The following is a 230,686-nucleotide window of genomic DNA, read 5'->3' on the forward strand; positions in this document are numbered from 1 at the left end:
TGACCACTCTGGCGCCATTGGGCGACTAAGGACAACATTTTATCGCGCTTGCTTTCTATCAAATTCATGCAAGCAAAGGTAATCCCAATAAAAAACTATTTAAATATGTACTTGATAGGCCGGATACTAAAATTGAATTAAAACCTAATTTTATAATAAATAGTGTACGAGATAATTCTCCTGCCGGACGAATTGGCGTAGCGAAAGGGGATGTGCTATTGAAAATAAATGGACGATCTGTCCAATCTCTTTCGTTAGAACAGATAAAAGAAAAATTACAATCAGGGATAAATAAAACAGTAAAATTACAAATCGAGAGGGACGAAAAGATTATTAATTTTACTATCCAATTACAAGATCCTATCCCTTTGTTGCTATAATAGTCTAACTTCTGCATTATATGCACAGCAGTTAGGAAATGAAGTTTACATAAAGAGGGTAGTCAAAATACCACCCTCTAAAACAAAATTTAAATAATTTTATTCGAAATATTCTTTGATTCTTTCAAAGAATGATTTTTCGCTTTTTCCAGGTTGAGGTTTGAAGTTGGCAGAACTTTTTAATTTTTCTAAAACTTCACGTTCTTCGGAAGAAACAGCTTTTGGTGTCCAAATATTAATGTACACCAATTGATCTCCCTTGTGGTATGAATTTACTTCAGGGATGCCTTTTCCTTTAAGACGTAAGATTTTTCCTCCTTGGGTGCCCGGTTCAATTTTGATTTTAGCTTTGCCATCTATCGTCGGAATCTCCACACTGGTACCTAATGCAGCATCTGCAAAATTGATGTATAAGTCATAAATGACATTGATACCATCGCGTTTTAATGTTTCGTGCTGCACCTCTTCTACCAAGATGATCAAATCACCTGGTACACCTCCGCGTGCAGCTGCATTTCCTTTCCCACTCATAGATAGCTGCATGCCTTCGCTTACACCTGCAGGGATATTAAATGTAATGGTTTCTTCGCCCCGCACGAGTCCTTCTCCTTTACAAGAAGTACATTTTGCCGTCACTTCAACACCTTCGCCGTTACAAGTAGGACAGGTGCTGGTTGTTTGCATTTGTCCTAATATCGTGTTGGTAACGCGTCTTACTGATCCGGCACCTCCACAGGTATTACAGGTATGGAATGAAGATTTATCTTTAGCACCGCTACCGTCACAGGTCTGACAGTGGATTTGCTTATTTACCTTTACTTTTTTCTCTATACCGTTGGCAATTTCCTCCAGTGTAAGTTTTACTTTAATACGTAGGTTAGTGCCTTTTTGAACACGTCTTCCTCCTCTGGACCCGCCTCCGCCGAAAAAACTTTCGAAAGGATTTCCTCCACCGAAGATATCTCCAAATTGACTGAAAATATCATCCATATTCATCCCACCTCCACCAAATCCAGAAGCAGAGTTGCCAGAATGACCGAATTGATCATAACGTGAACGCTTCTCTGGGTTACTCAATATTTCGTAAGCTTCAGCCGCTTCTTTAAAGTTTTCCTCAGCTTCTTTATCTCCAGGGTTTTTGTCCGGATGAAATTTAATCGCCAGCTTGCGATAAGCCGATTTAATTTCAGCAGCTTCCGCTGTGCGTGATACACCTAATATATCGTAATAATCTCTTTTTGACATGTTATATTAAGGTTATTGTCCAATCACCACTTTTGCAAAACGGATTACTTTATCATTTAAAAAGTAGCCTTTTTCCACAACATCTAATACTTTGTTTTTTTGATCTTCATCCGGCGCCGGGATAGCTGTAATGGCTTCTTGGTATTCTGCATCAAAAGGTTGACCCAAAACTTCCATTTCTTTTAGACCTTCGTTTTCAAGTAATTTTTTGAATTTTGAATTTACCAACTCAATTCCTTGCTTTACGGAGTCGACATCTTGAGCGGTAGACATGGCATGAAGTGCTCGATCAAAGTCATCTATTATTGGGAGTAGCTTAGTAATCACACCCTGACCAGCAGATTGAATAAGATCGATACGTTCTTTAGAAGTACGTTTCTTGTAATTGTCAAATTCAGCAAACAAACGAGCATATCTGTCGTTTGATTCTGCTAATTCCTGTGTAAGTTTTTCTTCTTTTGATACCGTTTCTTGCTCTGTTTGCGGCGTATCTTCCTGTGCTAAATTCTCTTCGTGGATATTTTCTTGTTGTTCGTTCATCATCGCCCTATTGTTAATATACTTAAAAAGCTTTTTGAGATTTCTCAATAATTTTGCCATTATAAAATATACGACACCCTGTCAGTACACGGTGTCAATGTACTTACAAATTGTCGGATTTAAGATTTTATGTCAGTTGATTAGATGCTTACATTGTCATGTAAAGCGCCGTCTGAAGTTTTAATAATCCGAGCCGGAAGATTTCGAATAATTTGATAATCATGTGTAGCCATTAATACAGATGTCCCAGAAGCGGCAATATCACGAAGTAATAAGACGATTTCTTCAGAAGTGGAGGGATCTAGATTCCCGGTAGGCTCATCTGCGAGTATGATTTCAGGATTATTTAATAATGCACGAGCAATCACTATGCGCTGCTGTTCTCCTCCTGAGAGTTCGTGTGGCATTTTTTTTAATTTAGAACGTAGACCTACCTTTTCCAATACGTCCAGCATCCTGCTTTGAATCATTCCTTTTTCTGTCCAACCCGTTGCTTTAAGTGCAAACTCTAGATTTTTTTCAATTGTCCTGTCATTTAGTAAATGAAAATCTTGAAAAACAATGCCTAGTTTTCGACGGAGAAATGGAACTTCATTTTCATGGAGTTTTTTTAAATCAAATCCTGCGATCATACCTTCACCATTCGCAATATATAGATCACCATAGATGATTTTCAATAAGCTGCTTTTTCCGGTACCCGATTGTCCAATCAAATAAATAAATTCTCCCTTTGCAATATCGAGGTTGACATGCGACAAAACGAGATGTTTTTGTTGGTATATATCGACATTTTTGAGTTTAATTACAGTGTTTTCTGCCATGTTTTATAATTCGATTTTCTTTATTTGACCAAATGGCAGATCCCTAACGATTGCCATAATATATGCCATCTTGTCTCCAAGACCTATTTTTTCTAACGATTTATCTGGTCTATCTACTCTAAAATATGCTAATAATGTAAACGAATCATCGCGTAATTGCACATAATCTGGAATTTTAGCAACGCCTTTTACCTTAATTAAATACATAACAGCAAAGTTAGGATTTTTTATGGATTCACTATGAAACTAACGCTATAAATTCAGATTTATTGATTAGCGAATAGAAAGTCCAATGTATTTACACCATCGGCATAGTCGTCTAGGGCGGGGCACTGACTTGATCCTAAAGGAAAAACAGGAACTTCTAGTTCCAAAGATCCTTCTGTTACTACGCACTGAATACGTTCCCTGCAATTATTGATTGTCGTGACGACATCTTTAATGTCATCGTATTCCTCATAGAATACAACGGCTAAAGGAGATGCAATATTTTTATCTTCTTTCAATAATAAAAAACCGTTGTCAAAGTGCTTTTCGCCGTTAATAAGATAAATAGATTTGTTATAATCGTAATTGTTATTGTATTTAAAATGTTCTTTTGATTGATTGAAATGCTCAATCGCTTCAAAAAACGTTGAAATAGGATATCCTGAAGGAATAAATATCTTAGAAACGGACCTGCAGCCTAAACCAAAATAATCAAAAATATCATAGCCCACCTTTTTTAGATCTTCTTCACTTTCTTCACCTGTAAGAATAGCTACGGAATTTCTGTTTTTACGAATTATATGGGGTTTATTGGAAAAATAATATTCGAAATAACGCGCCGAATTGTTTGAGCCAGTGGCTATAATAAGGTCGTAATCGGCTAACTTGTCGACTAAATCTATTTTATTGCCAAATAGTGGTTCTATTTGAGTCAATCTGTCAAGTACCATGCACGTTAATCCAGCATCATCAGATGATACCTTAATTTGTGCTACAAATCCGGAAATGAGTGCCGCCAGAATATCATGAAAACCTACCAATGGAAGGTTGCCTGCCAAAACAAGACCTACTACTTTAGAAGAATCGATATCGGGATAGTTCGACAACCATTTGTTAAGCTTCTCCTCTGTCAGCTGCTGTCCAAGGGACCGAAATTGTTTTAAAATATACTCCTCGGTATACCAGGGGTTTTTATAATGAGCCACTTGAATGGCATGAAGAGAAGGTTCATCTAAATTGAGCATCCATTCTCCTAGTTTGCACAATGCTTGAATACGTAGTTCCTTTTTCAAAATATTTTATTTAGAATTATTCTGATATATATTTGATTTATCTTTGTATTGTCAAATAAGTAGATAACCTACTAACTTTGTATACTTTTTTGTTGGTAGTATACAATGAAGGTGCTACCTTTGCAATACAAAATTAGTTTATTTATTATAATTGTGAGGTTATAAATGGCGATAAAAATTACAGACGAGTGTATTAATTGTGGAGCATGTGAACCGGAATGCCCGAATAATGCGATATATGATGCTGGTGTGTCTTGGAAGTTTTCAGAGGGTACAGCTTTAGAAGGTATTATTGATTTTGGTGATGGTGTGACGCTAGATGCAAATGAAGGGCAGGCTGCAATTTCTGATGAGGTATATTATATAGTTTCTGATAAATGTACAGAATGTGTTGGTTTTCATGATGAACCGCAATGTGCGGCTGTTTGTCCGGTAGATTGTTGTGTGGAAGACGAAGATGTCGTAGAATCTGAAGAAGAATTATTAGCTAAAAAAGCTTGGTTGCACGCGGAGTAAATTAACAAGATATAGATTTTTGAAAAAGCATTATTCAGGAGGATAATGCTTTTTTTTATTCTATTTTTCTATTTTTGTTGCTGAATAAATTTAAATTTTGATCTAGATGTCGAAAAAACGAATCGGTTTTGTAACCCTAATTACAGTTTCAATTGCAATTATAATCACTATATTTTATGAGTTCAACTGGCTCGGCGTAAGTCCTCGAATTATGATGGGGGTCCGTTGGATTACAGCTTTGGTATTGATATTAAATGGAATAGCACGCAAAAATTTAACAACCTGGATTCTGACATGTCTCGTGCTAGGCGTATTTGTGGGATTAGACTTTCCGGATCTGGCACGCGCAATGCAACCACTAAGCCAAGGTTTTATTAAGCTCGTAAAAACTATCGTTGGACCTATTTTATTTGCAACGTTGGTATTTGGTATTGCAGGGCATTCGGATTTGAAATCCGTGGGTCGAATGGCATGGAAATCTATGCTTTACTTTTTTACAGCTACATCATTTGCTATTTTCATAGGTTTGTTTGTAATCAATGTAACTAAAGCAGGAGTGGGTGTTGATGTGGAACACATGCCTCATGAAGAACTACCTCAAACCTCCACTACGACAGTGGGAGATCAGACGGCGTTAAGTCACATAGATGCCGATGTACATTGGGTATACAAGTTTAATGCTTTTATTAGAGATACTTTTCCTGAAAACATTGTAAAGGCGGTGTATGAAAATAAGGTGCTGCAAATTGTTATTTTTGGTGTGATATTCGGGATAGGTTTGGCTATGGTAGAGGAGAAGAAACGAAAGCCCCTTGTTGACTTTACTGAAAGCCTGTCGGAAGCAATGTTCAAGTTCACAAATATTGTGATGTTATTTGCTCCTATAGGTGTAGGAGCTGCTATGGCCTATACTGTCGGACATCTGGGTGTAGATATTCTCAAAAATCTCTTCATGTTACTGGGAAGTTTATATCTCGCTTTATTGATATTTCTGGGCTTCATTTTATTACCTATCGCTTTATTTCTAAAGGTGCCCATTAAGCAATTTCTTAATGCCATCAAAGAGCCCGTTTCCATAGCCTTTGCTACAACGAGTTCGGATGCGGCCTTGCCGAAGGCTATGGAAAATATGGAAAAATTTGGAGTGCCGCGTAAGATAGTTTCTTTCGTAATACCCACTGGTTATAGTTTTAACCTCGATGGTACTTCTTTATATCTGTCCTTGGCTTCTATTTTCGTTGCACAGGCCGCTGGTATAGATCTTAGTATTGGAGAGCAGCTCCTTATAGCTTTTACTTTAATGATTACTTCAAAAGGAGTTGCCGCAGTTCCAAGAGCTTCGTTGATCGTCTTGATTGCGACCGCAGATCAGTTTGGCTTGCCAACTTTCGTTATCGCTGCTATATTAGGTATCGATGAACTAATGGATATGGCTAGAACCTCAGTTAATGTAATCGGAAATTGTTTAGCAACGGTAGTCGTAGCCAAATGGGAAGGGCAATTTGATGAGGAAGCCCCCTTTAGAACGGAATTACCGGAGAAATCCTATTCCGGTAAATAATAATACAACCCACACTTAATGGTATTGAAGATAGGCCTCACTTTTGGAGGCCTTTTTTTTACCAGTAACCAATCTTTTGAACATTGTGTAAACGATTACAAGATGCTAATGCGTGTTTGTATACCCAACGAAAGCAAGAGGTATCGGCAGAATAAGGTGGTTAAGTTCGCTAGAGATGACGGATATGTTTTTTAATAATTTTAATTGTTACACCGCAATTATCCAAAAAAAAGCTATTTTGGATTCATGAATAATTTCTTGAAGAATGTGTCGATATATCTAATAGGGCTTCTATTTCTTGTGCCAAGTGTACAGGCACAGAATTTTGACGCGCTGCAAGAACTATTTAAGGGTTCGCCAGTTCTGAATAAGCATTATTACGGTTTCAGTTTGTATGATCTGGATAGTAATAGATTCGTTTATGGTAATAACGAAGACAAGCATTTTACACCAGCATCAAATGCAAAGGTTTTTACATTATTTGCCTCTTTAAAAATTATTGGAGATTCTATTCCCGGCATTGAGTATATTGAAAAAGGAGATTCTTTATTATTTTGGGGTACGGGTGATCCTACATTTCTACATCCTATCCTCGACTCGCATAGGGTGTATAATTTCTTGAAATTTTCGGGTAAAAAGTTATTTTATGTACCCCGGCAAACTGCTGAACCCTTTTATAGGGAAGGATGGTCTATTGAAGATTATGCTTATGATTATCAACCCGAAATAGCTGTATTTCCTATATATGGTAATTTAGTGCGCTTTAGCACATTAGGGAAAGATATTATTGCTGTTCCGAAACTATTTAATCAAAAACTAACCATTCGGGAGAAATCTGCCCGACATTTTAATATCGTTCGTGATATTCATTCCAATACCTTCGAATTGACGAATTTAAATCCCGGTGTTTCCTATCGTTCGAGTAAACCGTTTCGTTGGTCAGATAGTCTTTTCGTTGATTTACTGTCGGATACTTTGTCTATTCAAGTTACACTATTGAATAACTACAGCAAGCCGTTGGACACAAAAATACTTTATTCTGTACCTAGAAACGTGGTTTTGCGCGAAATGATGCTTCCTAGTGATAATTTTTTAGCTGAACACCTTACTATGGTGGCAGCAAATATAAGGTATCGAGAATTTCAAACGGATTCATTGCGTGCAGAAATGCAAGACAAGTTTTATAAATCGTTTACGGATTCTATACAGTTGCGTGATGGCAGTGGCTTATCAATATATAATAAGGTAACTCCGAGGAGTATGGTCGAATTACTGTTATCTGTGAAGGAGATTTTTCTGGATTATAATCAATTATTTAACTACTTTCCAGCCGGTGGTATTGATGGAACTTTAAAGACGACTTACACATTAGATCAGGGCGTCCCTTTTGTTTGGGCTAAAACGGGAACGATTCATGCTGTATATTGTCAATCAGGCTATATAGTAACGCGTAAGGGCAGGAGGTACGCTTTTTCATTTTTGAATAATAATTATATAGGAAGTGTCCGTCCGGTGCGCCAAGAAATGGTGCGAATAATGACCTTCATTCGTCAAAACTATTAATAATCTAAAACAATTGGTATCTTCGTCAATCAATAAAAAAAATGAGGATTTTTAAAAAGAACGAAAAAAAGCTTGTACGTTCCTGGGCAATGTACGATTGGGCAAATTCAGCGTATAATCTCGTCATCACCTCTACGATATTTCCAGTCTATTATACGACGATCACAACAACAAAAGAAAAAGGTGATGTCGTAAGTTTCTTTGGCTTTGAGGTAATAAACACAGTCCTTTCCAATTATGCATTGGCAATAGCTTACTTAATTATGGCCCTGGCGTTGCCTTTTTTGTCAGCTTATGCAGATCTGGGTGGTAAGAAGAAGTTTTTTATGAAGCTATTTACTTATATAGGCGCTTTAGCTTGTATGGGACTGTTTTTTTTCAAACTTGAGACGTTGGAATTGAGCATTGTGTTTTTTGCAGTTGCTGCAATGGGTTATATCGGTGGTGTAGCTTTCAATAATTCATATCTTCCGCTGATCGCTACCGTTGATCAACAGGACAGAGTAAGTGCGCAAGGATTTGCTTATGGCTATGTAGGCTGCGTAACCCTTCAATTAATCTGTTTTGTATTTGTTTTTAAGCCGGAATGGTTTGGAATTATAGATGCCTCTTTTCCGGCGAGGTTTTCGTTTTTTCTTGTAGGACTATGGTGGATGGTATTTGCACAGATACCGTTTACTTATTTGCCCGAATCGAAACCATTACTGGGTGATATGCAAGTTGTATTTTTTGATAAGGTGAAAAATGAGTTTAATCAGGTATTATCAAAGATAAAGCAAATAGAGCCTATTCGTCGCTTTTTACCAGCTTATTTCTTTAATGCTATGGGGGTACAGACGATTATGATTGTAGCGGCAGCTTTTGGCGAAAAGGTTTTGAATCTTGGGGCGACAAAATTGATAGCAACAATTATATTGATTCAGTTAGTGGCGATTGTTGGAGCCTACCTTATGTCGAGCTTTGCTAAGCGCTATGGAAACATTAAGGTATTATTGGTAGTCGTTTTGATGTGGATTTTTATATGTATTTCTGCTTATTTATTGAATAATGAATTCCAATTTTACGGTATTGCCTTTATGGTAGGATTAATGATGGGCGGGATTCAGGCGTTATCAAGGTCTACTTATTCCAAACTCTTGCCACAAGATATGGAAGATACGACGGCATTTTTTAGTTTCTATGACGTTACGGAGAAGTTGGCGATTGTGTTTGGATTGTTTACTTTTGGTATAATTGAACAATTAACACACAATATTCGCAATTCAGCATTATTTCTTTCTATCTTTTTTGTGCTGGGGTTCATTTTATTGTGGAGAGTATTAAAGTTTAATACATTGTTGAAGAATTAGTGTCTTATGCATAAAAAAGTAGAGTTATTTATCCCTTGCTTCATTGATCAATTGTATCCTGACACAGCTTTTAATACCGTGAAGTTATTGCAAAAGGCTGGTTGCGAAGTGATCTACAATAGTGAACAAACATGCTGTGGGCAGCCTGCTTATAATGCGGGATTTTGGGATGAGGCTAAGACTGTAGGGGCGAATTTCTTGAGTAATTTTACCGAAAATAACTATATTGTGTCACCTTCGGCCTCCTGTACTGGAATGGTGAAGCACGGTTATAATGATCTATTTACTAATTCGATCGAACATAATAAGTGCAGGGGTGTGCAACGAAAGATTCATGAAGTGTCTGATTTTCTGGTAAACGTATTAAAGATGGAATATTTTGGGGCTGAATTGGTTGGTACAGCGGTCTATCACGATTCTTGTTCTGGTTTGCGAGAATGTAACATAAAGGAAGAACCTAGACGTCTGCTTTCACACGTTGGGGGACTTGAATTAGTAGAAATGCGAGATCAGGAAACGTGTTGTGGCTTTGGAGGAACCTTTGCCGTGAAGTTCGAAGGGATTTCTGCAGCGATGGCGGAACAGAAAGTAAGAAATGCGCAAGCTGTACATGCTGAATATATCATTTCTACGGATTGGTCTTGCTTGTTACAGCTCCAAGCGTATATCGATAAACATAAAATTCCCATGAAGACAATGCATCTTGTGGATGTACTGACTTCAGGATGGGCTAATATCTAATATATAAATCTATAAATAATGAATTCAAGAAGAGATTTTATTAAAAACCTAGGATTGGCGACAGCGGGTGTAGTATTAATGCCGTCGTTAGAAGGTTTTTCGTCAAAAAAGAAATGGTTTGACATTTCGTTGGCTGAGTGGTCCTTACACCGTACGCTTCACAAAGGTGATTTGAAGAATATTGATTTCCCAGAATTTACAGCCAAAAATTTTGGTATTTACGGCGTGGAATACGTCAACTCTTTCTTTAAGGATAAAGCAAAAGATATGACATATCTGAAAGACTTGAATAACAGAGCAAAAGATAACGGGGTGAAAAATGTTCTGATTATGATAGATGGAGAAGGGGATCTAGGCCATGCAGATGCTCAAAAAAGAGCGCAAGCAGTAGATAATCATTATAAATGGATTGATGCTGCAAGTTTTTTAGAATGCACGTCTATCCGAGTAAATGCGGGTGGTAATGGGAGTAGAGAAGAAGTGAAACAACGAGTTGTTGAAAGCCTTTCTATATTATCCAATTATAGTAAAAAATCGAAAATAAATGTCATTGTAGAGAATCATGGCGGAATATCTTCACATGGCGACTGGCTGGCAGATGTATTAAAATCTGTTGGCAACAAATACTGCGGTAGCTTACCTGATTTTGGTAATTTCTACGAATATGATCGTTATCAAGGTGTGATTGATCTGATGCCTTATGCTAAGGGTGTAAGTGCAAAGACACATGATTTTGATGAAAACGGTAACGAAGCTAATATTGATTACGCAAAAATGATGAAAATTGTGAAAAATGCGGGTTATAAAGGTTTTGTAGGGATCGAATATGAAGGTGGTACGTTGAGCGAAATTGACGGCATTAAAGCAACAAAAGCTTTATTAGAACGTTTTCAATAAAGTATGATAAGAAAAAGCTTACTATGTGTTTTTCTCACTTGTAATATACTTTCGTCTTTTGGACAAGATAGTCAGAAGATGAAGGTATGGCAAGATAGTTTAGTAAAGTTGGGTGCCAAAATGTTTAGAAGTTCTGCAGAACCTGAACGGCTTGATAACAATTTCAAATTTGTGAAGACTTTAGTGTCTGCTTTAAAGGAACCAAACTCTTATTACTTTTCTTTTGAGCAATTGAATATGATTGCGATTTTGTCGTCTCCAGATAATAACTTCAAGATATTCACTTGGAATGTTCCGTTAGAAGATGGTTCTTATCTTTATTATGGGACTATTCAGCACAAAACGGCAAACGGTCAAATTAGCTTAACACCCCTGTTTGATAAAACATTTGAAATCAATGCGGTAGATAGTGCTGTTTTAAGTAATACAGAATGGTATGGAGCACAGTATTATGATATTGTTCCACTTGGTAAAAACAAATACGTATTATTGGGATGGAAGGGGCATCATGCCGAATATACTAAAAAAGTAATAGAAATATTAACGCTAAAAGCTGGTAATCAAGTGGAGCTAGGAGCGCCAGTCTTTTTAGAAAATCCCAAAATAGCTAGACGTATATTTTCTTATACGCGGCAAGCAACAATGTATTTAAAATATAATAGGACACTGAATAGGATTGAATTTGATAATTTGGTGGCTGCTGATCCCAGCCTGAAAGGTAATTTCAAATATTATGGACCGGATCTATCGTATGATGCGTATGAAATTACCAAAGAGGGTAAGCTTAAATTATTAACGGATATAGAAGTTAAAAATTTTGAAGGAGGAGATGAAAGCCAGTATATTGACCCCCAGAAACCGAATAAAAAACGTAGAAGTGGACTTCAATAAATGAAAATATTTTGGGATAATTTATTTTTTTTTCCAAAAAAATCTTTTCTTTGCCTTAAAAAAATAATTGAACCAATAAAATAACAGATAAATTATAATAAACAAATAGGTATATGGTTGAGCAACAAAATGATGAATCCCTAGTTAAGCATCTGGCAAAACAAGGGGTCGATGACAAAATGGTAATGGGGCATCCTGCCGGACTTTTTGTCTTATTTTTTACCGAAATGTGGGAGCGTTTTAGCTATTATGGAATGCGGGCATTGTTAACTTTGTTCTTAGTAAGTTCATTAACAAGTGGCGGCTGGGAGTGGACTAGAGCAGAGGCATTACAATTGTATGGGTGGTATACAGGTTTAGTTTACTTGACACCAATTATAGGAGGTATTATTGCGGATAAATTGACAGGGTACAGAAAGGCAATTTTGTTAGGAGCACTTGTTATGACCTTAGGGCATGCTTCTATGGCATTAGAGGGTTTTTCTTCTATCTTCTTTTTCTTAGGTCTTGCGTTAATGATTATAGGTAATGGGCTATTCAAACCAAATATTTCATCAATTGTAGGTCAGATTTATCCAGATAATTCTGCTAAGAAAGATGCGGGTTATACGATATTTTATATGGGTATTAACGCTGGTGCTTTTTTAGGAATGCTATTGTGTGGGTATATAGGTGAAAAAATAGGCTGGCATTATGGATTTGGCCTGGCAGGTATTTTTATGTTTTTTGGTATGCTTCAGTTTTATTTTGCGCAAAGATATTTTGGTCGCATCGGGGAGGCTCCTAATAAAGATAAGGCATCTCAAGTTGAAGAAGATACTATGCCTGCTAATGTAAAGCGCGATAGATTGATCGTTATCGGTGTATTAATTGTATTCAGTACTTTTTTCTGGTTGGCTTTTGAGCAAGCTGGTGGCTCTATGAATATTTTTGCTGCTGATTATACGCAACGTGTATTAGAAGGTAATGCCGCTACAACATTTAAATGGGTAGATGCAGCCCTGACTTTGTTTCCTTTAATAATTGTGAGTTGGGTGTTGCTTGGATTAGCTAAAAAAATATTTTCTACTTATCCATTGACAATTATATTTACAGTTGTCAGTATGTTGATAATCTGGGGTTTAGGTATTTGGAAAATTCAAAGGGAATTTATGGCTCTGGAAACGGAAGTCGCTGCATCTTGGTTTCAAATTTTAAATTCGTTTTTCATCATAACTTTAGCTACGGTATTTAGTAAGATGTGGGAAAAAGTATGGAATCCATCAGGACCTATTAAGTTTGCATTAGGACTTATTCTATTAGGTATTGGATTTGCTATATTAGCATACGGTTGTAGGGATATTCCACAAGGAGCTCAAACAGCTTCTGTAAGTATGGTTTGGTTAATTTTGGCTTATTTCTTTCACACTACAGGTGAGTTATGTGTGTCGCCTGTCGGTCTTTCGTATGTCTCTAAACTATCACCTAAAAAATTATTAGGATTGATTTTTGGACTATGGTTTGCCTCATCAGCAATTGCTAACTTTGCGGGAAGTATGTTAGGATCAGCTATTGATTACATTAGCTTAAATTATTCTATGGCTCACTTCTTTGGTGTTTTTGCAGTTATTCCAGGGGTAGTTGCCATTATTTTGTTATTGATTTCTCCGAAATTGAAGAAAATGATGCACGGTATTAATTAGTAAATAATTTAAAAAAAATAATGAAAAGCGCTTGTTTATTTAACGAGCGCTTTTCAAATTAATAATGTATGTAATATTCATGTTTTCAAAAGTCATATTTAGATTGGTGCAATAAGCGCGTCTGATTATGAAGTGAGACAAGTGTTTCTCAAAGAGATAGGACATGAACAAATAATGTGTAATATGAATCAAACGAGTGAAGTAAAGGAGTCTCATTTTTTTGACTCCAAAGTGCTAGGACACCCATCAGGGTTATTTGTTCTTTTTTTTACGGAGATGTGGGAACGTTTTTCGTTCTACGGAATGCGTGTCCTCTTAATTCAATTTTTAACTGCTGCTGTTATTTTTAACGATCCAATGTCAGGATGGGGGTGGACCGCGGAACAAGCTGGTGCCTTATATGGAACGTATGCGATGCTACTTTATATAACACCAATATTTGGAGGTGTAATTGCTGATAAGTTTATTGGTTCTAGAGCTGCAGTGATAATTGGTGCAGCGATCATGACACTTGGGCATGCTTCGATGGCTTTCAATTCCCAAATCATGTTTTTCTTGGGGTTAGGTTGCCTAGTCATTGGCACCGGTTTCTTTAAACCCAATATGCCTGCTATACTAGGTGAAATGTATAAATATTTACCTGCAAAAAAAGACGGCGCTTATACTATTTTTTACATGGGTGTTAACGCAGGTGCCTTTTTCGGAATGATGCTGTGTGGTTATTTAGCAGAGACTGTCGGATGGCATTGGGGTTTTGGGCTGGCAGGTATTTTTATGCTATTGGGTACGTTTCAATTCTGGCTGGCTAAACCACTTATGGGCAATTTAGGAGTCTTGGACAAGTCAAATGTCGTACAGCAGGACAAAAAGAGTGATCTAGAGGAAGGAGAGAAATCCTATAATGCGTTTACGAAAGTAGATGTTTTTTTAATGATTGTAGTTGGGATTATAGGTTTCGTATATGCGTTCAATGATCCGTTGTCCAAAAATAATGTATTGGATGTTTTTGCATTTTTAGATACTTCTTTTTTGAGAGGACAGAACATAATGATTATCATTGCACTGATCCTATTCCTATACCTTGTGTTATCTCGTATTAGAAGATATAGTCGGGTAATCAGAGAACGGATGTATGGGGTCATTTTGCTGGCATTCTTCTTGATTTTCTTTTTTATGAGCTTCGAGCAAGGTGCAACTTCATTAGTATTAGTCGCGAGGGATTATGTGGATCGGGAACTTTCTGGAAATAGCTTGCTAATCTTCAATATCGTAAATACATTATTGACAGTGGTGCCTTTAATGATAATTTCATGGGTATTGGTCAAGTTGGCAATAGCGACTTGGAATAAAATTGCTTTATCGAATATTATATTGTTCTTATGTTTTGCATTAATTTGGGGAGCTGCCATTTGGATGCTATATAATGAATTTACAGCAGAGATTTCTGAAATAAAGGTGTCTTGGTTTTCTATATTAAACTCATTCTTTATTATTGCATTAGCATCTTCTGTGTCGAAAATATGGGAATCCAAATATAATCCTTCGGCTGCATTCAAATACGGTTTTGGATTGATTTTGGTGGCTATCGGTTTTTTAATACTTGGATTTGGGGCATTGGGAGCAAGTGACAGTGTGAAGATCTCTATGCTGTTTCTGGTGTTAACCTATTTGTTTCACACATTAGGTGAATTGTTTATTTCTCCTGTTGGGTTGTCTTACGTTTCTAAATTGGTACCGGCTAGGATGCTGGCATTTATGTTTGGAATGTGGTATCTAGCAATTGCTATTGCTCAGAAATTAGCTGCAATTTTAGGAGGACAAGTAGAGACGATTCAGGAAAACTACTCCTTAAGTCATTTCTTTTTCTTATTTACTATTATCCCTGCAGTGGCAGGCTTGGTCGTTATAGTGTTGAATCCTTTGTTGAAAAAAATGATGCATGGTGTAAACTAAGATTATGTAATAATGACAAAAATAGCACCTTCTTGCAGGTGCTATTTTTGTTTAAATAAAATAATTATAAACAAAACTATATAGTGCTGCTTTATTGACTTTTTATCAACATGCGAAGAAAACTCTTCTCAGAAGAATTTAAAATGTTTAACTTTCATCTGTAGGTCAATTTCGTATAACGGATGAGAGAACGGATACTTGGTTTAAGTGATGTTTTGCAAATTTGCATATCAAATCAAGTTTGTCTAAGTTTGCAACTTAATACTTAAATAGTGACGGATAGCGTAGTAATTATTCCAACATACAATGAAATTGATAATATCGAAAATATCATTCGCAAAGTTTTTTCATTAACTGTTAATTTTCATGTCCTAGTCGTTGACGACGGTTCTCCAGATGGAACGGCTGAAGTGGTAAAAAAACTCATGAAATCGGATTATGCCGATAGATTGTTTATTCAAGAACGAAAGGGGAAATTAGGTTTAGGTACTGCGTATATTCATGGGTTTAAATGGTCTCTAAATCGTGATTATACTTATATTTTTGAGATGGATGCGGATTTTAGTCATAATCCCGAGGATTTAATACGACTGCGACAAACGGCTCTTGACGGTGCTGATATGGTTATAGGATCTCGTTATATTAAAGGAGTCAATGTAGTGAATTGGCCTATGAGCCGTGTCTTGATGTCATATTTTGCTTCAGTATATGTACGCCTGATTACCAGGGTGAATATTCAGGATGCAACCGCGGGGTTTGTTTGTTTTAATAGAAAAGTATTGGAAAAAATAAAATTAGATGAAATTCGTTTTGTAGGATATGCCTTTCAGATTGAGATGAAATTTAAAGCCGTACAATATGGATTTAATGTTTTGGAAATTCCTATCATCTTTACTGATCGGACCTTAGGTGTCTCTAAAATGAGTACAAAGATATTCCGGGAAGCTTTTTTTGGTGTAATACAGTTGAAATTGAACAGTTTGTTCAAAAAATATAAATAACGAAATTATAGATGAACGAAAATCTAGATCCTAATCCAGAACGTCTAAATCCTACCGAGAAAGAATTGGAAAGAGTTTTGCGTCCGCAAAATTTCGAGGATTTTACTGGACAGGCCAAGATCTTGGAGAACCTTTCTATATTCGTAAAAGCCGCCAGACTCCGCGGTGAAGCACTTGATCATGTACTATTGCATGGGCCACCGGGATTGGGGAAAACAACACTATCATACATTATAGCTAATGAGATGGGGGTGGGGATTAAAATCACCTCCGGACCAGTTTTAGACAAACCTGGAGATTTAGCGGGGTTGCTCACCAATTTAGAGGAAGGAGATATTTTATTTATTGACGAAATACATCGCCTATCCCCGGTTGTAGAGGAATACCTGTATTCCGCAATGGAGGATTTTAAAATAGATATTATGTTGGAAACAGGCCCTAATGCTAGATCCGTACAGATATCTTTGAATCCTTTTACCTTGGTAGGTGCTACTACACGTTCAGGTTTGCTTACGGCTCCGTTAAGAGCTCGATTCGGTATTAATTCAAGACTTCAGTACTATGATGCTAAATTGTTGACTACTATTGTACTTCGTTCATCAAGTATTTTGAATACAGCAATCAGTGAAGAAGGTGCCTTCGAAATTGCCAGAAGAAGTCGGGGAACTCCTCGGATTGCGAATGCTTTGTTGCGTCGAACACGTGATTTCGCACAAATTAAGGGAAATGGAAGTATTGATAAAGCAATTGCACAGTATGCATTGAATGCCTTAAATGTCGATGAGCATGGATTGGATGAAATGGATAACCGTATACTGTCTACAATCATAGATAAATTCAAGGGGGGACCTGTAGGACTGAAAACGATAGCGACAGCAGTAGGTGAAGATGAAGGTACAATTGAAGAAGTATATGAGCCTTTTTTGATCCAGGAGGGGTACATAATGCGTACCTCAAGGGGAAGGGAATGTACTGAAGCAGCATATAAGCACTTAGGAAAAAATAATTATAGTAAAGGAAATACACTTTTTTAAAGTTCAGACTATTTATGAGATACCTTTTATTTGCAATTTTGTTGTTAAATTTATCAGTTGCCAATGCCCAATTAGATTGTCCGGTTCCTTTTGCTACAAATAAAGGTGATCAAAAATATCATATCACAACGGGAATGGGATTGACGAAATTGTATGGTGATATGGATAAATCCGGTACTATGGGAACCGCATTTTTTTTGAAATTTGATTACAAACTACTAACGGGACTTCATATCGGTATAGAAGGACAATTGGGTAGCTTAGAAGCGATTTCTTCAATTGTAGACGAGCGATATGTAACAAACAATTATTATTCGGGAGGCATTTTTGTAACTGCTTATCCTTATGATTTGATAGTTAGCGGTAAACATTCTTACAATTATTCCTTTAAAAATAGATTGTTGAGTGGTATTTATGTAGGCTTGGGAGTTTCGGGAATACGTAATTTCTATAAAGAAGGTGATATTTACCGCGATCCGAATTTACTTTATACCTATGGCCCGATTGCGTATTATGATGAAAATGGTCTGCCGGTTTTTAAAGAGAAAATAAATTCGCTGTTGTTTCCTGCTGTTAATGTCGGCTTGGCATTACCTATTAATAAACATACTACTCGTACGGGCAGGTATTGGAGTGCTGTCGCGAATGCACAATTCAATTTTGAAAATAATGAATTGTTGGACGGTTATATCCCATACGACCAAAACAGCCAACGTATTCAAGGCAGTAATGATATGTATACTTTTTATTCTTTAGGTGTTCGTTATTCTCTTTAATTTTTTTAAGATACGATTTCCTCTGCTTTTAATAGCTGGGGTTGGATTTTCTGAAATACAAAGATGTAACTGAGCAATCAATTCCTCTTTAATCCAATCTTCATCATTTTTTAAGTAAAATAGAATATCGAAACAGTTCGCTTTCACGGCTATGGGACAATTCAAATCAAGCAAACAGGTAAATGTCTTTTCCAAAATAACTTTACGTTGATTATATGCTGGGGCAGTTGATTTATTTTTAGAAGATAAGATCCATATAACTAATTTGGTATATGAGCGGAGGCAGCTCCAGTTATTCGTTTGAATATAAGCATCTATAACGCGCTGTGTATAGTCCCTAAAGTAATGCGGTTCTCTTAAAAATATAGTTTCTATAATCCATGCAGCTCGGAAGGCGATTTGCTTATCGTCGGTTTGTAATGACAGTGCGAATAGTCCATCCACTGGATACAGCTCAAAAATAGAGGAAGAGATTTCTGAAACCCTAATTTTTAATAAGGTTTCAGAAATCTCTTCATAATTCTTCAAATCCATGTTAATTCCTAAATGGTCTATCACGGTTAACCTCCATGAGGTCAACTTCATTTTGTTTAGACTCTCCTAAAAGATGTTCACTAAAGTAATCAGCCATTTTCCAGAAGAAGTATTCAGTCATATCACCGAACGCATGACGCTGCCCTGGTAGTAATACAAAGTCAAAACGTTTGTTTGCTTTAATCAACGCTTCTACCATGCGGATAGAGTTTGCAGGATGCACGTTATTATCAATATCTCCTGTCACGATCAATAACTTACCTTTTAAGTTTTTAGCTAAGTCTGTGTTTTTTTGTATTTGGTAGTTAAACGTCGTATCTCCTTTTTCTGTAATAGATTCCTGAACCCCGTGATGTCGTTCACTCCACCATCTATTATATATATTGTTTTCATGATTACCCGCACCTGAAACAGCTACTTTGAAAAAATCTGGATAAACCAGCATCGCTGCTGTTGACATAAATCCGCCTCCGGAATGCCCTGTAATTCCTACTTTATCGATGTCGATGAAATTGTGACGTGCAGCCAGTTGTTCTGCAACCACTTTTTTATCTTCTAATCCATAGTCCCGCAAGTTGCCGTACCCATAGGTATGATACCATTTAGAACGGGCCGGATGTCCGCCACGATTACCAACGGAGACAACAATAAAACCCATCTGTGCAAGACGATCGATACGATCCATACTTCTTCCAAAACTTTTATTCACTGCTTCCGTTTGGGGCCCCGGGTATACATATTCAATGATAGGATAAGTCTTGGTAGAATCAAAATCATAAGGTTTATATAATACACCATAGAGATCTGTAATACCATCGCCCGCCTTTACGTTGAATGGCTCAGGGAATTTATATCCGGCAGCAAAAAGCTGAGTCAGATCGGCTTCTTCTAGTTTCATGATTAATTGGCCGGTAGCATTATATAAGTTAGATGCTGGTACGGTATTAACACGTGAGAAATTATCTATAATGAAAGTGCCACTTTCGCTAACGTTTACTTGATGATCATAATCTCCTGGTGTCAACAACTTGATACCTGATCCATTTTTGTTGATCGCATAATAATAGGAATAATAAGGGTCAATGTTTTTCTCGCGTCCGTTAGCCTTGAAATATAAAGTACCTGTTGATTCGCTATATGAAGTTAATTCCTGGCAATGGAATTCACCTTTGGTAATTTGTCCCAATAGTTTTCCCTGTGTATCATATAGGTAAAAATGACCCCATCCATCCCGTTGAGACCAATGGATAAATTGGTTGCCATTATTAATAAAGGTCGGTTTTTGAATATCAAGGTACACGTTTGAGCGTTCTTCAACTAATGTGCGTATACTTCCATCGACACCTACTGCAAGTAGATCGATGCGTTTTAAATCCCGGCTAGAGCGGGCGATATAAAATTCTTTATCATTACCCAACCAATAGTTGATATAATGTTTGCCGTTTAAATTTTCTTTTTTTCTGTCTTTAGACCAAAGGCTTAACGTCTGATTTTTGAATCCATAGACAGGAATCTGTTTCGGTTTTAGCGAAGCTGTATCGAAAAGGTGAAGTTCGACTTCCGTCGAATCAGTTTCTCCCGGCATTAGATACTTATAAGTCTCCAGGGTTGGTCTTTTTCCGCCAACATTATTTATTACCCAAAGTGCAGGATTATTTCTGTTGTCTTTTCGAGTCAGAACGAAATACTTACCGTCGGGACTCCAATTTAAACGTACGGGCTTTCTTTTCTTCAATTCTTCATCTTCCGATTTTTTATCTCCACTGGTAACACTGTATTCATCTCCGCCCCAGGCATAATATTGTATACCATCCATCGTGAATTGATTTTCTACAATTGTAGAGTCCTTTTCATCCTGGATTGCTTTTTTATAGTTAGCATAGTCCATCCAGTATAGATTATAGTTTTTAGCATAATATACGCGTGAGGTGTCCGGATTAAAAGTAGCCCAATTCGGTTTTGCTTTTTCCTTGGTGGTATCGCTAAGTTCTTTTAAATCTTTGGAAATAATGTTGTATTCGAAGAAAAAAGTTTTTTTCTTTATCGTATCCTTTTTATTGGTCAGTTTTTTGATCTCTTCCTTGCTCTTTACCGTATCCTTTGTACTGGGAACTTCAAAACGGATTAAGCTTTCATCGTCCAAGAAACGCAGGTTATCCAATGTCAAATGCTGTGCATCAAACGGATTTCGAACGATTGAAGTGATCTTCGCCGCCATTTCGGCATGGTCAAAAAGTTCGGATTTCTGACGGGATTTAGGATCGACTAAGTACCATTTTTTGCCTGAAGATGTAGTGTATTCATACCAAAATTTGTCCCCATAATTTATCCAATTCGGCCTTACTTCGGTAGAAAATATCATGGTACGAAGTTTTGAAGGGGAGAATTTAGAGGCCAATTGATAATTAGGTTTTACCTGTTTGTTCTTCTCTTGCGCATATAAAAGGGAAATGCAGCAGGTAAGGAGTATTCCTAAGATGTAATTCTTCATGTAATATAGAGAGTTGATAATAATTGATAACGAAATTATCTTTTTTTAATAAGAAACGGCAGTAGTAAAGTGTAATATTTTTGATAGCAATTTTCTAATAAAATTTCTCATTAAAATTGACCAAAAATAATTCTTGCGTGGCGCGAGTAATGGCAGTATACAACCATCTTAAAAATTCTGTATTCAACATGTCATCGATTAAATAGCCTTGATCGATAAATACGAGTGGCCATTGACCGCCCTGTGCTTTATGGCAGGTAATAGCATAAGCAAATTTGATTTGAAGCGCATTATAATATGGGTCTTTTTTTATCGCTTCAAGACGATCTTTTTTCGATCCAAAATCTTCGTAATCTTTAGCTATACTTTCATACAGTTGCTGTTGTAGATCATAAGGTAATTGAGGTGCATCAACGTGAAGACCATCGAGCAGCACGCGGCAACGAATCGCATCTCCCTCGTTATTATCCAAGAATTCTAAATAGAGATCAGCAAAGCGGAATCCATGCATGTCGTGTATGTTGCTAACTTTTCGAATAACAGCCATATCTCCATTTGCGATAAACCCGGTGTGATTTTCATCGTGCTGCTGCAACCAATAATAATTATTGCGCACGATCATGATTATGTCGCCGCCAGTAACTTCTTCCTCTCTAAATAGTATTTGATTCCTAATATGCTTATTATAAAGATTTGCAGACTTATTCGATCGACAGATAACCATGCAATTTTCAATTCCATGTTTGTCGTAGCCGTAGTGTAATCCCTCAATCAATCGTTCACCGGTCATTCTATAGATATCTTTGAATCCGGCTGTTATGAATTTTGGAAAACTATAAGTTGCATCGCTTTCGTCCAGTTTTATCTCATTCCGGATCTTAGTGGCATTAAAAAGTATTCCTGAGTTTTTTGCCTGTCGTACCACGTCCGTCATTTCATAACTGAAAGTCTGAAGCCCGAATTCCTGATTGATATAGTCTGGATTTAAGGCAGGGCTGTTTTCTAATCCAACAGGTGGCAACTGGGCGGTATCTCCCACAAAAATGATTACACAGTTCTCTCCGGAACGAACATAGGAGATCAAATCATGTAAGAGACCGTTTGAAAAAATATTTATTCCCTCATTGGATATCATGGATGCTTCATCAATAATGAATAATGTATTTTGATGTCGATTTTCAGCGATCGAAAAGTCCATTTGAAATGTAGCCGCCGACTTTTTACGGTATATTTTTTTGTGGACGGTCAAAGCATTACGCCCCGAATAGGCGCCCATCACTTTAGCGGCTCTTCCTGTAGGAGCAAGAAGAACAGCTCTTTTTTGCAGCTTAGGGAGCGTTTTTACCAATGAACTAATAATGGTAGTCTTACCAGTACCTGCATAACCTCTTAAGATAAAGCAGGAGTTTTCCGAAAAAGTATGTAAAAACTCCCCCAATAGAGAAAACACTTCTTCTTGTTGTTCGGTAGGTCTCCAGGAAAACTCTTGAATGAGAATATTTTTAATATACACATCCAAAGTTATTTAAAAGGTTTGTCAATTCAATTGTAAAAGCTAATTTTGTTGTCAAAGCTTGGCGTAATCTGCTAAATAATATTATTCAATGAACTACACATCAGAAGAATTTCATATTCACTATATTTCCTCTTATACGCTATTTGTGAATAGTGACTATGCGTACGACCATTTGGTGGTTGTAGATGAGCAAAAGAATGTTTTGGTTTTCATGAAGTATGAAACAACGAGACCTTCTACCGACGCAATGAAAATATTGAGCCTGCCTTTCCAACATATTTTTGTGACACTTCCGCATCAAAGTCTCGTTTTGATACCAACGGACGTATTTCAACATGCGGAGAAAGATATTTATGCGGATTATTTTATAGACCAGAATACGGACCATACTTACATAAAAAATTTATCTTCGGGTATTACAGCGCTTTATCAATATGATTTATTATTATATAATAGATGGAAGAATCTTTTTTCGGAGGCTCATTTTATTCCGTCGTTTGAAGTAATTATACGGCAGGCACAATCAAATATTCCTATTCAGGGGGAGACCTTAGGCGTTCATATTTATGATAGTCAAGCAGATTTATTTTTATATGTCGACGGCGCTTTGCAATTATACAATACATTTGAAGTACAGACCGCTGACGACTTGAGTTACTTTATGTTAAGTATATTCAAAAACTTCGGCTTCACGAATAAAATTCAACGCATTCTATTAAGTGGCGCGAATGAAGGATCGGAATGGGGCGAACGTTTGTCGAAGTATACGGAGGATTTAGAAGTTATAAAAGCAAAATCGAAATGGATAACAGCTAGTGATGATGTGAAAAGTCATATACTTAATTTAAACATTCTAATAGACAGTCAATTATGCGTATAATCGGAGGTAAATTAGGAGGAATCCGACTTAATCCGCCGACGAATCTCCCTGTGCGGCCTACTACTGATATTGCAAAAGAAGCTTTATTTAATATTTTGTTAAATCAGACGGATATTGACGGAACGACATGTTTGGATTTATTTTGTGGAACGGGAAATATTTCTTTCGAACTCGCCTCTCGTGGAGCCAGCCACGTTGATGCGATAGATATACACCCTAAATGCCTTTTTTACATTAAGGATACCTGTGAAAAGCATAAGATCGAAACCATTCATACACGCAAAGCTGACGTTTTTAAGTATATTACTTCCGCTAAAAAAAACTATGATTTAATCTTTGCTGATCCACCGTACGATATTGACCGCTTACCACAACTACCCGAAATGATTCTGAACAATAATTTATTGGAGCCCGGGGGCATCCTTGTCGTGGAGCATCCGTCTACGCGTAAAATGGCCACGCACCCTGCTTTTATAGAAACGCGAAAATACGGATATTCCTCTTTTAGTTTTTACAAACAAAATAATAAATAATCGAGTTCGCGAGCTCACTAAGCAACTATATACACATGAAAATAGCAGTTTTCCCCGGTTCATTTGATCCATTTACATTAGCCCATAAAGATTTAGTGGATAGATCATTATCGTTGTTTGATAAAGTATATATTGCGATCGGTATCAATTCTTCAAAGAAAGGATTAATGATATTCGAGAAACGAAAGCAAGCAATTGAATCGGTATATGCCAATTCAGACCGGGTCATAGTAGATATGTTTTCGGGGCTTACGATTGATTATTGTACATCCGTAGGAGCGCAATTTATATTAAGAGGTCTTCGTAATACGAACGACCTAATTTACGAAGATACTATTGCTCAGAATAATTTGATCCTCGCTCCTCATATCGAGACCTATTTTTTATTAAGCAGAAGTGGTACTGCCCATATTTCATCGACAATCGTTCGGGATATTTTAGCGAACGGAGGGGCAGTTGATAAATTAGTGCCCCAAGAAGTAATAGATTTTCTATAAGTTTAAGTTCGCATAAATTTAATTTTATTACCCTTAATCTTTCCTGATCCATCATTCTTGAGAATGCGGGATGCTATACTTCTTTTTACCGCGATATAAGCTTCATTGTCTTTAACTTCAATAATGCCAATATCCTCTTTTTCTACACCATCAAGCTGAAGCGTATATCCGACCAAATCAATTTTGTTTACTTTATTTTTTTTACCAACGGGGATATAAAGTGTAGCATAAGGTGTGTTTGACGGTAACTCGTATTCCTCCTCCAATGTAATCTCTTCGGTTGGACCAGACAGGTACGGGAAATCATCGTCTGGTTTGAGCATTATAATAACGTCTCCTTCGGTGTTCATACGTGCGGTACGTCCGTTTCTGTGAATGAATGCATCTTCTTTATAAGGTAATTGATAATGGATGATGGTATCTACGGCTGGAATATCAAGACCGCGTGCAGCTAAATCTGTTGTTAATAATATGCGATTGCTATTATTTCTAAACTTTAAGAGTGCTAGTTCTCGGTCTCTTTGTTCTAGACCACCGTGGAAAACATCATGAATTAACATACGATCTTCCAGCAGCTCACTGATATGATCTACAGCATCCCGATGATTACAAAAAATTAATATTTTTTTGTCGCCCAGCTGACAGAGTAATTTGAAAAGAGTTTTGAGTTTATGTTGAGGAGAAGAGATGACCTTTTTATACGTCAGATTAGGAATACTTTCATTATCCGTTAAATAGTCAACGGTAACAGGATCGTTGAGTGTTAAAAAATCAGGATATTCAACTAATTTCGTTGCAGAGGTTAAGATTTTGTGTTCAATTTGATTAATCTGTGATAGCAAATTAGACATTTGAGCCTGAAAACCGAGTTCCAATGATTTGTCAAACTCGTCTAATACTACAGTGTGTATTTGTCTGGGATTAAAATGTCCTCTATCGAGATGGTATATGAGACGTCCGGGGGTGCCAATGAGTATGCTAGGTGCTTCTTTTAATGTATTCCGTTCGATTTTAGTGTCATGACCGCCATAACAACAAGTCACCTTATGACCTATTACTACTTTTTTAATAACAGATTCTATTTGTAGCGCTAGTTCCCGTGTAGGTACAATAATGAGTACTTGAACAACGTCTTTTAGGGATGGATCCAGTAGCTGCTTGATAATTAGGCAAAAAGCGAGCGTTTTACCGGTTCCGGTAGGAGAGAGAACGACCAGATCCTGCTTGGGACTGAATTTTTTCGTAACCTCCAGCTGCATGGGATTCAACGATTCGATACGTAAGTTTTGAAGAATTTTTGCGATGTCCATGGCGCTAAATTAATTAAATAATATGGTAGCGATGCGATATAATAATAATTGATTGGTTGAGAATCTTAATCAATAGTTACCGATATGGTTTTACATCGTTGTGCAATTGTTAAAATATGTTAATATAAATTGATTGAGTGTTTTTTGGTATAGGAATTGATTATCGTTTAACTCATAATTTAGGTTAATAATTGGTTAATAGTAAGCCTTCAATCTCCCTGATTGAAGGCTTATTGATGTAATATACTTAAATATTGTTAACATGATATAAGAAAGGCATTTAATTTGCTATCTTCACGTACGTGAAAAACAATAAGAGTATGCTTAAACATAAAAAAATAATTCCATTAACTATATTACTGGGTAGTTTAGTAATGGCGAGCTGTGTTAGCAATAAAAAATATTTGGCATTGCAAACACAACATCAGGATTTAGCAACACTTTACCAGAAGGGTCAAGTAGATTTAGCGGAAAGTCGAGCCAAAGTGAAAAGTTTGGAAGACCAATTGGAACAGGAAAGAAAGAATAATGCTGCATTAAAAGAAGCCTATTCAAAATTGCAAACGACATTGGATAAGAGTATATCGCAAAACTCGCAAGGCAATGTAAATATCTCTAAACTAGTGGATGAGATCAATGCTTCAAATAAGTATATTCAACATCTTGTAAATACAAAAAATAAGAGTGATTCATTGAATGTAGTATTGACAAATAATTTAACGCGTTCACTGAGTCGTGAAGAATTGCGCGATGTTGACGTAAAAGTATTAAAAGGTGTGGTGTATATTTCTCTCTCTGATAATATGCTTTACAAATCAGGTAGTTATGAAATATCTGATAAAGCGGGAGAAACATTGAGTAAAATCGCAAAAATTATTCAAGATTATAAGGATTACGAAGTCCTTATAGAAGGTAACACAGATAGCGATCCTATCTCTAAAACAAACATTCGTAACAATTGGGATTTGAGTACATTAAGAGCATCATCTGTTGTACAGGCATTACAAAATAATTACGGTGTAGAACCTAAAAGATTAACTGCAGGGGGACGTGGTGAGTACAATCCTATAGCGGATAATACTACTCCAGAGGGGAAAGCTAGAAATAGACGGACACAGATCATCATAACACCTAAGTTGGATCAATTTATGGAATTGATCGACAAGGCTCCGGAAACGGATAGCACACCTACGATAGACGAGTTGTAGATTTTATTTAAAATGAGTAAATGTCCTTAATAGCAATTGCAAATTGCTTAAGGATATTTTTTATATAAGGAAATAAAAGATACTTTGTCTAAGTTTGAGATAACGGTAAATTTGGCATGATTGTTTATACTCAGCAGGGATGATTTTAAAAAAACTTCAACTGTTAATCGTTCTGGCGGTTCTTTTTTTATTGACAGGCTGTAGTTCGATGTACATGCCTAATGTACCGCCTACTCCGATGTTTAGAAATCAGGGCGAAGCATTTATTTCAGGACACATAAATACACAAGGTAATATGAGTGGATCTTTTGGTGTGGCAGCTACAGATCATATCGCAATAATCACGAATGGATCCTATATAAAAAGTGGTATAAAATCCAACGAACAGTTCGATCAAAAATTGATCGAAGGGGGAATAGGCTATTTTGCCAAGATGGGGAAAGATAAAAGACAGATATTGGAATTTTATGGTGGGTATGGTATAGGCAATACCCTGAATATTGATAAACGGGCATCTACAACAGGGTTTGAAGCCGTTGAAATCCGAGAAATGGATTTTGATAAAATATTTGTGCAAATAAACTATTCCTCGACTCAAAAGCGCAAACTTAATTTGTTTGGCAATAAAAGGGAATTAAATTACGGTACGGCAATTCGGCTAAGTAGAGTTGGTATGACAGATTTTGTCGTAGATGGGGTAGGTGTGCAAAAAGAAGAAAACTTGTTTATTGAACCCGTATTTTTTACCCGTCTGGAACTTTTTAAAGGTTTTCAACTGCAATACACAACAGGTTTTAATATTGGTGTAGTGGATAACGAATATTTAAAGGCCGGTAATTCAATTTTCACGTTAGGTGTATCATATAATTTTGGGAAAAAATAATAATAAAGATGGACGATCCATCTGACAGACATAAAAAAATATTAACAGATGAAAAAAATAAGGTTATTATCAGGGGTCATTGTATTATCTCTTGTCATTTTCGGATGTGTTGCGAGCAAACGAGCGCAGGTAGAAGCTTTAGCGAAATGTAGGTATGACATACAATCCGTCAATAGCATGTTGGTAGGTGGTAAATCCGTTGAAAGTTTTGATACAGGAAATGGAATTAATCTAGCTTCTGTACCCAGTATCGCATTGGCTATTTTGAGAAAGGATCTTCCTTTGGAAGCGAACGTAAATTTAAAGATAACCAATCCTTCCCAGACAACTGCCGCCATCAACCAATTTAAATATTTGATAGAAATACAAGGCAATCCGGTATTCGAAGGAACAGTTGACGAAAATATTCGTTTAACAACCAATGAATCTAGTATAGTTCCATTAAGTTTTAAGCTAAATTTATTTGGAGCAGATAAAAAGGATAATTATGTGGAAAAGATTTTTGATGAACTTTTTAAAAGAGAGAAAAGCGATAATTTTATGACATTGAAAATTAAACCTTCTTTTCGAATTGGAGGCAACAATATCTATTATCCAACATACATTACGGTGGATACAAATTTGCTTAAAAAGCTAAAAATTTAGATTTTTAATGGAGAATTGTTAGCGAAAGGCTTTTGAAATCATTTCAAAAGCCTTTTCTTTGCTGTCGTGTTAAATTTTCTAATAATCTTGATTGCCTTGGTGGCAGGTTTTATTGTCAAACAAACCAAGTTGGTAGACGCAAATGCCTATAAAGGGATCAATATATGGGTAATATATGTTGCTCTTCCAGCTGTGGCACTTAAATGCATACCACAGATTGACTGGAATATCGCTTATCTATTTACGGTCGTGCTGCCGTTCCTGGTTTTTGGCGGATCATTTTTGTTTTTTAAGTACCTTAATATATTTCTAAAACTCTCGAATCGCAATTTAAGGACTTTAATCCTAGTTTCGGGATTAAGTAATACATCGTTTATTGGGTTTCCATTGATTATAACTTTTTTCGGAGAGGAATATTTAAAAATTGGTATTGTAAGTGATCAAACCACTTTTTTTATTTTGTCTTCATGGGGAGTAATACTTGCTCTAGGTGCTAAAAAAGTCGGACTTAAGACAGAAGACAGAACTTCTTTTATTATTAAAAGAATATTCTCCTTTCCTCCCCTTGTTGCATGTGTAATTGCTGTTATTTTTCGGGATGTATGGCTTAATGAAGTATCTCAAGGTTTGCTCACCGCTTTTGCTTCAACGGTTTCACCTTTAGCACTTTTTTCGATAGGCATGCAGTTGAATTTTAAGAACTGGAAGAAGGAATTGAATTTAATTTCATATTCCTTGGTCTATAAACTGATTTTAAGTCCTTTTATTCTGATCATACTTACGCTTTTAATGGGATTACATGGAACTTTCTACCAAGTTTCCGTCTTTGAAATGGTTATGCCAAGTCTAGTCGCAACGAGTGTTGTTGTACAACAGTTTGGTTTAAATACTAAACTTGCAAATACAATAATAGGAGCAAGTATTATTATTGGATTATTTCTTTCTTTAATTTGGCATAGTGTGATAATTACACTATTGTAACGGCTTTGTTATTTTTTCATGTCAGTAACCTGAATTTTATTTACTACTTTAGACTTAGTTTATCAAATTAGATATACTGAACCTATAATGTGATATTTAATGAATAGAATTTTCTTGTTTTCTGTTTTGAGTATTTCGATTTTGCAGGCTCAAATTGCTCATAAGCGTTATGTTCAGCAGATCGAGGACATCGCACTTGGGCTTACTATGGAAGAAATTCCGGGAGGTATATTTATGATGGGAAGCAATAGTTCTCCCAACGCCGATGAAAAACCTGCTCATAAGGTTAAAATTGATCCTTTTTGGATGGGGACCTATAAAGTTGCTTGGGATATTTATGAACCATTTTTATACAAGGATTATGATCAGTCTAAACAGGCAGTTAGCACTATTCCTCAGTATGTAGACGCAGTTACTAGACCGACTAAGCCTTATTTGTTTAACGAACAATTATATACATTATGAAAAGATCAGATTTTGTTAAAAATGCAGGTTTACTTATTGGAAGCTCTGTGTTTCTTGGTTCATCTTTAAAAGCATCTACATCAGGTAATAATAACATGAAGAATCAAACGTTTAAATTAGACTATGCCCCACATCAAGGTATGTTTAGTACTTCGGCAGGTAAAAATTTCCTCGATGAAATACAATATATGTATGATCTGGGCTTTCGTAGTATTGAAGATAATGGTATGTCCGGACGTCCCGTGGAAGAGCAAAAAAAGGTGGGAGAGCTGCTTGCTAAGTTAGGTATGAGAATGGGGGTATTCGTTGTGCCAAAAGGGGGGAATGGAGCAAATACATTGGCAGCAGGCAAGCAAGAGCATGTAGATATATTTTTGAAAGGATGTCGAGATTCTGTTGAAATTTCGAAGCGTGTGAATGCCAAATGGGTAACAGTAGTGCCGGGAGACTACGATCGTCATCTCCCGATTGGTATACAAACGGCACATGTAATAGAAGGATTAAAGAGAGGTGCTGAAATATTCGAACCGCATGGAATTACGATGGTTTTAGAACCTCTAAGTGATACTCCAGATCTTTTTCTGCGCTTCACCGATCAAACCTATGAAATTTGTAAAGCGGTGAATAGTCCGTCATGTAAAATTCTATATGACGCGTATCACCAACAAAAGAACGAAGGAAATTTGATCAATTTGATGAACCAGTGTTGGAGCGAGATTGCGTATATTCAAGTGGGAGATAATCCAGGAAGAAAAGAACCTACGACAGGAGAAATTAACTATAAAAATGTATTTAAATGGTTGTATGAAAAAGGTTACAAAGGCATAGTAGGTATGGAGCACGGTATGTCGAAATCGGGAAACGAGGGTGAAATAGCTTTGGTAAATGCCTACCGAGAAGTAGACAACTTTTAATGCAAAAAAAATATCCTATTCTTAAATACTCTTTAAGGATGAAAAAATAGAGAACAGAATTGAAAATAGTTAGAAACAAACTAGTAGAAGAAATATGGCAGACAATGTTTATGATGCAATAGTAATTGGATCGGGTATCAGTGGAGGATGGGCTGCGAAAGAGCTTACGGAGAAGGGGTTAAAAACCATTATGTTGGAACGTGGTCGGAATGTTGAACATGTTAAGGATTATCATGCGAATAAAGAGACATGGGAATACCCACATCGCGGTGGTCGTACAAAACAAATGGAAGCAGATTATCCGGTATTAAAACGTGATTATCCATTGAATGAGAAAAATTTGGACTTCTGGGTTAATGAAAAAGAAAGTCCATATACAGAAATCAAGCGTTTTGATTGGTTTAGAGGGTACCATGTAGGAGGGAGATCTTTGATGTGGGGACGTCAAAGTTACCGTTTTTCAGAGCTTGATTTTGAGGCTAATTTAAAAGATGGACATGGTACAGATTGGCCTATCCGATATGCAGATATTGCTCCTTGGTATAGCTACGCCGAAAAATGGGCCGGGATTTCGGGTAATCGTGATGGATTAGCCGTATTGCCCGATGGCGAGTTTATGCCTCCTATGGATATGAACATTGTCGAGAAAGATCTTGCTTCACGATTAAAGAAAGAATATGGTGGTCAACGTCATTTCATCATGGGAAGAACGGCTAATATTACTAAACCACATACCGGACGTATCAATTGTCAGTACCAAAACCAGTGTTGGTTAGGCTGTAATTTCGGAGCATACTTTAGTACACAGTCTTCGACATTGCCACCTGCAGTGGCCACAGGTAACCTAACCTTGCGACCTTTCTCTATTGTTACTGAGATTATTTATGACAAGGATACACAGAAAGCTAAAGGTGTAAGAATTATTGATGCGGAAACAAATCAAACCTATGAATTTTTTGCTAAAGTGATTTTTGTATGTGCTTCTGCGTTTAACTCAACTTGGGTATTAATGAATTCTGCCACCGATGTGTGGGAAGATGGACTGGGAAGCAGCAGTGGTGAATTGGGACATAATGCAATGGATCACCATTTCCGGGTTGGTGCCGGTGGAACAGTAGAGGGATATGAAGATAAGTATATTTTCGGACGTAGACCGACCGGATTGTATGTTCCTCGTTTTGTCAACGTGGATGGAGACACAAAGCAACGCGAATATGTACGCGGTTTTGGATATCAAGGAGCTGCGAATCGCGGGCGTTGGTCGGGTGAAGTAGCAGAGATGAGTGTAGGTGGAGACTGGAAAGATGCTATGCTTGAACCTGGTAATTGGTCAGTCGGGTTTACTGCATTTGGTGAAATTCTACCATATCACGAAAATCGCATCTTTTTAGATAAAGATACAAAAGACAAATGGGGCTTGCCGGTATTGTCTATGGATATGGAGCTAAAAGACAATGAGAAAAAAATGCGTAAAGATATGGCAGAGGAGATGAAGGAAATGTTAGAAAAAGTAGGTGTGAAAGATGTGTATACCTATGATAATGATTATGCCTTCGGTATGGGGATTCACGAAATGGGTACGGCGCGTATGGGTACGGATGCAAAAAATTCGGTTTTAAATAAGTATAATCAAGTTTGGGATGCAAAAAATGTATTTGTTACAGATGGTGCAAGTATGACATCAGGAGCTTGTGTAAATCCCTCGTTAACGTATATGGCTTTGACGGCTAGAGCTGTAGACTTTGCTGTTTCGGAATTAAAAAAAGGGAATTTGTAATTATACGCAATTAGACCTATATAACATGGACAAAACAAACGAAAGTAGAAGAGATTTTATAAAGAAAGCAGCCATAGCAGCGGTTGGTATTACTATAGTACCGAGACATGTACTCGGAGGCGAGGGATATAGGGCGCCAAGCGACATGCTCCAAATTGCATCGATCGGTGTCGGAGGAATGGGACAATCGGATGTAAATAATTTTTTCAAAAGTGGAAAAGCGAATATTGCTTATCTATGTGATGTAGATACCGTAAGAGCGAAGAATTCGGTTCAGAATTTTCCTAAAGCAAAGTTTTATACCGATTTCCGGGAAATGTTGGATAAAGAGTATGCACATATTGATGCGGTATCAATTTCTACTCCAGATCACAACCATGCTATACAAACTTTAGCAGCGATGCAGCTTGGCAAGCATGTGTACGTACAAAAGCCAATGGCTCATGATGTTTGGGAAGCAAGGGTTTTGACAGATGCCGCCAAAAAATATAAAGTAGTGACGCAGATGGGTAACCAAGGTTCATCTGGGGATGGCGTGCGTCAGATGCGTGAGTGGGTTGATGCGGGACTTATCGGAGATTTGGAAGAAATTTATTGTTGGACAGATAGACCGGTTTGGCCACAAGGTATTTCTTGGCCCGCTCAAAAAGCACAAGTTCCGAATACATTGGATTGGGACAAATGGTTAGGTACAGCACCACAGACTGATTATTTTGATAAACTGGTTCCATTTAATTGGAGGGGGTGGTGGCCTTATGGCACGGGGGCACTAGGTGATATGGGCTGTCATAATATGGAAGCTCCATTTAGTATTTATGGATTACAGTATGTGAAAGACGTGCAAGCAAGTGTAGGATCGATATATGTGGATGAGTTCAAACGCGGATATTTTCCAGAATCATGCCCTCCATCTAGTTATGCAACATTGACTTTTCCTAAAACAGCAAAAACTAAAAGTGATGTAAAAATTCATTGGATGGACGGTGGTATTCAACCACCGAGACCGGAAGAATTAGGACCAAATGAAATGTTTGGTGATGGTGGGAACGGTATTCTGTTTATCGGAAAAAAAGGTAAGATTTTGGCAGATACGTATGCCGATAATCCAAGATTATTGCCAACGGATAAAAAATATAGAGAAGTAAAACAAAAATATGCCCGAGTAGAAGGAGGTGCATCTGGGCATTGGGCACAGTGGGTAGAAGGATGTCTTGCCGGTTACGGTAATATGGAGATGTCTTCACCTTTTGAAATTGCCGGTCCTTTGACGGAAGCACTATTAATGGCTAATTTGGCTATTAGAGGATCTGATTTGAAAATCAATAATAGATACCCAGGTCGTGGGTTAAAATTATTGTGGGATAATGATAAGATGCGCGTTACTAATTTTGATGATGTAAACCAATTTGTCAAAAGAACGTACCGTACGGGCTGGGAGATTAATTATACTTTTTAATAGTTAAAAAAGATGAACAGAAGACAAGCAATACAGCGAGTTGCGATGATTATAGGTGGATCTGTAATCGGTGCTAATTTATTTTTAGAAGGATGTACAAGACCATCTTCTAAAGATATAGCAATATTATTTGAGCAAACTAATGTGGATTTATTAAACGAATTGGCAGAGGCTGTTTTACCTCGTACCTCAACTCCGGGAGCGAAAGATGCAAATGTTGGTGCTTTTATTCCGATAATGATAAGAGATTGTTATACATCAGTAGATCAAAAATCGTTTTTAGAAGGGTTATCCAAAGTAGATGAAATTTCACAAAAAGCATTTAATAAGAAATTTGCAGTATTGACACAGGAAGAGCGTCTACAATTTGTAAATACATTGGATAAAGAAGCGAAGGATTATCAAAAAGAGAAAAGAGAGAAAGAGAAAGCAAGAGAGCAGGATAGTAGAGCCAACCAAAATGAGAATTCGACAAATAAGCAAAATCAAAGTGCCAATAAAGTTAATGATTTAGATGAGCTTCCCAATCACTTCTTTACAATGCTGAAGCAACTAACGCTTATCGGCTTTTTTACCTCTGAAGTAGGAATGACACAAGCATTACGATATGTAAAGATTCCGGGTAAATTTGATGGAGATTACCCTTATCAAAAAGGAGATAGGGCATTTGCATAATAAAACAGTAACCAGTATTTAGATATTTGAAATGCTGGTTACTTTGTGGAGTCTTTCGCAATTAGGATGGATAGATTGTATGTGGTGACCTTAACTCAATTAGTGAGCATCAAGAATATTTTGAAAATTTAATTAATAGGTTTATATAAGTCCAAACATTTTCTTACATTTAAACTCTAAACTAATATCAAATTAAGCCAATGAATAATTATTTAAGTACACAAGATTACATTGTGTTCCTGATTTATTTTGTGATTGTTGCCTCCTATGGACTTTGGGTTTATTATAAGAAAAACGTGAAAACCGAGGGAACAGAGTCGAAAGATTACTTTTTAGCTGAGGGGTCATTAACATGGTGGGCAATTGGAGCTTCTCTTATCGCATCTAACATTTCTGCCGAACAATTTATCGGTATGAGCGGTTCAGGATTCAAGATGGGCTTAGCGATAGCTACTTATGAGTGGATGGCTGCAATTACATTAATTGTAGTAGCTATTTTCTTTATTCCAGTATACCTGAAGAATAAGATTTTTACGATGCCACAGTTCCTTAATCAGCGTTATAATGGCACTGTTGCCATGATTATGGCTGTGTTTTGGCTTATGTTATATGTAGTAGTTAATCTGACATCTATTCTTTATTTGGGTGCGCTTGCCGTGAGCAGTATTTCTGGGATTAGCCTCACGTTCTGTATGTATGCAATTGCCGTATTTGCTATTATTATTACGTTAGGTGGGATGAAGGTAATTGGTTACACCGATGTAATTCAAGTTTTCTTTTTAATTTTAGGAGGCTTGGCTACGACCTATTTAGCATTAACTCTGGTCTCTGACCATTTTGGTGGTGGAGGTGGAATTCTGCAAGGATATCAAATTATGACGGATAAAGCATCTGAACATTTTCACATGATATTGGAGCCCGATAACGAAAATTATCTCGATTTACCTGGGTTGACGGTGTTGGTAGGTGGTATGTGGATCGTTAATCTTAATTACTGGGGATGTAATCAGTATATTACGCAAAGAGCCTTAGGAGCGGATCTTAAAACTGCCCGTAACGGAATTTTATTCGCTGCATTCTTAAAACTGTTGATGCCTATTATTGTCGTACTACCAGGTATTGCTGCTTATGTGTTGTGGAAAGACGGGTTATTTCAACAAGAAATGCTTCAAGCAGGAGAGACCAATCCAGATCGAGCGTATCCCGTATTGTTAAATCTGTTACCTACAGGTTTGAAGGGATTATCTTTTGCCGCTCTTACAGCTGCAGTTGTAGCTTCTTTAGCCGGTAAAGCGAATAGTATTGCAACAATATTCTCTTTAGATGTTTATAAAAAAGTATTCAATAAAGATGCTTCGGAGAGACAATTGGTAAATGTCGGTAAAATTACCATTATCGTATCCATGATTTTAGCGGTAATTATTGCACCGCATTTGGGAATCGATAAAAAAGGAGGCTTTCAATATATTCAAGAGTATACCGGATTTGTTTCTCCTGGTATTTTTGCAATGTTTATTTTAGGATTCTTTTGGAAGAAAACAACATCCAATGCAGCGTTATTTGCAACTATTGGTGGTTTTTTGTTTTCAATCTTCTTCAAATTCTTGCCAGGATATGTCGATCTTTCCTTTTTAAGTTCGATGAATTTTGCTGTTATTAGTCCTACTAGTGGTCTTTATGAAATTCCATTTCTAGATCGTATGGGTTTTGTATTTATCATTTGTATTATTGGAATGATCATTATTAGTAAAATTGAAAATGCGCGCGGAGTAGTACCGAAAGGACTTGAGATTGATGTCAAAATGTTTAGAATGCATCCCGGTTTTATTGTTGGAGCATTGATCGTTACTTTTATTACAATAGCTTTATATACTATTTACTGGTAATATTGTTGTAGAAATACATGTTATAATATATCGTATTTGATCCCAAATGTCAAGGCATTTGGGATTTTTTATTTGTTGGTCGTAATTTAGTGTTTTTTCAATTTTGCGAAAATATACCTAACGCTATGTAGAATATTAGCACCGTGAAGAGGACTTATAAGACTTTCTTTTGCTCTGTATACACCTCTACACTATAAAATAGCCATTTTTAGAATACATAGGATTACCTCTGCACTGAGCAATGTATAAAAAAGGAGAAGGAGATGCCAATTGGCATCTCCTTCTCCTTTTTTATACACCTTATTGTTTTTATTAATTTAAATCATTTAATTTGTCTTGAATAACTTTTCCTTTGGCTTCATCCTGTGTGAAATCGTAAAGCCCTTTAAGTCCTCTCAATGCACTTTCGTTTTTTGGATCAGATTCAATTACTTTTGTAAAGTAGACTTCAGCTGGCTTAATCTTTTCTTTTAGTGCATTTACTTTTTCAGTATATTGATTGTTGTTTAACGTTTTGTCTTCGTTAATGATTTGCAATTCTTCACGAATCGAGTTTATTAATACAACCCCAGCATTCAAGTTTGCATCTGCATAATCTGGATCTATCTCAATCGCTTTTTTATAAGCTTCTAAAGCCCTTTGAGAATCATTAGCAGCCGAATATGCGATACCCAAATAATAATACAATCTTTTGTTTTGAGAATCTTTAGTTAATTGATTTTCAATTTCAGAAACAATTTTAGATTCGTTTCCAACGATTAGGTTTAATTCAATATTTTGAATTACAGCATCGTTATCATTTGGATAGGCTTGAGCCGCTTGAGCTGCATATTCAATAGCAGAAGTAGTATCTCCCAACGATAAGTATAATTTAGGTAAATCGACTACTACCAGTTTATGCGCTGAAAAATCCTTTCTATCTAACAGCTGCTTATATTTTTCTATGCCATTATTAAAATCGTGATATTGTATTGCTGCTAATCCCGAATAATAAATTAATGTAGTATCTCCTGGTAAATAGGTCAGGGCTTCATCGAAGAATGTATAAGCAGACTTGAATTCTTGCTTTTCCCAGGATCCCACACCTTCATTAAAATTGTATTGACCTATCAATTGACCGGCGGCTTCAATGTTTGCGGTATTTTTATTGTCCTTATCTAATTCTTTTGCTTTTGCAATACCTGCTACTGCTTTTGTAGCCGCTTCACTACTTTTTTCAAGAATAGCAATATTAGCATATACCAGGGAATAATACATCCATGTATCTGCCAAATCTTTAGTTTTAACATGCACACTGGCTTCATCGATAGCTTGTTTTGCTGTCGTCAGATTTGCTTTACCTAATTCGGCACTGCCTGCACTTTTAAATTCTTCAAGTTTTTGAATATTAGTAGCTGCCTTTTTTACGTTACTACTTTGTGAATAAGCCGTAGATGCTCCTGCTGCTATCAATACGGAAAGAACTATTGCTTTGTTTAAATAATTCATGTCTATTGTACTATTAATTATTCGAAAGTTGATTTAATAACATGTTAACTCTGTCTAGCTGTATCACATCATCAGCTGCTTCATAAAATAGAACCAATCCTTTGAGTGTATTTACAGCGTAGGGTTTAATTTCGTTCGCTTTCAACAGATGACTTTGTGCATCGTATTGTGCTTCAAGATTGTTTTTATCTTTCAAAAATGCATTTAGGTGAATCAAGCCCAACGCTAAATTCGCATCGTAATTACCATCATCCAACAGGATTACTCTTGTGTAATACCTCTTTGCTGCTTCAATATTTTGTTCGTTTTCATTTGCGAAACCAGCTAGATAATTTAATTGGATATTTTCAGGTTCAAACTTTAATGTTTCGTCAATAATAGGAACAATTGCTGCATAAGATTTGTTTTGAGCATAGACTTCTATTAGCTGGAAAAGAACATCTTTATTGTCACGAAATTTTGTCCTAGCAGTCTGAAGTGTGTTCAGATACAGTTGGTTTTCCCCCTTTTTATGGTAGAGGTTTGCTAATTCCAAGTATTTATTAGCATCAGCATTTGTACTGTCTATTAATTTTTTATAATAGAATACAGCGTCATCTATTTTATTCGTCTGGCTAGCTAACAGTGCCAAGTTATAGGTTACATCTTCTCCCTTTGATCCCAATTTCTCGACTTGTAGAAAATCAGAATAAGCATCCTCAAATTTTTTTCCTTCAATGGATTTATTTGCTTTATAAATATAAGCTGCAGCGAGATTCTGTTTTATATAATCCACTTCTCCTTGGGATTTATTTAAATCTTTAGGCTTTATTCGTGATAAAGCATTCGCTGCAATCTCTATTGGATCTTTGTCATTTTTGATTTTACGTGTGGAGTCGGAGTAAGCCATTGAGCTATAAATCATCGCGCGTAATAGATTCACTCTTGTATTGGAAGAGTCGCGCTTCGTTTTATACGTTGCATCAATAAACTTCTTAGCACCTTCAAGGTGAGTTAACTCGCCAGTTTTCGAATATTTGGCGAAACTGTTGGAGCTTTCCTTGTAATTGGATTGAGCTACAACAGTTCCGCTAATAGTTAAAAATAATAGTGAAGCTGTAAACGCTTTCATAATCTTATTATTCTTCAGTTTTATCATTATGTTGATCGTTAGATTCGGTGTTTTCTGAATCCTGATCTGTAAGATCATTTGGAATATCGTCCTCTTCTTCTTCACGAGCAACTTTGGTGATGGAAGCGATTGCATCACTGTCTTTCAATGTAATTAATCTTACACCCTGTGTTGCTCTACCCATTACTCTTAATGTCTCTACACCAATACGAATCACGATACCGGATTTGTTGATGATCATCAAATCATCTTGATCGGTGACACCTTTGATTGCTACAAGTTCCCCCGTTTTGTCGGTAACATTTATGGTTTTTACTCCTTTACCGCCACGGTTTGTAACACGATAATCGTCTATATCAGTACGTTTTCCATACCCTTTTTCGGAGACAACCAACACCGTTGCTTCAGAATTATCAACACTAATCATGCCAACTACTTCATCTTTTTCTGAAGCTAATGTAATACCGCGAACTCCTGTTGCTGTTCTACCCATTGGTCTTACCGTTGATTCATTAAATCTAATAGCACGACCTGATCGTAAAGCCATTACGATTTCACTTGTGCCACTTGTCAAAGATGCTTCGATCAATTGATCTCCTTCATTGATATTGATTGCATTAATGCCATTTGCTCTTGGACGAGAATAGGCTTCTAGAGAAGTTTTTTTGATTGTTCCCTTTTTTGTACACATAATGATGAAATTGTTTTCCAGATAATCCTGGTCTTTCAGATTCTTCACTAGTATATAGGCTTTAATTTTCTCTTCTTTCGGAATGTTGATAATATTCTGCAATGCTCTACCTCGTGAGGTACGGCTTCCTTCCGGGATTTCGAATGCACGTAACCAAAAACAGCGTCCGGATTCGGTAAATAGCAACATATAATTATGTGCTGTGGCTGTAATAATATGTTCCGTAAAGTCTTCGTCTCGTGTATTCGTTCCGATTGCTCCTTTACCACCCCGTCCCTGACGTTTGTATTCCGACAATGGGGTACGTTTTACATAACTGTTATTCGATATCGTGATCACGACTTCCTCATCATCTACAAAATCTTCCATCGTCATATCTTCGGCAGAGTGTACGATTACTGAACGACGTTCATCACCATATTTCTCTTTGATTTCAGCGAGTTCGTCTTTGATGATCTGCATACGTAAACCTTCATCGGCTAATACAGATTTCAAATATTCGATAGTCTTCATCAATTCCGCATATTCTTCTTTGATCTTATCACGTTCCAGTCCTGTAAGACGACGTAATGTCATATCCAAAATAGCTCGAGCTTGGATATCACTCAATCCAAAACGTTCCATCAATCCAATACGTGCATCTTCCGGAGTATCCGAGCTACGTATTAATTTGATGACTTCGTCTAGATGATCTAGTGCAATTAAATATCCTTCGAGTATGTGAGCACGTTTTTCTGCTTCAGCTAATTCATATTTTGTACGACGAATTACGACTTCGTGTCTATGCTCTACAAACTCATGAATCATATCTTTCAGATTCATTAACATTGGCCTTCCTTTTACAAGCGCAATGTTGTTTACAGAGAATGAAGTCTGTAATGAGGTATGTTTATATAAATTATTTAAGACAACATTTGCATTTGAGTCACGTTTTATCTCGTACACTATCCGGACATCCCGTGTGGATTCATCACGTATTTCTGAAATACCTTCAATTTTCTTTTCATTGATCAAATCCACTGTTCGCTTGATCATATCAGCTTTGTTGATCTGGTACGGAATTTCGGTGACGACAATGATTTCGCGACCTGATTTTGTGGTTTCGATTTCAGCCTTTGCCCGCATTACTATACGCCCCCTGCCTGTTTCCAGAGCCTCCCTTACACCATGATGTCCATAGATCAAACCACCCGTTGGGAAGTCAGGGCCTTTTACGAATTGCATTAATTCAGTAACCTCGATTTCGCGATTGTCTATATAGGCGATGGTTCCATCGATGACCTCTGTTAAATTATGAGGAGCCATATTTGTAGCCATACCCACGGCAATACCGGAAGCTCCGTTTACTAATAAGGTAGGGATACGTGTCGGTAATACAGTCGGTTCTTCTAAGGAGTCATCAAAGTTAAGCTGAAAGTCCACTGTATCTTTGTTGATGTCGGCCAACATTTCTTCAGCAATTTTGCGAAGACGGGCTTCAGTATAACGCATTGCTGCCGGCGGGTCACCATCTAAAGATCCATAATTACCTTGGCCATCGACAAGAGGATAGCGCATTGACCAATTTTGTGCCAAACGTACCATTGCATCATAAACAGATGAATCACCATGCGGGTGATACTTACCTAATACGTCCCCTACAATACGAGCCGATTTTTTATAAGGCTTTCCGGATGTAACACCTAGATCTAACATGCCGTATAAAACACGGCGGTGTACCGGCTTCAATCCATCCCTTGCATCAGGAAGAGCACGAGAGACAATTACTGACATCGAATAGTCGATGTAAGCAGCTTTCATCTGGTCTTCAATATTAATTTGAACAATCCTGTCGTGAGCAGGCATTAAATTGTTTTCATTTTCTGTTTCTTCAGCCATATTTACCTGGTTTCTGTAAAACTAAACAAAGTGCCCTAATTTAGGCACTTCGCATGCGAAGATACGATTTTTTTAGATGAAATCTTTAAATTTTGGCATTAATATTTCGTGATGAATAAGAACTGAAATTTCTCAGTTATCGATGAAAAATAGTGGTGTACTAGGTTTAATATTCAAAAGATTGTACTTGTCACGAAGTGTCAATGTTTTATAAAAAAGTGATAAAACTTGAATATTTGATAATAAAAATTTAATTTCATTTAAAATAACACAAAATAAAGTGTAAATTTGTGATTAAAATTTCACCTTAAAACAACACTTAAAAATGAAACATAATTTCGGTGCAGGTCCATGTATTTTACCTAAAGAAGTTTTTCAAGAAGCGTCTCAAGCAGTATTGGATTTTAATAATACGGGATTGTCAATTTTAGAAATATCTCATCGTTCCAAAGAATTCGAAGAAGTGGTAATAGAAACAGAACGTTTAGTACGTGAATTGCTAAATGTGCCACAAAATTATTCGATATTATTTTTGCAAGGTGGTGCAAGTCAGCAATTTGCAATGGTTCCGTTGAATTTATTGCCAGAAGGTGGTAAAGCTGCTTATTTTGATACTGGCGTATGGGCTACAAAAGCAGCTAAAGAGGCAAAAAAAATAGGTCAAATAGAAATTGTAGCTTCCTCAAGTGATAAAAACTATAATTATATTCCCAAAGGGTTTGAAGTTCCGGCAGATTCAGCCTATTTCCATTATACTTCTAATAATACGATCTATGGAACGGAAGTTTTTGACAAACCAAACGCTTCGGTTCCTACTGTAGTGGATATGTCTTCCGATATACTGAGCCGTGTGATAAATGTGTCCGATTATGATTTGATCTACGCTGGTGCACAAAAAAACATGGGACCAGCCGGTGTCACGTTAGTCATCATCAAAGACGAAATTTTAGGTAAAAGTAGACGTAGCCTACCCGCTATTTTTGATTATGAAGCACATATCAAAGCAGGGTCCATGTACAATACACCTCCAGTATATTCAATTTATGTGTCGATGTTGAATCTTCGTTGGTTAAAAGCCAAAGGAGGGGTCTCCGTGATCGAGCGAGAAAATATTGTAAAAGCCCGTACATTATATGAAGAGATTGATCGCAACCCTTTCTTTAAAGGTACGGCTGCAGTAGAAGATAGATCTCGTATGAACGTCACTTTTGTAATGGATAATCCGGATTTAGAGGCTGAATTTCTAGCTTTAGCTAAAGAACGTAATTTGATCGGTATTAAAGGCCATCGTTCGGTAGGAGGTTTTAGGGCTTCCATTTACAATGCCCTAAGTATCACATCTATTAACGCATTAGTAGATGCAATGCGGGAATTTGAAGAAAAACACAAATAGTTTTTCAATATGAGACTATCATGATTTTTCAGACCATATAATGGGGAGAATAAATCTGATAGCTTCATCACATTTTAGGAATAACCCGAGCTTGTGAGCTCACGAAGTAATTATATACAGATGAAAATTTTAGCGAATGATGGGATTGATCCTATCGGGAAAAAGATATTAGAAAATGCAGGCTTCATTGTGGATACAGTACATATTCCACAAGACGAGTTACCAAATCGATTAAATGAATATGATGCAGTGACCGTGCGTAGTGCTACGAAACTAAGACAGGCATTAATTGATGTTTGTCCTAATATTAAAGTGATCGGTCGTGGAGGTGTAGGTATGGACAACATCGACGTTGATTACGCGCGATCAAAAGGTATTGCTGTTGTAAATACGCCGGCAGCTTCTTCCCATTCCGTAGCAGAATTGGTATTTGCACATTTATTAAATGGCGTACGTTTTCTGTATGATTCAAATCGTAAAATGCCTGTGGAAGGTAATACTAATTTTGGTGGGCTGAAAAAAGTATATGCAGCGGGAATCGAACTTCAAGGTAAGACACTGGGGGTTGTCGGTTTTGGTCGTATCGGGAGAGAAACTGCTAAAATTGCTTTAGGCTTAGGTATGGATGTGCTTTATTCGGATCTCTTTGATGGACCTCAAGCACTCACATTAACACTTTCAGGTGGAATACAGGTAGATGTGCCCGTAAAACAGGTCGCATTGGAAGAAGTACTTCGTAATGCCGACTTCATCTCTTTGCACGTTCCTTTCTTGGACAAACCTGTCATTGGTAAAGAAGAATTCGGAATTCTTAAAGAGGGTGTTGCACTTGTAAACGCGTCACGTGGTGGAGTTATTGATGAGTTGGAGCTGGTAAATGCACTCAACTCTGGTAAAGTTTCATTTGCGGCACTGGATGTCTTCGACAATGAACCAACACCAAGAGAAGAGATTTTAAGTCATCCTAAAGTCTCTTTGACACCACACATTGGTGCAGCTACGAATGAAGCGCAAGAGCGTATAGGAGAAGAATTAGCTCTTCTTTTGATTGAAAATCTGAAGAAGTAGGTTTTCCGCATAAATAATATGCGGCACAAAAGCTTTTTAATGCATTTGTGCCGCTTTTTTTGTTATAATTCACCTGTAATAAGTATATTCACAGGCTTAAAAAAAATATTAAATTATGAAATGTTCAGGTTTACGAAAATATAGCGTATACTGAATATTCCATATGACAATTAAAAGTCAAATTATACACATATGAAAATTCTAAAATTCGGCGGTACTTCTGTAGGAAGTGCAGCGCGTATCAAAGGGTTATTGGATATAGTAAATCCATCTGAGCGCCAGATCGTCGTGTTGTCTGCGGTATCGGGTACGACAAATGCATTGGTTGAAATAGGTCAAGCTTTTCTGAATGGGAAGAAGGATGATGCAGATCAGTTGATCAAAACGCATAAAGATAAATACAATGAGTTAATTAAAGAGTTGTTTACTACCGAAGAGGGGCTTAAGAAGGGACAGGAACTAATTGATTCTCATTTTAATCATATTGCGTCATTATCTAATGATATTTTTACGCCTACCGAAGAGAAGATTATACTGGCACAGGGGGAGTTGCTTTCGACGACGTTATGGCACTTTCATCTTACCGAAATAGGTGTTTCTTCTGTTTTGTTACCTGCGTTGGATTTCATGAAAATTGATGAAGATAATGAACCGGTAATAGAGTATATCAGTGAAAAATTGAGTGCTATATTGGCAGAGTATCCGTCCAATAGCTTATTCATTACACAGGGATATATCTGTCGTAACGCATTCGGCGAAATTGATAATTTACGTCGGGGTGGTTCAGATTATACAGCATCCTTAATCGGCGCAGCTATTCGAGCAGATGAAGTTCAAATCTGGACAGATATTGATGGCATGCACAATAATGATCCCAGGGTAGTAACTAATACAAAGCCGATTGCGAACCTTAGCTTTGATGAAGCTGCTGAGTTAGCCTATTTTGGGGCAAAAATTTTACATCCACAAAGTGTATTCCCAGCACAAAAATACAATGTACCGGTGCGTCTATTAAATACAATGGATCCTCAGGCTAAGGGTACATTGATTTCAAAAAATGGAGGAGAGAAAGGTTCTATACGTGCTATTGCTGCCAAAGATGGTATTACTGCCATACATATCCACTCCACGCGCATGCTTTTAGCCTACGGTTTCTTGAGAAGAGTATTTGAAATTTTTGAGCGATATAGAACTCCGATTGACATGATTACAACATCCGAAGTAGCAGTATCTTTATCCATTGATGATACGAGCAATTTGTTGGAGATTATTAAAGAAGTAGAAGGCTTTGGTAAAGTAGGAGTAGATGAAGGACAGACTATTGTATGTGTGGTAGGTGATTTCGGAGCTAATACACATGGGTATGCTGCGCGTGTTTTGGACGCGGTAAAACATCTTCCCGTTAGAATGATTTCTTACGGAGGATCCGATTATAACGTGTCGATATTGCTGGATTCTAAACACAAAACGGAAGCGTTGCGCTCTTTACATAATAGATTATTTTAAGATAAAAAAGGAATGCTGTTTGACGATCAACAAGTAGAAAAATTAGTAGGGGTTGAAACACCTTTTTATTACTACGATCTAACATTGTTAGAACGAACTTTGGATGCCGCAAAAAATGCGGCTGATAAACGTAATTTTCATATCCACTATGCGCTGAAGGCAAATTTTAATGACAGAATATTGTCGATTATTCAATCGAAAGGATTTGGTGCCGATTGTGTAAGTGGTAATGAGGTTCAAAAATCCATTGATGTCGGTTTTGACGCTGGCAAGATTACCTTTGCTGGAGTCGGTAAATCAGACAAAGAAATTATAGCCGCATTAAAGTATCAAATTTTTGCATTTAACGTGGAGTCTATACAGGAACTTGAAGTAATCAATGCGTTAGCAGCTGACTTAGGAGAGAAGGCAAATGTATCTTTGCGCATCAACCCCAATGTAGACGCTCATACACATCATTACATTACGACAGGTTTAGACGAAAATAAATTTGGAGTTCCAAATTCTGAATTAGAACAGGCTGCAGCTGTTTTGAGGTCTTGCGAACACGTTAATCTGGTTGGATTGCATTTTCATGTAGGATCTCAAATTACGGACATGAATGTTTTTAAGAGCCTATGTGTGAAAGTAAATGAATGGAAAAGCTGGTTTGAAGAGCGAGGTACTTACATTAAAGTAATTAATGTAGGGGGAGGCTTAGGGGTTGATTACCATGCTCCTGATGAAAATCCTATTCCCGATTTTGAAGCCTATTTTGATGTGTTTGATAAATTTTTGGATCGTAATGGGCAACAAGAGGTTCATTTTGAATTAGGCCGTGCTTTGGTAGCACAATGTGGAAGTTTAGTAAGCAAAGTATTGTACACCAAAAGTGGGACCAAAAAGCATTTTCTGATATTAGATGCTGGAATGACGGAATTAATGCGTCCAGCTCTTTATCAAGCATATCATAAAATTGAAAAAGTAGGAGCCGACCAATATGCAAAGACAATCAACTATGATGTAGTCGGGCCTATATGTGAAAGTTCGGATTGCTTTGGCAAGGAAGTCCCCCTTCCTGAATCAAAAAGAGGTGATTTGATTGCTGTTCGGACAGCGGGTGCCTATGGCGAAGTAATGGCTTCACGTTATAATCTGAGAGAAGAAATAAGATACATTTATTCTAAATAAAAAGAGGTTGTTTCAAATGACACTGCCCCCAAAAAGTTAGACACGATTTGGGGGCATTTTTATGACAAAAAAAAATGATTTTATTAAATGAAATCCGAAATTGCATTGTATTTTTGATTTATGCTTTCATTCGCTAATGCCAAAATTAATTTAGGTCTTCATATTACAAAAAAAAGGGGAGATGGGTATCATAATATCGAGACGGTTTTTTATCCCGTAAAGTTATACGATGTCGTTGAAATTACAGAGTCGGATTCCTTTTCCTTTCGATTGGATGGTCTCTATATACCACACGGAGGTATTAATCTTTGTGAAAAGGCATATCAGCTGCTTCGTGCTGATTTTGATCTTAAGCCGGCTTCCATTCACCTGTTGAAAAATATCCCTATTGGAGCTGGTTTGGGTGGAGGATCCTCTGATGCGGCTCAGGTACTGATTTTATTGAACCGATTAAACGAATTGGATTTGACGACCGAGCAGCTCGAAGGTTACGCTGCAAAACTGGGCGCCGACTGTCCATTTTTTATCCAAAACAGGCCAGTTTTTGCTAGCGGAACCGGAACAACATTTGCCCCAATAGAATTGGATCTTTCCAAATATCGTATTATTATTATCAAACCCGATATTCACATATCAACAGCCAACGCATATCAGCATATTACACCGCAGACACCAACGATAAATATTCAACGTGTTATCCGTTTGCCTATCCAAGAATGGAAATATTATTTAACAAATGATTTTGAATTGGGTCTGTTTCGGCAGTATCCGTTGATTGAAAAGATAAAGCATAAGCTCTATGAAAAAGGAGCACTGTATGCGTCGATGTCTGGCTCCGGATCAGCGGTGTTTGGTATTTTTGAACAGGAGGAAACAGATTTAATCGAGTTGGAAGGTTTCGGTAAAATCTACTATCCTGTAGAGTTGTAAAAATAACGCACGATCGTACCTTTATGTCCCAAACGTAATTTTCGCTGTGGACAATGCATTTCTAATCGCTGTATTTATTCATTTAAGATCAGTAACTTCGTAATAGGATAAAAATCAATATCGTAAAAAAAATGAAGTGATCTATGCAGCATAAACATAATTATATTGATGGTGTATGTACGATTTGTAGTCAAACTACAAATCGTACATACACCAAAGCAGATAACGCCTGCTGTGTCCATACGTGCGACCACAGCGATAACGGTCATCAGCATTCCGAATCCATGAGTACATTTTATCTCTTTGTTCCTGCTGTTATCAGTTTAATACTTCTGCTTTTCGGTATCGGTTTAGATCATTATGTTAGGCAGTCTTGGTTTAATGGAACGATACGTTTTTTTGGGTATCTAATTGCTTATATCCCGGTTGGTTTACCTGTTCTTAAACAAGCGGTAGGTAGTATATCCCGAGGAAACCTTTTTTCCGAGTTTTTTTTGATGGGTATTGCCACATTAGGCGCATTTGCGATTAACGAGTATCCTGAGGGAGTCGCAGTTATGTTGTTTTACACAATAGGTGAAAATTTTCAGAGCTTGGCAATTACGCGTGCGAAGGCTAATATCAAAATGTTATTGGATCAACGTCCCGATGAAGCAACAGTCTATCGAGATGGCGATTGGACGAAAATAAAAGCAGCTGAAGTAAACGTAGGAGACAGGGTTCAGGTTAAGCCAGGCGAGAAGCTGGGATTAGATGGTGTTTTGAGCAGTGATAAAGCTATTTTCAATACAGCGGCTTTAACTGGTGAAAGTAAGCCCGAAGGGAAGAATAAAGGAGATGTGGTGCTTGCGGGAATGATTAACTTGTACACTGCCATTCAAATGGAAGTAACTGCAGTATACGAAGACAGCAAACTCAGCAAGATTCTTCAATTAACGCAAGAAGCTTCTTCTCAAAAGGCGCCGACTGAATTGTTTATTTCCAAATTTGCCAAAATATACACACCTATTGTTGTTTTTTTAGCAATAAGTATCATCTTTTTTCCTTTTCTTTTTGTTGATGACTATGTGTTTCGGGATTGGCTGTATAGAGCGTTGGTGTTTTTGGTGATATCATGTCCGTGTGCGCTGGTAATTTCTATCCCACTGGGGTATTTTGGAGGGATAGGTGCAGCCAGTAGAAATGGAATTTTGATTAAAGGTGGAAATTTTTTAGATGTATTGGCTTCCTTGAAACATGTAGTAATGGATAAAACCGGTACGATGACAGAAGGGGTATTTGATGTTCAAGACGTGCAGTTCAATGGTGTTATCAATCGTGACAAAATTTTAAGCTATATAAACGTACTTGAGTCATATAGTACACATCCTGTCGCTACAGCCATTCACAAATATGTTGGAGAAATAGATAAAAGTATTCACATGGAGCGTGTAGAAGAAATAGCTGGCTATGGTCTCAAAGGTATAGTCGAAAATAAAGTATTATTAGTCGGGAATTTTAGGCTGCTGGATAGTGCGCAGATTAAATATGATACAGATCTTAATTCGATAGCTCATACCACAATAGCTGTTGCTTTCAACGGTATTTATATCGGTTATATGACGATTGCTGATAAAATAAAAGGGGATGCAAAGGAAACCATTGATCGGTTACATGACATGCAATTACACGTTACCATGCTCAGTGGCGATAAATCTTCGATAGTTAGGCAGGTAGCAGAAGATTTAGGTATTGATCAGGTATTTGGTGATCTTCTTCCGGAAGATAAAGTGAACAGATTTAAGACGATAAAACAGGATAACGTTAAGATAGCTTTCGTTGGAGATGGTATTAATGATGCACCTGTAGTCGCCTTAAGCGATGTGGGTATTGCTATGGGTGGGTTAGGGTCAGATGCAACCATAGAAACGGCGGATGTTGTTATTCAAGATGATCGTCCTATTAAAATCCCACTCGCTATACATATTGGAAAAAAAACAAAACAGATCGTCTGGCAGAATATTTCGTTTGCATTTGGTGTGAAAATTATCGTCCTAATTTTGGGAGCAGGAGGATTAGCTACGATGTGGGAAGCGGTCTTCGCTGATGTAGGGATTGCATTATTAGCTATTTTTAATGCTATTAGGATTCAGCATATCAAGTTTTGATTGGTTGTCCATACGATTCCAGTCAATAAAATTCTAGTCTGCTGTCTACAGTATCAGCGCTTAGTAAAAAAAACGACCGTTCGAATAAGATATATCACAAAAGAGCAAACCATATTAGGCTGCTCTTTTGTTAATAGCTAGAATGAAAAATCTTAATATCCGAATAACTCTTCAAGATTTAACTTTGTAAGTCTTCCAATGTTGCGGAGCTGTTCATCTGTGATATGAACTATTTGATGCTAATTGCAAAAGCTTTTTCATCAGGAGGGAGACACTGCTCGTTATTGCAGACCATAAATTCAACTGTGCCCTTGACTATTGTCTGACCCTTTTTTAATTTAATTTTTTGTTGAAAAACGACTTCTTTGGTGAAATATAACACCTGCATATTAAACGTTTTTTCAAACTTTTTGTTCGGAGTAGGTTCGAGAACCTTTCCAACGAGTTGATAATCGCTTGATGGTGTGAAGCTGAATGAAGTTGGAACAGGACCTCCCTCACCGATATATTGTGAATAGATATTCCAACCATTATCGATTGTAGCTTTGAAAAGGAGTACTGCTTCACCTTTTTTTGTCTTTTTAGCTGCAAATGTCCACTTTACGGGATCTAAGATCTGTGCCTGTGACGCACTTAGTGCAAATAAGGCAATGATTAGTATTGCTAATCTTTTCATACGGTTTTAATTTTAATGTTTACTTGGATCTGTTTTTTTACCGTGCACACCAGATAGTATATCAAAGGTGTACTAGTTTCTTTCATCAAACCTCTAGAATTTTTAAATTATTATCAATGCGAATATGTTTTTTCAATAAAATTTTCGGTTTTTATTAATTTATTCCGTAATTTTTATGGTTACCTAAAGACTATGGTTTCATTTAAATGTAGTTTTTTACGGCTTATCTCTTCCAAGAGAAGGGGGGTGATTCAGATGTACAAGCCAATAAACAGATTAACGGGTTACATCAGGGGCATCTGTAAAATAGATTAATATCTACTGGTTTAAGCATTATGAAGGGAATATTGAGAAAAAAGAAAGGTTTTCAAACGGGGAGAATGAAAACCTTTACTAACCAATTATAAACCTAAATTATGATGACACAAATATAGTGTGTTTTATACACTAAGTGCAAATGTTTTCATAAAAAAGACATTTTAATGACAATAGACAAATTGAAGGGCAAAAAACATTTTTTATTATAAAAATTGAAAATTAAAATAATCTTTATAACTTAGTGTATTATTTAAGTAGTACACTAGTATGATAACTATTCAAAACCTGAATTTCAATTACAATAAGGCCAGGCCCTTATTTAAGAACATGAATATGCAACTTACTGAAGGGCATATTTATGGTTTGCTCGGAAAAAACGGAGCAGGCAAATCCACCTTGTTGAAAAATATTGCGGGTCTTGTTTATCCATCTGCCGGTTCATTGCAGGTGCTCGGGCATAATCCCACCAAGCGCGAGCCTTCGCTTTTACAACAGATTAGTTTTATCCCAGAAGAATTTCATTTGCCGTCTGTGAAATCCTCAACCTATGTGAAAGTCAATGCACCGTTCTATCCTAATTTTGATCATGCTTACCTAAATGGGTTGCTTTCGGAATTTGATATTCCTATTCAGCAGAAGCTCTCGGAGATGAGCTACGGGCAGAAGAAGAAATACATTATAGCCTTTGGATTGGCGACCAATGCGAAATTAATCATCATGGATGAACCAACAAACGGATTAGATATTCCATCTAAAGCGCAGTTTCGCAAAATAATGGCCTCGGCTATGACGGAAGATCGCTGCATTATTATCTCTACGCATCAGGTACGTGATTTGGATAATCTGATCGATGCGGTTATTCTTTTAGACGAACAGAAAGTAGCATTGAATGCTTCTATTGATGAAATAACGGCAGCATTCACTTTCAAAAAAACAAGGGAGCTTGATGACACTGTATTATATGCAGAAGAAGCATTAGGTGGCTATCAGGTTATTGCCGCTAATAGCAATCTTGAGGATTCGAAGCTGGATATGGAATTACTATTTAATGCGGTTCTCGCAAAAAAAGGTAACATAACTTCAATTTTAAATACCGTTCATCATGAATAATACATTTGATTTCAATCGGTTTTTCCTTCTGTTACGCCGGGAATGGATCAACTTTGGAAAGATCTATCTTATTTCTCTGGCCGTTGTTACAGGTGTAATTGCTGCATTCTATGGTTATAATATAAACGAACAATTAACCTATGGGCATGGCAGCTGGACGGCCACGCTCAGTTTCAGGCCATTTATTTTCATCTTTTTAGGTCTTTTATTTTTAACTATGATTTCTAGCGGCTATTTCGCTGATCTGGGACAAAAGCCAAAGGCGATTATCGAATTGCTGATTCCTGCTTCCAAGTTGGAAAAATTTCTGGCAAGTATAGTCTATACCGTTATCTTGACAATAGGTTCTTATTTTCTGCTGTTCTACCTTATCGATTTTGCATTTGTATCCTATATACGAACTTTTGCCACGGAAACCATGTCGATAGCGCAAGAAGACGGAACGCAGGTCGTGATCGATAATATCGTTTATTTTTTTAATCAACCGTTTCCGAAACCGACAAAGTTTTTTCTTTTTTTGCCGTTTCTGCTAAATAGTCTGTTTTTATTGGGATCGATTTATTTCAGGAATTTTCACTACATCAAAACAGCCATCAGTGTTATGATCTATGTTGCCTGCTGGATAGGTTTAGTTGTTTTTATTATGAACCGCGCAACGAGCGACACGATCGTGGTAGGTATTGGATTTTGGCAACAATATGAAATTAATATACTTAAGATTTTATGTGGCACCGGCATAATATTAACGTTAATTTTTTGGTTTTTGAGTTACTTGCGATTAAAGGAGAAGGAGGTTTGATATGGATTTTAATAATAATAAAGCAATATATCTACAGATTGCGGAGCACGTCTGTGAGCATATATTGCTCGGTAGTTGGAAGCCGGAAGAAAAGATTCCTTCAGTCCGGGATATGGCAGTAAATGTGGAGGTTAATCCCAATACCGTGGCGCGTACCTATGAGTTATTGCAGCAGAAGGGAATTATCTACAACAAAAGGGGGGTTGGCTTTTTTCTCAGTCTGGATGCTATTCAACAGGTACAGCATTACCGAAAGGCAATCTTTATCGGCGAAGAATTACCTCAGGTGTTTAAAAACATTTATTTATTAAATATTGACCTGGATGACATCACCCGTATGTATCAGGCGTTTATTGAACAAAACTTCAAAAAATAGATAGCGATGAAATTAAGTAATAAATTATTGATTGCCTTGGCGATAATACTTTTTGTGATACCGATCAGTGTTATGTATGTAGTAACAAAAATCAATCGCGTTGATGCAAAGGAGTATTCAGCCATAACGCAAGAGGAAGCAATAAGTATGGACGTTTCTGACAAATATATGCGTACGATAAACGTACAGCCTTTTAAACAAGTTAGTATCGTAGGGTCCAATCGTACGTCTCTCACTCTTCAGCTCGTAAAAAGCGAAAAATTTGCCGTTAAAGTAGATAAAGGAAAAGAAACTGATTTTGTCTATCAGATCGACGATCGAGGAAATTTAGAACTTGATTTTCAAAACCGTGATAGATATAACTATTTATCGGTTTCCATATTTTCACCTCAGGTGGACGAATTATCAGTTTCCAACGTAGAGCTACACAATTTTACAGTTCAGGCATCAGCGTTCCAGATGAACCTAGTAGGGCAACGGAATTTTACTTTTGGATTGAATACGAAAATAGATCATTTATCATTAAAAGTGAGCAAGTCCAATTTTGATATGCGCTGGGTTGATATTGCCAGTGAGCCACTACATGGCGTACGTGATCTTACATTAGATCTTGATAGCAGTTCTATTCGCTTTCATAAAAAAGCTTTTACAAGATTACATGCAAGTATTAAAGATTCGGAGATCGCATTTAACTTACAAAAAGATACTGCAAGCCACATAGACGAAATGAATGTGACTACAGAAGGAAAATCTGCTGTATATATAAACAATGCCAAAATAAAGCAGCTTTCCGGAGGTCTTTCCGATCAAACGGTGACAGATATTCCCGTTTATTATTTACGTCAGTTATTGAATAACTAAAATTCAGCCTTGTAAAAATAAGCTCCCCACGATACAGATGAATCGCGGGGGGCTTATTTTTACATTCAGGTTATATTTGCTTTTATTGTACTCATATTGCAAAAGGAGTGGAGATAAAAAAGGGGAGATATCTGTATATTATAGATTTATAGCTTAGATAAAAGTTGGTTAAAGTTTTTTTTCCTGCTTTTATTCCACCAAATAATATAGCCGGTTACCGGGAGAATGGCGCAAATTAAGGATACAAAAAAGGCTAGGACTTTAGTCCATATACCACGAATGTTACCTGTATGGATGTCGTAATTTAATGACGCTATTTTATCACCACCGGATAGAGATTTGCTTGATTTTATTTCTTTGATATATAGATTGTTTTTATCGAAATAGTACCATTCAAAAAGTCCGCTACGTTGCTCATCCAAACGTACCTGTATATCTAGCACTGGGATATTTGACGATCGTAGGCGTATCGACATCATACCCGCGTCATTATGCTTTTCTAGTGCATAATGGAGTGCATTGTCCAAAGGGTCAATATATATGCTATCTATTGGAGACTGAGGTAATGACAGTAGTGGCTGATTGCCAGTAGAAAAGCTGTTTAGAAAAGTGGTATACGACATTTTGAAACCGGGAAATGAGAATACCAATCCGGTAATAGCTATGGCTAGTGCTAATAAGAAGCTGTAGAAACCGAGCACATTGTGCAGATCATAGTTGAAGCGCTTCCATTTGGTTTTTATATTGAACCAAATGCTGCGTTTTAAGGTTTTACCTTTCCACTTTTTCGGCCACCACAATACAATTCCCGAGAGAAGGGTAACTGCAAAAATCGCTGTAGAGTAGCCGACTATTGGGTGTCCGTATTTTTTACCGAGTAGTAAATGGAGATGCAGTTGTAGCATCAGCTGAAAAAACTCGGTTTTAGAATTTTCAATCGCTGTGACTTCTCCGGTATAGGGATTAATGAATACACGTTTGTAATAAACGTAATAGTTCCAATAACCAAACGCTTGTTCGTCCGTTTCCTGTGCACGGAATACCCAGGTTCGATCCGGAGCCGGATATAGATCAACACGCGACACCGTTTCTTCTTTTTCAAGTGCTTCCTGCGCGATTTCGAGCAATTCACTTAGGGGTAGAGGCGATGACTGATCAGCCTCCATTTGGATAAAATATTTTTGTGGGTATACCACAAGCTTGAGATCATCGTGAAAGGTATAGAGGCATCCCGTGATACTCAGTAAGAATACCACTATACCTGTTATGATGCCAAGCCATTTGTGCAGCCAAAGGATTATCTTCTTGAACACTTAAAATTTGTAATTAATGTTTAATGAGGCTATCGTCCCCATTCCTTTTACATAGTTGACATTTTCAGCTCTATATTGACTAAGTACAGTATAATAGTCTGTATTAAACAGGTTCTCTATACCCATTCCCAATGACCACTGATTATTAATCTTATAAGAAGCATTTAGATTAAAGAGGTTTACATCGTGCACAGGGCCTTCTGTTGCTCGGTATTTTCCGGTCGCTTGAACTGAATCAAATCGATCTCTTGAACCGGTATGTACCCAAAATAATTGAATGTTCCAAGCTTGATCGGGCGTAAAATAGACGTATCCAGTCGCCTTAGGAGGGCCAATCAGGGATCCATTAATATAGGTCTCGATGCCGTTTTCCTGTTCAGACTTACCTTCTACATAAGCGTAGGTACCACCCACTGTCCAATTGGAGGAGAGCCTTGCATTCAGTGCGACTTCGAATCCGTAAATATACTGTGGTGTGCGCTGCGGCATTAAATAACCACCGACATCCACAAGTTCAACGCCTAACTTTGATGTACTTTTGTAATAGGCTGCGGACAATTGGAATATACTATATGTGCTGGAGAAACCTACTTCATAATTATTTGTAATGATAGGATCTGTCTTTAGACTATCTAGATCGTTATTGGTAGCTCGGCGGACGATACGGCCCAATTCGTTGATTGCGAAACCTTGAGAAAAACTGACAAATGGATTAAAGAAATCATATTTATTAAAACGCAGACCAGCATTAAACATCGTCCCATTGTAAGGTATTTCTCCCCCCGTTACGGCAATACTGCCTTCGTTGTTTGGTCCTGTTGCTATCGTATTGAAGTTTTTGATCGTCACAGTTGCATTTTCATAACGTAGACCACCTTTGAAAATTAGATTTTCAAAAAAGTCAATCTTTACCTGTGCGTAAGGTGCCATATTAACCATATTCATATTAGGAATGTATACTCTACCATCCGTTAGGTCTTGATTGGTAACATCATTAAGTAGGTCGAGACCATAAGTGACTTCAGAAGGGAAATTTCCTATTTGAAAAGGGGTATTTAGGTTAATACGCAACCCTTTTTTTGTGGAGTTTATCTGTGTCTGTCCCGGACCGTACCATGCTGTTGCATTCTCGACATAACGATTCATCGATCTAAATGTATTATAATAGCCCGATACTTGAAATAACGTATTGTCAAATAGATTGTTTTTGGTATAAGTTAACATGGCATTGTGGTTGTATGGTGTGCCAGCAGGTTTTCCCGGATCTTCACCTTTGATGCCGATAGTTGGCGACTCTTCATATACACCAGCCTGACTGATGTATCGAGAGTGCTGTGTACTGTTATATAAATTGTAGACAAGGGCTAGAGAAGAGGTGGAATCGATATTGTACCCTAGTTTAACAAAGGCATTGTACTGGTAGCTGTTTGATAGTCCATCCGTTTGCCCGAGAGCTATGCCATCAGCGTCTCGCTGTAATGCGGTGTAATCTGCTGATCCACTGACTGTATAGCTAAATTTATTGCGGCGACCATATAAACTTTGCGCAATCCTATATCCGGCTGTTTCGCTACTTCGATAAGGACTTAACGTACTTCTCATCGTGGTAACACCGCCAATAGGGACACTTAAACGATCGTTGCTTTTGGTAATATAGTTAATAATACCACCTGCTGAGCCGTTTCCGTAAATAGAAGTTGCTCCTTTGATTATTTCTACCCGCTCTATAACGCTCGGATCGATGGATCGTAAATCTCGAGCACCATTCATAAGAGGAGTTGATTGTGGAATACCGTCAATCAATACCAAAACTGATCTTCCTCGGAGGGTTTGTCCCGCATTAGTAGCTTTATTGGTCGTGGTTCCTAATCCTGGGACAGTATTACCTAATATACTAGCTAAATTAGTACTTATCTGACTTTGTGCTTCGATATCTTTAGCTGTGAGGATAGAAATTGAAGAAGGTACTGTAGAGATGCTTTCAGGTTTACGTCCGGCGGTTACTACTACTTCGTGGAGATTTTGGATGCCTTCTAATGAAATCAGTAACTGTTGTTTGCTGACCGTATCTAACAACACTACTTTATCCAGGTCGTGGTAGCCTGCGTATGAAACACCTAACCGTATATTATTTGCTGTTGAAGAAGGCAACTGAAAAATTCCATTCTTATCAGTGTAACCTAAATTTCGTCCATCTATCCAAATATTGGCATTGACAATTGCATTTTTTTGTTGATCACTCACTTTTATCTGTAATGCTTGAGCTGATGCATAAGTACCACTGAAAAGCAGAAAACCAGAAGTTACTAACTTAATATATTGTTGCTTATAAAACTTTAACATAGCGATGTTTTTATTTAGACTGATTTTAAATTAAGGCAAATATAATAAGATTTTAAAAAAAACACAATGCTTTGGATAATATTGATTATAGGCAATAGTGCAGTACTAATCTCATCTTATAAAGCACAGATTTAGTGGTTAACAGCACAGACTAGAAGATGAATACTATACACTATCGTTCCTTATTGTGTCAGCATTATAAAGGTTTGGCAACATTAAAGAAATAGACTACGGTTTAATAATAATTTCAAAAATAGGACAACTATATTTTGTAAAAATTAATAAAAAAGCTACTTTTGTGTATTATTGATAATTAATGACATATTTGTTTACACGTCACGTACATTTCCATCATCGCCATTGTGGCGATATGTAATGTTATGTGTTTCTACGTGAAGCATTTTCCCCTTTGTGTCTATATTAAATATTAATAATTGTTATTCAACAAAAACCAAAAAATATTTTGAAAAATCTAAAGATAGCTATCCAAAAATCGGGTAGATTAAATGAGAAATCAGTACAACTACTAAAAAACTGTGGACTTGATTTCGAAAATTATAAAAGCTCCTTAATCACAACTGTTTCCAATTTTAACCTCGAAATCCTTTTCTTGCGTGACGATGATATACCGGGGTATGTTGAAGAAGGAATAGCTGACTTGGGTATCGTAGGTGAAAATGTCATTGACGAAACCAAGGCAAAAGTCACTTATCTGCAACGACTAGGATTTGGCAAATGTACATTGAAATTAGCTATTCCAAAGGATTCGGATATTCAAGACCTGAAAGATTTAAATGGAAAATCCATTGCGACTTCGTATCCGGTAATTCTTCAAAACTTTTTAGCCGAATATAATATCAAATCCGATGTTCAAGAAATATCAGGATCAGTCGAGATTGCACCTGGACTGGGATTAAGTGATGCTATATGTGACATTGTTTCTACCGGAGGGACCTTAAAAAATAATGGGCTGAAACCTTTTGCAGATGTACGTACGTCGGAAGCAATCTTAATTGGACGTGATGGTTTGGAAGAAAATGAGATCTTATGTGAATTATTGCAGCGTATACAGTCGGTGTTACGTGCTAAAGAAACCAAATACGTTGTACTGAATGTTGAGAAATCTAATCTTCCATTGATTACAGAACTACTACACGGTGTAAAGAGCCCAACGGTAGTTCCTTTAGCTGAAGATGGCTGGGTCGCTGTTCATACCGTGATTTCGGAAGATGATTTCTGGGGAAAAATTAACAGATTGAAATCGGCTGGAGCACAGGGAATCGTCGTAATGCCGATCGAAAAAATAATTTTGTAATGCTAAAAACCTATCACTATAACGAATTGTCGATTGAAGAGATTGAAAGACTCGTAGCACGTAACACAGATCCCAATAATGCGATTCAGGATACTGTAGTATCGATTATGGAAGAAGTGAAGATTAAAGGCGATCAGTCGCTAAGGGATTTTGCAGCTAGATTTGATCACGTTCAAATCGATCAATTGTTTCTGGATGAGTCCGATATTGATATATTGGCGGCTACTATTTCAAGAGACCAGCAACGCGCTTTGGAAATTGCTTTCCAGAACATCCATAAATTTCATAGTACTCAGCTTCGTAAAGAGCGGGTCGTAGAAACGATGCCCGGCGTAAAATGTTGGCGGGAAGTGCGTCCTATAGAAAAAGTAGGATTATATATCCCTGGCGGATCAGCCGTTTTACCTTCTACTCTTCTGATGTTAGGCGTGCCGGCACGAATTGCAGGATGTCGTGAGATCGTAGTCTGTTCGCCCCCTCAAAAATCTGGGAAAATCAACGGTTTCGTTGCGTATTGTCTAAAGTTACTTCAAATCAAAAAGATCTATCTAGTAGGTGGCGCACAGGCCGTAGCAGCTATGGCCTATGGTACGGAATCTATTCCTAAAGTTGATAAGATCTTTGGCCCGGGCAATCAATTTGTAACCAAAGCCAAAAGTCTTATTCAGGGGACGACCAATGTAAGCATTGATATGCCTGCAGGACCCTCCGAAGTATTGGTTATAGCGGATCAGTCGGCAAATCCAGCTTTTGTAGCTGCTGATCTTTTGGCTCAGGCAGAACATGGTGTCGATAGTCAAGCAGTATTAGTAGCGACAGACATTGATCTTATCCAGGCAGTAAATACCGAATTGGTTAAACAATTGGTTGTGTTACCCCGAGCGGAACTTGCGCAGAAAGCGATTGAAAATTCGTACGCTATTTTTACAGAAGATCTACGCGAGGCTATACAATTTTCCAACAAATATGCTCCCGAACACCTTATATTAGAAACAGATAATTGGCAAACAATCACTTCTTTAATACTAAACGCGGGCTCGGTATTTTTAGGGCACCTTACACCTGAAAGTGCGGGTGACTACGCCTCGGGTACAAATCATACCTTACCTACGTCGGGATATGCCCGTTCGTATTCAGGTGTGTCTGTTGATTCGTTTGTCAAGAAAATTACGTTTCAACATATATCGGAGGAAGGCCTTGAACAGATCGGTTCTACTGTAGAAATATTAGCTGAACTTGAAGGATTGCACGCACACAAAAACGCGGTATCCGTTCGTAAGGCTTAACTTAAATGACTATAGGTCGAAGGAGTAATTTAAGAATCGAACAGGCTTATTTATAATTAATAAGCCTGTTCGATTTGTATAAATTGATGTCTATTTTTTCTTTTTGAGCTTCCTCTTTAAGTCTTTTGCTACTTTTGCCTTTTCTTTAGCCACCTTTTTATAAAAATCTTTAATTATTTCTTTGACCTTATTTAAGGTTCCTTCTTCTTGCTTAGTTTTTTTAGTGTCCGATTTTTTGTCTTTCTTTGATTTGTTAGCTTTTTTACCCTCTTTGGTCATTTTATCTTCCGATTTTTTTGCTTTTGCCTCTTTTATTTTGACAGAATCATCTTCTTTATAACCCTTTTTCTTTTTTTTAGCATCCGGTATAGTTACTTTATCTTTGTCCGGTGTATTTGAAGTCGACTTAACCACTATTTTATCGGCAGGCTTTGCAGTTGTCGTTCTGGGTGAGGCAGCTGGTTTAGTCCTTGATGATTTTGCTGTCGTATTCTTCGAATTTGTAGATTCCGTAGTAAATTTTGAATTTGGCACAGATTTAGTGTTATCTTCTGACATATTAAATTAATTTATTTTCTGTTTTTTTATTGGATAACAACGAGTTAATACAATTTGTTTGTATAGAAAAGTTTCTGTTAAGATTTTTGATGATTCACTATTAAAATAATATGTGTATTTTTGTATTGTAAATGCATAATTGGGCTCGACCGGAATTGACAGGATAGCGATGATTATGTAAGCATGCAGTGCGTTGTTAGTAGAGCACTTTAATCTGAACTTTCAACTTTACAACTGGCGAAGAAAACTACGCCTTAGCTGCTTAAGTTAGACTTAACATAGCTATTTGTCCCGTTAGATCCTGTTCTTTGGTTTAACATCAGGGGCATCGAACAATAGAACTGGCCAATGTGATTTTGCTAAGCATTGGTAAGACACAGTAAATACGGAGAACAGTATAGGTAGGCGACTCACCTTCTCTCTCCCGACAATTAAAGAGAAGCTAAGCATGTAGAAAGCGTAAATTATACTATGTTTGGACGAGGGTTCGAATCCCTCCGGGTCCACAACAACAAAAGCTCAACGAAAGTTGAGCTTTTGTTGTTTAGGGGGGATGAGAACCCGGTGGGAGGGTTCGAACTATTTCTTTGCGGGTCCACAATCAAAACCACATTCAGGTATCCTGAATGCTGTTTTTACATTTTAGATGAAAAAACAGCACCTAAAACAGCACTATCTAAAAGGAAGCGTTTTATGCCAAAACCGACTTACAAAAGCGCTAAAATCACACGAGCTTCTTCAGGAGACTCGACACTATTACAGCACATAGTTGGAGTTTATAATATTTTTTCGGATAAAATTTCTGCTTCTATCTATTGTGGCTGTTTTTGATGAAACTTTATCGAAAATTAGTCAAACGGTTGATTAGCGGCTATAAGCTCGAATTCATGTCTTGTAATGATTTTGGTACATTGCGGTCTGCTTTTTCTTTAGGGATTGAAATTATCTTAGGGGACAAATTAATCCTCATTGTATGAAACCGAGATATAAATAATTATGTACATAAACTACATTTACTATTAATATCTAGCGCTCATCAACCATTAATAAAAAGACAAATAGATGAAAAAGACATTGTTTTTTATAGCTGTAAATTTTATCGTTACAGCTCCCCTGATTGCTCAAACGGCAAAGGAGATTAAAGATGCTTACGCTTCTTTGACTGTATTTGAGGATCCCTTAGCGTTGAAATTAAAAAAGGGAATAAAGAAAGCTGATATCAATAAGATAGCAGATACGCAGATAAAGGACATGGCGCTCCAGCTATTAGCGGGTGAGTATGAAACCGCATACCGTTATGCAAATTATCAAGCGCTGCTTTCACCTTCTATATTGGGTCGGGAATTGAGTATTGGAGATGGTTACAGTAAATATGAAAATATCACCGGTGTATATCTTCCCGAAGGAAAGCATGTTATTCTTGTTGATGGAATAGCAACAAATAAAGAAGTGAATCTTATTGTTCCCAATTGGAATCGTAGGGCTCCTGAAGGTATAGATCCGACTAAAGATCCAAAGGGATGGGGAATAGAGAAGCAGGAGTTCAGGCTTCGAAATGGAGTCAATATTATCGAATTGAAGGACTTCGGAAGTTTGGCTTATATAGATTATTTTTCTGCTACGCCAAAAGAGGAACAGTCCATTCAAGTACATTTTTTAAATGCAAAAGTGAACGGCTATTTTGATGGAGCAAAACATACAGATGCAGATTGGAATAAACTGCTTGATAATGCAGTTTATCCGGTTATTGATGCGATCGGCAAGCATATTCAAATTGCTTATCCGGTGGAAGCTTGTAAAAAATATGCTTACGGAAGAGGCGTGGAACTGATTAACAACTATGATTCACTGGTATATAGGCAACATCGGATTATGGGACTTGAAAAGTACAATAGAGTGCCTAAAAACAGAATATTGTCACGGGTAAATTATAATTACTATATGTTCAGAGATGGGAATGGGGTAGCTTATATGGGGACTACTCCAGGAAATGCTATGCCCTTAGTGGTAGATCCCACTCGTGTAATAAAAGGTGATCCTTGTTGGGGTTTTAGTCATGAGGTGGGCCATGTACACCAAATGCGCCCTGCTTTTAACTGGGGTGGATTAGGAGAAGTGAGTAATAATCTTTTTTCGCTATATGTGACCCGTTCATTCGGAAATCCTACCCGTATATCTGAGCAAAAAAAGTATAAATCAGCTACAGATAGTATTATCAGCAAAGGTATCAGCTATTTGCAAGATCCGGATGTATTCAATCGTTTAGTCCCATTTTGGCAGTTACAATTGTATTTTGAGGGGATGGGTGCCAACCCAGATTTTTATCCGGATTTGTTTGAGGCGTTTCGTAAGCAGGCTGCAATACCACGTCAACAAGGAAGAACTCGTGGAGACAACTGGGCTTCAGACAGAATGATGGGAAATAATAATCCTGCGGTACATCAATTAAATTTTATAAAAACAGCATGTGAGATTAGTAAAGTTGATTTAACAGAGTTCTTTGATAAATATGGCTTTTTCCATGTAGGTGAAATTATCCTTAATGATTATGGAAATTACGCATATAATATGACCCAAGAGATGGTTGATGTATGTAAAAAAGCCATTGAAGAAATGAATCTACCTAAGCCAAAAGTGGATATCACCACGTTGACCGATTAACAATAAAGGCGCTGTAGCGCCTTTATTATTTCATGAAATAATCTTGAAAATAACATAATGACTACCAAAAACAGGTGTAACGCGAACAATAAAAGCTATAAAAATTGCTCGTACATGCCTAAAAAACCCGTTAATCCACCTGTATGTAGTATCAATATCTTCTCATCAGCTAAGAAAGTATTCTTTTTTACTAAATCCTGAAAAGCGTAGAAAAGCTTTCCGGTATAAACTGGCTCTATCATAATACCAGTTTTGGATACAAATTCCCGGATAAAAAGGAATAATTCAGGACTGGTTTTGGCATATCCCCCAAAATGATAAGCCGTATGCAAAGTCAATTGGTTGATGGGAGCCATAAGATTTTTCATCTCCTCTTCGATAAAATCTCCCCCTTTTAATACTGGAATGCCATGAAGCGTTGTGTTACCCCACTGATGATCTGCAATTCCCTTCGATAATCCGGCTAGCGTTGTACCCGTACCTGCAGCACAAAAGATATGGTTGTAATCTTGTTTTAATTCTGCAATTATTTCGGAACAGCCTTTCATGCCCTCAGGTCCATATCCGCCTTCATCAATAAAGAGCGTATTGCTGGAATGCGCAAATCGTTGAAGATATAAGTTTTCTTTGTGTTTATAATCCGTTCGGGATACGAATTCCAGTTGCATGCCATAGAGTTTACACATCGCCAAGACGGGATTAGATACGTTGTCACCGCGTACAAATCCAAAAGTTTTAAATCCAAAAGTCGCTCCTGCACAAGCCGTAGCCAGCAGGTGATTGGACCAAGCGCCTCCAAAAGTAACGAGCGTATCTTGTGCGTTTCTTTTAGCCGAAATTAAAGCGTATTTAAGTTTACGCCATTTGTTCCCTGAAATAAACGGATGTATCAAATCATCTCGTTTAACGAAAACCCGTATTTGCTTCTCTTTAAATAAGGGAAGAAATAATTCCTGTTCAGGACTATAAAAATCAAGTGTCAATTGTATTATTATATTTAATTTATGTTCTTTATCCAAAGTTAAACGTTTTTTGACCTATTTGCGTTACTTTTGTGCAATGGTTGAGGATTTAGAATTACTGGAACAAGAAGAACAGGAATTATTTGAACATATTCGTATTATCGCGGATAAGGGACAGGCTCCGTTGCGTTTGGATAAATTCTTGATGAACAGAGTAGAGAATACGTCTAGGAATCGTATTCAGAATGCTATTGACGCGGATACGGTTCGTGTTAATGATAAAATAGTGAAAGCCTCCTATAAGGTGAGGCCTTTGGATGTTATCACAATGGTATTGCCAGATCCTCCGCGTGATACAGAAGTATATCCGGAAGATATACCTTTGGATATTATATATGAAGATGACGATGTGTTGATTGTCAATAAAGAGGCCGGAATGGTTGTACATCCAGGGTTTAATAACTATACGGGCACTTTGGTAAACGCATTGACTTTCTATTTAAGTCAGTTACCCAATATGGCTGGGAATACAGGAAGACCCGGACTTGTACATCGAATCGATAAGGATACCTCCGGACTTTTGGTTATTGCGAAGAATGAATGGGCTATGACCTATTTGGCCAAGCAGTTTTACGATCACTCAATAGCGCGTCGCTACGTGGCACTAGTATGGGGAGACATCGCAGAAGATGGTACAGTATCCGGATATATAGGGCGTAACATGAAAGACCGGAGAGTAATGGAAATGTACAAGGAGCCAGAACAAGGTAAGTGGTCGGTAACACATTACAAGGTTTTAGAACGCTTGGGTTATGTTACCCTGATCGAATGTCAATTAGAAACAGGTCGTACACACCAGATCCGTACGCACATGAAATCAATAGGCCATCCCTTATTTAGTGACGCTGCTTATGGTGGTGACAAAATCGTTAAGGGAACGGTCTTTAATAAATACAAGCAATTCGTCGATAATTGCTTTACAATGATGCCTCGACAAGCATTACATGCACGTGAATTGGGATTTGAACATCCCAAATCAAAAAAAATGATAAATTTTGACGTACCAATACCAGAAGATTTTCGTTTAGTGCTAGAGAAATGGCGCAATTATGCCAATGGTCACGAAGTAAAATAGATTAGTCTTTTATGCCGATACATTATATTAATTACGATGGCACGTTAGTACCGGAGGATACGTCTGTGATGACAGTTGAAAACCGTGCTTTTCGTTATGGAGATGGTCTTTTTGAGACCATGCTATGGAAAGACGGTGATATTCGTTTTCTGAAATTTCACGTTGAAAGATTACAGAAGAGCATGAAAATGTTGCACTTGGATGAATATGCGAAATTTGACGAATTCTTTATTCGAAGTAGGGCAGAGGAGCTTATTCGGAAGAACAATTTGGTAGGTAAACGTCTGCGCATCCGCTTGATTGTGTTTAGAGATGGTGGCGGTATATACAGTCCGCAGACAAATAGACCTGTTTATGTTCTTCAGGTGCATAAGCTTGAGGACACCTTACGGGACCGGAAAGTTGGATTGATCGTAGATCTTTACACGGAATACAAAAAACCGTACAGCGATCTATCCGGTATAAAATCCAATAATTCGCTTATATATGTTTTGGCAGGATTACATAAGAAAAAATTCTCTTTTGACGACGTATTGCTATTAAATCAGGATGGTTCTCTATGTGAGGCGCTAACATCTAACATATTCGTATATTACGAAAAAACACTATATACACCAGCACTATCTGAAGGGTGTATTGATGGTGTAATGCGCCGTGTTATAATGGATATGGCCAAACACGAAGGCATTCCCGTGGTTGAAGCGCAAATAAGTCCGGAAATAATGAAACGTGCTGATGAGATTTTCTGTACCAATGCAGTTCAAGGTATTCAATGGGTCATGGGTTATAAACAAAAGCGCTATTTTAATAAGATGGCGCGTATCCTAGAAGAAAAATTGATAAACTGGAATTACGAAGAAGTGGAATAGCAGACCACTTGTTGATTCGTAATTTGCCAGTTCGTTCTTTATTTTTGTTTAACGATCAAACATAAGCTGTGTTCCAAAAGAAGGTATCCATATTCGTAAACGAAGACATAGGATTGCCCTTTACTCGTGTGGAGCAGATGTGTATGATAATCAAATTGGAACCCTTCTTTTTGAAGCTTCTCTAACGAAATTTTAACTAACTTCTCATTTCCTAATAAAGCTTGTAGTATCCTTCTGTTTTTGCGAAGTATATAATTGATATTCCGGATGATATTATTCTGCTCACCATTTATCCGGTTGTTGTATGCGTTTCTACATGCATCATCACAAAAACGCTTATCTGAACGCCCTTTTATGGGTTTGAGACATTCTAAGCACGATTTTTCACTCATATTTAATCTTTAATATCTAATTGTAAACGTTTACAAATGGTTATAGTCGGTAATAAACATTTAATATACGAATAAAATTTATTACCCTTCTCATCTTTGTTTCAGTAAATAGCTCAGAGGCTATTCGTTGTTTAGGTTAAATTAAATAATATGTTACAATTTAAATTTTAAGATTATGAATGCTTTAGTGAATCAAGTTCAATTAATTGGACGTTTAGGTGCCGATGCGGAAATCAAAACAACTAGTCAGGACACGAAGGTTTGTACGTTGCGCTTGGCAACCAATGAACGTATAAAATTACGTAGTGGCGAATGGAAAGAGACTACACAATGGCATACCTGTGTGGTATGGGGCGAGTTGAATAAAGTCGTAGAAAAGTACGGTAGAAAAGGTGCACAAATTTTAGTATCGGGAGCAATACAGTACCGTGAATATATCGATAACCAAGGTGTAAAGCGTTTGATTGCTGAAATCAAGGTAAATCATTTTATGGCATTGGATTATTCTTCAAAGGAGGTCGATACCCGTATAGAGGAGGAGGTCGATACAGATCTCCCATTCTAAAAAGCTAAAAGTGGGATGTGCACTTATATGCACATCCCACTTTTAGCTTTTTATAGCTCCAATCCAGCAGCGATAGCTACTTTTTTTGGAATATCTATGTTTTCCATTTTATGACTGAACAGATCAGCACCTGCACCAATTGCATAAATTGGGATATATGCAGCAGAATGTCCTCCCGATGACCATTTAAGTGAGGAGATTTTATTCAATACAGATATACTTAGTGCCGCTATTTTGTCATCATTGGCATAAAGGCTTTTTTCTGTCTCATTTTCATGCTTAACGAAACTCTTTTCGTAAGCGGCAAAAAGTTCTTTTTCCTCTCTCTCAGCTACTTTTGCTGTAGACCACAGTCCTAAATTCTGTTGCAATAAATTTTTTACTTCTTCCCAACTAGCATTGGGACTATTTTTACGCAGCTCTCGAATACGTGTAGAAAGTTCTCCCTGTGAAATTTTCTGTCCTTCTAGCGCTTTGGTATTTAAACTACTGCCGCCGCTACCGATTCCAAGTCCACCGGTTTCGTGATCTGCTGTTACGATAATAAGCGTTTCTTCTGGATGCTTTTTGTAAAATTCGAAAGCTAATTTAACGGATTCGTTGAAATCAAGTACTTCATGAATTGCCGTGCCGCCATCGTTTGCATGACAGGCCCAATCTATTTTTCCACCTTCTACCATCAAGAAAAAGCCTTCACCCTTACTATTTATGGTCAACGCTTCAATAGCTGCAGCTGTTATGTCAGCTAATTTAAGATCATCAGTTTTTTGATCAATTGCATATTTTAATGCTGACGGATCTGTTCCGTCTGTGTTAATCAGGATGATCTTATCTTGGCTCTGCTTAATCTGTTGAAATGCGTTATAACCCTTTACAATACGATAACCTGCCTTTTCAAATTGAGGGAACAGAGAAGGAGCTTCTTGATTGTCAAAAGTCTTGGTTGGTTTTAAAAAACCGGAGCCCGCGAAAAAATCAAAATTAGATTTAATCAGATCCAAACCAATTTCGTAATACATATTTCTATCGGCACGGTTGGCGTAAAATGATGCGGGAGTAGCATGATCTATACTTACACTTGTCGCAATACCTACTTTCATACCTTTAGCTTTAGCAGCGTACGCAATACTTTTATAAGGTGTGGTGGCTGCGCTATCCATTCCTATGACACCATTCTTTGTTTTTTTTCCTACGGCAAGTGCGGTACCTCCAGCTGCTGAATCTGTAACGCCGTGAGAAAGAGAATATGACGTACCGAATGTTGCGTATGGAAATTGTGTAAATACCAGAGGGAAAACACCGTTTCTTCCGGCTAATTCTGCCGAATATATTTCAGCGACGTTGACTTGATTCAACCCCATGCCGTCACCGATCATAAAAAAAACATATTTGGCTTTCTGGCCAAATAGGGGAAGGATGAAAAGAAAAGAAAGAAAAAATAATGTTGTAATTTTTTTGTTCATAACAATTTTAGATTGAGTTACGCAAATATAACTCATTCATATTAAATTAGTATTAATTTAAAGATACTGTATCAATAAAGCTACAACGGTGCTAAAAGACCCCAGAAGGAATACTGAAAATAATTTAAATCATAGGTTTGTGATGACTAAGCGGATAATCAGAATACTTTTTCAGTTAAAGCACACTTACTGTGTAAGTAAATCGCTTATTTTGTAAAAAAAAGACATTGTACTCACGAGAAGAAACAAAAAAGCTTAAAGAACATTTCTGGACAACATTTGGTCAATATATGGCTGCTGTTCCTTCTTCAGACATGGAAAGAATTAACTGGGTGAATTATAAAACAGGAATTAAAAACCTCTTTTTTCGTATGGACGTTACTAATAAAAAAGCGACTATAATGATTGAAATGTCACAACCCGATGAAGGAATAAGAAATTTGGTGTTCGAACAGTTTTTGGAATTTAAACCTGTTTTTCAAGCTACATTGCAGGAAGAGTGGGATTGGAGTAATGTATATTATGACGAATATGGAAAACAAATAAGCCGCATTTCCATATCTCTGGAAAGCGTCAGTATCTTTAAAAGAGAAGACTGGCCTGCTTTGATCTCATTTTTTAAACCGCGCATCATCGCACTAGACGAATTTTGGTCTGCCGCAAAGTATTCATTTGACATCTTTAAATAATCTTTACATGAAGCATAAATTTTCACCATTACTAACGCTAATCATTTTTATTTCTATAGCGTCCATGCAAACAGTACAGGCATGGGGAATGACGGGACATCGCGTCATTGCGGAAATTGCTGAACGACATTTAACAAAAAAAGCCAAGAAGAACATTCAAAGTATAATTGGCAATCAAAAATTAGCATATTGGTCAAATTGGGCAGATTTTATTAAATCTGCCCCAGATCCCAAGCTGAATCAAACCGGATCCTGGCATTTTGTAAATACGAATGCCAATCTAACTTTTCAGCAATTTTCGTATGAATTGCTGCAATCGTCTGAAAATAATCTCTATAAAGCTTATTTAAGAATTAAGGATCATGCACAAAATGGCCTTAGTTCGAGTCTATTAGAAAAACAACATGATTTGTATTATATTATACATCTTTTCGCAGATGCCCATCAGCCTATGCATGTGGGTCAGAAAGCAGATTTAGGGGGAAACAAAATAAATGTGATTTTTTTTGGACGAAAGACTAATATTCATCGCGTATGGGATTCAGATTTGATTGATAATGAGAAATACAGTTTCACAGAATATGCAGATGTATTAGACATCCATGATGTGAACTTCTATAAAAAATATAGAGACTGTACTTTTGAAGAAATCTTGTTCCAATCCCACGAACTGGCCAATAAGATCTATAAAGATGCGGAAAATAGCACCAATCTAAGTTATAGCTATATCTATGATTACAAGTATATCATGGAAGATTGCTTACTTAAAGCAGGTATTCGTTTGGCTATGCAGTTGAATGAAATTTATGATAGATAGTGAGATAGGATTCTTGTATAAGAAGTGAAATTAAGTATATAGAATTACAACGCTAAATTGTAACTTTGCGACATGTCTGAAAAAATAATTATTCTTGATTTCGGTTCTCAGTATACACAGCTAATCGCGCGTCGTGTCCGTGAACTAAATGTCTATTGTGAAATTCATCCATTTAACAATCTTCCTGAATTTGATAATAACGTGAAGGGTGTTATATTTTCCGGAAGTCCGTATTCAGTTAGGCAGGAAGATGCACCTCAGATTGATTTTGAAAGTATTCAAGATCGTTTTCCGTTATTAGGCGTTTGTTATGGAGCACAATACCTTGCTCAGAAATCCGGTGGAGAAGTATTGCCTTCAGAAATCCGTGAATATGGCCGTGCGAATTTGCAATTTGTCAATCAAGAGAATGATTTATTGAAAGGCGTTCCTATACAATCTCAAGTATGGATGTCACATGGCGACACGATTAAAGAAGTTCCTTCAAACTTTAATATTATTGCAAGTACAGACAAGGTACGTGTAGCAGCATATCACATTGAAGGAACCAACACGTATGGTATTCAATTTCATCCTGAAGTGACACATAGTACAGATGGACAGATGTTAATCAAGAATTTCGTTGTTGATATCTGTGGTTGTTCACAAGACTGGACTTCAGAGTCTTTTGTAGAGACTACCGTTTCGGAATTAAAACAACAGTTGGGTACGGATCACGTGATTATGGCACTATCCGGAGGAGTAGATTCTACTGTTGCCGCTGTATTATTACATCATGCCATTGGCGATCGATTGCATTGCTTTTTCGTAGATCATGGCTTACTTCGAAAAGGAGAATACGAACAGGTATTGGACTCGTACAAGAACATGGGGCTTAATATCAAAGGTGTAAATGCCAAAGAATTGTTTTTCTCTCGGTTAGCAGGAGTATCCGAACCCGAACAAAAAAGAAAGATCATAGGGGCTTCTTTTATAGATGTTTTTGATGAAGCATCAAAGGAAATACAAAAAGAACTTCCTGAAGGAGCAGAGGCGAAGTGGCTGGGACAAGGTACCATCTATCCGGATATCATCGAATCTATTTCGGTCAAGGGGCCATCGGCAACGATCAAATCGCATCACAATGTAGGAGGACTGCCTGATTATATGAAGTTAAAGGTAGTAGAACCTTTAAAAACTTTATTTAAAGACGAGGTTCGTCGGGTTGGAAAGACACTAAGCGTAGACTCCACTATTTTAGGCAGACATCCTTTCCCTGGGCCGGGTTTAGCAATTCGGGTATTAGGAGATATCACAGAAGAAAAGGTACGAATTTTGCAGGAAGCTGATGACATTTATATCCGTAACTTAAAAGAATCGGGCTGGTATGATAAAGTTTGGCAAGCAGGAACAATTTTCTTGCCTGTACAATCAGTAGGTGTAATGGGAGATGAACGTACGTATGAACATGTTGTCGCATTACGTGCCGTAGGTTCATTGGATGGGATGACCGCAGACTGGATTCACTTACCTTATGATCTACTGGCTAAGATTTCGAATGAAATAATTAATCATGTTAAAGGAATCAACAGAGTTGTATATGACGTCAGTTCAAAACCACCGGCAACTATTGAGTGGGAATAAAAAAATGAAAAACTTTAGTTTTTTATTTGCTTTTGCGTGTATATTATTTGTTTCTTCATGTGCGCCTAAACGAGGTGTACTCCGTTCTCCCGATTATCAAGGCAATATAGGAGGCAAAGATGTCAAGATCCCGAATGTAGCAGAAGACAAAGTAGCCGAAGATGAAAATGCGGACGAATCAGGGAAGAGAAGTGCGAAGTACGTTGGTAGAATTATCTCATTAGTGTTACCTTTTCAATTACATCAAATTTCGGGTGAATCACTAATAGATACCGATATAAAGCGCTCTGCTTTAGCTTTAGACTTTTATCAGGGTTTTCAACTTGGATTAGAGGAGTTAGCAGGCAAAGGTTCGAATTTTTACTTAAACGTATTGGATTCAAAAGATGATGATTTCCAAAATGCCACATTAGCTCAATCTGAGGATGTAAGAGAAGCATCACTAATTGTTGGCCCTGTATATCCTAAAGAAATCAAAACTTTTGGTGCTAATCTGGTTAATAAAGAAGTCTTGCAGATCAATCCATTGGCCGCTACTATGCCTACGGAGTTTAATCTGCCAAACTTAGTTTCATTGACTCCCCCAATACGCTCACATATCAATGCAATTGCGTTAGAGGTCGCCCGGCAATATAGGTCAGGAGATGTAATTATTATATACAATACTTCAGATGCAGACGGTAAACAGTTCTTAAATGGAATGTTGACGGCAATAAAGCAATCAAAATCTGTAGTCGAAATTTATTCTGTATCTTCTATAGCAGAGATGAATGAAAAACTTTCAGCTACAGGTACGAATTTAATCGTAACAGGTTCAACGGATAAATTTCAAATAAAAACATTACTGGGTAATCTAGATCTTAAAGTGAAGGAAGACTATTATTCCTTTAAGCTTTTTGGTCATCCACTGTGGTCTCGTTACGACTTTGACGTATATCCTGGTTTTTCAAATTATACGCCAACGATCACTTCCGAAAGCCATTTAAAGAGTTGGTCTGCAAAAGCTAAGGCCTTCAGGGAAACTTATTATACCCAATTTGGTGTCAACCCTTCAGATAATTCATACAAAGGATATGACGCGGCGATTTATTTCGGAGGGTTAATCGACAAATATGGTAAAAACCTTCAAGATCATTTGATTACGGAACCGTTTAGCGGTTTATATAGTGCTTATAAGTTTAAGCATAATGATACTTGGGGATTTTCCAATGATGCTGTCTCTATTCAGGTATATACCGGCAACTCATTTGACCTTCGTTAGGACTATGGAAGTTAACGAAAGACGCATAAATCAGCAGGTTCGCAGTTTTGAAAAAGCATTAAACGGTTTCTCTAACACCGAACCATTCGCTCGATATCTAACACGATTTTTTAAAGAGAATAAGCAAATGGGGTCATCTGACAGAAGGATGACTTCCCGTTTTTGCTATAATTATTTCCGTATCGGGAAGGCCAAAGCTGACTTACCCGCTATCGAACGCTTAGCCTTGGCAGAATATCTCTGTGAAACACATTCGGAGTTAGTTGTACTTGTATATCCAGATCTACTTGCCACGATGGGATCTTCGGTTACTGATAAAATTAAGGTGCTGTTCGAAAAGTTTAATTTTCAACTTGGTGATGTCTTTCCCTTTTCGGAATATATAACTGAGAACATTGAAAAGGAAGCTTTTATCGCTAGTTTTTTTACGCAACCTAATTTATTTATCCGTATCAAGCGGGGTTTTGAAAAGGAAGTGAAATCCGAATTGGAGAACGTAAATTTTGCATTCGAAGAAATTGGACTACAAACTCTTGCATTGCCGAATGGCACAAAACTACAACAACTGGTTAGATTGGAAGGCAAATACGAGGTTCAAGATTTATCATCTCAAAGAACAATTCAGTTTATCGAAGCGTTGCCAAATCAAAGTTGGTGGGATGCCTGCGCCGCTTCCGGAGGAAAAGCTTTGCTGTTTTTAGACAAATACCCCAAAACACATTTATTGGTCTCGGATATTCGGATGTCTATCCTACGGAATTTGGATGAGCGTTTTCAAAAAGCTAATATTCGGCAGGACTATCGTAAAAAAGTAATCGATCTTACAAAAGATACCACATCCATATTAGGTAATGAGCTATTTGATGGTATCATACTAGATGCTCCATGTACGGGTTCGGGTACCTGGGGACGAACCCCGGAGATGATTCAACAGTTTTCAGTCAATCAATTAGCTGAATTTTCGGATTTACAACGAAACATTGCAAAGCATGTTGTACGACATCTGAAACCCGGTGGCGTATTGACCTATATAACGTGTTCCGTTTTCAAAGAAGAAAACGAAAATGCGGTAGATTATATGGTGAATGAATTGGGCTTGAAATTAGATCGTTGGGAAGTTATCAAGGGATACGAAGATAAAGCAGACAGTATGTTTGCCGCCCGCCTTATCAAACAATAAGTTACTATTCACATTTACCCGGAATTACTAATACAGGACATTCTGCTTTTCGAATAACAGATTCAGATACACTTCCTGATATGAAGTGATCGAATCCTGTTCGGCCATTCGAACCCAATATAATGAGTTTTGCCTCCCATTCATGAGCAGCAAGGAGTATTTCTTCCCTCACGGAGCCAATTCGGGTAAAGACAAAGACTTCCGAAGCAGATGAAAAATCTAGGGCCAGGTTATCGAGGTAGTCCTGAGCAGATTTTTGTTGCAATTCGGACACTTCTGGCACTACTATAGGTTGTTGCCCCAATAACGGATCAGCTCCATAGCTTGCCGGAGAAGTTGGAGGTATAACAGTAATAAGTGCTATAGAAGAATTAAATTCTTCTACTATATCCTTGGCATATTCTATTGCCTTTAGCGAACATGGCGTATCGTCCACCGCTAATAATATTCTCTGGAATCTCAGCTTAGCCATAATTTTTACCGTTTTTAGAATTATATTCGCATATAGAACATTATTTGTAATAGTTTTGTTTTAACTATAATATTCATCATGCGTGTAGCCAGCTGTAATTTAAGTATCGTCCCCCTTCGAGCAGAGCCCTCACATTGTAGTGAAATGGTCACACAGATTTTGTTTGGAGAAGAGTTTGAAGTTTTAGAAGAGGGAAAAGACTTCGACCGTATCCGGTTATTTACCGTCAATTATGAAGGGTGGATTCAAAATAGTCAATACGTATATATTCATCAAAGCACCAATAATAAAAACTACATAGTGGATTTGGAGGGTGCAATTGCTAAAAGTAGCGGTAAATCTATCCGTTTAGTACATGGGACCACCGTATCTAGTCCGGAATTAGGAATAGGAGACGAGCTGTATCGTATTGAAGGGAAAACCCGTAATCCTACGTTGACAGATTTTGAAAAGGAATTTCCGAAACTAATTGCACATTATTTAGACAGTCCATATATGTGGGGAGGACGATCAAGCGCTGGTATTGACTGTTCTGGCTTTAGCCAGATTATCTATAAACATTTTGGTGTATTTCTCAAAAGAGATGCCTGGCAGCAAGCCGAAGACGGCATCATAGTCGATTTTTTGCCGGAAATAAAAGCGGGAGATTTGGCATTCTTTGATAATGAAGAAGGAAGAATTGTCCATGTCGGTGTAATGATAGACCATGAAACGATCATTCATGCGGCAGGGAAGGTTCGGATTGATAAAATGGATAGTCTGGGTATATTTAATGCTGATGTGAACCGATACTCTCATAAACTTCGCATTGTAAAACGGTATTTTGGTGATTAGTAATTAGAGGTTAGTGATTAGTTACCAGTCACAAATTACCAGTCACCGGTCACCATTAAATAATTATCATGAAATTAAATCAGAATTCATTTTATACATTACCCAGTAGCGGATATTTTCCGGATTCTTACGCACCCGGATCAGCAATTTCGGACGTAAATCCCCATAGTGAAGGGGAGGCATTAGCAATTGAAGGTTTGGTCGCCTGGCAAAATCAAAAATATGATGTTGCACTAGCTATCTATTCACATGCTATCTCTTTATTTAATGAACTTCCGTTTTTCTATGCCTGCCGATCCCTGGTTAACACTGTGCTTGGAGATGACGAAGGTGCATTTTATGATTATCAAGTCGCCAAGCGGTTGGACTTTAACTATCATAATTATCTTGAGTGGAGAGAAAATGAAGGGGAAATGCTCGAAGGGGAAGAGCTGTTGGAGTTAGATACGGAAATAAAAAGAAATCCAGCACAACTTCAGCCATACATCAACCGGGCCTTGTTGTTGGTACAACATTTTAAGTACAGTGAGGCTATTGTTGACTATACGACGGCTATTTCGTTGGAAACGAACAATGTGGATCTATATATAGCTAGAGGTGCAGTTTATCTTCGGATGTTGCGTTACGATTTGGCGCTTCAGGATTTTAACAGTGCGATAGCAGTAGAGAAGGCATCTGCTACAGCTCATCTGTATCGGGGAAAATTATTTGTCGCAATACGCGAGCATGAACAGGCATTAGCCGACTTTGAGCGTGCCCTTCGTATCGATTCTTCAAATGTAGCCGTATATGAAGAACGTGCCCAGTTTTATGAGTCCCAAAATAATTTAGAAGCTGCTCTTGCAGATTATTCTACATTAACCGAACTCATTCCCGATGATTTTTACATTTATACATTGCGGGCAGATGTATTTGAACGCAATCATAATCTAAATGCAGCTTTGGCTGATTATAATAAAGCTATAACAATTAACCCTTATTATTCAGATCTATATCAATATAGAGGAGCCTTAAAAGAGCGGTTGGGAGATATGGTCGGGGCGCAGTTGGATTTCGAAAAATTTGAAGAATTAGAGGGAGAATAATAGGGGAAGCCCTTATAAATTGGGTTTAAAATCAGAATTCCATTTTGACAAAACTTTTCGGATTGTCAATCTTTGTACTTTGGCGCAGTCCGTCTACCGTTGCATGAAAAATATGGGATTGGTTTTTGAAGTTATTATAGAGCATTCGGGTATATATTTCCAATTTTTTCAGCGGCTGAAGTTGAGGGACTTCGAAATAACACCATGCCACTTCATCTTCTATTTCGTAACCGACATAGTTTAATACTTGTATCTTGCCATTGGTAGAGACCCTTAAATACTTCTCGAAGTATGCTGATATTGCAGAGTCTATACTTTCCTTCCGTTGTGGTTTCAGGATATTCAAGTTAGTGTTTCCGTCATGATTTAAAGCTAATTCCAAATCATCATAGAATATTCGAGCGGAGATTTCAATTTTCTTTTTAGAAGAAGAGTATGCAATATTGATAATGGAAACATAAAAAGGATGCGCATAGGTAAATAAGCAAATTCCTGCCAAGATTAAGGACAAATATATCTTTATTTGATTTCGTAATATCTTCATTAGCTACTCTTCAAAAATACAATTTCTTCGACCAACCAAACATAAAAAATTGTAATATTGTATTTCTTAAGTTTAACACCTAAAATTAATGCAGGATTTTTGGATATATTTTCAATTAGGTTGGCAACATATTCTTGATTTGAATGGATACGATCACATTTTGTTTGTATTGGTTTTATGTTGTAGCTACGCCTTAAAAGATTGGAAACGTATTTTGTGGTTAGTGACAGCCTTTACAGTAGGGCATTCGCTTACATTGGCTTTAGCAGTGTTCAACATCGTAAAAGCAAATACTTCGTGGATAGAATTTCTTATCCCTATTACTATTCTGTTTATAGCTTTGACCAATCTTTTCCGATCAAATAAAGCAGGAAATACCAGTCTTTTGTATACGATGACACTGGTTTTTGGTTTAATACATGGTCTTGGTTTTTCTACCTATTTGCGCTCTTTATTAGGTAAAGGAGCTAATATAGTATGGCCGTTGTTATCTTTTAATATAGGATTAGAATTTGGACAATTAATCGTCGTTTTTGTCGTCATAGTATTAGGTGTAATAATGATAAGTTTATTTAAAGTAAAGAAGAGAGACTGGAGTTTTTTTCTTTCTTCAGCAGTAGTAGGTATATCTTTCATGATGGCATTAGATCGTTTTCCTATATGAAATACTCCTATTTCCAATGTGCAAATACACATGGGTATTCCATAAGGACATTAAAAAGCAAGCCGAGCTTGCGAGCTCATGAATGCAATTGAAAACATATACTTAAATAAATTAATTGCACATGAACTATTCAATCTTAAAATATATTCTCACATGCTGTATAGTGGGATGGTGCGCACTACTAAATGCGCAGATACGCAATAATTCAGGGTCGAATCACGGTAATAAATTCGAACAACTGGGTACTTTGGTTACAGATCCAAATATTTTCCGTACAGCATCTGGAGCTCCTGGCGCTATGTATTGGCAACAGAAAGCGGATTATGTGATAGATGTTGAAATAGACGATGAAAATCAGGTATTGACGGGATCGGAAACCATCACGTATTTTAATAATTCGCCAGATCCCTTATCATACCTCTGGTTGCAATTGGACGATAATGAACATGCGGATGATGCAGAGAACAAGCGATTCGATGAAAGTTCGCTGCGTGCCAGAATGTCTGTCGAACAATTGAATAAATTAGTACCTACAGAAAAGGGCTATGGTGTAAAAATAAAAAAGGTTGTTGATGTGGCAGGTAAGGAACTTCCTTACACCATAAATTATACCATGATGCGTATCGATTTGATGACGCCGCTGAAACCAGGATCTAAATTTGTATTCAAAATTGATTGGGATATTAAGATAAACAATAGGATAGAAGAAGGCGGAAGAGCAGGGTATGAGTATTTTGCCGAAGATTCCAATTACCTATATACGATAGCGCAATGGTATCCTCGAATGGCAGTTTATTCTGATTTTCAAGGGTGGCAAAATAAACAATTTACAGGAAGAGGGGAGTTTGCGCTGGTATTTGGCGATTATAAAGTTAATATCACCGTTCCTGCAGATCATATTGTCGGTTCTACCGGTGAATGTCAAAATTACCCGCAAGTATTGACAGCACAGCAGCTTACCCGTTGGAAAAAATCACAAGTCGCGGAAGAACCAATAGAAATAGTAACACTGGAAGAAGCAAAGGATGCGATGACGAAGAAATCCAAGTCCAAAAAGACGTGGATTTATGAAGCTAAGAATGTGCGTGATTTTGCATTCGTTTCCTCACGACGACTGATATGGGATGCGATGAAAGTAAGAGAGGGAGTTGAAAACAACCAACCCATGGCGATGTCATATTATGGACCGGAAGCATATCCACTGTATAGACGTTATTCGACAAAAGTCGTTGCACATACCCTAAAAGTCTATTCCAAATATACCATACCTTATCCTTATCCCGTAGCCATTTCGGTAGAGGCCGCCAATGGAATGGAATATCCGATGATCTGTTTCAATTACGGTCGTGCAGACGAGTACGGCACCTATTCAGAGGCCACGAAATACGGTATGATTGGTGTAATCATTCATGAAGTAGGCCATAATTTCTTTCCAATGATTGTCAATTCGGATGAACGTCAATGGACTTGGATGGATGAAGGATTAAATACGTTTGTACAGTATCTGACTGAACAGGAATGGGAAAAAGATTATCCCTCCAGAAGAGGTCCGGCACATAAAATAACAGACTATATGAAGCTTCCGAAAGATCAATTAGAGCCCATCATGACCAATTCGGAAAATATTGCACAATTTGGCCCCAACGCCTATGCTAAACCAGCTACTGCATTAAATATTCTAAGAGAAACTGTTATGGGAAGAGCCTTGTTTGATTTTGCTTTTAAGGAATATGCAAAAAGATGGGCGTTCAAGCATCCAACACCAGCTGATTTTTTCCGGACTATGGAAGATGCATCAGCAGTAGATCTTGACTGGTTTTGGAGAGGATGGTTTTTTGAAACTGATGTTGTAGATATTTCCTTGGATAACGTACTATCCTATCAGATGAATTTTCATCCCGAACATATCCAACAACAAAATAAAATAGAGTATGAAAACGATCTGAATAATATCTCCCGACAACGCAATTTAGCCCAACATTTGGAATATTTGGTAGATAAAGATACATTACTATTGGATTTTTACAATAAATGGGACCGATTTGAGGTGACACCAAAACAAAAGAAAGAATACGACGACTTTTATTCAAAATTGAGCAGTCAGGAAAAAGAAATCGTAGATGGAAAAATTACATTCTATGAACTGACCTTCAGTAACCTGGGAGGCTTAGTGATGCCAATCATTGTAGAGTGGAATTATATGGACGGCACAAAAGAAATCGAAAATATACCAGCTTATATCTGGCGTAAGAATGAAAATCAGGTACAAAAAGTGTTCGCCAAGCGTAAAGAGGTGAAATCCATTCGTATAGATCCTTATCGAGAAACAGCAGACATAGACGAAAACAACAATACTTGGCCACGGCAGTATCAACCGTCTAAGTTTGAGTTGTTTAGACAGCAGCAAAATACACGAGGCGAATCTGTTGGAGATAATCCGATGCGCGAAGCGCAAACACGACAATAATCGTTTTTCTCTTGTAATAGCGACAATTTATATATCGCTCAGTTTAAATATATCTTTAACCCGGATACCCTTCTCGGTATGTTGCAGCGTACAGCATTCATTAACTGAGTCGTGTTCGAAAAAAAGTATATATTCTCGATCCACAATCTCTTGCCAATAAGATTGGCGTTCTTGCATTGTAGTGAGCGGACGGGTATCATAACTCATTATATATGGAAGAGGGATATGTCCGACAGATGGCAACAGATCGGCCATATAAAGGATTGTTTTTTCCTTGTATTCGATTTGCGGCAACATCATAGATTCCGTATGACCATTCGCTATGCGAATGGCAATATTATTGTCGTACCGTTCATCTTCTTTTAGGAATTTTAGCTGACCACTTTCTTGAATCGGGAGAATATTTTCTTTCAAAAATGAAGCTTTTTCCCTCGGATTAGGATTTATTGCCCATTCCCAATGTTTTTCATTACTCCAATAATGGGCGTTTTTAAATGCAGGGACTAACCGATCACCCTCACGTCGTATGGCACCTCCACAATGATCAAAATGAAGATGTGTCAATAGTATATCGGTAATATCATCGCGGTGAAAACCATAGTTTGCTAAAGATGAATCTAGTGTCGCATCACCATGTAAGTAGTAATGGCTAAAGAATTTATCGTCCTGTTTGTCGCCAATTGCAGTATCCACTAACGTCAAGCGTTTTCCATCTTCAATCAACAATAAGCGATTTGCCCAAGTGCAGAGGTTTTTGTCATCTGCGGGATTAGACTTGTGCCAAATAGCCTTCGGGACGACACCAAACATTGCTCCCCCATCTAATTTAAAAAATCCGGTATCTATGCTGTATAACTTCATTTCGGAATGTAATAAGGGATAAACTTAAATATATTTGCTTTTATACGCAATTATAATTGCGTATAAAAGCAAATTATTTACAACGGAAATGTAGTGTTTTTACCGGATCATTTAAGCAAATTTTTATTCAGAGCCATAGAATTAACTGAATACCAGTTGCTACGATACCCTAGTGTTGTGCCGCCACGTAATTTACTCTAGTTTTTTTATGTTCAGGCGTAATGAATTTAAGATTACCGACACCGAACTTAAACTCATTGCTAAGGCGGCAAGCATAGGAGACATCAGTATACCAAATATAGGATAAAGAATCCCCGCGGCAACAGGAATGCCGATCACATTATACATAAAAGCAAAAATAAGGTTTTGTTTAATGTTGGTCATCATGGCGCGACTAAGTGCTAATGCTTTGGAAACACCTTTTAACTCTCCTTTGAGCAACGTGATATCCGCACTTTGAATGGCAATATCCGTACCGCTTCCCATGGCGATTCCGACATGAGCCTGCGTCAAGGCCGGAGCGTCATTTATACCATCCCCCGCCATAGCGACAATCTTGCCCTCGTCTTGAAGTTCTTTAATGATTGCTAGCTTGTCCTGGGGAAGTAAACGGGCTTTGTATTCTCTAATACCAACTTCTTCGGCGATTACACGTGCAGTAAGTGCATTATCACCTGTTAACATCATCACCTCTATACCCTGATGTTGAACATGTTGGATACTGCTCTTTGCTTCCGGTTTGATATTATCCCTTACTGCAATATAACCGGCACAGGTGCCGTCTATTGCAAGAAAGGATACGCTGTTTCCGAGTGCCTGAAGATCTTCTACTGTTGTCATCATACCCACAGGAATAGCAACGTCATTGTCTTTTAACAACATTTCATTGCCCAATAACGCTTTAATATGAAAAGCATTAGCTGCAACACCTTTGCCTGTAATATTATGGAAATTGTTGATATCGATAAAAGTTTGACCTTTTTCATTTGCCATGTCGACCATCGCCTGAGCCAATGGATGAGAACTGTGTTTATTAATTGAGGCAGCTAATTGTAATATATCTTCATCTTTAAATTGTGGGGTACCTTTGTAGGACGTAACCCGAGGTTTTCCTTCTGTAATAGTACCTGTCTTATCAACTACGAGTACATTTGCTTTATGTAAAAGTTCAAGTGCTGCCGCTTTTTTGATCAATACACCATTTTTAGCTCCTTTACCTACACTTACCATCACAGACATAGGAGTTGCTAAGCCTAATGCACAAGGACAGGCCACAATTAAAACTGCCAGCGCATTTGTAACAGCGTAAGCAAACCGGTCCTCAAGACCAGTAAACAACCAACCAACGAACGTCAATACTGCGATGAGGATGACAATGGGTACAAAAATACGCGAAACTTTATCTGTCAATTTTTGGATGGGAGCTTGGCTCCGGCTGGCATCATTAACGAGTTGAATAATCTGTGCGAGCAAGGTTTCGTTTCCTATTTGTTTTGTTTGCATGAGGAAACTATGGTTTCCGTTGATTGTTCCACCGATTACATATTCCCCTGTTTTTTTTTCAACAGGAATGGATTCCCCTGTGATCATCGATTCGTCGATCGTTGCATTTCCTTCGATAATAACGCCGTCAATAGGAACTTTATCTCCCGGACGAACCCGTAGGATATAATCCTTTTGTACATCGGAAACGGCAATCTTCTCTTCTTTCCCTTCTTTTACCCATATCGCTTCGGCTGGAGTGAGTTTTACCAACTCCTTGATCGCTGAATTTGTCTTAGAATGTGCTTTGGCTTCCATTAATTGACCCAATATTACCAAGGTGATGATAACGCAAACCGATTCAAAGTATAACGGTGCGTGGCCATGGTGGGAAAGCATTTCAGTAGGTAGTAGAGCAGGAAATAATAGTGCTACAGCACTGAAAATAAAAGCAGCAGTGGTGCCTAAACTGATTAGACTGAACATGTTGAGATTCCAGGTTCTGAAAGAGTTCCATCCCCGTATGAAAAACGTCCATCCCGTATAAAAAAATACCGGCAACGTAAGAAATAATTGGATCCAACCATTGATATAGGGTGGAATGATTTTACTTAATGGATTCCCCGGCAACATATCACCCATAGAAAGTATAAAAACAGGTAGCGTAAAAACAATGCTGATGATCAGTTTTCTCTTCCAATCTTGATAAACCCCGTCCTCTTCGTCGGTTGTTTGATTGGCTACTAAATCCATTCCGCAGATGGAACAGTTACCCGGTTTATCAGATTGTATCTCCGGATGCATCGGACATGAAAATGTGACTTTTAACGTGTTATTGGGTATCTTTTCCAGATTCATGCCACAGACGGGGCAGGAACCGAACTCATCGTAGACTTTATCGCCTTCACACATCATCGGACAGTAGTATTTTCCGGGTTGATGTGTCGATAATTTTAGATCAGTGTATTGTCTATTTGGCGCGTGTAGCTGTTTGTTATCAGCATCTTTTTTTTCGGCATGTAATTCATAATGACCACCTAATTCTGCTACTTTCTGTTGTAATAAAGATAAATTGACTTCGCTGTTGTGCTGTACTTCTGCTTCGCCGGTTTCCAGCTTAACTTGTGCTTGCACTCCTGGAATTTCGTTTAATTTCTTTTCTACGTTGGTACGGCAACCATTACAGGTCATACCGGATACGTGATATATATGCTTGTTCTCCATGATAAGGACTCGTTGATGATATTACAAAACTCAACAAATCCATACAACGTTTGTTACATAATTTTATATAAATGATATACTTTATAAAAAAAGAGGATTTTGGAATATTCCAAAATCCTCTACATAATTTGTGAATAAAGCGAAATTTATTAAAAACTATAAACTAGTGCTAAAGAGAATTGAGCAGCATTCTTTTTAGGTGTTACTAAATCTGATTTTAGAAACACATCGTTATTGCTGTTATCGAATCTTATTTCCGGAATAAAAGCAAACCCATTGTGCTTGAAATTACCAGATAAAGTGAATGACGTGTAATCATCTCCTTTAACATCCTCTACATCTTTGACTTTGAAATATTCTGCTCTTGCGCCAACTGCGATGTTTTCGGTAAAGTTATATTGCGGATAAATGGCAACTCCTGAATAGCCCCCTTCTGCCGCTTGGGTATAATCTGCCGCATTCAAACCCAACGATACTTTGTCTGAAAATGAATAACTGCCGACTAAATCTATCAAAGTTCCAGACGTATAAGCGGTTTCGCCACCCTCGGAAATTCCTGTTAAGAAATTAAGGTATAAACTTGAATTTTCTGTAGGACTATATGCGAGCTGTGACCCAAAATGAGACACACCGTTTAAATCTTGATACTCGTTCCAGTCGTTAAATAACCCTACCATCAATTGGATATTGTCTGTAAAGCTATAAGAAGTTTTGATACCTGCATTTTGGAAAGGGCCTGCACCAAATAAATAGGAGGTAGAATAATGGAAGTTAGCACTCGGCGAGATGACTTCGTACCCAACAAAAGTACCCATGAACCCCGCATCGACAGACCATTTATCGGTAAGACTATATGAAACAGCTAAATTTTGGATATGGAAGCTATTATCTCCGTTGTCAGGATCTCCATCTCCATTGAGTAATGACCTGTATTGTCCACGCGGACCAAAAGAAACTTCTCCCAAAAACGATGCTTTTCCGACCGACTTTCTTAAGCCTAGATCTATCATCCCCAAGGATACTGAGTTATGGTCACCTGTAAATCCGGAGCTGCTGATATTCGTGTGTTTGTCGAAATCATACTTAAAATAAGTGTCAACAGATCCAAAAATCTCCAACCCTCCGACGGTATTTCCCTCTTGGGCTTTCAAAGTGACGATATTTATTGACAATAGTAACACTGAAACTGTAATTAGGTTTAAATTTTTCATGTTTTGTTATTTTAAAATGTAAAAATATTATAAAAACATAAAATCTAAATGAATTTTCTTTTTAAATTAATATAATTTGGTATTAATTTGTGTTTTATGTAATGATTTTTGTTTTATTTAAGGTAAAAGTATGATAATTTTTTATTAAAAAATACTTTTTTAATAAATTTTTAACTTTTTTGAATAATAAATTTGGAATTATCAAAAAAATCAACATAAATTTGAATGTTTTTCAATTAATACCTGAAAAAATAGTTCTTAAAATTTGTGTTTTTTGTTGAATTGCTTATTTACTTGTTAAAAAAAATTAAATTATGAAAAAAACAATCCCTATTTTATTGTTACTGTTGTTGACTTTATTAGGTCTTCTGGTTCCGGCAACAGAGGTGTCTTTATTAGAGACGTTGGAATTAGACACAGGTGACACAGCATGGCTGCTGACTTCCTCCGCATTAGTTCTCATCATGACACCGGGACTCGCATTCTTTTATGGAGGAATGGTTAGCAAGAAGAATGTAATTTCTACGATGCTGCAGTCGTTCATCTGTATGTGTCTTATTACTTTGTTATGGGTCCTGTTCGGATTCAGTTTAGCGTTTGGAGATGATATAGGAGGGGTTATTGGAAATCCGAGCACCTTTTTTATGATGAAGGGAATGCTAGGGAATGCTTCATGGGGAGCATTACCAACAATTCCAATTGTGCTTTTTGCGATGTTTCAGCTCAAATTTGCGATTATTACACCGGCTCTAATTACCGGAGCATTTGCCGAGCGAGTGAAATTCAATTCTTTTATGATCTTCATTCTTTTGTTTTCTATCTTTATCTATTCGCCTCTAGCACACGCCACATGGCATCCGGAAGGAATATTGGCTGCTTTCGGTGTTTTAGATTTTGCCGGAGGCACAGTCGTTCACATGTCTGCCGGCTGGGCAGCATTGGCTGCAGCATTGTACTTGAAAAAAAGAAAAGACTTAATCCATAATCCGGCACGTATCAGTTATGTAATTCTGGGAACAGCTCTTCTGTGGTTTGGCTGGTTTGGCTTTAATGCCGGTTCTGCAGGTGGAGCGAATACATTGGCCGCATATGCCTTTGCCACTACGACTACAGCTTCTGCCGCTGCAGCAGTATCTTGGATATTTTTCGACATTCTAAAAGGCAAGAAACCTTCAGCTATGGGAACGTGTATAGGTGCTGTAGTAGGACTTGTGGCTATCACACCGGCAGCAGGGTTTGTAACGATCCAACACTCTATTTTTATTGGGGTTGTAGCGGCGATCATTAGTAATTTGGTTGTTACCTGGCGAGCGAAAAAAGGAATTGATGATACATTAGATGTATTTCCTTGTCACGGTGTAGGTGGTATGGTGGGAATGATACTTACCGGTGTATTCGCTAATTCGGCTGTAAATCCGGCAGTAACGACGAACGGTTTGTTCTTTGGTGAGACTGAATTATTTGTTGCACACTTAGTCGCACTAGTTGTGGTTTCCGTTTTTGCCTTTTTCGGTTCACTTCTTTTGTTGAAAATCACCGATGTAATCAGTCCTATTCGCGTTGTTGAAGACGACGAAGTTTTAGGATTAGATCGTTCGCAACACGATGAGGAGCTTTAATATTTAATTTCTATAAGACAGTGATATATGTTGAATATCACTGTCTTATACTATTTTATCCACTTGGTATCTTTTTGATTTCATTTAAAAGAACCAAATATCACTCTTCATCGACAGAAGGATAATATCACCTGACAATGTTTGTCCTTTAAGTCTGTATAAATAACCTATTAATAATGTAAAAAAATCTACATGAAATAAAGTATATTTGCCATTTATTTATAGAAGGCAAAAAACCTACATGAAGCATATACGCAATTTTTGTATTATAGCACATATTGACCACGGAAAGAGTACGCTGGCAGATAGACTATTGGAATTTACAAAAACCATTACCCAAAGAGAAGCGCAAGCACAGCTCTTGGATGATATGGATTTAGAAAGAGAACGTGGAATTACGATAAAAAGCCATGCCATCCAAATGGAATATGTTAAGGATGGACAGAATTACATTTTAAACCTCATTGATACCCCGGGACACGTTGATTTTTCGTACGAGGTTTCCCGTTCCATTGCCGCCTGTGAAGGTGCTCTTTTGATTGTGGATGCTGCCCAAGGTATACAAGCCCAAACGATATCAAACTTATATCTGGCCTTAGAACATGATTTAGAGATTATTCCCATCTTAAATAAGATGGATTTACCTGGTGCAATGCCAGAAGAGGTAAAAGATCAAATTGTGGAGCTGATCGGCGGAAAACGTGAAGATATTATTCCTGCATCGGGTAAGACGGGGATGGGTATTGAAGATATCCTTACCGCGATCATTGAACGTGTACCTGCTCCTGTAGGCGACGCGGAGGGACCATTGCAAGCATTGATTTTTGACTCTGTATTCAATTCTTTTCGCGGAATTATGGCTTATTTTAAAGTCGAAAATGGCGAGATACGTAAAGGCGACAAAGTTAAATTTGTAGCTACTGGAAAAGAATATGCAGCAGATGAAATCGGTACGTTAAAGTTAACTCAAGTTCCAAAAGATGTCATTAAGACAGGAGATGTAGGGTATATTATATCCGGGATAAAAGAAGCGCGCGAAGTAAAAGTTGGTGACACGATTACGCACAGAGATCGTCCTTGTGCTACAGCGATACAGGGATTTGAAGAGGTAAAGCCTATGGTATTCGCGGGAATTTATCCTGTTGATACGGAAGACTATGAGGAGTTGCGCGAATCCATGCATCGGTTACAGTTAAATGATGCGTCATTGGTTTTCGAACCGGAATCTTCTGCCGCACTTGGATTTGGCTTCCGCTGTGGATTCTTGGGTATGTTGCACATGGAGATTATCCAAGAACGTCTGGAACGTGAATTTAATATGACGGTTATTACAACCGTGCCCAACGTATCTTATCGTGCGTATTTAACGAAAGATAATGAGGAGGTAGTGGTTCACAATCCGTCGGATCTTCCGGATCCAAGTAAATTAGACGCGATAGAAGAACCTTATATTAAAGCAAATATTATCACGAAGGCCGATTTTGTCGGTCCGGTGATGTCCCTTTGTATTCAAAAGAGAGGTACCATTATCAATCAATCCTATTTGACTTCGGACAGGGTAGAACTTGTATTCGAAATGCCAATGGGGGAGATTGTATTTGATTTTTACGACAAACTGAAAACGATTTCTAAAGGATATGCATCTTTTGATTACCATCAGATAGGATACCGGAAATCGGATTTGGTGAAATTGGACATTCGTTTGAATGATGAACCTGTAGATGCATTATCGTCCTTAATTCACCGCAGTAATGCCTATGATTTTGGTAAAAAGATCTGTGAAAAACTAAAAGAACTGTTACCGCGTCAGCAATTTGAGATTCGCATCCAAGCATCTATAGGTGCGAAAATAATTGCCAGGGAAACGATCTCTGCGTTACGTAAAGACGTAACAGCGAAATGTTATGGTGGAGATATTTCCCGTAAACGCAAATTATTGGAAAAACAGAAAAAAGGTAAAAAGCGCATGCGTCAAGTTGGAAATGTAGAAATTCCACAATCGGCATTCATGGCAGTTTTAAAATTAGATTAATATAATCTCCTCAGCACTACAATTATAAGAGATGAAATTACTAAACGGAAAAGAAGTATCAGCTAAAATTAAAGAAGATATTAAGAAACAGGCGGCAGAGTTTACTGCTCACGCCGGTCGCAAACCTCATTTAGTCGCTATTCTGGTTGGAAATGACGGGGGGAGTGAAACCTATGTAGCCAGCAAGATGCGTAATTGCGAATTAGTAGGATTTGAATCGACAAATATTCGTTATGAAGCGGATGTTACAGAAGAGGAACTGTTGGCTAAAATAGCTGAAATAAACAAAAATGATAGCATCGATGGTTTGATTGTACAGCTCCCGTTACCAAAGCATATTGATCCTGAAAAGGTAACAGAAGCGATCGATTACAAGAAAGATGTCGATGGCTTTCATCCGATAAACTTAGGTCGTATGCAACGTAATCTACCTTGTTTTATTCCCGCTACCCCATATGGTATTCTATTGATGTTAGACCACTATGGAATAGATACTTCCGGTAAGCATGCCGTTGTAGTTGGGCGTAGTAATATTGTAGGCTCACCAATGAGTATCCTATTGGCCCGCAATAGCAATCTGGGAAACTGTACCGTAACACTTACACATAGCCGTACTAAAGATCTTAAAGCCGAAGTGTTAAGAGCTGATATCGTTGTAGCTGCAATTGGAAAAAAGAATTTTGTGACAGCTGATATGGTTAAAGAAGGTGCAATAGTGATAGATGTCGGTATTAATAGGGAAGATTCTGCTGAAACAAAATCAGGTTTTAAGCTCTATGGAGATGTGGATTTTGACGAAGTTTCTAAAAAATCTTCGTGGATTACACCTGTACCCGGCGGAGTAGGATTAATGACCATTGTAGGTCTGCTAAAAAACACGCTTGAAGCTGCAAAAGGTACCATTTATAGTAAATAACATCCTAATGGCGCTGGCATAGAAATTGCGTACTGTTAATCTTATTCATAACTTATTAACGAAATTGAGGTAAAAATGAAAAGATTTGCATTATTAGTTTTTGTTGCCGGCGGACTGACTTTCTCGGCATGCAACAATCCGTCATCAACAGATAAAAATCATGATGGCCATACTACTGCCGGGGAACATTTGGATCATACATTGGAAACTATTGATGAACATGCAGCATATATGCATGTACAGACGGAAGAAGACCTTGCCGATGCTGAAGCAAAAGTAAACCAGGCTAAAGCGGATTTAGATGTTGCAGTAAAAAAAGGTGACAAAAAAGCGGAAGAGACATCCAAAAAGGCATTGGACGAAGCAAATACAGCTTGGGAGAAAACTAAAGTTGCTTTGGGAAGGGCTGCCGATGCAACCGGTAAGGGAATTGACACCGCAGTTGAGGCTACTAAGAGGGCGGCTGATAAAACAGGACAAGCAATCGATAAAGCCGTTGATAAAACAGGAGAAGCCGCCAATAAGGCTGCAAAAGACGTAGAAAGAAAGGCTAAAAATATCAAAGAAGCATTAAAAAATTAGTACTCTAAATTGTACTGGATTTTGTTATAAAAAGCGTCAACACAGATATGTTGACGCTTTTATTTTAAATACTGATATGGAAATACCAACTAAAAGGGAAATTGTGGATGTTTGTTTTGAACATGTGCAGAGTAGGATACAGGAAATCAATAAAGCTATAGATGATGCACAATATGCGTTAACAGAAGAAACGAAAAGTAGTGCAGGGGATAAATATGAAACTAGTCGGGAAATGATTCAACAAGATCTTAACCGTTACCAGTCTCAATTGAAGAATGCGAATGCAGACAAAAATGTACTTCTGCAAATAGACCCGGATCTCCATCATGAAGAGGTATTATTAGGCAGTGTCATTACAACTAATAATGCTATTTATTTTTTATCCATTAGTATAGGAGCGATTACTGTGTCCGGAACGTCAATTTTTGTTGTTTCTCCAGCTTCTCCAATAGGTCAGGTACTTTTAGGTAACAAAATAAATGACACCTTTGAGTTTAATCAAAAGAAAAATATTATTCTTCACATACGATAATACCGAGCTAACCCAAGCATTATTTTTAATTTCAGGTATTTTTGAAGAACGAACTCATGCCTAATCATTAAACTGCAGACTCTATGAATCTCAAATAGGTATTATCATTAAAGTTCAATTGAGTTGTAACGTGTATATCTGACCTTTTGAATTGGTTAAATATACATGTTTTCCTGATTTACTCTTCGCTATTGTATTGAAACCTAGTGTAGAAATATTTTTCCAATTCATCCCACCATCAGTAGACAAATCTGTTCCGGATGTTCCCGTCGCAATCAAAGTCATTTTTGTAACAAATAAAACATCGGATCTATAGCCATAGACGGGTATCTGAGGTTTAATCCAATTTTTACCGGCATCCTGAGTAATCAACACGTTATTTCTATTATCGCTATCCTGTAAATAATCGCCTCCGACAACTATCCCGTTAAGCTGATCGTAAAAATCGACAGCGAATATCCCCGCAGAGGAAATTCCGGACCAAATGGGGCAGTCAAATTTATCGACACGCAAATTTTTAGGATCATAGTTGAAAAGACTGGAATATGTGCCACCAGTGCCAACATATAATACGCCGTTCAATAATTGAATAGAAGATCCGGAAGCAGCGAAAGCTACTTCACCTTTGTCTGCAATGAGGTACATCTGGTTGCTGATATCTTTCCAGGATTTACCCTTGTTGGTTGATTTAAGTAACTGAAAACTACCATCCAGTGGATCACCTAAAACGTATCCTATCTTACCCTCAAAATCCATCGCATCAAAAAATACTTCCGGTCGATTATCATAAAACACCTTTTCCCATGATTTTCCACCATTTGTCGTCCTAAGAATCACTGCCGGTGTGCCTGCACTTACGGTAACAGCCTCCTTCGCTGAAAAAGCTTTGATATCCCGAAAGTCTACTTCTCCATAGCCTTGCGGGTTGACCCAATTCCAGGTCCTCCCGGTATCTTTTGAATACCCAACGGTCCCTTTACTGCCCGAAACCCATATTACATCCTCTCCAAATGTATCTAATCCACGAAAACTAACGCTATCCTTCTGAACCTGCAAAGTAAATGTCTGTGCATTACTGAAAGTGCAGACAGAGAGCAAGATACAGCCCAATAATATATTTCTAATCATATTTATATACTATTATTATTCCAAATGTAGCTGAATTTTCCTTCGGTCCTCAGCCACCATTGCGAATAGTAACATCAACTTATTATGTTAATTCCGCTATTAACTTATCAAACTCCGTCCGTAGTGCATGCAATTGCTCTTCAAGGATAGCTACTTTGTCTTCCAATGCCTGAACCTGTGAATCATTATGATTCGCGATCTGCGGTAAATCGTAGTCTTCTTCATTTACTTCCCCAAATAGATGAACAAATCGCGCTTCTTTTTGACCAGGACGCTTAGGTAACTGTTTAACATAAGGAGGTTCATCTATACTCAATTTATTCAATAGCTCCAGCACTTCGTCTAGTGTTTCAAATTCGTATAGTCTACCTGAATTGCTGTTAATTTCGCCAGCTGTAAGCGGGCCACGTAAAATAAGAAGGCATAATGCAGCTAATTCGGAAGGAAGCAAGGGAAAATGAATGGCCAAATTATGCTTATATTTAGTAACACGACTACCTCCTCCGACTACCGTGGAAACCAAGCCTCTTTTTTTTAACAAATCTAAGGTTGTTATAATTGTATTTTCATCATACGATACAACAGGTTTACGGGATGTTTTCTGATTACAAGCCGATTGTAAACTATTGATAGTCATTGGATAATATTCTGGAGTAGTCTTGGATTTTTCCAATAAGGATCCCAATACACGTAATTCTGCAGCTGATAACTGAGGCAAGTCTTTTATTTCTTCCATTTTAAATAATAAAGGTTATTCGAATTTCTAAGATAAGAATTATTTACTTCTTTGTATTTTCGCAGGGAATAAAAATAGAACTTTGTTAAAAATCGCCCATCATAAAGCATATATCCACCCGTTGCCTGAAGGTCATCGCTTTCCTATGGTAAAATATGAATTGATCGAGGAGCAATTATTATATGAGGGATTGATCACGTCTAAGAACTTTTTTAAACCGGAGCTCGCATCAAAAGAAACGGTTTGTTTAGCGCATGATGAATTGTATGTCGAAAGCTTATTACACTTACAATTGGATGCGAAGATGATTCGGCGTATTGGTTTTCCATTATCTCAGAAATTAGTCGATCGAGAGCGCTATATTGTGGACGGAACGATTCAGTCGGCCATGTATGCACAACAATTCGGCATATCATTTAATACAGCAGGAGGAACACATCATGCCGGATTTGATTTTGGAGAAGGGTTCTGTTTATTAAACGATCAGGCTGTTGCTGCTTCATACTTATATGGAAAGCATCTTGCTGATCGAATACTAATTATAGATCTGGATGTACACCAAGGTAACGGTACTGCTCATATTTTTCAGAACCATTCTGCAATATTTACATTTTCGATGCATTGTGACAAAAACTTTCCTTTTGTCAAGGAGCGTTCTTATTTGGATATTCCATTGGAAGTTGGTCTCTCCGATAAAACTTATTTGACGATATTAAAACAACATTTAGATCATTTATTTGATAAAATAAATCCTGATTTCGTATTTTATCAGGCTGGCGTAGATATTTTGGAAACAGACAAATTGGGAAAACTTAAAATTTCGGCCCGAGGTGTGAGAAAACGTGACCAAATGATTCTACAAACATGCTTTGACCGAAAAACACCTGTTCAAATCAGTATGGGAGGAGGCTATTCTCCTCATATTAAAGATATTGTAAACGCACATGTCGGAACATTCCGTGCAGCAATAGATATATTTAGTTTTTAATGTGCTATCTTAAAAACGGTTTTTTTATTTTTCACTTTTTAATATTTACTTTAAATCATGTTTTTCCATCAAGACGCCGTATTTGAAAACTTATCCATCCATCATGTGGGAAATAAAAGCAATGATGAATTTTATATATTGTCTGATAATCCAGTAGATTTAGCTGAGGATGAGATCCTTACCGATCTGTTAATGCACTATTTTATGAAACCTTTTACTAAGGCAAATGAGGTGTACCGATTTTATCATCCTAATGAGGAACTCCAACTGAATGCACTGTATCACTTTGTACATAAATATTTTCGAGAAGAGATTCTTTTTCATGAATTTTCGCAGCAGGTCACAAAACATCTATACGAGGTATCTGAGCATCCCAAAATCAAATCGGGAGAGGTATATGTGGTTTCTTTAAAAAATGTACAAATGGAGGGTGAGGAACGCGATGCCATCGGTATATTCAAATCGGAAAACAAAGAGACATACTTAAAAGTACATCCACAACAGGATGGTTTTCAGTTAAATTATGAACAAGAGGCTATTAATATAAATAAATTAGATAAAGGTGTCGTCATCATTAATGATGAGGCGGAAGAGGGGTATAAAGTCTTAGTAGTTGACCAAACGAATCAATCTGAAGCCGTATATTGGAAGGACGAGTTCTTGAAAATAAAATCTCGTAATGACAATTATCAGCAAACGGGCAACTTAATGAAGGTGTACAAGAATTTCGTAAACGAGAAATTAGACGAAGTCTTTGAACTAGAAACCGCCGACAAAATTGATTTACTCAATCGGTCGATGAACTATTTCAAAACAAAAGAAACGTTTGACAAAGTAGAATTCGAAGAAGAAGTGATCGCGAATCCTAAGGCCGCAAGTTTGTTTGATGAATATAAGCAATCTTTTGCCGATGAATTTGATATGCCTTTCCAAACCAATTTTGATATCGCAAGTCCTGCTGTTAAAAAAATGCAGCCTTCTTATAAAAGCGTCATCAAACTGGATAAGAATTTTCATATCTATGTGCATGGGAAAAGAGAATATCTTGAGCAAGGGTATGATGAAGATAAAGGTATGAATTATTATAAACTCTATTTTGAAAATGAAGGATAAATACTTCGCCAAGTAACATGGTAGTTGTCAATATATGGTAATGAGATCGTATAGTAGGTATTATTGGACAATTGGAATCCTATTGTCGCTTCAGTTTTTTTTATATTTATTTAACCAAGATCCACACAGAGTAGAGGTTTATTATTCCCGGATTTTTTATCCTGCTTTTTCCTATTTGCCTGTTATTCTGTTTGCCTGGGTGCCATTTAGCATTGGGGATATTTTTTATGGATGTTGCATACTCACAGTTTTAATATTATTATTCCTTTGTGTCAAATCGTTGTTTCAGAAAAATTATGCTATCGCTTACCGCAGGATTTTACAATTTTTGGTATTCATTCTTTTTCTCTATACGTATTTTTATATAAGCTGGGGTACAAACTACTATCGGATACCTTTGGCACAGCACATGCACTTAAATGTAGAACAGATCTCTCGGGCAGATCATTTGCAAGTGTTGGAGAACTATATTTTGCGGGCAAACGATTTGCGTGAGAGATTGGATCTATCCTCCAAATCGAAAGAAATAGCGAATAAGGAATTAAGAGATTTGATGCATAATGATATGGTATTTATATCCATACTATCTAAAACACAAGTTCACAGCAAGACTCCTTTATCGAGTGAATTGGTGAGTTACTTTACCGTCACGGGCTATTTTAACCCATTTACACAGGAGGTTCAGGTCAATCAAAATATTCCGATTCAATCTTACCCTTTTACGACTATCCACGAATTAGCACATCAAATGGGAATTGGATTTGAAGACGAGTGTAATTTCATCGCTTTCCGCAAATTGATCGATCACGAGCATGCTTGGTATCGCTATTCGGCCTACTATGAGGCTATTCAATATTTATTGAGGCCCTTGTATACAGATAGAGAATTATACGAAAGCTACTTGAATAAGCTTTCTCCGCTAGTAAAAGCCGATTTGTTGGAAGAACGGGAATTCTGGAAACGCTATTCGGGATGGATTGATCGTGTTGCAACAATCTTTTATTCCGGCTATCTGCAACACAATAATCAACCGGAAGGTTTAGAACGATATAACATGATGGCAAAATTAGTAGTAGCGTGGGAACTTCAACAACAACAACAACATGATTTATAAGAATCATGTTGTTGTTCGAAATTTACTCAAAAAAATCCAGCGGCATTTACGATGCTGGAAATAGTATTTACAATCCAACCAAAGAGATTATTATTTTATTTACTTTCCGATGCGATAGAGTTTACCTGCGTCTGTAATGCTATATAATGCCTCATCTTTACCCTGAATGATGTCTCTAAAGCGTTCACCTTCACGGTCAAGTAACCGCTCTTCGCCAACTACTTTGTTATCCTTTATTACAATGCGGGCAATGTGGGTGCTGCTTAGACCGGTGATGAATAAGTTATTTTTCCATTCAGGGATTGCAGAGCCTGTGTAAAAAGCAATTCCACTGGGCGATAAAACAGGATCCCAGTAATAAACAGGTTGCTCTAATCCATCTTGCTGTTGAATAGGAGGGGTTCCAATTTCTGTACCACTATACTCCAATCCATAAGTAATTGTAGGCCAACCGTAGTTTTTACCTACTTCTACACGGTTTAGTTCATCACCTCCTCGTGGACCAAATTCAGTCTCCCATAGATCTCCTGTCTCCGGGTGAAATGCTAGCCCTTGGACATTACGGTGTCCGTAGGAATATATTTCAGCTAAAGCGTCTGCTTGTCCAATAAACGGATTGCCTTCTACTGCCTTACCATCTGTTGTGATACGTAATATTTTACCCAATCCCGCCTTTAGACTTTGTGCCAACGGACGTGTTTGTTTGTCCGATCGTTCTCCTGTACTAACGAAGAGATGTCCGTTTTTGTCAAACGTAATACGGCCTCCAAAATGTAAGTTTCCTTTATGAGCTGGGCCAGCTTGATAAATTACGGTTGCGCCTTCAATGGATTTCTCGTCAGTTGATAATTTACCTTTGGCCACCGCAGTTAAACTTCCACCATCGACCGATTGGGCAAACACCCAATACACCATTCGGTTATTTTCAAATTGTGGATCCAATGTTAATCCCAACAAACCACCCTGTCCAGAAGCAGCTACTTTAGGTATACCTGTTATGCCTTCGCTAATTTCACCTGTAGGTGACACGATACGCATAACACCTTCTTTTTCTGTCACTAAGAATCTTCCGTCAGGAAATACAGCAATACCCCATGGTGATTTTAGCCCTTCGGCAATTACTCTCCCTTCGAAAGCCGTTGAAGTTTTGACCCCTGCAATACGTGTTTGGCCTTCGAATGCAGGTGGATAATTTGTATTCGGTTTGTTTTTTTCGACAGAAGAGTAGATACTATCGGTAGAAGTAATATCTGCATTGCTTCCTTGTGCTTCACGACCATTACCGCAAGACATAACCGCAACAGAGGATGATAAAAATAAAGCTGTTAATAGTTTGTTCATTTTCGTTGATATATAAGTTGATCTTTAGTAAATTACATTTTATTTAAGTAATAATGCTTCTTTGTGCGTTAAGATCTTCTTGTAAGTCGGTGGGGCATTGGCAATCAAAGCCTCGTGAAAAGGTGCCGGTATCATTACTTTATAATCCCTGTTCTCTATGGGAATAAAGAATAATGCACCGTGAACAATTTGATGCTCATCTACGATAAGCGTAAACTTAGCCGCAATATTATTGATGGTGTTCGTCTTTTCAAGTTTTGTAATGATATGATCCATGTCCATTATTCTTCGTGAAATACTAAAATAGGTATTTCAGCGTGAAAAGTTAGATTATTGCTTAAGCTAGATGAAAATAATCGGTCGAAAAAACTACGATTCCGTTTTACAATGGCTAACAGATCAATATTACTTTCCTTAATAAATCTGTTGATTGTATTTTCTACCGTATCTTCATTTTTTAAAAATGTAAACTCTAATTTACAATCGGGAAACAATTTTCTCCAGGATTCTCCGTAAAATAAAGCGTCTGCGGGATCCGAGTTCTCTGTAATTACATTTGTACAATAAACAGTAGCGTCTACAACTTTGGCTAAATCAAGAATTTCCTTTAATGCAGCTTGATCTTTCTCTCTAAATAGGGTAGTAAAGGCAACTTTCTGTATCGCTGAATAGGCTGCTTTTGCAGGGATAGCCAATACCGGGGCTTTAATATTACGAATTACATTGACGGTATTCGATCCAATAAATTCATTTTTAAAACCGCTAGTGCCATGTGTTCCCATCACTACTAGCGCAATATTTTCTTGCTGCACAGATTTCTTTACAGCAGCTACTACAGTTCCTTCTTCAAACAAAAACATCATTTTTGAATGATCCAAATTATGTTTTTGTGCCAGCTCATGTAGCTGTGGAATTTGTTTTTTATAATAGTCAAATTTTGTTAATTCGATTTGTTCATACACCTGTCCCAATAATTCGGGTTGACCAGCATGTGTAGCGGATAATACCGGGGAAATATAGGAATATAAGACATACAATTTGGTATCCAATTGATTAGCTAATTGTAATGCATATAGAAAAGCATTATTGGCCCCGTCAGAAAAGTCTGTTGAAAATAATATATTTTTCATAGCTCAAGGTTTTATTTACCTAAAAATACAAAAAATGAGGGATAAACAGGATGATTATTATCACTTAAAATAGTAACAAAATGGATTAGAAGTGTGTAGCAAAATGGGAAATAAACTCGTTTACTGAAAAAACATGATAGATTGTATGGTGATAATTTCGGCTATTGAGCATAAATTGCTTAACTTAAATCATTGAACGGATACTACCCGCGTGAAGATTTTGCCAAAATACTTTAAAAAAAACACACCATTGTCTTTAAAGAAGGCTTTGGAGGAGTGCGTTGTGTCAGATACAGAACGGAGCAAATCTTTTATTTATAAAAAGTTCTATGGGTATTTGATGGCTGTAGCCCTCCGATATATACAAGAAGATATGGAGGCGGAAGATATAGTAAATGAGTCTTTTGTGAAGGTGTTCAGAAAGTTGAATGCTTTTAGTTTTCATGAAGAGGAGGAGATATTAGAGAAAACATTTAAATCTTGGATAGCCCGAATTACCGTAAATACCTCAATCGATAAGTTGAGAGCTAAAAAAGAAATAGAATCTATAGATGATGTTTCTGATAAAGAACTGGTCCATCATGCTGTGATGGTGTCTACGAAACTCGAAGAACAAGATATACTTAAGCTGCTTTACGAATTGCCCGAAATTCAACGTTCTATTTTTAATTTATATGAAATAGAGGGGTATTCGCATGAAGAGATCGGAAAACTACTCGATGTACCTGAAAGTACTTCCCGGACTTATTTGACTCGCGCGAAAAGCAAATTACGAAAATTATACATGGATCAAGTCAGTGAATTACAAAATATACATCATTCTTAATCTATAGTAGAATGAAAGAAAATAAAGATATAATAGATGAAATTGTAAATCGTTTACGATCCCAAAGGGATTATGATTACAAGGAAGGGGCTTGGGAGAAATTTCAAAGCAGCCAACAACCTATTTTGGTTTCAAAAATAAGAGTGTACTATCGGTTAAGTGCTGCTGCTGCACTTATTATACTGGGTGCTGGTATTGCTTTATGGTTGAGAAATGAAACCCCCGTTACAATAGACACCATCAATACGGTTGAAGTGCAAGAGCGTGATAATCTTACCTCCCCTCATACAAATAATCCGACGTCAACGCCACAAGAGGTATTAGGTAGTTTGGAAAATACCCCGGAAATTCGTGAAGACAACACATATAGTCTGTCGGAGCCTAATGGCTTTGAAGGTAGTAAGGAGCTGGCTTATATAGCTAAACAGTATGAAAAGGGACTTGAAAATAAAATCAGCATCATTGATTATAGCCATCTTCCAAATACGTATTTAACCGTAAAGTCGATTTCATATCATGATAAACAACTCCGTTCGATTCGTTCTGCACCTACAGACAATATGGTATTATCTTCATCGGCTACACCTATAAATCAAAGTCTAAAAGAAGTTGAAAACAGACCCAGTCAATCGTCCATGCGACTCAACGAAAGATTTGATATTGCGTTCTTTGTCTCTCCAAATTCTACTGCGGATAAGATGAGTGTAGGTGGGGGGATGCTAGTCGCTTATAATTTAAATAAAAAGATAAGCCTTCGTACAGGAGCTTCTTATAATACGTATGAAATGGGAGTTTTAAAAAATCCTACTGCCGAAAGTAGTGCAGAAATTGTTTCAGTAAGTCATGAGAAGAATTCATTTGCCGGAACGAGTGAAGCCAGCTTTCAAAGAAGCATGGTTCTTCCCAATGTGAATGCAGTCACCGGAAAAGTACAATCTTTGGATATTCCACTGGAATTAAAATACAATTTTAATACATCTTTATATGCAGTTGCAGGTGTTTCTTATTCTGCTATCTTAAACCAAGAGCGTAGTGCGCATTATGTAGAAAATATTAATAACGAGACATTTGTTAACGGTTATCCAGAGAATCGAGAACAAGTTTCAAACAGCACCAAAACGGTGACACGTACCGTCAAATCTGCGGAGACAAATGTGAATTCCAACGGTTTTAATGGTTTCGTGACTATATCTGTCGGTAAGAAAGTAACTATCGGCAACAAATTTGGTATTTCTGTAGAACCATATTTTAAAATTCCGGTTGGAGAATACCGTCGTGCGGATATGGACTATACCAATGGTGGAATCCGACTAATGACAACTTTTTAAATTTGATCAATCCGAACCCAACTCATTCCTGCTGCGATAGCGCCCTGTACACCGGGATCACCATCTTCCAATACGACACATTTTTCTGGCGCTACCCCTAGATTTTGCGCTGTTAAGGTAAACGGCTCATGAGAGGGTTTGCCCAAAGTTGTATCACCCGCACAGACTAAAGTTTCATATCGACCAGCTACATCAATTACGTCTAATGTAATCGTTAATGTACTACGTGTTCCTCCGGATACTATCCCAATTTTTTTTGTATGTTCAAAGTCTAATAATATTTGACGAACAAACTCAATAGGTTTAGTTTTTGAAACGTATTGTGCAATAAAAATGGCTGACTTTCTTTTGGCAAACTGAGCAAAGTCAAAATCTACACCATATCGGATTGATATTTCTTTTGCCACAGCAACGGTAGTCCATCCGGCCGTTTCGTCAATCAAATCGGGATTAAGAATAATACCGTATTCAAGAGCCGCAGCGACATAGGAAGCCTTATGCGCATCCATATTATCCGCTAATGTGCCATCTACATCAAATAAGAGTGCGTCATAGGGTTCAACGATTCTTTTTAGGGTATTGTATTTAACGAAATCCGATTCTGTCATCATGTGTATAATAATAAAAAGAGTCCCGAAAACGGGACTTCAAGTATGTATAAATTATTTCGTTGCACTACGGCGTTTCTTTTCTTTTATAATCAAGCCAAGTTCTCTACCAGTTTGACCTTGGGCAGATGAATTTTCCTGTGCTCTTCTAAATAAATAAGGCATTACGGATTTCACAGGGCCATAAGGCATGTATTTTGCAACATTATAATTTGCTGCGCCTAAATTAAAAGACAGATTGTCAGACATTCCCAGCAATTGGGCAAAAAAAACATTTGGATGATCATGCGGAATATGACGCTTATCCATTTCTTCGGCTAATAGCAAACAGCTAGCATCGTTATGTGTGCCGGCCATTAATCCTATACGATCAATATGGTCAAGGCAGAATAAGATCGCTTGGTTGTAATCCATATCACTTGCTTCTTTTGTAGGCTGAATAGGAGAAGAATACCCGTTTTCTGCGGCGCGTTCTCTTTCAATTTCCATATAAGCACCTCGTACTATTTTGGCCCCAATATAAAAATTCTGTACCTCAGCGTATGCAAAATCGGCTTTAAGAGATGCAAGTTTATCATGTCTATACAACTGATAAGTATTGTACACGATGACATTCTGTTTATTATATTTCTCCATCATATCGCGAGCGATATCATCGATAGTATCTTGTATCCACGAATGCTCGGCATCTATCAATACGCGAATCCCGGCATCGTAACATGCTTTACATATTCGATCGCATCTATCTAGTAAACGTCTATATTCAGCCGTTTCTTCTACATTTAGTGTTTGTTTAGCGTCTATTTTTGCTAATAAATCGAATCTCCCTACGCCCGTGGGTTTAAACACACAAAATGAAATCAATGGATTTTGTTTAGCATATTCTACTGTTGATAAAATTTCTTGGCAGGTGGCATCAAAATTTTCTTCTGATTCTTCGCCCTCAACAGAATAATCCAAAATTGTCGTTACGTTTCCTTTTCCTAATTCTTGGATTGCATCAGAACAACCACGAATAGTTTCGCCTCCACAAAATTGTTTATAAATTGTATTTCGGATAATTCCCTGAATAGGAAGACCGATACGTAAAGAAAAGTTTGTTATTGGGGTTCCTACTTTTATAAGCGTACTGCTGGCTACCATTTTAAAAAGCCAATATGCTCTTTCCAAATCTCTATCACTCTTATTTTTAAAAGCAATTTCGGTATTATCAAAATTCAGTTTCGCCTTGTTTTCTTGCGCTATCATTATGAGTATAAATTATTTTACAAAAGTATGGATTTATCATCTTAATATTTTTTAAAAAATCATTTTTTATATGATATAAGTGTATTTTTGTGTATGCAAACGTTTACACTAGAAGGGGAATTTATTCCGCTGATTCAATTATTAAAGGCGCTCAATTGGGTAGAACACGGAGGAATGGCTCAACGGATGGTGGAAGAAGGGCTCGTAATGTATAATGGGGAAATTGATTTTCGAAAAAGACTTAAAGTTCGTCGAGGGGATGTGGTCGAATTCGAAGGTATGCAAGTTGAAATCGTTTAAAAAATTATATCTTTATTGCTCAATTTCAATTTATGCAAACTTTAGAAAGTTTAGGTTATACGGTTTTTTTTGAAGAGGATCTTTCTTCTTTAGAAGAGTTTATTTTCCAACGTCAATATTCTCAGATATTAATCTTAGTAGATCGCAATACGAATGACCATTGTTTACCTGTTTTACAGGCTGCAATACCTTCTATTACGGATTACGACATTATTGAGATTGATCCGGGAGAGGAAAATAAAAACATAGATTTTTGTATTGGTGTATGGAAAACTATGTTAGATTTTGGAGCGGAACGCAAAGCATTGATGATTAACTTAGGAGGCGGTGTGGTAACGGATATGGGTGGATTTGCAGCTTCAACATTTAAACGGGGAATTGATTTCATTCAAATTCCGACGACACTCTTGTCTCAGGTCGATGCTTCTGTAGGTGGTAAGACAGGTATTGATCTGGATAATGTAAAAAATATCATTGGTACATTTACGCAACCTCAAGCTGTATTTATCAGTGCTAAGTTTTTGGAAACATTGGATGAACGACAAATACGTTCAGGATTTGCAGAGGTAATCAAGCATGGTTTAATTCAGGACAAAAATCTTTATGACAAATGTAAGGATGTAAATTTAAATCATATTGATATATCGCTGATAAAGCGCTCTGTAGAAATTAAGAACAATGTTGTCCTTAAAGATCCCACTGAAAAAGGGCTTCGTAAAATATTAAATTTCGGACATACAATAGGGCATGCCATCGAAGGTTACTCGTTATATCATGATAGCAATCCGCTGTTACATGGAGAAGCAATTGCTATTGGTATGATCTGTGAGGGATTTTTATCGTATAAACTAAACGGTTTGTCAGAAGAGGAACTGGAAGATCTGGCAACGTTATTTTTAAGTAGATATAAACCTTACATTTATAGGCCAGATCAATATGATAAATTTATCGAACTAATGCAAAATGACAAGAAGAATGAAGATAACAAAATAGGATTTGCGTTATTAAAAACAATTGGCAATGCTGAATACAATATTTATGCAGATAAGGCTGATATTGTGGAAGCATTAGATTATTACCTTTCTAAAATAAAATAAAATATGAGAAGAATATACTTGATTTATACATTATTTAGTTGTTTTCTCCTTACTGATGCGTATGCTCAAAAGGATAAGAATGTGTTGATCTTTTCAAAGACTACGGGATTTAGACACCAAAGCATCGAAAAGGGTGTGCAGACTGTGGAAAAATTGTTAAATGACCAGCAGATTAGAACTTTTCATAGCGAAGATGAAAATGTTTTCAATGCAAAAAACTTAGCTAATTACGATGCTATTTTATTTTTAAGTACTACAGGAGATCTTTTTAATAGTCAACAAAAGGAAGACATTCAAAACTTTATTCGTTCGGGCAAAGGTTTTGTCGGAATTCATGCCGCATCGGATACAGAGTATAATTGGCCTTGGTATGGAGGATTGGTTGGCGGTTATTTTGCGAGCCACCCCGCTGTACAAGAGGCTAAAATCGATGTTTTAAATCGAAAACATCTATCCACAAAGCATTTGCAAAAAGTATGGTTTCATAAAGATGAATGGTATGATTTCAAAAATGTGAAAGAAGGTTTGCATATTTTGATGGCCTTAGATGAAGCAAGTTATAAAGGTGGGAAAATGGGGAAATTTCATCCCATATCATGGTTTCAAGAATATGACGGAGGAAGATCATTTTATACAGGATTAGGCCATACGGAAGAATCCTTTGATTCCGAATTATTTCAAAAGCATATTTTAGGTGGGGTGAAATATGTACTCAAATTAAAATAGGTTTTTCAAAACATCAAAAGCTAGCCTGTAGACTTTTTTTGTAGAAATGTAATCATTTTCAAACATAATGATTTTCTTGCTGTTTTACTTAAAAAGGAGTGTAGATCATGAATGGTATATTAAATTTCGCTTTTGACAAAATAAAACGAAAAGTAGAGGATAATTGTAGAGATGGAAATGTCGGAGTTTCCGAACGTGTCTTATCGGTAATATCCGGCGGACTGATATTAGGAATTGGGGTAAAACAACTATTTAGAAATCCAATCTCCGCAATTTCCGGAATTACATTGGGTAGCGCTTTAGTCTATAGAGGAGTCACCGGACATTGTACAGTGAAGAATGCAATTGAAAAAGTAACGGAAAAAGAGGATGTAACCGTTATCGAACATCGGTACTTTGTAAAGTAATTCAATCGAGATATTTTGTGAAGTAATTAAATTATTATAATTTAGTGATTGTAGAGTTAACTATTGTTAGCTCTATTTTTTTTTGAACGTATTTGTTGTTAATAGCCGTCGCCATATATTTAAATTATGTATCCTACAACTTGTAAGTCCTTTGTCGCTGTCGATTGTATTATTTTTGGCTTTGATGGGGAAGATGTTAAATTATTACTGATTCATAGGGGATTTGAGCCCCTTAAAGATCAATGGAGCTTAATGGGCGGCTTTGTCGAAGAGACGGAAAGTCCTGATGAAGCAGCAAATCGGGTCCTGAAAAAATTGACCGGACTCAAAGGCGTATATATGGAACAGATGGACGTCTTTGGTAATCCTAATCGTGATCCCTATGGTAAAACCATCAGTATTTGCTATTTTGCATTAATTGATATCCAGAAATATAAACACCAGATCATCAATGATTATAGAGCCGCTTGGTTTTCTTTAAAGGAAATCCCTGACTTAATCCTTGATCACAATGATATGGTTGCTGCGGCGCGCAATCGTCTTAAATATAAAGCAGCTCTACATCCGATATTATTCGAGCTATTACCCGATAAATTTACAATCCCCCAAATAATGTCTTTATACGAAGGCGTATACGATATTATTTTAGACAAACGTAACTTTAACAGGAAGCTTATTTCAACGAAGCTACTAATCAAAACAAATGAAAAAGATAAGTTGAATTCGAAAAAGGGGGCTTATTACTTTAAGCTTAACGCTGATATTTATAAAGAAAAATTTAGTGCGTTCATAAACTTTATTCCCAATCCTAATTAAGATTGTTATAAACAGTAATAGTATAATGATATATTAAATGTTTTGATGACCAAATATAATTCTGTCTAATAATTTAAACATCTAATAATTAGAAATATACTGTTTTTATATAAACAATCAATATATATTTACCCGTACATAATATCTCCACAGAAACAGGTGTGACCAAATTAAATTTGGATACACCTGTTTTATTTAAATAAGTAATTGAATGTGAATAATTTATAAAGATTTATTAAATTATTTATTCATATCTTTTGTATGCGTCAATGAAATGCTGGCGCATAGCGACAAAATTCTCCAAAACCTGATTTATAAAAGTTTCGTCCAAAAATTCAAACACTCCATTTACGCCTCCGATCACATCTGTTTCTGCTAATTTATACGATTGTTCGAGAATACCTTGTTCGAATTTGATTATAAATTTTTGATTCATTCCAAAGATTGAGATTTTGCAATCCGGGTGAGGGAGTTCGGCAAGTATGCGCATATACTTATTTTTTATATTGTTATTTAACTTCTAACGTGTACAAAGGTATAAATCCAAAACATATCAAAAAAGCAGGATTCAATTTTTCAGTGGTTGGCAGCCCGTGAAATGCTTAAAACAAGAAGGAGGAGTGACTAATTATTTTCAAAGGGGTTTAATTGATTTTATATCGCTAAAGGGTTCGATATGAACAAATACATTACCGATATCTGGGATATTTTGTATTAAGTAATCTTTTAAGGCATGTGCAATATCATGACCTTCCTTTACACTAATATCTGGTGAAACGACTGCCTGCAAATCTACCAGGTATTCCATACCGATTTTCCGCACGAAACATTTATCTGTCGCCATTACACCAGCTACGTTAAGCGATTTTTCCCTAACGTCATTGACGATATTAATGTGGAGATTTTCATCCATTATTTCGCCTAAGGCGGGTCTAAATATTTTATAACAGTTGTATAAAATTAGTACGGAAGCAAGCAGGGCAGCCCAATCATCGGCATACTCATATCCAGCTCCAAGCCATAGGGCAATAGAAATGCCAATAAAAGCTGCCACGGAAGTAATGGCATCTGCACGATGATGCCAGGCTTCTGCCTTTAACGTTGAACTATTTAATTCTTTCCCCTTGCGTGCAATAATCTGGTATGTTATTTCTTTCCATATAATAATAACCCCCAAAACAATCAAGGTCCAAGCTTTTGGTGGTTCGTGTGGGGTTCGTAAATTGATTATACTTTGGTATGCGATAACTGTAGCCGAAATCACGAGAAAGATGACCACCATGAATGTAATCAGGGGTTCAATCCGACCATGTCCATAGGGGTGAGTCTCGTCCGGAGGACGTTTAGAATATTTGATACCCAATAAGACAAGTATGGATGAAAAAATATCTGCAGTTGATTCTATGGCGTCAGCAATCAGGGCGAAAGAATTTCCAAAAAACCCTGCAAGCCATTTTACAATAGCTAAGAGTAGATTCACCAGGATACTAAAGTATGTCGTTTTAATGGCGTTATCTGCTTTGGATGACATTTCGCATTGGATTAAAATCAAAAGTAAGGAAAATTGAAATAATATCTCCTATACTGGTTCTTGACCTCCATAGGAAATATACCAACAACAGATAAACTAGATGAGTAGTTTGTCGTCAAATACTTCTGCCTGTTTAAATAAACGGGCTATTTTCGTCATTCAAATCCATTTTAATGCCATAGTTGATTAGACTGTAATAAAATAGTTATGTTAAATAGGATTTTACATTTCTCTTATATAAAAAATCCATATTGCAACACTAATCAATGTTAGCGGTGTATTTAACATGCAGAACGCTCATTTTAGCACCCCTAAATTAGTCCTATAATTTATATTATGTTAAATAACATATTTTGAATCCAATCTCCATAAACACAAAAAAGAGATTCTGTAAATAGAATCTCTTTTTTGTGTTTTATTAGATAAGCCTTTTACGCTACATCCTCTATCATTAATGCGCCTACAGTAATGTTCGTACGTGGATCAATGATAATGGCCCGTGAATTTTCAGCATGATCTTTATGTAAATCAAACACCACTTCGTTAGCGGCTTTTACGAAAACCTTACCAATATCATTTAACTTAATTTCCGAATCAAACAATTGCTCTTGGGTATTGACATCGTATTTAAACAATACTTCTTGAATTTTAATTTTTGTGATATGTGTATGATTTTGCAGTAAATATACCTGATTCGTATCCAGAGGCTTGTTGTCAAACCACGAAATATTTGCTTCAAAATTACGCTCAGCCAATGCCGGGTGTGCTGCGTTCACAATAAAATCGCCACGCGAAATATCGACATCATCTGCCAAATGAATAATAACAGATTTTCCGCTTTCGGCTGAATCGATGTGTTCCTGGTTAAATTCGATTGCTTTGACGGTAGTACGTACGCCGCTGGGCAGTACCAATGCCTCTTCTCCTACTTTTAGCCCCTCTCCTAACACACGGCCTGCATATCCCCTATAGTCGTGTAAATCGTCTGTTTGCGGACGTATAACCCATTGTACCGGAAAACGCCATGCCTGCGATTTATCTTCCTGAAATTCTATGTTTTCAAGATATTCTAAAAGAGAGGTGCCCTCATACCAAGGCATCCTATCTGAAGCAGTAACAATATTATCGCCTTTTAAAGCTGATACAGGGATAAAATCGACATCTTCTAGATTTAGATTTTCAGCCAGTTTCAAATAATCAGCTTTGATATTTTCATATACAGCTTGCTCAAAATCCACCATGTCCATCTTATTGATACATACCAATACCTTTTTAAGGGACAGCAATTTAGATAAGAACGAATGACGTTTGGTTTGTTCGATCACCCCTTTGCGCGCATCAACTAATATGATAATCAAATCCGAATTGGAAGCACCTGTCACCATATTACGCGTATATTGTATATGTCCGGGGGCATCTGCTATGATGAATTTACGCTTTTCTGTCTGAAAGTACTTATACGCTACATCAATTGTAATTCCTTGTTCACGTTCTGCTTTTAGACCGTCTGTTAGTATAGCTAAATCTACTGTTCCATCGTTATTCTTTCGATTGGCTTTTTGGATAGCCTCTAATTGATCGTCTAAAATTGAGTTTGTATCGTACAGCAAGCGGCCTATCAATGTGCTTTTACCATCATCAACCGATCCTGCTGTTATAAATTTTAGTATATTCATTTTTTGGAGATTTGAGATTTGAGAAAAAATTTGCATAATACCACTTTCTCAATCTGTTTTATATTTTACTATATAGCCCTGAAAAACCGAAGGTCTAACGTCTGACATCTAATATCTATTCTAAAAATAACCCTGTTTTTTACGTTCTTCCATAGCTGCTTCCGATACCTTGTCGTCCATGCGTGCTCCGCGTTCGCTTACAGTAGAGGCTTTGATTTCGGCTATGATATCATCCAATTCAGTTGCTATTGAATCTACAGCTGCTGTGCAAGTCATGTCTCCTACTGTTCTGAAACGTACTGATTTATGTTCTACGACATCTTCCTCGTCAATTTGTAGTGCTGGTGCGGCAGCCATCCATTGCCCATTGCGGAATACGACATCACGTTCATGACTGAAGTAGATGGAAGGAAGATCAATTTTTTCACGTTTGATATAATTCCATACATCCAGTTCGGTCCAGTTTGAAATAGGAAATACACGGACATTTTCTCCCTTGTGGATCTTACCGTTAAAGATGTTCCACAGTTCCGGACGTTGTCTTTTTGGATCCCATTGACCAAACTCATCACGTACGGAGAAGATACGTTCCTTTGCCCGAGCTTTTTCTTCGTCTCGACGGGCTCCGCCTATGCAGGCATCAAAACCATATTTTTCAATGGTGTCTAGAAGGGTAACTGTTTGTAAGGCATTACGACTCGCATTTTTACCTGTTTGTTCGACTGCCTTACCTTGATCAATACTATCTTGTACCAATCCAACGATGAGCTTCTCTCCTGTCTGTTCAATTAGCCAATCACGGTATTCAATAGTTTCCGGAAAATTATGTCCGGTATCGATATGCACTAAAGGAAACGGAAATTTACCTGGTCTAAAGGCCTTTTTGGCCAAATGCACCAATGTTATGGAATCCTTACCTCCAGAAAACAACAATGCCGGGTTTTCAAATTGTCCAGCAACCTCTCGTAATATGTAAATTGCTTCTGCCTCTAAATGATCTAAATAATCCATTCTCTCGCTTGTCTTTCTTATTTTATCGTTACGTGTAAACCACACTCTTTTTTACTCTTGTCTTCCCACCACCATCGTCCTGCACGGAAATCGTCACCTTTTTGGACTGCACGTGTACACGGTTGGCAACCTATACTCGGAAATCCCTTATCATGTAATGGATTATAAGGAATAAAGTTTGCTTTCAAAAAGGATTCTACATCGGCCAGTGTCCAATGAAAAATCGGATGAATCTTAATAATCTGATTGACTTCATCCCATTCAACGATATCCATATCTTCACGATTGGCCGATTGTTCCGCCCGAATGCCTGTGATCCATACCTTATAACCTTGGATAGCGCGTTGTAAAGGTTCAATTTTACGAATGAAGCAGCACTCCTTTCTGTTTTCTATGGATTCATAAAAACTGGAAGGACCTTTTAAACTCACCAGCGATTCAACTGCTTGCGTGTTGGGGTAATAGGCTTTTATAGGAAGTTTGTATTTTTCCAACGTACGATTCCAAACATAGTATGTTTCTGGAAATTGACGACCTGTTTCCAGTGTAAATATAGAAGCTGAGGACCCGGCTTCTGCAAGCAAATGGGTGATCACTTGATCCTCAATCCCAAATGAAGTCGAAAATACGGTTTCATTTTTAAACTTTTGGTCCACATAGCGAATGACATCCATGGCGTCCAGCTCTTCGATCTCGTTCTTAATTTGCGCTATCATTAGATGTATTAATTAATAAATCTTTAGTATGTGCATTGAGCACTTTTATTTTTTCCTGAAAATCACCTTTGAGCGAATTTCGCATGGTCTGCATTAAGTCCAGCGTTTGATCGATCTCTTCCGGCAATAAATCATTTAGAAATTCTTTTAAACGTTTGGCAATGGTTGGTGATTTTCCATTAGTCGAAATGCCAATTTTTAAATTTCCTTTTTGCACGACTGATCCTAAATAAAAATCACACAAACTAGGCTTATCGGCAACATTCAATAAAATATGATTTTGAGAAGCCAACTTGCGAACTTCATTATTAAATTCAGGGTTATTTGTCGCTAAAATAATTAAGTCTACCCCTTCGATATCCTTTAGCTTAAAAGCACGTTTACTAAGTCGTATAGCTGTTTTATCCGATATGAATTTCTCAAATTCAGGTAATATCTCTTCAGCGACAACGTGAATATTTGCTCGTGGAGAATTAGAGATCAAGGCTTCCAATTTTTCTAAGCCTACCGGACCAGCTCCAACTACTAAGGTCTGAATTTGATCCAACTTAACATATATTGGGAATAGTTCGTTCATTTAAGCCTCAATATCTTGTAATTCAAACTTAATAGTCGCAAATTGTTGGTGTTTCTTAACGACCTCTCCTAACACAATAATAGCTGGTACACCGAGTAGATTTTTGTCGGCTTCTTCCAATATGGTATCTATTGTCCCTAAGGCGATACGTTCATTGACCAATGAGCCATTTTGAATAAGTGCTATTGGTAATTCGCCACGACCATGATCTTGATAAAGGTTGACTATTTGCTTTAATTTTGAAAAACCCATTAGAACCACAACGGTTGCGTTAGTTTTCACTGCTGTGTACAGATCATCCGAAAGTCGTCCATCTGAAGTAGAACCTGTAATCACCCAAAAGCTTTCACTTACCCCCCGATGGGTCAAAGGAATCTGTTGCAACCCCGTTAGACCTATGGATGATGAAATACCCGGAATCACAGCTGTCGGGATATTGTACTGGTGTACATATTCTAATTCTTCACCTCCCCGACCAAAGACAAAAGAATCACCTCCTTTAAGTCGTACAACGTGCCCATGTGTCAACGCATAATCAACCAATAACTTATTGATTTGATCTTGCGATGTAGATAGCCGTTCGGCACGTTTTCCGACATATATTTTTGTGCAAGAGGGTTTGGCATAATCCAATAGCTCTGCATTTACCAGTGCATCGTATAATATAACATCTGCCGCTTTGATTGCTTTGATCCCTTTTAGGGTAATCAATTCCGCATCACCAGGTCCCGCACCTACTAGCGTTACAAATGGCTTAATCTCTAACATCTCTTCTCTCCCTTCTTTTTTATTGATTTATCAAGCGTAACTCTTCTCTTCTCTCTGATCCTTCTAAATAAAATGCAGTAGCCTGTAGCAGAAATGCTTCAGCAAATTCTTTGCAAGGTTCATATTTGTTGATCTGTAATACGCGGTCTGTAAATGTAGTGGGGAATGTGAATAGTCCCTCTTGTACATAGTGTTTATCAAATTCGGCAATGACAGCAGCCTGCGTACTGGCGTTCACACCTTTGTCTAATAATAGGGCTTTCGCAGTCCAGACAAATGCACTATAGGCATGATAAATCGCATCGGCGTACAATACTTCGTTTAATGCCTTTTTGGACCATTCAATCTTTTCTTCTACTTCAGAAAGTAAAGTTGCGACTAAATCGATTACGACACCCGCACATTCTCCTACACCTATAGCGGTTACAAAAGTTTCCTCGTGCCCCCAATCGATGAACTCATCGGAAGTAAGATTGGTTAAATCTGCTAATGGTTTCAACAGGCGATAAAAATAATCTTTCGTTTGTCTATCGTAATATGCGTGGAAGTTTTCGTCTTCCAGACGATTTGCCTTATAGTCTGTTAACACTAAATCGATAACTTGCAAAACACGCTTAGTAGGAACTTTGGTAACACGCTCAGCAACACGCCCTTTTCCATCGCCAACTGTACCTCCACCTAACATGACTTGTGCTGCCGGCACTACTTTTCCTTCGGCTTTTACAGAGCTACCATGAAATCCGATATGCGCCAGTCCATGCTGACCACAAGAGTTCATACAGCCGGATATCTTTATCTTAAGATCTCGTTCGTATACAAATTCGGAATGAAATTCGTGGATATACTTTTCAATCACCCGCGCCATTTCAGTCGAATTTGAAATGCCCAAATTACATGTGTCTGTGCCGGGACAGGTTGTTACATCTGACGTGCTATTGTATCCGGGTTTAGCATAACCCAATTCGGTAAGTACATTGAAAATATGAGGCAAAGATTCGGCCCGTACGTATTTGAACAATAAGTTCTGATCTTGCGTGATACGGATATCATCAGCAATGTGATCGCGAACTCCATTGATCAGGATGCGTGCTTTTACAGTAGGAATATCACCTGTTAGTACTTTGACATAAACGCCATAATATCCGTGCTGCTTCTGTTCGAATACATTTGTCGTTCTCCATATTTCAAATGCTATGGCATCTACCGGAGCTACTTCATTAACAGGCGCAGCAGGCGGTGCTGGTTGTTGGATTTTAGTGCGATCGATCTCCACAATCTGACTTTTGTTCGCGATCCGTTCTTCATCAATAAGACGGAGAACCTCACTTAGTCCTAACTTTTGCACCAGATATTTGAAACGAGCCTTATTACGATTATTTCTTTCACCATACCGATCGAATACACGTAATGTTGCCTCCATATAAGGTATAATCTGATTTTCGGGCAAAAAGTCGTAGACTTCGGATGCGAGTATAGGTTGAGAACCAAGACCGCCACCCAACATGACTTTAAATCCTCTTACTTCTTGTCCATCGACTTGCTTGATCTTTGGAATAAAGCCAAAGTCGTGGATATAGGAAAACGCTGTATCTTGATCACTGGATGAGAAAGAAATTTTAATTTTTCGCCCCATGTCCGCACAAATTGGATTTCGTAAGAAGTACTCAAAGGTTTTTTGTGCATAAGGTGATACGTCGAATGGCTCATTCGGATCAATTCCTGCCGTTGGTGAGGCCGTAACGTTACGTACTGTATTACCACAGGCTTCACGAAGTGTGATATCATCTTCGGCAAGTCTAGCCCATAATTCAGGTGTGCGATCCAAACTTACGTAATGAATCTGTATATCCTGACGTGTCGTAAGATGAAGGTTCTTACTAGCATATTCATCGGAAATATCCGCTATTTTAAATACTTGCTTGAAAGTAACTTTGCCAAAAGGAAGTTTGATGCGCACCATCTGAACCCCGGCTTGTCGTTGCCCATACACCCCTCTAGCTAATCGCAAAGAGCGGAACTTTTCATCGGTAATAGATCCTTCTTGATAGGCTCTAATCTTTTTTTCTAATTCTATTATTTCCTGCTCTACTACCGGATTTTCTAGTTCTGTACGAAAGCTCTGCATATTCTTCTTCTCTCTAATTATAAAAGTTGTAACAAATATCGCTTGTAGATAAAACATTATCAACAATGATTCGACAAATTTATAAAATAAATATCTATTAATTACATAAAATCTATTGATTTAGTATATATTTGTAAAAAACATTTTGTTCAAATAACTTGAAAAGCATATTCTGTATAGGTAAATATTTATCAATAAGCGCATTAACTGTTATATTGATATCATCTTGTGCTCCTAAGGTTAAAGAGGGGTATGATGAAAAAAAAGGGTACACAGGTACAATCTCCATATCCGGAGCCTTTGCCTTGTATCCGATAGTTGTACTTTGGAGTGAAGATTTTAAAAAAATCCATCCCAATGTCCGATTTAATGTATCTGCCGGAGGTGCTGGAAAAGGTATAGCTGATGTATTAACGAATATGGTAGACATCGGTTTGGTATCTCGAGATATACACCAACAGGAATTAGATAGAGGTGCCTTTCCGGTACACGTAGCTAAGGATGCTGTTGTTGGAACCCTCAACAGCAACCACCCTAATATCGAACTTATTAAACAAAGAGGATTTACCCAGGAAGAATTGGAAAATATCTTCGTCCATAGCAAATACAAATTATGGAGTGATATCGATAGTCGATTTGTAAAACAACCTCTTCAAGTCTATGTACGATCCGATGCGGCAGGCGCTGCTGAAACATGGGCGAAATTCTTTGGACAACGACAAGAAGATTTGAAAGGTGTTGGTATTTTTGGAGATCCAGGTGTTGCGCAGGCTATTAAGGAAAATCTGTATGCCATTGGATTCAATAACATCAATTATGTGTTCAACTTAAAAACAAAAAAAGCTACAGAGAATTTAGCTTTAATACCTATCGATGTAAATAAAGATGGAAGAATTGATAGTCTTGAATCCTTGTATAGTGATTTAGATGATTTAACTAACGCCGTTGCGACGAACAAATATCCATCACCGCCAGCCCGGGACTTGACCTTTGTGATAAGAAGTGATAAGCAAACAAAATTGTTAAAAGAATTTATACGTTTCGTACTAGCGAAAGAACAACAGGGGTATTTATTGGAAAATGGATATGTTCCACTAAATGATAAATTAAAGAACATTGAACTCGAAAAGATAGAAGAATAGTGAATTTAAGATTAATTAAAGATAGTATTGTACGGAACTTATCGGCTATATTGCTTTTTGCATCTTTGGCTGTCGTTCTATTGATCGTATTGGGATTAGGTTCAAAATCAATTCCCTTGTTGCAAACCGAAAAGCTTGGAAATATTTTAACCGAAAGTATATGGTCACCTTTAAAGGGAAACTTCGGTTTTCTTCCCTTTATCATGGGAACCGTATGGGTTACCTTCATATCATTGATTATAGCGGTTCCGCTGTGTATTCTAGCTTCTGTATATTTAGTAGAATATGCTAGCGATCGCTTACGTAACCTTGTGTTACCTCTTATGAATGTATTAGCTGCGATTCCACCTGTATTATACGGAGTATGGGGGATCTTATTTGTCGTTCCCGGTATAAGTCAGTTTGTGGCTCCCCTTTTCGGTGTCCATACCACAGGCTATTCTGTATTTGCTGGTGGTATCGTCTTAGCTGTCATGATATTTCCTATTATGATCAGTATTATGGTGGAAGTACTGCTAACCATTCCGCAGGAACTAAAGGCTGCCTCTCTTTCCTTGGGCGCTACTAAATGGGAAACCATTCAAAAAGTCATCCTGAAAAAGGCTAAACCAGGTATAATTGCCGCAACGGTTCTAGGTGTTTCGCGTGCATTTGGCGAGACAGTGGCTGTGCTAATGGTATGCGGTAATATTCCAAAAGTTCCGCAGTCTATTTTTGATGCAGGTTATCCTATTCCTGCTTTAATAGCAAATAATTTTGGAGAGATGATGTCTATACCATTGTATGATTCTGCACTCATGTTTGCGGCGCTGCTATTATTTGTCATCATATTTGGGTTTAATCTATTGTCTCGGATCATTTTAAACAGATTGGAGGAGAAAGCATAATGGCTAACGTTAAAACACGATTACTAAAGGAAAATATTGCCAAAGTACTCATGCAATTATCAGGGATTACCATAACGGGTTCTCTTTTCCTAATTGTAGGCACTATTCTTTACAAGGGATTGCCATATTTGTCGTGGGAAATGGTATCACAGCTTCCTCAGGGAGGATTTTATATCGGTAAAGAAGGCGGTATTTTAAATGCCATTTTGGGCTCCCTGTATTTAGGAACAGTGTCTACGGGACTAGCTACTCTTATCGGTATTCCGATAGCAATATATCTTAATGTTTATGTGAAGAACGGTTCTTTCCTGGCACGTACTTCTAAACTGATATTTGATGTGCTATTTGGAATCCCGTCTATCGTATACGGTGCAATCGCATTCAGTGTTATGATTTGGATGGGTATCAGAGCTTCTCTTTTGGGTGGCATTATCACCATCACGCTGCTTACTATTCCAATCGTTGTACGTACCATAGATGAGTTATTAAAAACTATTCCAATTGATTTAAAACATGTCACGTCTTCTTTAGGTGCTACAAAATGGGAAGTAGCAAAGATATTATTGCGTTATATCAAACCAGGTATTTTTACGGCTATATTATTAGCCTTTGGTAGGGCTATTGGTGATGTGGCAGGTGTACTGCTAACAACAGGATTTAGCGATAATTTGCCAATATATATAGATGAACCAGCCGCGACATTACCATTGGCTATATTTTTTCAATTGAGCAGTCCTATTCCCGAGGTACAGGGACGTGCTTATGCATCAGCTTTAGTATTAACATTTATCATTCTTTTTATTGTAATATGTACTCACTATCTAGCATCGAAACAAAAGAAACACAAAATATAATCTTTCCAACCACGCAGCCCCATATCCAGATCAAGGATTTGAATGTACACATAGAAGGAAAACATATTTTAAAGAATATCAATCTAAGTATTCCGAATAATTCTATTACCTCTATTATTGGTCCATCGGGATGTGGCAAGACTACGCTTTTGAAGACATTGAACAGATTGGTCGATGATACGAAAGGTGTCGATGTTACGGGATCTGTATTGGTAAATGGTGAAGATATATATGGTAAGCACGCAGAAGTCACGCATATTCGTAAAAAAATGGGTTTGCTTTCTCAAAAACCTTTTCCATTGCCCATGTCCATTTTTGATAATGTAGCGTATGGCCCTCGTATTCACGGTGAGCGTGACAAAAAAATATTAAAAGGTATTGTTGAGACGCAGTTGAGAAATGTTGGTCTATGGGAGGAGGTAAAAGACAGGCTAGATGCATCGGCAACACGATTATCTATCGGTCAACAGCAACGATTATGTTTGGCACGCGGACTTGCTGTTAAACCTGAGATTATATTGGGTGATGAATCAACATCCGCATTAGATCCCATTTCCACTCAAACTATTGAAAATCTCCTTGTTGAATTAAAAAAGGATTATACTATTGTATTGGTAACACATATCTTACGCCAAGCTCGACGCGTTTCAGATTATATCATCTTTGTATATAATGGTGAAATCGTTGAATTTGGAAAAACTGAGGATGTATTACTTCATCCAAAGAACGAGATCACCCAACAATATGTGAAAGGTTTTATAACCTAAGGAACGGATCGTCTGATCTGTTCCTTAGGATCATATTATACCGGCTTTTAGCAATTCAGCTTCCATTTCCTGTTGCAATTTTATCGCTTCTTCCCTAGCCTTTTCTGCAAAGTCTGTGCCGTTGGAAGCGTATATTATACCTCTTGTACTGTTAACTAAGAGGCCACAGTCTTTATTCATTCCGTACTGACAAACATCTTGAAGGGAACCACCTTGTGCACCTACGCCGGGTACTAATAAAAAGTGATCCGGCGCATGCTCCCTTATTTTAATAAATCCCTCTCCACGAGTAGCTCCAACCACATACATCAGATTATCTTTGCTGCCCCAACTATTCACCTTGTCAATGACTTCCTCAAAAAGCTGCTTTCCGTTTGAATTGGTGAAGTTTTGAAAATCCAGACTCCCTTCATTTGAAGTGAGTGCAAGTACAATAGCCCATTTGCCTTCAAAATCTAAGAACGGTGTGACCGAATCTTTTCCCATGTAAGGTGCAATAGTGATCGAATCAAAGCTCATTCCGGATATGGATTGATCGAAAAACGCATTAGCATACATCTTTGAAGTATTACCGATATCGCCACGTTTTGCATCAGCAATACTTAAACAATTCTTTGGAAGTGCTTCCCAGGTCTTCTGTAGGGAATTCCACCCTTTTACACCATAGCTTTCGTAAAAGGCAATATTGGGTTTATAGGCCACACAAAGATCTGCCGTAGCTTCTATTATAGCCTTGTTAAAAGCATATATAGGATCTTCTTCCGCTAAAAGGTGTTTAGGTATTTTGTTGATATCAGTATCAAGACCGACACATAGAAAACTTTTCTTCTGTTTGATCTGTTGAATCAGTTCAGTTCTTGTCATTCCGGTAATTTATGAAGCGTTGTTGATTAAATTAGCAATAAATTCTTCTATCTCTTTAGTAGAATAGTCGTACATCCCCTCTTTACGAGCTGCTATTTTGCCTGTTTTATCAAGGATGATGGTGGTTGGAATAGAACCTCCTAACCATGCAGAAGGGATTTCACTGTTTGGATAAGAAATAGGTAAAGATAATTTTTGCTCAGACAGGAATTTTGTCGTTCCATCAACATCATTTTCTATTTCGACAATTAAGAATACAATCTGATCATTGTTTTCAAATTTTTTATAGAGCTTCTCGATAGAAGGCATCTCTGCACGGCATGGCGGACACCATGTTGCCCAAAAATTAATAAATACCACCTTGCCTTTGAGGTCTGCTGTATTGATAGATTTATTATTGCTATCGATAAAAGAAGCCGATTCATATTCCAACACCTGTTCTTTTTTGACTGTGGGGTATGTTTTTTCAACAGATGTTTCGACATTCGGTTTAAAAAAGCCCAATTGAGTTAGTCCCTGTTTTATAAACGGACAATTGTTAGTCCAAAGCAAGACTACAGATAGTATAGCTACTATAATGAGGATGACAATACTGATTTTTTTGTTCTTCATCACGTGTTGAGATTTAGCTGTCAAATTTTTCCAACTGCTTTAACAAAGTAGCAAAATCTTTCGGATATTGCGCTTCGAACGCATATTTTTTGCCATCTATCGTAAATTCTACGGCTCTAGAGTGTAATGCAAACCGCTTGATGATAGGCTGTTCGTCCTGGTCCTTAGAAATAGTAAATCCTCTTTTTTTGATCTGTGACAAATAAACCGGCTTCCCTTTGTACATGGTATCGCCTACAATTGCAGCGTGCTGTGTCGCTAAGTGAATACGGATTTGGTGCATTCTGCCTGTTATAGGCTTACATTCTACCAATGTATAATTCTTAAAATACTGTAACGTGTTAAAAATCGTTACTGCCGCTTTCCCATTTGCTCTGTCTATAGAAACATTTTTGTTTCCTTGATTTAGAATGGGTAAATCCACTTTCAAATTCTCAAAAGCATGTGTCCCGCCAATAATAGCGTGATATATTTTATTAACTCTTCTTTTTTCAAATTCTATACTTACTGAGCGGTAAGTCTCCGGATTTTTTGCGATCAATAGGATGCCGGAAGTCTCTTTGTCTAGTCGATGACACACCTGAGCGTCATCATGGTACTTTTTAGCCAATCGCAAGATGTTAATATCCCCCCCTTCTCTTTCATCCAAAGAGGCTACAAACGGTGGCTTATTAATAACAATCAAGTTGTCATCCTCATGAATGATTAAATCTGTGAATTTGGGAAATTTAAATAAACGTTGTTCATTTTGAATCATAGTACAAAACTACAAAATCGGGATGACTTTGTTAAATAAAGCTTTTTAGGAATTAAATCGAAAGTTTGTTTTTTTTATTTCTAATTTTGGAGCGTAATAATGAAATTATGTCTGTATATAAAGTGATAAAAAGGGTAACGACCTCGACAATTAAAGAAATGAAATTAAGGGGTGAAAAAATAAGTATGCTTACCGGATACGATTACTCTATGGCGCGTGCCTTGGATGAGGCAGGATTGGATATAATTCTGGTGGGTGATTCGGCGGCTAATGTCTTTGCCGGTTACGAGACTACCTTACCTATTACGTTAGATCACATGATCTACCATGCATCAGCCGTTGCCAGAGCAGCTACCCGTGCAATGGTATTAGTAGATCTGCCTTTTGGAGAATATCAAGGATCAGTCGAAAATGCATACCATGCCGCTGTTAGAATGATGAAAGAATCCGGAGCACATGCCCTGAAATTAGAAGGGGGAATAGAAATTATCGATAATATAAAAAAGATTATTCAAGCAGGAATTCCGGTCTGCGGACACTTGGGGCTTACTCCTCAGGCAATTTATCAATTCGGGGATTTTGGTGTCAGGGCGAAAGAAGAAGCTGAAGCTAAAAAGTTGAAATCAGATGCCTTAGCATTGCAGGAAGCAGGTTGCTTCGCCGTGGTACTGGAAAAAATACCATCAAAATTAGCAGAAGAGGTAACTAAATCTCTTAGAATTCCTACAATAGGCATAGGTGCAGGGAACGCATGTGACGGACAAGTGTTGGTAGTCAACGATATGTTGGGCTTGACAAAAGACTTTAAACCTAAGTTTTTACGCCAATATCTTCATCTATATGAGGAAATTACGAATGCAGCAGCGCAGTATGTAGCAGATGTAAAGTCAGCTGACTATCCAAACGAGAAAGAGCAATATTAAGCTTTATGGCTAAAGTAATTTTAGTAATTACGCTGTTGGCATTCATCTTGTACTTTATTGTACGCAGACTTCGTATGTTTGGTGTGCAGTTAAGCGCCAATAGTGGCAAGATCCAATCCTCCTTACGCATTATTGAAATCACCTTACCTTATAAGATCCTTAAAGCCATTGTGCAGAAAACCTTATTCAGTGTATTCACGGGAATACTCTTGTTGATCGTTATATTGGTTTTGGCAACAAAATTTAAAATTACGTTAATCATGCTGCCGGTCAGTTTATACCTCATCGGTCAATTTTTTATATTGAACAACCATATCCGTCATACGCGTAATCAACGCATATTCTATGATAAAACAAACGATAATCTGACAATAGAATCATTGGATGGCGAAAAAGTAATGTTCAATCTGATCAATGATGTCAGGAGTTATAAAGAAGTTAAATCCGTTCAGAAAAATAATGGCATATTATTTGGTTATTATGAAATAATCTTAGCTCAGCAACAAATAACGATTTCTTATTTGTTGAAAGAAAACATAGAAAATAAAATCCTATTCGATAAATTAGGGCATTTTCCAATGGAGGTTGAGACAAGATTGTTTCCTGTTATATAATAAGATAAGTATAATCAATGCGAGTCTTATTATATTTAACTAAAAACTATAGTAGACAATTATTAACGCAAGATTATATGAGATTAACCTTTCTTCCCTTTTTACTATTAGTAATGTCAATTGTGGTTTCTTGCAAAAATAAAGCACAGCAAGAAATAAATAATAGCGCTAGAAAAGAGGCTATTGAACGTGCTGAAAAGGACTCCATAGCACGGGTTAAAAAAGCGGAAGAAGAACGTCCGATAATGGGGGCAGATATTAACCTATCAAAAGAATTGACATTTGACAAATACACGTTGGAAGACACCTACCCTTATAAAGATACGGTTAGAGTATTCCAATGGGAAAAGATAAAAGAACAATTGGCCGTTGTTGAAAATTTTCAACGCCAGGACATCAGTTACGCTGTTCTTCAAAACTATAAAAATAAAAACCGCGAAGCACCAGTCGTTGCAAATTTCAAACGAAATGCCTACAAACGCGTTTCCGATACATTGGGGGTCGAAAGGTATCAATCTAGCCCCTTGTACGCGGTGGGTGATGCAAAAGTACCCTTAATATACGGAAGAGATGGTTCTTTGGTAAAATTGTTGAGCAGCGATACACTAGATATGGTCAAAGTAGAGGGGTTAACAAACTTTGAAGGAACTTGGGAAGTACCGAAGCGATATGTCAAATCCTTAAGCGATACGGTTGATTTTCATCATGTTGTTGTCGTTGATGTTACAAATCAAAACATTTGTACATTGGAAAAATCGGTCAAAGGCTGGATTATCCGAAGTATGAATCCTGCCACAACAGGAAGACATCTCCCTCCTCATGCGATGGAAACCCCCGTCGGTATTTTCTTGGTTCAAGAACAAAAAAGCAAAATGTACTACGTAAAAGATGGTACGAAAACTATTGAAGGATTTGCTCCGTATGCCAGCCGATTCACGAATGGAGCCTATGTACACGGTGTTCCGGTGAATAATCCTCAAGGAAAGATCATCGAATATAGTTGGTCGCTCGGAACTACTCCCCGGTCGCACATGTGTGTGCGTAATGCCTCTTCACACGCTAAATTTGTGTTCGATTGGATGAGGCCAATGGCTTCGTTGGTTATTGTCATCGATTAGACACAAACGCTTTCTTAACATTTCTTAACACTTTTCTAAAAATTGGGTTTTTACCTTTGTGCAGTGAAAAGATAATGTGTGCCTATGAAAAATCTACTTTTTATTTTAATTACAACTTGGTTTTTTTCCAATTTCGTTAATCAAAATAATTCTTTAAAAATCGTAAACACTCCCTCCCTTACAGATACTAGGACTGCCAACGTAGATGATAGTACAGAAATTGAAAAACTTTACTCAACAATTAAACTCGAAGGAACATTAAAATTTGACGCTTTCGAGCAAGCGATGATAGGATACGAAAAACTTCCTATTAAGAATAAAAATATCATCACAGTGATTGATTTTACACTTCCATCAACCGATAAAAGAATGTATGTCATCGATCTCAAAAATAAAAAACTCCTTTACCATAGTATTGTTTCGCATGGCAGAAATAGTGGTGAAAACTATGCCAAAGCCTTTTCGAATAAACACGGCTCCTATCAAAGTTCTTTAGGATTCTTTGTTACTGAAAATACATACCAAGGGGGAAATGGTTATTCTCTAGTCATAAATGGACTTGAACGCGGTATTAATGATCAGGCTAAACCAAGAGCCGTGGTGATACATGGTGCAGATTACTGCAGTAACGCGGTAATAGCATCTACCGGCAGATTGGGTAGAAGTTACGGTTGTCCTGCGCTACCAAGAGAGGTAACAAAGCCTATCATCAATACAATTAAAGAAGGCACTATGCTCTTTATATATGCCGATAACAAAGACTATATTGCACAATCTAAGGTGCTTAAGTCTGTGGAAAGGGGGTTATTAGCACAGCACGAAATAGAGAAAGCAACTAATTCCAATATATCTTTAAATTAGTATTGTAACTATTATAAATATAAAAAGGGATAGGGTATGAATATACCTTATCCCTTTTTTACATTTAACTACCATTATTTATTGCAAATAATTCGTATATTAGAATATACCGAACGTTCCCTTGTATGAAAAGAATATTGTCTATTGACGGTGGTGGCATTCGCGGTATTATACCGGGAATGGTTGTAGCAGCCTTGGAAGATAAAATAAGAAAACTAACCGGAGATCCTCAAACTCATATTTCCGAGTACTTTGATTTTTTTTCCGGAACAAGTACAGGAGGGATTTTCATTTCTCTGCTATTACTTCCTTCAGCAGATAATCCTCAAAAGCCGAAGTTTAGTGCACGTGAAGCATTAAATATTTATTTAGACCACGGAGAAGAAATATTTAATGCACGAAAATGGAGAAAGTTTTTGGGTAAATTTGGTCTCTTGAGCGAGTTATACGATGAAAAGGTTCTGGAAAAAGTACTACAAGACTATTTTGGTGATACAAAATTAAGTGAACTGATTAAACCTTGCATTATTACTGCCTACAATATAGAATTGCGTAAAAACCATCTTTTTAGACAGCAAAAAGCATTAAGTCATGGTGATTCTAGAGACTTTCTATTACGAGATGTCTGTAGGGCAACATCTGCAGCCCCAAGCTTTTTTTCGGTAGCCGAGATCTTTTCTTTAGCAGGAACGCGTTACACGTTATTGGATGGTGGTCTTTTTGCACATAATCCGGCCATAGCAGCGCTCCTTGAGGTTTTAAAAACGTTCAATACCTTTAAGATAACTGACATGAATATTCTTTCATTGGGTACGGGTATCACTAAAAATGCCTATAATTATGAAGACTTTAAGAAAAAGTGGGCTATTTCGATAAGTCCGGCTTTGGTAGACATTATGACATCCTCTTCTTCTGAAAGTAACGACTATTTTATAAAACAACTTTTTAAATCGGTAAAGAAACCAAATAATTACCGACGTATAGAACCTACAAACCTTTCTTCTATTAATCCTGCGATGGACGCGGCCAGTAAATCCAATATTCACAAAATAGTTACCTTAGCAGATAAAGTCGTAAGCGAAAATGAAGCTCTTTTAGATACTCTGGCTGCCGAACTAATACACGATAAAAAAGAAATTGAGCGAAGGGAGAAATCCGTATGGCACTTCTTAAAAAATAAAGAATAAGATTCGCCGCAAACTAACCTTCTCATCATTATTCTTTAATAAGAGCTCTATCTAAATGTACGTATCCACCGTCTACATGAATTAATTGACCTGTAGTATGGCTTGAGCGGTCGGACAATAAAAATACACTTGTGTAGGCAATCTCTTCGGAGGTTGTCATACGATGTTCCAACGGAATACGGTTGGTGATTTTTGTTAAGGTCTCTTCCGGATTATCCAATGTTTGAATCCACTTATCATATTGAGGTGTCGAAGCCTCAGCAACCACAATTGCATTGACACGGATACCATAAGGTAACAGTTCTACAGCCCATTCCCGCGTTAGTGCATTACGTCCACCATTAGCTGCGGCATACGCCGAAGTATTACCTTGACCTGTTTCAGCCGTTTTTGACGTGATATTAAGAATCGCGCCCTTCGATGCCTTTAACGCTTCCAGAGAATGATGTGCCATTAAATAATAGTGAATAAGATTGCTATGCAAAGATTGCACAAAACGTTCATAATTTCCGGATGCTAAACCAACACCATCATTAACACCTGCATTGTTTACTAAACCATCAATACGGCCAAATTGGGCCAATGTTTCTTTAATAGCATTTTCACAAGCTTGGGGACTTGACAATTCTGCTTGTATCGAGATCGTCGTAACTCCTAATTTCGCCACTTCTTCTCTCACTGTGTTGTTGTCAACTTGGTTTCTTCCCACAATAACCGGAATCGCACCTTCTTTGGCCAAAGCGACTACAATTGCACGACCGATCCCTTTGGCCCCCCCCGTGACTACAAAAACTTTATCTCTTAGATTTAAATCCATTTTCTTATTTTAAATTATAGAATTTAGCAGCATTTCCTCCCCAGAAAGCATTCAGCTCCATTTCTGTAAGAGATGTAATATGCTTATTCACTATTTCAATTCCCTGTGTGTAGGAAGCTGCCAACAACATCACGGGCCAATCTGATCCAAACATGATTCTTTCTGTACCAAAGGCACTAATTGTATGAGCAATATAAGGTGCAAAATCATCCACTTTCCAATTTTTCCAATCTGCTTCTGTTGCTAGACCTGAGATCTTGCAGCTTACATTTTTATAATCAGCTAGTTCTGTAATAAATTCGAACCACCCCTGCGTACCTCTATTTTTTATATCCGGCTTAGCGATATGATCTAAAACAAATCTCTGTTCGGGATTGGCCGCTACACATGCTAACGTACTACGGAAATGATGTGGTCCGATCAAAAGATCGTAAGTGTAATCATATTTTGTCAACGCCTTAATACCGCGTTGAAATGCTTCACGCAAGATAAAATCCGGATCCTCTTCTGCTTGAATAATATGCCTAAACCCTTTGATGACAGGCTCCTTTGTGTATTCTTGCAATTGTTCATCTATATTATCAGCTTGCAGGTCTACCCAACCGACCACTCCCTTAATTAATGCATAAACCTTAGATAGATCGACCAAAAATTGTGTCTCTGCTGCATTTTGACTTGCTTGTACAGCCACAGTTCCATCCATCTTACTCTCCTTCAAAATAGATGAAAGATCGTTAGGTAGAAAATCTCGCTGGATAACAGCCATATCATCTGTTATCCAACTGTCCTTTACCTTATCATATATCCAAAAATGTTGATGAGAATCTATACGCATACTATTTTCCTGAATAAGCTACAACTTCTTGTTTTTGTATTCCCAAATAATCGGCTCCTAATTCTATGGTGTCACCTGGCTTTAAATAAATTGGTGGGTTGAAACCTAAACCTACTCCGGCTGGGGTACCCGTAGAAATAACATCACCTGGAAGCAATGTCATAAACTGAGATATATATGAAATAATATGCTGAACAGAAAAAATAAGATTGCTGGTATTTCCATCCTGATAGGTTTGACCATTAACCTTTAACCAGAGACGTACATTATTTATGTCCGGAATTTCGTCTTGTGTTGTTAAAATTGGTCCCATTGGTGCAAAGGTGTCACAACCTTTCCCCTTATCCCAAGTTCCACCTCTTTCCAATTGAAAAGCACGCTCGGATACATCATTATGCAACACATATCCTGCTACGTAGTCCAATGCTTCAGATTCCTCCACATAGGAAGCCTTCTTACCAATGACAATCCCGAATTCAACTTCCCAATCTGTTTTTTCCGAATTGCGAGGAATCGTAACGTTATCATTTGGCCCTACCAATGATGACGTCGATTTCATAAAAATGATAGGTTCGGCCGGGATAGGAGAATTCGTCTCAGCAGCATGATCCTTGTAATTTAGACCAATACAAACGATCTTAGATGGTCGTGTAAAGGGAGCGCCTAAACGCACATTACCAGGAATTTCAACTAATTTACCATCGTTAGCTTTAACAAACTGATCCAGTCGAGCTAAGCCATTGTTCGCAAAAAAGTCTTCTGTATAGTCCCCTCCAAAGGCTGACACATCGTAATTTTTTCCATCAATTTGAACACCTATTTTTTCTTTTCCTGGTTCACCAAAACGTAGTAGTTTCATCGTATTTTAATTTATTAATTATGGTCGATGAGAGCTCAATGCAAATCATCGTCTTACCTATCAATGATTTACACTTCGGTTTCATCGTATTTTAATTTAATTTGTTAGATAGCACTTTTTTTTAAAGCAAATCTTAATTATTCAGTTTAATAAATCCTCCATCAATGGGATAATCATTGCCTGTAATAAAGCCCGCATCATCACTGCATAGAAATAGAGCGAGTTTTGCTATTTCCTCTGGTTTTGCCATACGGCCAATTGGCTGTGATTTTGAGAGTTTATCAAACATTTCTTCCTCTTTACCGGGATAATTTTTCGCGATAAAACCATCTACAAAAGGCGTATGTACGCGTGCAGGTGAGATACTGTTGCAACGAATATTGTCTGCTATGTAATCACGGGCTACCGATAGACTCATAGCAAAAATAGCACCTTTGCTCATTGAGTATGCAAACCTATCTGTAATACCTACCCAAGCAGCGATAGAAGCAAGATTTAAGATTGCTCCACCTCCATGTTTCTTCATCGATGGAATTACAGCATATAAGGCATTATAGGCGCCTTTCACATTGACATTAAAAATACGATCAAAATCGTCCTTACCACAATTTTCTATATTACCGACATGTGCGATCCCCGCATTATTCACCAAAATATCTACACGTCCTATTTTTTCAATGATGGAAGCTACTTCTTCTTGGTTCGATACATTACATTTATGTGCTTGAGCATTTCCTTCATTTTGAAGTATTCCCTCACATACCTGCTGTGCCTCCTCTTCATTTAAATCTAAGATATGTACCGATGCACCTTCTTTTGCAAAAAGTTCACTGATTGCTCTTCCAATTCCGCTTCCACCACCAGTTATAACTGCTACTTTATGGGTTAACTTTGACATTACTATTTATTCTATATATTTTAATCCAATAACCATTTCGCCAATTCTTTGGCGACTTTTAAATTTTCAAATTCCTTAGACAACTTTCGGTCATCTAACCACACCTGCTGCGGGTAAATTTTCTTATGTCAATTATTATTCTGTCATTTGGAAACATCGTAAGCTATGAGTAAGAAAATTAGCAGAAAAAAATTGTTCATAAGTTTAGATGTTGTTTGTTTTTTATTTCACATCCAATGTTAAAATTAATAAATCTTTATCAATTGACTTCGGAAGTAATATTTCCAATCCTGAACTCGTGCGTGTATATGATACCGATTTGTCATCATCGTAATTTGAAATTTTCTTTATATCGGGAACAAAATCCTTGATTAGCACTTTTTCTTGATTCGGATTAAAGATATGGATGTAAATTTTATTTGCTTTTTTTGTCAGTGCATATTCATCTGTGGGTGGAACAAAGCCACCCTCTGTTCCGTAAATCGTTTCGCCATACTTACTCAACCAATTCCCAATATCAAGAAGTCTATCCTGTTGATAATCTTGTATTTCACCATTTGGCATAGGGCCTATATTCAACAAGAGATTAGAGCCATATCCCGCAGCTTTGACCAAATAGGTAAGCACTTCTTTGAAACTTTTTTGTTTTCGGTCTTTAATATCAAACCCCCATGATCCAGCGATCGTACCACAAACTTCTTTAGGGAGATTTCCTACTTGATCAGCAGAGGTACCGTATCCCGTTGTATTCTGACCTGGCAAATCACGCTCAAACATCTGAAAATCTTCTCCTTCAAAAGTTGCTATATGATGGTTATTACCAATAAGACACTGTGGCTGTAATTGGTGAATCAAACGGTATATTTCATCATATTTCCAATCTGCTTCTGGTTTGTCCCAGTGGCCATCAAACCAGATTCCATCAATTTGGCCATAATTCGTTAACAATTCCGTCAACTGATCTTTCATAAACTGAATATAACTATCCCAATTACCTTGGGTGCTGTCACGACCAATTATTCCCTTTCCTGTTTTCCCTGCAGGTAAATAATCATCTCTGCCCCAATCCAAAAGAGAATAGTAAAACATTACTTTTATACCCTCTTCCCGACAAGCCTCTACCAATTCTTTTACGATATCTCGCTTAAACGGTGTCGCTTTTACGATATTATAATCTGAAACCTGAGAATCCCACATAGAAAACCCATCATGATGTCTCGAAGTGAATGTAATATACTTAGCGCCGGAGTCTTTAAAAAGCTTTGCCCACTTAGTCGCATCAAATGCGATAGGATTAAAAAAATCAGGTAATAAGCGATACTCACTTAATCCAAAATTCTGGTTATTCATTACCCATTCGCCATCCCCCAAAATGCTATAAACGCCCCAGTGGATAAAAACTCCAAAACGAGATTCTTCAAACCAGGCTCTATTTTTTAGGTTTTCTGAAGAAGGAACATAGTTCTGCTGTGCACTAACCGAGCTCATGCAGACTAGTACTAGAAAGAAGAAGAAGATTTTTTTCATCCTTTTATTTTTTTAGTTATAAAGATACACCTCTACGCCAGGGGATAAAATCATCCTGACCCAATTTAACTGCTTTAGGTTGTACTTCCCCGCTTGCTACTTGAATGACAAAATCCAATATGCGATATGCAGCCTCTTCTATCGTTTCCTCTCCATCTATAATGGTTCCACAATTTACGTCGATGATATCCGACATTTTTTCAAAAGTCTTCGTGTTTGTCGAAACTTTAATCACAGGAGCAATAGGATTACCGGTAGGTGTGCCCAATCCTGTTGTAAAAAGAACGATATTTGCTCCAGATCCGACTTCCGCTGTCGTACTTTCTACATCATTGCCCGGCGTACACAGCAGATTTAATCCGGGCTGATTCGCCAATTCAGGATAATCCACGACTGCAGTAACGGGTGATGTCCCTCCCTTTTTTGCTGCTCCGGCAGATTTGATAGCATCGGTAATCAAACCATCCTTTATATTTCCAGGTGAAGGGTTCATATAAAAGCCCGACCCATCGGCTTCTGCTTTAGCATTATATATCTTCATCAACGACATAAATTTTTCTGCCGTCTCTTCATCAATACACCTATCACTTAACTCTTGCTCTACACCACATAATTCCGGAAATTCGGCCAATATAACAGAGCCACCCATGTTGACTATCATATCGGATACATAGCCCAATGCGGGATTGGCAGAAATACCAGAAAAGCCATCTGATCCGCCACATTCCAGCCCAATACATAATTTGTCTAACGTCGCCGGCTGTCGTGTTTGTTTATTGACGTCCGCTAACCCCGCAAAGGTAGCTTTGAGCGCCTTTTGCATTAAATCTTGTTCTGTACCTTCAAACTGCTGTTCAAAAATATACAATGGCTTGTCAAAGTGTGGGTCTCTTTTAGCAATTTCGTCTTTCAGTATAGAAGCTTGTGCATGTTGACACCCCAGACTTAATACAGTAGCTCCTGCTACATTCGGATGTGTAATATATCCTGCCAACAGACCACACAACGCATCTGAATCTAAACGTGTGCCGCCACATCCCATATCGTGGTTCAAAAATTTAACACCATCTACGTTTTCAAATAAGCGGGTAGAACCCTTTTTTATTCCTGCCGGAGATAAATCAAGTTGTAATAAATCTTGCGCTGAAGCACCATTTTTATATTTTGAAATTAATGTATCGACTTCGTCAGCGTAGTCTTTAGACTCGACTTTATATCCCAGTTTTTCTTCTAAGGCCGATTTTAAAGTTAGAATGTTACGGTTTTCGCAAAATACCAGCGGTATTACCAGCCAATAGTTAGCAGTTCCTACCGTACCGTTACGCCGGTAAAACCCATTAAAAGTCCGGTTTACAAATGCAGATATGTCGGGTCTATTCCAACTTGTTTTTCGCTCTGAAAGTCTAAAATCATCTGAAGCGTGCCTTAAGTTATCTACAGTAATGAGCTCTCCTTCAGTAATTTTGCAATTTGTTTTTCCAACCAGAACACCATACATCAATACATCACTATCTTTTTCTAAAGTTGTTATAGTGAATTTATGTTTCGATTGCACATCTTGTTTTAATTCGATCGCTATTCCATCAAAATGTGCAAGATATCCTGCCGGGAGATCACGCAGGGCAACCAATACATTATCATCGGAATGAATCTGTAAAAAATCCTGTCTCAATTTTTCCATTTTATATTATAACTCAAATATCTTATCCATTAAAACCCATTTCTCACCATCCTTCGCTCCCGGAATTGCGGATTGATATTTCCACATCAATTTTTCCCATTCCTGCACTTTAGGATTCGATACATCCATAGCTGCTTTTTTTTCAAAAGAAAAGAGATCATTAACTTCCATTATCATAAATAATCTATTTTCGAATCTATAAATCTCCATGTTTAAGATACCCGAGGCTGAAATAGAAGCTTTTATTTCGGGCCATACATTCTTATGGAAATCGACATATTCTTGAATCAACTGAGGATCATCTATCAAATCCAATCCCAAAGCATATTTCCTCATATCTAATGTACACTATCTTTTACTTCGACCTTAGTTTGCTTATTCCTAAGTGCAAATAGCAATACTACCGCAAAACAGATCAATACAACATAATACCCCAATTGCAGATTACCCGTAGTATCCGATATCAGTCCCAATACCGGAGGGATGATAGCTCCACCTACTATTGCCATAATAATAAGACTTGAAGCAGATTTGGTATCTGAACCGATGCCCTCAACACCAAAAGCAAAAATCGTCGGAAACATAATCGACATAAAGAACGCAATGCCGATCATCGCGTATAAGGTCATAACCCCCGATCCGTAGATAACCACTACCGTCAACAAGATAGCTGAAGCGGCAAAAATTGACAACAACTTTGCCGGTGATATATAACGCATTAAAAATGTTCCGACAAAACGGCCAATCATAAAAGCGAGACCCGCGACACCAGCGTAATATTTGGCATTAGAGGGGGTTACGTGTGCAATTTCCGTTGCATACATGACAATAAAGCTCAACACACTTACCTGTGCACCCACATAGAAAAATTGGGCTATGACTGCCGAACTCACGTTTTTATGTTTCAAAGCGTGAAAAAATCCCTTCTTTTGATCTGTTTCACTATCCTTTATATCCGGTAGCTTAGTAAAGAAAAATACACAAGCTACAATCAGAATGATGATTCCTAAAATCATATAAGGTCCTTTTACAGCGGACGTTTCAGCTTGAATATAAGCGATTTTTGCCTGCTCACTTAAAGCAGCTATTTTATCGGTGCTTAGTGGTTCTTCAGAAAGAATATAGTTACCACCTATAATAGGGGCAATAAATGCGGCCAATCCGTTAAAAGATTGTGCAAAATTAAGTCGTTGTGTCGCTTTTGACGGATCTCCTAATACCGTTATATATGGATTCGCTGCAGTCTCCAATATAGTAAGTCCGCAAGCAACGATAAATAAAGCGCCTAAGAAAAAGGGATAACTGATGGTATTGGCGGCAGGAACAAATAAAAAACATCCAATCGCGAAAAGGATTAAACCAATTAGAATGCCCGTTTTATAGCCGTATTTCTTCATGATTAATCCAGCCGGGATAGCAAGTAAGAAGTAAGCGATGAATACAGAAGAATCTACCAACGAAGCTTGCAGCGTAGTGAGACTAAACGCATTTCTAAGATGAGGTATTAAAATGGGATCAAGATTATGAATAAACCCCCAAAAGAAAAATAGCGATGTAATTAAAATGATCGCTAATGTATATTTTTTTTGTTGTGACATATAATAAGATGTATAATTGATAATTCGAATTACGGAATAAATAACGAATAAAGTATTAATTATATTACCCATTTTATAAACGATATTACCATTATTTTATTTTAATTTGCAAACTATCTGAATATATAATACAAAATGCGGCTAAAACAACTAACCCCTCAAGGAAGCAGTTTTCAAAGCTTTCATGTACGGCATGATACCTATCCTAAGAATCATAATGTATGGCATTATCATGAAGAATTAGAATTTATTCAGATCAGAAGGGGTTCTGGTACGCTCTTTATCGGAGATTGTATTCGAAAGTTTGAACCTGGAGATGTGGTTCTCATCGGTCCCAATATCCCACATTACTGGTTTTTCGATCCAGAATACCTGGATGTTATTGAGCCTGTTGCTACTGACAATTGTGTGATACATTTCCAAAAGAGTTTTGCGGGCGAAGGGTTCTTTTATTTACCGGAAATGACCACCATTAAAGATTTGCTTATGGAAGCCAATAAAGGCTTATGGTACAAGTGCGATTCTACGGATCCGCTAAACAAACTTTTTGAAGACATTTTAATCGCCGATAGCTTTGAGCAGTTGTTAATTCTATTACAGGCATTGCATATTTTCCATCATAAGAAAAAGTCGACACTGGTAAGTGATCACTATGCGATCTTAAATCATTCGAGCGATCATAAACGTATGAATGATGTCGTAGATTACATCCAGACCAATTTTAAGCAACATATAGAATTAAGTGATCTGGCAAATTTGGCTGGCATGACAAACAATTCATTCTGCCGATATTTTAAACAAAAAACGGGTAAAACGCCATTAGAGTTTATTACTGAACTTCGAATCGCCTCGGCCTGTAAATTCCTGTCGGATACCAGTACACCTCTAAAGGAAGTCTGTTTTGAATGCGGATATAATAATTATGTAAGCTTTCATAACGCTTTTAAAAGTATCACTGGACTAACACCGAAAAGCTATAAAATAAAAGCAAGACTTGTGTAGGTCCCCGGATTTTTATTTTATAGCTCTTTAAGTTATTAATTGTCTTTACTTAGCGAAAAAGGCAAATCGGCTTTATTTACACCACGATTTTTATTCGGTACAGCGTCCATATCAAAAGATAATGTTGTTCCTTTTACCAATTCACTATGTTTAATGTAATTTTTGGTATAGTTCTTACCGTTCCATTTTAAATTTTTAATATAACGGTTGGTATCTGAGTTATTCTGAGTTTGAATATTTACTTTCTTACCGTTACTAAGATGAAGAGTTACCTTATCAAATATTGGAGATCCCAATATATATTCGTCTGTTGCAGGTGTAACAGGATAAAAACCTATTGCAGAGAAAACATACCAAGCGGATGTTTGACCGTTATCTTCATCACCACAATATCCGTCTGGATTAGGTGAATACATACGATTTATGGTCTCGCGCAACCAATATTGCGCCTTCCAAGGAGCTCCAACATGGTTGTAGAGGTAGATCATGTGTTGAATAGGTTGATTTCCGTGGGCATACTGTCCCATATTTGCAATCTGCATCTCACGAATTTCGTGTATCGGAAATCCATAATAGGAATCATCAAAAATTGGTGGAATAGTAAATACGGAGTCTAATTTTATTTCCATCGCCTGGTGGCCGCCCATTAATTTAGCAAGTCCTTCAAAATCCTGAAATACCGACCAACTGTAATGCCAGCTGTTTCCTTCGGTAAAAGCATCTCCCCATTTAAAAGGATTAAACGGAGATTGGAACGCTCCATTTTTCTTTTTTCCGCGCATCAATCCTGTAGACGGATCAAATAACTTTTGATAATTATACGCTCTACTCTTGTAGATTTGCTGATCCGATGCTGGTTTGTCCAACGCTTTTGCTAATTGATAGATGGTAAAATCATCGTAAGCATATTCTAGGCTTCTTGCTGTATTTTCGTGGATACCCACATCGTATGGAACATATCCCAGTTCTTTATAATAGTCTGCTCCCGCCCTTCCTACTGCTGCTATTGGGCCTGCATAATTAGCTCCTTTTAATACAGCTTCGTATAACGTGCCAATTTCTTTCGAACGAATTCCTTTAATCCACGCATCAGCTACTACAGACGCAGAATTATTTCCGACCATTATATTTCTGTAGCCCGGGCTAGCCCATTCCGGAAGCCATCCGCCTTCTTTGTATACATTTGCCAAGCCATCTTGCATTTTTTCACTCATTTCAGGATACATAAGATTTAAGAATGGAAATAAACAACGGAATGTATCCCAAAAACCAGTATCTGTAAACATATAACCCGGTAATACTTCTCCATTATATGGCGAATAGTGTATGACCTGTCCTGTGGCGTCTATTTCATAAAACATCCGAGGAAACAATAAAGAGCGGTATAGACAAGAGTAGAATGTACGCAGTTGATCTATAGATCCTCCCTGTACCTCTATCTTACTTAATTCCCGATTCCAAATATTTTCTCCCTCGGCAACGCATTCATCAAAATTTTTGCCACCCAACTCTTTCAAATTTAGGGATGCCTGCTCCAGACTAATGAAAGAAGAAGCTACTTTAGCAATCAATTGCTCACCTGAATTAGCAATCTGAAAACGCACAAGTGCGCCTACATGGTCAGCTTTCACCAAATAGCGATCATCGATTAAAGTTGAATCTGCAAATGTCGCAATGTTGGCAAACGGACGGTCAAATTGCATGACAAAATAATTCTTAAAATTAGTTGGCACACCGCCGCTATTCTTTGTTGTATAACCAATGATTTTGTACTCCTTCGGAATAACTTCAATATAGGAACCTTTGTCAAAAGCGTCTATCAAGACAAAAGCCGAATCTGTTTTTGGAAATGTAAACCGAAAATAAGCCGCCCTTTCTGTGGGTGTAACTTCTACTTTGGTATCATAATCAGCGAGGTAAACGGAATAATAATGTGGTTTGGCTACTTCTGCCTTATGCGAAAAATAGCTAGCCCGTTTATCTTGGTCAAATGTATTGTTGTTGACCATAGCCATAATAGAAAATTGGCCGTAGTCATTCATCCACGGAGAAGGTTGATGTGTCTGTTTAATACCCCGTATTTTTTCGGCTGTATATGTGTACATCCAACCATCACCCATTTTACCGGTCTGCGGACTCCAGAAATTCATCCCCCAAGGCATGGCTACCGCGGGATATGTATTTCCACTAGACAGAAAATAGGTAGATTGTGTACCTACAAGCGTACTAACATAGGTTAACGGTTTATCAATTTTTTGTGCTTTTAGGTTAAGGATACATAATACCCCTACAATAGATAATGTAAAATACTTCAATATATTCATAAGTATATAGGCTTATTCTTAGCCCGAAGATAAGGAATAAATATGTTAGCTAAAACTATTTAGCCTTAAAATTTAAAACAATTTTCCCCATAAAGTCTCCGTCTTCCATTAGCTGATGCGCTTTAACGACTTCTTCCAGAGGAAAAACTGCGTAAACATTCGTTTTGAATTTACCCTCTTCCAATAACGGAATGACGTTTTTTTCAATTTCCCGAGCCAGCTCGGCCTTAAAGTTCTCATCACGTGCACGAAGTGTACTGCCGGTTAGGCAGATCCTCTTCTGCATTAATTTTAACAAATTCATTTCAACCTTCGCTCCCTTCATCGCATTGATATACACCAAGGTTCCATCACTTTCTAGAAGATCAAAATTCTTGGCAAAATAATCACCACCTATACTATCTAGAATTATATTGATTTTTTCGTTATACCAGACTTTTTCATAATCATTGTTATGATAGTTTACAAAATCAAACGCCCCCAACTCTTTTGTAAAAGCACCTTTTTCTTCAGATCCAACTGTTGTATATACTTTTGCACCAAATAGACACGCCAACTGTATGGCTGTAGTTCCTATACCACCTGATCCACCATGAATCAATAAGCGATCTCCATATTTTAATTTGCCTCTTTGAAAAACATTGTGCCATACGGTAAAAACCGTTTCGGGCAAGCTTGCTGCTTCCACGAAACTAAGATTTTTTGGTATCAGAATACAGCTCCCAATGTGAACGGCTGTATATTCAGCATATCCTCCGCCACTTAGCAAAGCCATTACTGCATCTCCTATTCGCGATCCGTCTACCCCTTTCCCAACAGCTACTATTTTACCTGCTACTTCCAATCCGGGGATGTCTTGAGCTGCTCCAGCCGGGGCAGGGTAATTTCCTTTACGTTGGAAGATATCAGGACGGTTAATTCCTGCCGCATATACCTCTATTAACACATATCCTACTTTTAGCTTTGGAATATCACGTTGCTCAATTTTTAAAACTTCAGGTTTGCCAAATTCACTTATTACTACTGCCTTCATCACTTCTTTTTTGGGTATTTTTGTAAACGCATATTCAGCGAAAGCATGAAATATCTACCTAACCTGTTGTTACGTGCTTCGTAGACATCATTTCCAATATACTCAGAAGTAAACCCCATACTTTTATTCTGGTCAAATAAATCAAACCCTTGAATGCGTATTAATGCCAAATTATTTGGTAAAAAGGTGAATTCTACAAATCCATTCATTATCGTCGGATTAATGTTCATGAATGTACTTGTATATCCGTCATTGAACCGTTGAGACATTTCCATTCCTAACGAAATATGATCGTTAAAATATCCCTTTGCTCCTAAGCCTATCAAAAAGCTCTGTGCGTTGATTTTGGTACGGAAAGGAATATCATATTGTGCGTTATTAAGCATGTAATTTGCATTTATAACAGATTCAACATAATCAGACCATTGATAACGAACCTGTAATGCCTGATTGAAAAACAGCTGTCTTGTTGTTCTCTTTCTGTCGTCAATAAAAGAAAGATGGTTATAATAGTCCGTATTACCTGTTAAATCTAACTGCACGTCATCACTGAATAGAGGGGTATTAAATATATAGTACCACCGCATATCGTAATATCCTCCCGTATTCTTGAATGTGGTTTCCTGTATCGTTGAGTTATCGATAGACCGCTTATCGCTGACAATCTTATTGAGTGCAATGTTATACGCAAAGTTAGATTCTAGATATCGACCTGTAGACGCCGTTGTTTTGCGAAATGTAGTAGAAATACGGTGCAAAAACTCAGCTTTTAATTCCGGATTACCAACGACAATATTCCGCGAATTGGTATTATCAGTGACTGGAATAATTTGATAAAAATTGGGTTGATTATTTTTCCCTTTATAATCGATTTGCCAATCCATTTCATTACTGAACCGATAAATAATATTTGTAGAAGGGATCAAATTCACATTCTCATATTTGTATTCGACTTCTTCACGAGGTAATCTACCCTGCAATAGCAATGGTTGTACTGCAAAGCCAACATTTAATTTAAACTTATTATTTGGGATGAATTGATAATTTAAGCTAGTTCGATTACTTCTAAAAAAATAATTATAATCTACTGTTAATGAGTCAATATAGTTTACTGAATTCGATGGATTATTTATTAATTTATCTTCGACAAGACGAATCGCATTGATCTGCGTTATATCGAAGGAGTAACTAAATTCAAACAAACTTTTCGCAAAGAATGGTTCGACAAATCGTATTTCTGCCTTTGAACTACTGGTAATATTTTTAATATTAATAAATTGATTTTGTAAAAACTCTGTATTGATTGGTGTATTATCGGATAAATCATACGCTTGGTAATATTCTCTGGCCACTTCCTTTCTGCTATTATCATTCGAACTCAAGTGCAGATTTCCGATCAGTTTACGTCCTTTTTTATTAAAGTATTTAGAATATAACATTTCCAGTTCTCCATTTGGATTAGCCTGTGTTGTCGAATCTTGATACGTACCTAAGTTTTTCGAATCATAATTCCGCAGTTCAGTATCCTTTGTATTCGTAGCTATTTGTTTGTTAAACAATAGATTTCCCCCAACTTTCAGTGCATCTCTATTTTTGAATTTTGTTTCCATATCGAATTTAATCCGATGATTGAGGTCTATGGTATTGATCGAATAGTCTTCCTTTCGTTTAATGGTATTATCAATATAGGTAGATGTAAGCTCAGAAAAACCTTCGGTAGAATTTTCTTGACGAATAAAGCTATACGAGGCGTTTAAGTTGGTGTTATTTCCTATTTTTCGAGATACATTTATTCCCATGGAACTGACATTATTAAGACCGTCTGTCGGATCAGAATAATCTCCAATTTCCAGTAAAGATCGATCTCTTTCCCCCCCTGTTAATGAACCGAAAGAAAAAAGATTTGTATTGGTATTATTAATCGATCCAATGATGGAAACTTCTTCTCCATCGTTAAACTTATTCATACCAAAACTACCAATATAGCGCTCATTTGTTCCTCCACCAACGGTAAATTGTCCAAAATATATTTTTTTACGATCTTCTTTTAAGGTTATATTGATTATTTTTTCCGTATCGCCATCCTTCATTCCGGTTTGTTGGGCATCATTACCGTAAAAGTCTATTACCTGAATATTTTGAACGAAATCTGCAGGCAGATTGCGTGTAGCTGTAAGAACATCACCTCCAAAAAAAGGTCTGCTGTCCACTTCTATTCGATTTATAATCTTGCCATTGAAATATACCGAACCATCTCTTCCTACCTGAAACCCAGCCAAACCTTTTAACGCTTCTTCCAATAATGCTCCTTTTCTAAACTTGTAGGCACTAAAGTTAAATTGAGTTGTATCTTGTTTAAACACAATGGGTATAACCTTTACTATATTAATATCCTTAATCAAGAAACTGGAAGGTATTAACGTTATCTTAGGTAATAATATTATACTGCTGGCCTCGATAGAAAATAGTGATTTACTGACCATTTGATACCCCAACATACTATACGTAATGTACAAATTATTACCCTTTATATTTTTGAATCTGTATTGCCCTTTTTCATCCGTCATCTGAGTGATGGTATCTAGGGCAGTAGTAAGCCTTACACTTACAGATTTTAGCGGTGTACCCGTGCTGTCTACTACAGTGCCATAGAAGGTCTTGTTAGCAGACTGAGCGAATCCACTATTAGTAGTCAATAGACCAGTAATTGTTAACAAGAAACACGCTATTTTTTGATGGAGCAAGTGCACTTCAATATTTAAATTTTCTAATTAGTTCAATATACAAAATATTATCATTTAGTATCGTATTACAATAACGATAATTAAAAAAATATGGTATATAAAAAAAACGGGTTATTAATTATAATAACCCGTTTTTTTATTTTTTATTTAACGATTATTCGCCATCAAAAACTACTTTTGCCAAATGTCTGTCGATTTCCCAACGACCTGTTCCCTCTTCTCCGATCACATCAAACAACTCTAAGATACGACGAGCCACATACTCTTCTTCTACCTGCTCTTCTAAGAACCACTGCACAAAATTAAATGTTACGTAATCTTTTGATTTGACACATTGATCTGCAATATTGTTAAACTGTTCCGTTACAAACATCTCTTGTTCTAACGTTTGCTCGAAAATACCGCGGAAAGATTCAAAGTCAACAGGAATATTTGTTATTTCCGGTGAAATCGACCTTCCTCCCCGATTACTTACATAATTAAATAACTTCAGCATGTGTGCACGTTCTTCGTCTGATTGTTTTGCAAAGAATCTGGATGCATTATCTAGTCCTTGATCATCACACCAAGCTGACATAGCTAAATATAATGCAGAGGAATGTGCTTCTACCTTAATTTGAGCATTTAATATAGTTTCAATATTTTCAGATAACGATGATTTTAATTTTAATAAGTCTTTCATATACCCTATACTTTAAACATTCATTTATAATAACAATAATATTCTAGTATTGTTTATACAAATGTAAGCTATAAGTCTCATCATGGTACTAAATAATCGTAATACAAATTCAGTCTAAATTAAGAACCAAGAGACGTAACTTATTTAGAATCAATACAATTATAAAGAAAGGAATTAAGCAACAATTGCGCTGTAATGACCGTGTCTTAGCGCCTGTTTGATGGAGCGATTTAGTTCAAGCATAAATTTAGCACCAGCAAGTATCTCCCTAAGATTTAGGATGTCTTGAGGCGAAAGAATGAAACAACGTTCGGTACGAAAAGGCATCACTATTTCAAAATCTGAGGAACGAGAAGAGTCATTAAGCATCGCTTCGATATCAATGGAATCTATCCTTTTCTTAAACATAAAAAAGTCTCCAACTTTAAAAGCAGTTGTTGTTCCATTAAAGTCTAACCAATAACAATTTTTGCGACTACATTGGTAAACAGCCCCATGTTCAGTTTTAAAAACTTCTTCTACATTTGCTAATGGACAGATCATCTTATAAATTCTTTTTATATCAGATTGAAATATTCTATTCGTATCACAAAAGTAAAACTTATTAAGAATTAATCCAAATAAATGACAAAAAAAACGGTCTAAAATATAGACCGTTTCAAAAAATCACATTAATACTGAATATACTAAAATTCTTCCTCTTCTGTTGTAAGCAATTCCTTATGATTGCTCGCATTGGTACGCGTTTTCGTTTTGTGTTTATTAATCTGCCTTCTCAACGATTCTACTGCTATATCAGTAGCTTCTTCGAAAGTCTTTGCCTGAGACTTGGCAAACAGTTGATTTCCGGGAATATTTAACTTCAATTCTACTATCTTATTGGCTTCATCTTCTACATTTTCTAATCGGAGATAACATGCCCCTTCAATGATATTATCTAAGTATTGGTCTAATTTGTTAGCCCTTTTCTTGATAAAGTCTACCAATTTTTGATCTGCATCGAATTTGATTGATTGCACAGTAATATTCATTTTTCCTCCTTTTTTAAGCCTTTGGATGGGCTTGTTTATAAATTGATTTTAAACGTTCAGCAGAATTATGCGTATATACTTGTGTAGCCGCTAATCCCGCGTGACCTAATAACTCCTTTATAGCATTCAAATCTGCTCCGCTATCTAATAATGTTGTAGCAAAACTGTGTCTCAAAATATGAGGACTTCTCTTCTTCTGGGAAGTAATCATAGTAAGATAATTTTTTACGATCCTGTAAATCAATTTTGCATACGCAGGTTTTCCTTCTCTAGTAACGATAAGATATTCTGTTTTGTTTTCAAAATCTTGATCTTCTTTCTTTACCAAGTACGATTTCAGTTCCGCCAATAAGGTTGAATGCAGAGGAACATAACGCTCTTTGTTCCTTTTACCGAATATAAGAATTTTTTTATTGAAAACATCAAGATCTTTCTCTTTTATTTTCAATAATTCTGAAAGACGAATTCCCGTGCCAAATAACAGCTCCATTACGAGATAGTCCCTTTGTTCTTCAAAGCTCTCCGTTGTATATTCCATGCCCTCCAAAAGAGCTACGATCTTATCTTTTTCAACAATAACAGGCAGTTTTTTTGGTATTTTTAAAGCCTTGATGAGACGTACCGGGTTTTGGAGAACAATACCTTCACGCTGCAAGAATTTATAATACGATTTAATCGAAGATATGGCTCTATTCACAGATACAGCCTCCTTCCCTCCTTCTTTGAGTGTTGAAAAATAATATCTCAACAATTTATAATCCACCTCTTCAAATTTTACACCTTCACGAACTATAAAATCCAATAAGCCGTCAATTTCTTTCGCATAGGCACTTAGTGTATGCGGTGAAAACCGTTTTTCGAAGGTCAAAAAATTTAAAAATCGCTCCTTATACATATCGTGCTCTGAACTAGCAGTAAGATAGGTAAAAAAAATATCATAATGGAATGTTTTCAACGGATATTAACAAAATTTAAATTTCTTCCGACAAAAAAAGGGAGAAACGATCGTTTCTCCCTTTTTCTATACAGTTGTACTCTTTACAGTTTACTGTTTACATCAATCGCATTTAATTCTTCAAAAGCCTGTTTAAGTCGGGTAACAAAAGCTTCTTCACCTTTGCGTAACCACACGCGCGGATCGTAATATTTTTTATTTGGAGAATCAGCTCCTTCAGGATTACCAATTTGTGCTTGAAGGTAGTCGTGGTTTTTGGCTTCATAGCCTTTAATACCATCCCAAAATGCCCATTGCATATCCGTGTCAATATTCATTTTGATAGCACCGTATGAAATTGCTTCTGCAATTTCTTCAGGAGAAGAACCTGAGCCGCCATGAAATACAAAATTAACTGGCTTCTCTGCAGTCAAACTGTATTTCTCACGGATATAGTCTTGTGAATTTTGAAGAATAATAGGTTGTAATTTTACATTACCCGGCTTATATACACCATGTACATTACCAAAGGCCGCGGCTACAGTGAATTTATCAGAAACTTTAGATAATTCATCATACGCATAAGCTACTTCTTCGGGCTGTGTGTATAACTTAGAGCTATCTACATCTGAATTGTCTACACCATCTTCTTCGCCTCCCGTAACCCCCAACTCAATTTCCACTGTCATGCCAAGTGGTTTCATACGTTCCAAATATTTTTTAGAGATCTCAATATTTTCCTCAATAGATTCTTCTGAAAGATCTAACATGTGAGAAGAAAATAAAGGTTTACCATTTTGAGCAAAGAATTTTTCACCTGCATCTAATAAACCATCGATCCACGGTAACAACTTCTTAGCAGCGTGATCGGTGTGCAAAATAACAGCAACGCCATAATGCTCTGCCAATAGATGCACATGATGAGCGGCAGAAATCCCACCTAGAATACAAGCTTTCAAACCATCATTATTCAATGATTTTCCAGCATAAAATTGCGCTCCACCATTTGATAACTGTATAATTACAGGAGAATTAACAGCCTTTGCCGTTTCCATTACAGCATTGATGGAATTTGTTCCGATTACATTTACAGCAGGCAACGCAAATTTATGTTGTTTTGCTAACTCAAATAATTCTTGTACTTGATCACCTGTCAATACACCTTTAAAATCTTTTAGGCTCATATTTTTATTTGTATTTAATTGCGTTTTATTTTTTTGGAATTTAAAGATAGTGATTTTTTTATTCTTTCAAAAACATAGTGTAAATAATACACTAACAAAAACAAAACTCATTTATTCCTTATTTAAGAGTTATTGGTATCTTTAGAGCTACTTACATATTTAATCACTATATAATGGTTGAGATTTACGGCATAAAAAATTGTAACACGGTAAAAAAAGCTTTAGACTGGTTAACAGAGCACGAGATAACGTATACATTTCATGATTTTAAAAAGGAACCTGTGCAGGAAGAGAAATTGATTGAATGGACGGAAAAAGTATCATGGGAGCAACTCGTTAATAAAAAAGGGACTACCTGGCGCAAATTAACGAAGGAAGAGCAAGACAATGTAAACGACATTTCATCTGCAATAAGGGTTTTATTGGTCAACAATAGTATGATTAAACGACCTATTATAGAGTACAACAATCTTGTTCTTTTAGGATTCGATGATAATGTTTATTTAAGTACACTAAGAACTCCTCATTAGTATGATAAAAGGATTATATTTTGCGGCCTTAATAATGACTTGCCTATTCATTTCAGTTTCTGCAGGGGCTCAGGAAAAGAGTATCTATAATTATACAGAAGCTTTTGCTACAGATTTTTATAAAAGCAACGGCACATTGTATCGTTCTGCGAGCGGCAAACCAGGCCCTTCCTATTGGCAAAATGCAGCAAGCTATAGTATTAAAGTCAAACTGGATGATAAGATGAATCGCATAACTGGTTCGGTCACCACGACCTACATTAATAATAGCCCTGAGGATCTTGACTTTATTTGGTTACAATTGGATCAGAATCTATTTAATAACGATTCGAGAGGTCAAGCTACTATTCCGCTTCAAGACGACAGTCGCTACGGAAATTCTCAAAATACCTTTGACGGTGGTTATACCATTCGAAATGTTAGAGTAGACTCACAGTCCGATGTTACATACAGCGTTAGCGATACACGTATGCGACTCAATTTGCCTACACTATTGAAAGCCTATGGAGGTACAGTCTCATTCAGTATGGATTTTGAATTCACCATTCCGAAATATGGAGCAGATCGCACAGGTATCTTAGGTACATCGAATGGCAATATCTATGCAGTCGCGCAATGGTATCCAAGAGTATGTGTTTTCGATGATATTCTTGGATGGAATACACACCCTTATACGGGGCCCGGCGAATTTTATTTGGAATTTGGAGATTATGATGTAGAGATCACTACTCCGGCCAATCATATCGTAGTTATGGGTGGCGAACTGATCAATCCGGAAGAAGTCTTTACCAAAGAACAGTTGGATCGCTACAATCAAGCGAAGTCTTCAAACAAAACTGTACTTATTCGTTCGGAAAGTGAAATAATCAATACGTCGTCTAGACCCAATAAAAAGGAACTAACTTGGAAGTATATCTTAAAAAATGCCCACGATGTCGCTTGGGCTTCATCCACTGCGTTTATATTAGATGGCGCAAAGATTAATCTGCCTAGCGGCAAATCCGCATTAGCATTGTCAGCCTACCCAAAAGAAAGTAATGGAGGGAATGCATGGGAAAGATCTACCGAATATACAAAAGCATCGATTGAGCACTATTCACAGAAATGGTACGAGTACCCTTATCCCGTAGCTGTTAATGTAGCTTCCAATGTAGGAGGAATGGAATATCCTGCGATTTCGTTCTGTGGACATAAAGCCAAGGCAGCTAATCTTTGGGGTGTTACTGATCATGAATTTGGACATAATTGGTTTCCAATGATTGTAGGTAGCAACGAAAGATTACATGGATGGATGGATGAAGGGTTTAATACTTTTATCAATGATATTTCGACCGAAGTGTTTAATAAAGGTGAATACAATATCAAATACGGGCAACGCAACAGGATGACGCCAATTTTGTTCGACCCTAATTTGGAGGCCGTTATGAACACGCCGCAAAACATGAAGGAACGTAATATTGGCACACTCTTATACTATAAACCAGCTTTTGCGCTTCATTTGTTGAGAAACGAGATCATCGGAAAAGATCGCTTTGATGCCGCGTTTAAAAAATACATTAATGTATGGGCTTACAAACACCCCACCCCGGATGATTTTTTCCGATTGATGGAAAATGAAACCGGAGAGAATCTAAACTGGTTCTGGAGAGGGATGTTCCAGCATAACTGGCAAATGGATCAGGCGATTACCAACGTGCGATATGTGGAATCCGACCCATTAAAAGGCGCTATTGTGAGCGTTGACAATTTAGGCAAATTGCCTATGCCTGTAGAAATCGAGGCGACTACTGAAAGTGGCAAAAAAATTACGGTAAAATTACCTGTGGAAATTTGGGAAAGAAACACAAGATGGACATTTAAAATTCCCTCAACAGAAAAATTGACAACGATCAAATTGGATCCACGAAATGTATTCCCTGACATCAATCCAGAAAATAACACTTGGAACACAAAATAGCATGAATAAAATAAATTACGTAGTGGCTCTAATCCTCTTTCTATTAGCAGGGATTGCCACACCGATACAGGCACAAAATTTTACCGGAATCGTGTACGAACTAGAGAGTAGCCATACACTGTGGAATGTGACGGTTACAAATCTGCGCACCAAAGAACAAGTCAATACCGACCGCGAAGGAAGATTTAAAATCAGTGCTAAACTTTACGATTATTTAGAACTCGAATTGCCGGGCTATCAAAAAGATACGGCTTTTCTTTATGAGGAAGGTGTTCGGAGAATCTATTTATTGCGTGATGACAATACCATTCTTATTAATGAGGTATTGGTTACCCGCTTAACAGATAGTCGCTTGATTGCAGAAATTGCCCGGGCAAAAAACGAAGGCAAAGTAGTCGATGCCAGTCAACAACAAGGTGGATTGCGTGTTTCCCCTTCCCGTCTCTTTGGTCGCAAGGCAAAAGAAGCGCGTAAAAATCTTGACCTATTAATTACTGAACAAAATAATCGTCAGATTGATCGTAAATTCACCAACCAGCTTATTGCATCTTTGGTTCCCCTTACAGACGAGGAAATTCCTCTATTTAAAGAACGGTACCGTCCTAAATTGGAATTTGTACAAGTGGCCTCCCCACAAGATTTACAGGTTTACATATTAGATTCTTACAAAAAATTCAGAGCAGATTAGATCATCATTTGGAATCATATTGAATTTACGTAGCCTTTCGGCTCATTTAAACTAATCAAAAATCAAGGTCTAAGAAGTTACTTAATTCTTTCTTAGACCTTGATTTTTTGAAATCGTTCAAGACTACAAGATTGCTTCTCTCAGCCGTACTAATTTTGTCAACAAATCTTCCAAATAATCCAGATGAAGCATATTGGCGCCATCTGATTTAGCATTTGCCGGATCTGGATGTGTTTCAATGAAAAGTCCATCCGCCCCAACGGCGATAGCTGCTTTCGCAATGGTTTCTATTAGCTCGGGTTTCCCACCAGTTACACCGGAAGTTTGATTTGGTTGTTGTAAAGAGTGTGTACAATCCATTACCGTTGGTACATTAAACGCTCGCATTACAGGGATCCCTCTGAAATCAACGATCAAATCCTGATAGCCAAATGTATTTCCACGATCTGTCAAGAATACTTTTTCATTGCCAGCGTCTTTTACTTTATCTACTGCAAATTTCATCGATTCGGCCGATAAAAATTGACCTTTTTTGATGTTGATTACTTTTCCTGTTTCAGCAGCAGCAACCAATAATTCGGTCTGACGACATAAAAAAGCAGGTATTTGCAGAACGTCTACATAGGCTGCAGCCAACGCTGCCTCATGGCTTTCGTGAATATCCGTTACAGTGGGAACGCCAAACTCCTTTCCTACTTTTTCTAGGATCTTTAGTGCCTTTTCATCTCCTATACCTGTAAATGAATCTACACGTGAGCGATTCGCTTTACGATATGAACCTTTAAAAATATAAGGTATATTTAGTTTACTCGTAATGGCAACGATTTTTTCGGCAATTCTTAACGCGATATCTTCGCCTTCGATGGCACATGGTCCGGCCATTAAGAAAAATTGATTGGATTGCCCATTTTTTATTTGAGGCAAATATGTATTAATCATTTGTAAATATTAATTTCCTAATTCTGATATAAACTTAATACGCATCAATTGAATATCTTCATACGTATAGTCTGCTTCACCCAACTCTTTCAACGCTTCTTTAATAGAATCTACTTCAGCCGATTTGAAGTAATCATAAACTTCATCCTGCAGATCTTGATCAATCATTTCGTCAACAAAATAACCGATATTCAATTTAGTACCTGAATAAACAATAGATTCTACTTCTTTGAGTAGGTCTTCATAGCTTATGCCTTTGGACGAAGCAATATCATCCAACCCTATTTTACGATCTATATTTTGAATTATAGAGACTTTCAGTGCAGATTTATTAGCTGTACTTTTCACAACAAGATCTTGAGGCCGATCAATATTATTATCTTCTACATATTGTTTAATGAGTTCAATAAAAGGTGCGCCAAATTTCATTGCTTTACCCGATCCAACACCATGGATTTGTTTAAGCTCCTCAGATGTAATCGGATAATGTGTACACATTTCGTCAAGCGAAGGATCTTGAAAAATAACAAAAGGCGGTAAAGATTTTTGTTTGGCTATTTTTTTTCTAAGCTCTTTAAGCATCTTAAGTAACTCGGTATCCAACGCAGCCGAGCTTTGTGTAACATCATCTCCACCATCTTCATCGATGAATTCCATTGGCTTATTGATAATGAATTTTATCGCATACGGATTATCCAGGTATTTTTTACCCGATTCCGTTAGTGTCAACAATCCATAGTGATCAATATCTTTTTTGATAAAGTCAGCTAATTCCGCCTGACGGATCACTGAATTCCAATAATTTACACCTTCTTCTTTCCCCGAGCCAAATAACTTGTGTTCATCGTGTTTGTAGGATGAAACGGGTTGATTATTTTGTCCCATTAACACATTGATAACATGATGGTCGTCAAATTTATCACCCTGCTCTTTAATAAAACCTAATACCTTAAGCAACGGTTCTTCTGCATTAATGTGGGTTTTAGGGGCTCTACAATTGTCGCACATATTATTACACCCCATCTCATCAAATTTTTCACCAAAATAATGTAAAATTTGCTTACGGCGACATACAGACGACTCAGAATAGTCGATCACTTCTTTTAATATCTGTGTACCTATTTCTCGTTCAGAAACGGGCTTATCTTTCATGAATTTCGTCAGTTTTTCGATATCCTTCTTAGAATAGAATGCTACACAGATACCTTCTCCCCCATCCCGACCAGCTCTGCCCGTTTCCTGATAATAGCCTTCCATTGATTTCGGAATATCATGATGGATCACATACCTTACATCGGGTTTATCTATCCCCATTCCAAAGGCAATAGTTGCGACAATCACTTCCACATCTTCCATCAAAAATTTGTCCTGTGTATCGGCTCGTGTTTTCGCGTCTAAGCCAGCGTGGTATGGCAATGCTTTTATTCCGTTGATATTAAGAACCTCGGCGATTTCTTCTACTTTCTTACGGCTAAGACAATAAATAATCCCCGTTTTACCGCTATTATTTTTTATAAACCTAACGATCTCTCTTACAACTTTATTCTTGGGACGTACTTCATAATACAAATTAGACCGATTGAATGAAGACTTGAATAATGTAGCATTATTCATCTGTAAGTTTTTTCGAATGTCTGATTGTACTTTTGGTGTTGCGGTAGCCGTTAGGGCAATAATAGGAATATTATCACCTATACCATTTATAATCTGACGTATCTTTCTGTATTCGGGGCGAAAATCATGTCCCCATTCAGAAATACAATGCGCTTCATCAACCGCTACAAAAGAAACTTTTATCGATTTCAAGAACAACACATTATCCTCCTTTGACAACGATTCCGGAGCCACGTAGAGCAACTTTGTTTTCCCCGCAGTAACATCTGCTTTCACTTTGGTAATGTCGCCTTTTGTCAAAGACGAATTCAAAAAATGAGCTATACTTTCATTCCCCCCGAAAGCTCGAAGCTGATCAACTTGATTTTTCATTAATGCAATCAGCGGCGATATGACTATTGCCGTTCCATCGCTCATTAATGCTGGTAACTGATAACAAATTGACTTTCCTCCTCCAGTAGGCATAATCACAAACGTATCCTTCTTATTTAATACATTTGTAATAATTGCCTCCTGATCCCCTTTAAAAGTATCAAAACCAAAAAATTCTTGCAGATTATCAAACAGTGATTTTTCTATTTCCATCGACGCAGACACAAAATTAGATAGACTCTTAAGTTAAAAAACTTATTTTTGTAAATATTAAAGTAAAAATAACATTTTTTCGGTGAAAAACAACATAGACATAAAAAAAGAAGCTATCCGGGTTTTAGAGCTTGAGGCTCAAGCAATACAGGCGCTAGTTTCTAAAATTGACACTGACTTTGAGCAAGTAGTGGAAGAAATATTGACGCTAAAAGGACGTGTTATATTAACAGGCATCGGCAAAAGTGCAATCATTGCCCAAAAAATCGTAGCAACCCTAAACTCTACCGGTACACCGGCCATATTCATGCATGCGGCTGATGCTATACATGGCGATCTAGGAATTATCCAAAAAGATGATCTGATTATTGCCTTATCCAAAAGTGGCAATACACCAGAAATTAAAGTTCTGGTACCATTTTTAAAGCAAAGGCAAAATATACTTGTAGCATTGGTAGGGAATACAGCATCGTTTCTTGCCGACAAAGCAGATTATATTTTGGATACTACAGTGGAACGCGAAGCATGTTCAAATAACTTGGCTCCCACCACTAGCACAACGGCTCAATTGGCTATGGGCGATGCACTCGCAGTATGCCTCCAATCTGCACGCCAGTTCACCGATAAGGATTTTGCCAAATACCATCCTGGTGGTGCATTAGGCAAGCAACTCTACCTCAAAGTAGCCGACTTATCAGATGCAAATGGCAAACCAATTGTCGCACCTGAAGACAGCATTCAAAAAGTTATTATTACCATTACGAAGTATAGATTAGGTGCTACCGCTGTTATTAATAAGGGTGAAATTATAGGCATTATTACCGATGGTGATATACGTCGTATGCTGGAACAGCATACGAGTATTTCGGACCTTACCGCCAAAGACATTATGGCACAGCAACCCAAAATGATTGACTCTGCTGAATTAGCGGTGAATGCGTTGCATAAGATGCGTGAAAATAATATCTCCCAATTGTTAGTAACGGAAAATGATGATTTTGCTGGCATTATACATATTCAGGATTTACTGAATGAGGGAATTATTTAATATATTGGATTAGAAATTGTAAAAATATTGTTAATTTAAACCATTGAAATTATTTCCAGTCCAAATTTGTGGTACATTTGGTTTGTATATTCAGTACAAATAGGATTGAAATATAATATTTAACGTAGTAACTTATGAATAAGGTTTTAAATGTAGTATTAGTTGTAGCAGTAGCTTTTATCTCGTTGACAGCGATGAGCGTAGCCATTGGTGAATTTAAGTTTGAAAAAGAAACACACGATTTCGGAAATATTCCTCAGAGGACGCCTGTTTCTCATGAATTTAAATTCACAAATGTAGGTGACGCTCCTATCATTATATCAAAAGTAGATCCAACTTGTGGTTGTTCTGTAGCGGATTTTTCAAAAGCACCTGTTAAACCGGGAGAGACAGGTACAATTAAAGCCACATTTAATGCAGCTTCAAAAGGTCCGTTCACAAAATCTTTCACTATACAATCTAATACAAAGACACCGGTAAAAACCCTTACTGTTAAAGGAACAGTTCAATAACTGAACACAACTAATGTTAAAGCCTCACTGAAAAAAGTGGGGCTTTTTTATTTTAAAGTTTTCGTCTTACTTACAATAGCAAATTACGAATTGTGTTTTTTTCCATTAGGTGTTCGTGAATGCAAAGCATTTTATCTAAGTTTGCACACAACAAAATAATACTTCATGCCAAAAATTTCACAAAAAGGCATTAATATGCCTGCCTCACCGATTCGGAAATTAACACCCTTTGCAGATCAAGCTAAAAAAGATGGTAAAAAGATTTACCATTTAAACATAGGACAACCCGATATTCAAACTCCTGAGGTGATGTTGAACGCCCTTAAAAACATCGACTTTAAAGTATGGGCATACACTGCATCTGAAGGTACAGCATCTTATAGAGGTAAACTAGCTGAATATTATAATAAATTGAATTATGCTATAGCTCCAACAGATATATTAGTTACAAATGGAGGTTCGGAAGCGATTACCATCGCGATGCAAGCTTGCCTAAACCCCGGTGAAGAAATCATTATTCCCGAACCATTTTACGCTAATTACAATGGCTTTGCCTGTTCGTCAGATATCGTTATTAAACCTATCATGTCATATATTGATAGTGGATTTGCTTTACCTTCTATTGCCGAATTTGAAAAGGTAATCACGGAAAAGACAAAAGCTATAGCCATTTGTAACCCTAATAATCCTACCGGTTATCTGTACTCTCGGGAAGAATTAGAAGCTTTACGCGTTTTATGCCTTAAATATGATTTATATTTATTCTCTGATGAAGCCTACCGTGAATTCTGCTACGATGGTCGGGAATTTATCTCGCCGATGCATTTAGAAGGCTTAGAAAATCATGTTGTCGTTTTAGATACCGTGTCCAAGCGGTACTCGGCCTGTGGTGCACGTATTGGCTGTTTAATCACCAAAAACAAAGAACTATATCAAACCGCTCTAAAATTTGCACAAGCACGTTTAAGTCCATCATTGGAGGGACAAATTGCGGGAGAAGCCGCCGTAGACACACCAGATTCCTATTTTGAAGCCGTTTCCAAAGAGTATACCACTAGAAGAGACACCTTAGTAAATGGTTTAAACAATATTAAGGGTGTGTTTTGTCCAAATCCGGGAGGTGCTTTTTATGTTGTAGCTAAATTGCCAATCGATAATGCAGACAGATTCTGTCAATGGATGCTGGAAGATTTTAATTACAACAATGAAACAGTAATGATGGCTCCGGCAACAGGATTCTATAGCACAGCAGGATTTGGAACGAACGAGGTGCGATTGGCCTATGTTTTAAATCAAGAAGATTTGAGAAAGGCCTTGCTTTGTTTGGAAAAAGCCTTAGAAGTCTACCCCGGAAAAACTGCGTAAAAAAACCCTTTTTTACTATATATGAACAGCTTACCTTTGGATAGGCTGTTTTTTTTATTAAAACAATTTTGTGCTCCATTCGTTCCTTATGTAGAAACAAATATGATAAGACTATGGATAAATTAAAGCAATTTGATTTAATGGCAAAGATTTCACGGGAACTAGAAGACGTGAGGAATAGTCAACAAGCGGTATTGGAAAAGATCGGTAAAATAGAAGTTGATAATATTGAACTCGGCGATAAAATTATAGAAAGTAAAATGCCAGATATTTATCAACGTACGGCGGACAATTCTGAAGCAATAAAAGAAATCTTAGAATCATTCCAAAATAAAACGGAAGAGTTTGGTGAAAAGAACAATGTTGACAAACTGCGAGAGCAAGAAGAAATCAGGAATCTGAAATAAAATAAATAAGACCATTTTTGAAATGGTCTTATTTATTTTATTTCAGATCTTTCGGTACACAGATCGATTGCGCTACCCTCTTAGACAAAAAAGAATAGACCCAGACCGATAATAATACTGTCATTACAAAAATTTTACTCATTTTTATACAAAAATTAGTTTATGCAACCATAATAAAACCCACACAAAATGTTAAGTAACTATTTTATACTAAATGATTATAGAAGTAGACGGCAGCACATATAATATTGTCATTCAATCCTCCTCCAAAGGTATTGCTATCGGAGGCTATAAAAATCAGATGATTCATTTGCATGTGCCGTACACAGTACCTACAGCAGAACTATACGCCTATATAAGGGCCAATAGCCGACTCATCAAAAATTATATAACACAAGTGGATTCCGAACAGCAGATCGGTTCTTTTCAGATTTTTGACACCACCTTCCCCCTTATCATCAAATCGCAATTGCCCAATCCTTACCTTCATCAGGAAAGAATATATACATCCGCTTATCCCAACCACAAAAAAGCTATCGATAATTTACAACTCAGTCTCTTACTACAACAGCTTACCCTTCAGATCAGCATCTGGGAAGAACACTTGAACACACTTCTTTCCGAGATTAAAATACGGAAATTAAAAACAAATTATTTTACTGTTTGTACTAGGGATAAGCGCATCACATTTTCATCAGATCTGATCCAAAAGTCAATCGGATTTATTTCGTTTATCTGTGGAGAAGCAGTAATGTGTTTAGTGCATATCGATGCCCAAGAGCGAACCCGCCTTCTGGATCGATTTGTAAAAGATTGGAAGCAGTACAAAAAAATAGTATCCTATGAACGAGAGCATACATATTGATATGACTATTGTGGTATCCGATTCGGATATACAAGATCACAACTTTGATCCTCAATCTATTATCACAATGCTGTCTCAATCACAATTGAAAACACTGAAGGAATCCTTATTAGAAGTCGTAGAAGACAAAGACGGTGGACCACAAATCGGTGATCTACACATCAGCCACTGGCAATACGAATTAAGCAAAAATACAGGCAAATTTCGATTACATTTTGCAATAGACCGACAATTTTGTTGCAGCGATACAAAATCTTGTATTGCCGATTATGTGGATTTTACGTTTGTAAAACAACACAATAATTATCTGACTGCAAGGGCAACATATTTTAATTGGTCTATCAACAATTAATAAAAAACAGATGACGCATATTCCCTATCGTTTTAAATATAATAATACTTCGTTTGCCTATTATTGGTCACAAGGTATAGGTAAAGAATTACTCGATCAATTGGGTTATGTGCCTGATTTGGCTATTGCCGAAAAATTTATTCCACTATTGTACCAATGGGATCGCTTAGGAGATCAAGTTGTGCTTGATCTTTTCGAACAGGTAGGGTTTTCCGTTGGCAATACATGTCTTATAGACTATATCGATCAAAATCCACTTATTCAAGAGCGAAAAACAGCATTTGACAATTTTTTTAAACACATCGATACAAATCCCGATTGGTTAGACCGAAAAAAGCTACAGGTTGGAGCAGAATTAAGCAGACGACCGGGGTTAACGTCTCTTATCGTCCTTCGCGACTATTGTTTAATGGGGGGATACGAATCTGCAGCTATAAACAAACCTTTGATCTATACGGGTGCCCTAAAAAAAGGAGCAGTTAAGCGGCTAACGGAAACCGTGGAGTTTTGGGTGCAGATTGTGAAAGAAAGTGCGTTGGAAACTCCTAACATGGGATTCAAACATGTACTCTCTACCCGTATGGTACATTCTTTTGCCCGTGTCAATATACTTGGCAAGACCGATTGGGACAGTCGTAAATGGGGCGTACCGCTTAACAGTTGGGATATGTTGGCCACTAATTTAGGATTTTCACTCGTATTCCTGGTTGGCCTCCGACGTATGGGCGTACAACCGAGCGAAGAAGAAATAGACGGTCTTTTCCATCTCTGGAAATACATCGGCTACCTATTGGGTATACCACTAGAGATTATCCCCGAGAACGAACATGAAGCTATTGAAGCTTTGTTCTATTGGACGATGACGCAACGCGAAGGTGATGAAGATACTTTAGCATTAGCTACAGCACTAAAAGACGAACCCATACATGCTCATTACCCCAAGCAGCCACTTATGCGGCAGATGATGCGCGAAGTTCATCTCTATTACAATCGCTATTTGTTGGGCGATTATTCCTGCGATCAACTGGGGTTACCTTCTACCACAATTGGTAGACTGGCAGTTATTAATATCTGGAAAACCAAAAAGCAGGAAAAAAGAATAAATGAAACAGGCTTTCGCGAAAAAATGATTATTGAGGGTGGGGCCGAACAGGAAAATGTACGGCTAATCTATCAAGAGTTCAATAGTCAATAGTGTACGGCCTACTTTTTCGTTTTGACAAAATGAAATTCGATAAAGACGTTTACATTCTACAGGTCAACATGACCTTTAAAAGGTGTGGACTATATAATAAAGTAAAAATCCCGATTCTTTTGAATCGGGATTTTTTACTTTATTATATTTTACTTTTACTAATTCGAAAACTTACAACGTAGCAATAGCGTCATTTAATGTTTTTGAAGGACGTAACGCTTCGGTAGCCAGTTCATCATTAGGAAAATAATATCCACCTATATCCTGTTTTTTACCTTGTGCTCCAATTAGTTCTTCGTTAATTTGGGCTTCATTTTCAGATAAGACCTTTGCCAAAGGCGCAAATTTAGTTGCTAGCTCAACATCTTTTGTCTGTACTGCCAATGCCTCTGCCCAATATGCCGTTAGATAATAGTGTGAACCACGGTTGTCAATCTGACCAACTTTACGTGCAGGCGATTTGTCGTTTGCCAAGAATTTTTCTGTAGCTACATCCAAAGCCTCCGCTAACACTAGCGCTTTAGGGTTGTTTTGTGTTTGTGAGAGGTGTTCCAAAGAAGCACCTAAAGCTAAGAATTCACCCAACGAATCCCAACGAAGATACCCTTCTTCCAAGAACTGTTCAACGTGTTTAGGAGCCGAACCACCAGCACCTGTTTCGAAAAGACCACCACCATTCATTAATGGAACGATAGACAACATTTTCGCTGATGTTCCTACTTCTAGGATCGGGAATAAATCTGTTAGATAGTCACGTAATACGTTACCAGTCACAGAAATCGTATCTAAACCTTCACGAATACGATCCAAAGAGAATTTAGTCGCTTCAACAGGATTCATAACGAAAATATCTAATCCGTTAGTATCAAAATCTCCTAAGTATTTCTCTACCTTTTTAATAATTTCTCGATCGTGCGCACGATTTTCGTCTAGCCAGAATACTGCCGGAGTGGCTGATAAGCGAGCACGATTTACAGCGAGTTTCACCCAGTCTTGAATAGGTGCGTCCTTTGTTTGGCACATACGGAAGATATCACCTTTTTCAACAACTTGTTCCAATAAAACATTTCCATTTGCATCTACCACACAGATCGTACCTTGAGCGGCTGCTTGGAAAGTTTTATCATGCGAACCATATTCTTCTGCTTTTTGGGCCATTAAACCCACATTGGGAACAGAACCCATTGTGGTTGGATCTAATGCTCCGTTTTCCCTACAGTCGTCAATAGTCGCCTGGTAAACGCCCGCATAACAGCGGTCCGGGATAATAGCAATCGTATCTTGCAACTTACCATCTTTATTCCACATCTGTCCGGAGGTACGGATCATAGCCGGCATAGAAGCATCTACGATTACATCCGAAGGCACGTGTAGGTTGGTAATCCCTTTGTCTGAATTGACCATGGCTAGATCAGGACCATTTTCGATAGCGGCTTCAATAGCTGCTTTTACTTCAGCTTCCTGAGGCTGTCCTGCTATCCTGGCATATACTTCTCCTAGTCCATTGTTCGTATTGATGCCCAATTGATTAAATAATTGACCATATTTTGCAAAAACATCTTTAAAATATACTTCAACAATAGCACCGAAAATAATAGGATCGGAAACCTTCATCATTGTTGCTTTCAGATGTGCAGATAATAGTACGCCTGCCGCCTTCGCTTCTTCGATCGTTGCTGCTACAAATGATTTTAGTTTTCCTAAATTAAGAACAGATGAATCGATTACCTCACCGGCTTTTAGATTTGCTAATCCTTTTAATTCCTTAATCGCGCCATCGCTGGCAACAAACTCTATTTTAAATTGTGAATCTTCTTCTATAGTTATCGATTTTTCGGTTGCGTAAAAATCACCATCCTGCATAGTAGCAACTTTGGTTTTACTTTCAGCGGACCACGCGCCCATAGAATGCGGATTAGCTTTAGCATAGTTTTTCACCGCTTTAGGTGCGCGGCGATCCGAGTTCCCTTCACGTAACACCGGATTTACAGCTGAGCCTAAAACCTTGGCGTAGATAGTTTTAATATTTTGTTCTTCTTCTGAACCTGCGTTATCGGGGTAATTAGGTACATTATATCCCGCTTTTTGTAATTCCGCAATAGCTCCTTTTAACTGTGGAATAGAAGCCGAAATATTTGGTAATTTAATGATATTTGCGTCAGGTTGAGTAGCCAATTGGCCGAGTTCAGCTAATGCATCTACCGTTTTTTGTTCGGGCGTTAAATATTCCGGGAAATTTGCGAGGATACGTCCTGCTAATGAAATATCTCTTAATTCAACATTGATATCAGCCGTCTTAGCAAAAGCCTGAACAATAGGTAAAAACGAATATGTCGCCAGTAAAGGAGCTTCATCCGTTTTAGTGTAAATGATTTTAGATGACATAATTTTTTATTGTGTATTATTAATTTTCATTGAAGTAAAGTTAAATTTCACCAATAGAAGTACACTATTTTTAAAATTCGCCTAAAGATAAGAAAATCAAATTTAAATCGACATAAAAGGGTTAATTATGACTTGGGAAGACAAAAAAGAGAAGAGAAAATATAAAGTATCCCAAAATAACAGATCTTACTTTTTTAGCAGATCTGCTATTTTGAGAAATCATTTCCTGCTATAGGAAATTAGGTAAACAATACATCCCGGATATGCACATCCCGATCGAATGAAGCCTTAGCAAAAGGACACAGGGGAAGCACTTTAAGGGCATTGTCCCGAGCATGTTCTACTGCCTTATACAGTAGAACATGCCCTACACCCTTTCCCTTCTCTTCAGGGGCGACTTCTGTATGATCGATAATAATTTTATCAGGTCCGGCAACGGAATAGGACATCTCTCCGATCTGCTTTCCGTCTTCTAAGGCTACGAAGCGACCTTTGCTTCCTTCTTGTTGGTGTTGGATTATCATGTACTTTTCTCCTTTATTTTTTATTTATCTGAACGTATTTGTTCGATGATTTTATCCTCTTGAAGCACTTTAAGTGGCACTATGGTCTCCACGATATCATTAGGTATAGTCATGGAAAGCACATAATGTTTAATAAACCATTTGCCCTCTTCCAATACTAAAATACCTGAACCTCGACAGATTTTCATCTGTGTATCTAACAATTCATCCACCCAAGCGGTTTGACCATCTGCGGAAAAATTCACATAACGTATTAACGACTTAAAATTCCAGGCACGGCCTTTATCAAAATGCGGCTTCGCATATTTCATGAATTCACGTTTGTCCCAACGTTCTGTTGCATCTGTCCCGATAAATATCGACTCCGTGTGCAATAAATCAAAATATGCCTTAAAATCAGCCCTTGCTGCCGAAAAATGCCACTTATCAAGGGTTTTATTAATTTCAACCGTATCCCGCACTTGGGAAAAACATAGCGATGTCAAAAAGAAAGAAAAGAAAATTAATATGTGTTTTTTCATGTATTTAAATTTTAATTCGGAATTCAATTTACACTATTTTTTACAGACTTGTATATATTGCAGGTATATTATCTGCAATCAGAACTGAGTTTAAAAAACTATTCTTTATTTTCGTTCGTTTAATTCACAACATGAAATCTTTATCTACCGTCCTATTCTTATATTTCGCTTATTTGCAAAATAGTACTGCACAAATAGTTTCTGTAAAAGATTCTAGTCTCGTTATACAAGATACTTCCCAATTCATAAGTAGTACACTATATGACGTAGTAGATTTATTTCAGGATATCAATCCCCTTAGAAAGGCAGATACTACTTCTACACAGAAAACAAGATCCGGGATTTCTTATTTACCCAACATCAATTATAATCCGAGCATTGGTTTTCAGATCGGACTGAAAGCAGTTGGAGGAGTGTATCTGGGTGATAAAAAAACAACAAGCATGTCTATTTTTGCAACCTCTGCCAATTATACCACTAGAGGAATATTTTACACCTATTTAACACACGATACCTATACCAAAGATAACAGATGGAATTTGAAAGGGAACTTGCTAGGTGCAAAAATGGTCGGACTCGATTACGGACTCGGAATAGGCCTCCCTCTTGATAACCCGGAAGCAGATGAAGCGACCATGAATAATCCTGTACGTAACCGATATGTAAATCATTATAACGTATATGAATTTAGTGAACGTCTATATAGGCAGTTGTTACCCGGTATGTTTGTTGGCGGAGGCATATTCTTTGAATTAAAGCGAGACATAAGGACTTCTAGTGAGTTTGAAACCTCGCCAAACGCAATTTACAGCAAATGGAATGATTTCAACTCCACACAAAACAATAACAATGGACTTATGTTTAATCTTCAGTATCTAACTAGGGATAATCCGAATAGTGCTTACAAAGGTATTTATGCGGATGTGGTGTTACGTATGAATCAAACTTGGTTGGGAAGTCAAAAAAATGCCTATCAACTACAGACCGATTTTAGAAAATACTGGCAGTTATCCGAACAGCGCCCCAATCATGTTTTGGCTTTCTGGAACTATGGTTCCTATAATCTAGGTGGTACACTCTTTTATTTAGATCTACCAGGAACAGGTAAAGATCCCTATACACGGAGTGGTCGCGGATATACCAATGGATACTTTAAGGGCATATCATTTTTCTATTCCGAAATGGAATACCGATTCCCAATTCTTAAAAATCAGTTTTTGAGCGGTGTGGTATTTGCGAATGTACAAACGGCTAATGACCAAATGAGGACAAAACTCTTTCAACAATGGCAACCTGCCGGAGGTGGCGGACTCCGCGTTCTATTTAATAAAATGACACGAACCAATTTATGTATTGACTATGCTTTCGGAAAATTCGGACAACGCGGACTTTTCTTAGGATTAAACGAAGCGTTCTAACCTCATTATTATATTCCATAAAATAAAAACTATCTTATTGGCAATATTTAGTATCAGCATACTGCCCATATTACCAAAAAAAGTAGAGTGCCCCCGGAAAGTGTCTAACTTTTTGGGGGCACTCTATTGTAGAACTTCTTTATTTCTTAGAAAATTTTCTAAAGTTTTTCTTATTATTTGATTTATTTCTGGGCGGTCTCTTTTTAGGATCATAAATCGGTCCCTCGGTAAATCCTTCCGGTAGTGGTACTTTTTCGATATCAGCACCTATCAACTCTTCTATTTTGGAAAAGCGAATTTGATCCTTCATATTGATAAAAGTAATTGCTGTACCTGTCGTAGCTGCCCTAGCAGTTCGTCCAACACGATGGACATAGTCTTCCGGATCAGGAGGTACATCGTAATTTATTACCAAACTAATTCCCACAACATCGATACCTCGAGATATTACATCCGTACCCACTAATACATTCAGCCTTTTCGCTTTAAATCTGTTCATCACATCTTCTCGCTGCACTTGCTCCAAATCAGAGTGAAAAGCTTCCGCAGCTATCCCTCCTTTGCGGAGTTCGGTCGTCAATCTTTTTACTATCTCTTTCTTGGAAGCAAAAATGATAATACTGGTAAAAGACGGATCCGAAATTAGGGCTTTTATCAGTTGCATTTTTTGTTCGTCATAGACAAGATACGCTTGCTGCTTAATACCTTCGGAAGGTTTTGACAGGGCAATATTAATCTCAACGGGATCGTGAAGAATTCTTTTTGCCAGAGAGCGTATTTTAGACGGCATCGTAGCTGAAAACAATAAATTCTGTCTTTTAGCCGGAAGATAGCTGATAATTTTTATGAGGTCATCATAGAATCCCATGTCTAGCATTCGATCCGCTTCGTCTAAAATAAGATGTTTAAGTTTAGAAAAATCGAGTTTGCCCGAAGCCAGATGTGCGATTAGACGTCCCGGTGTCGCCACAATAATATTCACGCCCTCTTGTATTGCCCGCTTTTGTTGTTCGTAATCCATACCACCACCCCCTCCGTAAACGGTGATGGAGGTCGTTCCCGTAAAGTACGATAACCCCATTATTTGTTGATCGATCTGTAAAGCGAGTTCTCGTGTCGGGACAAGAATCAAAGTATCTACATGGTTAGTCTCACGAAGTGCTATTTTATTTAAGATAGGTAAAAGATACGATGCTGTCTTACCAGTACCGGTTTGGGCACAAGCTATTAAATCTTTTTCTTGGAGAATCACAGGTATAGCCTGTTCTTGTATAGGGGTAGCCTCAAGATATCCCATGCTGTCGAGTCCTTCCTCCAACAGAGGGACTAAACCAAATTCAGTGAATTTCAATTTTCGATTATTTCTTTAATATTATAAAAACAGCATAATGTAAGCTTTTTTTTCTAAATAGCATAATCAATAATACCGAAAGCATTACAAACCGCTTTGTAGTAAGATACAACGATAAATAAATATTTAAATCTAGAGTGAGATAACTAATTAAAGCTTACCTTTTCTAAATAGTCAATTAATTCCCTCATATTTTCTTTTGAAAACACCATTTGCGCAAGGGCTTTGACCATTTCCTCCTTTTCACGGTCATCACTTGAAGACGTAAAACCAAGTAAAACAATAGTTGGAAATGATTTCTTTATTTGTTGGCAGGCATCTAGATTTGACAGTTATTCATACAACTGTCATCAATTAACTGAAGTATCAGCAGCGGACCAAACAAACTTTTCGATCTATTATACGTTATAATTTTGTAATCGATAGCAGCAAATCCTATGTCTGATTTTTTTGCATATTATGTCAATACCGGGAATAGTCCGTTTTGGTCTTTTGCTATTCACGATGGCAGCCGGATAAATCCTGTTCTAAAAGATTATTTAAACCTTAATGATGCCGAACGATTTAGAGAAGAAGATCCCTACACCGGTACCATAGCTGAGTTGCCGATTAATAAATTTATAGTTAGTACATCCCGCTTCCAGCTGGATATGAATAGAACAATAGCCGATGCCATTTACCTGCGCCCTGAACAAGCGTGGGGATTGTCCGTTTGGGAAAATCTTCCGGAGCCCCACATCGCTACCTTACAAAACGAACATCACAACGTATTCAAGGAAATAGAAACCCTAATCCAACGTACAATCGATGACCATGGGTATTTTGTGGTACTCGATATCCATAGCTATAATTGCAAAAGATCCGGACCGCTTGAAGAAGTAGATCATAACGCAAACCCTCAGATAAATTTGGGTACGATATACAATCATCCGAAGTGGCGGTCGCTCATTCAATATTTTATAACGTCTATACAGCATCAGACCTATTTCTCCCAACCGATCGATATTCGGGAAAATGTAAAATTCAAAGGAGGATACCTTTCTCAATTCATCAATAAAAAATTTGGAGACAAAGGTTGTGTACTATCTATTGAATTTAGAAAAGATTTTATGGATGAATGGACAGGAGAACCATATATTCAGCATATCATGGCCTACAGACAAATTCTTATGAATGCCTTAACCGATTTACAAGAATATAATTTTAATGATGCAAGAGGATAAGACCATTCAGCAGATCATGCAGGCTATAAAAGAAAAAGAGCCTTTCCATCAGCAGATACCAAATGTCGGTAAATTGGTTTTTAATAAGATTGTCCCTTATCTCTTTATCTATCGTATACCGATAATGGGGAAGGATCGAATGCTGACGGAACTCGCCAAATCCGAGACGGCCAGTGTTATCTATAAAACAGATTTTACCCGGGAAGATTGGATTGGAATGATAGCAGAGGCACTGGCAAAAGAATTCGGATCATGCCTCGTGATAGAAGTATGGAACGCACCCCAAGATCAAGTAGAGGATATATCCATTCAATTATCACAAAAAAATGCCTTACAACTTGCCGAATACTTTGCTAAAAATATCGTACTCGAGGCTCCCGACATCACAGTAGCCCTCGAAAAATTGAGTAAAGTGCCCAAGCCAGAGGGATATTCGGATTTATTTACTTTGAAAAAATTACAAGAAAAGCAGATCATGTCATTGGGAATATCCGTAAAACAAAGATATATCGATCGTCAAGGCCACACCCTTCCTATCCTACTGCGTCATTTTCGGGAGACATTAGGTAAAAGCCTATCGCGGTTATTTTTTGAATTTCTACGTATCCATACCACCGTTAAGGCCACCGAATTCAAATTGCAAACACATGAAGAACTTTCCAAATTTGTATTGGAAATAGATAAGAAGTTGGCACAGGAAAGTCAGCGCTTTGATTTCCTCCTTCTGGTTACCCCGATTAATGCTCATGAAGCTTGGTTACAATTTAAAAAAGACAAATTTTACCGTACGCCTAAGTTTATTTATCGTCCTATGCCGATAGATCCGGATTTGGTAAAACGAAATTTGTACAATTTGCGGATTGAAGATTTATATGATCCGACTATCGCATATCTTTTCAGGGACAAAAGAACCGAATTGGATGCAATGATGTCTATGCTCAGTGACAGGGGAAAAGAAGATTTTATGCATGGAAGCTTACAGATATTTGGTGCCGTGAGTGATAAGCTCTTGAATACAGCAAAAGCACTATTGACCGTTATTGACTCAGGCGATTCTCCCAATATCAAAGAAGACAAGAAACTAGACGCACATGGATTTGCTAAAATGGCCAGAGAGGAGATACAATATCTGCAGGCTCAACGTCCGGATTTCAACACTACTGTACGTGTCCGCGATGATATATCTGGTGTCATGGTGAATCGTGGGATCTTGAATATAAGTAAAGAATATCAAATAGGAATAGAGCGTGCAAAGGCATTGATTCAGCATGAAGTAGGTACACATATCGTAACTTATTTTAACGGAAAAACACAGCCACTAAGCCTGTTTAGCCTTGGTGTTCCCGGCTACGAACAACTTCAAGAAGGGTTAGCAGTATTCGCTGAATATCTAGTCGGAGGACTTAGTAACGATCGTCTTCGTACCATCTCGGGCCGTGTCTTGGCCGTACGTTATATGTTGATGGGCCATTCCTTTATTGATACCTTTTCGATGCTAACAGAAGAATATCATTTTGCCCAACAAACGGCATTCCAGATGACTATGCGCGTATACCGCGGAGGCGGACTCACCAAAGATGCCCTTTACCTTCAAGGTTTGATCGAATTGATTCAATATCTTAAAGACGGCAAAGATATTCGTCTCTTAACCGTTGGAAAAATACGAGAAGACTACCTGCCTATAGTTAAAGATCTGATGCAACGTGGTGTATTACAGCCTCCGGCACTAATACCCCGCTACCTTAGTAAAGAAAATATGGAAAGATTTAAAGCACTTAATAAAATCAGCAATGTATTCAAACTTATCAATTAACATAGCAATTCATTATGACACCATCACTTAAATAATATTAACACGGAGCAGTGGTTAGATGAGATCAACGTAGATTCTTTAAAATGCTACATGCTATAAAAACGTTACAGACCGGGGTATAATTTCTCTAGAATAACAAAAGCAGACAAATGAAAATAGCACTTTTAATCAATCAAACACATAAAGAAGAAGTAGCTTTTACGACTACCCTATTAGCACTTACCGCCTTAAAACGTGATCATACGATCATTTATATCGGACTTGCCGATTTCATTTACCAAAATGAACGTAATATCGGCGCACATGGTCGGGTGGCAGAGCCGGATTCAGGTATTGATGATGGAGAGGATTTATTGAATACTCTTCGAAGTAATAAAAAGCAAATTATCAATTTACAGGAAATAGATGTTTTATGGCTCCGTTTTGACCCGGTATTAGATATGATAAATAGACCTTGGGCCGCTGCAATGGGGATCCAATTTGCGCAACTCGTAAAAAATAACGGACGTTTGGTTGTCAACGATCCAGACACACTTATTCAAGCAAGCAATAAACTGTACTTAGAAAACTTTTCGAAAGAAATCCGCCCGAAGACCATTGTGACACGAAACCACGAAGACGTAATCGCTTTTCTGGAAGAACAACAAGATAAGATCATCCTCAAACCCCTAAAAGGTTCGGGGGGCAAAAATGTATTCTTAATCCCATTCAAAGAACGTCAAAATTTAAAACAGATTGTAGAGGTAATCGGTAGAGACGGGTATGTCATAGCACAGGAGTATCTGCCGGAAGCCGTAAACGGCGACATACGTTTTTTCTTATTGGACGGAAAACCCATTATAGTGGATGGTAAATACGCAGCCGTGAACCGCGTACAACAAGGAAACGAAATCCGGAGCAACATCCACCAAGGTGCTAAAGCCAAACAAGCCTTTATCGATGAAAAGGTTCTTAACCTTGTCAATAAAGTAGCCAGTAAACTTATAGAAGACAATATGTACTTTGTAGGACTGGATATCGTAGGAGATAAAATCATGGAAATAAATGTTTTTAGCCCAGGGGCATTAGGTCAAGCATCCCGATTAAATCACGTCGATTACAGTACTGCTGTAATCGAAAATTTAGAAAATAAAGTTAAAAAGTATTATAGTCAGTAAAACAAAAAAGCTGGTCGATGATGAACACATTCGACCAGCTTCCCTATTCCCATGTAACTTTTAGAATTTTAAGATATTCAATTTCCTGTCTACTAAAAATCCATCCATCGCTTTCAGTTTGAACTGAACAGGGCGTTTTGCTTTTAACTTCAAAATGAACAGGTCTTGATTGCCCGACAAGAGTTCTTTTTCACCCACATTGACAAATGTAGGATACACCGCTTTGCTACCATTTGTATGCAACCTATCATTGGTCAAATTCTCCATCTGCTTCATACCTAAGTTCTCTATTCCTACGAATTCGTAATCCTGCGTACTATATGGGAGTGCAAAACTCAATGCGTTTACCGATTGCAAATCTACTCCATGTACCTGTATCGCTACGATTTCATCTTTATCATAGTTCATCTTCTCCGTACGCAATATAATATTTCCGGCAATCTGTTCCAATTTACTATCAGGAACACCTCCTTCTAACTGTGTCGTAAGTACTGAAATATCGTACGCATCAATCAAGTTGTTTTTATTGATGTCGCCATTACTTATATAGCCTTCAAAATCAGAATCACCCAATCGCAACCCCGTATAATTGGTATATGATACGAGGTCATTTACATCTAGTAATCTATCATTATTGATATCACCGGGTAAATAACTTTCCGTTCCGGGTACTTTGAAAATATAGAGTTCACGCCCTGAACCAAAACCTCCAACTCCTTCGGTAATCGATAGTTTTATATAGCGTGCCGTAGGATGTCCTTTGAAAACAAACGCTTTTATTTCATCATTGTTTGCCCATTCAAAAGAATCGATTTCTGTCCATATTTCCCTATCCAAACTGTGGAATACCTTACCCTTTAGGAGAATCCCATTTCCTCTCCCCGATCGAGGTAAATAATGAAATTTATCTAGTTGGTTGATTGATTTCAAATCAATAACGATATCAAAAGGCACTGATGTTGTACCCCATTTGGTGTGCCACATATTACCCTCATCAAAATCAAATAATTTATGAATACCTTCACCCCCTTGATTTTGAGCGGTAGTTTCTGCAACTATGCCCTTAATAGCAAATTCCAACGGGTTAGATTTTGTTTTTGCTGTAAAGCTGACCCAATCGGAATAACCATCCTTATTAGCCGCACGTAATTTAAATGTATAATCCGTTTCGGCAGCAAGTCCGTCAAACAAAAGTTCCTGTTCCCGAATTGTCGTATAGCGCATGTTATTAAAGTCTATTTCATAAAAGTCTGCATGATCTACTTTTCCCCAGGTTGGTTTTAAGGTATATGCTGCGATATCGGATTCTTTTAGCCCCGCATCCGACGGTGTAGACAATGCTCCCGAAGTGATCCGATATGAATTTTTTGGATTAAACTCAAATCCCCGAATAACCAACGTCGTACCTGTTGTCGAAATATCTGTTGACGCCAACTTAACCCATATCTGAGGGTTCTTTTTGATGATTGTCTTCGCAAAACTACTGTTTGGCGTTGCAAATTTGTTCAGATTTAGTTCTTCATAATAAAAGTACACATTTTCTCCCTCCAGGAATTCCTCCAATGAAAAGACCTCCTTTAACTTCAGACTAGATCGTCCATATTTAGCGCTTATTTTTTTAGGTTTGCTCGTTACATTAATACGAAACTCTGTTCTTTTAAAATTTTGGAAACCTTCAAAGCTACCCTCTGTCGGTAAAACCGTAATAGTTGCGTTATCTTTAGAAACAACAGATTGAATCTCCGTTTTTGTACCCACTCCTATTTTATAGGCTTCCGTCCTGCCATCATCGTCATATTCTATAAACGAAGAACTACCGTAAGGGTATATTTCATACACACGTAGCGTATTGTCTATTTCCGAAACGTTATTATGGGCAATAGTCATCGGAATAATAGCTCCGTTTTTTACAAATACAGGTAATTTCCAAATCGGCGTATCGAAATTATTTAGCACCTGATTTCCCTGATATTTCTCTCCTGAAAAATAATCGACCCAACTTCCCTCCGGAAGATAAATATTATTCCGCATATCATTCCCATCTCCATCAGCCTTCGTATTCTGATAAATCGGGGCTACTAAGAAATGGGGGCCATAGAGAAATTGATATTGCGTGGCCGTACCCAACGTATATAAATTCGGATACTCGAGAAACAATGCCCGTACCATCGGCAGGCCATCTACTGCTTGTCGCGCTATGCTATAAGTATATGGCATTAATTCGGACTTGAGTTTCAAATAGTTCCTATTGATGGAAGCGGCAGTATCCCCCAACGCATGTGGATACTTTTCATTCGAACCCCAACCGTCCATATTCAATTCCATTGGTGTAAATGTTTTCCATTGGAAATCGCGAATATTGACTGCACTATTTTTGCCGCCGAATATACCATCCATATCAGAGGTAATATTCGGTTGCCCCGAAAGACCTGATCCAATGTATGTAGGAATATGAAATCGAATGTATTCCCAAATACCTCCGGTTTGATCTCCTGACCATATCCCCGCATAACGCTGGGTACCGGCCCACCCATCTAACGATATGATAAAAGGTCTTGCGTGGTTTCCATAATAAGGCATGATATGAGCTACATCCGAGACACCATTTAACCCAAAAGAATAGCCTGGCCCAACCCAAGCGACATCGGTCTTTAATACCCGCACTCCTGCATCACGCACCTCCTTCACGATATCCCGTTGTAATAACGCACTTATACTGTCCTTAGGATGCAGATCGGATTGTGTCCAGAGGCCAATTTCAACACCATTTTTGCGAGCATAATCACCAAATTCCTTTAGATTTTGAATATTTCCATCTAATGTCTGCGTTTGACCATATCCGGCTCCATATCCATCATTAGGAAGAATCCAACCTAGTGGCATATCGTGTTTTTTGTAGCGATCTATCACCGCTCGCGCAGAGAACTGATAATTGTTGGGTAATTCACCGTTCAAGGATTCTTTAATTCCTCCGTTCTCCTTTTGTGATTCTTTATACCTCTTACCATCTTCAAAGCGTATCCCTTTTTCATCTTCCAGCCAATAATCCCTGTTATAAGCGTTTAGATGACCCTGATAAAATCCGAATTTTGGCATTAAAACCGGATTTCCGGTCAATTGGTAAAAGTCATTTAATAAAGGGACAGCTCCGTCATTGACCATGTAAAACACATCCAGATAATCTGTTTCGTGCGAAGCTTGCACAACACCTTGCTCCCCTACACCAAAATCATATTTTCCCTTTTTAAACGTATACCAAAGCATTCCATAACCATTAGAAGACCAGTAAAAAGGAGTTGGAGAAGCTACCCCACCGTCTGTCCAACTGTTTTGATTTTCTATGGATATAACTTTTCCCTTATGCGAAAAACGGCCATTCTGCACTCCTCCTCCATAAAAATATTCGTCGGGAGTTTCCTTCAACGAAATCTTTACGTTGTTTTTTTCGAAGGCAACCGGCTTAATCCATTCCAAAACAACCTTGTTATTTTCTCTATTTAAAATCTTCAGAAGACCTGTGGTTTTATCCAATTGAATACTGATCTTAGACGTTTCGATATGGATTTGATTATCTTTTTCCTTAAATTGAAGGGACTGTATTTCTTTTCGGGGGTTATCCACTAAAATCTTGGCTTCGGGGTTCGATTTCGGGTCACGTATTATTCCTCCTTTAATATCTTGAAATAACCTGAAAATATTCTCCCCATAGAAATCAAAGGTCATACGCTGATTATCCGAGAACAATATTTCAACGGTATGCGGATTAATTTTTTTCGCACTATTAATTCCTGGATTTGTAACGCTCTGATCAACACATATTGCGTGACCTATAGGAGCTGCGGATACCGGATATAACATTAATAACGGCAACGCTAAGGCTACTAGCGTTTTTTTTGGCGTATAGCACCAAAACTTTTTCTTCATCTGCTTACTATTTTACGATATTAAATTGTTTTGTTTTGAGATTACTGTTTATCTTGTTTTAAGATCGCTTGTTTAAAATAGTATGTAAATGTAGTAAAGACCTCGCATAAAATTATGTTAGACATAAAATAGTTACAATTCAAAATATCCCTAATTATTACTATTTGTTTAATATTAGGTCCTGCTATGATGGCATGATTTTTTATCAGAATAATGGTATACATGAGACTGCTATGTTCAGTTTGTGAATGCAAAGCATTTTATTTAAGTTTAGAAGATAATGTATAAATAATTCTATATAATGAAAATATTAGCATTCGCGGCGAGCAATAGCTCGCAATCCATTAATAAGAGACTGGTAAGCAGTATCAGCAAGTATTATAAAGAGCCTGCTGATATTATTGAATTAATCGATTTAAATGATTTTGAAATGCCTCTTTATTCTCATGACCGGGAAGTTCAGAATGGTATCCCACAGTTAGCAACAGATTTTGCCAACAAGATAGATTGGGCAGATTTTATACTCATTTCCTTCGCCGAGCATAATGGCAATTATGCTGTCGCGTATAAAAATATCATAGATTGGGTATCCCGTATCAAAGGAAGAAAACCTTTTCCCAATAAACCAATGTTTTTAATCGCTGCAAGCAATGGAAAACGCGGAGGACAAAGTGTTCTTGATATCGCGACAAACAGAATGCCTTTTGACGGGGGAATCGTATTGGAAACTTTTTCACTCCCCGAATTCAACACCAATTTTGAAGAAGGAAAAGGGGTAATCAACGTACTTTACCGAAGTCAACTAGAAGCAAAGGTGCGAAAAACAAAACGGGAATTAGCAAAAATTCAAGCAGAAACAAACTAATATTTCGCTGACACGTTCATTTCTCAATGAGAACATACAACATTTAATACACATAAAACTTTAGACGATACGATAAATCTGTAATGAACAACAAAAAATCTAAAAGAATATGGCTTGTCGCTATAGCTGTTATTTTACTATTGAGCTATCTAATCTGGCAAACGTACAGCCAACCGACTTTAGAAGATATTCCAGGGAATTTCGAAGAGGTCGCCTTTGTACGAAACGAACAAAATAAAGGCGGAATTATACGAATTTATGCCATTACCGTGGACGATCCTTCAGTTGCAAATTATGATGCCTGTGCTGATTTATTTCCTACTAATGACTTCAATAGCATAACAACCGTTTATTTTTTCGACAAAAATAAACCATATCCCACTGTACTGACATTGGAAAGCCCACATTATGATACAGATAAATATTCAGCCATATACATCGCAAAAAGAAGAGGGACAAATTAATTTTGTGTTATTCATATTATTTTAACATTAAGCTAACATCAATACTATAGATTTGAATCCAATATATTCGTTTAATAATGGCAAGAAAATATATACCTAGAGATATTAGCTGGTTGAGTTTTAATGGAAGAGTACTACAGGAAGCGGCAGATGAAACCGTGCCTTTACCTTCCCGTTTAAAATTTTTGGGCATATTTTCCAATAATCTGGATGAATTTTTTCGTGTACGGGTAGCTGGTCTTAAGAGAGCACTTGCAGTAGATGAAAAAGAGGCAAAAGATATTTTCTTTGAAAAACCTCAGCTGATATTAGATGAAATCCACGACATCGTGATCAGCCAGCAAAAAAAATTCAACGATGTTTGGGAAGATGTACAAAAAGAAATGGCCAAACAGCAAGTGTACATTAAAACGAGTGAAGATCTGAACGAAGAACAGAAAAAATTTATCCATCAATACTACCAAGATGAGATAGAATCCAATGTCATTCCTCTTCTTTTGAATGATGAGAATCCGATGCCCTATCTCAGAGACAAATCTTTGTATCTAGGTGTAGCCATGATAAAGAAAGATTGGCAGTATGAAACCAAATTTGCGATCATAGAAATCCCTTCCAGCCAGTTAGGACGTTTTACGATATTACCCTCTTCCAAAAACCAAGTCCACGTTATATTATTGGAAGATATTATTAAATTCAACCTTCCTTATATCTTTTCGTACTTCGAATTCGATGAATTCAAGGCTCATGCGTTTAAGATTACAAAGGATGCCGAATTTGATTTAGATAATGATATCAATACCAACTTTGCCGAGAAAATAGCAAAAGCTGTAAAAAGTCGGCGAAAAGGCAAGCCCACCCGTTTTGTATTTGACAAAGAAATGGATGAAAAGTTACTGGAATTTCTTATCAAAAAGCTCAATATTTCCAAGAAAGACAGTATCATACCCGGACAAAAAATTCATAATTTCAAACATTTTATGGATTTTCCCAACGTATTTAAAAAGTACCATCAGCCAAAAGAAAGGACATCTTTCACACATCCCCAGTTTACGAATCAGCAACGTATTACCGACGTAATTATAAAGAAGAATGTTCTTCTCTCCTTTCCATACCATTCTTTTCGCCCGGTGATCGACTTACTACGGGAAGCTGCAATGGATCCGGATGTCAAAACCATCCAAATTACGGCTTACCGGTTAGCCAGCAATTCGAAAATTGGAAACGCTTTGGTAAATGCCGCACGCAATGGCAAAGACGTAACAGTGATGCTCGAATTGCGTGCAAGATTTGATGAAGAACATAATCTGGAATGGAAAGAACGCTTCGAAATGGAAGGTATTCGTGTTTTGATTGGGATTCCAAATAAAAAGATACACGCAAAGCTCTGTGTCATCAAAAAGAGAGTAAATAACAAAACTATACAATATGGCTTTGTCAGTACAGGGAACATCAATGAAAAAACTGCCAAGATCTATGGTGACTACTGCTTAATGACAAGCAATAGAGCTATTATGGCCGATATAAATAAAGTTTTCAATGCACTAAAACGACCGAAACTGGATTTGCCGCAAACTTTAAAAATGGGAACCGGCTTATTGGTTTGCCCTACCGATATGCGTAACACAATTCTCTCTTATTTAGATACGGAAATAGTCGAAGCGAAAGCCGGGCGCAACGCACATATCATCATCAAGGTTAATTCACTGAGTGATAAGATTCTGATTAAAAAAATATACGATGCCGCAGAAGCAGGTGTTAAAATTGAAATGATTGTGCGCAGTATTTATTGCGCAGTAAATCAAAAAACTTTTCAAGAGCCTATCCATGCTATAAGTATTGTAGATGAATATTTAGAACATGCACGCGTAATGTACTTTTACAATGCAGGTAAAGAACATGTCTATATTTCGTCCGCCGATTGGATGACCCGCAATTTGGATCATCGCGTGGAGGCTGCTGTGCGTATATCTGATAAAAAACTTAAAGCAGAACTAATCGATATGCTTAAAATTCAGCTTCAGGGAAATGTCAAAACACGTATATTAGATAACGTACTGAGCAATAATTACGTAAAAAATGGAAAACAACATTACAGATCTCAAATAGAACTGTATAAATACCTAAAATCCAAAACATAAATCAACTACTACCATTTATACTAATATTTTTAGTAACTTTATCTTGTTATGCAGGAGAAAGATTATATTAAAGGAAGGGGTGCACAATACAACCCACAGAATATTTATAAAAAAGATAAGTATACGGTAGACCACATAGAAGCTATCGATGATTGGGAAGTCGAAAGTAATAAGACTATATTTATTCCGTCTAATGCCAAATCTTTAGTACATAAGGTAGGCAGTCCCGATGTCGGCATGATGTACTCTGCTAACCCCTATCAGGGATGTGAGCATGGTTGTATCTATTGCTATGCGCGCAATTCTCATCAATATTGGGATCTGAGTTCGGGTTTGGATTTCGAACGGAAAATTATAGTGAAAGAAAATGCACCACAGCTCTTTGAAAAATTCATCAGCAAAAAGGGAGGGCACGTCACTCCCATCCATCTCTCTGGAAATACAGATTGTTATCAGCCTGCAGAACGAAAATTTCGACTTACCCGACGAATATTAGAAATCGCACTTCGCTATAAACAACCTATCGGTATAATCACAAAGAATAGTCTTATTCTGCGGGATGCGGATATTTTGGAGGAAATGGCAAAACACAATCTGATTAAGGTATTCTTGTCTATTAATTCTTTAACGGAAGATACCAGATTACGCTTGGAACCCCGCACAGCAACAGCGTTACAGCGTTTTCGCGTAGTAGAAGAATTGAGCAAAAAAGGTGTGCCTACAGGTGTAAATGTTGCACCTATTATCCCTGGGTTAACAGATCATGAAATACCGGCAGTCTTAAAAGAAACAGCTGTACGCGGTGCCAAATGGGCAAGTTATATCATTGTACGGCTAAATGGACAGATTGGAGAAGTGTTCAAAGACTGGTTAACACATGCCTATCCCGACCGATCCAACAAGATCTGGAACAGCATTGAATCTTGTCATGACGGTAAGGTAAATAACAGCAATTTTGGACTTCGTATGAAAGGAAGTGGTAAAATAGCTGAGGTAATCCACGATAACTTCCGTTTGCACTGCGCTAAAAATGGTTTGAATAAAGAAATTTTCGAATATAACTGCGCCGGACACCGGAGTCTGAATGAAACACCGATACAGCTTACGTTGTTTTAAAGTTTTACTCGTCCTAAAGATTATGATAACATCTTTCTTCGTTAGTAATGCCCCTGTTATTAAAACGTAGAAAAGCTCAACATCTGTTGAGCTTTTCTACGTTAGAGCCTCCTATCGGGATCGAACCAATGACCTACTGATTACAAGTCAGTTGCTCTACCAGCTGAGCTAAGGAGGCATACTTAATTAAGTATTGCGATGCAAATATCGCAAGCGTACATTAAAAAATCAATATTATTTTCGATTTAATTTGTCCTTTTTTATCAACTTTTTGAAAATCAATGAAATTATTTCATGTGCTATCAAAAAAATCAAGAAATTTTGTCGCTTTTTTTTTATATTTAACAGACAAAATTTCAGGAAGTTAACCACAAAAACACAGCGGCATTCTATTTGTTAACTCATCAATACAAGTCAGAAAGGAGCAGAAATAACCTATGAATTTCAATAATTATACCATCAAAGCTCAAGAAGCGATTCAAAAAGCGTCTGAGATAGCTACGGGCAATCAACAGCAATCCGTTGAACCTGCGCATCTATTGAAAGCATTGCTGACCGTGGATGAGCATGTTATCAACCATTTACTAAAAAAGTTAAACGTAAATCTTTCCTACGTAACTGCGGAAGTAACTAAACAAATCGAGGCCCTACCGAAAGTAAGTGGAACCAATATATATATCAGCAATAGCTCCGCGGCAGTATTGCAAAAAGCACAAAGTTATTTAAAAGAATTCAATGACGAATTCGTTTCCATTGAACACATTCTACTTGGACTTTTGTCCGCTAACGACAAAGTATCCAGTTTATTGAAGGATCAGGGAGTGAATGAAAAAGATCTCAAATTGGCAATCAAAGAGCTACGCGGTAGTTCTCGGGTTACAGATCAGAATGCCGAAGCAACTTATAACGCATTAGGCAAATACGCAAGAAACCTGAATGAATATGCCGAATCCGGAAAATTAGATCCGGTGATCGGACGTGATGAAGAAATCCGTCGCGTGATGCAGATATTATCGCGGCGCACCAAAAACAACCCTATTTTAGTTGGCGAACCGGGAGTGGGAAAGACCGCTATTGCAGAAGGTATAGCGCACCGTATTATTAAGGGTGACGCTCCCGAGAATTTAAAAACAAAGACCGTGTACTCTTTGGATATGGGAGCTTTAATCGCTGGTGCAAAATATAAAGGTGAATTTGAAGAACGATTAAAAGCCGTTGTAAAAGAGGTGACGGAGAGCGATGGCGAAATTATTCTTTTTATTGACGAAATCCATACGTTAGTCGGTGCCGGCGGCGGTGAGGGGGCAATGGATGCGGCAAATATATTAAAGCCTGCTCTAGCAAGAGGCGAACTGCGTGCCATAGGTGCTACCACATTAAACGAATACCAAAAATATTTTGAAAAAGACAAGGCACTAGAACGCCGCTTTCAAAAAGTGATGGTGGAGGAACCGGATACACAAGATGCAATTTCCATCCTGCGTGGTCTAAAAGAACGTTATGAAACACACCACAAGGTACGGATCCTGGATGAATCTATTATCGCTGCGGTCGAACTGTCACAACGCTATATTACCGATCGTTTCCTGCCGGACAAAGCGATCGATTTGATCGATGAAGCTGCTTCCAAGTTGCGACTTGAAATGGATTCGGTGCCCGAAGCTGTCGACGAACTGGAGCGTCGCATTATGCAATTGGAGATTGAGCGTGAAGCAATTAAACGCGAAAACGACAACAAGAAAGTGGCTGAACTGTCCGAGACTATTGCCAACCTTTCTAACGAGCGAGATTCGTTAAAATCCGCCTGGCAGTCAGAAAAAAACTTGGTCGATCGCGTAAATCAGGAGATGCAAAACATCGAAGATTACAAATTGGAGGCCGAACAGGCCGAGCGTGCCGGAGACTATGGCAAAGTAGCTGAATTACGTTACGGTAAAATCAAGGAAGCACAAGATGCCACCGAAAAGCTAAAAGCTGAATTGGCCGAAAAACAACAAGGTAGCCGCATGCTTAAAGAAGAAGTAACATCAGAAGATATCGCAGATATTGTATCACGTTGGACAGGTATTCCAATGAATAAAATGGTTCAATCCGAACGTCAAAAGTTATTGACGTTGGAGGAAGAATTACACAAACGTGTAGCAGGACAGGATGAAGCGATTGAAGCCATTTCAGATGCTATCCGCCGCTCACGTGCCGGACTGAGTGATGCCAAACGTCCCATAGGCTCATTTATATTCCTCGGGACTACGGGAGTTGGTAAAACTGAATTGGCGAAAGCACTAGCTGAATTTTTGTTCGATGACGAGCAGGCTCTGGTCCGTATCGACATGTCGGAATATCAAGAGCGTCACGCAGTATCACGTTTAATTGGAGCGCCTCCGGGATATGTAGGCTATGATGAAGGCGGCCAGTTAACAGAAGCTGTTCGCCGTCGCCCCTATTCCGTTGTTCTGCTAGACGAGATCGAGAAGGCACATCCCGATGTTTTCAATATTTTGCTACAGGTGCTTGATGACGGACATCTAACGGATAACAAAGGTCGTGTAGTCAACTTTAAAAACATCATTATCATTATGACCTCCAATACCGGTTCTCATCTTATTCAGGAAAACTTCAGCCATTTAACGGATGAAAACAGGGATAATGTAATTGCAAAAACGAAAGACGAAGTATTCGATCTCTTACAGAAGTCAATTCGTCCTGAATTTTTGAACCGTATCGATGAAGTCATCATGTTTACTCCATTGAGCCGCAATGAGATTGGAGATATCGTTCGAATGCAATTTAGTCGTGTACAGCATCAACTAGCCGAACAAAATATATTCTTGTCCGCTACGGATGAAGCATTGGATTGGTTAGCACAACTAGGATATGATCCCATATATGGGGCACGTCCGTTGAAGCGTGTTATTCAGAAACGGATCTTGAACGAATTGTCGAAAGAGATCCTCTCCGGAAAAGTGACAAACGATTCTGTCATTCAATTGGATACGTTTGATGGGCAATTTGTCTTCCTGAATAAGAATAAATAATAGTATTAGGCCTGAAACGCGTATCTCAATGGATACACGTTCAGGCAACTATTCCTCCGTCTGCTTAGCTCCCCCATCCGGAGGCAATATGATATCTTCACTCTTGCGGATAATCCTGAAATGCGGTGACATTATCTCTATTCCGGCTCCATGAAACTTGTCCAATAAATTTTTATGCAATTCTGAATAGATCACCGCTTGCTTATTCGGTTGCTTGGTATAAGCGTTAATCTGATAGGATACATAGTAATCGTCTAAACTAGTCTGTAATACAAATGGTATAGGATTTGCCTCTATATACTCCACCTCCAAAGCAGCTTCAATAGCCAATTTATGTACAGTCTGCCAAGGTATGTCATACCCCATCGTTAAGGTGGTATGCACGATCAGGCCGTTTACTGGTGCATCAGTACTATAGTTGATGGTATGCGAATTCATGATCTGCGAATTAGGCACAGATATAATTTCATTTTTTGCCGTGCGAATGCGGGTCACCAATAATGTTTTTTCAATGATATCGCCTTGTACATCACCAATTTTCACGCGATCTCCTATACTAAATGGCCGCATATAGGTAATTACGAGCCCCGCTACAACATTGCCCAATGCACCCGCAGATCCAAATGTGAATAAGATTCCAATAAAGACAGAGACACCCTGAAAGATAGGCGATTTCGATCCCGGAAGGTACGGAAAGATTACGATCAGCATAAAGGCTATTAGCAGCACACGTAAAATCTGATAGGTAGGCAATGCCCAATCTGCGTAAAATCCGGGAACAGTAAGCGCTTCACGATGTAATTCATTTGCGAAATATTTGAGGATTCGAAAAATATAGCGGAAGATGATAACAATAATAGCTATCGTAATAAAATTTGGAAAATAATGAATAATAGCTAAGCTTATTTTTTTGATCGGATCTAAAATATAGCTCAATAATACAGGAGCATACCCCTCGGTAGCGGGGAAAAGATTAAAAACAATCGGTAAAGTGAGGTAAATAACCGTTACGATGACTAACCCTTTCAACATGTTGAAAATCGACCATATAAACCGAATCTGTCTTTTGGCCGATACAAGCTCATACCCCCTTATCGTGATTCCGGTCAATTTATTCTCTCGATGCCTAAGTACTACTCTTTTTGCATAACCAGCCATTTTATTAATTCCGTATACAATCAATGATACGACCAGCAATACCAGTATGGCAAGACCGATACCTTTCATCAGTTTTGTCAGGCTTGTATCGTCACGATATTGCGCGATACTGTCCTTGATCTTTTTCGAATATAGATTGATTAATGCAGCAGGCGTAGTATTCATCCACAGTGCGTCTTCTGCATTTACGCTTACAATTAAATCACTTCCTCCTTTCACATACCATACCTCGCCATCTTCTACCACCCGGATTGAATCGAGCTGAAATGAATATAAATTTGCCAATACTTTTATCCGCGTCTGTATCGCATTGACACGCTCATTGACAGAGAATCCACCGATACCCTGATACATCGTAAAAATAGTACCCTTAAATGGTACCACAGGCACACCGGGATTCAAGATGCGCATCGAATCTATTTTTCGTTTGCGCTCAATCAATGAGAGGGAGTCTCGGCTTCTTAAAAAATGGAGTTCCGCAAGCAACTCTTGCTTCTCTTTCGTATCTTTCAGTTCAGCAGAAAGTAATTTGTTTTCCAGTTGTATCCGTCTTAAAGAGTCCTGGTCTTGTTGATCTTGTAACTCCACCAAGCGGCTAGAGCTTGCTGATAATTTTATTTCCTTTTCCACGCTGTCCACTAGCTGCGCCATACAGACCTGAGTACTAAAGAGAATAAGAATAAGCTGATAAAATTTCATAAAGATTCGTTATAAGATCAAAAATAACATTAATTATAACTTTAAATAATTTAAATTCGAAATCAAACACCTATTTTTATGCTTCATAGAACAAAATAATCTGATGAAATATTCATGTAGCAAAGGCCAAACGAGCACAAGTGACCACGAAGTAGCATGAGTTCAATGAAAAAATAAATAATCGACGAATAATAATATAAATATGAAATTCGGACAAGTAGCAGATCCTTCAACTATTGATTTTACGATTCCAAAGACACCAAAAGAGACGTTAGATTTACTCCGTGATAACGAATACAAGAGACCTCTAGATGTGTACGTAGGCTGCGCAAAATGGAATAAAGCGGATTTGAAAGGATTTTATCCCCGTGGTACAAAAGACGAACTGGTGTATTATTCTACGCAGTTTAATGCCATTGAGTTAAACGCAACCTTTTACAATTCACCTTCCAAACAACAGGTGGAGACCTGGAAGGAAAAGACCCCTAAAGATTTCAAATTCTTTCCAAAGATACCACAATCGATAAGCCACTTCAGCCGATTATTGAATACCGAAGAGAAAGTAAAGGCTTTTGTAGATTCAACCGTATTATTTGACGAAAAGCTTGGCATGGTCTTTCTTCAATTGATCGATAACTACAAACCGAAAGATTTTGATCGTTTGGAGCATTTTCTGACCAACTTTCCATCAGGTTATCCTTTGGCCGTCGAAGTGCGCAATGAAGAATGGTTTTCGAATCAGGAAGTTGCGAAAAAGTTTTATAAATTATTAGAAGATACCAAAACGACGAATATCATAGTCGATACTGCAGGAAGACGCGATATGATGCACATGCGCTTGACCACATCTACGGCTTTCGTGCGCTATGTCGGAGCCAATCACCCTTCCGATTACACCCGCTTGGAGGAATGGGTTGAAGTAATCAAAGCGTGGAAAGACGCGGGTTTACAGCATCTGTATTTTTTCATCCACCAAAATGTGGAGCTCGAATCCCCACTCTTAGCCGCTCATTTTATAAAAAAACTCAACGCAGCCATAGGAACTGAATTGACGATACCAAACAAACCCGACGATGGAAAATCAGGTACGCTAACTCTATTTAAATAAGTAAAGTATCCTATGAATGATTAGCACATCAGGAAGTAAGTCCGCATAACTGTTCCAGGTAATGGTATTCTATTCCAAAATATGCGTTAGTCGTCTGAAGTTTCGCTAAGATTTCCTGTTGTCTTTTTAAATTTGGGGTTTTCTTAACTCCTACTATCATCACATTTTTGGGTGTATGCGCATCCGTTATAAACTGTAGCACTTTGGTTTGGTAGCCATAATATTCTAAAATTAATGCGCGAATGCCATCCGTCAACATCTCTGCATGACGTTCAAGGAATATACCATATTGCGTCATGAAATCCAGGTCGTTTGTTGCTTTCACTTTTTCAAGTTGCCTCCTTACCTGTTTATGGCAACACGGAGCTACGACGATCAGATCGGCTTCATTTGTTATTCCTTTAAATATAGCGTCATCCGTAGCCGTATCACAAGCGTGCAATGCAATTAACACGTTTAATTCCTGTGTCGGATTATAATCTTCAATTGTCCCCTGTACAAAGGATAAGGTATTGAAATTAGATCTGTCTGCAATATCATTACAAAGCGAGACTAAATCCGCCCTATATTCTACTCCTACAACAGAAGCAGGTTTATTCAGTTCATTATTTAGGTAATCATAAAGTGCGAAGGTGAGGTATCCTTTTCCGGCGCCCATATCGACCACACTCAACTCCTTGTCAGCAGGCAATTCCTTCAACATGGAGCTCAGCAATTCGATATAATGATTAATCTGCCGCCATTTATCCTGTGCGTTTTTAAATACCTTGCCCTCCGAATCCGTCAAACGCAATTCCGCCAGGTACTTTTTTGAAGTCGAACCAATCTTACGTTCTTTTTGATGGTCATGTGAAAGACTACCTAGCTTAGAAGCGGTTGGCTGTTCCGATTTAAGCATCCATTCTCTCTTCTTATTCCATTGACAGATCGTATTCTCTTTCGCCGTAAATAAAGTAGCCACACGAAACCCATCCTCCTGTAACAGCGTTTGAATTTGTTCGATCGCCTCCTCCACCATAAAGTTTTTCGTAATATCCCTTGTTTTGTAGCGATACGTAAACGATAATTTGAACACACGTTTTATTAACACCGGCCTGACATATATGTTTTTCAGATCCGGTTCCCCACCTTTGTAATCACCCAGCGACAACTTAATGAAATTGCTTGCTTGAATACTGTACTGAATATGTGTTATAAAATCTTGATATGTGGCCATATTATTTTTTTTCAAAGATACGATTTATGGAATTAAGAATTTACCTTTGCTATTATGCGAAATCCGAATATAAAAGCTGTTTTTTTTGATATTGACGGCACTTTATTAAGTTTTAAAACCCATGAAGTTGCAGCGTCTACAGAAGAAGCAATAGAACAATTACAGGCTAAAGGAATAAAGACTATACTTTCGACGGGTCGGTCGATTAATAGCATCGATCATGTAAAATATCTGAATTTTGACGGATATATTACTTTCAACGGAGGTTATTGTGTGACGAAGGAAGGACATATCCTATTTTGTCAAGCAATTGATTCGACTGATATTCAATCCGTTTTGGATTACGCCAAGACAAACCCATTGAGTTTTTCGTTTATGTCCGAAAAACACATTACCATACACGATGTGACGCCGGAGATTGCGGGCATGTATGCTCATCTCAATTTACCTGTTCCACCATTGGTAGATATGGAAAACGTGGATTTGAATAGCGTATTGCAGACGAATATATTTCTGGGACCGGAAGACGAGCAGGCATTCATGGAAAAGGTCATGCCTAATTCGCTTGCCTCGCGATGGACACCCCTATTTGCCGATGTCAATCCAAAAGGGCAAAGCAAAAAAGTAGGGATTGATATTTTCTGTAATCACTTTGGTGTTGATATTCAGGAAACGATGGCATTTGGAGACGGAGGAAATGACATTACGATGCTGCAGCATGTTACATTGGGTGTAGCAATGGGCAATGCCAATCCGGAAGTAAAAGAAATTGCCGATTACATTACCGATGATGTAGATAGTGACGGTATTTGGAATGCATTGAAACATTTTGGTGTATTATAAAAGAAAAGAAGCTTAAAATTAAGCTTCTTTTCTTTTATAATATTCGTTCAATACAATTTCTAATTGTTGATCTTGCGTTAGATCGGAGTTGTCTAATATAAAGGCATCGGCTGCCTGTCTTAATGGGCTCTCTTCCCGTGTACTATCTATATGATCTCTATGACTAAGATTTTCTTGAATTTCTTCCATCGTCACATTTTCCCCTTTAGCCGTTAATTCAGCATATCTTCTTTCGGCCCTTACACTCGGACGTGCCGTCATGAATATTTTTAGATCAGCATCCGGAAAAACAGTGGTTCCGATATCACGACCGTCCATTACGATATTGCGACGACACCCCAATTTCTGCTGTTGGGCCACCATAGCATGGCGAACCTCTTTAATGGCACTTACCTCACTCACTTGCTCAGAAACAGCCATTTGGCGAATTTCTTCCGAAATATCTTCGCCATTGAGTAAAATCTGTGTTTGCACTGTATTCGGAATAAAATCGATATGAATATCGGTTAATGCCTGTACAACTGCTGCTGTATCATCGATATCCACCTCATATCTAAGAAAATAGAGTGTAACCGCACGGTACATAGCACCGCTGTCTACAAATACAAAATGCAGCTTTTGCGCCAAAGCCTTAGCCACCGTACTCTTGCCGCAGCTCGAGTAGCCATCTATTGCGATAATGAAATTAGGTCTTGCCATTTTTTAATTCATTCCTCCTATGAGGACACCGGGTTTGTTTACTATCGGAACTTTAGATAAATTTTCATCAACTATACTTTCCGGAAGGAAAATATATTTTTTATCGTAAATGGTGCCATTGATATAATAGCTCAACCAATATTCGTTGGTCAGGCCAAATACTTCTTCATCTATCGCTTCTATTTTAGCCGATGTTTTCCCTTCGACGTCTCCTATAAAATGACGTAAAGTCGTTGTCTTAACCGGCTTTCCATCTTTCTCTCCATAGCCCTTGGAACTGACGAGCACATTGTTAAGTTGTACATTCTTCTCATTAATAAGATATACGACCCAGTTTTTAACAGCCGGTGTTTCGCCTTCTAAAACAACAGCAACTGAAATGTCCTCTACAATATTTTCAGGAAGATCTTTTTTCATCGATATAAATTTATCTTTAATTTATTCATCCCTGTATATGGTTGTAATAAATCATGATGGTTTCATCCGTATATATTAATAAATTGCACACATTTTATGCATTAATAATCTGTATTCGTGCACATTGTGCCCGTAGGTATCCAATGTAGACTATTTCTTTTTAGCAGTTTTAGTCGCTGTTTTACGTGTAGTCGTTTTCTTTGTTGTTTTACCTGATTTTGCTTTTGGATCACTCTCCGCCCATTTTAAAACCTCTTCATAGGTAATCGCACTCACCTCCGTTCCTTTAGGAATTTTAAGGTTCTGCTTTCCGAAACGGACAAATGGACCCCAACGGCCGTTTTCGATTTGAGCTTCGGGATTTTCATCAAACACCCGTATTATTTTTTCGATATCCTTTTGACGTTTTTCGTTGATGATATTGATAGCCTGCTCCTGTGTCACATCCAAAGGATCAATTCCCTTTGGCAACGAATAGAATGAAGCATTGTGGCGTATATACGGACCAAATCGACCAATGGCTACAGTCATTTCCTTCTCTTCATACTCGCCCACCTTTTTAGGTAACTTAAAGAGTTCCATTGCTTCTTCAAACGTGATCGTTTCTATCATTTGTCCCTTACGCAGAGAAGCAAAACGAGGTTTTTCTTCATCTTCAGCGGTACCAATCTGCACCAAAGGGCCAAATCGCCCTACACGCACACTGACCGGCTTACCCGATATTGTATCGACACCCAATTCCCGCTCGTGGGTAGCACGTTCCGCATTTTCCAATGTATTTTGAACCTCACTATGGAAAGGAATATAAAAACCTTCCAACATATCCGTCCATTCCTTATTTCCCTGTGCGATTTCGTCGAATTCCTTTTCCACTTTAGCCGTGAAATTGAAGTCTACAATGCCTTTAAAGTGCTCGACAAGAAAATCATTTACCAAAACACCAATATCAGTAGGGAACATTTTGTTGCGCTCTGCTCCGGTCACCTCCGTTTTGATCGCTTCCTGAATTTCCCCGCTATTTAACGTTAAAACCGTGAATTCACGTATTTTCCCTTCTCGCTCCTCTTTTACAACATATCCCCTATTTTGGATGGTCGAAATCGTTGGTGCATAGGTAGAAGGTCTACCTATCCCCAGTTCTTCCAATTTCTTAACGAGTGAGGCTTCCGTATAGCGAGCAGGAGGACGAGAAAAACGCTCAGTAGCCGTCATTTCATTCAACGTAAGTTGCTGACCTTTTTCCAATGGTGGCAATAATGTGTTGCCCGAATCATTATCTGTAGCTGTTTCCTGATCTTCATCGGTCGACTCAAAGTACACTTTTAAGAATCCATCAAACTTCATTACCTCCCCGGATGCAATTAATTCCTCCGATCGTGTTGATATCCCCACCTTAGCGACTGTTTTTTCGAATTCTGCTTCACTCATTTGAGAAGCAATAGCACGCTTCCATATCAATTCATAAAGCCGTTTTTCTGATGCGTCACCTTCAATGGTATGTTCTGAAAAATAAGTGGGACGAATAGCCTCGTGTGCTTCTTGAGCACCAGCCGATTTTGTTTTATATTTACGTAGCTTGTGGTATTTTTCACCAAACGCTTTCAAAATTTCCTGTTCAGCAGCTTGAATTGCAGTATCCGATAAGTTGACCGAATCGGTACGCATGTAGGTGATACGCCCCGCTTCGTATAATCGCTGTGCAACTTGCATCGTCCGGGCAACCGAAAAACCTAATTTACGACTAGCCTCTTGTTGTAACGTAGAAGTTGTAAAAGGTGCTGAGGGTGTTCTTTTAGCCGGTTTTTTCTCTAAGCTATTGATTACAAAGTCGGCATTTAAACAATCTTTCAAAAAGACAGAAGCCTCTTCCTTTCTCTCAAACCTTTTGGAAAGTTCAGCTTTAAAAATTTCTTTGCCCTTTCCGGTGTAAAAGATGGCTACTATTTTATAAGCTGCTTCTGCATTAAACTTATTAATTTCACGTTCGCGGTCAACGATAAGACGAACCGCTACAGATTGTACACGCCCGGCAGATAAGGAAGGTTTTACTTTTCGCCATAATACAGGAGAAAGTTCAAATCCGACTAAACGGTCTAATACACGACGCGCCTGTTGTGCATTTACCAGGTTATAGTCAATTTTACGCGGACTATCTATTGCTTTTAGAATTGCAGGTTTCGTGATTTCGTGAAAAACAATCCGTTTTGTGTTATCTTCTTTTAATCCTAATGTTTCAAATAAATGCCACGAAATAGCTTCCCCCTCGCGGTCCTCATCGGACGCTAACCAAACCATCTCTGCAGCTTTAGCCAATTTCTTCAATTCACTGACTACGGCCTTTTTATCAGACGGAACCTCGTATTTCTGTTTAAACTTATTTTCCGTATCTATAGCATCGTCACCTTTCACTAAATCACGGATATGTCCGTAACTAGACTTTACTAAAAAGTCTTTTCCAAGATATCCCTCTATCGTTTTTGCCTTCGCCGGCGACTCTACTATCAGTAAATTTTTAGCCATTTAGTTGTTAAGATTTCTGCAAACTTAGATAAAAATGCTTTTATATGCAATTTAATAACGATTGCATATAAAAGCATTTTTATCTATCCCTGCCTACCGGCAGGGAGGTCTCCTATGCTATTGAAAAATATTGTACAGAGAACATATTAATATTTCAAAATGGAAGGACAATAATTTTTAACATTAATTATTTAGAACAGGTTTAAAAATTCCAATGTTTGAGTACGACATCCATCAAAAAGAAAAAAGCAAAGACAACTGACGCAACTCCATTTGTGGTCATAAATGCGCGATTCACCCTACTTAAATCTGTTGAACTCACAATCCGGTGTTGATAAACCAAAAGAAGTCCGTAAAACACTACTCCAGTATAATAAAATAGTCCCACTTCTATAAAAAAGACCGGGAGAATTACAAACAACAATGAGAAAAAGTGCAATACTTCCGAAATGCGTAAGGCCTTTCTTGCACCGAAATTTGCCGGAATAGAATTCAATCCATTGGCCCGATCAAACTCCTCATCCTGCAACGCATATATGATATCAAAACCTGACACCCATGTCAAAACAGAAAGTCCAAAGAACACAGGGACAATGGCAAAGCTGCCGGTTACTGCCAAATATGCCCCGACGGGCGCCAATCCCAATCCCAATCCTAAAACCAAATGGCACAGCGGTGAGATCCTTTTCATATACGAATAAAACAATACCACAAAAAGGGCAACAGGAGAAAGCGCCAAACACATCGGATTAATAAAGTAAGTAGCCGTCATAAATACCACACAATTTACAATCGTAAAAACGAGTGCATCCATAGGGCTGATTTTTCCAGCCGGGATATCTCTTACCGCGGTCCGTGGATTTAGTGCATCGATATCCCTATCCAGATATCGATTGAATGCCATTGCTGCGTTCCGTGCACTCACCATACACAGCAACATCAGTAAAAATAATTTCCACTCAAATTGATAATTTGTCGTGTGTACGGCTAAGAAAAAACCTATAATCGCAAAGGGCAAGGCAAAAATACTGTGTGCAAACAGCACCAAAGACATGTACTTTTTCATGTATTCAATAAAAGTCTATTCAGGAATATGGGTCGGTAAAATAAAATTTTGATTGATATCATGAATGGTATGTAATATCTCTTCAGTACCCGTCTTTTTCTCTGCAGAAGTCACAAAGTGAGGCGGCACTTCTTCAAACCAGTTCAACAACGCTTTTTTGAATTTGGCTACATTTTGATCCGACTTTACGCCCGATTGCTTGTCGGCTTTTGTAAATGCGAGCATAAATGGTAATCCTTTTTCACCCAGCCAGCAACAGAAGTCTAAATCAATCTTTTGCGGTTCGTGCCTACTGTCGATCAACACAAATACACATTGTAGATTCTCGCGACGTGTGAGATAGTGGCGGATGAACTTACCCCATTCAGCCCTGTTTTTTTTTGACGTTTGCGCAAATCCATAGCCTGGCAAATCCACCAGATACCAACTATCGTTAATAATAAAATGATTTATTAACTGTGTTTTTCCGGGTTTTTGGGAAGTCTTTGCCAACCCCTTTTTATTGGTCATCGCATTAATCAACGATGATTTACCGACATTCGAACGACCTATAAAGGCGTATTCCGGAAGATTTGACTCCGGCAATTTACTTACTTCTGTATTGCTACATACAAATTCTGCGGATTTTACAAGCATAAACAAAGGTAAGATATTATAAGGAATTTTATTTATTTTAGCTCACTAATCGTTTTCTTAATGTTGGACATAAGGAATATTACTAAACAATACGCAAATCATCTGGCACTAGATGATGTATCTCTATTTATACCCAAAGGAATAATATTTGGCTTACTGGGACCAAATGGAGCTGGAAAAACTTCACTCATCCGTATCATCAATCAAATTACAGCCCCGGATTCGGGACAGGTATATTTTAATGGCGAACAACTAAATCCTAATCATGTCAGTGCAATCGGATATCTACCAGAAGAAAGAGGATTGTATAAAAAGATGAAAATTGGGGAGCAAATGATCTATTTGGCTCAATTGAAGGGACTCAGCAAAGTAGAAGCCAAAAGAAGAATCCAATATTGGTTTGAAAAATTAAATATCGAATCCTGGTGGGATAAAAAGGTAGAAGACCTCAGTAAAGGGATGCAGCAGAAAGTACAATTTGTTGCCACCGTATTACACGAACCTGAATTAATCATTCTGGACGAACCGTTTTCGGGGTTTGATCCGGTTAATGCGCAGATTATTCAAGACGAAATTTTAGAACTCAATAAAAAAGGAACCACCGTGATCTATTCGACACATCGTATGGAAACGGTAGAAGAATTATGTGATAGTATTGCCTTAATCCATAAATCTAAGAAAATATTGGATGGATCGGTAAAGGAAATAAAGAGAGCCTATAAAAACCAGACCTACAGCATAGACTATAGCCCTAAATATAGTGATGTGCCTTTTTTAGAAAATGAGTCCCTGTATCAGGTACTTTTTCATAAAAAGACAGAAGAGCATCAACTTCAACTAAAACTGAACGAAGGCATTCATTTAAATGATATTATTTTATCAATTACTGATCAGATATTTATAAATCAAATACATGAGATTATCCCATCTATTCATGATATTTTTATTGAAAAAGTAACTTCTCCATCATTAGCCGCTCATGCATAAAATACGATTAATCATCCAACGCGAGTATCTCACGCGCGTAAAAAAGAGATCCTTTTTACTAACAACATTTCTGGTGCCGTTATTTTTCATCGGTATGTATATAGGTGTCATCATTCTTACCAAAAAGAGCTTTGACGATACCCACGCCATTGTATATGTATTCGACGAGGAAGGCACAGTCGCTCCTAGTCTAGTGAATACGAAGAATTTAACATACACTCACTCTAACCACGCACTACAACATCAAATTGATAGCCTGCAAGGTTCGGCAAAGAACACAAATATACTGGTAATCCCTACAAACTTCTTTGAATCGCGTAAAGTAGAATTGCTGTCTTCCGGAAAACCAAATGTGGTAACCCAAAAGGAGGTCGAGTCTCAATTGGGAGAAATTGTCAGGGATCATGCCTATCAAAAATTAGGCGTCAATACCGACAGCATTAAGAATATCAATTCCTCAGTATCCATTAATGCCAAAGAAATAACAACCAATGGAGAAACGCGGGATAGTAATACCGAAATTGCTATGGGAATCGCATTAGCGTTATCCATATTAGTATACATCTCCCTGTTTTTATATGGTTCCCAAGTAATGAGAGGCATTATTGAGGAGAAGAATAGCCGTATTATTGAAGTTATTATATCTTCGGTCAAACCTTTTCAGCTAATGATGGGAAAAATTATCGGAATTGGGATGGTCGGGCTAACCCAGTTTGTCCTTTGGATATTCTTATCGCTTATCTTAGTGGGTATCGCTTCTACATTTTTGGTATCCAAAGAAGATTTAATGAGTCAGATGACGCAACATGAATCACTATCACAAGCTGCTGATTCCTCTTCACAAATAGAACTCTATTCAGCCCTGCAATCTATCAATTTCCCCGAACTCATTATTTGTTTCTTTGTATTTTTCATCGGCGGATACCTTATCTATAGCGCCTTATTTGCAGCTGTAGGATCTGCAGTAGATAGCGAAACAGAAGCTTCTCAGTTTACAATGCCAATTACGATGCCTTTGTTGTTAACCTATGCCCTTTCATTTGGTGTATTGATCAATGATCCACACGGCAGCATAGCCACCTGGCTAAGTTTTATACCCTTCACCTCTCCTATAGCCATGTTAGTACGTGTACCTTTTGGTGTGCCAACTTGGCAATTAATCGTATCTGCCGTATTATTGATCGGAGGATTTGTACTCACGACCTGGTTTGCCGCTCGTATTTACAGAGTTGGAATTTTAATGTACGGAAAGAAACCTTCCTACAAAGAACTTTTGAAATGGTTTCTTTATAAGAATTAATAGATGAATAAACGAATAAATTTACGCTCCTTTAAACAATTTTTAGCCTCTAGCACAGGTGGTGGTATTATTCTATTTGTATGCGTGATCTTAGCCCTGCTTATAGCTAATTCGCCAATGGCAGAGGGATTGAATAGCCTGCTCGCAACCCAAGTAGGTTTTGAAAATGAAAGTATCCAATTAAATTACAGTATAAAGCAGTGGATAGACGATGGTTTAATGGCCATATTCTTCCTTCTTGTTGGTCTGGAGATCAAACGTGAACTGGTGGAAGGCGAGCTGTCCTCTCCCCGACAAGCGGCGTTACCGATCTTTGCCGCATTCGGAGGGGCGTTATTACCCGCTTTAATTTACACTGCTTTCAATTTCAGTCAGCCACTTACACAACATGGCTGGGGGATTCCAATGGCAACTGATATCGCATTTGCACTAGCTGTAATTTCGATGTTAGGTAAGAAGGTTCCAGCTAGCTTAAAGATCTTTTTAGCTGCTTTGGCTATTGTAGATGATTTGCTGGCGATCCTGGTCATTGCATTGTTCTACTCATCTGATTTACATTTCACCTATCTGTTATATGCAGGTGGAATTTTCATTTTATTACTAATATTTAATAAAATAGGCATAAAAAGCCTTCTTGCGTATATTATTCCGGGTCTGTTTATGTGGTATTTTATTCATCACTCGGGGATCCACGCGACCATTGCCGGTGTATTAGTGGCAATGACCTTGCCGACGACCGATGATGACAAAGAATCTCCATTAGAAAAATTAGAGCATCTTTTAGCAAAACCCGTCAACTTCATTATCATTCCGATTTTTGCTTTTGCCAATACTGCTATCACCCTTCATAGTGAAATGGCTGGCGGCTTAACTTCCACTATGGGGTTAGGTATTATTGTAGGTTTAATTGTTGGGAAATCGCTGGGTATATTAGGTACAAGTTGGATCTGCATTAAATCAGGTCTATCAAAGTTGCCCGATGGTGCCAGATGGAAACATCTATTTGGTGTCGGACTCTTGGGAGGGATCGGATTTACCATGTCGATTTTTGTATCCATGCTATCCTTTGACGATCCTATTCTTGTGGAAGAAGCTAAATTAGCAGTACTCATAGGTTCCCTCGTATCGGGATCGCTAGGGTACTTTTACTTATCAGGTTTAGCGAAGAAAAAAGAGATTAAGGTTTAGTAAGTTTTTAAGGGGGGCTGCTGCTATTAAAGGAACATATTCTTTATTCAATTTTGATAATGTCCCTCGTATTACCTTTCCGTCGTTGCCACGACATGGCCTTCATTTTTTTCTTGATAAAAAAACGAAGCAAAAAAATCAAGACTGGGTCAATGTTACGCTAAAAGCTTTTGGATTTACTAAACAGCTCCAAGCCGCTTCGCTTCGGGGATCTGTTCTTAACGCAAATCCAAAAGCTTTCTTAACGCTACATCGACCTAGGTCGTCCTTTTAAATTCTGCTGAAGTATAAAATGAAATATAATAATGCACTATCCTTACAAATTCGACTAATATCGCCTTAGCCATTTGCCGATAGCAGGAGGAGGCACTACCCAATGTGGCAAATGGGTACAGCGATGATTTTTTGATTCTTTTTATAAAAAAAGAATGAGCCTGTCCGGCGGTGAGGACAAAAAAGATTAAAAAACTATTCTATAATCAAATCTCCGAAAAATTCAGGGAGATGAAAATTCGGAGTGGGATAATCGATATTATTCCATGCGATAAAATGAGGTTGTGGTAGCTCATCTCCACATTTATAAAAATTAGCATGTACCGTTCTACCGCTCCATGCTGTGGTATCTATAATGGTTTTTGGTATCTGTAAAATCAAGTTCCATTTCTTTTGTCCATCAACTTTGCGGACAGAAGTGTATGTATTCACCGTATCAATCACCGCTCCATCCAATCTTTTCCGCTCAGATTTCACGGCAGTACCGTATCCAATAAGCCCCGTACCCAGAATATTAAATTCGAAATTATAATAAGATTGCTTATTATCCAGGGAAATAAAAAATTCGACACAACTGTCTTCCCATACGTTTTCATTTGATCCAATATACTGTGCTTTCAAAAATTCCTCTTCTACAGCATAGTGCAAGATCACAAAAGAATCAGTATGCGCGATTTGAAACTCAACAACCGGACTGTATGGAAAGTCTATCTTCCATGGAGATGCAGCTATTGAATTCCAAGAAAGGTCTTTTATTTCTTCCCGGATCGAAAAGAAATCAGTTCCTTTTATTTCGTTTATTTTTTTTACAACAAGTGTAGACATAAGTTAGCATTCATATTTTTTACTGGGCGACAAGGCTAAGTTCCAAAATATTTCTCAATTCTTCCTCATGTTTTTCCAATTCATCCACCAATTTAAATTGCGCTTTTGCACGTACCAAGTTGTGGTCTGGATAATGGACTTTATAGTACGTATCTCCATCAATATAATCAGTCAAGAAGCGGACAGCTTGCATGTAAGGCAGCAATAAGACACCGTACATTAAGGATTCAATCTCTTTATCTGTTAAAAACTCTTTTGCTTCGCTCAGATAACCTTCTGCATAAGCCTTAAACAACGGAATATTTAATACGATCTTGTCTACATCAATTTCATCTTCGGCTGCGGAATTGATTATCGTACGTATTGCATCTCCAAAGTCATACGCCACATATCCAGGCATCACTGTATCTAAATCGATGACGCATTGCACATTGTCATTTTGATCTAATAAAACGTTATTGAATTTCGTGTCATTATGTGTAATTCGCAATGGTAAATCCCCGTTAGCGGCTAAATCTAATATACGACGCATCTTCAATTCCCGTTCAAATACATAATCCAACAAGTCTTGAACTTGCTCTAGGCGATTGGCCTTATTATTTAAGATTGCTTTTTTCAGATTTTGGATCCGAAAATCGATATTATGGAAATTTGGCAAGATTTCTACCAATTCAGTAGCATCCAGATCAGCTAGCTGTTTTTGAAACTGACCGAATGCCTGTCCACCAGAATAAGCCTGCTTTGCCGTTTCTACGATATCGTAACTTTTTGTATCCGATAATAAAATAAATAGCCTCCAATAATTTCCTTCGTCATCCTGAAAATACAGCTTACGGTCCTTCGTAGGTATTATTGTCAATGTGTACTTATCGATATCGGAGATACCCTTCGTTTTGAACTGATTCTTCAAATGAGTGGTCACCAAATAGATATTATTCATTAAACCAGAGATATCTTTAAAAATATCATGGTTTACCCTTTGCAACAAATACGATTTATCCTCCGAATTTTCTGTCGTCAATTTAAAGGTATCATTTATATGACCAGACCCAAATCTCTCAGCATCAGATATTACCCCATTTAAATCAAATTGTTCCGCTATTCCTATAATTTTATTAAAATCGTAAATTGACATGGAATTTATCAAGGTTTAAGTTTTCTTAATTTCATTTTGCAACGCAATATCACTAATTACGAGCATTATCAAAAACATTTTTTTCAATCAAACGATTGCACATTTTTTGCGTTAATATAAAAAAATAGAATACTGTAACATAGATTTAGTAAATTAGAGGAGTTGAATCAACTTTAACATACCGTATGATTACTGAGATAGTTATTATCCTCGTTTTAATTTTATTTAATGGTGTTCTGTCGGCTTCGGAGATCGCTATTGTTTCAAGTAGAAAGGCCCGATTGCAGGCTGCAAGTGCTAAAAGTCCGGGTGCAAAGGCTGCAATCAAACTAAAAGAAAACCCAAATCAGTTTTTATCTACGATACAAATTGGTATAACCTTAATCGGAATTCTAACGGGATTCTTTTCGGGGGGAGTTATTTCTTCTTACTTATCCGAGATATTTAATCAGAACACCTATTTAGCTCCATATAGCGATCAGTTATCGATCATATTGGTGGTATTTGTCATCACTTATCTTTCTTTGGTTATTGGCGAATTGGTCCCAAAACGCCTTGGCATGGCTATACCCGAAAGATATTCCGCTATCATTGCTATTCCAATGACAGTCTTGAGTCAGGTCGTTAAACCATTTGTATGGTTACTAAGCATATCAACCGATTTCCTTGTTAAATTATTAAATATCAAGGTATCTAAAAATACGGTCACAGAAGAAGAAATTAAAGCATTGGTTGACGAAGGAGTTGACAGTGGGGTAATTGAAGGGTTCGAACACGATTTGGTGGATAGGTTACTTAATATTGGCGACAAGCGGGCTATCAATATGATGGTACACCGCAGTGACATTACGTATTTGGATTTAGAGAACACCTTTGAAGAGAACAAAAAAAACATCTTGGAAAGCGAGCACACGGAGTACCCGGTATGTGATGGCAACTTTGATAATATAAAGGGCATTGTGCATACCAAAACACTTCTGAAAAGTTACATTAACGGTACAGAAATAGAGTTGGAAAAATTAGTTCAGCCTATCCCTTTCGTCAACGAGAATAGTAGTATCTACAATGTGCTTGAAATCCTAAAAAATGCACATGTATTACAGGCAATCGTAATAGATGAATATGGCAGTCCCCAGGGTATCATTACCATGAAAGATATATTAGCTGGCCTAGTAGGAAGTTATGACAATGCGAATGAACCCAAAAACAAATTATTCCGACAACGGGAAGATGGTTCATTTATAATAGATGGTCGTTATCAATTGGACGATTTCTTTGAAAAATTTGAAATTGAACTTTCAGATGAGGATGAAGAAGAAATTGGGAATATCACCACTGTTGGTGGTTTGGTATTCCTTTTACTGGATCACGTACCCATTGAAGGTGAGGTCATTACTTTCAAGGGGTATCGTTTCGAAGTAATCGATATGGATGGTAATCGTATTGACAAAATTGCGTTCTCAACAATTAAAGATCACAACAGTTCAATGTCTTTCGATATTGATTAATCCAATTGTTTCTCAATAAGAGTGGTAAGATCCGATCGTAGCAGCAATCCACTCTGACGCCATATTTGGATACCGTTTTTAAATAGTATTAACGTAGGGACACCCTGAACCTTAAAATTTGCAGCCAGAGATTGATTTCTATCAACATCTATTTTAATTACTGATAGCTTATCACCAAAATGCGTCTTTACCTCTTTCAAAATGGGAGCCAATGTTTGACAAGGGCCACACCATTCTGCAGAAAAATCAACTAATACGATTGTGCTCTTTTGAATTATTTCATTAAAACTAGCCATGTCTATCCGTTTTCTATTACCGATCTTATGTATATATCAATTACCGAAAGGAACACACAGTCGTTCCAATTGTTCAATGTTGCCGTCAAATAAATTCAAATCTACGTTCCCTCTTATTCCCCTGACACTTCCTTTCTCCGAAAACTGCCAAAAATTCCAATGCTTCTTCGGGCGTTCCACCCAAAAATTATAGTTGGCGATCCATAGTGTATAATCGGCAAACTCATGCTCTAGAAAGTCAGTGTAATAGCTATCTCCTGAATAGATAATAGGTCTAACTTTATAATGTGATTCTACGGTTTCCAACCACCTCTTTAATCCTACTTTTAGACTATCCATAGATTGCTTTCGGGGTCGTTCTTCGATATCTAGCACCGGAGGAAGATCCCCCGGCATCAACTTTACGGTTTTGATAAAGTTTCTAGCCTGTTTCACTGAGTTTTCATTCGGACGAAAGTAGTGATATGCTCCTCTAAGTTTAGCACGGCGTTCAGCACTTTTCCAATTCGACTTGTATCTTTTATCTACAGCTGTTGTCCCCATGGTAGCACGAATGAAAATAAAATCAATGGGAAAGCGATCATTAATTGTATTCACACTCACCCATTCTATATTACCCTGGTATTCACTGATATCGATACCAAATATTTTGTCATCGAATTTAGACATCAGATAAATATTACGTTCATTATGTTTATCGATCTCTTTGCTGTCACTGGTATATCCACTTTCAAAAATATTCTTCACAAAAAATCGGATTCCCCCGCGATAGTAGTAAGCAGCAAACAGGATAATAAGAATAGCCGGAATCACAATACTCCAGAATAAATAAATCCGTTGTACTTCTTTATCAGATTTTTGCTTTTTCTTGACCGTTCTTCTACTTGTTGTCATATTGGGGTGAAATTAGTGTATTTCTAATTTATTGGCAAACTATAATTTGTAATGAGAATCTATCCCTCCAAGGACTAGCTATATATGTACGAAGTATTACTTTTTCAGCTGAAATGCCCTTTTTGCGAAAATAATTTGACGATATATGTGCTTCCAAAAATTAATCAAGCTCATTTTCAAGGAGTAAAACTTAAAGAATAAAATAAGTTTTGTACATCTACTTAGAATTTCTACTTTTGTCGCGGAGAGCTGGCAGAGTGGTCGAATGCGGCGGTCTTGAAAACCGTTAACTGTCACAGGTTCGGGGGTTCGAATCCCTCGCTCTCCGCTCATATACAGGCTTTATCATGCGATAAGGCCTTTTTTGTGAATTTAAGCCATATTTTACCAAAAAAAGCAAATAAAAACACATCTAAAAGCCTATTTATTAGACTTTCTTGGCACACTTTTTCAGAGACTGCTCCTCAAACCCCGGGTAATAGACAACTTGAGTATCGCAGACTCGACCTACTGTGCCTATGTGGACGAAGGAAAGCTGCACTCCATGTAGTTTGGCAAGATCGATTACTATTGTCCACGGAACCTGAACAAAATCTTACTGGTCTCAAAGGACAAACGCAGGGGCGGGTGTGATAAACAACATATAGTTTTTTTAGGAAGGTACATAGTACGTCCCGGACTACATGTCGTTTATGAAAAACTACACTTAGTTTTATTGATACTGCCATGAGTTTATTACGTACTGCAAGTAGTGTGTTGCATACTACAGGCAGTTTATTATATATTGGCAGTATCCTGTAAAGTGTGTAAATAAGCAATTACAATCAAACAATGGGTTTGTTGACCATATAGGCAAATTACGAATAATTTACTGATGGATAACTAAATTTCAAGTATCAATTTATTGAAGGAGACCGCGATATACTGGTGATCCTGGATATTTCGGACAGTCACAAATTACGACTGGGCAGAAGGATATACCGATTGTGAAGGCACTGGTGCTGAAATAGAATGTTAAGTTTTTGTTAATTCCGACTGAAGGTGTAATATTCGGACAGATCCCATCGTTTATATAGTATTCATAATTTAGGTTAATAATTGGTTAGTTAGAAAAACCTGAAGTTCCCCGCTTCAGGTTTTCTTTGTATAAAGCTATATTTTGCGTGGCATTCATACAAATATCGTCTTGCTGCATAATCAAATCCTGAACAGGAGGCTCATCCTAGATACGTAACTGGGATATTGAGGGTTATTCAACGAATCGAACATAAACTGAATATTAAATAAACTAATGTATATCGAATACACAGTATATTTTTTATTGCTGCATACAATAACTTTAAAAGCGTGACGTTATAATACTAAAAGAAGTACAAAATCAGATGCTGTGGAGAACACACATCTTCTAGATAAAAGACTTCTTTAACGTATCTGTAAAGAACAAGCAACACGGCTAATTCGAAAAAGAAACACGGAAACAGAAAAAAGGATACGATAATAAAGAAGTAAGAAAGGGTTTAGATGTGATATCTAAACCCTTTTGCTTTAAAATATGATAAACTAATCAGATTCCTATATATTTGCAGCAAATTTTTAAGACGAATATATAGTGATCAACGTAAATAACATCTGTGTTTCTTTTGGCGGAACAACGCTTTTCAGTGACGTGTCTTTTTCTATCAATGAAAATGATAAAATAGCCCTGATGGGTAAAAATGGCGCCGGTAAATCAACTTTATTAAAAATAATAGCCGGAGCAGCAAAACCTACCTCAGGTAATATTTCGGGGCCTAAAGACGCAGTTATTGCTTACTTACCACAGCATTTACTAACACACGATAACGTAACGGTATTTGAAGAAACTTCTAAAGCTTTTGAGGAGGTTTATAATATGCGTGATGAGCTGGAAGAATTAAACGAACAATTGAATATACGTACGGATTATGAAACCGACGATTATATGAAATTGATCGAACGTGTTTCGGAACTGAGTGAAAAATTCTATTCGATCGAAGATACGAACTACGATGCTGAAGTAGAAAAGGTATTAAAAGGTTTGGGATTTGAACGTACGGATTTCACACGTCAGACATCGGAGTTTTCGGGCGGATGGCGTATGCGTATAGAACTGGCTAAAATTTTATTAAAAAAGCCCGACTTAATTCTTCTGGATGAGCCTACAAATCACATGGATATCGAGAGTATTCAATGGCTGGAGGATTTCTTATTGAATGCTGCTAAAGCTGTTATTGTTATTTCTCACGACCGTGCCTTTGTAGATAACATTACCAATCGCACCATCGAGGTGACTATGGGTAGAATCTATGACTATAAAGCGAAATATAGCCACTACCTGGAATTGCGCAAAGAGCGCCGCCAGCATCAGCTCAAGGCTTATGAGGAGCAACAACGTTTTATTGCCGATAATCAAGAATTTATAGATCGTTTTAGGGGCACTTATTCGAAAACATTGCAGGTGCAATCCCGGGTCAAAATGTTGGAAAAACTGGAGATTATCGAGATCGATGAAGTAGATACTTCGGCTCTGCATTTGAAGTTCCCACCGTCTCCTCGTTCTGGTCAGTATCCGGTAATCGTGGAAGAGCTGACTAAAGCGTATGGGGATCATGTTGTGTTCGAGAATGCGGCCATGGTAATCGAACGTGGTGAAAAGGTCGCTTTTGTGGGTAAAAATGGGGAGGGTAAATCCACGATGATCAAAGCGATTATGGGTGAAATTGATTTTGAAGGCACACTCAAAATTGGTCATAATGCTAAAATTGGATATTTCGCACAAAATCAGGCGGCTTTATTGGATGAAGAATTGACCGTTTTTGAAACAATCGATCAAATTGCAGTTGGTGATGTGCGTGTTAAAATAAAGGATCTACTGGGCGCATTTATGTTTAGTGGAGATGATACGACTAAAAAGGTGAAAGTCTTATCGGGTGGCGAGAAAACCCGTCTGGCAATGATTAAACTACTGTTAGAACCCGTGAATGTATTGATTCTCGATGAGCCGACCAACCACCTCGATATGAAAACAAAAGACATTATCAAAGATGCCTTACAGGAATTCGATGGCACCTTAATCTTGGTATCTCACGACAGGGATTTCTTGGATGGATTGGCCAAAAAAGTGTTTGAATTTGGAAATAAACGCGTACGAGAGCACTTTGAAGATATCAAAGGATTCCTGGAATACAAGAAAATGAATAGCTTAAAAGATATTGAGCGCTAATCTTTATACCTGTATATCCCATTCCCATACACTGTGATAATGATTAATAGATTCGATATAATCTAAAAAATCTTTATAAAAGCCGTGCTGGCCTATTGTACTGCTATCTCCTATCACGATCAGTTTTTTTCTGGAACGGGTCATCGCTACATTCATACGCCGCACATCGGATAAAAAGCCGATGTGCTGCTCTGCATTACTCCGGGTTAGGCTGATATAGATAATATCTTTTTCCTGCCCTTGAAAACTATCAATGGTATTGATCTGAATGAAATTGGCTAATGGAACGAATGCTTCGTCTTGTCCTACTATTTCTTTTAACAAGATCGCTTGTCTTCTATAAGGAGCGATAACGCCTATACTCGGAAATGCCTGATCAGCATAGGTCACCTTGAGATCCTGGATCAATACACGAAGGTGCATCTTTAAAAAATAAGCCTCCTCGGTATTATAGATGGCTCCATCAACCTGCGTTTCTTCAAATCCTGCACCTGCCGTATCGATAAAGAGTATGGGAGTTTCATCGTGGCGTAAGGTCCAATCCGATACGGATGTCGCAGCTTGTAATTGATCTCCGTAAAGAGCTCGGGAAGGATAGTTCATAATCTGCGCATTCATCCTATATTGAACATTCAACAGCGAAACTGAGGCGGGATAACGTTTCACTAATTTCTCAAATAAAGTATGATAAAGTCCTTCTTTGGCGTTGCCGTTGGATTTAACGGTAGGAGGCAATTGACAATGATCGCCTGCTAATATCACCTTGTTTGCCTTTAGTATGGGGATCCAGCAGGCCGGTTCCAACGCTTGGGCGGCTTCATCAATGATAACCGTTTCGTACTGTCTATGACGGATGGTGTGATGATTTGCACCGACTAAAGTTGCGGTAATAACCTCCACCTTATCCAGGATATCTCCAACGATATAATCCTGAATCCGATCTACCTCTTTCCTGAGTTTACGGGCTTCATCAAACAGGGCCTTCCGCTGCTCACGTTCCGACTTACCAAAGTTACGTTTGTACTTTTGCGCCATATCCGTATAAGCACGTGCTTGCTTTTCTAAATTTTTCACTTCTTTATTGGCGCTGTGCCTGTCAACTTTGGCATCCAATGTCAGCTCCTGAAGGTGATCGGATACCTTGACAGGATTACCGATGCGGGCCACCGAAATCCCGATTGCATCCAGACGCTCGGTCAATACATCAACAGCTGTGTTGCTGGGAGCCACAAGCAAAAGCTGTTTATTTTTTTGTTTTAACAACGCTTGAACAGCTTTGATCAGGGTTGTCGTCTTGCCCGTACCCGGAGGGCCATGTAGGATAGTCAGCGGACTGGGGCTTAAAATATGTTGAATGGCAATGTTTTGACTGTTATTAAGGGTAGAGTCTTGATAGATTACGTCTCCTTGATCTGGCATAATCAACTCCTCCCCTATAAGCTGTCGAATAAGACGCCCTTGTTTAAAATCCGCACGCAGCTCTTTGGCTTGTCCTAAAGCATCACGCATCTCCCGGTAGGAGTTCTCGTCAAATAATAGATCGACCCCCAGCTTTCCTCTCCGGCTCCATTCCGGCAATTCATCTACCCGAAATGAAATCCGCATGGTCTCCCGGTTTACAAAGGCTATAATGCCATCAATACGGTCTTCATTGGGAGCATGATTGGAAAATAGGGAAACTGGCATACCAAATCGAAACCGATGCCCTTCTTCCAGATTATTGGTCTTGCTCAGGCTTATCGTTAGGTAGTCGCCTCGACCGAGCTCACTGTTCGTTATCGAAATTGGAAACCAGGTTACACCTTGTGCCCGTCGTTCGTTTAGGTTGCTTTTTAAAAGCAGGGCTTCATGTTGGGCTTTATCGTAACGCTGTTCTTCATTTAATAAGGTGGTGAGCTCTTCAAAATAGTTCATACGGATATTTCGCTATATAACAGGTGCAAAGTAACTGCTTTTTTAACATATCTTAAATCTATTTTCGTATTTTTAAGCGTATATGATACATGTAAGCTGCGCTATAATAGAGCACCAAGACAAAATCTTAATCTGCCAGCGATCAATTACGATGAGCTTGCCTTTGAAATGGGAATTTCCCGGAGGTAAGCTCGAAGCTGATGAAAGCAAGGAAGATTGCCTAACCCGTGAGATCAAGGAAGAATTGAACATAGATATTACAATCGGACGGGAGCTCCCCATGGTCGAATACCGCTATCCCGAATTTTTGATCTGCCTCTACCCTTTCGAATGTACTTTGCGGGGCGGCGAATTGCAAGCTACTGAACATGCTCAGGTGATCTGGGTGGATAAGGCTGAATTATCAAATTACGAGTGGGCAGAAGCTGATATTCCAATTGTACAGAAATTATTGAAATAGGAAACATTGATTTGAACAAAAAAAAATCCGGGATTACTATTAAAACTTAATTAAAATTAACAATAGCGTAATATTATATTCATCTTACGATACTACCTTTAGGGGTTGAAACCTCTCAAAAATATTCTTTCAATCCAAAATGAAGCAGTTTTTTACGTATATACCTTTATTACTTTTTCTTTTCCTATTTGCTACGGGCGCTTTTGCCCAACGGGGACAGTCTTCTTATTCGGTATTGACGCGAGAGTCGATGAGGCAAAACCCCGATTTAGCGTTCAAGCAACTAAAACGTAACCTCAACAATGCGCTGGAGGAAGGAAATGACCACGTTGCCGCGGTCTGTTACCGACAAATAGGAGAACTATATCACTATCAAGCAGCTTATCTGCAAGCGCTCGATAATTTTTATAAAGCAGAGTCTTTGTTTAGAAAGCAAGAACAAACCTTAGAATTAGCAAATACATGGATCAAAATCGGAGAAACAAATTTTTATAACAGACAATATACCGTATCTCTGGAAGCTTTTGAACAGTCGCTCTCCTTGTACATATCGGTCAATAATAACGATGGTATGGCCGATGCCCTGGCACATATCGGACAGGTATATGAGAAAACAGAAAATCTTCAAGAAGCTAAACGGTATCAATATTTAGCACTGGATCACCTTGGAGGTATTGCGGATCAAGCACTGATAGCTAAGATTTATGAAAATATAGGCAGTATTTATGAAGACAAGTTTCAGTTGGATTCGGCATTGTTGTTTTTTCAAAAGGCATTAGATATCATTGATCAACAAGATGATAAAATGGCTAAAATAGAAGTATTCAATAATCTGGGCGATGTCTTCCGTAAAACAGGTGATTATCAAACGGCATTGAAATACACCAGACAGGCTACTTCATTGGCTAAAGACATGCAAGAACACTACCAGCTGGCAAGTTCCTATCGTGACTTAGCAAAGACTTTCTCATTAATGGGAAGGTATGACAGCGCATATCACTATAGCTACGCCGGCAGGGAGATCCATACTGAAATTTTCTCCGAGGATATGACTAAACAACTTACCGTCCTCCAAACTTTATTTGAACTGGAACAAAAAGATGATGCCATCGTACAATATGAAAGGGAACGAAAGATTCATTATACTATGCTCTTGTTTGGAACAGCCATCGTTCTGCTATTGATTTTTTTGGGTATCAGTGTTATCAGTAGACAAAAATTGAAGATCACCAACGGAAAGCGGCTCTATACGCAAAACCAGATACTGTATGAAACCCAGAAACGGGCAATGGAAACCGACCTGCACAACAAAAAACTGCGGGAGGAGAATCTAAAAAATGAACTGGAATTAAAAAGCAAAGAACTTACCAGTCACACGCTGCACTTGATTCAGAAAAACCAATTGCTGGATGAACTTAAAGAGAAATTAAATGTGGTGGTGAAAAGCGACAAGAGGGATCAACGGAAAGAACTGAGGCATATCATTAACCTCATCCAACTAAACCACAACCAAGACAAAAATTGGGATGATTTTCGTATCGTATTTGAACGTGTTCACGAACACTTTTTTGATGGACTAAGAGCGCATAGCGATGGCCTGACTTCATCTGATTTCCGACTAGCTGCCTTATTGAAAATGAATTTGGGTTCGCCCGATATTTCGACCATGTTGGGCATATCACAAGATAGTCTACGGATAGCAAGATATAGACTACGAAAGAAATTGAATCTCCCGGAAGGAGAAAGCCTTACAACATTTATTCAACGGTTTTAAACATGCTACATCCGCTTAAAATTACGAATTACATCTTTTTTACCCCGATAATTCCTACAGAATAATAAAATATCTGGGATAGGAATTGTCTGGATTTAAAAAAAATTGTACCCCGTTATACGATCAGTATAGAAATTATCGTTTAATAGGTAATTCATAATTTAGGTTAATATTTTGGTTTGGTAAAATCCTGAAGCTCCCAACTTCAGGATTTTTTATATACATTTGGCCTGCTTTTCTACCTAATTTATACATTTTAATAAGATCTATTCGGAAAAGTACGAATTAAAAATCTGATCTTTGCAGGTGAAAGATGAATAGAATTTACAACTTTTTGGGATTCTTTATTGGCTCATTATGCCATTATAGATCGCAAGTAACCGTCCAGAATCTGGCAAGAGCATTTCCAAATGCTTCTTATGGAGAGGTAATGCAGTATAGACGTTCTTTTTACCGTAATATGGGTAGAATTTTAGTTGAGAGTATTTTTCCTTTTCTGCCCAAACTAATCGCTGAGCCAGAAACAATTAAACATCTTCAACAAATACACCATAATAAAAGAAATATTATCTTAATGATCGGCCATTATGGAAATTGGGAAGCACTTAACAAATTACCCTTAACAATAGATATTCCGATACAGGCCTTGTATAAACCATTGAAAAGCAAACTGTGGAACAGTATAGCAATAAAGCTACGAGAAAACTATGGTGCACGATTGATCCCTTCACAGCACGGAATCCGTACACTAATCAAAGAGAAAGATAAACCGAGCATTACGATATTTATCGCAGATCAGTTCCCAGGTTATCAAAATGGCTTACCAATGAAGTTTATGAATCAAGACACATTTATATTCACCGGAGCCGAAAAAGTAGCTAAAAAACTCAACGCATTTGTTGCCTATGTAGAAATGCAACCAATGACACAACATCACTGGAAGATAAAATTAGAAACGATATGTGACTATGCGTCTGAAACAGAAGATGGGTTTATCACAAAAGTTTACACCCAAAATCTGGAAAAAAGTATACAACGAGAACCTTCATGGTGGTTATGGACTCACCGACGATGGAAATAAACGAACACATTACTAATGTCTTCGTTCTCCGACCAAGTTGTTAATAATCTGTTTACATGCATCTTGCATAATACCCATATCAACCGAAAAAGAAATATAATCGACCCCTAGGTCGATCCAATTTTTTGCATCGGTTAGGTTATCTGTAAAAACGCCCGTCTTGATACCATTGGTCTTACATTTTTCAATGATGCTTTCCATTTTTTCAAGAACAACAGGATGGTTTATTTGACCACTTACTCCCAAAGCTTGCGATAAATCATACGGCCCCAGAAAAATAATGTCGATACCCTCTACTTTAATAATCTCTTCAAAATTGGCAACAGCTTCAGCTCCTTCCAACTGTAATATCAAGAATAACTCGTTCGACTCTTTAAAATACGCAAACCGATCTTTATTTGAATACTCCGCGGCTCTTACAAAACGACAAACACCGCGCATTCCCTGTGGCGCAAACTTAGCGTGCTGCACAGCTAACCTGGCTTCTTCAGCATTTGTTATTTGCGGCACCTGCACTCCCATCGCCCCAATATCAAGTGCTTTTCCAATATCAACTGCTGAATTATCAGCTACACGAATCACAGGAAATGTGCCTGTCAGTTGGGCTCCACGCACCAAATTTTGTGCATTCAGGATTGTATTGGGGCCGTGCTCTAAGTCAATAATAATAAAATCGAAACCTGCATAACCCATCGCCTCAATCACCGCTGGATCAGATGTTTTGGAAAACGGCCCAAGAACAGCCTGTCCTCTTTTCATTTTTTCAATAAAACGCATATTTTTTACATTTACCATTCGGCTATAGATCCATCACGATGTCTCCATATCGGATTGTGCCAATCGTGACCTCTTTCGCTCATTTCTATTACATATTTCTCATTAACTTCTATTCCCAGTCCCGGACCTTCTGGAATCTTAACCATGCCCTCACTATATGCAAAAATATCTGCATTGCTGATGTAATCCAGTAGATCATTGGACGTATTATAATGTATTCCAAGACTTTGCTCCTGTATAGCTGCATTATAAGACACGGCATCCACCTGCAGACATGCGGCTAATGCGATAGGCCCTAAAGGACAGTGCAATGCTATGGCGACATCATACGCCTCCGCCATAGCAGCTATTTTTCTACATTCAGTAATACCTCCCGCATGGGATACATCGGGCTGTATAATATCTACGGCACGGCTTTCCAGTACTTTCTTAAAATCCCACCTCGAAAACAACCGCTCTCCCAAAGCTATCGGAATGGATGTTTGTCTCGCCAGTTCTACGATACCCTCCATATTTTCTGACAAAAGAGGTTCCTCTATAAAAATAGGATTGTACTCCTCTAACTTCTTGACAAGAATTTTTGCCATAGGCTTGTGTACCCGTCCGTGAAAATCGATGCCTACATTGATCGAATTACCGAAGGTATCCCTTATCATACCCATGCGCTCCAATAAACAATCAATTTCCTGATAACTATCGATGTATTTCAAACGCTCAGTCCCGTTTATTTTCACCGTTTTAAAACCTCGGTCAATTACTTTTCGGATTTCCTCTACCACCACTTTAGGCTCATCGCCTCCAATCCATGAATACACATCGATCTGTTCACGACATTTTCCGCCTAACAATTCATGTACCGGTACACCCAGCGCTTTTCCTTTTATATCCCAAAGAGCTTGGTCAATCCCCGACAATGCACTCATCAGAATCGGTCCTCCGCGATAAAATCCACCGCGGTATAGGGTGTTCCAATGATCCTCAATAAAACGGGGATCTTTATCAAGCAGCATCTGCATTAATTCATGTACCGCAGCAATAACGGTATCTGCCCTACCTTCTACAACAGGCTCACCCCATCCTACGATCCCTTCATCTGTCTCGATTTTCAAAAACACCCACCTAGGTGGTACTTTATAAAGTTGATAACTCTTGATTTTCATCTATAGATAATTTGTTACAGCCACGAAGATTTCATGTATTAGAACTTATCTGAATAATATAATCTAGAAGTGAGTCCCCCATCTACCAAGAAGTCGCTACCAGTAATATTACCGCTTTTATCACTTGCCAAAAAGCAAACTATATGAGCAATATCTTCTGGCGTAGATATTCTTCCCGAAGCATGTAAATCCAAAATTTCCCGCTCCAGAAGTTGCGGGTTTTCTTTGGCACCCAACCAATTTTGATAGTGATTTGTATCGGTAAAACCTGGACACACACTGTTTACACGAATACCATATTGCCCTAAACTAATAGCCATACTTCTGGTCATTGCATTCACTCCTCCCTTTGCAGCGGCATACATTTCAGTGTCGGGGAGTGTACGATAGGCATGATTGGAAGAGATATTGATGATACTTCCTTTATTTTTATGTACAACCATGTGTTCTGCAACATATTTACTACATAAAAAGACCCCTTTAAGATCCGTATTGATGACCTTATCCCAGTCTGCTGTAGTCGCTTCAAGTATTGATTTGAAGATAGTGATCCCCGCATTATTAACCAATACATCAATCCTCCCCATCACCTTACCCACCTCAGCAATCATTGATCGAACACTTTCCTCATCACTTACATCGGTCTGAATGTACTTTGCCCAAAAACCCGACTCCACAAATTCTTTTTCAACCCGGGAACCCTCTTCATCGTATTTTGTAGCCAAGAAAACTTTGGCACCATATCTAGCAAATAGTTCAGCAATTCCTTTACCAATCCCATTACCCGCACCAGTTACAACGACTACTTTATCTTTTAATTCGTCCATATAAATATTAAGCTTAGGATATTAAATAATTGACTTTGTTAAACTTTGTTATTTTTTGTTTCAGATACTACCGTTAATAAGAATACAAAAAATATAGTACACAAACCTGAGAAGATTAAAAATGTTTGAAAAGTACTCAATCTATCAATCATAACAGGAAATAGATAAGTAATCCCGAAACAGGCTATCCACAAAAATGCAGAAGCAATGCCCATTCCCTGTTCTCTGATGCTAATAGGAAAAATCTCAGAAATAATCACCCAAGTAACCGGAGCCAATGTCGCAGCATAGGTACCGATAAAAAGAAGGACAAATACACTCACCAACTGCTGTGAAATGAACTGCCCCTGAAAAGACAAGCCAATCAATAGCAGCAATATTGCCATTAAACCTGAGCCTACAACCATCAAGCGTTTTCTTCCCACTTGATCAACTAATCTTAAAGCGACTAAGGTAAAAATCAAATTGACAGAACCTATCAATATCTGAATCAATAGCTGACTGTTTACATTCATCCCTACTTTTTCAAAAATAATAGGTGCATAAAACAACACGGCATTTGCCCCGGATATTTGCTGAAAAACAGCGATAACAATAGCAATAATAAGTAATAAAAGATATGCCTTATTCGAAAATAAGGTGGATATTGATCCTTTATTTGTTGTATTATCCTCCACACGTCGGTTCACCATAGCATTAAACTCATCTTCTACCTCCGCCTGCGGCAGCATTTTCGTTAACTCCCGTAATCCCTTTTCTTTTTTACCCCGGTAAATCAACCACTTGGGGCTTTCAGGAAGAAAAATAGCACCTATAATAAAGAGAATGGCTGGCAGACTCCCGCTGATAAACATCAACCTCCAATTATGTGTTAGATGAGACAGGAAATAGTTAGACATATAAGCCAGTAGAATACCGATAACGATAGCAAGTTGATTAATAGTAACCATCTTTCCTCTTACCTGCATCGGACTGATTTCTGCTATATATAAAGGAGATAATATAGAAGCTCCACCTACGCTAAATCCCGCGATAATACGCCATATAATCAGCTCAGTAACCGTATCCGCTATTCCCATCATAATAGAGGAAATAATGAAGATAATTGAAACCAATATCAGCGAGGGTCTTCTACCCAGATATTGCGTTATTTTACCAAAAGATATAGAGCCTACGATACAACCTACGTATAGACAACTGGCAACCCATCCCAATTCATCAGGTGCCAAATTAAAAAAGGGAGCGATAAACGGAATTGTACCAGAGAAAATGGCTATATCAAAGCCAAAAAGCAGTCCTCCCAATGAGGCAATAAGACTATAAACAAAAACTTTTTTGTACTTAGTATTCATATTATGTTGTGATTTGACGTTTAATTTTGTCAGATGGAATATTCATGTATCTCTATCTTTTCCGGATCATGAATATTTCATAACATTGGTTTTTTAACGATGCTAAGATAACTAGTTATTACTAACTTTTAGATGTAAAATAAAAGCTTATTGATGGATTTTATTATTATCAGGAATCAGACTATTGCGATAATGTGATGGCGATACGCCCATGTGTTCTTTAAACAATCTCGAAAAATAATACTGATCCTCAAAGCCAAGTTCAAAAGATATCAGCGATATCCTTTTATCAGAAAACTGCAGTAAGTAACATGCTTTCTGTACTTTTAAATGATTTAGATATTCAATTGGAGAATAGCCGGTTCTTCCTTTAAAGAGCTTACTGAAATGCGAAACGGAGAGATGGATATTTGCTACAATCTCGACAAGCCCAATACGGTTACCTATATTTGCTTTCAAAAATTCGATGGACTTTTCAATGACATCATCACTATTCTCATGCTTCCCTTTAAATATTTCCGGATATAGATATCCGCTAAAAAAGTGTGGTAGACTTAATGAAATGTATTCCAAAATCTCCCTACTATAACCTTTGGACAACAAACGGCAGAATTTTTCAAAGATCACCCTTACCTCTCCATCAAATGCCAATACATTTTTTCGATCCAGCACCCTGTTAAAAATTTCTTGTACAATATACTGAGCCTGAGATCCCCTAAAATGCATCCAATAAATAGTCCAGGGATTATTCAAATCAGCTTGATAAGCATGCGATGTATTAGCCGGTATGAGTAAGTATTGATTGGTTTCTAAATGGAGCACCTCGTCATCGACAACAACGATACCTCGCCCGTCTACACAATGTATAAGTATATGCTCATCGCAACCTGAAGGCCGTTTACAGTAGTGGTTCTTTGCTTTGGGGTAATAGCCAATATCTGTAATATAAAAAGTGTTAGATAACCCATTAAATCCATTTTCCTTTAGAATTAAAGGAGGTACTACTATCCGAATTTCCCCATCAAAACCTTCTAACTTCGCTTCACTTTCCATTGGTTATATTTAACTTCGATAAGAATATAATCCATTTAAATGAATAATAACTCTATCATATAGTGTACAATATGGGTTATATTTGTTTACATAGCAATTATAGCAACCTTTCTACAAAAGAAAGAAAATCAGTTATAATCAATTCAAATTAAAGACAAATTTTTGACGAATGAAACGTTTTGTTATAAAAAACAAACAAAATATGAGCGTAGAGATATTGGATTGGGGCTGTAGAATCATAGCCATACGCGTACCGGATAAGCTCGGGGAACCAGTTAATACCGTGCTCAGCTATTCCGATATCAATGATTACAAAAACGACACAAATTATTTGGGTTGTACTGTTGGTCGATATGCCAACCGAATAGAAAATGGCAAGTTCAAGCTACAAGAAACAGATGTTCAGCTGTCTATTAATGAAAGTGAATCAAAAAATCATTTACACGGTGGCTTTATCGGATTCGACAAAAAATATTGGACACTGGTGAATCTGACAGAGTCTGTTGTAGAGATGAAAATCACAAGCCCTGATGGTGAAGAAGGATATCCCGGTGCATTAACCGTTAGTGTGAAATACGAATTACTTGAAACCAATACACTGAGCATTAAATACACCGCCACCTCAGATCAAACAACCATCGTAAATCTTACGAACCACAGTTATTTCAACTTATCAGGCGACGGGCGTTTAATCGATAATCACAAAATAAAAGTAAATGCCTCCTATTACACACCACTGGGGGCAAAACACCTGCCTATTGCACCATTTAAAAAACAGGTGGAAAACAGCATTTTTGATTTGAGAAATTTCCAACCCGTGCGCAAGGTTAAGCAGGCTATCTGTAACGTTAACTATTTCGTAGAACCTACTAAACAGATCAATACCATGTCTACCATTTTGGATACTGAAACCAATCGCCAGGTAACTATTTCTTCAGATTATCCTGGTCTACAAGTATACTTTGGCAACTACTTATCAGGGAAATTGAGACCATTTCAAGGTCTATGCTGTGAACCTCACTACTCTCCTAATTCTCCTAATATCGAAGCGTATCCATCTGTCGTGCTTCATCCCGGAGAGGAATATAGACATACTATTCATTATCATTTCGAAAATTTTTAATAACTACGTCACCCAGTTTATTTTTTACTCCTCTCAATAAATATCATACAACATACTCATACGCTTTTAATAAAACGTTGGTGAATACGATTCAATCTTAAAAATATTACAGCCAACGCTATGATGGATTATCTTAGCTCAAGCGACATCCGAATTAACCTGCTTCGATAGGGGGATGTGTCGTGAAGGAGGAATGAACGGGAAATGTAGATTTTTTGCTAATTAATAGCTACTTTGGACAAATATTTATAGCGCTATCTAAAAAATTGAACCATGGCAGAACAAAAAGATCTCAATATTGCTATCCTAATTGATGCCGATAATGTGTCGTATACTAAAATAGAAGGTATTCTCAACGAAGTAAAAAGATACGGCATCCCCACGATAAAAAGAATTTACGGCGATTGGACCAGTTCGTACGTAGTGGGTTGGAAGGAGTCCCTGTTAATACATGCGATTACCCCTATTCAACAATACAGTTATACACAGGGAAAGAATTCTACGGACTCTGCGCTGATTATCGATGCAATGGATATCTTACATTCTGACCGCGTTGATGGTTTTTGCATTGTATCAAGCGATAGTGATTTTACGAGATTGGCTACCCGGCTTAGGGAATCAGGCAAACTCGTGCTGGGTGTTGGAGAAAGAAAGACACCCAAACCTTTTATCGCATCATGCGATAAATTTATTTACGTTGAAATATTAGACAAAAGTAAGGTAGAGGATCGTCTTGAAAACACGACCAATACGAAAGAAACCACTCGAAAACAGTCTCCACTCAAGAAGACTGAGCCTGTAATAGATAAAGAGACGCTATCCCTCCTAAAAGATACCGTCAACGATACGGCTGATGAAAGCGGTTGGGCCTTTCTCGCCGAAGTCGGCGGATTGATCTTAAAAAGAAAACCTGATTTTGATTCGCGTAATTATGGCTTCATGAAATTATCCCAGTTGTTTAAATCGTTAAAATCAGATTTTGAAATTGAGGAAAAGAATACGGAAAAATCAAAAATAAAACACATCTATATCAAAAGTATCGCGCATAAATCCACACGTTAATTATTTAAAATTTCTTCCCTTATAGAATACAGCATCCGTTTCTTCTTCATGAGGCTGCAAACGGTGTAACCATTTGTTCATATTGTAGCACCGCGTTGCGACTACATGAATGACTTCTCCTTCTACCTGAATCTTGCCATCCACCATAAGGAGTTTGGCCTGTAATATTTCACGTCGGTATTTTTCAAACACCTTACCCCATAGCACGAGGTTGGCAAATCCTGTTTCGTCTTCTATCGTTACAAACAATACCCCTTTGGCTGTGCCGGGCCGCTGTCGTACCGTAATTATTCCGCAGACTTTTACGGGCATTCCATTCTTTACTACTTTTAATTTTTCTGTTGGCACGACGTGTAAAAGATCAAGCTTAGGGCGTAAAAAACTAACGGGATGTGCTTTGATCGAGAGCGACATCGTGGCGTAATCCTGTACCACATGTTCACTGGCTGTCATCAGCGGCAGTACGATCTGTCCTTCTTTCGTGCTTTCTGAAGGTTGTCCCTCAAAAAGGGCTATTGGTCTATCCTTTAATGCGGATACCTCCCATAAGGCCTGTCTTCGGTCTAAACCCAATGAACGAAAGCTATCCGCATCGGCCAGTCTTTCCATGTCTGCTACCTCTACAATAGAAGCCAAAGCTTCCACCGTACGGTAACCCGCCCCACGATGCGCAATCAACAACTGCACATCCTCTTCTGAGAGCCCCTTAACCTGCCTAAAACCAAGGCGCAAAGCATGGTGCTTTATGCCAAATTCACCTTCCAACGTATTGTCCCAGTGCGAGTGATTGACATCTATAGGCAATACCGTAATCCCATGCTTGCGGACATCGCTTACCAACTGTGCAGGTTGGTAGAACCCCATAGGCTGGCTATTCAGCAGGGAGGCGGCAAAGATATCGGGATAATGGCATTTGATCCAACTGGATACATATACCAATAAGGCAAAAGAGGCCGCATGGCTTTCGGGAAAACCGTAACTACCAAATCCTTCCAGCTGTCGAAAAACGCGGTTGGCAAAATCTTCGGAATACCCTTTACCGACCATCCCATCCACCATCTTCCGATGAAAACGGCTCACCTCCCCTTTGGCCTTGAAGGTAGCCATGCTCCGCCGCAGCTCGTCTGCCTCGGCCGGTGTAAATCCCGCAGCCACGATAGCAATCTCCATAGCCTGCTCCTGAAACAAGGGTACACCCAACGTTCGCTCCAGGATATGTTGGATTTCTTCGGAAGGATAATCTACAAGTTCTTCTCCATTACGCCGACGCAGGTAAGGGTGCACCATATCGCCCTGTATAGGCCCTGGCCGTACAATAGCCACCTCAATAACCAAATCGTAAAACTCTTTAGGCCGCAGGCGTGGCAGCATAGACATCTGCGCACGGCTCTCAATCTGGAATACCCCCAAGGTATCCGCATGACTAATCATTTCATATACTTCGGGATCATCCTGCGGAATATTGGCCAGGGTAAAATTTTCTCCATAATGCTGTTTGGCCAGATCAAAAGCCTTACGGATACAGGTCAGCATACCTAAGCCCAATACATCGACCTTCAGAAAACCCAATGCCTCCAGATCATCCTTGTTCCATTCCAGATTCGTGCGTCCTTCCATACGGGCCGGGATAATCGGACAGAGTTCGTGCAACTTCCCCTGCGTAATGACAAATCCGCCCGTATGTTGTCCCAGCTGCCTGGGAAAGCCCATAAGTTGTTCCGATAGCTCCAGTATTTTACGAAAATGGGGATCGGCTGGGTTGAATCCCTGTTCGACAAAGTGCTCCATTTCGAATGTTGTATCCCAATGGGAGCCTATGGCATTGGAAAGGCGGCCAAGCGCGTCCATAGATAGTCCCATCGCTTTACCCACATCACGTATCGCTCCTTTGGAACGCTCCTGGGTTACGGTCGCCACAATTGCTGCGCGGTCACGTCCATATTTTTCATAGATGTACTGGATCACCTCTTCCCGTCGCTCGTGCTCAAAATCCACATCGATATCCGGTGGTTCATCTCTGGCATCCGACATGAAACGGGCAAATAGCAGATTGATTTTTATAGGATTGACTGAGGTGATTCCCAAACAGTAACAGATCGTAGAATTGGCTGCCGAACCACGCCCCTGACAGAGGATACCGCGTTCGCGGGCAAATCGTACATAATCATATACCGTTAGGAAATAAGAAGCATAGTTCTTTCGTGCAATAAAATCAAGCTCCATCTCAATGGTTTCTTTTATCTTCGAAGGAATATCATCTCCAAATCGAGTAGCAGCCCCTTCCCAAGTCAATTGGTTCAGTTCTTCTTGTGGTGTACGTCCATCTGTCGTCAATTCTTCGGGATACACATACTTCAGTTGATCCAGTGAAAAACCACAGGCATCTGCTATTTCTGTGGTACGCGCGATGGCATCGGGATAAGTCCGAAACAGACGTTCCATTTCTTCCTTGGGTTTCAGGTAACGTTCGGCATTGGGATGCAAACGAAATCCGGCATGATGAATCGTACATTTTTCCCGTATACAGGTGAGGATATCCTGCAATTCGCGGCGCGATGGTTCATGATAATATATATCCCCTAACGCCACCATAGGCGTATGAAGCCGTTGGCCCAATTCATTGATCCGAAATAGCTTTTTGGCATCATCTCCGCGGTAAGTACGCGACGCACCCAGATAGAACTGATGCTGAAGCGCAGCCCGGTATTCTTCCATATTCTGGACAAATTCGGACTCAAGTTCAAATGAGGGAGTAAGCCGATCAGGTGGCAGCGCAATAAATTTGATACCCTGACTATGAGCATATACATCGGCCTTATAGAGGTAACACTTTCCTTTCTCGGCACGCAGATTACCGACAGTGAGCAAGGTTGAAAGCCGTCCGTATGCCGCTAGATCTGTGGGATAGGCCAATAAACCGGGACCATCCAACAAATCGAGCCGACAAGCCGGAATAAGGCGTATCCCCTGCTTACGCGCAGCGACATGCGCCCGAACGATCCCCGCCATGCTATTCCGGTCGGTCACTGCCAATGCTTTATATCCGAGTTGTGCAGCCTGTTCCACCAGTTCCTCCGGATGGGAAGCACCGCGAAGAAAACTGAAATTGGTGGTTACCTGTAACTCTACATATCCCATAGTCATCACGCAAAAAATCCATGCAAATACCATTGATGAGAACGGTCATCGCTATAATGCCCTAAGCGGAATAACCAATACCGCCGCCCTTTCTCATCCTCTACATAATAATAATCGCGATGTTCTCCCTGATCCATCCACCATTCCCGCTCAATCCGTTCGGGACCATCTGCCTTTTTGATCATATACGTCTCTCCCTTATACCGGAACAGCATCGGAGGATAATCCGGAATAGGCGCCGTTACTTCTATCGGCTGAGGTATAGCAAGCAATTGCGTAGGTCGTGGACGTTCGGTAGGCCAAGAAATGGAAGGTTGTTCTTCTAGCGATGCAGCCCGTTTCACGCCCCGCTCGGGCCAGTGGTGCTCATCGGGAAGGTAACGCCGGATCGATTCCTCTCCCACGCGTCCGGCTATCCGATCCAGCAGATGGCCAATTTCTACACGATCAAAGGCGTTGTCCTTATTCCATAGTCTTTCCTGCTCCAGATGTAGTTCCTCCACAACCGGTGCTTCTAAGACAAAAAGCTCAATCCCTAATCCCGGTGCTATATGAACGATTTTCTCGTTGAATAACCGAAATACATGCTGCCTATCGCGCGAAGGGCGATTGGTTCCAATGGCAATTTGTTGAACCTTACCATCCATACGGAATGATTTGAAGACCGCTTTCCGCAATCCCTGACCTTCTTTCAACAGCCGAGCGGTTAACGTCTCCAGCAGATGCTCCAAAGCAAGCTCTATTGCTTTTCGGGTGCACACCGGTTCCATGCAGGGAAGCCGTTCCTGATAGACGACTACCGGACATATCGGTTCCAGGTATTCCGGACTTGTGCCCAATGCCTGCCCTATACGATCAAGCAACTGTTGCCCGAAACGACGACGTAAGGTCGTCGCAGGTAGGTGTATGAAATCACGAATCTTTCTCATCCCCAGCTTGTACATCCGTTGGGTAACAGCATCATCCAATCGTAGTGCTGCCGGTGGCAGGGGCAATAAAGCCGTCAGCAACTCGCCCTCCACAATGATCTGTCCCTCTTTTCCATAGCGCGAAACAGCCCAGGCTATCCCAGGAGTATCTGCCATCGCAGCACGTACATGATATCCGCCCGCTTTCATCTTTGTTGTAATTTCGTTTAGATAATACCCCTCTCCTTTCCAAAGGTGCGTACAGCCACTTACATCCAACAGTAACCCATCTGGTACATCCACACTTACCAGGGGTGTATAACGGAGACACCATTCTCCCAAGCGGCGGAGCAATTTTTCGGACATGGCGGCATCAAAATCAAACACCAAGAGATTAGGAAAGAGCGCTTTGGCATCAGCCAGCACCATGTGCTCCTTAATTCCTTCCGCCTCCGCTTCCGGACTTACGGCGCGGATCAGCATTCGACCTTTTTCGGCTATGGTCAGCACAAAAGGTTCGCCCTGCAACTCAGGTCGACGAATTGCCAGCCTATCCGTGAGCAAATACGGAAACCAAATGGCGACATATCTCTTTACCATGTTCCTGTCTGCGTATAAACATCTCCCTTAGTTACCACTTGTGCATCTAGATAATGGAATTGTCCTGCAACCCAACAAATCTGCCAAGTTCCCGGTTTACCATTTCGGATCTTTTGCAGTTCCACTTGCCATATCGGCCGGCCGATGCCAGGTAGCCCGGTATCGGCACTGCTCGGGAGCGGTCGAATATACCAACGTGATACGCAGGCCACATTTTCAATCCGTCTGGGGCGATACCGATGTAGAAAACCCGTAACCTGGCTCTGCTCTACCGCAAGCTGCAGCCTTCGGGAAGCTGTCAGGTCCATATCCCGGATTTCGCCCACTACCCCCGCTAAAGACGGACATTTTAATGCTTCTTCGATGGCCCATAGCGCATCCTTCTCCCGCGACACCTGGATGAATATCACCCGATCTGGATCTATACCAAAACCTTTAAGCGACGGCGGATACAGCTTGTTGCCTATACTTACCCATACACACAGTCCTTTTTGTTTCATCAGCATCCCCATCAGGCAAGAAATAAATCCGCTGGATGATGCGGCTGCGGCGGCATCACTGCTAATAAATTCATGGATTGCACCTATCGGAAATATTCCTGTAGGAAAGGATTTATCCATGAGACCAAGATCGGAAAGTGGATTATTGCGGTCACTTGGCACAACGAATCCCTCTGCTGCAACGATCATTCTGCGCAGTTCCTCGATTCTCTGCTTTTTATCCAATAAACCTTCCATATCCTCATTTTTTGCAAATACGCAAATCTGCGCATTTGCATCTAAGCAAAAATTCATTTACATTTGTCATTATAAATGACAAAATAACGTCATCAATAATAACAATACATAATGGAAGATGCAAAACTTTTTTTCAACACGAATCTACGTTTCCTAAGGAATCGGAAAAAATTCAGCCAGGAATACCAGGCCCAATTGCTTGGTTTTACACGCAGTAAGTATACCGCGCTGGAAAACGGAAAGACAGAGAATCCGCCACTTCTAGACCTCATAAAGATTTCTGATTTTTTTAAAGTGCCATTGGACAGCCTCCTCAAAGTAGACCTGAGCCATTGGAGTGAATTCGACCTGCGTAAAATGGAAACAGGTGCCAAAGAATATATCTCCGGTAACAATCTCCGGGTACTATCCATCACCGTGACTCCCGACAATAAGGAGAATATGGAGTACGTGCCGGTTAAAGCCAAAGCAGGGTACGCTGCAGGACATACAGACCCGGATTACCTGGCAACATTACCCAAATTTTCCTTACCCAATCTCCCCACAGGAGCGACCTATAGGATGTTTCCCACTACAGGTGACTCTATGCTTCCCATTCCCGAAGGAAGCGATATTGTGGCTTCCTATGTGCAAGATTGGACTACACTCAAAAGCAACAGCCTATGTATTGTGATTCTAAAAGGAGAACAGGATTTTGTATTTAAACAGGTAAGCCTACTCGAGGATGGAAAAATAAGGCTCACCTCATTGAACAGCAACTACCCCCCTTTTATAGTGCCCGTGAATGAAGTATTGGAGCTGTGGCAGTATGTACGGCATCAGACCGATAGTGTCCCCGAACCAGAAACCGATTTACAGGAAATAAAACAACTGTTAATCGATATGCAAAAACATATCGACAAGTTACCAACGGTTTAATTTACATTTTCAGTTCACCGGGAGATACCCCGTAGTATTTCTTAAAGGCGCTACTGAAATTATTCTGATGCCCAAACCCGGTAAGAAGAGAGACCTCATACACGGTATTCTGTTTGGTCAGGAGAAGAATACGTGCTTTTTCCATCCGTATCCGCGTGAGGTAATCGTGTATAGTCACGGAGAAATATTCTTTGAAATCCTTACGCAGCTTGCTTTCGCTCATCATGACAGCAGATGCCAATTCCTTTTGCGTAGGTGGATTTGCAATACGTTGCTCCAGGATCTGTCTTGCCATTTCAAGGCGCTGTATATCCTCCGCGTTGAATACCTCTGCCGCTGGTGTCCCCTGTTCGTTATATTGTTCAAACTGATACATCAGCAGCTCAACGATGCGTGATTCCGTATGTAACCGCCGGATCTCCCCTGATTTTTTGGATTCAATCAATTCATGGATCGTATGCTGCATTTCATACGTTGCCATCAGGTCTTCTTCGGCATAAGATGTATAATACCCTTTTTCAATATTTTTTACAAAATCACGGTGTAAAAGCGAATCCCGCTTAATGAGGTTCAAATAATATTCCTTAGAGATCACAGCGATGAAATAACTGTACTGTACATCAGTCTTCATCTCATGGGTAGATTTTACGGCAGGAATATATCGGATATTATGGCGGCTCATGCCGTAAGGTAACTTACTATCCGCTGTCTTGTAAAAGATAAACTGACTGGTAATGGCCTCACCTTCCACCTCGGTATAGATATGTACCGGTTTATCAAAACTCATTTCTGTGTAGAGGATAAAAAGACCACTGGTAGACAACTGATAATTCGTCATGGTAATGGGATCCCGTTTAATCTCTATCCTCTTTTCGATCAGCGGCTTATCGGGCATATAGCGATCCGGTATCTCTTCGATAAAAAGCCATTCATCTAACTCTTCAATTTTACTCTTGATCAACATATAGCAGAAGATTCCAATATTTTCAGGGTAAAGATACAGTATTTTTTGTCAGAAAACACACTTATTTAAAATCTTTCTAAATAACAGCACTATTATAACATGAGCTTTGGTACGGTTCATGGTATTGAGCAAGTAATTTCTTTTCTACCCGAAACTGCATGGCAACCGTATCGTTCACAGCATATAAGCTGAATGTTGCCACATCTGTATCTTTTTCATTTTTTTCCAGCACTATTTTTACCCCTTGTAGCCTATCCAGTGTAATCGTGCAATCGGGATAGATAATCTGGTAACGTTCGCCCTGATCGACCAGGCTCATGATCCGGCCTTCATACGCATATATGCCTTCTGCATGAATCATCGAACAGGATGCTGTTGTTTTCTGCGCAAAAGATTGGGCTACGATACCCTTCCATACCGAAAGTGCAATCGACTTGGTACCATAAACCGGGAGACTAGGCACCGAAACCGATGAGGACCTATCCGTACTTGTTTGAAGCGTATCCTGGTTGAGGGATTTATAGCGTGCACACAAAGCCTCAAATTCCTCCTTATTACTGCTCCCTTCTATCAAAGCCACCTTATGGAGAAGTGCCCCTTTTTCGTCAAAAAACTGAAAACTTTGTCCCCATTCGTTACATACGGCAACGCCAACTTTCCATTTCGTGATATCCAGTATCATGCGGTAAGCGCCATGTTGAACAGTCCAGGTTCGCTGATTCTGATCGCGTATCGGCAGGCTATACATTCCTTTAAGCTCCATATAGCCCGCTTTATTATACACGATGGAATATACCGCGCCTAATTTCACAAATTCCGTGAGCAGCGTACTAAAATCAGGAATAAGCAGGCTCACCTGCTGTGGATAAGCCATTTTGAGCAATTGCAATTCCGATAGCCCCATTTCTACTGCCACTTCATCCATTCTATAAAATGGATCTGACTTATAAGCCTTTATGCAGCTATCGATCAGCTTATCTGCATGTACGGTAGGCGATAATTTCGTGTTAAACTGATCCGCATCCAAGAGCAATTCTTCCAACTTTACAATAGGCTGTAATGTCTTTGTATCGATCGATACATCCGCCTGAACCGAGAATACTGTGTAGATATTCTGTTTTTCCATCACTTCTATCGGCGTCCCCTCGCACCATTTACGACCATTTTTGAGCATGAGTATACGATCGCTATACAAGGCGGCGAGGTTGATATCGTGCAGCACCACCACAACCATAAACCCTTTTCTGGATAAGGCCTTTGTCAATGCCAACACCTGTTGCTGAAATTGTAAATCCAGTGCGGATACCGGTTCATCCAATAAGAGCAGACTATCCGGATTATCCCAGATCTGCACCAGTACACGCGCCAATTGTACTCGCTGCTGCTCACCGCCCGATAGGCTAAGGTAAGAACGGTCAGCAAAATTACTTATTCCACACACGTCCATTACCTCGTCTACGATTTCGTGATCGTGAGCCGATGGCACCGAACGGTAATGCGGATACCTTCCCATCTGTACAATTTCCCGCACTTTGAAGGCCATGCTCATATTGTTATGCTGGGCCAACATAGCTCTTTTCTTAGCCAGTTCTATGGGGCTGTATTGCTGAAGCGGTTTCCCCATCAAACTCACCTGTCCTTCCGTAGGCAAGGTATCGCCGCATAATAAACGCATCAGCGAAGATTTTCCCGCTCCATTAGCACCCAGTAATGCCAGCACTTCCCCTTTGCGCAATTGAAAGGAGACGTCTTTAAGCAGCTTCCTGCCCTTTATCTCATAAGTTATTTTTTCGACACGTAGCATGTGTATTCTTATTCTTCAGTTATTAAAATATACAGGAACACCGGTGTTCCCAATAGCGCCGTAATCACACCTATCGGCAATTCAATCGGTGCGACCAGCACACGGGATATGATATCGGCCATCGTGAGTATTAAAGCTCCAAAAACTGCCGAAGCAACCAATACGTAACGGTGCTCTACCCCACCCAATAAACGTACCGTATGCGGCACGAGCAATCCAACAAAACCGATGATACCCGATACTGCTACCGACGCGCCCACTGCCATCGTGGACAAGATGACCACCCATCGCTTGACCAGATCAGTGCGCATACCCAATAGATCGGCCTGGGCTTCCCCCAGGGCAAATGCATTCAGCGGTTTACTAAAAAATGGTAAAATGAGCAGCGGGATGATGATAAAAGGAAAGATCGCGATCACATTGTCCCAGGTCGCTCCGCCGAGGCTGCCCAACATCCAAAACGTAATGGTCCGTAACTGTTGTTCGTCTGCTATGTAGGTAATTAATCCGGTCAATGCACCAGCGAAAGCGTTGATCGCAATACCTGCTAACAACATCGTAGTTACCCGTGGCCTCCCTTTCTTTTTAGAAAGCTGATACACTAAAAACGAGGTCAGTCCCGCTCCGACAAAAGCCCCAAAAGCCAATAAATAATAGCCAAGCAACTGGCTGAGTCCCACAAACAGAATGCCTTCAAAAGCAATGATCAATACGGCAAATAGGGAGGCTCCTGCTGATATCCCTATTAAGCCAGGTTCAGCCAGCGGATTGCGGAATATGCCTTGTATGGCTGCACCGGATATACCCAGCGCAGCACCGACCAATACCCCCAGAAGCACCCTGGGGAACCGCACGATATACAATACATCACTATAGGTTTCATCGACCTGTACATCGCGCAGGAGTCCGACTTTCTGTACCAGTAGTATCAATACATCCCGTACCGGAATCGAAAACGCGCCGACTCCCAGTGCCACAATCATGGCGACTAGCAACCCTGCCGTTAATATCCAGATAATGCTATGTTGCTTCATTTAATTTACATCGTGTTTAAAGTGCTGATTCGCGTATTTGCAGATTTGCTGTTTATTTTTCATATATCAAGCTGTTAAGTTTAATAATAGCTTCAGGAAGACGTGTGCTGAAATTAATCAATAAAGGGCCGTTCATCTGTATAATACGTTTGTGTTTACCGGCCTCGGTTGTCCGCACCCCCGGCATCTTGAGTATGGCATCCTTCCCTCCTAAGCTGCTCAGTCCAAAATCGAAAAGCAGGATGACATCGGGATTAGCTTTGACCAGGGATTCGGTAGTATACGGTTTGAAATCCGCAAATTCCTGTACCGCATTGCGGGCCCCTGCCAGGGTTATTATTGCATCAAGGCTGCTACCTTTACCAGCTACACTCATCGTACCTGTACCCCGTGCATAAATAAACAGCACTTTTGCTTTTTTGCCATCCGCTTTTTTGGCTACTGCATCTTTTACTGCCTGCAACTCCCGCTGTACCTTGGCGATCAGCTCTTTTCCTTTATCGTCTGCATGTAAAGCCTGCGCAACGGCATCTATATAGCGTATGGCGCCTTTCTCTGAAAATTCCTGCTTGATCTCTACCACACGGATACCGGCGGATTTCAATTGGCTCATGATTCCCGCGGGCACATCACCTGCCGGAGCCAGAATAAGATCAGGACGATAAGCCATAAGTCCCTCCGTTGAAACCGACCTATTCTTACTTACCCGTGGTAACTGCGCTGCTTCAGCCGTCGATACACTTGTTACATCGGTAGCAACAATAGATGCCCCATACCCCATCGCATAAACGGTCTCCGTCAATGCACTGCTCAGTGTAATGATGCGTTGTGGAACTGTTGCTACAGCAGCGGACACCCACCCGACAAGAAAAAAAACAACTGTTATCCGTACCTGTATAATTCTATTTTTCAGCATATTATATAAATTGTTTTTACGTTGATTTTACTACCCTGACACCAGGAAGGATCTTCTCCATCTCAACCCTATTAAAGTACAAATCAATCAATAATAAGTCTAAATAAAAATTTTAAAAATACGAATACAATGGAGTAAAACATAGAATAAACAACAACAAAACACTCAATTACAATTATTTAACAACAAAACACCTCTGCATTAAAATGCTATAAATATCAATTTTCAGATAAGATTTATCAGATTTCATAGATATAATATCAGAAACATTCCCTTGTTTTGTAACATTATTTAGAATGATTAAAAATAAAAATAGTGAGTCAAGCTATATTTTTGGTAAAGTCAACGATGTGCATCATCGGCTTATTCTTTTTCAGTTTACCAGCCTATACCCAGGAGCTGCATCAGATCCGGGGGCGTGTGCTCGATGAGTCCGGGAATCCGGTCGTACAGGCCACGGTAATACTCCTTCCCGATCAGCACACGACAATTACCGATAAAGATGGCAGGTTTTCTTTCGCAAAATTATATGAAGGCACCTATCAAGTACGGATCAGCTGTGTGGGCTATCATCAGATCGAACAGGATTTGCCTTTAGAAAAGTCACGCACGGTAGAATTGGTCTTGAAATCCAATGAAGCCAGCATTGCCGAAGTGTCCGTTCAGGAGCGGCAACGCAGTGTCGACAACCTCATCAAAGCCGAAAATTCAGCTATGCCGGTCAAGGTAATTACCCGACGGGAAATCGAGCTCATGGGCAGCCGACGCTTGGACGAGGTGTTAAAGGAACAGACCGGTATCGCCGTTGTCAATGATATTGCAGGAGGTTCACGCGCCATCGGTGTACAGGTGCAAGGCTTCAGCAGCAACTACGTCATGGTACTCATCGACGGACAGCCTATGCTCGGCCGCAATAGCGGCAACTTTGACCTTTCGCGCATCTCCGTAACGAATATCGAACGCATCGAAGTCATTAAGGGGGCGACATCCTGCCTTTACGGAAGCGATGCCTTAGGAGGAGCTATTAATATTATTACGCGACATGGCGCCGTGGCACCTCAGGCGCACGCCTCGCTGCTCTATGGTAGTCAGAATATTGTAGACGCTACACTAGAAGGTGAAACTCCTTTCGCTAACCAGCGTGGTTCCGTAGTCGTCTCGGGCAACTATTACCGTACAGATGGTTTCAATACCGATCCCAGATACCTTACTGGTGAGAGCACAACAGTACCTCCCAGTCAGGATTATAGCGTTCAGGGGCGCACACGCTATCGCATCAGCAAAAACGGAACAATCGGCCTTACCGGCCGTTATGCGGCACGTCGCTCCAAAATGATCAATGGTTGGTCTGAAGATATGACGATCAACGATAAGCAGCTGATTCAAGACGTTAATTTATCTGGCAGTTACGACCATACCTTCAGCAACGGCCTACGCAGCATGACACGTTATTATTTTACCCGCGTTCATACAGATATACAGGCCGACTGGGTGCGGCAAGGTGTGCTGGCCAGCGCAGAAGAATTTGGGCAGCAGGTACACCGTGTCGAGCAGCAGTTTGCCTATAGCCTAATCAACAGTCTTAAGTTTACCGGAGGTTTAGGCGGAAGCATGGAAGTTATGGATGATCAGGATCTTGACGATAAGCGGTCGCTCAATACGGCCTTTGTCTTTCTGCAGACCGAATGGAAGCCCATGGATCGTATGTTGACCACATTGGGTCTGCGCTACGACTACACCAATGTATACGATGGCCGCCTCAGCCCGAGTTTCGGATTACAGTATCACATCAGCCCCACCCTCTTGGCGAAGGTTGGCGTTGGTGCCGGATTTAAGGCACCGGATTACAAAATGCGTTACCAGGTCTTTTTTAATCCGCAGGCCAATTACCTTGTCGTAGGTACCGACCGGGTCGCCGATGTAATCCATGCGATGGAAACTAGCGGGGAGCTCAGCTCGAAGAACAGCTATATGCTCAACCGCGTAGCTGGAAATTTGCAGGCCGAAAAAAGTTTATCCAACAATATCAGCTTGGTATGGACCCCGACTCCAAAATGGCAAAATGAAGTTTCGGTCTTCTACCATCGCATCAACAACCAGATCAACTCGGTTATTGTTGGTACGACAACCTCATTTTCGCAAATATATACTTACCGGAATCTCCCCCAAGCGGTCAACAAGGGGTTTGAAGTTTCTACTACATACCAAGCTACGCGCGATCTACAGCTTTCCGCGGGTTATCAATACCTCATCGCCAAAGATCTCAGTGTACTGGATAGCATCCTCGCCGGCCGATGGCCTTATAATCAAACCATTAATAATCCGACAACGGGCGAATCCCGGGAGCCTACCGTAAAGGATTATTGGGGTATAGAAGACCGCTCGCGCCTTATGATTAATCTCAAAGCACTTTATACCTATCGACCTTGGGATACGAACTTTAATCTACGCGCTAATGTCCGCGGCAAATATCCGTTTCAGGAGACGACCACCAATCAGTTTATTGATGAGTTTGATGAATTTGTACCAGATAATGTCCTGCTTAACTTAACAATAGAAAAAAGCTTATGGAACAGAAAGTTAACCTTACGGTTAGTAGCGGATAATCTCCTCAACTTCACACACCGTAATATGCTTGGTCAGCCCGGCAGGGTCATACTAGGTGGGGTAAGTTATCGGTGGGTTAGAGACTAGGTAGCCCTACTCCTAAAATCTAACACAATACTTAATACTAATATAAAAATGAAAACACTACAAATAATATTAAATGAATGCCGGAGTATCTTCTTGCTGGGCAAGGTATGTTTCGGACTGCTGTTTGTACTGTCGCTTGCTTCCTGCGGTAAAGATGAAGATCCTCGGCCGGTACTGGAGGACGGAAAAAGTACCGTTATCTACGATTTGGCAGGTGATCTGGAAGCGTCCATGGCCGAGGGTCTGGAAGGGAAGGAAAAACGCCCTTTTTATACTTTTCTTTTCCGGTTCCGCGATCAGAAGCAAATCTGGATCAAAACCAAGCAGGATTCTTTGCAATGGCTAAAAACGAAAGATTGGGATCTTGCCTTTACGGGGCCATATAATTCGGAAGTGTATGTTAACAATGCCCAGTATCAGTTTAATCCCGGATTTGAAGGAGAAGCAGTGAACACAGCTGTTATCAAACTGGATCAATCCTACGAAGCTGTCAGCATCGCGCCTGATGATGCCGAATTTGATCAAAGCGAAGTGACCAAGATTGGCTGGGCATCTTCGGAATCATCCTCCGGTTGGTTTCGGTATAGCTTAAGCACCCATATTATGCAGGCCTTGCCCGGCAGAACGTATGTGATCCGATTGCCCGACGGCAAATATGCCAAGCTACAGCTTATCAATGCCTATAAAGGCAATCCGCCAGCGGTAACGAATATGAATTGGCCGGCTCCCTACTATACCTTTAGATATTACGTACAACAGGATGGCAGTAAGAATCTATAGGGATTGGTGACTAGGAGTTAGAGGGTGAAAAGGTTAGTGACTAGAGTAAAGGGGTAAAGTTGTAAAGATCAGTGCTTAAATGATTACTGCTGTGTGCTATACTATACGACTATACGACTTTACAAAAATCTTAATACTTAACACTCAATAGCTTAATAATAAACATATTGATACTTAATAATTAATACTTAATACTAATATAAAAATGAACAAACTATTTAAAATTTCCGCACTAGCATGTGCATTGACTGTAGGATTTACTGCGTGTGACAAAGACGACAAAAATCCAGAAGAAGTAGAACAAGAGTATCAAGCCAAGGTGATGGTAAAAGATGGCGAAACAAAAGACCTGGCCAATGTCTCTACCACTGTTAACACAGAAGGTACCATTCATCGGAGCGGAGATGTGTATGCGCTACGTAATTTCAGGCAGTTTACCATTGGTGAAAATGGAAGTGCTACGGAGACTGCCGCTACTAATTTCTACTTTGATTTTAAAGAGAATGATGGTGTAGACGCCGCCAATAGCCCATTAATTCTACCTGCTACGACAGCTGCAAAATTGATTGCCAACGCAGATAAAGGTTACACCTTATATTATATCGACAAGGCATTCGAAGAAGTCAGTCCGAATGACGATTACCTCCCTGCTGCGGAAAACACATTAGGTTTGCAATCTGCCTATGCACCAAATGTTATTGGTTGGGCAAGTTACACCGGTGGACCAAAACATCAGGTTATCCCTGTTGAAAACCGGACAATCGTTATTTTTAAAGACGGTAAAGCATTCTTTAAACTAAGAGTAAACAGTGTTTATTCCAATGGAGAACCGGAGAAAGAAGAAGCGCCTACCAACTATTTTTACTATTCCATAGACTATCAGGAATTCAAATAGATTCCACAACATCAGAGGCGCAGTAATAATCTTCGATACCCCTTCGGAGCTGCGCCTCTACTTTTATAAAACCGAATTTCATACATCAAATATCATTTTGCATACATCAAAACATAAGAACACGCCTTACCTTTACCTTTATTTAGAATAATTTTAAATAAAAATAACATAACCATGAAGATTAACAAACACATTAAAAATGCGGCCCTAAAGGTAAAATATATTCTATTTGCTCTTTTATTTGTTGCATCTGCGTCATCCTGCGACAAAGGCAGCAACCCCAAGCCTGATGATGAAGTCGTCCCGCCGGATGATACCACACCTACGGACGAAAGCATGTTTTATAAACTGCATCGGGTAGAAAACTATCAGGGCACACAGGATAATGACGGTGTCAACGCCGCGCCTACTATTTTCTTCAGTCTCGAAACCAAAAAACCTGTGGAAGAAAAATACAAACAGACCAATCGCTGGGATCTGGCTTTTGGTGGCTTATTAAATAGTTTTGTATCCGGCAATAACGGCAGCAACTCTACTAATTCCGGATATGGAAACACGGCTAAAGGTGGTATTACAATTGTAGAAAAAGCTTTTGAAGAAGTTACGGATATACCTGCCGATGCGCAATTCAAGACCGGCGGTCAACTCATCGGCACCGATAATTACGGCGAATTTGGGGAAGGAATAGGCTGGTACCTTTATGATTTTGTCGGTGTAATTGTACGCGACGGAGCCTACGAAAACCAGCATGTTGCCTATGCACTCGATCGCCCACTAACCTTAAAGAATGGCACTGTCGTTCCACCGCGCACCGTCATCATTCGCACAGCAAAAGGAAATTATGCCAAGATCAAATTAATATCACTTTATAAGGATCAGTTCGAGCGAGAACAATGGTCCAGATCATCCGCGAAGGTCTACTTCACCTTTGAATATGTGCTTGTACCAGCAGGAAGCACGAAGTTTGAGGTTAAATAAAAGTAAACACTATATATTGAATCTGCTCGCCTTGCGCACTTACCTACTATTTCTTATCTTTACGTACATGGAACCACAAGAAGAAATCAAAGCTACAGATCCAAAAAGCAGCAAGCTCAAGCTGTGGTTAAAGCGTGTAGGTGTCGGGGCTTTCCTTTTCTTTCTGGCCAAAGGATTGGTATGGCTGGCGGTGTTTTTCTTCTTTGCCAAAACCTGTCAGCAGTAACATCTCCCCTCCTTTTCATAATAAAAAAAACAAAACTCTTTTATATTCAATAAATTATACATACCTTTGGATTATAATCAGGCTCTGCCGACGCTTTTCTGAGACCGTTAAGTTTACTCTTCTCCTTCAGTCTTCGCTTTTTCAGCTGCTAATTTTTGTTGTCAATATAACGTATGCAGTACCTTTTTAAACTTGGAAGCTTTCAAGTCTCATAAAAATACAAACATCCTTTTTCTTGCTAGCAAATTGATTTATTATTATGATAAAGTCCGCTTTAGCGTAATAATGGCGACAGCCAAAAAGAAATATTTTTTTATCAATAAACAATAATACAATGCAAGAAGGAACAGTAAAATTCTTTAACGTTACCAAAGGTTTCGGTTTTATTACACCAGCAAGTGGTGGTCAAGATGTTTTCGTACATTCATCAGGTTTAATCCATGATGTACGTGAAAACGACAGCGTAACATTCGACATAGAAAATGGCAAAAAAGGCGTTAATGCAGTTAACGTACGCGTAGCATAATTTTAGAAGGAGGATGAACAATCCTTCTTCATGTAAAAGGTAGCAGATAACATTCGTGTTTATCTGCTACCTTTTTTTTTGTGGGCATATTCAGCGTCACCCTCTATACACTAACAGTGCACATGCAGAAGACGTATGCAGAAGTATTCAAGTGGAATCCGCTATTAAATATAGAATTGAACGATTATGAATTTGTTCCCTACATTAATTTAAGTTAGATTGACTGAAGGGAATTGTGGTAAAGGACAATCCTTTCATCTAGCGATATGTTTTTTAGCATAGTTTTCATACATTTACACCATGAGCAACAATGATATTATGAAAAAGCTCCGCGTAGCTTTAAAATTCACTGACGACGATATTGTTGAAGTATTGGCCCTTGTCGATTTCAGAGTGACAAAAACTGAACTAGGCGCGATATTCCGCAAAGAAGACCACCCAAATTTTAAACCTTGCGGCGACCAGTTGCTCCGAAATTTCCTTAACGGACTGATTATCTACAAGCGTGGTCCCAAAACTCGTCCTAATTCGAATATTTAAATTGATCCCGAAATATGCCTGCTTTCTCAACCATCGTTAG

General features: G+C 38.3%; 204 protein-coding genes, 2 tRNA genes, 1 other RNA gene and 1 pseudogene. 118 read left to right on the forward strand and 90 right to left on the reverse strand.

The window, feature by feature from the left end; translation table 11 throughout:
- Window positions 1-131: 131 nt before the first annotated feature.
- On the forward strand, window positions 132-380 hold the full coding sequence (locus tag E4F24_RS14140; RefSeq protein WP_394344458.1) for a PDZ domain-containing protein: 249 nt from the start codon (window positions 132-134) through the stop codon (window positions 378-380).
- Window positions 381-479: 99 nt separating this feature from the next.
- Here E4F24_RS14140 and dnaJ read toward each other — a convergent pair whose 3' ends face one another.
- From dnaJ to E4F24_RS07785, 5 genes are all read right to left on the reverse strand, one after another.
- Entirely contained in the window at window positions 480-1,625 is a 1,146-nt protein-coding gene (gene dnaJ, locus E4F24_RS07765) for a molecular chaperone DnaJ (RefSeq protein ID WP_140938127.1), read from the reverse strand.
- Between the two features lie 12 nt (window positions 1,626-1,637).
- Window positions 1,638-2,225: a nucleotide exchange factor GrpE gene (locus tag E4F24_RS07770; RefSeq protein ID WP_235891177.1), complete on the reverse strand. Its 588-nt coding sequence runs from the start codon at window positions 2,223-2,225 to the stop codon at window positions 1,638-1,640.
- A gap of 80 nt (window positions 2,226-2,305) precedes the next feature.
- Window positions 2,306-2,986, reverse strand: coding sequence for a cell division ATP-binding protein FtsE (locus tag E4F24_RS07775; protein WP_140938128.1), 681 nt, complete (start codon window positions 2,984-2,986; stop codon window positions 2,306-2,308).
- Between the two features lie 3 nt (window positions 2,987-2,989).
- Window positions 2,990-3,193, reverse strand: coding sequence for a fructose-6-phosphate aldolase (locus E4F24_RS07780; protein WP_140938129.1), 204 nt, complete (start codon window positions 3,191-3,193; stop codon window positions 2,990-2,992).
- A gap of 59 nt (window positions 3,194-3,252) precedes the next feature.
- Complete coding sequence (locus E4F24_RS07785; RefSeq protein WP_140938130.1) at window positions 3,253-4,266, reverse strand: acyl-CoA reductase; 1,014 nt, start codon at window positions 4,264-4,266, stop codon at window positions 3,253-3,255.
- Window positions 4,267-4,431: 165 nt separating this feature from the next.
- Between E4F24_RS07785 and E4F24_RS07790 the strand changes: the two genes are divergently transcribed.
- From E4F24_RS07790 to E4F24_RS07845, 12 genes are all read left to right on the forward strand, one after another.
- On the forward strand, window positions 4,432-4,782 hold the full coding sequence (locus tag E4F24_RS07790; RefSeq protein WP_140938131.1) for a 4Fe-4S dicluster domain-containing protein: 351 nt from the start codon (window positions 4,432-4,434) through the stop codon (window positions 4,780-4,782).
- Window positions 4,783-4,888: 106 nt separating this feature from the next.
- Entirely contained in the window at window positions 4,889-6,343 is a 1,455-nt protein-coding gene (locus E4F24_RS07795) for a dicarboxylate/amino acid:cation symporter (RefSeq protein WP_140938132.1), read from the forward strand.
- A gap of 246 nt (window positions 6,344-6,589) precedes the next feature.
- Window positions 6,590-7,906 (forward strand): D-alanyl-D-alanine carboxypeptidase, encoded by a 1,317-nt coding sequence (locus E4F24_RS07800; protein WP_140938133.1) that lies wholly within the window; start codon window positions 6,590-6,592, stop codon window positions 7,904-7,906.
- 41 nt (window positions 7,907-7,947) lie between these two features.
- Window positions 7,948-9,255, forward strand: coding sequence for an MFS transporter (locus E4F24_RS07805; RefSeq protein WP_140938134.1), 1,308 nt, complete (start codon window positions 7,948-7,950; stop codon window positions 9,253-9,255).
- A 6-nt stretch (window positions 9,256-9,261) separates the two neighbouring features.
- Complete coding sequence (locus E4F24_RS07810; RefSeq protein WP_140938135.1) at window positions 9,262-9,996, forward strand: (Fe-S)-binding protein; 735 nt, start codon at window positions 9,262-9,264, stop codon at window positions 9,994-9,996.
- 18 nt (window positions 9,997-10,014) lie between these two features.
- Window positions 10,015-10,893 carry a sugar phosphate isomerase/epimerase family protein gene (locus tag E4F24_RS07815; protein WP_140938136.1) on the forward strand — a complete coding sequence of 293 codons (879 nt, stop codon included), beginning with the start codon at window positions 10,015-10,017 and terminating at the stop codon, window positions 10,891-10,893.
- A gap of 3 nt (window positions 10,894-10,896) precedes the next feature.
- Window positions 10,897-11,784: a hypothetical protein gene (locus E4F24_RS07820; protein WP_140938137.1), complete on the forward strand. Its 888-nt coding sequence runs from the start codon at window positions 10,897-10,899 to the stop codon at window positions 11,782-11,784.
- A 113-nt stretch (window positions 11,785-11,897) separates the two neighbouring features.
- Window positions 11,898-13,466 carry a peptide MFS transporter gene (locus tag E4F24_RS07825; RefSeq protein WP_140938138.1) on the forward strand — a complete coding sequence of 523 codons (1,569 nt, stop codon included), beginning with the start codon at window positions 11,898-11,900 and terminating at the stop codon, window positions 13,464-13,466.
- 183 nt (window positions 13,467-13,649) lie between these two features.
- A complete protein-coding gene (locus tag E4F24_RS07830; protein ID WP_235891178.1) occupies window positions 13,650-15,419 on the forward strand; it encodes a peptide MFS transporter in 1,770 nt (589 codons plus the stop codon).
- Window positions 15,420-15,691: 272 nt separating this feature from the next.
- Window positions 15,692-16,420, forward strand: coding sequence for a polyprenol monophosphomannose synthase (locus E4F24_RS07835; RefSeq protein ID WP_140938140.1), 729 nt, complete (start codon window positions 15,692-15,694; stop codon window positions 16,418-16,420).
- An 11-nt stretch (window positions 16,421-16,431) separates the two neighbouring features.
- Window positions 16,432-17,454, forward strand: a complete 1,023-nt coding sequence (gene ruvB / locus E4F24_RS07840; protein ID WP_140938141.1) for a Holliday junction branch migration DNA helicase RuvB — start codon at window positions 16,432-16,434, stop codon at window positions 17,452-17,454.
- A gap of 14 nt (window positions 17,455-17,468) precedes the next feature.
- Window positions 17,469-18,230 (forward strand): hypothetical protein, encoded by a 762-nt coding sequence (locus tag E4F24_RS07845; protein ID WP_140938142.1) that lies wholly within the window; start codon window positions 17,469-17,471, stop codon window positions 18,228-18,230.
- Here the strand turns inward: E4F24_RS07845 and E4F24_RS07850 are convergent.
- The 3 genes from E4F24_RS07850 to E4F24_RS07860 form a co-directional block, all read right to left on the reverse strand.
- The gene (locus E4F24_RS07850) at window positions 18,207-18,764 is read right to left on the reverse strand and encodes a hypothetical protein (protein ID WP_140938143.1); all 558 of its coding nucleotides are present in this window, start codon (window positions 18,762-18,764) and stop codon (window positions 18,207-18,209) included. The two genes, E4F24_RS07845 and E4F24_RS07850, sit on opposite strands and share 24 nt — an antisense overlap.
- Window position 18,765: 1 nt before the next feature.
- Window positions 18,766-21,255 (reverse strand): S9 family peptidase, encoded by a 2,490-nt coding sequence (locus tag E4F24_RS07855; protein ID WP_140938144.1) that lies wholly within the window; start codon window positions 21,253-21,255, stop codon window positions 18,766-18,768.
- A 94-nt stretch (window positions 21,256-21,349) separates the two neighbouring features.
- Window positions 21,350-22,768 carry an ATP-dependent DNA helicase gene (locus E4F24_RS07860; RefSeq protein ID WP_140938145.1) on the reverse strand — a complete coding sequence of 473 codons (1,419 nt, stop codon included), beginning with the start codon at window positions 22,766-22,768 and terminating at the stop codon, window positions 21,350-21,352.
- A gap of 91 nt (window positions 22,769-22,859) precedes the next feature.
- Between E4F24_RS07860 and E4F24_RS07865 the strand changes: the two genes are divergently transcribed.
- The 3 genes from E4F24_RS07865 to coaD are packed head-to-tail and all read left to right on the forward strand — an operon-like array spanning window position 22,860 to window position 24,681.
- A complete protein-coding gene (locus E4F24_RS07865) occupies window positions 22,860-23,651 on the forward strand; it encodes a DUF3822 family protein (RefSeq protein ID WP_140938146.1) in 792 nt (263 codons plus the stop codon).
- Window positions 23,642-24,184: a 16S rRNA (guanine(966)-N(2))-methyltransferase RsmD gene (gene rsmD, locus E4F24_RS07870; RefSeq protein WP_140938147.1), complete on the forward strand. Its 543-nt coding sequence runs from the start codon at window positions 23,642-23,644 to the stop codon at window positions 24,182-24,184. Before E4F24_RS07865 ends, rsmD begins: the two co-directional genes overlap by 10 nt.
- 35 nt (window positions 24,185-24,219) lie before the next feature.
- A complete protein-coding gene (coaD, locus tag E4F24_RS07875) occupies window positions 24,220-24,681 on the forward strand; it encodes a pantetheine-phosphate adenylyltransferase (protein WP_140938148.1) in 462 nt (153 codons plus the stop codon).
- 2 nt (window positions 24,682-24,683) lie between these two features.
- On the opposite strand, the gene E4F24_RS07880 is transcribed toward coaD, so the two are convergent.
- Window positions 24,684-25,991: a DEAD/DEAH box helicase gene (locus E4F24_RS07880; protein ID WP_140938149.1), complete on the reverse strand. Its 1,308-nt coding sequence runs from the start codon at window positions 25,989-25,991 to the stop codon at window positions 24,684-24,686.
- Window positions 25,992-26,311: 320 nt separating this feature from the next.
- Here E4F24_RS07880 and E4F24_RS07885 point away from each other — a divergent pair, with 320 nt between their 5' ends.
- The 10 genes from E4F24_RS07885 to E4F24_RS07930 all read left to right on the forward strand — a co-directional run bounded on the left by E4F24_RS07885 (window position 26,312) and on the right by E4F24_RS07930 (window position 36,881).
- Entirely contained in the window at window positions 26,312-27,199 is an 888-nt protein-coding gene (locus E4F24_RS07885) for an OmpA/MotB family protein (protein WP_140938150.1), read from the forward strand.
- Between the two features lie 139 nt (window positions 27,200-27,338).
- Window positions 27,339-28,082 carry a hypothetical protein gene (locus E4F24_RS07890; RefSeq protein ID WP_140938151.1) on the forward strand — a complete coding sequence of 248 codons (744 nt, stop codon included), beginning with the start codon at window positions 27,339-27,341 and terminating at the stop codon, window positions 28,080-28,082.
- 48 nt (window positions 28,083-28,130) lie between these two features.
- On the forward strand, window positions 28,131-28,727 hold the full coding sequence (locus tag E4F24_RS07895; RefSeq protein ID WP_140938152.1) for a hypothetical protein: 597 nt from the start codon (window positions 28,131-28,133) through the stop codon (window positions 28,725-28,727).
- Window positions 28,728-28,793: 66 nt separating this feature from the next.
- Complete coding sequence (locus E4F24_RS07900; protein ID WP_140938153.1) at window positions 28,794-29,708, forward strand: AEC family transporter; 915 nt, start codon at window positions 28,794-28,796, stop codon at window positions 29,706-29,708.
- Between the two features lie 99 nt (window positions 29,709-29,807).
- Window positions 29,808-30,173: a formylglycine-generating enzyme family protein gene (locus E4F24_RS07905; protein WP_140938154.1), complete on the forward strand. Its 366-nt coding sequence runs from the start codon at window positions 29,808-29,810 to the stop codon at window positions 30,171-30,173.
- Complete coding sequence (locus E4F24_RS07910; RefSeq protein WP_140938155.1) at window positions 30,170-31,087, forward strand: hydroxypyruvate isomerase family protein; 918 nt, start codon at window positions 30,170-30,172, stop codon at window positions 31,085-31,087. Before E4F24_RS07905 ends, E4F24_RS07910 begins: the two co-directional genes overlap by 4 nt.
- A gap of 94 nt (window positions 31,088-31,181) precedes the next feature.
- Window positions 31,182-32,864 (forward strand): GMC oxidoreductase, encoded by a 1,683-nt coding sequence (locus E4F24_RS07915; RefSeq protein ID WP_140938156.1) that lies wholly within the window; start codon window positions 31,182-31,184, stop codon window positions 32,862-32,864.
- Window positions 32,865-32,889: 25 nt separating this feature from the next.
- Window positions 32,890-34,320: a Gfo/Idh/MocA family protein gene (locus tag E4F24_RS07920; RefSeq protein WP_140938157.1), complete on the forward strand. Its 1,431-nt coding sequence runs from the start codon at window positions 32,890-32,892 to the stop codon at window positions 34,318-34,320.
- 12 nt (window positions 34,321-34,332) lie between these two features.
- Window positions 34,333-34,995, forward strand: coding sequence for a gluconate 2-dehydrogenase subunit 3 family protein (locus E4F24_RS07925; RefSeq protein ID WP_140938158.1), 663 nt, complete (start codon window positions 34,333-34,335; stop codon window positions 34,993-34,995).
- 200 nt (window positions 34,996-35,195) lie between these two features.
- A complete protein-coding gene (locus tag E4F24_RS07930) occupies window positions 35,196-36,881 on the forward strand; it encodes a sodium/sugar symporter (protein ID WP_140938159.1) in 1,686 nt (561 codons plus the stop codon).
- Between the two features lie 312 nt (window positions 36,882-37,193).
- Here the strand turns inward: E4F24_RS07930 and E4F24_RS07935 are convergent, their stop codons facing one another.
- Genes E4F24_RS07935 through gyrA form a run of 3 tightly spaced genes read right to left on the reverse strand, consistent with a single transcriptional unit; the run spans window position 37,194 to window position 42,049 of the window.
- Window positions 37,194-38,369, reverse strand: a complete 1,176-nt coding sequence (locus E4F24_RS07935) for a tetratricopeptide repeat protein (protein ID WP_140938160.1) — start codon at window positions 38,367-38,369, stop codon at window positions 37,194-37,196.
- 13 nt (window positions 38,370-38,382) lie between these two features.
- Window positions 38,383-39,480, reverse strand: coding sequence for a tetratricopeptide repeat protein (locus tag E4F24_RS07940; RefSeq protein WP_140938161.1), 1,098 nt, complete (start codon window positions 39,478-39,480; stop codon window positions 38,383-38,385).
- Window positions 39,481-39,487: 7 nt separating this feature from the next.
- The gene (gene gyrA, locus E4F24_RS07945) at window positions 39,488-42,049 is read right to left on the reverse strand and encodes a DNA gyrase subunit A (protein ID WP_140938162.1); all 2,562 of its coding nucleotides are present in this window, start codon (window positions 42,047-42,049) and stop codon (window positions 39,488-39,490) included.
- Window positions 42,050-42,374: 325 nt separating this feature from the next.
- Between gyrA and serC the strand changes: the two genes are divergently transcribed.
- The 6 genes from serC (at window position 42,375) to E4F24_RS07975 (ending at window position 50,263) form a co-directional block, all read left to right on the forward strand.
- A complete protein-coding gene (serC, locus tag E4F24_RS07950) occupies window positions 42,375-43,442 on the forward strand; it encodes a 3-phosphoserine/phosphohydroxythreonine transaminase (RefSeq protein ID WP_140938163.1) in 1,068 nt (355 codons plus the stop codon).
- 120 nt (window positions 43,443-43,562) lie between these two features.
- A complete protein-coding gene (locus E4F24_RS07955) occupies window positions 43,563-44,510 on the forward strand; it encodes a D-2-hydroxyacid dehydrogenase (RefSeq protein ID WP_140938164.1) in 948 nt (315 codons plus the stop codon).
- Window positions 44,511-44,702: 192 nt separating this feature from the next.
- Window positions 44,703-46,016, forward strand: a complete 1,314-nt coding sequence (locus E4F24_RS07960; RefSeq protein WP_140938165.1) for an aspartate kinase — start codon at window positions 44,703-44,705, stop codon at window positions 46,014-46,016.
- A 15-nt stretch (window positions 46,017-46,031) separates the two neighbouring features.
- Window positions 46,032-47,186, forward strand: coding sequence for a diaminopimelate decarboxylase (gene lysA, locus E4F24_RS07965; protein ID WP_394344459.1), 1,155 nt, complete (start codon window positions 46,032-46,034; stop codon window positions 47,184-47,186).
- Window positions 47,187-47,306: 120 nt separating this feature from the next.
- Window positions 47,307-48,116 (forward strand): 4-(cytidine 5'-diphospho)-2-C-methyl-D-erythritol kinase, encoded by an 810-nt coding sequence (gene ispE / locus E4F24_RS07970; RefSeq protein ID WP_140938167.1) that lies wholly within the window; start codon window positions 47,307-47,309, stop codon window positions 48,114-48,116.
- A gap of 143 nt (window positions 48,117-48,259) precedes the next feature.
- A complete protein-coding gene (locus tag E4F24_RS07975) occupies window positions 48,260-50,263 on the forward strand; it encodes a heavy metal translocating P-type ATPase (RefSeq protein ID WP_140938168.1) in 2,004 nt (667 codons plus the stop codon).
- 229 nt (window positions 50,264-50,492) lie between these two features.
- Here E4F24_RS07975 and E4F24_RS07980 read toward each other — a convergent pair whose 3' ends face one another.
- Window positions 50,493-50,939 carry a protein-disulfide reductase DsbD domain-containing protein gene (locus E4F24_RS07980; RefSeq protein ID WP_140938169.1) on the reverse strand — a complete coding sequence of 149 codons (447 nt, stop codon included), beginning with the start codon at window positions 50,937-50,939 and terminating at the stop codon, window positions 50,493-50,495.
- Window positions 50,940-51,524: 585 nt separating this feature from the next.
- On the opposite strand from E4F24_RS07980, the gene E4F24_RS07985 reads away from it, so the two are divergent.
- Genes E4F24_RS07985 through E4F24_RS08000 form a run of 4 tightly spaced genes read left to right on the forward strand, consistent with a single transcriptional unit; the run spans window position 51,525 to window position 54,403 of the window.
- Window positions 51,525-52,367, forward strand: coding sequence for an ABC transporter ATP-binding protein (locus E4F24_RS07985; RefSeq protein ID WP_140938170.1), 843 nt, complete (start codon window positions 51,525-51,527; stop codon window positions 52,365-52,367).
- Window positions 52,360-53,166, forward strand: coding sequence for a hypothetical protein (locus E4F24_RS07990; RefSeq protein ID WP_140938171.1), 807 nt, complete (start codon window positions 52,360-52,362; stop codon window positions 53,164-53,166). Before E4F24_RS07985 ends, E4F24_RS07990 begins: the two co-directional genes overlap by 8 nt.
- A gap of 1 nt (window position 53,167) precedes the next feature.
- Window positions 53,168-53,542, forward strand: a complete 375-nt coding sequence (locus E4F24_RS07995) for a GntR family transcriptional regulator (RefSeq protein ID WP_140938172.1) — start codon at window positions 53,168-53,170, stop codon at window positions 53,540-53,542.
- A gap of 6 nt (window positions 53,543-53,548) precedes the next feature.
- Window positions 53,549-54,403, forward strand: coding sequence for a hypothetical protein (locus E4F24_RS08000; protein ID WP_140938173.1), 855 nt, complete (start codon window positions 53,549-53,551; stop codon window positions 54,401-54,403).
- 146 nt (window positions 54,404-54,549) lie between these two features.
- Here E4F24_RS08000 and E4F24_RS08005 read toward each other — a convergent pair whose 3' ends face one another.
- On the reverse strand, window positions 54,550-55,716 hold the full coding sequence (locus E4F24_RS08005; protein ID WP_140938174.1) for a PepSY-associated TM helix domain-containing protein: 1,167 nt from the start codon (window positions 55,714-55,716) through the stop codon (window positions 54,550-54,552).
- Window positions 55,717-58,059: a TonB-dependent receptor gene (locus tag E4F24_RS08010; protein WP_140938175.1), complete on the reverse strand. Its 2,343-nt coding sequence runs from the start codon at window positions 58,057-58,059 to the stop codon at window positions 55,717-55,719.
- Window positions 58,060-58,522: 463 nt separating this feature from the next.
- Between E4F24_RS08010 and hisG the strand changes: the two genes are divergently transcribed.
- Both hisG and hisD read left to right on the forward strand, forming a co-directional pair.
- Window positions 58,523-59,374, forward strand: a complete 852-nt coding sequence (hisG, locus tag E4F24_RS08015) for an ATP phosphoribosyltransferase (protein WP_140938176.1) — start codon at window positions 58,523-58,525, stop codon at window positions 59,372-59,374.
- Complete coding sequence (hisD, locus tag E4F24_RS08020) at window positions 59,374-60,660, forward strand: histidinol dehydrogenase (RefSeq protein ID WP_140938177.1); 1,287 nt, start codon at window positions 59,374-59,376, stop codon at window positions 60,658-60,660. Before hisG ends, hisD begins: the two co-directional genes overlap by 1 nt.
- Window positions 60,661-60,750: 90 nt before the next feature.
- On the opposite strand, the gene E4F24_RS08025 is transcribed toward hisD, so the two are convergent.
- Window positions 60,751-61,074 (reverse strand): hypothetical protein, encoded by a 324-nt coding sequence (locus tag E4F24_RS08025; protein ID WP_140938178.1) that lies wholly within the window; start codon window positions 61,072-61,074, stop codon window positions 60,751-60,753.
- Window positions 61,075-61,359: 285 nt separating this feature from the next.
- On the opposite strand from E4F24_RS08025, the gene ssrA reads away from it, so the two are divergent.
- Together ssrA and E4F24_RS08035 are read left to right on the forward strand one after the other, a co-directional pair.
- Window positions 61,360-61,727: a transfer-messenger RNA gene (gene ssrA / locus E4F24_RS08030) on the forward strand.
- 553 nt (window positions 61,728-62,280) lie between these two features.
- A complete protein-coding gene (locus tag E4F24_RS08035; protein WP_140938179.1) occupies window positions 62,281-63,879 on the forward strand; it encodes a M60 family metallopeptidase in 1,599 nt (532 codons plus the stop codon).
- 95 nt (window positions 63,880-63,974) lie between these two features.
- Here the strand turns inward: E4F24_RS08035 and E4F24_RS08040 are convergent, their stop codons facing one another.
- Window positions 63,975-64,898 carry a 1-aminocyclopropane-1-carboxylate deaminase/D-cysteine desulfhydrase gene (locus E4F24_RS08040; protein WP_235891179.1) on the reverse strand — a complete coding sequence of 308 codons (924 nt, stop codon included), beginning with the start codon at window positions 64,896-64,898 and terminating at the stop codon, window positions 63,975-63,977.
- A gap of 40 nt (window positions 64,899-64,938) precedes the next feature.
- On the opposite strand from E4F24_RS08040, the gene E4F24_RS08045 reads away from it, so the two are divergent.
- Together E4F24_RS08045 and E4F24_RS08050 are read left to right on the forward strand one after the other, a co-directional pair.
- Window positions 64,939-65,976 carry an RluA family pseudouridine synthase gene (locus E4F24_RS08045; RefSeq protein WP_140938180.1) on the forward strand — a complete coding sequence of 346 codons (1,038 nt, stop codon included), beginning with the start codon at window positions 64,939-64,941 and terminating at the stop codon, window positions 65,974-65,976.
- A gap of 11 nt (window positions 65,977-65,987) precedes the next feature.
- Window positions 65,988-66,845, forward strand: coding sequence for an aminotransferase class IV (locus tag E4F24_RS08050; protein WP_140938181.1), 858 nt, complete (start codon window positions 65,988-65,990; stop codon window positions 66,843-66,845).
- A 38-nt stretch (window positions 66,846-66,883) separates the two neighbouring features.
- On the opposite strand, the gene E4F24_RS08055 is transcribed toward E4F24_RS08050, so the two are convergent.
- Window positions 66,884-67,237 (reverse strand): hypothetical protein, encoded by a 354-nt coding sequence (locus tag E4F24_RS08055; RefSeq protein ID WP_140938182.1) that lies wholly within the window; start codon window positions 67,235-67,237, stop codon window positions 66,884-66,886.
- Window positions 67,238-67,412: 175 nt separating this feature from the next.
- Between E4F24_RS08055 and E4F24_RS08060 the strand changes: the two genes are divergently transcribed.
- Complete coding sequence (locus E4F24_RS08060; RefSeq protein WP_140938183.1) at window positions 67,413-67,802, forward strand: single-stranded DNA-binding protein; 390 nt, start codon at window positions 67,413-67,415, stop codon at window positions 67,800-67,802.
- Window positions 67,803-67,852: 50 nt separating this feature from the next.
- On the opposite strand, the gene E4F24_RS08065 is transcribed toward E4F24_RS08060, so the two are convergent.
- A complete protein-coding gene (locus E4F24_RS08065) occupies window positions 67,853-69,265 on the reverse strand; it encodes an alkaline phosphatase (RefSeq protein WP_140938184.1) in 1,413 nt (470 codons plus the stop codon).
- Window positions 69,266-69,492: 227 nt separating this feature from the next.
- Between E4F24_RS08065 and E4F24_RS08070 the strand changes: the two genes are divergently transcribed.
- From E4F24_RS08070 to E4F24_RS08090, 5 genes are all read left to right on the forward strand, one after another.
- Window positions 69,493-69,954: a DUF4268 domain-containing protein gene (locus E4F24_RS08070; protein ID WP_181182412.1), complete on the forward strand. Its 462-nt coding sequence runs from the start codon at window positions 69,493-69,495 to the stop codon at window positions 69,952-69,954.
- A gap of 7 nt (window positions 69,955-69,961) precedes the next feature.
- Window positions 69,962-70,771, forward strand: coding sequence for a S1/P1 nuclease (locus E4F24_RS08075; protein ID WP_140938185.1), 810 nt, complete (start codon window positions 69,962-69,964; stop codon window positions 70,769-70,771).
- A gap of 72 nt (window positions 70,772-70,843) precedes the next feature.
- Complete coding sequence (gene guaA, locus E4F24_RS08080; protein WP_140938186.1) at window positions 70,844-72,394, forward strand: glutamine-hydrolyzing GMP synthase; 1,551 nt, start codon at window positions 70,844-70,846, stop codon at window positions 72,392-72,394.
- Window positions 72,395-72,398: 4 nt separating this feature from the next.
- Window positions 72,399-73,655 carry a hypothetical protein gene (locus E4F24_RS08085; protein WP_140938187.1) on the forward strand — a complete coding sequence of 419 codons (1,257 nt, stop codon included), beginning with the start codon at window positions 72,399-72,401 and terminating at the stop codon, window positions 73,653-73,655.
- Between the two features lie 4 nt (window positions 73,656-73,659).
- Window positions 73,660-74,835, forward strand: coding sequence for an RsmB/NOP family class I SAM-dependent RNA methyltransferase (locus E4F24_RS08090; protein ID WP_140938188.1), 1,176 nt, complete (start codon window positions 73,660-73,662; stop codon window positions 74,833-74,835).
- A gap of 4 nt (window positions 74,836-74,839) precedes the next feature.
- On the opposite strand, the gene E4F24_RS08095 is transcribed toward E4F24_RS08090, so the two are convergent.
- On the reverse strand, window positions 74,840-75,307 hold the full coding sequence (locus E4F24_RS08095; protein ID WP_140938189.1) for a universal stress protein: 468 nt from the start codon (window positions 75,305-75,307) through the stop codon (window positions 74,840-74,842).
- 78 nt (window positions 75,308-75,385) lie between these two features.
- On the opposite strand from E4F24_RS08095, the gene E4F24_RS08100 reads away from it, so the two are divergent.
- On the forward strand, window positions 75,386-76,141 hold the full coding sequence (locus tag E4F24_RS08100; protein ID WP_140938190.1) for a C40 family peptidase: 756 nt from the start codon (window positions 75,386-75,388) through the stop codon (window positions 76,139-76,141).
- Between the two features lie 68 nt (window positions 76,142-76,209).
- Window positions 76,210-77,226, forward strand: a complete 1,017-nt coding sequence (locus E4F24_RS08105; RefSeq protein WP_140938191.1) for a tetratricopeptide repeat protein — start codon at window positions 76,210-76,212, stop codon at window positions 77,224-77,226.
- Window positions 77,227-77,257: 31 nt separating this feature from the next.
- Here E4F24_RS08105 and E4F24_RS08110 read toward each other — a convergent pair whose 3' ends face one another.
- Complete coding sequence (locus E4F24_RS08110; RefSeq protein WP_140938192.1) at window positions 77,258-77,770, reverse strand: DUF6702 family protein; 513 nt, start codon at window positions 77,768-77,770, stop codon at window positions 77,258-77,260.
- Between the two features lie 88 nt (window positions 77,771-77,858).
- Here E4F24_RS08110 and E4F24_RS08115 point away from each other — a divergent pair, with 88 nt between their 5' ends.
- Together E4F24_RS08115 and E4F24_RS08120 are read left to right on the forward strand one after the other, a co-directional pair.
- Window positions 77,859-78,434, forward strand: coding sequence for a HupE/UreJ family protein (locus E4F24_RS08115; protein WP_140938193.1), 576 nt, complete (start codon window positions 77,859-77,861; stop codon window positions 78,432-78,434).
- A 121-nt stretch (window positions 78,435-78,555) separates the two neighbouring features.
- Window positions 78,556-80,901 carry a M1 family metallopeptidase gene (locus tag E4F24_RS08120; RefSeq protein ID WP_140938194.1) on the forward strand — a complete coding sequence of 782 codons (2,346 nt, stop codon included), beginning with the start codon at window positions 78,556-78,558 and terminating at the stop codon, window positions 80,899-80,901.
- Window positions 80,902-80,928: 27 nt separating this feature from the next.
- On the opposite strand, the gene E4F24_RS08125 is transcribed toward E4F24_RS08120, so the two are convergent.
- From E4F24_RS08125 to E4F24_RS08135, 3 genes are all read right to left on the reverse strand, one after another.
- Complete coding sequence (locus tag E4F24_RS08125) at window positions 80,929-81,762, reverse strand: MBL fold metallo-hydrolase (RefSeq protein WP_140938195.1); 834 nt, start codon at window positions 81,760-81,762, stop codon at window positions 80,929-80,931.
- Between the two features lie 192 nt (window positions 81,763-81,954).
- Window positions 81,955-84,468: a heavy metal translocating P-type ATPase gene (locus E4F24_RS08130; RefSeq protein WP_140938196.1), complete on the reverse strand. Its 2,514-nt coding sequence runs from the start codon at window positions 84,466-84,468 to the stop codon at window positions 81,955-81,957.
- A gap of 149 nt (window positions 84,469-84,617) precedes the next feature.
- Window positions 84,618-85,679 (reverse strand): porin, encoded by a 1,062-nt coding sequence (locus E4F24_RS08135; RefSeq protein WP_140938197.1) that lies wholly within the window; start codon window positions 85,677-85,679, stop codon window positions 84,618-84,620.
- A gap of 314 nt (window positions 85,680-85,993) precedes the next feature.
- Between E4F24_RS08135 and E4F24_RS08140 the strand changes: the two genes are divergently transcribed.
- The 5 genes from E4F24_RS08140 (at window position 85,994) to E4F24_RS08160 (ending at window position 91,360) form a co-directional block, all read left to right on the forward strand.
- Window positions 85,994-87,298: an ammonium transporter gene (locus E4F24_RS08140; protein WP_140938198.1), complete on the forward strand. Its 1,305-nt coding sequence runs from the start codon at window positions 85,994-85,996 to the stop codon at window positions 87,296-87,298.
- 241 nt (window positions 87,299-87,539) lie between these two features.
- Window positions 87,540-89,330: a translation elongation factor 4 gene (gene lepA, locus E4F24_RS08145; protein ID WP_140938199.1), complete on the forward strand. Its 1,791-nt coding sequence runs from the start codon at window positions 87,540-87,542 to the stop codon at window positions 89,328-89,330.
- Window positions 89,331-89,361: 31 nt separating this feature from the next.
- On the forward strand, window positions 89,362-90,246 hold the full coding sequence (locus tag E4F24_RS08150) for a bifunctional 5,10-methylenetetrahydrofolate dehydrogenase/5,10-methenyltetrahydrofolate cyclohydrolase (RefSeq protein ID WP_140938200.1): 885 nt from the start codon (window positions 89,362-89,364) through the stop codon (window positions 90,244-90,246).
- A 75-nt stretch (window positions 90,247-90,321) separates the two neighbouring features.
- Entirely contained in the window at window positions 90,322-90,828 is a 507-nt protein-coding gene (locus E4F24_RS08155) for a hypothetical protein (RefSeq protein WP_140938201.1), read from the forward strand.
- A 76-nt stretch (window positions 90,829-90,904) separates the two neighbouring features.
- The gene (locus E4F24_RS08160; RefSeq protein ID WP_140938202.1) at window positions 90,905-91,360 is read left to right on the forward strand and encodes a 3-oxoacyl-ACP synthase; all 456 of its coding nucleotides are present in this window, start codon (window positions 90,905-90,907) and stop codon (window positions 91,358-91,360) included.
- A 114-nt stretch (window positions 91,361-91,474) separates the two neighbouring features.
- Here the strand turns inward: E4F24_RS08160 and E4F24_RS08165 are convergent, their stop codons facing one another.
- Entirely contained in the window at window positions 91,475-92,488 is a 1,014-nt protein-coding gene (locus tag E4F24_RS08165; protein WP_140938203.1) for a WD40/YVTN/BNR-like repeat-containing protein, read from the reverse strand.
- 82 nt (window positions 92,489-92,570) lie between these two features.
- Window positions 92,571-93,224: a YceH family protein gene (locus E4F24_RS08170; protein ID WP_140938204.1), complete on the reverse strand. Its 654-nt coding sequence runs from the start codon at window positions 93,222-93,224 to the stop codon at window positions 92,571-92,573.
- Window positions 93,225-93,306: 82 nt separating this feature from the next.
- Between E4F24_RS08170 and E4F24_RS08175 the strand changes: the two genes are divergently transcribed.
- The 3 genes from E4F24_RS08175 to E4F24_RS08185 are packed head-to-tail and all read left to right on the forward strand — an operon-like array spanning window position 93,307 to window position 96,439.
- The gene (locus E4F24_RS08175; protein WP_181182413.1) at window positions 93,307-94,212 is read left to right on the forward strand and encodes a histone deacetylase family protein; all 906 of its coding nucleotides are present in this window, start codon (window positions 93,307-93,309) and stop codon (window positions 94,210-94,212) included.
- 57 nt (window positions 94,213-94,269) lie between these two features.
- Complete coding sequence (locus tag E4F24_RS08180; protein ID WP_140938205.1) at window positions 94,270-95,325, forward strand: nucleoid-associated protein; 1,056 nt, start codon at window positions 94,270-94,272, stop codon at window positions 95,323-95,325.
- 40 nt (window positions 95,326-95,365) lie between these two features.
- Entirely contained in the window at window positions 95,366-96,439 is a 1,074-nt protein-coding gene (locus E4F24_RS08185) for a DUF3810 domain-containing protein (protein WP_181182414.1), read from the forward strand.
- 99 nt (window positions 96,440-96,538) lie between these two features.
- Here the strand turns inward: E4F24_RS08185 and E4F24_RS08190 are convergent, their stop codons facing one another.
- Genes E4F24_RS08190 through E4F24_RS08200 form a run of 3 tightly spaced genes read right to left on the reverse strand, consistent with a single transcriptional unit; the run spans window position 96,539 to window position 98,910 of the window.
- Window positions 96,539-97,780 (reverse strand): PQQ-dependent sugar dehydrogenase, encoded by a 1,242-nt coding sequence (locus E4F24_RS08190; protein ID WP_140938207.1) that lies wholly within the window; start codon window positions 97,778-97,780, stop codon window positions 96,539-96,541.
- A 39-nt stretch (window positions 97,781-97,819) separates the two neighbouring features.
- Window positions 97,820-98,056: a hypothetical protein gene (locus tag E4F24_RS08195; protein ID WP_140938208.1), complete on the reverse strand. Its 237-nt coding sequence runs from the start codon at window positions 98,054-98,056 to the stop codon at window positions 97,820-97,822.
- Window positions 98,057-98,061: 5 nt separating this feature from the next.
- Complete coding sequence (locus E4F24_RS08200; RefSeq protein WP_140938209.1) at window positions 98,062-98,910, reverse strand: universal stress protein; 849 nt, start codon at window positions 98,908-98,910, stop codon at window positions 98,062-98,064.
- 250 nt (window positions 98,911-99,160) lie between these two features.
- On the opposite strand from E4F24_RS08200, the gene E4F24_RS08205 reads away from it, so the two are divergent.
- Window positions 99,161-99,736 carry an RNA polymerase sigma factor gene (locus tag E4F24_RS08205; protein WP_235891181.1) on the forward strand — a complete coding sequence of 192 codons (576 nt, stop codon included), beginning with the start codon at window positions 99,161-99,163 and terminating at the stop codon, window positions 99,734-99,736.
- Between the two features lie 11 nt (window positions 99,737-99,747).
- Window positions 99,748-101,064 (forward strand): outer membrane beta-barrel protein, encoded by a 1,317-nt coding sequence (locus E4F24_RS08210; protein WP_140938211.1) that lies wholly within the window; start codon window positions 99,748-99,750, stop codon window positions 101,062-101,064.
- Here E4F24_RS08210 and E4F24_RS08215 read toward each other — a convergent pair.
- Both E4F24_RS08215 and E4F24_RS08220 read right to left on the reverse strand, forming a co-directional pair.
- Complete coding sequence (locus E4F24_RS08215; protein ID WP_235891182.1) at window positions 101,061-101,675, reverse strand: HAD family hydrolase; 615 nt, start codon at window positions 101,673-101,675, stop codon at window positions 101,061-101,063. The genes E4F24_RS08210 and E4F24_RS08215 overlap by 4 nt on opposite strands.
- A 51-nt stretch (window positions 101,676-101,726) precedes the next feature.
- Entirely contained in the window at window positions 101,727-102,920 is a 1,194-nt protein-coding gene (locus E4F24_RS08220) for a proline dehydrogenase family protein (RefSeq protein ID WP_140938212.1), read from the reverse strand.
- Window positions 102,921-103,013: 93 nt separating this feature from the next.
- Between E4F24_RS08220 and E4F24_RS08225 the strand changes: the two genes are divergently transcribed.
- From E4F24_RS08225 to E4F24_RS08245, 5 genes are all read left to right on the forward strand, one after another.
- Window positions 103,014-103,220 (forward strand): RNA-binding S4 domain-containing protein, encoded by a 207-nt coding sequence (locus E4F24_RS08225; protein ID WP_140938213.1) that lies wholly within the window; start codon window positions 103,014-103,016, stop codon window positions 103,218-103,220.
- A gap of 32 nt (window positions 103,221-103,252) precedes the next feature.
- Window positions 103,253-104,317, forward strand: coding sequence for a 3-dehydroquinate synthase (gene aroB, locus E4F24_RS08230; protein WP_140938214.1), 1,065 nt, complete (start codon window positions 103,253-103,255; stop codon window positions 104,315-104,317).
- Window positions 104,318-104,320: 3 nt separating this feature from the next.
- A complete protein-coding gene (locus tag E4F24_RS08235; RefSeq protein WP_140938215.1) occupies window positions 104,321-105,043 on the forward strand; it encodes a ThuA domain-containing protein in 723 nt (240 codons plus the stop codon).
- Between the two features lie 107 nt (window positions 105,044-105,150).
- Entirely contained in the window at window positions 105,151-105,450 is a 300-nt protein-coding gene (locus E4F24_RS08240; protein ID WP_140938216.1) for a YgaP family membrane protein, read from the forward strand.
- A gap of 126 nt (window positions 105,451-105,576) precedes the next feature.
- Complete coding sequence (locus tag E4F24_RS08245) at window positions 105,577-106,266, forward strand: NUDIX hydrolase (protein ID WP_140938217.1); 690 nt, start codon at window positions 105,577-105,579, stop codon at window positions 106,264-106,266.
- Between the two features lie 244 nt (window positions 106,267-106,510).
- On the opposite strand, the gene E4F24_RS08250 is transcribed toward E4F24_RS08245, so the two are convergent.
- From E4F24_RS08250 to E4F24_RS08285, 8 genes are all read right to left on the reverse strand, one after another.
- Entirely contained in the window at window positions 106,511-106,702 is a 192-nt protein-coding gene (locus tag E4F24_RS08250; protein ID WP_394344457.1) for a hypothetical protein, read from the reverse strand.
- A gap of 198 nt (window positions 106,703-106,900) precedes the next feature.
- The gene (locus E4F24_RS08255; protein WP_140938219.1) at window positions 106,901-107,797 is read right to left on the reverse strand and encodes a cation diffusion facilitator family transporter; all 897 of its coding nucleotides are present in this window, start codon (window positions 107,795-107,797) and stop codon (window positions 106,901-106,903) included.
- A 431-nt stretch (window positions 107,798-108,228) separates the two neighbouring features.
- Window positions 108,229-109,473: a sulfate adenylyltransferase subunit 1 gene (locus tag E4F24_RS08260; RefSeq protein WP_140938220.1), complete on the reverse strand. Its 1,245-nt coding sequence runs from the start codon at window positions 109,471-109,473 to the stop codon at window positions 108,229-108,231.
- A 120-nt stretch (window positions 109,474-109,593) separates the two neighbouring features.
- Window positions 109,594-110,505, reverse strand: a complete 912-nt coding sequence (cysD, locus tag E4F24_RS08265) for a sulfate adenylyltransferase subunit CysD (protein WP_262708995.1) — start codon at window positions 110,503-110,505, stop codon at window positions 109,594-109,596.
- On the reverse strand, window positions 110,502-111,200 hold the full coding sequence (locus E4F24_RS08270) for a phosphoadenylyl-sulfate reductase (RefSeq protein WP_140938222.1): 699 nt from the start codon (window positions 111,198-111,200) through the stop codon (window positions 110,502-110,504). The genes cysD and E4F24_RS08270 overlap by 4 nt, the downstream gene beginning before the upstream one ends.
- The gene (locus E4F24_RS08275) at window positions 111,184-111,777 is read right to left on the reverse strand and encodes a precorrin-2 dehydrogenase/sirohydrochlorin ferrochelatase family protein (protein ID WP_140938223.1); all 594 of its coding nucleotides are present in this window, start codon (window positions 111,775-111,777) and stop codon (window positions 111,184-111,186) included. The genes E4F24_RS08270 and E4F24_RS08275 overlap by 17 nt, the downstream gene beginning before the upstream one ends.
- Entirely contained in the window at window positions 111,778-112,545 is a 768-nt protein-coding gene (gene cobA / locus E4F24_RS08280) for a uroporphyrinogen-III C-methyltransferase (protein ID WP_140938224.1), read from the reverse strand.
- A gap of 19 nt (window positions 112,546-112,564) precedes the next feature.
- On the reverse strand, window positions 112,565-114,670 hold the full coding sequence (locus E4F24_RS08285; protein WP_140938485.1) for a HEPN domain-containing protein: 2,106 nt from the start codon (window positions 114,668-114,670) through the stop codon (window positions 112,565-112,567).
- Window positions 114,671-114,885: 215 nt separating this feature from the next.
- Between E4F24_RS08285 and E4F24_RS08290 the strand changes: the two genes are divergently transcribed.
- Genes E4F24_RS08290 through E4F24_RS08305 form a run of 4 tightly spaced genes read left to right on the forward strand, consistent with a single transcriptional unit; the run spans window position 114,886 to window position 118,320 of the window.
- Entirely contained in the window at window positions 114,886-115,812 is a 927-nt protein-coding gene (locus E4F24_RS08290; protein ID WP_235891183.1) for a PstS family phosphate ABC transporter substrate-binding protein, read from the forward strand.
- A complete protein-coding gene (pstC, locus tag E4F24_RS08295; RefSeq protein ID WP_235891184.1) occupies window positions 115,812-116,699 on the forward strand; it encodes a phosphate ABC transporter permease subunit PstC in 888 nt (295 codons plus the stop codon). Before E4F24_RS08290 ends, pstC begins: the two co-directional genes overlap by 1 nt.
- A complete protein-coding gene (locus E4F24_RS08300; protein ID WP_140938226.1) occupies window positions 116,699-117,553 on the forward strand; it encodes a PstA family ABC transporter permease in 855 nt (284 codons plus the stop codon). Before pstC ends, E4F24_RS08300 begins: the two co-directional genes overlap by 1 nt.
- On the forward strand, window positions 117,508-118,320 hold the full coding sequence (locus tag E4F24_RS08305; protein ID WP_140938227.1) for a phosphate ABC transporter ATP-binding protein: 813 nt from the start codon (window positions 117,508-117,510) through the stop codon (window positions 118,318-118,320). The genes E4F24_RS08300 and E4F24_RS08305 overlap by 46 nt, the downstream gene beginning before the upstream one ends.
- A 30-nt stretch (window positions 118,321-118,350) precedes the next feature.
- On the opposite strand, the gene pyrF is transcribed toward E4F24_RS08305, so the two are convergent.
- The 3 genes from pyrF to E4F24_RS08320 are packed head-to-tail and all read right to left on the reverse strand — an operon-like array spanning window position 118,351 to window position 120,553.
- Complete coding sequence (gene pyrF, locus E4F24_RS08310) at window positions 118,351-119,184, reverse strand: orotidine-5'-phosphate decarboxylase (protein ID WP_140938228.1); 834 nt, start codon at window positions 119,182-119,184, stop codon at window positions 118,351-118,353.
- 9 nt (window positions 119,185-119,193) lie between these two features.
- Window positions 119,194-119,796, reverse strand: coding sequence for a TlpA family protein disulfide reductase (locus E4F24_RS08315; protein WP_140938229.1), 603 nt, complete (start codon window positions 119,794-119,796; stop codon window positions 119,194-119,196).
- Window positions 119,797-119,809: 13 nt separating this feature from the next.
- On the reverse strand, window positions 119,810-120,553 hold the full coding sequence (locus E4F24_RS08320; RefSeq protein WP_140938230.1) for an RluA family pseudouridine synthase: 744 nt from the start codon (window positions 120,551-120,553) through the stop codon (window positions 119,810-119,812).
- 107 nt (window positions 120,554-120,660) lie between these two features.
- On the opposite strand from E4F24_RS08320, the gene panB reads away from it, so the two are divergent.
- The 5 genes from panB (at window position 120,661) to E4F24_RS08345 (ending at window position 125,256) form a co-directional block, all read left to right on the forward strand.
- Window positions 120,661-121,476: a 3-methyl-2-oxobutanoate hydroxymethyltransferase gene (panB, locus tag E4F24_RS08325; protein ID WP_140938231.1), complete on the forward strand. Its 816-nt coding sequence runs from the start codon at window positions 120,661-120,663 to the stop codon at window positions 121,474-121,476.
- 5 nt (window positions 121,477-121,481) lie between these two features.
- Complete coding sequence (locus tag E4F24_RS08330; RefSeq protein ID WP_140938232.1) at window positions 121,482-122,090, forward strand: hypothetical protein; 609 nt, start codon at window positions 121,482-121,484, stop codon at window positions 122,088-122,090.
- A 113-nt stretch (window positions 122,091-122,203) separates the two neighbouring features.
- Window positions 122,204-123,208: a L,D-transpeptidase gene (locus E4F24_RS08335; RefSeq protein WP_235891185.1), complete on the forward strand. Its 1,005-nt coding sequence runs from the start codon at window positions 122,204-122,206 to the stop codon at window positions 123,206-123,208.
- Window positions 123,209-123,292: 84 nt separating this feature from the next.
- Complete coding sequence (locus E4F24_RS08340) at window positions 123,293-124,069, forward strand: murein L,D-transpeptidase catalytic domain family protein (RefSeq protein ID WP_140938234.1); 777 nt, start codon at window positions 123,293-123,295, stop codon at window positions 124,067-124,069.
- Window positions 124,070-124,194: 125 nt separating this feature from the next.
- Entirely contained in the window at window positions 124,195-125,256 is a 1,062-nt protein-coding gene (locus tag E4F24_RS08345) for a patatin-like phospholipase family protein (protein WP_140938235.1), read from the forward strand.
- A gap of 28 nt (window positions 125,257-125,284) precedes the next feature.
- Here the strand turns inward: E4F24_RS08345 and E4F24_RS08350 are convergent, their stop codons facing one another.
- The 8 genes from E4F24_RS08350 to fucP form a co-directional block, all read right to left on the reverse strand.
- Window positions 125,285-126,073: an L-fucose dehydrogenase gene (locus E4F24_RS08350; protein ID WP_140938236.1), complete on the reverse strand. Its 789-nt coding sequence runs from the start codon at window positions 126,071-126,073 to the stop codon at window positions 125,285-125,287.
- A 4-nt stretch (window positions 126,074-126,077) separates the two neighbouring features.
- Complete coding sequence (locus E4F24_RS08355; protein ID WP_140938237.1) at window positions 126,078-126,908, reverse strand: amidohydrolase family protein; 831 nt, start codon at window positions 126,906-126,908, stop codon at window positions 126,078-126,080.
- A gap of 1 nt (window position 126,909) precedes the next feature.
- Window positions 126,910-127,767, reverse strand: coding sequence for a fumarylacetoacetate hydrolase family protein (locus tag E4F24_RS08360; protein WP_140938238.1), 858 nt, complete (start codon window positions 127,765-127,767; stop codon window positions 126,910-126,912).
- A 133-nt stretch (window positions 127,768-127,900) separates the two neighbouring features.
- Window positions 127,901-128,665 (reverse strand): SDR family NAD(P)-dependent oxidoreductase, encoded by a 765-nt coding sequence (locus E4F24_RS08365; protein ID WP_140938239.1) that lies wholly within the window; start codon window positions 128,663-128,665, stop codon window positions 127,901-127,903.
- Between the two features lie 222 nt (window positions 128,666-128,887).
- A complete protein-coding gene (locus E4F24_RS08370; RefSeq protein ID WP_140938240.1) occupies window positions 128,888-130,192 on the reverse strand; it encodes an alpha-L-fucosidase in 1,305 nt (434 codons plus the stop codon).
- A 16-nt stretch (window positions 130,193-130,208) separates the two neighbouring features.
- A complete protein-coding gene (locus E4F24_RS08375; RefSeq protein ID WP_140938241.1) occupies window positions 130,209-131,873 on the reverse strand; it encodes a UxaA family hydrolase in 1,665 nt (554 codons plus the stop codon).
- 6 nt (window positions 131,874-131,879) lie between these two features.
- Complete coding sequence (locus tag E4F24_RS08380; protein WP_140938242.1) at window positions 131,880-132,209, reverse strand: L-rhamnose mutarotase; 330 nt, start codon at window positions 132,207-132,209, stop codon at window positions 131,880-131,882.
- Window positions 132,210-132,211: 2 nt separating this feature from the next.
- Window positions 132,212-133,471: an L-fucose:H+ symporter permease gene (fucP, locus tag E4F24_RS08385; protein WP_140938243.1), complete on the reverse strand. Its 1,260-nt coding sequence runs from the start codon at window positions 133,469-133,471 to the stop codon at window positions 132,212-132,214.
- Between the two features lie 135 nt (window positions 133,472-133,606).
- Between fucP and E4F24_RS08390 the strand changes: the two genes are divergently transcribed.
- Window positions 133,607-134,473 (forward strand): AraC family transcriptional regulator, encoded by an 867-nt coding sequence (locus tag E4F24_RS08390; protein WP_140938244.1) that lies wholly within the window; start codon window positions 133,607-133,609, stop codon window positions 134,471-134,473.
- A 35-nt stretch (window positions 134,474-134,508) separates the two neighbouring features.
- On the opposite strand, the gene E4F24_RS08395 is transcribed toward E4F24_RS08390, so the two are convergent.
- From E4F24_RS08395 to fbaA, 8 genes are all read right to left on the reverse strand, one after another.
- Window positions 134,509-136,797, reverse strand: a complete 2,289-nt coding sequence (locus tag E4F24_RS08395) for a GH92 family glycosyl hydrolase (RefSeq protein WP_140938245.1) — start codon at window positions 136,795-136,797, stop codon at window positions 134,509-134,511.
- 55 nt (window positions 136,798-136,852) lie between these two features.
- On the reverse strand, window positions 136,853-137,830 hold the full coding sequence (locus E4F24_RS08400) for an NAD(P)H-quinone oxidoreductase (RefSeq protein WP_140938246.1): 978 nt from the start codon (window positions 137,828-137,830) through the stop codon (window positions 136,853-136,855).
- The gene (locus E4F24_RS08405; RefSeq protein ID WP_140938247.1) at window positions 137,830-140,547 is read right to left on the reverse strand and encodes a TonB-dependent receptor; all 2,718 of its coding nucleotides are present in this window, start codon (window positions 140,545-140,547) and stop codon (window positions 137,830-137,832) included. The genes E4F24_RS08400 and E4F24_RS08405 overlap by 1 nt, the downstream gene beginning before the upstream one ends.
- Before the next feature lie 181 nt (window positions 140,548-140,728).
- Complete coding sequence (locus E4F24_RS08410) at window positions 140,729-141,256, reverse strand: ferritin (protein WP_140938248.1); 528 nt, start codon at window positions 141,254-141,256, stop codon at window positions 140,729-140,731.
- 174 nt (window positions 141,257-141,430) lie between these two features.
- On the reverse strand, window positions 141,431-141,799 hold the full coding sequence (locus E4F24_RS08415; protein ID WP_140938249.1) for a DUF6686 family protein: 369 nt from the start codon (window positions 141,797-141,799) through the stop codon (window positions 141,431-141,433).
- Window positions 141,800-141,942: 143 nt separating this feature from the next.
- Complete coding sequence (gene hpf / locus E4F24_RS08420; RefSeq protein ID WP_140938250.1) at window positions 141,943-142,287, reverse strand: ribosome hibernation-promoting factor, HPF/YfiA family; 345 nt, start codon at window positions 142,285-142,287, stop codon at window positions 141,943-141,945.
- A 13-nt stretch (window positions 142,288-142,300) separates the two neighbouring features.
- Window positions 142,301-143,182, reverse strand: coding sequence for a tyrosine-type recombinase/integrase (locus E4F24_RS08425; protein ID WP_140938487.1), 882 nt, complete (start codon window positions 143,180-143,182; stop codon window positions 142,301-142,303).
- 143 nt (window positions 143,183-143,325) lie between these two features.
- Entirely contained in the window at window positions 143,326-144,405 is a 1,080-nt protein-coding gene (gene fbaA, locus E4F24_RS08430) for a class II fructose-bisphosphate aldolase (protein WP_140938251.1), read from the reverse strand.
- Between the two features lie 173 nt (window positions 144,406-144,578).
- On the opposite strand from fbaA, the gene E4F24_RS08435 reads away from it, so the two are divergent.
- From E4F24_RS08435 to E4F24_RS08445, 3 genes are read left to right on the forward strand one after another with little or no spacing between them, the layout of a single operon-like run.
- Window positions 144,579-144,935, forward strand: a complete 357-nt coding sequence (locus tag E4F24_RS08435; protein ID WP_140938252.1) for a Spx/MgsR family RNA polymerase-binding regulatory protein — start codon at window positions 144,579-144,581, stop codon at window positions 144,933-144,935.
- A 1-nt stretch (window position 144,936) separates the two neighbouring features.
- Window positions 144,937-146,892 (forward strand): M1 family metallopeptidase, encoded by a 1,956-nt coding sequence (locus E4F24_RS08440; protein WP_140938253.1) that lies wholly within the window; start codon window positions 144,937-144,939, stop codon window positions 146,890-146,892.
- A 1-nt stretch (window position 146,893) separates the two neighbouring features.
- Window positions 146,894-147,580, forward strand: a complete 687-nt coding sequence (locus E4F24_RS08445; RefSeq protein ID WP_140938254.1) for a hypothetical protein — start codon at window positions 146,894-146,896, stop codon at window positions 147,578-147,580.
- A 123-nt stretch (window positions 147,581-147,703) separates the two neighbouring features.
- Here E4F24_RS08445 and kdsA read toward each other — a convergent pair whose 3' ends face one another.
- Together kdsA and recQ are read right to left on the reverse strand one after the other, a co-directional pair.
- Window positions 147,704-148,519: a 3-deoxy-8-phosphooctulonate synthase gene (kdsA, locus tag E4F24_RS08450; protein ID WP_140938255.1), complete on the reverse strand. Its 816-nt coding sequence runs from the start codon at window positions 148,517-148,519 to the stop codon at window positions 147,704-147,706.
- A gap of 9 nt (window positions 148,520-148,528) precedes the next feature.
- The gene (gene recQ, locus E4F24_RS08455; protein ID WP_140938256.1) at window positions 148,529-150,718 is read right to left on the reverse strand and encodes a DNA helicase RecQ; all 2,190 of its coding nucleotides are present in this window, start codon (window positions 150,716-150,718) and stop codon (window positions 148,529-148,531) included.
- An 82-nt stretch (window positions 150,719-150,800) separates the two neighbouring features.
- Between recQ and E4F24_RS08460 the strand changes: the two genes are divergently transcribed.
- The 7 genes from E4F24_RS08460 to E4F24_RS08490 all read left to right on the forward strand — a co-directional run bounded on the left by E4F24_RS08460 (window position 150,801) and on the right by E4F24_RS08490 (window position 156,462).
- Window positions 150,801-151,766, forward strand: a complete 966-nt coding sequence (locus E4F24_RS08460; protein ID WP_140938257.1) for a KpsF/GutQ family sugar-phosphate isomerase — start codon at window positions 150,801-150,803, stop codon at window positions 151,764-151,766.
- A gap of 134 nt (window positions 151,767-151,900) precedes the next feature.
- A complete protein-coding gene (locus tag E4F24_RS08465; protein ID WP_140938258.1) occupies window positions 151,901-152,278 on the forward strand; it encodes a DUF1573 domain-containing protein in 378 nt (125 codons plus the stop codon).
- Window positions 152,279-152,443: 165 nt separating this feature from the next.
- Window positions 152,444-153,643 (forward strand): pyridoxal phosphate-dependent aminotransferase, encoded by a 1,200-nt coding sequence (locus E4F24_RS08470; protein ID WP_140938259.1) that lies wholly within the window; start codon window positions 152,444-152,446, stop codon window positions 153,641-153,643.
- Window positions 153,644-153,756: 113 nt separating this feature from the next.
- Window positions 153,757-154,050, forward strand: coding sequence for a hypothetical protein (locus E4F24_RS08475; protein WP_140938260.1), 294 nt, complete (start codon window positions 153,757-153,759; stop codon window positions 154,048-154,050).
- Between the two features lie 214 nt (window positions 154,051-154,264).
- Window positions 154,265-154,915 (forward strand): YgjP-like metallopeptidase domain-containing protein, encoded by a 651-nt coding sequence (locus E4F24_RS08480; protein WP_140938261.1) that lies wholly within the window; start codon window positions 154,265-154,267, stop codon window positions 154,913-154,915.
- Window positions 154,893-155,267 (forward strand): hypothetical protein, encoded by a 375-nt coding sequence (locus tag E4F24_RS08485; protein ID WP_140938262.1) that lies wholly within the window; start codon window positions 154,893-154,895, stop codon window positions 155,265-155,267. Before E4F24_RS08480 ends, E4F24_RS08485 begins: the two co-directional genes overlap by 23 nt.
- Before the next feature lie 10 nt (window positions 155,268-155,277).
- Window positions 155,278-156,462 carry an oxygenase MpaB family protein gene (locus tag E4F24_RS08490; RefSeq protein WP_140938263.1) on the forward strand — a complete coding sequence of 395 codons (1,185 nt, stop codon included), beginning with the start codon at window positions 155,278-155,280 and terminating at the stop codon, window positions 156,460-156,462.
- A gap of 171 nt (window positions 156,463-156,633) precedes the next feature.
- Here E4F24_RS08490 and E4F24_RS08495 read toward each other — a convergent pair whose 3' ends face one another.
- From E4F24_RS08495 to E4F24_RS08505, 3 genes are all read right to left on the reverse strand, one after another.
- The gene (locus E4F24_RS08495; RefSeq protein ID WP_140938264.1) at window positions 156,634-158,847 is read right to left on the reverse strand and encodes an NADP-dependent isocitrate dehydrogenase; all 2,214 of its coding nucleotides are present in this window, start codon (window positions 158,845-158,847) and stop codon (window positions 156,634-156,636) included.
- Between the two features lie 239 nt (window positions 158,848-159,086).
- On the reverse strand, window positions 159,087-159,371 hold the full coding sequence (locus E4F24_RS08500; RefSeq protein ID WP_140938265.1) for a GNAT family N-acetyltransferase: 285 nt from the start codon (window positions 159,369-159,371) through the stop codon (window positions 159,087-159,089).
- A 20-nt stretch (window positions 159,372-159,391) separates the two neighbouring features.
- Window positions 159,392-159,892: a nuclear transport factor 2 family protein gene (locus E4F24_RS08505; RefSeq protein WP_140938266.1), complete on the reverse strand. Its 501-nt coding sequence runs from the start codon at window positions 159,890-159,892 to the stop codon at window positions 159,392-159,394.
- Window positions 159,893-160,023: 131 nt separating this feature from the next.
- On the opposite strand from E4F24_RS08505, the gene E4F24_RS08510 reads away from it, so the two are divergent.
- Complete coding sequence (locus tag E4F24_RS08510; protein WP_140938267.1) at window positions 160,024-161,310, forward strand: BamA/TamA family outer membrane protein; 1,287 nt, start codon at window positions 160,024-160,026, stop codon at window positions 161,308-161,310.
- A 139-nt stretch (window positions 161,311-161,449) separates the two neighbouring features.
- On the opposite strand, the gene E4F24_RS08515 is transcribed toward E4F24_RS08510, so the two are convergent.
- A complete protein-coding gene (locus E4F24_RS08515; protein WP_140938268.1) occupies window positions 161,450-162,661 on the reverse strand; it encodes a DEAD/DEAH box helicase in 1,212 nt (403 codons plus the stop codon).
- Window positions 162,662-163,098: 437 nt separating this feature from the next.
- On the opposite strand from E4F24_RS08515, the gene E4F24_RS08520 reads away from it, so the two are divergent.
- The 3 genes from E4F24_RS08520 to E4F24_RS08530 all read left to right on the forward strand — a co-directional run bounded on the left by E4F24_RS08520 (window position 163,099) and on the right by E4F24_RS08530 (window position 166,854).
- Entirely contained in the window at window positions 163,099-163,884 is a 786-nt protein-coding gene (locus E4F24_RS08520; protein ID WP_140938269.1) for an N-formylglutamate amidohydrolase, read from the forward strand.
- Entirely contained in the window at window positions 163,868-165,697 is a 1,830-nt protein-coding gene (locus tag E4F24_RS08525; protein ID WP_235891186.1) for a flavohemoglobin expression-modulating QEGLA motif protein, read from the forward strand. Before E4F24_RS08520 ends, E4F24_RS08525 begins: the two co-directional genes overlap by 17 nt.
- Before the next feature lie 149 nt (window positions 165,698-165,846).
- Window positions 165,847-166,854, forward strand: coding sequence for an ATP-grasp domain-containing protein (locus tag E4F24_RS08530; protein ID WP_140938270.1), 1,008 nt, complete (start codon window positions 165,847-165,849; stop codon window positions 166,852-166,854).
- A 60-nt stretch (window positions 166,855-166,914) separates the two neighbouring features.
- Here the strand turns inward: E4F24_RS08530 and E4F24_RS08535 are convergent, their stop codons facing one another.
- Window positions 166,915-170,778 (reverse strand): TIM-barrel domain-containing protein, encoded by a 3,864-nt coding sequence (locus tag E4F24_RS08535; protein WP_140938271.1) that lies wholly within the window; start codon window positions 170,776-170,778, stop codon window positions 166,915-166,917.
- Window positions 170,779-171,079: 301 nt separating this feature from the next.
- Between E4F24_RS08535 and E4F24_RS08540 the strand changes: the two genes are divergently transcribed.
- From E4F24_RS08540 to E4F24_RS08555, 4 genes are all read left to right on the forward strand, one after another.
- Window positions 171,080-171,643, forward strand: coding sequence for an NADPH-dependent FMN reductase (locus E4F24_RS08540; protein WP_140938272.1), 564 nt, complete (start codon window positions 171,080-171,082; stop codon window positions 171,641-171,643).
- 83 nt (window positions 171,644-171,726) lie between these two features.
- A complete protein-coding gene (locus E4F24_RS08545; RefSeq protein ID WP_140938273.1) occupies window positions 171,727-172,107 on the forward strand; it encodes a hypothetical protein in 381 nt (126 codons plus the stop codon).
- A gap of 77 nt (window positions 172,108-172,184) precedes the next feature.
- Window positions 172,185-174,245: a polyphosphate kinase 1 gene (ppk1, locus tag E4F24_RS08550; protein WP_140938274.1), complete on the forward strand. Its 2,061-nt coding sequence runs from the start codon at window positions 172,185-172,187 to the stop codon at window positions 174,243-174,245.
- 48 nt (window positions 174,246-174,293) lie between these two features.
- On the forward strand, window positions 174,294-175,361 hold the full coding sequence (locus E4F24_RS08555; RefSeq protein WP_140938275.1) for a PA0069 family radical SAM protein: 1,068 nt from the start codon (window positions 174,294-174,296) through the stop codon (window positions 175,359-175,361).
- 105 nt (window positions 175,362-175,466) lie between these two features.
- Here the strand turns inward: E4F24_RS08555 and E4F24_RS08560 are convergent.
- A tRNA-Thr gene (locus tag E4F24_RS08560) sits at window positions 175,467-175,539 on the reverse strand.
- A 259-nt stretch (window positions 175,540-175,798) separates the two neighbouring features.
- Between E4F24_RS08560 and clpB the strand changes: the two genes are divergently transcribed.
- Entirely contained in the window at window positions 175,799-178,396 is a 2,598-nt protein-coding gene (gene clpB, locus E4F24_RS08565; protein ID WP_140938276.1) for an ATP-dependent chaperone ClpB, read from the forward strand.
- A 48-nt stretch (window positions 178,397-178,444) separates the two neighbouring features.
- Here the strand turns inward: clpB and E4F24_RS08570 are convergent, their stop codons facing one another.
- Window positions 178,445-180,253, reverse strand: a complete 1,809-nt coding sequence (locus E4F24_RS08570) for a mechanosensitive ion channel family protein (protein WP_140938277.1) — start codon at window positions 180,251-180,253, stop codon at window positions 178,445-178,447.
- Window positions 180,254-180,455: 202 nt separating this feature from the next.
- On the opposite strand from E4F24_RS08570, the gene E4F24_RS08575 reads away from it, so the two are divergent.
- A complete protein-coding gene (locus tag E4F24_RS08575; RefSeq protein ID WP_140938278.1) occupies window positions 180,456-181,361 on the forward strand; it encodes a DUF72 domain-containing protein in 906 nt (301 codons plus the stop codon).
- Window positions 181,362-181,389: 28 nt separating this feature from the next.
- Here the strand turns inward: E4F24_RS08575 and E4F24_RS08580 are convergent, their stop codons facing one another.
- Window positions 181,390-182,577 (reverse strand): class I SAM-dependent methyltransferase, encoded by a 1,188-nt coding sequence (locus E4F24_RS08580; protein WP_140938279.1) that lies wholly within the window; start codon window positions 182,575-182,577, stop codon window positions 181,390-181,392.
- 54 nt (window positions 182,578-182,631) lie between these two features.
- On the opposite strand from E4F24_RS08580, the gene E4F24_RS08585 reads away from it, so the two are divergent.
- Window positions 182,632-183,420, forward strand: coding sequence for a Cof-type HAD-IIB family hydrolase (locus E4F24_RS08585; RefSeq protein WP_140938280.1), 789 nt, complete (start codon window positions 182,632-182,634; stop codon window positions 183,418-183,420).
- 18 nt (window positions 183,421-183,438) lie between these two features.
- On the opposite strand, the gene cmk is transcribed toward E4F24_RS08585, so the two are convergent.
- From cmk to yihA, 5 genes are all read right to left on the reverse strand, one after another.
- Window positions 183,439-184,119, reverse strand: a complete 681-nt coding sequence (gene cmk, locus E4F24_RS08590) for a (d)CMP kinase (RefSeq protein ID WP_140938281.1) — start codon at window positions 184,117-184,119, stop codon at window positions 183,439-183,441.
- A 3-nt stretch (window positions 184,120-184,122) separates the two neighbouring features.
- Window positions 184,123-184,536, reverse strand: coding sequence for a hypothetical protein (locus tag E4F24_RS08595; RefSeq protein ID WP_140938282.1), 414 nt, complete (start codon window positions 184,534-184,536; stop codon window positions 184,123-184,125).
- A 150-nt stretch (window positions 184,537-184,686) separates the two neighbouring features.
- The gene (gene topA / locus E4F24_RS08600; protein WP_140938283.1) at window positions 184,687-187,056 is read right to left on the reverse strand and encodes a type I DNA topoisomerase; all 2,370 of its coding nucleotides are present in this window, start codon (window positions 187,054-187,056) and stop codon (window positions 184,687-184,689) included.
- 202 nt (window positions 187,057-187,258) lie between these two features.
- Window positions 187,259-188,122: a 4-hydroxybenzoate octaprenyltransferase gene (locus E4F24_RS08605; protein WP_140938284.1), complete on the reverse strand. Its 864-nt coding sequence runs from the start codon at window positions 188,120-188,122 to the stop codon at window positions 187,259-187,261.
- Between the two features lie 15 nt (window positions 188,123-188,137).
- The gene (gene yihA / locus E4F24_RS08610) at window positions 188,138-188,758 is read right to left on the reverse strand and encodes a ribosome biogenesis GTP-binding protein YihA/YsxC (RefSeq protein WP_140938285.1); all 621 of its coding nucleotides are present in this window, start codon (window positions 188,756-188,758) and stop codon (window positions 188,138-188,140) included.
- Between the two features lie 60 nt (window positions 188,759-188,818).
- Between yihA and E4F24_RS08615 the strand changes: the two genes are divergently transcribed.
- Genes E4F24_RS08615 through nhaA form a run of 3 tightly spaced genes read left to right on the forward strand, consistent with a single transcriptional unit; the run spans window position 188,819 to window position 192,233 of the window.
- Window positions 188,819-189,745 (forward strand): ABC transporter ATP-binding protein, encoded by a 927-nt coding sequence (locus E4F24_RS08615; protein WP_140938286.1) that lies wholly within the window; start codon window positions 188,819-188,821, stop codon window positions 189,743-189,745.
- Window positions 189,738-191,045 (forward strand): ABC transporter permease, encoded by a 1,308-nt coding sequence (locus E4F24_RS08620; protein ID WP_140938287.1) that lies wholly within the window; start codon window positions 189,738-189,740, stop codon window positions 191,043-191,045. Before E4F24_RS08615 ends, E4F24_RS08620 begins: the two co-directional genes overlap by 8 nt.
- 3 nt (window positions 191,046-191,048) lie before the next feature.
- Entirely contained in the window at window positions 191,049-192,233 is a 1,185-nt protein-coding gene (gene nhaA, locus E4F24_RS08625) for a Na+/H+ antiporter NhaA (RefSeq protein ID WP_140938288.1), read from the forward strand.
- Window positions 192,234-192,701: 468 nt separating this feature from the next.
- On the opposite strand, the gene E4F24_RS08630 is transcribed toward nhaA, so the two are convergent.
- A complete protein-coding gene (locus E4F24_RS08630) occupies window positions 192,702-193,331 on the reverse strand; it encodes a carbohydrate-binding family 9-like protein (RefSeq protein ID WP_140938289.1) in 630 nt (209 codons plus the stop codon).
- 19 nt (window positions 193,332-193,350) lie between these two features.
- Complete coding sequence (locus tag E4F24_RS08635) at window positions 193,351-194,466, reverse strand: phosphotransferase enzyme family protein (RefSeq protein WP_235891187.1); 1,116 nt, start codon at window positions 194,464-194,466, stop codon at window positions 193,351-193,353.
- 185 nt (window positions 194,467-194,651) lie between these two features.
- Between E4F24_RS08635 and E4F24_RS08640 the strand changes: the two genes are divergently transcribed.
- Window positions 194,652-195,974, forward strand: a complete 1,323-nt coding sequence (locus tag E4F24_RS08640; protein WP_140938290.1) for a hemolysin family protein — start codon at window positions 194,652-194,654, stop codon at window positions 195,972-195,974.
- Here E4F24_RS08640 and trxA read toward each other — a convergent pair.
- Both trxA and E4F24_RS08650 read right to left on the reverse strand, forming a co-directional pair.
- Complete coding sequence (gene trxA / locus E4F24_RS08645) at window positions 195,971-196,270, reverse strand: thioredoxin (protein ID WP_140938291.1); 300 nt, start codon at window positions 196,268-196,270, stop codon at window positions 195,971-195,973. The two genes, E4F24_RS08640 and trxA, sit on opposite strands and share 4 nt — an antisense overlap.
- A 36-nt stretch (window positions 196,271-196,306) precedes the next feature.
- Window positions 196,307-197,164, reverse strand: a complete 858-nt coding sequence (locus tag E4F24_RS08650; RefSeq protein ID WP_140938292.1) for a glycoside hydrolase family 25 protein — start codon at window positions 197,162-197,164, stop codon at window positions 196,307-196,309.
- Between the two features lie 243 nt (window positions 197,165-197,407).
- Between E4F24_RS08650 and E4F24_RS08655 the strand changes: the two genes are divergently transcribed.
- Together E4F24_RS08655 and E4F24_RS08660 are read left to right on the forward strand one after the other, a co-directional pair.
- Window positions 197,408-197,492 (forward strand) — tRNA-Ser (locus E4F24_RS08655).
- A 1,281-nt stretch (window positions 197,493-198,773) separates the two neighbouring features.
- Window positions 198,774-200,405 (forward strand): ABC-F family ATP-binding cassette domain-containing protein, encoded by a 1,632-nt coding sequence (locus tag E4F24_RS08660; protein WP_140938293.1) that lies wholly within the window; start codon window positions 198,774-198,776, stop codon window positions 200,403-200,405.
- A gap of 3 nt (window positions 200,406-200,408) precedes the next feature.
- Here E4F24_RS08660 and E4F24_RS08665 read toward each other — a convergent pair whose 3' ends face one another.
- Window positions 200,409-202,319, reverse strand: a complete 1,911-nt coding sequence (locus tag E4F24_RS08665; protein ID WP_140938294.1) for an AAA domain-containing protein — start codon at window positions 202,317-202,319, stop codon at window positions 200,409-200,411.
- A gap of 82 nt (window positions 202,320-202,401) precedes the next feature.
- On the opposite strand from E4F24_RS08665, the gene E4F24_RS08670 reads away from it, so the two are divergent.
- From E4F24_RS08670 to E4F24_RS08680, 3 genes are all read left to right on the forward strand, one after another.
- Complete coding sequence (locus E4F24_RS08670) at window positions 202,402-202,779, forward strand: (deoxy)nucleoside triphosphate pyrophosphohydrolase (RefSeq protein ID WP_140938295.1); 378 nt, start codon at window positions 202,402-202,404, stop codon at window positions 202,777-202,779.
- A gap of 139 nt (window positions 202,780-202,918) precedes the next feature.
- Window positions 202,919-204,553 carry a tetratricopeptide repeat protein gene (locus tag E4F24_RS08675; protein ID WP_140938296.1) on the forward strand — a complete coding sequence of 545 codons (1,635 nt, stop codon included), beginning with the start codon at window positions 202,919-202,921 and terminating at the stop codon, window positions 204,551-204,553.
- 313 nt (window positions 204,554-204,866) lie between these two features.
- The gene (locus E4F24_RS08680) at window positions 204,867-205,634 is read left to right on the forward strand and encodes a lysophospholipid acyltransferase family protein (protein WP_140938297.1); all 768 of its coding nucleotides are present in this window, start codon (window positions 204,867-204,869) and stop codon (window positions 205,632-205,634) included.
- 12 nt (window positions 205,635-205,646) lie between these two features.
- On the opposite strand, the gene E4F24_RS08685 is transcribed toward E4F24_RS08680, so the two are convergent.
- The 5 genes from E4F24_RS08685 to E4F24_RS08705 form a co-directional block, all read right to left on the reverse strand.
- Window positions 205,647-206,411, reverse strand: coding sequence for an HpcH/HpaI aldolase family protein (locus E4F24_RS08685; RefSeq protein WP_140938298.1), 765 nt, complete (start codon window positions 206,409-206,411; stop codon window positions 205,647-205,649).
- An 11-nt stretch (window positions 206,412-206,422) separates the two neighbouring features.
- Window positions 206,423-207,571 (reverse strand): galactonate dehydratase, encoded by a 1,149-nt coding sequence (gene dgoD, locus E4F24_RS08690; protein ID WP_140938299.1) that lies wholly within the window; start codon window positions 207,569-207,571, stop codon window positions 206,423-206,425.
- Between the two features lie 38 nt (window positions 207,572-207,609).
- Window positions 207,610-208,398 (reverse strand): SDR family NAD(P)-dependent oxidoreductase, encoded by a 789-nt coding sequence (locus tag E4F24_RS08695; RefSeq protein WP_140938300.1) that lies wholly within the window; start codon window positions 208,396-208,398, stop codon window positions 207,610-207,612.
- A 38-nt stretch (window positions 208,399-208,436) separates the two neighbouring features.
- Window positions 208,437-209,750 carry a sugar porter family MFS transporter gene (locus E4F24_RS08700; protein WP_140938301.1) on the reverse strand — a complete coding sequence of 438 codons (1,314 nt, stop codon included), beginning with the start codon at window positions 209,748-209,750 and terminating at the stop codon, window positions 208,437-208,439.
- Between the two features lie 147 nt (window positions 209,751-209,897).
- Complete coding sequence (locus E4F24_RS08705; protein WP_140938302.1) at window positions 209,898-210,803, reverse strand: AraC family transcriptional regulator; 906 nt, start codon at window positions 210,801-210,803, stop codon at window positions 209,898-209,900.
- Between the two features lie 169 nt (window positions 210,804-210,972).
- Between E4F24_RS08705 and E4F24_RS08710 the strand changes: the two genes are divergently transcribed.
- Both E4F24_RS08710 and E4F24_RS08715 read left to right on the forward strand, forming a co-directional pair.
- Window positions 210,973-211,926 carry an aldose epimerase family protein gene (locus tag E4F24_RS08710; RefSeq protein WP_140938303.1) on the forward strand — a complete coding sequence of 318 codons (954 nt, stop codon included), beginning with the start codon at window positions 210,973-210,975 and terminating at the stop codon, window positions 211,924-211,926.
- A 273-nt stretch (window positions 211,927-212,199) separates the two neighbouring features.
- Window positions 212,200-212,988: an NYN domain-containing protein gene (locus tag E4F24_RS08715; RefSeq protein ID WP_140938304.1), complete on the forward strand. Its 789-nt coding sequence runs from the start codon at window positions 212,200-212,202 to the stop codon at window positions 212,986-212,988.
- On the opposite strand, the gene E4F24_RS08720 is transcribed toward E4F24_RS08715, so the two are convergent.
- Genes E4F24_RS08720 through E4F24_RS08730 form a run of 3 tightly spaced genes read right to left on the reverse strand, consistent with a single transcriptional unit; the run spans window position 212,989 to window position 218,428 of the window.
- Window positions 212,989-216,126, reverse strand: a complete 3,138-nt coding sequence (locus E4F24_RS08720) for an error-prone DNA polymerase (RefSeq protein ID WP_140938305.1) — start codon at window positions 216,124-216,126, stop codon at window positions 212,989-212,991.
- Window positions 216,127-216,131: 5 nt separating this feature from the next.
- On the reverse strand, window positions 216,132-217,634 hold the full coding sequence (locus E4F24_RS08725) for a Y-family DNA polymerase (RefSeq protein ID WP_140938306.1): 1,503 nt from the start codon (window positions 217,632-217,634) through the stop codon (window positions 216,132-216,134).
- Entirely contained in the window at window positions 217,628-218,428 is an 801-nt protein-coding gene (locus tag E4F24_RS08730) for an ImuA family protein (protein ID WP_140938307.1), read from the reverse strand. Before E4F24_RS08730 ends, E4F24_RS08725 begins: the two co-directional genes overlap by 7 nt.
- Before the next feature lie 54 nt (window positions 218,429-218,482).
- Between E4F24_RS08730 and E4F24_RS08735 the strand changes: the two genes are divergently transcribed.
- Window positions 218,483-219,289, forward strand: a complete 807-nt coding sequence (locus E4F24_RS08735; RefSeq protein ID WP_140938308.1) for an XRE family transcriptional regulator — start codon at window positions 218,483-218,485, stop codon at window positions 219,287-219,289.
- Between the two features lies 1 nt (window position 219,290).
- Here E4F24_RS08735 and E4F24_RS08740 read toward each other — a convergent pair whose 3' ends face one another.
- From E4F24_RS08740 to E4F24_RS08755, 4 genes are all read right to left on the reverse strand, one after another.
- Window positions 219,291-220,253, reverse strand: coding sequence for a helix-turn-helix transcriptional regulator (locus E4F24_RS08740; RefSeq protein ID WP_140938309.1), 963 nt, complete (start codon window positions 220,251-220,253; stop codon window positions 219,291-219,293).
- 76 nt (window positions 220,254-220,329) lie between these two features.
- Window positions 220,330-222,057, reverse strand: coding sequence for a heme ABC transporter ATP-binding protein (locus E4F24_RS08745; RefSeq protein WP_140938310.1), 1,728 nt, complete (start codon window positions 222,055-222,057; stop codon window positions 220,330-220,332).
- 8 nt (window positions 222,058-222,065) lie between these two features.
- A complete protein-coding gene (locus E4F24_RS08750) occupies window positions 222,066-223,091 on the reverse strand; it encodes a FecCD family ABC transporter permease (protein ID WP_140938311.1) in 1,026 nt (341 codons plus the stop codon).
- Window positions 223,092-223,143: 52 nt separating this feature from the next.
- The gene (locus E4F24_RS08755; protein ID WP_140938312.1) at window positions 223,144-224,007 is read right to left on the reverse strand and encodes a heme/hemin ABC transporter substrate-binding protein; all 864 of its coding nucleotides are present in this window, start codon (window positions 224,005-224,007) and stop codon (window positions 223,144-223,146) included.
- Between the two features lie 348 nt (window positions 224,008-224,355).
- Between E4F24_RS08755 and E4F24_RS14010 the strand changes: the two are divergent.
- The 8 genes and pseudogenes from E4F24_RS14010 to E4F24_RS08785 all read left to right on the forward strand — a co-directional run.
- Window positions 224,356-225,018, forward strand: a pseudogene (locus E4F24_RS14010) (TonB-dependent receptor); the annotation flags it as partial.
- Between the two features lie 39 nt (window positions 225,019-225,057).
- Window positions 225,058-226,701: a TonB-dependent receptor plug domain-containing protein gene (locus tag E4F24_RS08760; protein WP_235891194.1), complete on the forward strand. Its 1,644-nt coding sequence runs from the start codon at window positions 225,058-225,060 to the stop codon at window positions 226,699-226,701.
- A gap of 48 nt (window positions 226,702-226,749) precedes the next feature.
- Window positions 226,750-227,481 carry an HmuY family protein gene (locus E4F24_RS08765; protein ID WP_140938313.1) on the forward strand — a complete coding sequence of 244 codons (732 nt, stop codon included), beginning with the start codon at window positions 226,750-226,752 and terminating at the stop codon, window positions 227,479-227,481.
- 205 nt (window positions 227,482-227,686) lie between these two features.
- Window positions 227,687-228,376 (forward strand): hypothetical protein, encoded by a 690-nt coding sequence (locus E4F24_RS08770; RefSeq protein ID WP_140938314.1) that lies wholly within the window; start codon window positions 227,687-227,689, stop codon window positions 228,374-228,376.
- 174 nt (window positions 228,377-228,550) lie between these two features.
- Entirely contained in the window at window positions 228,551-229,354 is an 804-nt protein-coding gene (locus E4F24_RS08775) for an HmuY family protein (protein ID WP_140938315.1), read from the forward strand.
- Window positions 229,355-229,421: 67 nt separating this feature from the next.
- Entirely contained in the window at window positions 229,422-229,580 is a 159-nt protein-coding gene (locus E4F24_RS13785; protein WP_181182416.1) for a hypothetical protein, read from the forward strand.
- 334 nt (window positions 229,581-229,914) lie between these two features.
- Complete coding sequence (locus E4F24_RS08780) at window positions 229,915-230,106, forward strand: cold-shock protein (protein WP_140938316.1); 192 nt, start codon at window positions 229,915-229,917, stop codon at window positions 230,104-230,106.
- 318 nt (window positions 230,107-230,424) lie between these two features.
- On the forward strand, window positions 230,425-230,646 hold the full coding sequence (locus E4F24_RS08785) for a DUF1456 family protein (RefSeq protein ID WP_235891188.1): 222 nt from the start codon (window positions 230,425-230,427) through the stop codon (window positions 230,644-230,646).
- The last annotated feature ends 40 nt before the right edge of the window (window positions 230,647-230,686 follow it).

The organism is Sphingobacterium lumbrici (genome assembly GCF_006476045.1).
GTDB classification, from domain to species: Bacteria; Bacteroidota; Bacteroidia; order Sphingobacteriales; family Sphingobacteriaceae; genus Sphingobacterium; species Sphingobacterium lumbrici.

Coding starts and splice junctions, on each gene's coding strand:
- E4F24_RS07890 (WP_140938151.1), top strand. CDS start 27,339: ATGATTTTAAAAAAACTTCAACTGTTAATCGTTCTGGCGGTTCTTTTT.
- E4F24_RS08105 (WP_140938191.1), top strand. CDS start 76,210: ATGAAATTAAATCAGAATTCATTTTATACATTACCCAGTAGCGGATAT.
- E4F24_RS08525 (WP_235891186.1), top strand. CDS start 163,868: ATGATGCAAGAGGATAAGACCATTCAGCAGATCATGCAGGCTATAAAA.
- E4F24_RS07825 (WP_140938138.1), top strand. CDS start 11,898: ATGGTTGAGCAACAAAATGATGAATCCCTAGTTAAGCATCTGGCAAAA.
- E4F24_RS08130 (WP_140938196.1), bottom strand. CDS start 84,468: ATGGAGAACAAGCATATATATCACGTATCCGGTATGACCTGTAATGGT.
- ispE (WP_140938167.1), top strand. CDS start 47,307: ATGCTTTCATTCGCTAATGCCAAAATTAATTTAGGTCTTCATATTACA.
- E4F24_RS08755 (WP_140938312.1), bottom strand. CDS start 224,007: ATGCTGAAAAATAGAATTATACAGGTACGGATAACAGTTGTTTTTTTT.
- E4F24_RS08055 (WP_140938182.1), bottom strand. CDS start 67,237: ATGAGTGAAAAATCGTGCTTAGAATGTCTCAAACCCATAAAAGGGCGT.
- E4F24_RS08570 (WP_140938277.1), bottom strand. CDS start 180,253: ATGAAATTTTATCAGCTTATTCTTATTCTCTTTAGTACTCAGGTCTGT.
- E4F24_RS07980 (WP_140938169.1), bottom strand. CDS start 50,939: ATGAAAAGATTAGCAATACTAATCATTGCCTTATTTGCACTAAGTGCG.
- hpf (WP_140938250.1), bottom strand. CDS start 142,287: ATGAATATTACTGTGCAATCAATCAAATTCGATGCAGATCAAAAATTG.
- gyrA (WP_140938162.1), bottom strand. CDS start 42,049: ATGGCTGAAGAAACAGAAAATGAAAACAATTTAATGCCTGCTCACGAC.
- coaD (WP_140938148.1), top strand. CDS start 24,220: ATGAAAATAGCAGTTTTCCCCGGTTCATTTGATCCATTTACATTAGCC.
- E4F24_RS08555 (WP_140938275.1), top strand. CDS start 174,294: ATGCAGGAGAAAGATTATATTAAAGGAAGGGGTGCACAATACAACCCA.
- E4F24_RS08170 (WP_140938204.1), bottom strand. CDS start 93,224: ATGGAAGAAATAAAAGACTTGCCTCAGTTATCAGCTGCAGAATTACGT.
- E4F24_RS08435 (WP_140938252.1), top strand. CDS start 144,579: ATGGTTGAGATTTACGGCATAAAAAATTGTAACACGGTAAAAAAAGCT.
- yihA (WP_140938285.1), bottom strand. CDS start 188,758: ATGCTTGTAAAATCCGCAGAATTTGTATGTAGCAATACAGAAGTAAGT.
- E4F24_RS08065 (WP_140938184.1), bottom strand. CDS start 69,265: ATGAACAAAAAAATTACAACATTATTTTTTCTTTCTTTTCTTTTCATC.
- E4F24_RS08150 (WP_140938200.1), top strand. CDS start 89,362: ATGAAATTACTAAACGGAAAAGAAGTATCAGCTAAAATTAAAGAAGAT.
- E4F24_RS07915 (WP_140938156.1), top strand. CDS start 31,182: ATGGCAGACAATGTTTATGATGCAATAGTAATTGGATCGGGTATCAGT.
- E4F24_RS08720 (WP_140938305.1), bottom strand. CDS start 216,126: ATGGGATATGTAGAGTTACAGGTAACCACCAATTTCAGTTTTCTTCGC.
- E4F24_RS08155 (WP_140938201.1), top strand. CDS start 90,322: ATGAAAAGATTTGCATTATTAGTTTTTGTTGCCGGCGGACTGACTTTC.
- E4F24_RS08750 (WP_140938311.1), bottom strand. CDS start 223,091: ATGAAGCAACATAGCATTATCTGGATATTAACGGCAGGGTTGCTAGTC.
- E4F24_RS08615 (WP_140938286.1), top strand. CDS start 188,819: ATGTTGGACATAAGGAATATTACTAAACAATACGCAAATCATCTGGCA.
- E4F24_RS07905 (WP_140938154.1), top strand. CDS start 29,808: ATGAATAGAATTTTCTTGTTTTCTGTTTTGAGTATTTCGATTTTGCAG.
- dnaJ (WP_140938127.1), bottom strand. CDS start 1,625: ATGTCAAAAAGAGATTATTACGATATATTAGGTGTATCACGCACAGCG.
- E4F24_RS08180 (WP_140938205.1), top strand. CDS start 94,270: ATGTTTTTCCATCAAGACGCCGTATTTGAAAACTTATCCATCCATCAT.
- E4F24_RS08580 (WP_140938279.1), bottom strand. CDS start 182,577: ATGGCCACATATCAAGATTTTATAACACATATTCAGTACAGTATTCAA.
- E4F24_RS08530 (WP_140938270.1), top strand. CDS start 165,847: ATGAAAATAGCACTTTTAATCAATCAAACACATAAAGAAGAAGTAGCT.
- E4F24_RS08340 (WP_140938234.1), top strand. CDS start 123,293: ATGAAAAATCTACTTTTTATTTTAATTACAACTTGGTTTTTTTCCAAT.
- E4F24_RS08495 (WP_140938264.1), bottom strand. CDS start 158,847: ATGTCATCTAAAATCATTTACACTAAAACGGATGAAGCTCCTTTACTG.
- E4F24_RS07960 (WP_140938165.1), top strand. CDS start 44,703: ATGAAAATTCTAAAATTCGGCGGTACTTCTGTAGGAAGTGCAGCGCGT.
- fbaA (WP_140938251.1), bottom strand. CDS start 144,405: ATGAGCCTAAAAGATTTTAAAGGTGTATTGACAGGTGATCAAGTACAA.
- E4F24_RS07790 (WP_140938131.1), top strand. CDS start 4,432: ATGGCGATAAAAATTACAGACGAGTGTATTAATTGTGGAGCATGTGAA.
- E4F24_RS08300 (WP_140938226.1), top strand. CDS start 116,699: ATGGCTAACGTTAAAACACGATTACTAAAGGAAAATATTGCCAAAGTA.
- E4F24_RS08545 (WP_140938273.1), top strand. CDS start 171,727: ATGAACAACAAAAAATCTAAAAGAATATGGCTTGTCGCTATAGCTGTT.
- cobA (WP_140938224.1), bottom strand. CDS start 112,545: ATGTTAGAGATTAAGCCATTTGTAACGCTAGTAGGTGCGGGACCTGGT.
- rsmD (WP_140938147.1), top strand. CDS start 23,642: ATGCGTATAATCGGAGGTAAATTAGGAGGAATCCGACTTAATCCGCCG.
- E4F24_RS08390 (WP_140938244.1), top strand. CDS start 133,607: ATGCGGCTAAAACAACTAACCCCTCAAGGAAGCAGTTTTCAAAGCTTT.
- E4F24_RS08665 (WP_140938294.1), bottom strand. CDS start 202,319: ATGAACTATTTTGAAGAGCTCACCACCTTATTAAATGAAGAACAGCGT.
- E4F24_RS08345 (WP_140938235.1), top strand. CDS start 124,195: ATGAAAAGAATATTGTCTATTGACGGTGGTGGCATTCGCGGTATTATA.
- ruvB (WP_140938141.1), top strand. CDS start 16,432: ATGAACGAAAATCTAGATCCTAATCCAGAACGTCTAAATCCTACCGAG.
- E4F24_RS08365 (WP_140938239.1), bottom strand. CDS start 128,665: ATGTCAAAGTTAACCCATAAAGTAGCAGTTATAACTGGTGGTGGAAGC.
- E4F24_RS07895 (WP_140938152.1), top strand. CDS start 28,131: ATGAAAAAAATAAGGTTATTATCAGGGGTCATTGTATTATCTCTTGTC.
- E4F24_RS08225 (WP_140938213.1), top strand. CDS start 103,014: ATGCAAACGTTTACACTAGAAGGGGAATTTATTCCGCTGATTCAATTA.
- E4F24_RS08270 (WP_140938222.1), bottom strand. CDS start 111,200: ATGATAGCGCAAATTAAGAACGAGATCGAAGAGCTGGACGCCATGGAT.
- E4F24_RS08675 (WP_140938296.1), top strand. CDS start 202,919: ATGAAGCAGTTTTTTACGTATATACCTTTATTACTTTTTCTTTTCCTA.
- E4F24_RS08160 (WP_140938202.1), top strand. CDS start 90,905: ATGGAAATACCAACTAAAAGGGAAATTGTGGATGTTTGTTTTGAACAT.
- E4F24_RS08360 (WP_140938238.1), bottom strand. CDS start 127,767: ATGAAACTACTACGTTTTGGTGAACCAGGAAAAGAAAAAATAGGTGTT.
- clpB (WP_140938276.1), top strand. CDS start 175,799: ATGAATTTCAATAATTATACCATCAAAGCTCAAGAAGCGATTCAAAAA.
- E4F24_RS08735 (WP_140938308.1), top strand. CDS start 218,483: ATGGAAGATGCAAAACTTTTTTTCAACACGAATCTACGTTTCCTAAGG.
- E4F24_RS08575 (WP_140938278.1), top strand. CDS start 180,456: ATGAAATTCGGACAAGTAGCAGATCCTTCAACTATTGATTTTACGATT.
- E4F24_RS07795 (WP_140938132.1), top strand. CDS start 4,889: ATGTCGAAAAAACGAATCGGTTTTGTAACCCTAATTACAGTTTCAATT.
- E4F24_RS08635 (WP_235891187.1), bottom strand. CDS start 194,466: ATGTCAATTTACGATTTTAATAAAATTATAGGAATAGCGGAACAATTT.
- E4F24_RS08035 (WP_140938179.1), top strand. CDS start 62,281: ATGAAAAAGACATTGTTTTTTATAGCTGTAAATTTTATCGTTACAGCT.
- E4F24_RS08505 (WP_140938266.1), bottom strand. CDS start 159,892: ATGAAAAAACACATATTAATTTTCTTTTCTTTCTTTTTGACATCGCTA.
- E4F24_RS07810 (WP_140938135.1), top strand. CDS start 9,262: ATGCATAAAAAAGTAGAGTTATTTATCCCTTGCTTCATTGATCAATTG.
- E4F24_RS08700 (WP_140938301.1), bottom strand. CDS start 209,750: ATGAATACTAAGTACAAAAAAGTTTTTGTTTATAGTCTTATTGCCTCA.
- E4F24_RS08595 (WP_140938282.1), bottom strand. CDS start 184,536: ATGAAAAAAGATCTTCCTGAAAATATTGTAGAGGACATTTCAGTTGCT.
- E4F24_RS07850 (WP_140938143.1), bottom strand. CDS start 18,764: ATGGATTTGAAGAATTATGAAGAGATTTCTGAAACCTTATTAAAAATT.
- E4F24_RS07805 (WP_140938134.1), top strand. CDS start 7,948: ATGAGGATTTTTAAAAAGAACGAAAAAAAGCTTGTACGTTCCTGGGCA.
- E4F24_RS08190 (WP_140938207.1), bottom strand. CDS start 97,780: ATGAACAAACTATTAACAGCTTTATTTTTATCATCCTCTGTTGCGGTT.
- E4F24_RS08125 (WP_140938195.1), bottom strand. CDS start 81,762: ATGAAGTTATACAGCATAGATACCGGATTTTTTAAATTAGATGGGGGA.
- kdsA (WP_140938255.1), bottom strand. CDS start 148,519: ATGATTAATACATATTTGCCTCAAATAAAAAATGGGCAATCCAATCAA.
- E4F24_RS08650 (WP_140938292.1), bottom strand. CDS start 197,164: ATGACAACAAGTAGAAGAACGGTCAAGAAAAAGCAAAAATCTGATAAA.
- E4F24_RS08410 (WP_140938248.1), bottom strand. CDS start 141,256: ATGAAAGACTTATTAAAATTAAAATCATCGTTATCTGAAAATATTGAA.
- E4F24_RS08200 (WP_140938209.1), bottom strand. CDS start 98,910: ATGAAAAATATATTATTTTCAACAGACTTTTCTGACGGGGCCAATAAT.
- E4F24_RS07995 (WP_140938172.1), top strand. CDS start 53,168: ATGGATTTTAATAATAATAAAGCAATATATCTACAGATTGCGGAGCAC.
- E4F24_RS08235 (WP_140938215.1), top strand. CDS start 104,321: ATGAGAAGAATATACTTGATTTATACATTATTTAGTTGTTTTCTCCTT.
- recQ (WP_140938256.1), bottom strand. CDS start 150,718: ATGGAAATAGAAAAATCACTGTTTGATAATCTGCAAGAATTTTTTGGT.
- E4F24_RS07865 (WP_140938146.1), top strand. CDS start 22,860: ATGAACTACACATCAGAAGAATTTCATATTCACTATATTTCCTCTTAT.
- E4F24_RS07880 (WP_140938149.1), bottom strand. CDS start 25,991: ATGGACATCGCAAAAATTCTTCAAAACTTACGTATCGAATCGTTGAAT.
- E4F24_RS07800 (WP_140938133.1), top strand. CDS start 6,590: ATGAATAATTTCTTGAAGAATGTGTCGATATATCTAATAGGGCTTCTA.
- E4F24_RS08060 (WP_140938183.1), top strand. CDS start 67,413: ATGAATGCTTTAGTGAATCAAGTTCAATTAATTGGACGTTTAGGTGCC.
- E4F24_RS07770 (WP_235891177.1), bottom strand. CDS start 2,225: ATGGCAAAATTATTGAGAAATCTCAAAAAGCTTTTTAAGTATATTAAC.
- E4F24_RS08335 (WP_235891185.1), top strand. CDS start 122,204: ATGTCAATTGTGGTTTCTTGCAAAAATAAAGCACAGCAAGAAATAAAT.
- E4F24_RS08075 (WP_140938185.1), top strand. CDS start 69,962: ATGAAGCATAAATTTTCACCATTACTAACGCTAATCATTTTTATTTCT.
- E4F24_RS08135 (WP_140938197.1), bottom strand. CDS start 85,679: ATGAAAAATTTAAACCTAATTACAGTTTCAGTGTTACTATTGTCAATA.
- E4F24_RS08380 (WP_140938242.1), bottom strand. CDS start 132,209: ATGAGGAAATATGCTTTGGGATTGGATTTGATAGATGATCCTCAGTTG.
- E4F24_RS07830 (WP_235891178.1), top strand. CDS start 13,650: ATGAATCAAACGAGTGAAGTAAAGGAGTCTCATTTTTTTGACTCCAAA.
- fucP (WP_140938243.1), bottom strand. CDS start 133,471: ATGTCACAACAAAAAAAATATACATTAGCGATCATTTTAATTACATCG.
- E4F24_RS08640 (WP_140938290.1), top strand. CDS start 194,652: ATGATTACTGAGATAGTTATTATCCTCGTTTTAATTTTATTTAATGGT.
- E4F24_RS08500 (WP_140938265.1), bottom strand. CDS start 159,371: ATGATAATCCAACACCAACAAGAAGGAAGCAAAGGTCGCTTCGTAGCC.
- E4F24_RS08490 (WP_140938263.1), top strand. CDS start 155,278: ATGACGCATATTCCCTATCGTTTTAAATATAATAATACTTCGTTTGCC.
- E4F24_RS08355 (WP_140938237.1), bottom strand. CDS start 126,908: ATGCGTATAGATTCTCATCAACATTTTTGGATATATGATAAGGTAAAG.
- ppk1 (WP_140938274.1), top strand. CDS start 172,185: ATGGCAAGAAAATATATACCTAGAGATATTAGCTGGTTGAGTTTTAAT.
- guaA (WP_140938186.1), top strand. CDS start 70,844: ATGTCTGAAAAAATAATTATTCTTGATTTCGGTTCTCAGTATACACAG.
- trxA (WP_140938291.1), bottom strand. CDS start 196,270: ATGGCTAGTTTTAATGAAATAATTCAAAAGAGCACAATCGTATTAGTT.
- E4F24_RS08260 (WP_140938220.1), bottom strand. CDS start 109,473: ATGAATATACTAAAATTTATAACAGCAGGATCGGTTGATGATGGTAAA.
- E4F24_RS08680 (WP_140938297.1), top strand. CDS start 204,867: ATGAATAGAATTTACAACTTTTTGGGATTCTTTATTGGCTCATTATGC.
- E4F24_RS08255 (WP_140938219.1), bottom strand. CDS start 107,797: ATGTCATCCAAAGCAGATAACGCCATTAAAACGACATACTTTAGTATC.
- E4F24_RS08285 (WP_140938485.1), bottom strand. CDS start 114,670: ATGCAGAGCTTTCGTACAGAACTAGAAAATCCGGTAGTAGAGCAGGAA.
- E4F24_RS07925 (WP_140938158.1), top strand. CDS start 34,333: ATGAACAGAAGACAAGCAATACAGCGAGTTGCGATGATTATAGGTGGA.
- E4F24_RS08770 (WP_140938314.1), top strand. CDS start 227,687: ATGAACAAACTATTTAAAATTTCCGCACTAGCATGTGCATTGACTGTA.
- E4F24_RS08730 (WP_140938307.1), bottom strand. CDS start 218,428: ATGAATTTTTGCTTAGATGCAAATGCGCAGATTTGCGTATTTGCAAAA.
- E4F24_RS07855 (WP_140938144.1), bottom strand. CDS start 21,255: ATGAAGAATTACATCTTAGGAATACTCCTTACCTGCTGCATTTCCCTT.
- E4F24_RS08115 (WP_140938193.1), top strand. CDS start 77,859: ATGCAGGATTTTTGGATATATTTTCAATTAGGTTGGCAACATATTCTT.
- E4F24_RS08350 (WP_140938236.1), bottom strand. CDS start 126,073: ATGGATTTAAATCTAAGAGATAAAGTTTTTGTAGTCACGGGGGGGGCC.
- E4F24_RS08195 (WP_140938208.1), bottom strand. CDS start 98,056: ATGGATCATATCATTACAAAACTTGAAAAGACGAACACCATCAATAAT.
- E4F24_RS08140 (WP_140938198.1), top strand. CDS start 85,994: ATGAAAAAAACAATCCCTATTTTATTGTTACTGTTGTTGACTTTATTA.
- E4F24_RS08470 (WP_140938259.1), top strand. CDS start 152,444: ATGCCAAAAATTTCACAAAAAGGCATTAATATGCCTGCCTCACCGATT.
- E4F24_RS08185 (WP_181182414.1), top strand. CDS start 95,366: ATGAGATCGTATAGTAGGTATTATTGGACAATTGGAATCCTATTGTCG.
- E4F24_RS07975 (WP_140938168.1), top strand. CDS start 48,260: ATGCAGCATAAACATAATTATATTGATGGTGTATGTACGATTTGTAGT.
- E4F24_RS08585 (WP_140938280.1), top strand. CDS start 182,632: ATGCGAAATCCGAATATAAAAGCTGTTTTTTTTGATATTGACGGCACT.
- E4F24_RS07955 (WP_140938164.1), top strand. CDS start 43,563: ATGAAAATTTTAGCGAATGATGGGATTGATCCTATCGGGAAAAAGATA.
- E4F24_RS08605 (WP_140938284.1), bottom strand. CDS start 188,122: ATGAAAAAGTACATGTCTTTGGTGCTGTTTGCACACAGTATTTTTGCC.
- E4F24_RS08090 (WP_140938188.1), top strand. CDS start 73,660: ATGGAAGTTAACGAAAGACGCATAAATCAGCAGGTTCGCAGTTTTGAA.
- E4F24_RS08240 (WP_140938216.1), top strand. CDS start 105,151: ATGAATGGTATATTAAATTTCGCTTTTGACAAAATAAAACGAAAAGTA.
- E4F24_RS07985 (WP_140938170.1), top strand. CDS start 51,525: ATGATAACTATTCAAAACCTGAATTTCAATTACAATAAGGCCAGGCCC.
- E4F24_RS08165 (WP_140938203.1), bottom strand. CDS start 92,488: ATGATTAGAAATATATTATTGGGCTGTATCTTGCTCTCTGTCTGCACT.
- topA (WP_140938283.1), bottom strand. CDS start 187,056: ATGGCTAAAAATTTACTGATAGTAGAGTCGCCGGCGAAGGCAAAAACG.
- E4F24_RS07820 (WP_140938137.1), top strand. CDS start 10,897: ATGATAAGAAAAAGCTTACTATGTGTTTTTCTCACTTGTAATATACTT.
- E4F24_RS08120 (WP_140938194.1), top strand. CDS start 78,556: ATGAACTATTCAATCTTAAAATATATTCTCACATGCTGTATAGTGGGA.
- hisD (WP_140938177.1), top strand. CDS start 59,374: ATGCTAAAAACCTATCACTATAACGAATTGTCGATTGAAGAGATTGAA.
- E4F24_RS08445 (WP_140938254.1), top strand. CDS start 146,894: ATGAATAAAATAAATTACGTAGTGGCTCTAATCCTCTTTCTATTAGCA.
- E4F24_RS08400 (WP_140938246.1), bottom strand. CDS start 137,830: ATGAAGGCAGTAGTAATAAGTGAATTTGGCAAACCTGAAGTTTTAAAA.
- E4F24_RS08765 (WP_140938313.1), top strand. CDS start 226,750: ATGAAAACACTACAAATAATATTAAATGAATGCCGGAGTATCTTCTTG.
- E4F24_RS08620 (WP_140938287.1), top strand. CDS start 189,738: ATGCATAAAATACGATTAATCATCCAACGCGAGTATCTCACGCGCGTA.
- E4F24_RS08100 (WP_140938190.1), top strand. CDS start 75,386: ATGCGTGTAGCCAGCTGTAATTTAAGTATCGTCCCCCTTCGAGCAGAG.
- E4F24_RS08095 (WP_140938189.1), bottom strand. CDS start 75,307: ATGGCTAAGCTGAGATTCCAGAGAATATTATTAGCGGTGGACGATACG.
- E4F24_RS07935 (WP_140938160.1), bottom strand. CDS start 38,369: ATGAATTATTTAAACAAAGCAATAGTTCTTTCCGTATTGATAGCAGCA.
- E4F24_RS08715 (WP_140938304.1), top strand. CDS start 212,200: ATGGCAGAACAAAAAGATCTCAATATTGCTATCCTAATTGATGCCGAT.
- E4F24_RS08275 (WP_140938223.1), bottom strand. CDS start 111,777: ATGAACGAACTATTCCCAATATATGTTAAGTTGGATCAAATTCAGACC.
- E4F24_RS07780 (WP_140938129.1), bottom strand. CDS start 3,193: ATGTATTTAATTAAGGTAAAAGGCGTTGCTAAAATTCCAGATTATGTG.
- E4F24_RS08395 (WP_140938245.1), bottom strand. CDS start 136,797: ATGAATATATTGAAGTATTTTACATTATCTATTGTAGGGGTATTATGT.
- E4F24_RS08670 (WP_140938295.1), top strand. CDS start 202,402: ATGATACATGTAAGCTGCGCTATAATAGAGCACCAAGACAAAATCTTA.
- E4F24_RS07845 (WP_140938142.1), top strand. CDS start 17,469: ATGAGATACCTTTTATTTGCAATTTTGTTGTTAAATTTATCAGTTGCC.
- E4F24_RS08745 (WP_140938310.1), bottom strand. CDS start 222,057: ATGCTACGTGTCGAAAAAATAACTTATGAGATAAAGGGCAGGAAGCTG.
- E4F24_RS08775 (WP_140938315.1), top strand. CDS start 228,551: ATGAAGATTAACAAACACATTAAAAATGCGGCCCTAAAGGTAAAATAT.
- E4F24_RS08440 (WP_140938253.1), top strand. CDS start 144,937: ATGATAAAAGGATTATATTTTGCGGCCTTAATAATGACTTGCCTATTC.
- E4F24_RS08520 (WP_140938269.1), top strand. CDS start 163,099: ATGTCTGATTTTTTTGCATATTATGTCAATACCGGGAATAGTCCGTTT.
- E4F24_RS13785 (WP_181182416.1), top strand. CDS start 229,422: ATGGAACCACAAGAAGAAATCAAAGCTACAGATCCAAAAAGCAGCAAG.
- E4F24_RS08480 (WP_140938261.1), top strand. CDS start 154,265: ATGATTATAGAAGTAGACGGCAGCACATATAATATTGTCATTCAATCC.
- E4F24_RS08710 (WP_140938303.1), top strand. CDS start 210,973: ATGAAACGTTTTGTTATAAAAAACAAACAAAATATGAGCGTAGAGATA.
- E4F24_RS08540 (WP_140938272.1), top strand. CDS start 171,080: ATGAAAATATTAGCATTCGCGGCGAGCAATAGCTCGCAATCCATTAAT.
- E4F24_RS08465 (WP_140938258.1), top strand. CDS start 151,901: ATGAATAAGGTTTTAAATGTAGTATTAGTTGTAGCAGTAGCTTTTATC.
- pyrF (WP_140938228.1), bottom strand. CDS start 119,184: ATGACAAGAACTGAACTGATTCAACAGATCAAACAGAAGAAAAGTTTT.
- E4F24_RS08010 (WP_140938175.1), bottom strand. CDS start 58,059: ATGTTAAAGTTTTATAAGCAACAATATATTAAGTTAGTAACTTCTGGT.
- dgoD (WP_140938299.1), bottom strand. CDS start 207,571: ATGAAAATCAAGAGTTATCAACTTTATAAAGTACCACCTAGGTGGGTG.
- E4F24_RS07930 (WP_140938159.1), top strand. CDS start 35,196: ATGAATAATTATTTAAGTACACAAGATTACATTGTGTTCCTGATTTAT.
- E4F24_RS08320 (WP_140938230.1), bottom strand. CDS start 120,553: ATGATTCAAAATGAACAACGTTTATTTAAATTTCCCAAATTCACAGAT.
- serC (WP_140938163.1), top strand. CDS start 42,375: ATGAAACATAATTTCGGTGCAGGTCCATGTATTTTACCTAAAGAAGTT.
- nhaA (WP_140938288.1), top strand. CDS start 191,049: ATGAATAAACGAATAAATTTACGCTCCTTTAAACAATTTTTAGCCTCT.
- E4F24_RS08785 (WP_235891188.1), top strand. CDS start 230,425: ATGAAAAAGCTCCGCGTAGCTTTAAAATTCACTGACGACGATATTGTT.
- E4F24_RS08315 (WP_140938229.1), bottom strand. CDS start 119,796: ATGAAGAACAAAAAAATCAGTATTGTCATCCTCATTATAGTAGCTATA.
- E4F24_RS08375 (WP_140938241.1), bottom strand. CDS start 131,873: ATGGAAAAATTGAGACAGGATTTTTTACAGATTCATTCCGATGATAAT.
- E4F24_RS08475 (WP_140938260.1), top strand. CDS start 153,757: ATGGATAAATTAAAGCAATTTGATTTAATGGCAAAGATTTCACGGGAA.
- E4F24_RS08045 (WP_140938180.1), top strand. CDS start 64,939: ATGGTTGAGGATTTAGAATTACTGGAACAAGAAGAACAGGAATTATTT.
- E4F24_RS08220 (WP_140938212.1), bottom strand. CDS start 102,920: ATGATAGCGCAAGAAAACAAGGCGAAACTGAATTTTGATAATACCGAA.
- E4F24_RS08250 (WP_394344457.1), bottom strand. CDS start 106,702: ATGAATCAAAAATTTATAATCAAATTCGAACAAGGTATTCTCGAACAA.
- E4F24_RS08780 (WP_140938316.1), top strand. CDS start 229,915: ATGCAAGAAGGAACAGTAAAATTCTTTAACGTTACCAAAGGTTTCGGT.
- E4F24_RS08210 (WP_140938211.1), top strand. CDS start 99,748: ATGAAAGAAAATAAAGATATAATAGATGAAATTGTAAATCGTTTACGA.
- E4F24_RS08695 (WP_140938300.1), bottom strand. CDS start 208,398: ATGGACGAATTAAAAGATAAAGTAGTCGTTGTAACTGGTGCGGGTAAT.
- E4F24_RS08685 (WP_140938298.1), bottom strand. CDS start 206,411: ATGCGTTTTATTGAAAAAATGAAAAGAGGACAGGCTGTTCTTGGGCCG.
- aroB (WP_140938214.1), top strand. CDS start 103,253: ATGCAAACTTTAGAAAGTTTAGGTTATACGGTTTTTTTTGAAGAGGAT.
- E4F24_RS08110 (WP_140938192.1), bottom strand. CDS start 77,770: ATGAAGATATTACGAAATCAAATAAAGATATATTTGTCCTTAATCTTG.
- panB (WP_140938231.1), top strand. CDS start 120,661: ATGTCTGTATATAAAGTGATAAAAAGGGTAACGACCTCGACAATTAAA.
- E4F24_RS08535 (WP_140938271.1), bottom strand. CDS start 170,778: ATGAAGAAAAAGTTTTGGTGCTATACGCCAAAAAAAACGCTAGTAGCC.
- cmk (WP_140938281.1), bottom strand. CDS start 184,119: ATGGCAAGACCTAATTTCATTATCGCAATAGATGGCTACTCGAGCTGC.
- E4F24_RS07910 (WP_140938155.1), top strand. CDS start 30,170: ATGAAAAGATCAGATTTTGTTAAAAATGCAGGTTTACTTATTGGAAGC.
- E4F24_RS08415 (WP_140938249.1), bottom strand. CDS start 141,799: ATGATCTGTCCATTAGCAAATGTAGAAGAAGTTTTTAAAACTGAACAT.
- E4F24_RS08305 (WP_140938227.1), top strand. CDS start 117,508: ATGTACTCACTATCTAGCATCGAAACAAAAGAAACACAAAATATAATC.
- E4F24_RS07990 (WP_140938171.1), top strand. CDS start 52,360: ATGAATAATACATTTGATTTCAATCGGTTTTTCCTTCTGTTACGCCGG.
- E4F24_RS08725 (WP_140938306.1), bottom strand. CDS start 217,634: ATGGTAAAGAGATATGTCGCCATTTGGTTTCCGTATTTGCTCACGGAT.
- E4F24_RS08085 (WP_140938187.1), top strand. CDS start 72,399: ATGAAAAACTTTAGTTTTTTATTTGCTTTTGCGTGTATATTATTTGTT.
- E4F24_RS08425 (WP_140938487.1), bottom strand. CDS start 143,182: ATGTATAAGGAGCGATTTTTAAATTTTTTGACCTTCGAAAAACGGTTT.
- E4F24_RS08510 (WP_140938267.1), top strand. CDS start 160,024: ATGAAATCTTTATCTACCGTCCTATTCTTATATTTCGCTTATTTGCAA.
- lepA (WP_140938199.1), top strand. CDS start 87,540: ATGAAGCATATACGCAATTTTTGTATTATAGCACATATTGACCACGGA.
- E4F24_RS08050 (WP_140938181.1), top strand. CDS start 65,988: ATGCCGATACATTATATTAATTACGATGGCACGTTAGTACCGGAGGAT.
- E4F24_RS08330 (WP_140938232.1), top strand. CDS start 121,482: ATGGCTAAAGTAATTTTAGTAATTACGCTGTTGGCATTCATCTTGTAC.
- E4F24_RS08370 (WP_140938240.1), bottom strand. CDS start 130,192: ATGAAAAAAATCTTCTTCTTCTTTCTAGTACTAGTCTGCATGAGCTCG.
- E4F24_RS08485 (WP_140938262.1), top strand. CDS start 154,893: ATGAACGAGAGCATACATATTGATATGACTATTGTGGTATCCGATTCG.
- E4F24_RS08705 (WP_140938302.1), bottom strand. CDS start 210,803: ATGGAAAGTGAAGCGAAGTTAGAAGGTTTTGATGGGGAAATTCGGATA.
- E4F24_RS07885 (WP_140938150.1), top strand. CDS start 26,312: ATGCTTAAACATAAAAAAATAATTCCATTAACTATATTACTGGGTAGT.
- E4F24_RS07775 (WP_140938128.1), bottom strand. CDS start 2,986: ATGGCAGAAAACACTGTAATTAAACTCAAAAATGTCGATATATACCAA.
- E4F24_RS08630 (WP_140938289.1), bottom strand. CDS start 193,331: ATGTCTACACTTGTTGTAAAAAAAATAAACGAAATAAAAGGAACTGAT.
- E4F24_RS08740 (WP_140938309.1), bottom strand. CDS start 220,253: ATGTTGATCAAGAGTAAAATTGAAGAGTTAGATGAATGGCTTTTTATC.
- E4F24_RS07940 (WP_140938161.1), bottom strand. CDS start 39,480: ATGAAAGCGTTTACAGCTTCACTATTATTTTTAACTATTAGCGGAACT.
- E4F24_RS07920 (WP_140938157.1), top strand. CDS start 32,890: ATGGACAAAACAAACGAAAGTAGAAGAGATTTTATAAAGAAAGCAGCC.
- E4F24_RS07815 (WP_140938136.1), top strand. CDS start 10,015: ATGAATTCAAGAAGAGATTTTATTAAAAACCTAGGATTGGCGACAGCG.
- E4F24_RS08245 (WP_140938217.1), top strand. CDS start 105,577: ATGTATCCTACAACTTGTAAGTCCTTTGTCGCTGTCGATTGTATTATT.
- E4F24_RS08000 (WP_140938173.1), top strand. CDS start 53,549: ATGAAATTAAGTAATAAATTATTGATTGCCTTGGCGATAATACTTTTT.
- E4F24_RS08215 (WP_235891182.1), bottom strand. CDS start 101,675: ATGATGACAGAATCGGATTTCGTTAAATACAATACCCTAAAAAGAATC.